This is a genomic window from Paenibacillus puerhi, assembly GCF_009846885.1.
GTDB classification, from domain to species: Bacteria; Bacillota; Bacilli; order Paenibacillales; family NBRC-103111; genus Paenibacillus_G; species Paenibacillus_G puerhi.
The window spans coordinates 1-187,463 of record NZ_WUWM01000011.1 but is presented as its reverse complement, the minus strand read 5'-3'; the positions used below and the strand labels follow the sequence as shown (position 1 = coordinate 187,463).

181 protein-coding genes and 3 pseudogenes are annotated in these 187,463 nt (G+C 54.0%); 175 read left to right on the top strand and 9 right to left on the bottom strand.

The features are described from left to right. From GSF01_RS29640 to GSF01_RS12485, 5 genes and pseudogenes are all read left to right on the top strand, one after another. A pseudogene (locus tag GSF01_RS29640) lies at nt 1-221 on the top strand (IS110 family transposase); the annotation flags it as partial. A 277-nt stretch (nt 222-498) separates the two neighbouring features. Continuing rightward, on the top strand, nt 499-1,122 hold the full coding sequence (locus GSF01_RS12500; RefSeq protein WP_159884436.1) for a ribonuclease HII: 624 nt from the start codon (nt 499-501) through the stop codon (nt 1,120-1,122). Between the two features lie 151 nt (nt 1,123-1,273). Beyond that, a complete protein-coding gene (locus GSF01_RS12495) occupies nt 1,274-3,454 on the top strand; it encodes a hypothetical protein (RefSeq protein ID WP_159884434.1) in 2,181 nt (726 codons plus the stop codon). Beyond that, nucleotides 3,451-3,747 carry an EscU/YscU/HrcU family type III secretion system export apparatus switch protein gene (locus GSF01_RS12490; protein WP_159884432.1) on the top strand — a complete coding sequence of 99 codons (297 nt, stop codon included), beginning with the start codon at nt 3,451-3,453 and terminating at the stop codon, nt 3,745-3,747. The genes GSF01_RS12495 and GSF01_RS12490 overlap by 4 nt, the downstream gene beginning before the upstream one ends. Then, on the top strand, nt 3,744-4,121 hold the full coding sequence (locus GSF01_RS12485) for a YraN family protein (protein ID WP_235941424.1): 378 nt from the start codon (nt 3,744-3,746) through the stop codon (nt 4,119-4,121). The genes GSF01_RS12490 and GSF01_RS12485 overlap by 4 nt, the downstream gene beginning before the upstream one ends. 85 nt (nt 4,122-4,206) lie before the next feature. Here the strand turns inward: GSF01_RS12485 and GSF01_RS12480 are convergent, their stop codons facing one another. Continuing rightward, nucleotides 4,207-5,784 (bottom strand): YifB family Mg chelatase-like AAA ATPase, encoded by a 1,578-nt coding sequence (locus tag GSF01_RS12480; RefSeq protein ID WP_159884462.1) that lies wholly within the window; start codon nt 5,782-5,784, stop codon nt 4,207-4,209. A gap of 585 nt (nt 5,785-6,369) precedes the next feature. On the opposite strand from GSF01_RS12480, the gene GSF01_RS12475 reads away from it, so the two are divergent. The 107 genes from GSF01_RS12475 to hrpB all read left to right on the top strand — a co-directional run bounded on the left by GSF01_RS12475 (nt 6,370) and on the right by hrpB (nt 117,790). Continuing rightward, nucleotides 6,370-9,654: a glycosyl hydrolase gene (locus GSF01_RS12475; RefSeq protein ID WP_159884428.1), complete on the top strand. Its 3,285-nt coding sequence runs from the start codon at nt 6,370-6,372 to the stop codon at nt 9,652-9,654. A 351-nt stretch (nt 9,655-10,005) separates the two neighbouring features. Then, nucleotides 10,006-11,166, top strand: a complete 1,161-nt coding sequence (gene sucC, locus GSF01_RS12470) for an ADP-forming succinate--CoA ligase subunit beta (protein ID WP_159884426.1) — start codon at nt 10,006-10,008, stop codon at nt 11,164-11,166. 67 nt (nt 11,167-11,233) lie between these two features. Beyond that, entirely contained in the window at nt 11,234-12,166 is a 933-nt protein-coding gene (gene sucD, locus GSF01_RS12465; protein ID WP_159884424.1) for a succinate--CoA ligase subunit alpha, read from the top strand. Nucleotides 12,167-12,276: 110 nt separating this feature from the next. Continuing rightward, on the top strand, nt 12,277-13,380 hold the full coding sequence (dprA, locus tag GSF01_RS12460) for a DNA-processing protein DprA (RefSeq protein WP_159884422.1): 1,104 nt from the start codon (nt 12,277-12,279) through the stop codon (nt 13,378-13,380). A 42-nt stretch (nt 13,381-13,422) separates the two neighbouring features. Further along, the gene (gene topA, locus GSF01_RS12455; protein WP_159884420.1) at nt 13,423-15,528 is read left to right on the top strand and encodes a type I DNA topoisomerase; all 2,106 of its coding nucleotides are present in this window, start codon (nt 13,423-13,425) and stop codon (nt 15,526-15,528) included. 32 nt (nt 15,529-15,560) lie between these two features. Then, nucleotides 15,561-16,889: an FADH(2)-oxidizing methylenetetrahydrofolate--tRNA-(uracil(54)-C(5))-methyltransferase TrmFO gene (gene trmFO / locus GSF01_RS12450; protein WP_159884418.1), complete on the top strand. Its 1,329-nt coding sequence runs from the start codon at nt 15,561-15,563 to the stop codon at nt 16,887-16,889. A 123-nt stretch (nt 16,890-17,012) separates the two neighbouring features. Beyond that, nucleotides 17,013-17,555, top strand: coding sequence for an ATP-dependent protease subunit HslV (gene hslV / locus GSF01_RS12445; protein WP_159884416.1), 543 nt, complete (start codon nt 17,013-17,015; stop codon nt 17,553-17,555). Nucleotides 17,556-17,609: 54 nt separating this feature from the next. Next, complete coding sequence (gene hslU / locus GSF01_RS12440) at nt 17,610-19,010, top strand: ATP-dependent protease ATPase subunit HslU (RefSeq protein WP_159884414.1); 1,401 nt, start codon at nt 17,610-17,612, stop codon at nt 19,008-19,010. Between the two features lie 27 nt (nt 19,011-19,037). Further along, the gene (gene codY / locus GSF01_RS12435; RefSeq protein WP_159884412.1) at nt 19,038-19,811 is read left to right on the top strand and encodes a GTP-sensing pleiotropic transcriptional regulator CodY; all 774 of its coding nucleotides are present in this window, start codon (nt 19,038-19,040) and stop codon (nt 19,809-19,811) included. Between the two features lie 272 nt (nt 19,812-20,083). Further along, complete coding sequence (gene flgB, locus GSF01_RS12430) at nt 20,084-20,485, top strand: flagellar basal body rod protein FlgB (protein WP_159884410.1); 402 nt, start codon at nt 20,084-20,086, stop codon at nt 20,483-20,485. Nucleotides 20,486-20,488: 3 nt separating this feature from the next. After that, nucleotides 20,489-20,944: a flagellar basal body rod protein FlgC gene (gene flgC / locus GSF01_RS12425; protein WP_159884408.1), complete on the top strand. Its 456-nt coding sequence runs from the start codon at nt 20,489-20,491 to the stop codon at nt 20,942-20,944. 53 nt (nt 20,945-20,997) lie between these two features. Then, the gene (fliE, locus tag GSF01_RS12420) at nt 20,998-21,297 is read left to right on the top strand and encodes a flagellar hook-basal body complex protein FliE (protein WP_159884406.1); all 300 of its coding nucleotides are present in this window, start codon (nt 20,998-21,000) and stop codon (nt 21,295-21,297) included. 43 nt (nt 21,298-21,340) lie between these two features. Further along, a complete protein-coding gene (gene fliF / locus GSF01_RS12415) occupies nt 21,341-22,948 on the top strand; it encodes a flagellar basal-body MS-ring/collar protein FliF (protein WP_159884404.1) in 1,608 nt (535 codons plus the stop codon). Between the two features lie 22 nt (nt 22,949-22,970). Beyond that, entirely contained in the window at nt 22,971-23,978 is a 1,008-nt protein-coding gene (gene fliG, locus GSF01_RS12410) for a flagellar motor switch protein FliG (RefSeq protein WP_159884460.1), read from the top strand. Continuing rightward, nucleotides 23,971-24,789 carry a FliH/SctL family protein gene (locus GSF01_RS12405; protein ID WP_159884402.1) on the top strand — a complete coding sequence of 273 codons (819 nt, stop codon included), beginning with the start codon at nt 23,971-23,973 and terminating at the stop codon, nt 24,787-24,789. The genes fliG and GSF01_RS12405 overlap by 8 nt, the downstream gene beginning before the upstream one ends. Nucleotides 24,790-24,794: 5 nt before the next feature. Further along, nucleotides 24,795-26,114 (top strand): flagellar protein export ATPase FliI, encoded by a 1,320-nt coding sequence (gene fliI / locus GSF01_RS12400; protein WP_159884400.1) that lies wholly within the window; start codon nt 24,795-24,797, stop codon nt 26,112-26,114. 8 nt (nt 26,115-26,122) lie between these two features. Then, nucleotides 26,123-26,563 carry a flagellar export protein FliJ gene (gene fliJ, locus GSF01_RS12395; RefSeq protein ID WP_159884398.1) on the top strand — a complete coding sequence of 147 codons (441 nt, stop codon included), beginning with the start codon at nt 26,123-26,125 and terminating at the stop codon, nt 26,561-26,563. A gap of 25 nt (nt 26,564-26,588) precedes the next feature. After that, nucleotides 26,589-27,515, top strand: coding sequence for a MotE family protein (locus tag GSF01_RS12390; protein ID WP_159884396.1), 927 nt, complete (start codon nt 26,589-26,591; stop codon nt 27,513-27,515). Between the two features lie 25 nt (nt 27,516-27,540). Then, nucleotides 27,541-29,001, top strand: a complete 1,461-nt coding sequence (locus tag GSF01_RS12385; protein WP_159884394.1) for a flagellar hook-length control protein FliK — start codon at nt 27,541-27,543, stop codon at nt 28,999-29,001. A gap of 41 nt (nt 29,002-29,042) precedes the next feature. Continuing rightward, nucleotides 29,043-29,504, top strand: a complete 462-nt coding sequence (flgD, locus tag GSF01_RS12380) for a flagellar hook assembly protein FlgD (RefSeq protein WP_159884392.1) — start codon at nt 29,043-29,045, stop codon at nt 29,502-29,504. Next, nucleotides 29,501-29,875 (top strand): TIGR02530 family flagellar biosynthesis protein, encoded by a 375-nt coding sequence (locus GSF01_RS12375; RefSeq protein ID WP_159884390.1) that lies wholly within the window; start codon nt 29,501-29,503, stop codon nt 29,873-29,875. The genes flgD and GSF01_RS12375 overlap by 4 nt, the downstream gene beginning before the upstream one ends. A 103-nt stretch (nt 29,876-29,978) precedes the next feature. After that, entirely contained in the window at nt 29,979-30,803 is an 825-nt protein-coding gene (flgG, locus tag GSF01_RS12370) for a flagellar basal body rod protein FlgG (protein WP_159884388.1), read from the top strand. Between the two features lie 66 nt (nt 30,804-30,869). Next, nucleotides 30,870-31,091 (top strand): flagellar FlbD family protein, encoded by a 222-nt coding sequence (locus GSF01_RS12365; protein ID WP_159884387.1) that lies wholly within the window; start codon nt 30,870-30,872, stop codon nt 31,089-31,091. 1 nt (nt 31,092) lies between these two features. Further along, nucleotides 31,093-31,587: a flagellar basal body-associated FliL family protein gene (locus GSF01_RS12360; protein WP_159884385.1), complete on the top strand. Its 495-nt coding sequence runs from the start codon at nt 31,093-31,095 to the stop codon at nt 31,585-31,587. Between the two features lie 43 nt (nt 31,588-31,630). Continuing rightward, nucleotides 31,631-32,629: a flagellar motor switch protein FliM gene (gene fliM / locus GSF01_RS12355; protein ID WP_159884383.1), complete on the top strand. Its 999-nt coding sequence runs from the start codon at nt 31,631-31,633 to the stop codon at nt 32,627-32,629. Further along, nucleotides 32,619-33,962 carry a flagellar motor switch phosphatase FliY gene (gene fliY / locus GSF01_RS12350; RefSeq protein ID WP_159884381.1) on the top strand — a complete coding sequence of 448 codons (1,344 nt, stop codon included), beginning with the start codon at nt 32,619-32,621 and terminating at the stop codon, nt 33,960-33,962. Before fliM ends, fliY begins: the two co-directional genes overlap by 11 nt. A 31-nt stretch (nt 33,963-33,993) precedes the next feature. Next, a complete protein-coding gene (locus GSF01_RS12345) occupies nt 33,994-34,356 on the top strand; it encodes a response regulator (RefSeq protein WP_072328935.1) in 363 nt (120 codons plus the stop codon). Nucleotides 34,357-34,592: 236 nt separating this feature from the next. Next, complete coding sequence (locus GSF01_RS12340) at nt 34,593-35,063, top strand: flagellar biosynthetic protein FliO (RefSeq protein WP_159884379.1); 471 nt, start codon at nt 34,593-34,595, stop codon at nt 35,061-35,063. After that, nucleotides 35,060-35,821, top strand: a complete 762-nt coding sequence (fliP, locus tag GSF01_RS12335) for a flagellar type III secretion system pore protein FliP (protein WP_159884377.1) — start codon at nt 35,060-35,062, stop codon at nt 35,819-35,821. The genes GSF01_RS12340 and fliP overlap by 4 nt, the downstream gene beginning before the upstream one ends. Before the next feature lie 22 nt (nt 35,822-35,843). Next, entirely contained in the window at nt 35,844-36,113 is a 270-nt protein-coding gene (gene fliQ / locus GSF01_RS12330; protein WP_159884374.1) for a flagellar biosynthesis protein FliQ, read from the top strand. Between the two features lie 9 nt (nt 36,114-36,122). Then, nucleotides 36,123-36,902, top strand: a complete 780-nt coding sequence (gene fliR / locus GSF01_RS12325) for a flagellar biosynthetic protein FliR (RefSeq protein ID WP_159884372.1) — start codon at nt 36,123-36,125, stop codon at nt 36,900-36,902. Between the two features lie 14 nt (nt 36,903-36,916). Next, nucleotides 36,917-38,014: a flagellar biosynthesis protein FlhB gene (gene flhB, locus GSF01_RS12320; RefSeq protein ID WP_159884370.1), complete on the top strand. Its 1,098-nt coding sequence runs from the start codon at nt 36,917-36,919 to the stop codon at nt 38,012-38,014. Between the two features lie 40 nt (nt 38,015-38,054). Next, entirely contained in the window at nt 38,055-40,088 is a 2,034-nt protein-coding gene (gene flhA / locus GSF01_RS12315) for a flagellar biosynthesis protein FlhA (RefSeq protein ID WP_159884368.1), read from the top strand. Further along, complete coding sequence (gene flhF / locus GSF01_RS12310) at nt 40,085-41,467, top strand: flagellar biosynthesis protein FlhF (protein WP_159884366.1); 1,383 nt, start codon at nt 40,085-40,087, stop codon at nt 41,465-41,467. The genes flhA and flhF overlap by 4 nt, the downstream gene beginning before the upstream one ends. Next, complete coding sequence (locus GSF01_RS12305) at nt 41,464-42,339, top strand: MinD/ParA family protein (RefSeq protein ID WP_159884364.1); 876 nt, start codon at nt 41,464-41,466, stop codon at nt 42,337-42,339. The genes flhF and GSF01_RS12305 overlap by 4 nt, the downstream gene beginning before the upstream one ends. A gap of 79 nt (nt 42,340-42,418) precedes the next feature. After that, nucleotides 42,419-43,555 carry a protein-glutamate methylesterase/protein-glutamine glutaminase gene (locus tag GSF01_RS12300; protein ID WP_159884362.1) on the top strand — a complete coding sequence of 379 codons (1,137 nt, stop codon included), beginning with the start codon at nt 42,419-42,421 and terminating at the stop codon, nt 43,553-43,555. 52 nt (nt 43,556-43,607) lie between these two features. Further along, complete coding sequence (locus GSF01_RS12295; RefSeq protein WP_159884360.1) at nt 43,608-45,677, top strand: chemotaxis protein CheA; 2,070 nt, start codon at nt 43,608-43,610, stop codon at nt 45,675-45,677. A 38-nt stretch (nt 45,678-45,715) separates the two neighbouring features. After that, nucleotides 45,716-46,177, top strand: coding sequence for a chemotaxis protein CheW (locus GSF01_RS12290; protein ID WP_159884358.1), 462 nt, complete (start codon nt 45,716-45,718; stop codon nt 46,175-46,177). A gap of 38 nt (nt 46,178-46,215) precedes the next feature. After that, complete coding sequence (locus GSF01_RS12285; RefSeq protein WP_159884458.1) at nt 46,216-46,803, top strand: chemotaxis protein CheC; 588 nt, start codon at nt 46,216-46,218, stop codon at nt 46,801-46,803. Beyond that, nucleotides 46,800-47,294, top strand: coding sequence for a chemotaxis protein CheD (locus GSF01_RS12280; protein WP_159884356.1), 495 nt, complete (start codon nt 46,800-46,802; stop codon nt 47,292-47,294). The genes GSF01_RS12285 and GSF01_RS12280 overlap by 4 nt, the downstream gene beginning before the upstream one ends. 2 nt (nt 47,295-47,296) lie before the next feature. Then, nucleotides 47,297-47,737 carry a hypothetical protein gene (locus GSF01_RS12275; protein WP_159884354.1) on the top strand — a complete coding sequence of 147 codons (441 nt, stop codon included), beginning with the start codon at nt 47,297-47,299 and terminating at the stop codon, nt 47,735-47,737. A gap of 17 nt (nt 47,738-47,754) precedes the next feature. Beyond that, nucleotides 47,755-48,537 (top strand): FliA/WhiG family RNA polymerase sigma factor, encoded by a 783-nt coding sequence (locus GSF01_RS12270; protein ID WP_159884352.1) that lies wholly within the window; start codon nt 47,755-47,757, stop codon nt 48,535-48,537. A gap of 22 nt (nt 48,538-48,559) precedes the next feature. Further along, a complete protein-coding gene (locus GSF01_RS12265) occupies nt 48,560-49,966 on the top strand; it encodes a DUF342 domain-containing protein (protein ID WP_159884456.1) in 1,407 nt (468 codons plus the stop codon). A gap of 20 nt (nt 49,967-49,986) precedes the next feature. Next, nucleotides 49,987-50,316, top strand: a complete 330-nt coding sequence (locus GSF01_RS12260; protein WP_159884350.1) for a hypothetical protein — start codon at nt 49,987-49,989, stop codon at nt 50,314-50,316. 29 nt (nt 50,317-50,345) lie between these two features. Next, nucleotides 50,346-50,990 (top strand): hypothetical protein, encoded by a 645-nt coding sequence (locus GSF01_RS12255; RefSeq protein WP_235941422.1) that lies wholly within the window; start codon nt 50,346-50,348, stop codon nt 50,988-50,990. Beyond that, nucleotides 50,980-51,489: a hypothetical protein gene (locus GSF01_RS12250; protein ID WP_159884348.1), complete on the top strand. Its 510-nt coding sequence runs from the start codon at nt 50,980-50,982 to the stop codon at nt 51,487-51,489. The genes GSF01_RS12255 and GSF01_RS12250 overlap by 11 nt, the downstream gene beginning before the upstream one ends. A gap of 246 nt (nt 51,490-51,735) precedes the next feature. Then, nucleotides 51,736-52,434, top strand: a complete 699-nt coding sequence (gene rpsB / locus GSF01_RS12245; protein WP_159884346.1) for a 30S ribosomal protein S2 — start codon at nt 51,736-51,738, stop codon at nt 52,432-52,434. A 111-nt stretch (nt 52,435-52,545) separates the two neighbouring features. After that, entirely contained in the window at nt 52,546-53,196 is a 651-nt protein-coding gene (tsf, locus tag GSF01_RS12240; RefSeq protein ID WP_159884344.1) for a translation elongation factor Ts, read from the top strand. A gap of 93 nt (nt 53,197-53,289) precedes the next feature. Further along, nucleotides 53,290-54,015: a UMP kinase gene (pyrH, locus tag GSF01_RS12235; RefSeq protein ID WP_159884342.1), complete on the top strand. Its 726-nt coding sequence runs from the start codon at nt 53,290-53,292 to the stop codon at nt 54,013-54,015. A gap of 3 nt (nt 54,016-54,018) precedes the next feature. After that, complete coding sequence (gene frr, locus GSF01_RS12230) at nt 54,019-54,576, top strand: ribosome recycling factor (RefSeq protein WP_159884339.1); 558 nt, start codon at nt 54,019-54,021, stop codon at nt 54,574-54,576. Between the two features lie 66 nt (nt 54,577-54,642). After that, the gene (locus tag GSF01_RS12225) at nt 54,643-55,410 is read left to right on the top strand and encodes an isoprenyl transferase (RefSeq protein ID WP_159884337.1); all 768 of its coding nucleotides are present in this window, start codon (nt 54,643-54,645) and stop codon (nt 55,408-55,410) included. 21 nt (nt 55,411-55,431) lie between these two features. Then, nucleotides 55,432-56,220: a phosphatidate cytidylyltransferase gene (locus GSF01_RS12220; protein ID WP_159884335.1), complete on the top strand. Its 789-nt coding sequence runs from the start codon at nt 55,432-55,434 to the stop codon at nt 56,218-56,220. 23 nt (nt 56,221-56,243) lie between these two features. After that, nucleotides 56,244-57,386, top strand: coding sequence for a 1-deoxy-D-xylulose-5-phosphate reductoisomerase (locus tag GSF01_RS12215; RefSeq protein ID WP_159884333.1), 1,143 nt, complete (start codon nt 56,244-56,246; stop codon nt 57,384-57,386). Nucleotides 57,387-57,557: 171 nt separating this feature from the next. Continuing rightward, nucleotides 57,558-58,823 (top strand): RIP metalloprotease RseP, encoded by a 1,266-nt coding sequence (gene rseP, locus GSF01_RS12210; RefSeq protein ID WP_159884331.1) that lies wholly within the window; start codon nt 57,558-57,560, stop codon nt 58,821-58,823. 38 nt (nt 58,824-58,861) lie between these two features. Beyond that, nucleotides 58,862-60,319 (top strand): proline--tRNA ligase, encoded by a 1,458-nt coding sequence (gene proS / locus GSF01_RS12205; RefSeq protein WP_159884329.1) that lies wholly within the window; start codon nt 58,862-58,864, stop codon nt 60,317-60,319. A gap of 143 nt (nt 60,320-60,462) precedes the next feature. Continuing rightward, nucleotides 60,463-64,779: a PolC-type DNA polymerase III gene (locus tag GSF01_RS12200; protein WP_159884327.1), complete on the top strand. Its 4,317-nt coding sequence runs from the start codon at nt 60,463-60,465 to the stop codon at nt 64,777-64,779. Between the two features lie 174 nt (nt 64,780-64,953). Then, nucleotides 64,954-65,412 carry a ribosome maturation factor RimP gene (gene rimP, locus GSF01_RS12195; RefSeq protein WP_159884325.1) on the top strand — a complete coding sequence of 153 codons (459 nt, stop codon included), beginning with the start codon at nt 64,954-64,956 and terminating at the stop codon, nt 65,410-65,412. A gap of 54 nt (nt 65,413-65,466) precedes the next feature. Further along, nucleotides 65,467-66,564: a transcription termination factor NusA gene (nusA, locus tag GSF01_RS12190; RefSeq protein WP_159884323.1), complete on the top strand. Its 1,098-nt coding sequence runs from the start codon at nt 65,467-65,469 to the stop codon at nt 66,562-66,564. A 42-nt stretch (nt 66,565-66,606) separates the two neighbouring features. After that, the gene (gene rnpM, locus GSF01_RS12185; RefSeq protein ID WP_159884321.1) at nt 66,607-66,924 is read left to right on the top strand and encodes an RNase P modulator RnpM; all 318 of its coding nucleotides are present in this window, start codon (nt 66,607-66,609) and stop codon (nt 66,922-66,924) included. Beyond that, nucleotides 66,911-67,210, top strand: a complete 300-nt coding sequence (locus tag GSF01_RS12180; RefSeq protein ID WP_159884319.1) for a YlxQ family RNA-binding protein — start codon at nt 66,911-66,913, stop codon at nt 67,208-67,210. Before rnpM ends, GSF01_RS12180 begins: the two co-directional genes overlap by 14 nt. 23 nt (nt 67,211-67,233) lie before the next feature. Further along, nucleotides 67,234-70,119, top strand: a complete 2,886-nt coding sequence (gene infB, locus GSF01_RS12175) for a translation initiation factor IF-2 (protein ID WP_159884317.1) — start codon at nt 67,234-67,236, stop codon at nt 70,117-70,119. 13 nt (nt 70,120-70,132) lie between these two features. Beyond that, nucleotides 70,133-70,489: a 30S ribosome-binding factor RbfA gene (gene rbfA, locus GSF01_RS12170; protein WP_159884315.1), complete on the top strand. Its 357-nt coding sequence runs from the start codon at nt 70,133-70,135 to the stop codon at nt 70,487-70,489. After that, the gene (locus tag GSF01_RS12165; protein WP_159884313.1) at nt 70,486-71,472 is read left to right on the top strand and encodes a DHH family phosphoesterase; all 987 of its coding nucleotides are present in this window, start codon (nt 70,486-70,488) and stop codon (nt 71,470-71,472) included. Before rbfA ends, GSF01_RS12165 begins: the two co-directional genes overlap by 4 nt. Beyond that, nucleotides 71,469-72,416 carry a tRNA pseudouridine(55) synthase TruB gene (truB, locus tag GSF01_RS12160; protein WP_159884310.1) on the top strand — a complete coding sequence of 316 codons (948 nt, stop codon included), beginning with the start codon at nt 71,469-71,471 and terminating at the stop codon, nt 72,414-72,416. The genes GSF01_RS12165 and truB overlap by 4 nt, the downstream gene beginning before the upstream one ends. 73 nt (nt 72,417-72,489) lie before the next feature. Continuing rightward, the gene (locus tag GSF01_RS12155; protein WP_201305377.1) at nt 72,490-73,434 is read left to right on the top strand and encodes a bifunctional riboflavin kinase/FAD synthetase; all 945 of its coding nucleotides are present in this window, start codon (nt 72,490-72,492) and stop codon (nt 73,432-73,434) included. Nucleotides 73,435-73,627: 193 nt separating this feature from the next. Next, nucleotides 73,628-73,897 carry a 30S ribosomal protein S15 gene (rpsO, locus tag GSF01_RS12150; RefSeq protein ID WP_159884307.1) on the top strand — a complete coding sequence of 90 codons (270 nt, stop codon included), beginning with the start codon at nt 73,628-73,630 and terminating at the stop codon, nt 73,895-73,897. Nucleotides 73,898-74,158: 261 nt separating this feature from the next. Beyond that, a complete protein-coding gene (gene pnp, locus GSF01_RS12145) occupies nt 74,159-76,264 on the top strand; it encodes a polyribonucleotide nucleotidyltransferase (RefSeq protein ID WP_159884305.1) in 2,106 nt (701 codons plus the stop codon). Nucleotides 76,265-76,481: 217 nt separating this feature from the next. Continuing rightward, on the top strand, nt 76,482-77,525 hold the full coding sequence (locus tag GSF01_RS12140) for a polysaccharide deacetylase family protein (protein ID WP_159884304.1): 1,044 nt from the start codon (nt 76,482-76,484) through the stop codon (nt 77,523-77,525). An 80-nt stretch (nt 77,526-77,605) separates the two neighbouring features. Continuing rightward, nucleotides 77,606-78,856 carry a M16 family metallopeptidase gene (locus tag GSF01_RS12135; protein WP_159884303.1) on the top strand — a complete coding sequence of 417 codons (1,251 nt, stop codon included), beginning with the start codon at nt 77,606-77,608 and terminating at the stop codon, nt 78,854-78,856. Beyond that, complete coding sequence (dut, locus tag GSF01_RS12130) at nt 78,849-79,304, top strand: dUTP diphosphatase (protein WP_268893709.1); 456 nt, start codon at nt 78,849-78,851, stop codon at nt 79,302-79,304. Before GSF01_RS12135 ends, dut begins: the two co-directional genes overlap by 8 nt. Before the next feature lie 202 nt (nt 79,305-79,506). Further along, complete coding sequence (gene dpsA / locus GSF01_RS12125; RefSeq protein WP_159884301.1) at nt 79,507-80,403, top strand: dipicolinate synthase subunit DpsA; 897 nt, start codon at nt 79,507-79,509, stop codon at nt 80,401-80,403. Then, complete coding sequence (locus GSF01_RS12120) at nt 80,404-80,997, top strand: dipicolinate synthase subunit B (RefSeq protein WP_159884300.1); 594 nt, start codon at nt 80,404-80,406, stop codon at nt 80,995-80,997. It begins immediately after the preceding gene. Nucleotides 80,998-81,062: 65 nt separating this feature from the next. Beyond that, the gene (locus GSF01_RS12115; protein WP_159884299.1) at nt 81,063-82,103 is read left to right on the top strand and encodes an aspartate-semialdehyde dehydrogenase; all 1,041 of its coding nucleotides are present in this window, start codon (nt 81,063-81,065) and stop codon (nt 82,101-82,103) included. 87 nt (nt 82,104-82,190) lie between these two features. Beyond that, complete coding sequence (dapG, locus tag GSF01_RS12110) at nt 82,191-83,405, top strand: aspartate kinase (RefSeq protein ID WP_159884297.1); 1,215 nt, start codon at nt 82,191-82,193, stop codon at nt 83,403-83,405. A 24-nt stretch (nt 83,406-83,429) separates the two neighbouring features. Beyond that, nucleotides 83,430-84,305, top strand: a complete 876-nt coding sequence (gene dapA, locus GSF01_RS12105; RefSeq protein ID WP_159884295.1) for a 4-hydroxy-tetrahydrodipicolinate synthase — start codon at nt 83,430-83,432, stop codon at nt 84,303-84,305. 218 nt (nt 84,306-84,523) lie between these two features. Next, on the top strand, nt 84,524-86,200 hold the full coding sequence (locus GSF01_RS12100; protein WP_159884293.1) for a ribonuclease J: 1,677 nt from the start codon (nt 84,524-84,526) through the stop codon (nt 86,198-86,200). 160 nt (nt 86,201-86,360) lie between these two features. Continuing rightward, nucleotides 86,361-87,119: a ClpP family protease gene (locus tag GSF01_RS12095; protein ID WP_159884291.1), complete on the top strand. Its 759-nt coding sequence runs from the start codon at nt 86,361-86,363 to the stop codon at nt 87,117-87,119. Continuing rightward, nucleotides 87,116-87,352, top strand: a complete 237-nt coding sequence (locus GSF01_RS12090) for a YlzJ-like family protein (RefSeq protein ID WP_159884289.1) — start codon at nt 87,116-87,118, stop codon at nt 87,350-87,352. Before GSF01_RS12095 ends, GSF01_RS12090 begins: the two co-directional genes overlap by 4 nt. A gap of 70 nt (nt 87,353-87,422) precedes the next feature. Continuing rightward, nucleotides 87,423-90,014 carry an FtsK/SpoIIIE family DNA translocase gene (locus tag GSF01_RS12085; protein WP_159884287.1) on the top strand — a complete coding sequence of 864 codons (2,592 nt, stop codon included), beginning with the start codon at nt 87,423-87,425 and terminating at the stop codon, nt 90,012-90,014. A 126-nt stretch (nt 90,015-90,140) separates the two neighbouring features. Then, nucleotides 90,141-90,959, top strand: coding sequence for a spore cortex-lytic enzyme (gene sleB, locus GSF01_RS12080; protein ID WP_159884285.1), 819 nt, complete (start codon nt 90,141-90,143; stop codon nt 90,957-90,959). Nucleotides 90,960-91,070: 111 nt separating this feature from the next. Next, on the top strand, nt 91,071-92,354 hold the full coding sequence (yfmF, locus tag GSF01_RS12075; RefSeq protein WP_159884283.1) for an EF-P 5-aminopentanol modification-associated protein YfmF: 1,284 nt from the start codon (nt 91,071-91,073) through the stop codon (nt 92,352-92,354). Next, entirely contained in the window at nt 92,355-93,641 is a 1,287-nt protein-coding gene (yfmH, locus tag GSF01_RS12070) for an EF-P 5-aminopentanol modification-associated protein YfmH (protein ID WP_159884281.1), read from the top strand. Continuing rightward, complete coding sequence (gene ymfI, locus GSF01_RS12065; RefSeq protein WP_159884279.1) at nt 93,641-94,396, top strand: elongation factor P 5-aminopentanone reductase; 756 nt, start codon at nt 93,641-93,643, stop codon at nt 94,394-94,396. The genes yfmH and ymfI overlap by 1 nt, the downstream gene beginning before the upstream one ends. Before the next feature lie 75 nt (nt 94,397-94,471). Then, complete coding sequence (locus GSF01_RS12060; RefSeq protein ID WP_159884277.1) at nt 94,472-94,726, top strand: DUF3243 domain-containing protein; 255 nt, start codon at nt 94,472-94,474, stop codon at nt 94,724-94,726. 170 nt (nt 94,727-94,896) lie between these two features. Further along, nucleotides 94,897-95,736: a hypothetical protein gene (locus GSF01_RS12055; protein ID WP_159884275.1), complete on the top strand. Its 840-nt coding sequence runs from the start codon at nt 94,897-94,899 to the stop codon at nt 95,734-95,736. A gap of 87 nt (nt 95,737-95,823) precedes the next feature. Beyond that, on the top strand, nt 95,824-96,606 hold the full coding sequence (locus GSF01_RS12050) for a DUF3388 domain-containing protein (protein ID WP_159884452.1): 783 nt from the start codon (nt 95,824-95,826) through the stop codon (nt 96,604-96,606). A gap of 60 nt (nt 96,607-96,666) precedes the next feature. Beyond that, nucleotides 96,667-97,536, top strand: coding sequence for a helix-turn-helix domain-containing protein (locus GSF01_RS12045; protein ID WP_159884273.1), 870 nt, complete (start codon nt 96,667-96,669; stop codon nt 97,534-97,536). Between the two features lie 114 nt (nt 97,537-97,650). Further along, nucleotides 97,651-98,142, top strand: coding sequence for a YajQ family cyclic di-GMP-binding protein (locus GSF01_RS12040; RefSeq protein WP_159884271.1), 492 nt, complete (start codon nt 97,651-97,653; stop codon nt 98,140-98,142). A gap of 149 nt (nt 98,143-98,291) precedes the next feature. Next, nucleotides 98,292-99,620 carry a 30S ribosomal protein S12 methylthiotransferase RimO gene (gene rimO, locus GSF01_RS12035; RefSeq protein ID WP_159884269.1) on the top strand — a complete coding sequence of 443 codons (1,329 nt, stop codon included), beginning with the start codon at nt 98,292-98,294 and terminating at the stop codon, nt 99,618-99,620. Then, nucleotides 99,617-100,195, top strand: a complete 579-nt coding sequence (gene pgsA / locus GSF01_RS12030; protein WP_159884267.1) for a CDP-diacylglycerol--glycerol-3-phosphate 3-phosphatidyltransferase — start codon at nt 99,617-99,619, stop codon at nt 100,193-100,195. The genes rimO and pgsA overlap by 4 nt, the downstream gene beginning before the upstream one ends. A 75-nt stretch (nt 100,196-100,270) precedes the next feature. Further along, nucleotides 100,271-101,518 carry a competence/damage-inducible protein A gene (locus tag GSF01_RS12025; protein WP_159884265.1) on the top strand — a complete coding sequence of 416 codons (1,248 nt, stop codon included), beginning with the start codon at nt 100,271-100,273 and terminating at the stop codon, nt 101,516-101,518. Nucleotides 101,519-101,747: 229 nt separating this feature from the next. Further along, complete coding sequence (gene recA / locus GSF01_RS12020; RefSeq protein WP_159884263.1) at nt 101,748-102,797, top strand: recombinase RecA; 1,050 nt, start codon at nt 101,748-101,750, stop codon at nt 102,795-102,797. 66 nt (nt 102,798-102,863) lie between these two features. Further along, nucleotides 102,864-103,568 carry a RecX family transcriptional regulator gene (locus GSF01_RS12015; RefSeq protein ID WP_159884261.1) on the top strand — a complete coding sequence of 235 codons (705 nt, stop codon included), beginning with the start codon at nt 102,864-102,866 and terminating at the stop codon, nt 103,566-103,568. Between the two features lie 252 nt (nt 103,569-103,820). Further along, entirely contained in the window at nt 103,821-105,371 is a 1,551-nt protein-coding gene (gene rny / locus GSF01_RS12010; RefSeq protein ID WP_159884259.1) for a ribonuclease Y, read from the top strand. Nucleotides 105,372-105,454: 83 nt separating this feature from the next. Further along, nucleotides 105,455-106,249, top strand: coding sequence for a TIGR00282 family metallophosphoesterase (locus tag GSF01_RS12005; RefSeq protein WP_159884450.1), 795 nt, complete (start codon nt 105,455-105,457; stop codon nt 106,247-106,249). 129 nt (nt 106,250-106,378) lie between these two features. Further along, nucleotides 106,379-106,639, top strand: a complete 261-nt coding sequence (locus tag GSF01_RS12000; RefSeq protein WP_006286829.1) for a stage V sporulation protein S — start codon at nt 106,379-106,381, stop codon at nt 106,637-106,639. A gap of 127 nt (nt 106,640-106,766) precedes the next feature. After that, nucleotides 106,767-107,711, top strand: coding sequence for a dipeptidase (locus GSF01_RS11995; RefSeq protein WP_235941420.1), 945 nt, complete (start codon nt 106,767-106,769; stop codon nt 107,709-107,711). 224 nt (nt 107,712-107,935) lie between these two features. After that, nucleotides 107,936-109,687, top strand: coding sequence for a 2-oxoacid:acceptor oxidoreductase subunit alpha (locus GSF01_RS11990; protein ID WP_159884255.1), 1,752 nt, complete (start codon nt 107,936-107,938; stop codon nt 109,685-109,687). Further along, a complete protein-coding gene (locus tag GSF01_RS11985; protein WP_159884253.1) occupies nt 109,675-110,541 on the top strand; it encodes a 2-oxoacid:ferredoxin oxidoreductase subunit beta in 867 nt (288 codons plus the stop codon). The genes GSF01_RS11990 and GSF01_RS11985 overlap by 13 nt, the downstream gene beginning before the upstream one ends. Nucleotides 110,542-110,664: 123 nt before the next feature. Beyond that, nucleotides 110,665-111,237 (top strand): phosphate propanoyltransferase, encoded by a 573-nt coding sequence (locus tag GSF01_RS11980; protein WP_159884251.1) that lies wholly within the window; start codon nt 110,665-110,667, stop codon nt 111,235-111,237. An 89-nt stretch (nt 111,238-111,326) separates the two neighbouring features. Beyond that, complete coding sequence (locus GSF01_RS11975; RefSeq protein ID WP_159884249.1) at nt 111,327-111,512, top strand: hypothetical protein; 186 nt, start codon at nt 111,327-111,329, stop codon at nt 111,510-111,512. 183 nt (nt 111,513-111,695) lie between these two features. Continuing rightward, on the top strand, nt 111,696-113,285 hold the full coding sequence (gene miaB, locus GSF01_RS11970; protein ID WP_159884247.1) for a tRNA (N6-isopentenyl adenosine(37)-C2)-methylthiotransferase MiaB: 1,590 nt from the start codon (nt 111,696-111,698) through the stop codon (nt 113,283-113,285). 28 nt (nt 113,286-113,313) lie between these two features. Beyond that, entirely contained in the window at nt 113,314-113,757 is a 444-nt protein-coding gene (locus GSF01_RS11965) for a RicAFT regulatory complex protein RicA family protein (protein ID WP_159884245.1), read from the top strand. Nucleotides 113,758-113,898: 141 nt separating this feature from the next. Beyond that, nucleotides 113,899-114,366, top strand: coding sequence for a nickel-responsive transcriptional regulator NikR (gene nikR, locus GSF01_RS11960; protein ID WP_235941419.1), 468 nt, complete (start codon nt 113,899-113,901; stop codon nt 114,364-114,366). 147 nt (nt 114,367-114,513) lie between these two features. Then, nucleotides 114,514-114,699, top strand: a complete 186-nt coding sequence (locus GSF01_RS11955; RefSeq protein ID WP_159884241.1) for a hypothetical protein — start codon at nt 114,514-114,516, stop codon at nt 114,697-114,699. Between the two features lie 82 nt (nt 114,700-114,781). After that, complete coding sequence (locus GSF01_RS11950; RefSeq protein WP_159884239.1) at nt 114,782-115,246, top strand: YmaF family protein; 465 nt, start codon at nt 114,782-114,784, stop codon at nt 115,244-115,246. 27 nt (nt 115,247-115,273) lie between these two features. Beyond that, nucleotides 115,274-117,790 (top strand): ATP-dependent helicase HrpB, encoded by a 2,517-nt coding sequence (hrpB, locus tag GSF01_RS11945; protein ID WP_159884448.1) that lies wholly within the window; start codon nt 115,274-115,276, stop codon nt 117,788-117,790. Nucleotides 117,791-117,941: 151 nt separating this feature from the next. Here hrpB and GSF01_RS11940 read toward each other — a convergent pair whose 3' ends face one another. After that, entirely contained in the window at nt 117,942-118,265 is a 324-nt protein-coding gene (locus GSF01_RS11940; RefSeq protein ID WP_159884237.1) for a hypothetical protein, read from the bottom strand. Nucleotides 118,266-118,496: 231 nt separating this feature from the next. Here GSF01_RS11940 and GSF01_RS11935 point away from each other — a divergent pair, with 231 nt between their 5' ends. From GSF01_RS11935 to GSF01_RS11825, 23 genes are all read left to right on the top strand, one after another. After that, complete coding sequence (locus GSF01_RS11935; protein ID WP_159884235.1) at nt 118,497-119,237, top strand: hypothetical protein; 741 nt, start codon at nt 118,497-118,499, stop codon at nt 119,235-119,237. Nucleotides 119,238-119,426: 189 nt separating this feature from the next. Then, nucleotides 119,427-119,675 (top strand): HPr family phosphocarrier protein, encoded by a 249-nt coding sequence (locus GSF01_RS11930; RefSeq protein WP_159884233.1) that lies wholly within the window; start codon nt 119,427-119,429, stop codon nt 119,673-119,675. A gap of 180 nt (nt 119,676-119,855) precedes the next feature. After that, nucleotides 119,856-120,872: an NAD-dependent epimerase/dehydratase family protein gene (locus GSF01_RS11925; RefSeq protein WP_159884231.1), complete on the top strand. Its 1,017-nt coding sequence runs from the start codon at nt 119,856-119,858 to the stop codon at nt 120,870-120,872. A gap of 3 nt (nt 120,873-120,875) precedes the next feature. Then, entirely contained in the window at nt 120,876-121,946 is a 1,071-nt protein-coding gene (locus tag GSF01_RS11920; RefSeq protein WP_159884229.1) for a dihydrodipicolinate synthase family protein, read from the top strand. Between the two features lie 5 nt (nt 121,947-121,951). Next, nucleotides 121,952-122,638, top strand: coding sequence for an L-serine ammonia-lyase, iron-sulfur-dependent subunit beta (gene sdaAB / locus GSF01_RS11915; RefSeq protein ID WP_159884227.1), 687 nt, complete (start codon nt 121,952-121,954; stop codon nt 122,636-122,638). Continuing rightward, nucleotides 122,635-123,624, top strand: a complete 990-nt coding sequence (gene sdaAA / locus GSF01_RS11910; protein WP_159884225.1) for an L-serine ammonia-lyase, iron-sulfur-dependent, subunit alpha — start codon at nt 122,635-122,637, stop codon at nt 123,622-123,624. Before sdaAB ends, sdaAA begins: the two co-directional genes overlap by 4 nt. Further along, nucleotides 123,617-124,852 (top strand): M20 metallopeptidase family protein, encoded by a 1,236-nt coding sequence (locus tag GSF01_RS11905; RefSeq protein ID WP_159884223.1) that lies wholly within the window; start codon nt 123,617-123,619, stop codon nt 124,850-124,852. The genes sdaAA and GSF01_RS11905 overlap by 8 nt, the downstream gene beginning before the upstream one ends. Before the next feature lie 42 nt (nt 124,853-124,894). Beyond that, nucleotides 124,895-126,265, top strand: a complete 1,371-nt coding sequence (locus tag GSF01_RS11900; protein ID WP_159884221.1) for a GGDEF domain-containing protein — start codon at nt 124,895-124,897, stop codon at nt 126,263-126,265. 14 nt (nt 126,266-126,279) lie between these two features. After that, complete coding sequence (locus GSF01_RS11895; RefSeq protein WP_159884219.1) at nt 126,280-127,149, top strand: sugar phosphate isomerase/epimerase family protein; 870 nt, start codon at nt 126,280-126,282, stop codon at nt 127,147-127,149. Nucleotides 127,150-127,206: 57 nt separating this feature from the next. Beyond that, the gene (locus GSF01_RS11890; protein ID WP_159884217.1) at nt 127,207-128,124 is read left to right on the top strand and encodes a Gfo/Idh/MocA family protein; all 918 of its coding nucleotides are present in this window, start codon (nt 127,207-127,209) and stop codon (nt 128,122-128,124) included. A 443-nt stretch (nt 128,125-128,567) separates the two neighbouring features. Continuing rightward, nucleotides 128,568-130,931 (top strand): RNA polymerase recycling motor HelD, encoded by a 2,364-nt coding sequence (helD, locus tag GSF01_RS11885; protein WP_159884215.1) that lies wholly within the window; start codon nt 128,568-128,570, stop codon nt 130,929-130,931. A 201-nt stretch (nt 130,932-131,132) separates the two neighbouring features. Continuing rightward, nucleotides 131,133-132,047 (top strand): YihY/virulence factor BrkB family protein, encoded by a 915-nt coding sequence (locus tag GSF01_RS11880; RefSeq protein ID WP_159884213.1) that lies wholly within the window; start codon nt 131,133-131,135, stop codon nt 132,045-132,047. A 207-nt stretch (nt 132,048-132,254) separates the two neighbouring features. Continuing rightward, nucleotides 132,255-133,316, top strand: a complete 1,062-nt coding sequence (locus tag GSF01_RS29635; RefSeq protein ID WP_235941417.1) for a polysaccharide deacetylase family protein — start codon at nt 132,255-132,257, stop codon at nt 133,314-133,316. Nucleotides 133,317-133,545: 229 nt separating this feature from the next. Beyond that, nucleotides 133,546-134,478, top strand: a complete 933-nt coding sequence (locus tag GSF01_RS11870) for an ABC transporter substrate-binding protein (RefSeq protein ID WP_159884211.1) — start codon at nt 133,546-133,548, stop codon at nt 134,476-134,478. Between the two features lie 98 nt (nt 134,479-134,576). After that, complete coding sequence (locus GSF01_RS11865; RefSeq protein ID WP_159884209.1) at nt 134,577-135,569, top strand: FecCD family ABC transporter permease; 993 nt, start codon at nt 134,577-134,579, stop codon at nt 135,567-135,569. Then, nucleotides 135,566-136,567 (top strand): FecCD family ABC transporter permease, encoded by a 1,002-nt coding sequence (locus tag GSF01_RS11860; protein ID WP_159884206.1) that lies wholly within the window; start codon nt 135,566-135,568, stop codon nt 136,565-136,567. Before GSF01_RS11865 ends, GSF01_RS11860 begins: the two co-directional genes overlap by 4 nt. Before the next feature lie 30 nt (nt 136,568-136,597). Beyond that, nucleotides 136,598-138,184, top strand: coding sequence for an AraC family transcriptional regulator (locus GSF01_RS11855; protein ID WP_159884204.1), 1,587 nt, complete (start codon nt 136,598-136,600; stop codon nt 138,182-138,184). Nucleotides 138,185-138,272: 88 nt separating this feature from the next. Continuing rightward, on the top strand, nt 138,273-138,935 hold the full coding sequence (locus GSF01_RS11850; protein ID WP_159884202.1) for a deoxynucleoside kinase: 663 nt from the start codon (nt 138,273-138,275) through the stop codon (nt 138,933-138,935). Between the two features lie 53 nt (nt 138,936-138,988). Then, nucleotides 138,989-140,437 carry a phosphodiester glycosidase family protein gene (locus GSF01_RS11845; RefSeq protein WP_159884200.1) on the top strand — a complete coding sequence of 483 codons (1,449 nt, stop codon included), beginning with the start codon at nt 138,989-138,991 and terminating at the stop codon, nt 140,435-140,437. 30 nt (nt 140,438-140,467) lie between these two features. After that, a complete protein-coding gene (locus GSF01_RS11840; protein ID WP_159884198.1) occupies nt 140,468-141,508 on the top strand; it encodes an HD domain-containing protein in 1,041 nt (346 codons plus the stop codon). Nucleotides 141,509-141,756: 248 nt separating this feature from the next. Next, on the top strand, nt 141,757-142,572 hold the full coding sequence (locus tag GSF01_RS11835) for an inositol monophosphatase family protein (RefSeq protein WP_159884196.1): 816 nt from the start codon (nt 141,757-141,759) through the stop codon (nt 142,570-142,572). A 50-nt stretch (nt 142,573-142,622) separates the two neighbouring features. Beyond that, nucleotides 142,623-143,417: a lipid II flippase Amj family protein gene (locus tag GSF01_RS11830; RefSeq protein ID WP_159884194.1), complete on the top strand. Its 795-nt coding sequence runs from the start codon at nt 142,623-142,625 to the stop codon at nt 143,415-143,417. Between the two features lie 167 nt (nt 143,418-143,584). Further along, entirely contained in the window at nt 143,585-144,754 is a 1,170-nt protein-coding gene (locus GSF01_RS11825) for a HEAT repeat domain-containing protein (RefSeq protein ID WP_159884192.1), read from the top strand. 144 nt (nt 144,755-144,898) lie between these two features. Here the strand turns inward: GSF01_RS11825 and GSF01_RS11820 are convergent, their stop codons facing one another. The 3 genes from GSF01_RS11820 to GSF01_RS11810 all read right to left on the bottom strand — a co-directional run bounded on the left by GSF01_RS11820 (nt 144,899) and on the right by GSF01_RS11810 (nt 146,952). After that, nucleotides 144,899-145,306 carry a hypothetical protein gene (locus GSF01_RS11820; RefSeq protein WP_235941416.1) on the bottom strand — a complete coding sequence of 136 codons (408 nt, stop codon included), beginning with the start codon at nt 145,304-145,306 and terminating at the stop codon, nt 144,899-144,901. A gap of 128 nt (nt 145,307-145,434) precedes the next feature. Beyond that, entirely contained in the window at nt 145,435-146,298 is an 864-nt protein-coding gene (locus tag GSF01_RS11815; protein WP_159884190.1) for an alpha/beta fold hydrolase, read from the bottom strand. 69 nt (nt 146,299-146,367) lie between these two features. Next, nucleotides 146,368-146,952, bottom strand: coding sequence for a TetR/AcrR family transcriptional regulator (locus GSF01_RS11810; protein WP_159884188.1), 585 nt, complete (start codon nt 146,950-146,952; stop codon nt 146,368-146,370). Nucleotides 146,953-147,098: 146 nt separating this feature from the next. Between GSF01_RS11810 and GSF01_RS11805 the strand changes: the two genes are divergently transcribed. From GSF01_RS11805 to mreB, 32 genes and pseudogenes are all read left to right on the top strand, one after another. Beyond that, the gene (locus tag GSF01_RS11805; RefSeq protein WP_159884186.1) at nt 147,099-147,836 is read left to right on the top strand and encodes an MBL fold metallo-hydrolase; all 738 of its coding nucleotides are present in this window, start codon (nt 147,099-147,101) and stop codon (nt 147,834-147,836) included. Beyond that, a complete protein-coding gene (locus GSF01_RS11800; RefSeq protein ID WP_159884184.1) occupies nt 147,826-148,431 on the top strand; it encodes a TetR/AcrR family transcriptional regulator in 606 nt (201 codons plus the stop codon). The genes GSF01_RS11805 and GSF01_RS11800 overlap by 11 nt, the downstream gene beginning before the upstream one ends. A 233-nt stretch (nt 148,432-148,664) precedes the next feature. After that, nucleotides 148,665-149,117 carry a P-loop NTPase family protein gene (locus GSF01_RS11795; protein WP_201305370.1) on the top strand — a complete coding sequence of 151 codons (453 nt, stop codon included), beginning with the start codon at nt 148,665-148,667 and terminating at the stop codon, nt 149,115-149,117. A 57-nt stretch (nt 149,118-149,174) separates the two neighbouring features. Further along, on the top strand, nt 149,175-149,627 hold the full coding sequence (locus GSF01_RS11790; protein ID WP_159884182.1) for a GNAT family N-acetyltransferase: 453 nt from the start codon (nt 149,175-149,177) through the stop codon (nt 149,625-149,627). Nucleotides 149,628-149,668: 41 nt separating this feature from the next. Next, entirely contained in the window at nt 149,669-150,280 is a 612-nt protein-coding gene (locus GSF01_RS11785) for a TraX family protein (RefSeq protein WP_159884180.1), read from the top strand. A gap of 199 nt (nt 150,281-150,479) precedes the next feature. Further along, nucleotides 150,480-150,827, top strand: a pseudogene (locus GSF01_RS11780) (ABC transporter substrate-binding protein); the annotation flags it as partial. Between the two features lie 32 nt (nt 150,828-150,859). Beyond that, the gene (locus GSF01_RS11775; RefSeq protein ID WP_159884178.1) at nt 150,860-151,291 is read left to right on the top strand and encodes a hypothetical protein; all 432 of its coding nucleotides are present in this window, start codon (nt 150,860-150,862) and stop codon (nt 151,289-151,291) included. Beyond that, nucleotides 151,288-151,524, top strand: coding sequence for an alpha/beta hydrolase-fold protein (locus GSF01_RS11770; protein WP_159884176.1), 237 nt, complete (start codon nt 151,288-151,290; stop codon nt 151,522-151,524). The genes GSF01_RS11775 and GSF01_RS11770 overlap by 4 nt, the downstream gene beginning before the upstream one ends. Nucleotides 151,525-151,611: 87 nt before the next feature. Then, nucleotides 151,612-151,794, top strand: coding sequence for a hypothetical protein (locus GSF01_RS11765; RefSeq protein WP_159884174.1), 183 nt, complete (start codon nt 151,612-151,614; stop codon nt 151,792-151,794). A 257-nt stretch (nt 151,795-152,051) separates the two neighbouring features. Beyond that, nucleotides 152,052-152,228 (top strand): annotated as a pseudogene (locus tag GSF01_RS29630) (VOC family protein); the annotation flags it as partial. Between the two features lie 393 nt (nt 152,229-152,621). Next, entirely contained in the window at nt 152,622-153,695 is a 1,074-nt protein-coding gene (locus GSF01_RS11755) for a DUF3888 domain-containing protein (RefSeq protein ID WP_159884171.1), read from the top strand. A gap of 204 nt (nt 153,696-153,899) precedes the next feature. Beyond that, nucleotides 153,900-154,994 (top strand): RCC1 domain-containing protein, encoded by a 1,095-nt coding sequence (locus GSF01_RS11750; protein ID WP_159884169.1) that lies wholly within the window; start codon nt 153,900-153,902, stop codon nt 154,992-154,994. Beyond that, on the top strand, nt 154,991-156,124 hold the full coding sequence (locus tag GSF01_RS11745; protein ID WP_159884167.1) for an RCC1 domain-containing protein: 1,134 nt from the start codon (nt 154,991-154,993) through the stop codon (nt 156,122-156,124). Before GSF01_RS11750 ends, GSF01_RS11745 begins: the two co-directional genes overlap by 4 nt. 160 nt (nt 156,125-156,284) lie before the next feature. Further along, nucleotides 156,285-157,751 (top strand): DUF5050 domain-containing protein, encoded by a 1,467-nt coding sequence (locus GSF01_RS11740; protein ID WP_159884165.1) that lies wholly within the window; start codon nt 156,285-156,287, stop codon nt 157,749-157,751. 115 nt (nt 157,752-157,866) lie between these two features. Beyond that, nucleotides 157,867-158,355 carry a class I SAM-dependent methyltransferase gene (locus GSF01_RS11735; RefSeq protein ID WP_268893710.1) on the top strand — a complete coding sequence of 163 codons (489 nt, stop codon included), beginning with the start codon at nt 157,867-157,869 and terminating at the stop codon, nt 158,353-158,355. A 362-nt stretch (nt 158,356-158,717) separates the two neighbouring features. After that, nucleotides 158,718-159,452: a WecB/TagA/CpsF family glycosyltransferase gene (locus tag GSF01_RS11730; RefSeq protein WP_159884161.1), complete on the top strand. Its 735-nt coding sequence runs from the start codon at nt 158,718-158,720 to the stop codon at nt 159,450-159,452. Between the two features lie 28 nt (nt 159,453-159,480). Further along, nucleotides 159,481-160,737, top strand: coding sequence for a cysteine-rich CWC family protein (locus GSF01_RS11725; protein WP_159884159.1), 1,257 nt, complete (start codon nt 159,481-159,483; stop codon nt 160,735-160,737). 74 nt (nt 160,738-160,811) lie between these two features. Further along, nucleotides 160,812-161,540, top strand: coding sequence for a ZIP family metal transporter (locus GSF01_RS11720; RefSeq protein ID WP_159884157.1), 729 nt, complete (start codon nt 160,812-160,814; stop codon nt 161,538-161,540). Nucleotides 161,541-161,563: 23 nt separating this feature from the next. Further along, nucleotides 161,564-162,019 carry a DinB family protein gene (locus tag GSF01_RS11715; protein ID WP_159884155.1) on the top strand — a complete coding sequence of 152 codons (456 nt, stop codon included), beginning with the start codon at nt 161,564-161,566 and terminating at the stop codon, nt 162,017-162,019. Between the two features lie 61 nt (nt 162,020-162,080). After that, nucleotides 162,081-162,308, top strand: a complete 228-nt coding sequence (locus GSF01_RS11710; protein WP_159884153.1) for a hypothetical protein — start codon at nt 162,081-162,083, stop codon at nt 162,306-162,308. A 59-nt stretch (nt 162,309-162,367) separates the two neighbouring features. After that, a complete protein-coding gene (locus tag GSF01_RS11705) occupies nt 162,368-162,736 on the top strand; it encodes a VOC family protein (RefSeq protein ID WP_159884151.1) in 369 nt (122 codons plus the stop codon). Nucleotides 162,737-162,821: 85 nt separating this feature from the next. Next, nucleotides 162,822-163,661, top strand: coding sequence for an HAD family hydrolase (locus GSF01_RS11700; RefSeq protein ID WP_159884149.1), 840 nt, complete (start codon nt 162,822-162,824; stop codon nt 163,659-163,661). Between the two features lie 298 nt (nt 163,662-163,959). Then, nucleotides 163,960-164,517: a GNAT family N-acetyltransferase gene (locus GSF01_RS11695; RefSeq protein WP_159884147.1), complete on the top strand. Its 558-nt coding sequence runs from the start codon at nt 163,960-163,962 to the stop codon at nt 164,515-164,517. A gap of 41 nt (nt 164,518-164,558) precedes the next feature. Beyond that, nucleotides 164,559-165,098, top strand: coding sequence for an NUDIX hydrolase (locus tag GSF01_RS11690; protein ID WP_159884145.1), 540 nt, complete (start codon nt 164,559-164,561; stop codon nt 165,096-165,098). A 207-nt stretch (nt 165,099-165,305) separates the two neighbouring features. Continuing rightward, nucleotides 165,306-166,841 (top strand): extracellular solute-binding protein, encoded by a 1,536-nt coding sequence (locus GSF01_RS11685; protein WP_235941415.1) that lies wholly within the window; start codon nt 165,306-165,308, stop codon nt 166,839-166,841. A 4-nt stretch (nt 166,842-166,845) separates the two neighbouring features. Further along, a complete protein-coding gene (locus tag GSF01_RS11680) occupies nt 166,846-168,675 on the top strand; it encodes a cache domain-containing sensor histidine kinase (protein ID WP_159884143.1) in 1,830 nt (609 codons plus the stop codon). After that, nucleotides 168,672-170,270: a response regulator transcription factor gene (locus tag GSF01_RS11675; protein ID WP_159884141.1), complete on the top strand. Its 1,599-nt coding sequence runs from the start codon at nt 168,672-168,674 to the stop codon at nt 170,268-170,270. Before GSF01_RS11680 ends, GSF01_RS11675 begins: the two co-directional genes overlap by 4 nt. After that, on the top strand, nt 170,267-170,422 hold the full coding sequence (locus GSF01_RS11670; protein WP_159884139.1) for a hypothetical protein: 156 nt from the start codon (nt 170,267-170,269) through the stop codon (nt 170,420-170,422). Before GSF01_RS11675 ends, GSF01_RS11670 begins: the two co-directional genes overlap by 4 nt. Before the next feature lie 292 nt (nt 170,423-170,714). Beyond that, nucleotides 170,715-171,671 carry an ABC transporter permease gene (locus GSF01_RS11665; RefSeq protein ID WP_159884137.1) on the top strand — a complete coding sequence of 319 codons (957 nt, stop codon included), beginning with the start codon at nt 170,715-170,717 and terminating at the stop codon, nt 171,669-171,671. Between the two features lie 20 nt (nt 171,672-171,691). Next, nucleotides 171,692-172,627, top strand: coding sequence for a carbohydrate ABC transporter permease (locus GSF01_RS11660; RefSeq protein WP_201305368.1), 936 nt, complete (start codon nt 171,692-171,694; stop codon nt 172,625-172,627). Between the two features lie 161 nt (nt 172,628-172,788). Next, nucleotides 172,789-174,309: an extracellular solute-binding protein gene (locus tag GSF01_RS11655; protein ID WP_159884135.1), complete on the top strand. Its 1,521-nt coding sequence runs from the start codon at nt 172,789-172,791 to the stop codon at nt 174,307-174,309. A gap of 188 nt (nt 174,310-174,497) precedes the next feature. After that, entirely contained in the window at nt 174,498-175,565 is a 1,068-nt protein-coding gene (gene mreB / locus GSF01_RS11650; protein WP_159884133.1) for a rod shape-determining protein, read from the top strand. Nucleotides 175,566-175,695: 130 nt separating this feature from the next. On the opposite strand, the gene GSF01_RS11645 is transcribed toward mreB, so the two are convergent. Beyond that, on the bottom strand, nt 175,696-177,267 hold the full coding sequence (locus GSF01_RS11645) for an FAD-dependent oxidoreductase (RefSeq protein ID WP_159884131.1): 1,572 nt from the start codon (nt 177,265-177,267) through the stop codon (nt 175,696-175,698). A gap of 205 nt (nt 177,268-177,472) precedes the next feature. Between GSF01_RS11645 and GSF01_RS11640 the strand changes: the two genes are divergently transcribed. Beyond that, complete coding sequence (locus GSF01_RS11640) at nt 177,473-177,946, top strand: GNAT family N-acetyltransferase (RefSeq protein ID WP_159884129.1); 474 nt, start codon at nt 177,473-177,475, stop codon at nt 177,944-177,946. Nucleotides 177,947-177,980: 34 nt separating this feature from the next. Then, on the top strand, nt 177,981-178,244 hold the full coding sequence (locus GSF01_RS11635) for a YqkE family protein (RefSeq protein WP_159884127.1): 264 nt from the start codon (nt 177,981-177,983) through the stop codon (nt 178,242-178,244). 101 nt (nt 178,245-178,345) lie between these two features. Here the strand turns inward: GSF01_RS11635 and GSF01_RS11630 are convergent, their stop codons facing one another. Beyond that, nucleotides 178,346-178,657, bottom strand: coding sequence for a hypothetical protein (locus tag GSF01_RS11630; RefSeq protein ID WP_159884125.1), 312 nt, complete (start codon nt 178,655-178,657; stop codon nt 178,346-178,348). 79 nt (nt 178,658-178,736) lie between these two features. Here GSF01_RS11630 and infC point away from each other — a divergent pair, with 79 nt between their 5' ends. Then, nucleotides 178,737-179,213 (top strand): translation initiation factor IF-3, encoded by a 477-nt coding sequence (gene infC / locus GSF01_RS11625; RefSeq protein ID WP_159884123.1) that lies wholly within the window; start codon nt 178,737-178,739, stop codon nt 179,211-179,213. 82 nt (nt 179,214-179,295) lie between these two features. Continuing rightward, nucleotides 179,296-179,652 carry a nucleotide excision repair endonuclease gene (locus GSF01_RS11620; protein WP_159884121.1) on the top strand — a complete coding sequence of 119 codons (357 nt, stop codon included), beginning with the start codon at nt 179,296-179,298 and terminating at the stop codon, nt 179,650-179,652. A gap of 104 nt (nt 179,653-179,756) precedes the next feature. Here the strand turns inward: GSF01_RS11620 and GSF01_RS11615 are convergent, their stop codons facing one another. Next, nucleotides 179,757-180,626, bottom strand: a complete 870-nt coding sequence (locus GSF01_RS11615) for an arylamine N-acetyltransferase family protein (RefSeq protein ID WP_159884119.1) — start codon at nt 180,624-180,626, stop codon at nt 179,757-179,759. Between the two features lie 147 nt (nt 180,627-180,773). On the opposite strand from GSF01_RS11615, the gene GSF01_RS11610 reads away from it, so the two are divergent. Next, nucleotides 180,774-181,070: a DUF6509 family protein gene (locus GSF01_RS11610; protein WP_159884117.1), complete on the top strand. Its 297-nt coding sequence runs from the start codon at nt 180,774-180,776 to the stop codon at nt 181,068-181,070. Nucleotides 181,071-181,256: 186 nt separating this feature from the next. On the opposite strand, the gene GSF01_RS11605 is transcribed toward GSF01_RS11610, so the two are convergent. Continuing rightward, complete coding sequence (locus GSF01_RS11605; protein ID WP_159884115.1) at nt 181,257-182,177, bottom strand: ArsR/SmtB family transcription factor; 921 nt, start codon at nt 182,175-182,177, stop codon at nt 181,257-181,259. 508 nt (nt 182,178-182,685) lie between these two features. Between GSF01_RS11605 and thrS the strand changes: the two genes are divergently transcribed. From thrS to GSF01_RS11590, 3 genes are all read left to right on the top strand, one after another. Continuing rightward, entirely contained in the window at nt 182,686-184,599 is a 1,914-nt protein-coding gene (thrS, locus tag GSF01_RS11600) for a threonine--tRNA ligase (RefSeq protein WP_159884112.1), read from the top strand. 77 nt (nt 184,600-184,676) lie between these two features. After that, on the top strand, nt 184,677-185,324 hold the full coding sequence (locus GSF01_RS11595; RefSeq protein WP_159884110.1) for a hypothetical protein: 648 nt from the start codon (nt 184,677-184,679) through the stop codon (nt 185,322-185,324). A gap of 15 nt (nt 185,325-185,339) precedes the next feature. After that, the gene (locus GSF01_RS11590; RefSeq protein WP_159884108.1) at nt 185,340-185,882 is read left to right on the top strand and encodes an SMI1/KNR4 family protein; all 543 of its coding nucleotides are present in this window, start codon (nt 185,340-185,342) and stop codon (nt 185,880-185,882) included. Nucleotides 185,883-187,463: the final 1,581 nt, after the last annotated feature.

Genomic DNA, 187,463 nt, shown 5'->3' with positions numbered 1-187,463 from the left:
AGGGCAATACACATACAAAAGTAGCATTATGCGAGGCGGCATGGGCAGTCGCTCGTACTAGAAACAACCGCATATCTACACGATTTTGGAAGATCGCATCGAGGCGCGGTAAGAAAAAAGCATGTATCGCCGTAGCAAGAACCATTCTCGTCATCGCCTATTCCATGCTTAAGAACAAGGAATTTTATATAGAAGGCGGACCCGAACGACAAGCAAGTTAACTGGTATATCCATAAGAATAGCCTTATACATGGACTCATAACATGGAGATCCCGGGCATCCTATTGCCTAAAAACACGTCTCCTGCTACACACCGCCATAGCGCATTTTCACAGAAAAATCGTATATAGAAATTGTCCGTTAACTGTAACCTCCATGATTACATGACTTTCAGATCGCTCTACTGCCGGTACGTAGCAGCTGTTCGGGGCGCGGAAGGGATGGTCAGGCTGGGTGCGCGTGCGGTATAATGGAACCAGATGACGTAACCGGGAGAGAATGCAAGTGGATGATAATCTTACATATGAGCGCGGATTATGGGAGCATGGCAAACGCTGGATCGCGGGTGTCGATGAAGTGGGACGGGGCTGTTTGTTCGGGGATGTGGTAGCGGCTGCCGTCATTTTACCGCCTGGCCTTGTGCTGGAAGGCGTCGATGATTCCAAGAAGCTGACCGAAAAGAAGCGGGATGCCCTCTATGAGGTTATTATGGAAAAAGCGATTGCTGTAGGAATAGGTGTTGTCGACGTGCCGACGATCGAGCGTATTAACATTAAGCAGGCGGCCCGGGCGGCGATGAAGCAGGCCGTAGAAAAGCTATCGGTTTATCCCGAGCAGCTGCTGGTCGACGCCGAGAAGGTGGATGTGGACATCGAGCAGCTCGCTGTTATTCATGGCGATGCGTTAAGCCAATCGATCGCGGCTGCATCGATTGTTGCCAAGGTGACGCGCGACGGGATGTGTCTGGCTTGGGAGCTTGAATATCCGGGGTATGAGATCGCGATACATAAAGGCTATGCGACCCGGGTACACCGGGAGCGAATTGCCCTGCTTGGACCGACGCCGCTTCACCGGCGAACTTTCCTGCGTAACATTACCTATGAGCAGCAGGTGCTATTTTAGTGAAAATCGACGGCCGTTCTGCCGATATATAGAACTACCGGAGCAAGGAGGCCGGCACGGGAAGAGGGCGAGATCGCCTGCCCGGGTCGGCTTTCCGTGTAAGAGAGGCGAGCGGAAGCAGCAGGAACGACGAGAGAGGGAGGCGGCCGGTATGAATATCGGGGGAATGATCCGCGGATTGGTCGGGGATGGGCAGATCCAGGAACCTAAGAAGCTGGAGCTCAAGGTCGGCCAAGTGGTTAAAGGAGTTGTGCAGCAGCAGCTGCCGGATCAGGAAGCTCTGGTCAATATAGGGGGCGTGCAGGTACGTGCCCGGTTAGAGACGCCATTGAAGCAGGGCGAGGTGACGATGCTTCAGGTACAGCCGGAATCGGCAACGGGTCAAATCGTACTGAAGCCGCTGCACGCTTCCCAGGTTCAGATAGCGGACTCGTCGCTTGGGGAAGTATTGAAAACGCTCGGAATGAACGACACGGCGGATAATCGGCAGCTCGTCCAGCTGCTGCATCAGAGCGGGGTAGCTCTGACCAAAGAAAGCGTAAAAGCCTTTATCGATCTGCAGGCAGCTATGGGCAAATCGATGCCTCAAACAGAATGGCTGCCGACGGCGGTTATAGCGGCTCAGAAAGGACTACCGATGACGCCGGAGACGATCCTTTCCCTGCACAAGGCGGTTCAGGGCCCGCCCTTTCACGAGGCGCTGGACCAGCTGTCGGATATGCTGGATCGTACCCAGCAAAGCGGGAAGGAACTGACCCCGCAAACTCGCGCCCTGCTGGAAACGGTGCGAACGCTGCTTCAACAGGTCCGCGAGGCAGGCGGCCAACTTACGCAAACGGGAACGCCAACTGCGCAGCCGCAGGCGGGCGCTCCTGCCGGCGTAGCCGCGCCGCTCGCGCAGCCGCAGGCGGGCGCTCCTGCCGGCGCAGCCACGCCGTCCGCGCAGCCGCATGCGGGCGCTCCTGCAGGCGCAGCCTCGCCGCCCGCGCAGCCGCAGGCGAGCGCTCCTGCAGGCGCAGCCTCGCCGCCCGCGCAGCCGCAGGCGAGCGCTCCTGCCGGCGCAGCCGCGCCGCTCGCGCAGCCGCCGGCGGGCGCTCCTGCAGGCGCAGCCTCGCCGCCCGCGCAGCCGCAGGCGAGCGCTCCTGCAGGCGCAGCCTCGCCGCCCGCGCAGCCGCAGGCGGGCGCTCCTGCAGGCGGAGCCACGCCGCCCGCGCAGCCGCAGGCGGGCGCTCCTGCAGGCGCAGCCGCGCCGCTCGCGCAGCCGCAGGCGGGCGCCCCTGCAGGCGCAGCCGCGCCGCTCGCGCAGCCGCAGGCGGGCGCCCCCGCAGGCGCAGTCGCGCCGCCCGCGCAGCCGCAGGCGGGCGCTCCTGCAGGCGCAGCCGCGCCGTCCGCGCAGCCGCAGGCGGGCGCTTCGGCAGGCGCAGCCGCGCCGCCCGCGCAGTCGCAGGCGGGCGCCTCTGCAGGCGCAGCCGCGCCGCTCGCGCAGCCGCAGGCGAGCGCTCCTGCAGGCGCAGCCGTGCCGCCCGCGCAGCCGCAGGCGGGCGCTCCTGCAGGCGCAGCCACGCCGCTCGCGCAGCCGCCGGCGAGTGCATCAGCATCGGCGTCGGCAGCGCCCGCGGGAACAGCGCACCAAGCCGACCAGCAGGAGCATTTGCTCGGGCGGCTCATGAAGACGATCGGCATCGAGCATGAGCATCAAGCGGCGAGATGGCTAGGAGCAGAGGACGGGAAGCTTGCCGCAGCGGCGGATAAGTCCACGGATTCCTTGAAAAGCGCGCTTATGCAGCTGGCCCAATCGGCTGATGCTCCTGACGAGATCAAACAGGCTGCCCAGCAGGCCGTCCATCAGATTACCGGCCAGCAGCTTCTGATGAGCCCGGACCGATCCTCCATGTTTTCCCACATTACGATGTTTGTGCCTATCGTACAGCCAGACGGCACCCAGACCGCTGCCATCCATATTCAATCCCGCAAAGGGAAGAATGGCAGCCTGGACGCCAGCAATTGCCGTCTTGTATTCGATCTGCAGATGAAAGCTTTAGGAAATACAATGGTCGATGTTCAGGTCGTTAACCGAATCGTCAGCCTGCACGTGCACAATGATTTCCCTCAAACGGGGGCGCTGCTGGAGGCTTATCGGGACGAGATATCCGGAGGGCTTGCCTCGATCGGCTATCAATTTATATCGATGAAGGTCAGTCCGTATCCGGAGAAAGCAAGCGACCTAGGCGATCTGACCGGCGGCGGCGGGCGCGGCAAAGACCTGGCAGCCGGGTCTGTTCCAGGCGTCTATACGCAGAAGCCGTACAAGGGAGTGGATATCCGGTTATGAGCGAACAGCCCCAAGCGCTGAAGAAGGCCGTAGCGCTCAAGTATGCACCCGAGGCGTCGGCCGCGCCCAAGGTTGTGGCGAAGGGGAAAGGGCGCATCGCCGATCTCATCATGGAGAAGGCCAAGGAAAATGGAGTGCCGATACAGGAGGACCCCTCCTTGGTAGAAGTGCTGTCGAAGCTGGACATCGATCAGGAAATTCCAACGGAGCTGTACAAGCTGGTGGCTGAAGTGCTCTCCTATATTTACCGATCCGACTCCCGAGCGAAGGAATGGGAGCGTGGACCGCGTTGAAGGAGAGGCTGGCAGGGCGGAAGCAGCTTGGGATGCAGGGGGAGGCGGGAGCCGCCAGCTACTTGCAGGAGCAGGGCATGTCGATCCTGGACCGGAATTGGAGATGCCGGACCGGAGAAATTGATCTCATCGCCGAGGAGAAAGGCATTCTTGTTTTCGTCGAGGTGCGCACACGCAACCTGAGCGGAGCCTTCGGCACGCCGCAGGAATCTGTAAATCTGCGCAAGCAGCGAAAAATGCTGGAGACGGCCCGCGTTTATATCCATAGGCATGGCAAGCATGAAAGTCAAGTTCGCTTTGATGTCGTATCGATCCGTATGGCACCTGATGGAACGATTGCCAAGCTGGAGCATATCCGCAACGCGCTTGAATAAGCAGCGGTGCGGATATTTGGCGTCTCTGGATCTATGTCCATTCTTGACCGGTCATGAGAAGCATGGCTTGTAGACATACGGCTGGCTAAGCTTGAAACGAGGCTAGAGCGGGGTGTTTTTTGTCCAGACACCGGTATTGAAGGGCTTCCGCTACATGTTGAATGGCAATATCGGATACGGCTTCCATATCCGCGATGGTCCGGGCGATTTTTAAGATACGGTCGTGAGCGCGGACACTCATTCCAAGCGAATGAAAGGACTTCTCAAGCAGGCTGGAGGATTCCGCATCCAGCCGGCACCATTCCCGCAGCAGCCGGCCGCTGAGCTCGCTATTGAACAGAATGCCGCTCTGCCGGTACCGCTGCAGCTGGACCCGATGGGCAACCTCTACAGCTTCCCGCATGTCCTGGGAGGACAGCGGACTTACTTGAAGCGACAGCTGGGAATAAGGCACGCGCGGAACCTCCACATGAAGGTCCATCCGATCCAGCAGCGGTCCCGAAATACGGGAGCGGTACTGAATCACCTTCAGAGGGGAGCAGATGCAGCCCGCTTCCTCGAGTCCGTTGTCTGTCCCCCACTGACTTAAGCCGCATGGGCAAGGATTCATCGAGGCCACAAGCAGAAAATGAGCGGGAAATCGATAAACGGCCTTCGCCCTTCCGATCGTCACCCAACGATCCTCCATAGGCTGCCTCAGCACCTCCAGAGCGGCACGGGAGAACTCGGGGAGCTCATCCAAAAACAGCACGCCGCGATGGGCAAGACTGATTTCACCCGGCTTCGGAATGCCGCCTCCTCCCACAAGTCCGGCAGCTGAAATGGAATGATGAGGCATGCGGAAGGGACGTACGCGTACTAATTGGCGCCGGTCGGCGAACTTGCCGGAGACGCTGTAGATCTTGGTTACCTCAAGCGATTCCCGTTCGTCCATGGGCGGCAAAATCGTAGGCAGCCGCTTGGCCAGCATCGTTTTTCCGGTGCCCGGAGGGCCGACGAGCATCAGGTTATGCATGCCAGCGGCACTAATCATCAATGCCCGTTTGACATGGTTCTGTCCCCGCACATCGGCATAGTCCTCCGCGTAGCCGTCAATGCCCGAGCTGGCTGGAGAGCTTGGAGAGAAAGCGGGCTTGCCCGCGAGAAGAACGGAGTCCGAAGCCGCCGTCCGGCTCCATTCCGCCAAATGCTTTGCCGCCCTCACCGTGCACCCGCTGATCCAGCCGGCCTCCTCGGCATTATCGGCAGGTACGATGACCCGGCTGATGCCCCCCTTCACTGCCGACTCGATCATGGAGAGGACGCCGGGGACCGGACGAATCGAGCCGTCGAGCGAAAGCTCGCCTATGACGAGAGCCCCCTCCAGCGTACCGGGCTCCAATTGACCGCTAGTAGCTAATATGCCAAGCGCGATAGCCAGGTCGAATGCGGAGCCTTCCTTGCGGAAGTCGGCAGGCGCCATATTGACTGTGATTCTTTGCAGCGGGAACGTAAATCCGCAGTTTTTGATCGCCGCCCGCACCCGCTCAATGGATTCCTTCACGGCATTGTCCGGTAGCCCGACGATATTGACTTGGGGCAAACCGTTGCTCAGATCGACCTCCACTTCAATCAGCCGGCCTTCCACTCCATGCAGGCATGCGCTAATCGCTTTCCCATACAACATAAAAAAACACCTTCCCCATGATTTGGTCATGGCTCAAGGTGCTTCCTTATCCGCCCATACTGATGGTTCTATTGTAAACAAGCGCCCCGTGGTTGGCAAGCGTTCGATCAGATGAAACAAGGCTACAGATAGGGTATGGAAATAGCTCAGTCAATTTTTTTGAATTTAGCTATAAGGAAGGATAAGGCGAATAAGGTTGCCACGCTGATTACAACGCCAACGATGCTTATACTGAATTCGTCTCTCCGGATCGTGAATATTTTCAAAACGTCGATATTCAGCATATGACCTATTAACGTATACAACAAAAATATGGCTATTAGTAACAAGTATTCGATCTTTCTTGATAACTTCGGCATGATGCGGCGACCTCCCGATTTCTTTAACTAATCATAGCATGAATGGAGGAAAATGTATCTGCTTACTTCGATTGCATCTGAATACGCCCCGCCGGGCAAAAATGTCTAGGCCCGCAAAAACGGGCAATAGCCTACTGAAAGGCATGCAAAAAAATAGAATTGCCCGGTTCGCGGATTAGGGGTTCAATTGAGAAGTAACGATTACCGAATAGGAGGTACTGCCTTGTTTGACTTGCAGGCTTTCAAACAACCCGCATCACCATACCGGGTTCACCCGTTCTGGTTCTGGAATGGAGAGATGGAGGACGAGCAAATTCGTCACCAGATTCGCGAAATGGCGGATAAAGGCGTTGGCGGTTTTTTCATATGCGCCCGTCAGGGATTGAAGGTTCCTTATTTATCGGACAGCTGGTTCGCCAAAGTAAGGGTGGCTGTAGAGGCGGCAAGGGAGCATGGCTTGCATGCCTGGCTCTATGACGAATACCCCTACCCGAGCGGTATTGCCGGAGGGGAGGTAACGCTGGAGCATCCGGAGGCTAAGCATTACACGCTGGTGCACCGAACGGAACGCGCCTCGGGCGGACAACGTCTGACGCTAGAGCTGCCCTGGGCCCGGATCTTGTATGCCAAGGCGGTACCGGTGACCCCGACAGGGGAGCGGATCTGGCAGGAGGCGGTGGACATCCGAAGCCGGATCGGCAACTATCAGGCTGAACCCATCTTTCAGAAGGCCGGACTGACTGCTTACAATCAGAAGAGGTTTTTTACATACCGGACGATCCAGAAGCTGGATTGGGAAGCTCCGGATGGCGAGTGGGACGTTCTGATCGTCCAGGAAGAGGAGATCGGGGATTTCAAATATTATGGAACCTTCGTCGACCCCTGCAACCGGGAGGCGATGTCGACCTTCATTCGTCTGACGCATGAGCGTTATGCCGAGCATTTGTCCGAGTATTTCGGAACGACGATAAAGGGCATGTTCACGGATGAAATCGGGCTGCTGGGCAGCGTGCCTTGGTCGCCGCAGCTGGCAGATTTTTTTCTGGAGCAGCACGGCTATGATCTGAGGGAGCATCTGCATGCGCTGGTGTATGCGGATGAAGCGGGTACGGCCAGGATCCGCTACGATTACTACCAGGCCATCCACCTGCTGCTGCTGGACAGCTATCACAAGCAGGTGCATGATTGGTGCGAGGCCCATGGACTGGAGTATGTCACCGAGGTTCCGTCGGTCCGTCATACGACGCAGCTGTACAGTCACGTTCCGGGCGGGGATACGGGTCACGAGAAGCTGGGCCGGTCGCTGGACTGGATTCTTCAGAAAGCGGCATGCGACTTCCGTTACAATGCGAAGATGACCAGCTCGATCACCCGGCAGCTTGATCGGCCGCGCAATCTGATCGAGTGCTTTCACAGCGTAGGCTGGTCGATGACGCTGCAGGATGCGAAATGGATGATCGACCGGCTCGGAGCATTAGGCACGAATTTTTATAATTTCCATGCCTTCTTCTATACGCTGGATGGGCTGACCAAGCATGATGCGCCGCCATCCCAATTTTTACAAAATCCATATTGGCAGCATTTTCGCAAGCTAGGCGATTACACGGGCCGGATCAGCTATGCGATGAGTCAGGGAGAGGCGGATATTTCCATCGCGCTGCTGCAGCCGACGACCTCGCTGTGGTCCCTGATGGGCAACCCCTTCCACGGCTTCTCTTACGGAGGGAATGATCCGAAGGAGCAGGCCCGGCTGGAGGCGCTGAAGCGCTGGTGGGGCGGGTTGGGCAACGCGCTGATCAAGAGCGATTGGGACTATGACGAACTGGACGCCGGTTTGCTGGCGGATGCCGTCATTGACGAGAATCGGCTTGCGATCGGCAGAGCCCGGTATCAAGTATTGCTTATGCCGCCTCTGACGAATCTGGAAGGAGCGGCTTGGCGAACCATTCGAGCATTTCTAGAAGCCGGAGGAACGGTGATTTCGCTCGGCCAGCTTCCTTACGAGCAGATCGATGAGCTGGATCCCCGTTCGCCCGACATCTACGAGGCGTTCGGACTGGACAAACCCGTATCCGCCGCTTTCTGGAAAGCGGAAGCTGACGGTTCCGAGCGGGAGCAGGAGTTAAGCTGGAGTAGAGGCACGTCATCGGCCTATTATCTGCCATTCGATGAAGAGGCAGACCAAGCCGCGGTTGAAAACAAGCTGATGGAGCTTCTGGATGACATCCATCCGGCATCGGTCAAGCTGCTGCCTGCCTCCCGCGATCGCGGCTTACTCACTCAGGTGCGGCGCCTTTCGCCCGGCCAGGCTCTTTATTTCGTTAGCAATCAGGAGGAGAGAGAGCATAGCCTGACGCTTCGTGTGGAGGAGAGTCTCTGGAAGGAAGACGGGGCGCCGAGCCATGCTGGTGTGGAGTTTCAGGAGCTGTCGCTTGATGACGGGGAAGCGGTTACCCTGCAAACCTATGGTAGCGCGGCAGCCTGGGAGATTCCCGTCAAGCTCGCACCCTATGAGTCCAGGCTGATTCTGATCAACCGGACTTCAGGAACGAATCCTGCCAAGACGCCGAATCCGGAACCGCTTCAGCAGCTGAGTGTCGACGCTTCGGTACCTTGGGAGCTGCGGGCGTTGAACGATAATGCGCTAAGGTTGGATACATTCCGGCTCGAGGTCAAACGAACGGACGGGGAGCGGTTGTTCATCGCGGATCATGTTCCCGTGAAAACGTTCATCGATCAATGCGCCGATCTGGCGGAAGCTCATATGCTGCCCGTCCAAATGAGCCAGCTGTTCGGAACGCCCATGAGGCTGGCGATGTCCTACCCGCTGCACGCACGTTATACCGCTAGTCTGACGATCAGCGGCCTGGTACCCGAGCAAGTCAAGCTTGTGGCCGATCAGTCGGCATTATCCGGCAGCTGGTCGGTTGTCGTGAATGGAAGCCGGCTGCAGCCTGAGGACTTTCAAGCGGATTTTCTCTATGATCATCGCAATCAAAGCGCCTCGGTCAGCGCCTACCTGCAAACGGGAGAAAATGAAATCGCCGTTGAGGTGGAGATTGGTCACGATTGGGACGGATTAGTCGATGCGATCTATGTGACAGGGCCGTTCGAGGTACGCGCGGATGAAGTCGGACGCGCCGTTCTTCATCCGGTCGCCGCTCGGCATGTGCCTCTGACCGCTGGCCCCTATCCGGGTCATCCTTATTATGCCGGGAAATTTTCTTTCGAGCGGACGCTGGAGCTATCCGGCTGGAAGGCGGAAGGGGAGTTCGAGCTTACCTTGGGAAGCCTGGATACCGAGTTCCACGAGAGTGCGGAAGTACTCGTTAACGGCCGCTCGCTCGGTGTGCGAGCATGGTCTCCGTACCGATGGAAGGGCGAGTCGGGGTGGCTCCGTGACGGGGAGAATCGGGTCGAGGTGCGAGTAACCAATACGCTGATCGGCTTGCTGGAGGGCAAGTATTTCCACTATGCTTCTCATGAGTTAAAGCCCGTAAACCCTTGATTATTCAGTACTTTCATAAAGCAGCAGCCTGCAAAATTGTCGAAACCGGCATGTGCAGGCTGTTTTGGCATGCCTGGATCGATACAAAACTCTCCGATTATCAATCGAAGTTCATGTCCGGTACCGGTAGCGAAAACATATATTTTAGTCGTCAATAAAAAATATGTATCGCCATATTCACACAAAATATAAGGAAACCCGCTTTAAAAAGTGGTACAATGATTAAGGTTTGCCATAACGGACATGCTATTGGTTGGCAAGCGCGCGTTAGTTCAGCGGTCAACTCCTTTCGGAAGCGAAAGCGAGTCGATTCCATAGAGCAAGTCAATACCGATAGGAGGATTTTGCTAAATGAATATCCATGAATATCAAGGCAAAGAAGTGCTTAAACAGTACGGGGTTGCCGTACCTGAGGGTAAAGTGGCATTCACGGTGGACGAAGCGGTGGAAGCGGCGAAATCCCTGGGTACACCTGTGGTTGTCGTCAAAGCGCAAATTCATGCAGGTGGCCGCGGTAAAGCAGGCGGCGTCAAGGTTGCCAAAAACCTGGACGAAGTGCGTACATATGCGGGGGAAATTCTCGGCAAGGTGCTCGTGACTCACCAAACGGGTCCCGAAGGCAAAGAAGTAAAGCGCCTACTCATCGAGCAAGGCTGCGATATTAAGAAAGAATATTACATTGGCGTCGTGCTGGACCGTGGGACAGGCCGCGTCGTCATGATGGCTTCCGAAGAAGGCGGTACGGAGATCGAGGAAGTAGCTCATCATTCGCCTGAGAAAATCTTCAAAGAAATCGTCGATCCTGCTGTCGGCCTTCAAGCCTTCCAGGCTCGCAAGCTGGCTTACGCGATCAATATTCCTGGCGAGCTTGTGAACAAAGCGGTCAAGTTCATGATGGCTCTGTACACGGCTTTCGTAGAAAAAGACTGCTCCACGGCCGAAATCAACCCGCTGGTCGTTACCGGAGACGGCAACGTGATGGCTCTGGATGCCAAATTGAACTTTGATTCCAACGCCCTGTTCCGTCACAAGGATATCGTTGCGCTTCGCGACTTGGAAGAAGAGGATGAGAAGGAAATCCAGGCTTCCAAATACGATCTGAGCTACATCGCGCTGGACGGCAATATCGGCTGCATGGTTAACGGCGCAGGTCTGGCTATGGCTACGATGGACATTATTAAATATTACGGCGGCGACCCGGCTAACTTCCTCGATGTAGGGGGCGGCGCTACGAAAGAGAAAGTAACCGAAGCTTTCAAAATCATCCTGTCCGACGAGAACGTCAAAGGGATTTTCGTTAACATTTTCGGCGGCATCATGAAATGCGACGTCATCGCTGACGGCGTTGTTGCAGCTGCCCGCGAGCTTGGCTTGGATCGCCCGCTGGTTGTCCGTCTTGAAGGGACGAACGTAGAGCTGGGCAAGAAGATCTTGAACGAATCCGGCCTGAACATTGTGGCTGCAGATTCGATGGCTGACGGCGCTCAAAAAATCGTTGCACTCGTAAAGTAATCAACGCACGACTTGCCGTTTAAACAGACGGCGATTTCTAAAATGATCAGGGGATGTGAACCGTAACATGTCTATTTTGGTAGATAAAAATACAAAGGTCATCACACAAGGGATTACCGGTTCCGTAGGTATGTTCCATACCAAGGGCGGTCTGGACTACGGCACGCAAATGGTCGGCGGCGTTACGCCAGGCAAGGGCGGCACGAATGTCGACATCACCCTGGAGAACGGCTCGACCGTCTCTTTGCCGGTTTTCAACACCGTGCTTGAAGCGAAAAACGCTACAGATGCGACGGCATCGGTTATTTACGTACCGCCGGCATTCGCAGCTGATGCGATCATGGAAGCGGTAGATGCCGAGCTGGACTTGGTTATCTGCATCACCGAAGGTATCCCGGTTCTGGATATGGTCAAGGTTAGCCGTTACATGGAAGGCAAGAAAACCCGCTTGATCGGACCGAACTGCCCGGGCGTCATCACGCCTGACGAATGTAAGATCGGCATCATGCCTGGATACATTCACACCAAGGGCCACGTTGGCGTCGTTTCCCGCAGTGGAACGCTCACTTACGAAGCGGTTCATCAGCTTTCGACCCGCGGCATCGGCCAGTCTTCTGCCGTTGGTATCGGCGGCGACCCTGTCAAGGGCTCCGAGTTTATCGATATTCTTCACCTGTTCAACGAAGATCCGGACACCTATGCCGTCATCATGATCGGCGAAATCGGCGGCTCCGCTGAGGAAGAGGCCGCTGAGTGGATCGCGGCGAACATGAAGAAGCCGGTTGTCGGCTTCATTGGCGGTCAAACGGCACCTCCAGGAAAACGTATGGGCCATGCCGGCGCCATCATTTCCGGCGGTAAAGGAACGGCAGCTGAGAAAGTCGCAACGCTCGAGCGCTGCGGTATCAAAGTTGCTCCAACGCCATCCGAAATGGGTTCCACGCTCGTCAGCGTGCTTGAAGAAAAAGGCCTGCTCGACAAGTGCATTACTAAAAAGTAAATCAAGACAGGCAAGCAGCCTCTCTGGTTTCGCTCATGCGAAATCCGGGAGGCTCTTTTTGTTTCAGGATGCAAAAATTTGTTTCTATAATAAGGAGTGAGCTATACTATATGGATAACAGGCATTGCTTGTTCGCTCTGCACCAGCTGCAGGGCATAGGCTGGAAGACGATTCAGCAGATAATGATGCGACTTTCCTCGCTGGACGATGTGGACATGATGGAAGCGGCTGACTGGATGGAGCTCGGATTTACGCCGGGAAGAGCGCGTTCGCTAAGTACTTTGCGTAACAGTCTGAGAGACGGGCAGCTGGAATCCGCGGTAAGCAGCTATGAACAGGCGGGTATCCGCTGGATGACCGTGTGGGACGACGACTACCCGGAGCTGCTGCGGGAAACCGCCGACCCTCCGTGGATTTTGTACACGCGGGGCGACCTCAGTCTGTTGAACCGGCTGTGCATCGGCGTGGTCGGTACGCGAACGCCGACGGTGTATGGGCGTACATCGGCAGAGCTTCTGGCCTCCGAGTTATCCGCCGCCGGCGTTTGCGTCGTCAGCGGGATGGCCCGGGGCATCGATAGCGTGGCTCACGAAGGGGCGCTGAAGGGCACGGGGCGTACGGTCGCTGTGCTAGGCTGCGGGATGGATACGATCTATCCCGCAGAGAATAGAGGGCTGTTCCAGCGAATAGCCCGTGAGGGCTTGCTGTTGACGGAGTACCCGCTGGGTACGAAGCCGCATGCCGGCTTGTTCCCGCTCCGCAACCGCATAATCGCCGGGTTAAGTGCGGGAGTCCTTGTTGTTGAGGCAGCGGTGCGCAGCGGATCGCTGATTACGGCCGAGCTGGCGCTCGGGTATTCCCGCGATGTCTTTGCCGTGCCGGGTCCGATTAACTCTCCCAAAAGCAAGGGGGCACTGAAGCTAATCAAGGATGGGGCGAAGCTTGTTGCATCGGCCGGCGATGTGCTGGAGGAGTACGGGAATCGAATAGACTTGCAGAATTCGGCATACAGTAAGGACACCCAAACGGCGAGTCAGAAGCTGTCTTCCGATGAAAGTCTGATCTGCGAGCTGCTTGTTTTCGGCCCGCTTACGATCGATCAGCTCTTGCAGCAAAGTCAATTTACCTTTGGACATTTGCACGCAGTTCTGATAAATTTACTAATGATGCAGCGGATCGTAGAAATTCCGGGTACCGCCTACACCTTACGTTAATGAAGAATATATATTTTATATATTGAAGGGGGAAAGACGCCTATGGCCGATTCCTTAGTCATTGTGGAGTCACCCGCAAAAGCCAAAACGATTGGTAAATATTTGGGCAGCAAATATATCGTAAAAGCTTCTATGGGTCATATTCGTGATTTGCCGAAAAGCCAGATCGGAGTTGAGGTTCAAAAAAACTTTGAGCCTAAGTATATTACCATTCGCGGCAAGGGCTCCGTTCTGAAAGAATTGAAAGACGCCAGCAAGCGTGTAAAAAAAGTGTATCTGGCGGCTGACCCTGATCGCGAAGGGGAAGCGATTGCCTGGCACTTGGCGCATTACCTGGAGATCAACGACCAGGACGCCTGTCGGGTCGTATTCAATGAAATCACCAAGCAGGCCGTCAAGGATGCTTTCAAAACGCCAAGGAAAATTAACCAGGATCTGGTTAATGCCCAGCAAGCCAGACGTATTCTGGATCGGCTGGTCGGGTATAAAATCAGTCCGCTATTATGGAAAAAGGTCAAGAAAGGACTGTCGGCCGGGCGTGTGCAGTCGGTTGCGGTCAAGCTCATTTTCGACCGGGAAAACGAAATCAATGCTTTTGTTCCAGAAGAATATTGGACGATCACGGCCAAGCTTTCTACGGGCAAGGCTGAATTTGACGCCAAGTTTCACAGCCTTCAAGGCGACAAAAAGGAGCTGAAAACCGAGGCCGAGGTGAACGAGATTCTCAAGGGCTTGAAGCAAGCCGAGTTTGTCGTCAGCGAGGTCAAGGAGAAGGAGCGTCAGCGCAATCCTTCACCGCCGTTCATCACGAGCTCGCTCCAGCAGGAGGCGGCGAGAAAGCTCGGCTTCAGAGCTTCGAAGACGATGTCGGTTGCCCAGCAGCTGTATGAAGGGATTGACCTCGGCCCTGAAGGAACGGTCGGCTTGATCACGTACATGAGAACGGATTCGACCCGGATCTCGCCCGTCGCTCAAGAAGAAGCGAAGGAGTACATCGCGACTAAATTCGGAGCTGAGTATTACCCGGAGACGCCGCGAGTTTACTTGAAGAAGAACAGCAACGCGCAGGACGCTCATGAAGCGATTCGGCCAAGCTCCGTTCTTCGCGACCCGGATTCGATCAAGAGCCATTTGAGCCGGGATCAGTTCCGGTTGTACAAATTGGTCTGGGAACGGTTCGTGGCCAGCCAGATGTCGTCTGCCGTTCTGGATACGATGACCGTAGATTTGTCGGCAGGGGATACGATTTTCCGCGCGGTCGGATCGAAGGTAAAGTTTTACGGGTTTATGAAGGTGTACGTGGAAAGCAACGACGATGCGTCCGAGCCGGGAGATGAGGACGACCGACTGCTTCCTCCGCTTGCGCAAGGCGATGCCGTCAAGACCAAGCAGATCGATCCGAAGCAGCATTTTACCCAGCCTCCGCCGAGATTTACCGAGGCGCGTCTGGTCAAAGCGCTTGAGGAAATGGGGATCGGACGGCCGAGTACGTATGCGCCGACGCTGGAGACGATACAGAAGCGCGGTTACGTCGCTATTGAAGAGAAGAAGTTTATTCCGACGGAGCTCGGCGAGCTTGTCATTCAGCAGATGATCGAATTTTTCCCGGAAATTCTCGATGTGGAGTTTACCGCACATATGGAAGAGGGACTCGATCATATTGAGGAAGGCAAGGAAGATTGGGTACAGGTGTTGAGCGAATTTTACGAATCTTTCGAAAAACGCCTGGAAGTCGCCGAGGAAGAAATGGAGAAAATCGAAATCCAGGATGAAGTCTCCGATGAAATTTGCGAGAAATGCGGCAGCCATTTTGTATATAAAATGGGCCGGTTCGGCAAGTTCTTGGCCTGCTCCGGATTTCCGAACTGCCGCAATACGAAGCCTATCGTCAAGGACATCGGGGTGGCTTGTCCGACCTGTCACGAAGGTAAAATTATTGAGCGCCGCAGCAAGAAAGGCCGGATTTTCTACGGCTGCGACAAGTACCCGGAGTGCGACTTCGTTTCCTGGGATAAGCCGGTAGGGCAGCCTTGCCCGAGCTGCGGCGCCATGCTGATCGAGAAACGCAATAAATCGGGAGTGTTTATCCAGTGTGTTTCCTGCGACTTTAAAGAAGAAGCGAAGGATAACGAACAAGATTCGGATTAAGTCCCGATGAATGAGGCCAGGAGGAAAGACAGTTGACAGAACCGAAACAAGTAACGGTAATCGGGGCGGGTCTTGCAGGCAGCGAGGCCGCTTGGCAAATCGCTTCGCAGGGTGTCCCGGTTATCCTGTATGAAATGCGGCCGGTGCGTCAGACGCCGGCTCATATCTCGGATAAATTTGCAGAGCTCGTATGCAGCAATTCGCTGCGGGCCAACGGACTGACCAACGCGGTCGGATTGCTCAAGGAAGAGATGCGGATAATGAATTCGTTAATTCTTCGCGCGGCGGGCAAGCATGCGGTTCCTGCGGGTGGCGCGCTAGCGGTCGACCGTGACGGATTTTCGGAGGAGATTACGACCATCCTGAGAAATCATCCGCTTATCGAGGTGCGTAACGAAGAGCTTGAAGGGCTTCCCGACGGCATCACGCTTGTAGCTACCGGTCCGCTTACCTCGCCTGCTCTTTCGGGACATTTGAAGGAATTGACCGGCGAGGAGTACTTGTATTTCTACGATGCCGCCGCTCCGATCGTAGAGAAGGACTCGATCGACATGAGCAAGGTATATCTGGCTTCTCGCTACGACAAGGGCGAGGCGGCCTATCTGAACTGTCCGATGACGGAGGAAGAGTTTAACGTCTTCTATGAAGCGCTGATCACGGCGGAGACGGCCCCGATCAAGGATTTCGAGAAGGAAATTTACTTTGAAGGGTGCATGCCCATCGAGGTGATGGCCAGCCGCGGCCGCCAGACGGTATTGTTCGGTCCTATGAAGCCCGTGGGGCTTGTGAATCCTCACACGGGTGAGCTTCCATATGCCGTCGTTCAGCTTCGTCAGGATAACGCAGCCGGCACGCTGTATAATCTGGTAGGCTTCCAGACGCATTTGAAGTGGGGCGAACAGAAAAGAGTGCTTTCCCTTATCCCGGGTCTGGAGAATGCGGAATTCGTTCGATATGGCGTTATGCACCGGAACACCTTCATCAACTCTCCGAGCCTTTTGAGGCCCACCTATCAGTTCCGCAACCGTGACAATCTGTTCTTCGCCGGACAAATGACGGGGGTGGAGGGCTATGTAGAGTCCGCGGCATCGGGATTGATCGCCGGCTTGAATGCCGCTCGTTACGCGCGCGGCGAAGAATGCTTCGTGCTGCCTCCGGAGACCGCGCTGGGCAGTATGGCCCAATATATTACGACCGCCGACTTCAAGCATTTTCAGCCGATGAATGCCAATTTCGGACTATTTCCGCCTCTCGAGGAGCGCGTAAAAAACAAAAAGCTGAGGTATGAAAAAATCGTAGAGCGGGCAATTTCGAAAATTCAGAATTTTTCAGAAAACATACACAATTCGGGTTGTCAGTAAAACTCGTACTATGTTACGATAGATCCGACTGTCCCGCACCTATCACAAGGAATCGGAAACTCACGAACTAAGCTTGCCCCATGAGCTTAGTTTTCGTCTTGAAGAGGGAGGAATTCGCCGGTTATGGATGCATTTCACGCCACTACGATATTTGCGATTCGGCATCAGGGCAAGGGCGCTATCGCGGGAGACGGCCAAGTGACCTTCGGCAACAGCATGGTGATGAAATCCCATGCGAAGAAAGTAAGAAGGCTGTATAGGGGCAACGTAATCGCTGGCTTCGCAGGTTCGGTTGCCGATGCGATCACGCTGTTCGAGAAGTTTGAGGCCAAGCTGGAGGAGCATCACGGGAATTTGCAGCGGGCGGCGGTGGAGCTGGCCAAGGATTGGCGCCAGGACCGGGTGCTTCGGCGCCTGGAGGCGATGATGATCGTGATGGACCGGAGCGGCTTGCTGCTGATTTCGGGAAACGGAGAAATTATCGAGCCGGATGACGGCATTCTGGCCATTGGCTCGGGAGGCAGCTTTGCGCTTGCAGCCGGCCGCGCTTTGCACCGTTACGCCGCGGATATGAGCGCTAAGGATATCGCCCAGGCCGCTCTGACGATGGCTGCGGAAATCTGCGTTTTCACCAATCACAATATAATCGTGGAAGAAATTGAATAGAAACTCGAATTCATCCGAGCAAAGATGGATTCGGTTATTCGGGAGGTGCCGTTCGTGCCAACAAGCAGCTTAACTCCAAAAGAAATCGTAGCTGAATTGGATAAATACATTATCGGTCAGCGTCAGGCGAAAAAGTCGGTGGCCGTGGCTCTGCGAAATCGCTATCGGCGCAGTCGGCTGGAGGAGTCGCTCCGCGATGAGATCGTGCCGAAGAACATTCTGATGATCGGACCTACCGGAGTCGGAAAGACCGAGATTGCAAGGCGGCTCGCCAAAATTGTCGGAGCTCCGTTCATCAAAGTCGAGGCAACCAAGTTTACGGAGGTCGGATATGTCGGCCGCGATGTCGAATCGATGGTCCGCGATCTGGTGGAAACGTCAATCCGGATGGTGAAGACGGAAAAAACCGAGGGGCTGAAGGACAAGGCCGAGCAGATGGTTGTCGAGCGAATCGCTTCCATTCTGGTTCCTAGCAGTGCTAAAGCCCGCGGTCAGCGCAACCCGTTCGAGATGCTGTTCGGCGGACAAGGGCAAGCCCAGGCCGAGCCGGAGACCGAGCAGCAGGATGCGGGCATTGCAGCCCGGAGGAAAGAGATCAAGGAGCAGCTGGAGCGCGGCGAGCTGGAGCAGCAGATCATCGAGATCGAGATCGAGGATCATTCGCCGACCATGCTGGATATGCTGGGCGGCCAGGGTAACGAGCAGGCTGGGATGAACATGCAGGAAATCTTCGGCAGTCTGATGCCCAAGCGCACGAAGAAGCGGAAGCTTACGATCAAGGAGGCGCGTAAGGCTCTCCTGCAGGAGGAGGCCCAGAAGCTTCTGGATATGGATGAGGTGATTCAGGAGGCAGTTCGGCGCGCGGAGCAAATTGGCATCATTTTCATCGACGAAATCGATAAAATCGCTGGCTCCGGCCGCGGAGGCGGTCCTGACGTATCCAGGGAAGGCGTCCAGAGGGACATACTGCCGATCGTGGAAGGCTCGACGATTATGACCAAATACGGTCCGGTTAAAACGGACTATATTTTGTTCATGGCGGCGGGCGCGTTTCATATCGCCAAGCCTTCGGATCTGATTCCTGAGCTGCAGGGGCGGTTTCCTATTCGGGTTGAGCTAAGCAGCTTGAGTCAAGAAGATTTTGTGCTTATTCTCAAGGAGCCGAAAAATGCACTTACCAAGCAGTATACGGCGCTTCTGGAGACGGAAGGAATCCGGGTGGAGTTTTCCGAGGCGGCGATTCAGGAAATTGCCCGAATCGCGGCGGAAGTGAATCAGAATACCGATAATATCGGGGCGCGCAGGCTGCATACGATCCTGGAGAAGCTGTTGGAGGACTTGTCCTTCGAAGCTCCCGAGATCACGCTGGAGCAAATCGTCATCTCGCCCGAATATGTACGGGAGAAGCTGTCGAGCATCGTACAAAACCGCGACCTCAGCCAGTATATCTTGTAATCGCGCATGACTTGGAGGCAATAAATCATGACATTGTTGACGAAGACCAGAAGGCTGAATAAACTGCTTCAAAAAGAAGCGGGCAATCCGGTCAGCTTTAAGGATATGGCTGCGGTGCTCAGCGATATTTTGTATGCGGATATTTATGTGGTCAGCCGAAGGGGGAAGGTGCTCGGCAATTCGGTAGCGCCGCAAGGAAGCGATCAACTGGGCAACCTTGCGGTTCTTCACGAGAAACGGTTTCCTGCCGACTATAACGAGCTTCTGCTTCAAGTCTCCGATACGTCCTCGAACCTGGAGGCGGGCTCGCCTTATGACGTTTTTGGGGATCATGCGCATGGAGTCAGCTTTTATATCACCGTGGTTCCGATCATTGGAGGCGGCGAACGCTTGGGGACATTGGTGTTAACCAAGTACGGCAAAGAATTCGTCGACGACGATCTTATTCTTGCCGAATATGGCTCTACGGTAGTGGCGATGGAGATTCTCCGGGAGAAGGCCGAGCAGATCGAAATCGAAGCGCGCAGCAAAGCGGTCGTCCAGGTGGCGGTAGGTTCCCTGTCCTTTAGCGAGCTGGAAGCGGTGGAGCATATTTTCGAGCAGCTGGACGGGACCGAGGGCCTGCTTGTGGCGAGTAAAATAGCCGACCGCGTAGGCATTACACGTTCAGTTATTGTCAATGCCCTCCGAAAGCTGGAAAGCGCGGGAGTTATCGAGACCCGGTCGCTTGGCATGAAGGGAACGTATATTCGCGTCCTGAATGAGCAGCTCTTGACAGGCATTCAACAGGTGAAATCCTAAAGATTGCTTGATATTTATAGTTTTATCTATAATTCTTCCCTAAGATAGGTCCTATATAGAAAATATAGGGCTTTTTTCTTATTGTAATCATTTCCATCTTTCTTCAATATAGATATAGTTCTGAGTTACTACGTAATCGCATTTTGAAGTGCAAGAAATTGTATTCTCCTATTATTTTTTTCGAACATATTGTCGAAGGAAGGAGGATATTCAGAGTTCCATGTTGAATAACTACTCACAGATTACTTCTAACGAAAGTGGGATTCTACCTTATGATGATCCTGAATAAGCCGGGCTTCCAGCTGATGGAGCGTTCGCTTGGCGCAGCTACCTTGCGACAAAAGGTCGTCGCCGACAATATTGCGAATGTCGATACGCCTTATTTCAAGAGGTCCGAAGTTAAGTTCGAGGAGATGCTGCAGCAAGAGATGGGGATGAAATCCCTGCAGGGCTTCCGGACAGACCCGAGACATTTTGTCATCGGACGGCCTGCGAATCCGGAGCCTGCGATTGTAAGGGACAATCAGACGACGATGAACAACAATGCGAACAATGTCGACATTGACTATGAGATGGCCCTAATGGCCAAAAATCAGCTTCGGTACAACACGATCGTTCAGCAGGTTAATGGCGACATCAAAAAATTCAGAACGGCTATCGGAGGAAGGGGATAACGCATGAGACTTACCAACGGATACGACGTCAGCGCTTCAGCATTGACCGCGCAGCGCTTTCGTATGGATGTGATTTCCTCGAACATCGCCAATGCCGATTCGACGAGGGCTCAGATGGTCAATGGGAAATGGGTTCCTTATCAAAGGAAACTAGTAACCCTGGAGTCGAAGCCGCAAAATTTTGCGTACTCGCTTCAACATGCTATGTCGGGTCAAGACGCTGGCGCAGGAGAGGGAGTACGGGTCGCACGAGTTTTCGAAGATACGTCTCCGCTGAAACAAGTCTATAATCCGACGCATCCCGACGCGGACACCAATGGTTTCGTGATGATGCCGAATGTCGACATTATGAAGGAAATGGTCGATATGATCTCGGCCACCCGGTCCTATGAGGCTAACGTAACCGCATTGAACGCTTCGAAAGGTTTGATAACGAAAGCGCTGGAAATCGGCAGATAGCATGAACGAAGAGGGCCATAGCGGGACATATGAATATAGAAGGGGTTTCGACCATGATTGATAAAGTAAGTCTTTCGCCTTTACAGATGGTGAAGGCCGCTCAGCCGAGCGCGATGAGCGCTTCCGATGTAGCCCATCAATTCAGCCAATACTTAACCGGCGCTATATCCGACCTCAACGCTCAGCAGGCTGCAGTGGACAAACTGAACACTCAATTTATCAAAGGTGAAATTTCGGATGTACACCAAGTGATGATCGCATCGGAAAAAGCATCCCTCGGACTAGAGCTGACCGTTCAAGTGAGGAACAAAGTCATCGAAGCTTATCAAGAAATCATGAGAATGCAGGTCTAATCTTGAACAATCCAAGTGACGGTTAACCGGATGGGGTGAAAGAGTGAACGAGAATTTGCTCCAATATTGGAATCGGGTTAAACAATATTGGGATCAATTTAGCAAAACGCAAAGATTCACGCTGATCGCGACTGTGATATTAGTCATACTGACAGTTGGCATCATCAGCTATAATTTTTCTAAGACGGAATATGCACTCGCTTATACCAATCTTCAACCAAGCGATGCGGCTTCGATCAAAGGGTATCTCGACGAAGCGAAAATTCCTTATCAACTGAGTGACGACGGGAAGAGCATCGGAGTTCCCCGGAGTGAAGTGGCGAACGTGAAGCTGGCTGTCGAATCGCAGGGGTTAAATAAAACCGGAAATGTCGGGTACGGCGCTTTCAGCCAAAGCGGCACATTTGGAACGACCGACCGTGAATTTGATGTGAAATATATCAATGCGGTGCAAGGCGAGCTGCAGCAGCTGATCAATTCCAACAATGCCATTGCTAGCTCCAAAGTACTGATCAGCATGCCCAAGGAAACGGTCTTTCTGCCGAAGGGGCAGGAACCGGAGAAAGCGACGGCTTCCGTCGTTCTCGAGGTGAAGCCGGGCTATCAGCTTGATCAGGCTAAGGTCGATACGATGTATAATCTCGTATCCCACAGTGTGAAGGGGTTGCCGATCGAGAACATCACGATTTCCGATCAGAACGGGGATCCGCTGGAATACTCGAAGACAAACGGTAAAACCATGGGCTCCGCTAGTCTGGCACGCGATCACTTCGAGATCAACAATCAGTTCCGCAATGATGTGCAGCGCAATGTTCAGCAGATGCTCGGCACCATTCTTGGCCGGGACAAAGTCATCGTCAGCGTGTTCTCAACTATGAACTTTGATCAGACCAGCTCGACTAGCAATTTGGTTACGGCACCGAACGAAGTCGATCAGACAGGTCTGGAAATTTCTATCCAGGAAATTCAGAAGAACTACACCAGCGACGGCTCTGCAGCCAATGGCGGTGTACCGGGCACCGGCGCAACGGATGTTCCGGGCTATCAAGGGGCCAATAACGGAGGCAGAACGACCTCGGAAGAACTTCAGAGAACCGTTAACCGCGAAGTGAACCGGATTACTCAAGAAGTTGTAGCCACACCTTACGTCGTAAAAGATTTAACCATTAATGTCGGAGTTGAACCACCTGATCCAAATAATCCTGCTTCCCTTACGCCGGAAACGACTGAAGCGGTCAGACAAATTCTTGTAAACATCGTACGCGCCGCTTTAGCGGACAATAAGATGGCCTTAACCGACGAGGATCTGGTTAAAAAAGTGACGGTGTTTCCTCACACGTTCGCTAAAACGAATGCCGATCAAGGACTTGCGTCGAATACGGCTCTGCTGTATGGCGGACTTGGCGGGTTAGCGCTGGCCTTGATTGGCGTAGGCGCCTACTGGATGATTCGCAAAAGACGCAGAGCGCAGGAAGAAGCCGAGGAAGCTGCGCTTCTGGAAGAAGCGGCTGCGGCGAAGGTCGAGTTCCCGACCATCGATATCGACAATGTTACCAATGAGAACCAAGTGCGCAAACAGCTGGAGCAGTTGGCCAAACGCAAGCCGGAAGAGTTTGTCAATCTGCTGCGCACCTGGTTAGTAGACGAATAGAGGTGTTTGAAGCTTGGCTAAAATGCAGCAACCGATGTTAACGGGACGACAGAAAGCCGCCATTCTATTAATCAGCTTGGGTCCGGAAGTATCGGCGCAAATTTTCAAACACCTTCGTGACGAGGAAATCGAACAGCTGACACTGGAGATCGCAAACGTAAGAAAAGTCGATAATGCCGAAAAAGAGGCCATTATGGCTGAATTCCACCAGATCTGCCTGGCTCAGGAGTTTATCTCGCAAGGAGGTATCTCGTACGCCAAGGAGATTCTGGAGAAGGCGCTGGGCTCTCAGAAGGCGCTCGACATCATCAATCGTTTGACGGCAACCCTGCAGGTGAGGCCGTTCGACTTTGCCCGCAAGGCGGACCCCGCCCAGATCCTGAACTTTATCCAGAACGAGAATTCGCAGACTATCGCGCTTGTTCTCTCGTATTTGCAACCGGAGCAAGCCTCGATCATCCTGTCCTCGCTGCCTCAGGAGAAACAGGCCGATGTGGCTAAACGGATTGCGCTGATGGACAGCACCTCGCCTGAGGTCATCAGCCAGGTCGAACGGGTGCTGGAGCAAAAGCTGTCCGCGACGGTCACGCAGGACTACACGAACGCCGGCGGCATCTCATCGGTCGTCCAGATCCTGAACGGCGTCGATCGGGGGACGGAGCGGACGATTCTGGATTCGCTCGAGATTCAAGATCCGGAATTGGCCGAAGAAATCAAGAAGCGGATGTTTGTTTTCGAGGACATCGTCAATATCGACAACCGCTCGATCCAGCGCATTATCCGCGATATCGAGAATGCCGACCTCCAGCTTGCGCTCAAGGTGGCCAGCGAAGAAGTGCGTGAAGCGATCTTTAAGAACATGTCCAAGCGCATGGCCGAATCGTTCCGTGAGGAAATGGAGTTCATGGGACCTGTCCGGCTGCGCGATGTCGAAGAAGCTCAAACCCGTATCGTAGCTACGATACGCCGCTTGGAAGAAGCCGGTGAAATCATCATCGCGCGTGGCGGAGGAGATGATATTATTGTCTAATGTCATCAAGTATTTCCAGTATGTACCGGTGGAGGATACCAAGATTGTTGAGCATCCCGCACCGCCTGTTCCGCAGCACGTAGAGACCGAACAAGAAGGCTTGACCGCCGAGCAGCAGCTGGAAATGGACGAGCTGCAGCAGGTGAAGGAACAGATTATCCAGGATGCGCAAGCATTTGCCGAAGAGCAGGTACGGGCTTCCTTGGAAGAAGCGTCCGCTCTCAAGGAACATGCGCAATTGGAAATCGACGGCTGGTGGCAGGAGCGAAGACAGCTCGACCAGGCGGCTTTTGCGGAAGCAAAGGAACAGGGACTTCGTCAAGGATACGAGGAAGGCCGCGTTCAAGCGGAGGCAGAGCTTCGCGAGCGCTATGATCAGATGCTCGAGGAGGCCTCGCAGATCTTGCAGCAAGCTTATGTATTGAAGCAAGATATCATTCAGGAGGCCGAACCGTTCTTGATCGAGATGAGCTGCTCTATCGCCGAGAAGATCGTGGCAAGGCAGCTGACGCTTGAGCCGGAATGGGTGAAGGACCTGATCCGTAAGGTGCTTTCCCGTCGAAGAGAGCAAGGCCTTATCGCACTTTGCGTCGCGCCTTCGCAGTTCTCCTATATACAAGACGCAAGAGAAGAGCTTTTGTTGCACATTGATTCTCAGGCAGAGCTGCAAATTATTCCAGATGGCTCTGTACAAGATCTAGGTTGCGTTATCCGATCCTCGTTTGGCAGCATAGATGCACGCATAGATACGCAGTTGAATGAAATCAAGCAGGCCCTGCAACAGCTAGCCAGCCATGACGAGGAGGCCTAAGGCGCATGCAGATACCATCCGCACAGAAATATATCGAGCATCTTCGACAGATGGATCCTATTCGCGTAAACGGCAAGGTAACCCAGGTTATCGGACTGACGGTTGAATCGGAAGGCCCTGATGCCAGCGTCGGCGACGTGTGCTACATCTATCCGTTCAAGTCGAACAAGCCCTTGAAGGCCGAGGTCGTCGGCTTCAAAAATAATAAGGTCATCCTGATGCCTTTGGGCGAGCTTCATGCGATCGGACCCGGCTGCGATGTCGTAGGCACGGGCAAGCCGCTGACGGTGCAGGTCGGCCATGAGCTGCTCGGCAAGGTACTTGATGGGCTTGGCCAACCGCTTGATGGAACGTTTCTGCCTTCGCGAATGACGCATTATTCGACGCATAATGCGCCCAGCAATCCTTTGAAGCGTCCCAGGGTGCTGGAGCCGATCAGCGTGGGCGTCCGCTGTATCGATGGCCTGCTGACCATTGGCCGTGGCCAGCGGGTCGGGATATTCGCCGGTTCGGGCGTCGGGAAAAGTACGCTGATGGGCATGATCGCCAGAAATACCGCGGCCGACGTAAACGTAATTGCGCTGATCGGAGAACGGGGCCGCGAGGTTCTTGACTTTATCGAACGCGATCTGGGCCCGGAAGGGCTGGCCCGCTCGGTTGTCGTCGTCGCTACGTCTGACCAGCCTGCGCTTATTCGGATCAAGGGCGCGCTTATCGCTACGAGCATTGCGGAATACTTTAGGGACCGAGGCTTGAATGTCATGCTTATGATGGACTCGGTGACACGGTATGCGATGGCGCAGCGCGAGGTCGGACTTGCGGTCGGCGAACCGCCTGCTACAAGAGGATATACCCCGTCCGTATTCGCTACGCTGCCGAAACTGCTGGAAAGGTCGGGTACCGGACCTAAGGGCTCGATTACGGCGTTCTATACCGTGCTTGTCGACGGGGACGATATGAACGAACCGATTGCGGATGCCGTGCGCGGTATATTGGACGGACATATTGTCTTGAACCGGAACATTGCTAACCGGGGCCATTATCCGGCCATCGACGTGCTGGCCAGCGTAAGCCGCGTAATGAAAGAAATCGTCCCTGAGCAGCAGCAGCTTGCCGCCGAAAATTTGAAGAGATTAATGTCTATCTATAAGGATTCGGAGGATTTGATCAATATCGGGGCGTATCAGCGGGGTTCCAACCCGGAAATTGATCATGCGATGGATTCGATTCAATCGATCAACGATTACACCAAGCAGCGGGTGCATGACAAATTGACTTACGCGGATGCGACGGAGCAGTTAATTCAACAATTTTATAGGGGTTGAGACGACTTATGCGGTTTCGGTACGCTTTTCAGAAGATCGTCGATCTGAAGGAAAATGAGAAAACGCAAGCTGAGTGGGTTCTATCGGAGGCGATCGGCGTGATGCGCCGGGAAGAAACAACGCTGACCGAGCTGCAGCAATCCAAGTACGATATGCAGGAGGAGCTACATAAGGTTTCCGGTCACCGCACTACGGTTTCGAATTTGTTAGTGCTTCAAGGCTATGTCGATCATATCGAAGGCCGGATTCAATCCAAGCAGCGCGATCTGCAGCAGGCCAAGACGGTGGTGCAGCTGAAGCAGGAGGATTTGAACGGCAAAGTGCTTCAGGAGAAAGTATGGAATAAAGCCAAGGAAAAGGCCTATCAGCGCTTTGCCGCCGATCTGCTAAAGAAGGAACAGGACCAGCTCGACGAGATGGCGACCAACCGGTATGTAAGACCCGTGTAATCAGTTTGGAAAGGGAGGTGAGGGAATGGCAAAAGCAGATTCGGAACAACCGGCTTCCTATGGAGCCATGGAGCGTTTTCTGATCTGGTTCCTCATCCCGTTCGTTTTTACGGCCGTTCTGCTCGGCGTGCTTTTGACGATCTTCGACTATGACATCATGAACAGCGCGCTTAAGACGGCCCATAAAATTCCGATCGTCAATCGCGTGATTCCGGCTCCGAAAAGCGAGGCTCCTGCTGTGCCGGCAACCGGCGTACAAGGGACGGCCAAAGAAGCGGCCGAACCGACAGCAGAGGAGACGATCGCACAGATCACCTCGCAAGCCGATGCCGCAGCGCAGGAGCTGAGGAAGGCGGAGGCTGCCCTGCAGCAGAGGGAGCAGACCATCAAAGATCTGCAGTTGAAGAACAGCGAGCTCGAAGAGCAGATGAAGTCCAAGACGCAATCGGATGAAGAATATTCGACCCAAATTCAACAGCTGGCTTCCATGTACGCCAAGATGTCTCCGAGCAAGTCGGCGCCTATCATGGAGAATCTCACGCTAAATGAGCAGGTTCTTGTACTCAGTATGATGAAGACGGACGAGCGGGTGAAAATTCTGGAGAAAATGGATGCCAAAAAAGCGGCGGATGCCTCTATCCTGCTGAAGGATCAGAAGCAAGTGCGCGATACGCAAATCGCTGCTCTGCAGGAACGTCTTCAGAAAGCGGCGGTCCCGGCTGCAGCTGCTGCTTCGGATCAGCTTAGCAAGGATGATCTGGGCTCGACCTTTGCCAACATGACGCCGAAGAGCGCTGCTACTGTACTGTTGGAGCTCCAAAACACGAACCCGGATAAGGTGCTTTCGATTCTCAAGTCGGTAGATAACGCAGGACGATCCAAGATACTTTCCGCGATATCCGACGCATCCAAAGAAACGGCAGCTTTGATCTCGGCAAGACTCGTTCAATAACAAGGCATGAAGGGAGGTGAAATCTATGGAAATTCAATCGGCACCTATAGCAATCGCAACTACAAATGCATCCTCCTCTACAGGAGCAGGGGCAACGGCGACAGGTACGAACTCGTTTAATATCGCGCTATCCGGCGTTATGGCGTCTGACGGCTCGACAGGCGCAAGCGGGAAGGGAGCAGGCAGTGGTCTGTCCGCACTCATCCAGATGCTCGCGCCAATGCTTGCTCAAGGCGGCTTGAACGAGGAACAGATGGCCGGATTGCAACTCGAACAATTGGACGGGCTCATCGGACTGCTGGAGCAGGCGGACGCAGCCGGGCAAGGGAATGATTTGCTGCAAATACCGGAGCTTCAAAGCTGGTTGCAGGATCTGCAGTCGCTGCTCGCACAGATGACGGCAGGCCGGTCCGTAACGGAGGGGGAAGAATCCACCGTACCCGCGGATCGAAAGCTTGAGGCCGAGGAAAGTGATGAACAGGGTGATGCCTTGGCATTAAATCCTATGCTGTTTGTCCCGTTGACTCCACATACCGTAACGGCTGACGGCGGGGAGGAAGTCCAAGCACCTATTGATCTGCACGAAGCTTTACATATGCTGAAGCAGCTGAAGGAGCTCGCCGTAACAGCGACGAAGGAGCCGTCTGTTCAACAGACCTTGAAGGAGTTACCGTCGGTCCTGCTGCATGCTGCAGCTCAACTGGGGGAAACGAATCAGCCTAGGAAGGATCATACGACGGTGCAGCAGCAATCACTGGCGAATACTGGAGCCGGAGATGCGAGTGCGACTGATGAAGCTGTGCCAGTACAAGTCATCCCTCAAGCGATGCAGAAGCTGGAGGTCCTTGCTACGAGGCATCAGGCGATTCAGATGGCACTGGAGACGACATCCCGGGAAGAGGCTCCTCTATTCGAGCTTTTGCCAAGCGATCATGTTGAAGCCGAGCCACCCGTACCGATGACGGTGAACGACTGGATGAAGCAAAACGCGACAAGCCACCAGGCCGCCAGAACAGCCGTGCTGCAAATGCCCGCAGCGACCTTTAGCGATGAGATGACCAAGTTCGTCGTTAGCTCGTTTGTGCTTGGCACATCGGTAGAAGGGGTAACGGAAGCCCGCATATCGCTGTATCCTCAGCACTTGGGTCATGTCGAAGTCAAGCTGACGATGCACAACGGACAGCTGATCGCTCAGTTTATGGCGGATAGCTTGACCGGTAAAGAAATGCTGGAAGGTCAGCTTTCCCAGCTTCGTACCTCCCTGCAAGCTCAGGGTATTCAAGTCGACAAGCTTGAAGTAAGCCAAAGCCAGAGCTACCAATCCGGTATGTTCCAGGAAGGACGACAGCAGCAGCCTCAGTCCCAGAAGCAGCAGAAGTCGAACGGTAAGGACGTAACGGTGGAAGATGTGAAGGCGGAGGAAGAAGCGCTCGCGAGTCGTTTGCGGCTTGCAGGCAATGAAGGCTCGATCGACTTTACCGCCTAATGTAGCTCGCATGGCAAGCGAAGGGCAGGAGGTGAAATCACGTGGCGGATTCAAATATCAGCACGAAAAACATATGGCCTTATTATTCAAAATCTAACGTAAGCAAAGCGGAAGCGAATAAGGATGCCAACAACTTGGGGAAAGACCAGTTTTTGAAAATTCTGATCACCCAGCTTAAGCATCAGGACCCGACGCAGCCTCTCCAGGATAAGGAGTTTATTGCCCAGATGGCGCAATTCACTTCAGTCGAGCAGCTAACCAATATGGCTACTGAGATGAAGCTGCTTCGTCAATCGCTCGGATTCGCTTCCGGCCTGATCGGCAAAGAGATCAGCTGGTCCTATGAGGATAATGACGGAACCTCCCATACGAGGAAGGGAATCGTCGAGTCGATTACGGTGAAGAAAGGCGAGCAATTCGCTAAAGTAAACGGCGAGGACATTTCGCTGGAACATATTTCGCAGATTACGAATCCGGCGGGCGAGGGGGAGACCTCCTCATGAACGAGCGGATAACAGCTGGCAGCTTGTACCCGACTCCCATGGCGCCAGCACGTTCCAAGACCGCAGCCGATCGGCCTGCGGGAAGCTCAAGCTTCGACTCGATCCTGCAGAAGCAGTTTGTAAGGTTCAGTCATCATGCCGAAGAGCGTTTGCATCAGCGAGGGATTCAGTTTAAGCCCGAGCAACTGGCCAAAATCAACACGGCCATCGATAAAGCAGCAACGAAAGGCGCTAAAGACACGTTAATGCTGATCAACGATACGGCTTTAATCGTAAACATCAAAAACCGGACGGTTGTCACGGCGATGGATGGGCTCGCGATGAAGGACAATTTGTTTACGCAGATTGATAGCGCCATGATTATTACGTAGAGGCTGGCCCGGAACACGGAGGCCTTTGGTTGTGGACCGATAGAAACAACCTGTTAAGTAAAGCGAGCGGCTGGCTAGCTCAGCCAATAGGAGGCAATGATCAATGTTAAGGTCTCTGTATTCAGGCGTCTCGGGCATGAGAGGATTTCAAACGAAGCTTGACGTCATCGGCAACAATATTGCAAACGTAAATACGGTTGGCTTCAAAGCCGGCCGGGTCATGTTTAAGGACATTTTGAGCCAAACCGTCTCCGGCGTTTCGGCTCCAACCGACGAAAGGGGCGGGGTTAACTCCAAGCAGATCGGTCTTGGCGTGACCGTAGCTGCGATCGATACGCTCCACACGCCGGGCAGCGCGATGACGACGAACAAGCCGACGGATCTGCGGATTGACGGCGACGGATTCTTCGCGATTTCTCCAGCCCTGGACGGCGCCGAAGGACCGTACTTGACCCGCGCAGGCAATTTTGAGCTGGATTCGCTGAATCGGCTGGTCAATGCGGACGGAATGTTCGTGCTAAATACCGAGGGCGCCGGAGTAACGCTTGAGGACGGTGTTACGGCATTCTCCATCTCCCAAGCGGGTGAAATCATTTCGGTTGGAGCTGATGGTACAGCAACACCGACCGGACAGTTTATAGCAGTGGCCAAGGTTGTCAACCCGGCAGGGCTTGAGAAGATCGGGGGCAACCTGTATAGAATGACACCGAACTCCAATCCCGAAGAGCTGGACCTGGGGACGGCGCTGGCAGCTAATCCCGAGACCGGCACCGGAGCAATCGTGTCCGGACAGCTGGAGATGTCTAACGTCGACCTGACTTCGGAATTTACAGAGATGATTATCGCGCAGCGCGGTTTCCAATCCAACTCGCGGATCATCACAACCTCGGACGAGGTATTGCAGGAAGTCGTCAATCTAAAGCGGTAATATAGGATAAGCTAGTACCAACGGGGGAGCCCGCCTCCCCCGATTATCCGAACCGGAGGAAAGCCTATGATCAAGCTGACCCGACTAAACGGCAAAACGATTACCATTAATGCTTTGCTCATTGAAACGATTGAGGATACGCCGGATACGATGATCTCGCTCGTAAACGGTAAAAAAATCATGGTGCTCGAACCTGTGCCGGAAGTAGTCGAATTGGTACAGAGCTTTATGCAGGCCGTTGGTCTCATCGGCGGTACGATGAAGAGCTTGAATTCGGAGGGGTCGTAAGTTGTTTAAAAGCAAAATTTTTATTATGGTCGTTGCAATCCTCATCGCCATTACCTTAATCTTAACCGCGGCGTTCGTTTTATGGAACTATATGGACAAGTCGGGTGCTTCCGATGCGACCGCACAAGCGCAAAACTCGGCGCGTGGTGTGAAGTCCGGCAAGATACTGACGCCTGACCAGGTGAAGGAATTCACCGTTGAGATGAAAGAAGTGCTGACGAATCTCGCTGGATCGGGCAACGGTGCAAGCAATAAATTCGTGAAAGTGAGCTTTGCCTTTGAACTTGAAAACAAAAAGGGTAAGGAAGATTTCGAAAAACTGCAAAGTCGTATGAAGGCCATTGTCATACAAACGTTAGCCGATATGACGCCGGATCAGGTGTCGGGCAAGAAAGGCTTTGACAATCTTACCTCTGCCCTTATGAATAGAATGAATGAAGAGCTGCACAACGGGAAGCTGCAGCGAATTTTGATTACCGATATCGTGCTGCAGTAACGGGACGAAAATAGGTTAATCAGTAACAAGGGGGTGACGAGACATGGTGGATGTATTATCGCAGAATGAGATTGACGCTTTGCTTGCTGCGCTCTCTTCTGGGGAAATGGATGCGGAAGAGCTTAAAAAGGAAGATACGCAGAAAAAGGTCCGGGCTTACGATTTTAAACGTGCGGTGCGCTTCTCCAAGGACCATATCCGAAGCTTGACACGTATTCATGAAAACTTCGCCCGTTTCCTGACGACCTATTTTTCTGCTCAATTAAGAACATTTGTGCAGATTAATGTGGTACAAGTCGAGCAATTGCCTTATGATGAATTTATCCGCTCAATTCCCAAGATGACGATACTGAATATCTTCGAAGCGGAACCGCTGGAAGGTAGAATGGTGCTCGAGGTGCACCCGAACGTCGCCTTCGCAATGCTCGACCGGCTGCTTGGCGGCGCAGGCACTTCTCCGACCAAGATCAACGCCTTGACGGAAATCGAAACGATTGTGATGGAGCGAATTTTTAGCCGCGCGTTCGAAAGCCTGCAGGAAGCATGGAAGACGGTAGTGGATTTGTCCCCACGGCTGGATTCACTTGAGACAAATCCGCAATTTATGCAGATCGTATCGCCGAATGAAACGATCGCTCTGATCTCGCTCAGCACGAAAATTGGCGATACGACAGGCATGATCAACCTCTGTATTCCGCATGTCGTCATTGAGCCGATCATGCCCAGACTGTCGGTCCATCACTGGTTTGTATCACAGAAAAAAACCAGCGCCCCCGAAGAGATGATGGCGCTCCAGAGCAGGCTGCACAAAGCGAAGCTGCCCATCATCGCAGAGCTCGGTGCTTCCCAGATCTCGGTCAAAGAATTCCTGAGCTTGAATGCAGGAGACGTCATTGCCTTGAACCGATCCGTGGATGAACCGCTGCACATAAGGATCGGCGAGAATGTAAAGTATTATGGCACACCGGGAACAACCCGTGGCAAGCTGGCGATACAAATCAGTGAAGTTGTTCAAGAAGGAGTAGAAGAGAATGACGAATAAAGATTATTTGTCTCAAGAGGAGATCGACGCTTTACTGAGACAATCTTCTGAAAACAGCGGATCGGGCGGTTCTGAATTTTCGGATGCCATGGGGCCACGGGTTGAAGAATACCTGACGCCGCTGGAGCAGGATGCGCTTGGCGAGATCGGAAACATTACATTCGGAAGTGCCGCCACAGCCTTATCGACATTGCTGGGTAAAAAGGTAGACATCACGACGCCCAAGGTATCGGTCATTGCTAGGACGGATCTGGTTAAGGAATTTCCAAAGCCTCATGTGGCTGTCCATGTCGACTATGTCGATGGTTTCCATGGCATCAATCTCCTTGTAATCAAAACACGGGATGCTCAAGTTATCGCTGATTTGATGATGGGCGGAGATGGTACCGGTCAAAACATGGAGTTGTCCGATATCCACATCAGCGCCGTACAAGAAGCGATGAATCAGATGATGGGGTCGTCAGCCACCTCGATGTCGACCATTTTCAACCGATTTGTCAACATTTCACCTCCAGGTATCGATATTATGGATCTGACAGAAGGGGGCGATTCTTCTTCGATTCCAGATGAAGAGGTGTTTATCAAAATCTCGTTCCGTCTGACGATCGGAGACTTGATCGATTCCACGATTATGCAGCTCCTACCGGTCGGATTCGCAAGGGACATGGTATCAATACTGATGGGCGGTACGGACATGTCCGAGGCTTCGGAGGCTGCACCTGCACCTTCTGTGCCTTCCGCTCCGGCAGCTTCTGCGGCTCCCGCTCCTGCACCCCAGGCCCCGGCGGCGTCTGCGCCGTTCCAGCAGGACCCGTATCAGCAGCCGATGCAGCAGCCGCCTTATCAACAACCGATGTATCAGGAGCCTATGCAGCATCCAGGCTATCAACAGCCGATGTACCAGGAGCCGCCTATGCAGCATCCCGGTTATCAGCAGCCGATGTACCAGCAGCAGCCGGCTTACCCGCCGCAGCCTGCCAATTATGGAGTGCCGACTAGCCGCAACGTGAACGTACAGCCTGCCCAGTTTTCCAATTTCGCCCCGCCTCCGTTATCGGCAGCAGAGGATACCAACCTGAATCTCCTGTTGGATATTCCGTTAAAGGTGACGGTTGAGCTTGGACGCACGCACAAAGTGATCAAAGATATCCTGGAGCTCTCTCAAGGATCGATCATTGAGCTGGACAAGCTGGCTGGCGAGCCTGTCGATATTCTGGTCAATAACAAGCTGATAGCCAAAGGCGAGGTCGTCGTCATTGATGAGAACTTCGGTGTTCGCGTCACAGATATCGTCAATCAGTGGGACCGAATTCAAAAACTTCAACAATATTAAATTACACACTTCTTAGGAGGACTTGATACCCATGGCTAACCGAATTTTGATTGTAGACGATGCAGCATTTATGAGAATGATGATCCGCGATATTTTGACAAAAAATGGGTATGAGGTAGTTGGCGAAGGTAATGACGGAGCTCAAGCCATTGAGAAATTTAAAGAGCTTCGTCCTGATCTGATTACGATGGATATCACGATGCCGGAAATGGATGGTATTCAGGCTCTGAAGGAAATCAAGAAAATCGATGCGAACGCAAAGGTTATTATGTGTTCCGCCATGGGTCAGCAGGCGATGGTTATCGATGCTATTCAAGCTGGGGCCAAGGACTTCATCGTGAAGCCTTTCCAAGCGGACCGTGTTATCGAGGCGATCAAAAAGACGCTTGGCTAATCAGCTAAGCGTTGCTCGCGCCTCTAGGATATACACCAGCGGTGCTTTCACACAAACTGAAGGGAATGTGAACATTGAAGAGACTCGCAACCAAGACGTTGCTTACCGTTTTCGCCGCATGGTTACAGACAGTGGTGTTCACTGCTGTTTGTTTCGGGAAGACGGAAACGGAGGCACCCGGTTCGAGTCCTTTTGACTCACCGGATTCCTTATATTCGGCAGGGGATACCTTCGGTATGATCATGAAAGTTATCTTTTTTCTTATTGTTATTATCGTCATCTTCTTCATTATTGTGAAGATCATTTCACAAAAAAATAAGGTGTTCGCCGGACGGTCGATCCGCTCACTCGGCGGATTGCCGCTCGGTCCGAATAAATCGATTCAGGTCGTCGAGATCGGCAAATCTCTTTATATCGTGGGCGTTGGCGAAAATGTTCAGCTGCTGGAGAAGGTTGCGGATGAGGAAGAAGTCGCAATCATCACCGAGATGATGTCAACGGGGCCCGCCTTCTCCGGTCCTAGCCTGCAATCCATAGGAGATTGGCTCAAAAATCGCCGACAAAAGCCTGAAGTGGAAGAAGAAATCGATATTGAAAATCCATCTTTCCAGCACGTATTCCAAAGCAAGATGACCGACCGCAAGAAGCTGATGGAAGAACTGCTTCAGCAGGAGAATAATTCAGATCGGTTGAAGGATAAGTCATGAAAACGTGGTTACAATGTGTTGCTATGCTGCTGCTTGTCATCTTGCTTGCCTCGTTCGGCGGACAAGCCTACGCTGCGGATCCTATCCCCGGTATTAATATCGATATCGGCGGTTCGAACGATCCGAGCAGTGGAGCCGGAACGGTTACCATTTTGCTGTTGATTACGATTCTGAGTATCGCCCCGGCGATTCTAGTCATGATGACCAGCTTTACGCGCATCATTATCGTGCTTGGTTTTGTTCGAACCTCGCTCGGTACACAGCAAATGCCGCCGAATCAGGTGTTGATCGGACTTGCTTTGTTCTTGACCTTTTTCATCATGGCGCCTACGTTCGGCGAGATCAATCAAAACGCGTTTCAGCCTTACAGCAAAGGCGAGATTACTCAAACGGTGGCGCTGGAGAGAGCTTCGCTCTCGATGAAAGAGTTTATGTTCCAGCATACCCGGCAGAAAGATTTGAAGCTATTTTTGGATTATACGAAAGCGGCTCCCCCTAGCGGAGTCGAGGATACGCCGCTTACGGCGCTCGTACCGGCTTTTGCGATCAGTGAGCTGAAGACCGCCTTTCAGATGGGCTTTATGATCTTCATTCCTTTTCTGGTGATCGACATGGTGATTGCCAGTACCCTGATGGCGATGGGGATGATGATGCTTCCTCCGGTCATGATCTCGCTGCCGTTTAAGATTTTACTTTTTATTTTAGTAGACGGCTGGTATCTGGTTGTCCGATCTCTGCTGCTCAGCTACAATTCATAACCGGACAAGGAGGGATCTTGCATTGAGCACGGAGTTTATTATCCGGTTGGCCGGCGAGGCTGTATACACAACGCTGAAGGCCAGCGCTCCGATGATGGTGATCGCCCTTGTTGCCGGCTTGATAATCAGCGTATTCCAAGCGACTACACAGATTCAGGAGCAAACGCTGGCCTTTGTTCCGAAAATTGTACTGGTGCTCTTATCGGTGCTGATATTCGGACCATGGATATTGAACACGCTGATGGATTTCACCTATAACCTGTTGAACAATCTTTACAAGTTCGTAGGGTAGGCCCGGAAGATGGAATGGATCTTATCCTACTTTCCAGCGTATATGCTTGTCTTTTGCCGGGTCACTTCCTTTTTTCTTGTAGCGCCGATTTACTCGGCCCGTAATGTGCCCACGCCGTTCAAGCTGGGACTGTCCTTCTTTATTGCGCTAATCGCCTTCAGCGGGGCGGGCGCCCAGGCCGGGATCGTAATAGACGGGCTTTACATCCTGTCGATCGTTCGCGAGATCATGGCTGGACTATGCTTGGGCTTTATCGCTTATATGTTTTTTACCGTCGTTCAGATTGCCGGGGGGTTCATTGATATTCAGATGGGGTTCGGTATTGCGAACGTCATCGATCCGATGACAGGCATGCAGAGTCCGGTTATTGGCAACCTGAAATTTATGATCGTGACCCTGCTGTTTTTAACCTTGAACGGGCATCTTTATTTGCTGGAAGCGATCATGCGCAGCTACGAATGGATTCCGCTTTCCAACGACCTGTTCGAGAGAACCTATGGCGGACAAATCTCCGACTTTATGTTCCGAACGTTTTCCGATGTTTTCGCGCTAAGCTTCCAGATGGCGGCTCCCTTAGTGGTGGCGATGTTTCTGACCGATGTCGGTCTTGGCTTGCTGGCCCGGGTGGCCCCGCAATTCAATATTTTCGTCATTGGACTTCCGCTCAAGCTCCTTCTGGGCCTGCTGATGCTCGTGCTGCTGTTCCCGGGGTTCGAACTGCTGTTTACTAATATTTTCGCAGACATGATGGAAGAGATGAAAAGCTTTTTCGGACTGTTTCAATCTTGACAGGAGGGATAGACGTGGCGAATCCGGCATATCGATTGCGGCTCGATCTTCAGCTGTTTGCCGGAGAGAAGACGGAACCCGCGACGCCCAAGAAAAAGCAGGATGCCAGAAAAAAAGGGCAGGTAGCCAAAAGCATGGAGTTGCCTGCGGCATTTATTCTTTTCTTCTCGTTCCTCTCGTTTTTCGTTTTTGGCGGTTTTATGAAAACTCATCTGGTCGGGATGTTCAAGTCCATCTATGTCGATTTTCTGCTGTTGAACGTAACGGTGGATAATATCATGGTGTTGTTTGAAAAGCTTGCCTTTCAGATCCTGCTGATCGTTGGTCCGATCTTTTTAATCTCCGTCATCATTGCGATTGCCGGAAATTATATGCAGATTGGTTTTCTGGTTACCGGCGACCCGCTGATGATGAAGTTCAAGAAGATTAATCCGCTGGAAGGGGCCAAGAAGCTTTTCTCCATGCGGGCTGTCGTTGACTTTTTGAAGTCGATGCTGAAAATGTCGATTATCGGCTATATGGTCTACTCGACTTTGATGGGAGAGCGGGAGCATATTTTGCAGCTTGCCCATTTGCCTCTGGAGGAGATTTTATCCTTTACCGCTTCCTTGACGCTGATGCTGGGTGTGAAGATTGGAGCCGTTTTGATCATACTTGCTGTGTTCGACTATATGTACCAGAAGTATGAATATGAAAAAGGACTGAAGATGTCCAAGCAGGACATTAAGGATGAGTACAAAAAGTCGGAGGGCGATCCTCTGATCAAAGGAAAAATCCGCGAGAAGCAGCGGCGTATGGCCTTGCAGCGGATGATGCAGGATGTGCCGAAGGCCGATGTTGTCATCACGAACCCGACACACTTCGCTGTGGCGCTGCAATATGACGGCTCCAAGATGCAGGCTCCGACCGTCATTGCCAAGGGCTCGGATTACATTGCGCTAAAGATCAAGCAGGCTGCCAAGGAACACGGCGTTACCACGATTGAAAACAAACCGCTCGCTCGCGCCCTCTACGCTCAGGTGGACATTGGAGAGGCGATACCCGCTGATTTGTTTCAGGCCGTGGCCGAAGTATTGGCCTATGTATACAAGCTGAAAGGCAAAGCCAACTAAGAAGCGCTAAGCGCTCATGCTAGGGAAGGGGGCACCGGCTTTGAAACCAAGAGACTTTGTCGTTCTAATCGGCGTAATCGGCATCATTCTCATGATGGTCGTTCCGCTCCCGATATGGCTGCTGGATTTTCTGCTCATTATGAACATTACGCTAGCGCTGATTATTATCCTGGTCGGAATGAATACAACCGATGCGCTGCAATTTTCTATCTTTCCATCCTTACTTCTGATTACAACGTTATTCAGGCTGGCGTTGAACGTTTCAACAACCCGGAACATCCTCGCTCATGCGGATGCCGGTAATGTGGTCGAAACCTTTGGTTCTTTCGTCGCGGCAGGCAACCTGGTTGTCGGTTTCGTCGTGTTTATCATTCTCGTACTCGTACAATTTATCGTCATTACCAAAGGTTCCGAGCGCGTTGCCGAAGTAGCGGCAAGATTCACTCTCGACGCCATGCCGGGTAAGCAGATGAGCATTGACGCGGACCTGAACGCGGGCATGATTAATGAGCAGCAGGCCAAAGAGCGGCGTGAGAAAATCTCCCGCGAGGCCGATTTCTACGGAGCCATGGACGGTGCGAGCAAGTTCGTCAAAGGGGATGCGATCGCGGGCATCATCATGCTGTTGATCAATATCGTCGGCGGCCTGATCATCGGGGTAGCCATGAAGGGGATGAGCTTCGCGGAGGCGGGGGAGAAATACTCGATCATGACGATCGGGGACGGACTCGTCAGCCAGATCCCTGCGCTTCTCATCTCGACGGCTGCCGGTATTATTGTGACCCGTGCCGCGTCAGACGGCAACTTGGCGCATGACTTGACCGGTCAGTTATTCTCGTACCCTAAGCTGCTCTACATCGCGGCTGGTACGGTAGCAGCGCTTGGCTTGTTCACGCCGATTCATTTCTGGACAACGGCCCCGATAGCGGCGCTGCTGGCCTTTGCCGGCTACCGGATGACCCAGACGATGCAGCGCAAGCAGGAAGAAGAGGTGCAGCTTGAAGAAGAGCAGCAAATCGAAGAAGTGAGAAGTCCCGAGAGCGTTATCAGCTTGCTCAATGTCGATCCGATCGAGTTCGAATTCGGCTACGGACTTATCCCTCTTGCGGATACGCAGCAGGGCGGCGATCTGCTTGACCGGATTATTCTCATCCGCAGGCAGTGTGCGCTGGAGCTTGGCGTCGTCGTTCCGGTCATTCGGATTCGGGATAATATCCAATTAAGACCGAATGAATATATCATCAAGATCAAAGGCAATATTGTGGCTCGGGGCGATCTGCTGCTCGGTCATTACCTGGCTATGAGTCCAGGCTTCGACGATGATTCCATTACGGGCATCGATACGCTGGAGCCCGCCTTCGGCCTTCCAGCGCTATGGATTGACGAGCCGACGAAGGAACGCGCGGAGCTTTCGGGCTATACCGTCGTTGATCCGCCGTCCGTCGTAGCCACACATTTGACTGAAATTATCAAGAAGCATGCGCACGAGCTGCTTGGCCGCCAGGAGACCAAGTCGCTTATCGAGAATGTCAGGGAAAGCTACCCGGCTCTCGTGGACGAGCTGATCCCGAATGTCTTGACGCTCGGGGATGTGCAGAAGGTGCTGGTCAAGCTGCTTCGCGAGAAAATATCGGTACGCGATCTCGTAACGATCCTGGAGACGTTAGCCGATTATGGAACCTACACGAAAGATCCCGATATTTTAACCGAGTACGTGCGCCAGGCACTGTCCCGCCAAATCACTCAGCAGTATACGACAAGCGGGGATTCGCTCAAGGTTATTACGGTAGGGCCGAATCTGGAGAAAAAAATCGCCGAGTCGGTCCAGCAATCCGATCAAGGCAGTTACCTGTCGCTGGATCCGACTTCGACGCAGGTTATTTATCAGCGGGTTACCGACCAGGTGACGAAGCTGCTTCAATCCGGACAGCAGCCGATCGTTCTTACTTCACCGACGATCCGCATGTATTTGCGTCAGCTGCTGGAGCGCACGATGCAGGACATTCCGGTATTATCCTACAGCGAGCTTGAGCCCAGCGTGGAAATTCAGAGCATGGGGGTCGTTAACTTATGAGAGTGAAGCGATACGTAGTCGATTCAATGCCGGATGCCCTGCAAAAAATCCGCAACGATCTGGGTAAGGACGCAGTCATTATCAATACGAAAGAAATTCGCTCCGGCGGATTTCTCGGGTTGTTTTCTAAAAAGAGAATCGAAGTCATTGCCGCGATGGATAATGCTTCTTCCGCACCATCGAGTAAGAACCCGGGGACAACGTCTTCCCGGGAGCTGCAGCCAACGCTTTCCGGAATGTCTACTGCCCCTAAGCCGGCGGCGGCCGCGGCTTATGGAGCCAATTCCGGACAAACGCAGCTGCCGGTTCAGCCGAAAGCCTCTGCCGCTACCAGGGAAGAGAAGCTGTCTATGGCTTTTCCGGAAGTACCTGATGTGTTCCCTGCACCGACGTCATCGCCTCCACCAGCGCCTCCGTCGGCGGCTCCAGCAGCTCCGGCAGCTCAGCGGACTCAGACCGCGCCGGTGGAGCTCTCGCAAGCGGCTGGCGTGATCCGCGGTAAAGAGGATATGCTGATGGATGAGATCAGGCAGATGAAAGAAATGATGCAGAGGCTGTCACATCAATCAGGAATGGTCGAGGAACCGAATCCAAGTCTTGCTCGTTATGAGAGCAGACTGCTGGATCAGGAGGTTACGCCGGAACTAGTTCGCAAGCTGCTCGAAACGGTTGCCGAAGAGGCCGAGCATGAGGAAGCCGAGCTGAACGATGAATTTGTCAAGCAGTCGCTGCAGCGCCAACTGACCGATCTTCTGGCCAGCGAAGGAGTAAAGTCCATCGAGCCGGACACGCGGATCGCGCATTTCGTAGGTCCGACGGGGGTAGGCAAAACGACGACGATCGCCAAGCTGGCTGCTGAGCAGGTGCTCAAGTATCAGCGCAAAGTGGGCTTCATTACTTCGGATACGTACCGGATTGCGGCGGTTGAACAGCTGAAGACTTATGGAACGATCCTGAACGTGCCGCTGGAGGTCGTGTTTTCCCCGCTTGATTTGACCAAAGCTTTCGAGAATCTGCAGGATTGCGATCTGATCTTCATGGATACGGCAGGCCGCAACTTCCGCAATGAGATGTATGTTTCCGAGCTGAATGCTTTATTGAGATCCAGCGGCAAGAGCGAAACGTTTCTTGTGCTCAGCCTGACGACCAAATATAAGGACATGAAGGCGATCACCGGCAACTTCCATAAATTCAAGCTGGACAAGGTGCTATTCACCAAGATGGATGAAACGGATTCCTACGGTGCCATTCCTAACTTGGTTCATGAGTTCGGCCTGCGGCCTTCCTACATTGCAAATGGACAAAGCGTACCCGACGACATTCGAATTCTGCAAGAGCAGCACATCATCGATCTGATTCTGGAGGAACGGCAACCATGAACGACCAGGCACAAGAACTTCGGAACCTGATAAAACATCAAAGTGTCTTGAAAGACGAAAAGTCGACTCGCATTCTTACGGTTACCAGCGGCAAGGGAGGTGTCGGCAAGTCGAATTTTACGTTGAATTTTGCATTAGGCTTGCAGCAAAAGGGATACAAGGTGCTCGTTTTCGACGCCGACATCGGGCTCGCGAACATCGACGTCTTGATGGGGGTTACCTCCAAATATAACTTGTATCATTTGCTGAAAAGGGAAAAAACGGTGTGGGACATCATCCATACCGGCCCGCTGGGGCTTCAATTTATTGCCGGAGGCTCCGGGTTTAATGATCTGATCAGGCTAACGGAGGAAGAACTCGATTATTTCGCCGATCAGGTAAGTCAGTTGAACGGGCATGTCGATTTTATTATTTTCGATACGGGCGCTGGGCTGTCCAAGGAAACGCTGAAGTTTATTTTGGCGGCTCAGGAAACGATTGTTGTGACGACGCCCGAGCCGACGTCGATTACCGACGCATACGCCATCATTAAAATGGTGCATTCCATGGATTATGAGGTCAGCTTCCGTCTTGTCGTGAATCGCGTGCTGGACTGGAAAGAAGGACGGCAGACTGCGGATAAGCTCAGTATGGTGGCCAAGCAATTTATGAATATCGACATTCCTACGCTGGGATATGTGATGGATGACAGCCATGTATCGAAGGCGGTCAGGAAGCAGGTGCCTTTTTCCATCGCCTTTCCGGATTGTCCGGCTGCGAAGTCGCTGAGCGAGCTGACGAACAATTTTCTGACCAACCAGATGCCCGCAGACAATCAGGGAGCAGCGGTTAAAGGCTTCTTGAACCGGATGATCCGGCTGCTTAAGCAATAACGGCCGGTCTGGGAAGTTGTACTTGAGAGAATCAGCTTCTGGTCTTCATACCCGACCGACAACGTAGAGGAGTGGTACAATGCAACAGCCGTATGATGTTCTGGTCGTCGATGACTCCATCTTCATGAGAAAGCTGATCTCCGACTTTATAGCCGAGGATCCGACCATGCGGGTCGTTGGAACAGCCAAGAACGGGAAGGAAGCTGTTGAATTCGTTAAAAAACACCGTCCGCATGCCGTGACGCTGGATATCGAAATGCCGGTCATGAATGGCCTGGAGGCTCTTCGGATCATCATGAAAGAATGTCCGCTCCCGGTTATCATGCTCAGCAGCTTGACGCAGGAAGGCGCCGTCGAGACGATCCAGGCGCTGGAGTGGGGGGCGTTCGATTTCGTCGGTAAACCATCAGGCTCTATTTCGCTGGATCTTCACAAAGTGAAAAGTCTGATTCTGGAGAAATTGAACGCCGCTGTACGTACCAAGATGAAGCAGGTAAGCGCGCTGCCCGGGCGGACAGACGTAAGCCAAATGAATGTACCCGGCCCCCCGCCTCGGGCGCGCAGACCTGAAGCGATGACGGCGGCAGCTGCCGACAGAGCATCGATCCAGCGCAGGCAGGAGCCGGTGAAGCAACTGGTTGCCATCGGCACTTCCACTGGGGGACCCAGAGCGCTTCATCAGGTGCTTTCGGGACTTCCGGGAGAGCTTGCGGCTCCTGTTCTGATCGTTCAGCATATGCCACCAAAGTTCACCAGATCGCTTTCCCAGCGCCTTGACTCGGTATCCGGGCTAAAGGTCATGGAGGCGGAGGACGGCATGGAGCTGGAGAACGGCTCAGCCTATGTAGCGCCGGGAGGTTTCCATATGGCTGTAGCTCGAAACGGGAAGAATGGATACCGGATTCATCTCAGCAAGGATGAGCCCCGAGGAGGCCACCGGCCTTCGGTCGATGCCCTGTTCGAATCCCTGCTGCCGCTTAGAGAGCTCAAACGTCATATCGTCATCATGACAGGGATGGGATCGGACGGAGCCAAGGGCATGAAGGCTCTGCTCGATGCCGGTGCCGCCACTACCATCGCGGAATCGGAAGAAACTTGCATCGTCTACGGCATGCCTCGCGCTGCAGTAGAGTTGAACGGCGTGACTCACGTATTGCCGCAGCAAGACATTGCCGGCAAGCTGATAGCCGCAGTCGGCGTTGCAAGCCTGTCTTAGGGAGGACACTTAAAACGAACGACATACTTACGACCACGATGGAGGTGTGCTTATGGAGATGAATCAATATCTCTCGATGTTTATTGACGAGTCCAAGGATCATTTGCAAGCGATCAACGAGAATATGTTAAGCCTCGAGAGCAGTCCGGAGGATATCAGCATTGTTCAAAATATTTTCCGTTCTGCGCATACCCTGAAGGGGATGTCGGCTACGATGGGATTCGAGGATATCGCCTCGCTTACCCATGAGATGGAGAACGTGCTGGATCTGGTTCGCAATCATAAGCTGAAAATGGACTCGTTCATTTTCGATTGTCTTTTCAAAAGCCTCGATTCCCTGGAAACCATGGTTGAAGATATTATTCAAGGGGGAACGGGCAAGGCAGACGTGACAGCCGTCGTAGCCGCCTTGAAAACGATCGTTTCCGGCGATTACTTGAAAGCCTCGTCTGGAGGCGCAGCCGAAGCTGCCGCGTCTTCGGCAGTCCAAGGAGGCCCGGCGGAGCTGGATGAGTTTCAGCTCTCGATCATCGAGCAGTCCATCGAAGCGGGGATTCCGGTATTCTGGGTCGAAGTGTCGGTCAGACCGGACTGCGTGCTGAAGGCAGCACGCGCCTACATGGTGTTCAATGTACTGGAACAGAACGGCGAAGTCATCAAATCGCTTCCTTCCGTTGAGGATATCGAGCAGGAGAAATTTGATCAGAAATTTTCCGTATATTACATTTCCCAGGTTGATAAAGATCAGCTGGCTGCCCAGGTTTCCAGCGTTTCCGAGATCGATCGTGTGGACATTGTCGCTCTAGACCATGAAACGCTTGCAGCGCGTCTGCAGTCTGCCGCCGCCCCTGCCGCCGGCACAGCTCAAGCCGCTGCTCAGGCTGCTGCCCAGGCTGAAGTCGCCGCAGCATCTGCGGCGGAGCCGGTCAAAGCGGTGGAGAAGAAGCCTGCGGCTTCGGGCGGGCCGGTGGCGGGCCGTACGATCCGCGTAGATATTGAGAGGCTCGATACGCTGATGAACCTGTTCAGCGAGCTGCTGATCGATCGGGTGCGGCTGGAGCAGCTGGCCAGCGAAATCCGGAAAAACGATCTCACCGAGACGGTTGAGCATATGGCCCGGGTTAGCAGCGATCTTCAGAACATTGTGCTCAAGCTAAGAATGGTACCGGTGGATACGGTGTTTAACCGCTTCCCGCGGATGATCCGCGACGTATCCAAGAACCTGGATAAAAAGGTGGATCTGATCATCACCGGCGCTGAAACGGAGATGGACCGCACGGTCGTCGACGAAATCGGCGATCCCCTTGTACATCTGCTGCGCAACGCGGTCGACCATGGACTTGAGCCGACGGCGGATCGGATCGCAGCAGGTAAGCCGGAGACGGGCACGATTCATCTGCGCGCATACCATAGCGGCAACCATGTCTTTATCGAGATTGAAGATAACGGGCGCGGGATCAATCGGGATAAAGTGCTGGACAAAGCGATTCAAAACAATGTTGTGACCAAGGAACAGGCATCTCGCTTGTCCGATAACGAGGTGTACTCGCTGCTGTTTGCTTCCGGCTTCAGTACAGCCGATAAAATTTCCGATATCTCAGGACGCGGCGTCGGCCTCGATGTCGTTAAGACGAAAATCGAAAGCTTAGGCGGACGCGTTCAAGTGGAGTCTACCTACGGCGTGGGCTCGAAGTGGACCGTACAGCTGCCGCTCACCTTGTCGATTATCTCCGCGATGCTGGTTCGCCTCAAGAATGAGAAGTATGCGATCCCGCTTTCATCGATTGTGGAGACGGCTGCCGTGAAGGCGGAGCAAGTCCGCTCCGTACACGGCAATCGCATGGTGAACTACCGCAATTCCGTTATCCCGCTTGTGTCGCTTGCCGAGTTGTTCGATGTGCCTGGCCAAGAGGATAACGGAACGGAGGATACCCAGATTGTCGTCATCCGCAAAGGGGAGAAGCTGGCGGCGCTTGTGGTTGACGAGTTTATCGGACAACAGGAGATCGTCCTCAAGACGCTAGGTAAATATTTGACTAACCTGTTTGCCACATCCGGAGCTACGATACTCGGGGACGGGCAGGTTGCGCTGATTATCGATACGAACGCTTTGATTAAGTAACCTGCGGGCCGATACGATCACTTAAGGAGGATAAGGGTATGGGACAAGAAATGAAGGTCATCGTATTTGCGCTTGCTCATGAGGAGTACGGCGTAGAGGTAGAGAAGGTAAAGACGATCGAACGGCTGCAGCCGATGACGCGTGTTCCTAAGACGCCGGAATTCGTAAAGGGCGTTATTAATCTTCGGGGCGTCGTTACCCCGGTGATCGATCTGCGCGGACGCTTCGGCTTCCCGGAGAGTGAATACACGGATAATTCGCGGATCATTATCGTAGCGGTCGGCGATATCGAGGTGGGCCTGATCGTAGATTCGGCCAACGACGTCATCGACGTTGACTCCGATCATATCGATGATCCGCCCGATATCGTCGGTGGTATTAAAGCCAAGTACTTGCATGGCATCGCCAAAGTCGGCGACAACCGTCTGCTCATTTTGCTTAATTTACAAGAAGTCTTGAATAAGAGCGAGATCGTCCAATTGGAGAACGCAGAGGAGTAGTGAGCGTGGAAGGATTCAACGCATTCGCGGAGTTTCAAATGGACGTCTTGAAAGAGGTTGGCAATATCGGTGCCGGCCATGCGGCTACCGCGCTGTCCAAGCTTCTCGATAAGCCCGTCGATATGCTCGTACCTAAGGTGCGAATGGTGCCTTTTGAAGAAGTCGCAGACAGTGTAGGCGGAGCGGAGCAGATCGTCATTGCCATCTTTCTCCGGGTCGAGGGAGAAACGCCCGGCAACTTGTTTTTCATACTAAGTCTGGACTCAGCCAAACGGCTGCTCCGCAACTTGGTCGGCATCGAAGTAGTCAGTGACGAAGGCTACACGGAGATGGAGCTATCGGCCCTCAATGAGATCGGCAACATATTGGCAGGCTCTTATTTAAGCTCCCTGGCCGATTTCACCAATCTAAGCATGCAGCCAACGGTTCCTTCTCTGGCTATCGATATGGCCGGGGCGATTCTCAGCTATGGATTGCTTCAATTCGGTCAGATGGGGGATCAGGCTCTGTTGATCGATACGAAGTTTCTGGACGGGCAGGAAGAAGTGGAGGGACATTTTTTCCTCATTCCCGATCCGGAATCGTTCGAGAAGATTTTCATCGCCCTGGGAGTGCAAACCCCATGATCCAGGATAATATGATAAAAGTCGGAATGGCCGATCTTCATGTGACTCACCTGACGGGAGTATTGAAGACGACCGGGCTCGGTTCCTGCGTAGGATTGACCCTGTACGATGCGAAGGCTAAAGTGGCAGGCATGGCGCATGTCATGCTGCCGACTTCGGAGATTGCCAGAGAAGGCAAGCTTAATATTGCGAAATACGCCGATACGGCGCTTCCCGAGATGATCCGTCTCATGGAAGAGCTCGGGGCGCAAGCCCGGCGTATGGCTGCCAAGATGGCCGGGGGCGCGCAAATGTTCGCCTTCGGCAGCCAATCGGATACCATGCGGATCGGCCCCAGAAATGTCGAATCCTGCAAGGAAGTTCTGGCTCGTTACCAGATCCCGATCCTCGGGGAAGATACGGGCGGCAATTATGGAAGAACGATCGAATTCGACTGTGTGACCGGCGTGCTGGTTATCCGCAGCGTTCAACACGGAGTGAAGGAATTGTAGCCATGATCGGAACAGTAAAATGGAATTTCATAGTTGGCGCCATCGCATTTGTCGTTACCTTTGCGATGTCGGCCGGGAATAACATATGGCTCACGACCCTGCTAAGAAGCTTCTATAGCTTTGCTATTCTATTCGTTCTTGTATTTGCTTTCCGTTGGCTGCTGGGTACGTTTGCCGGGTTGGAGCGCCTTGGGGAGCTGTCTTCCGAGGATGTGGAGGGTGAGGAAGTCAAAGGTACCGCCTTCGATGCCATCACGCCTCCCGATCAGGATGCGGAGCTTCACCAGATGCTGAAGAACCGGATCGACGACTCAGCTCCTCCGGCTGAAGAAAGTTTGTTTGCGCCGCTAAATCCGCCTAAGTTGTCGACCAAGATCAGCGAGACGCCTGATGATACGCCCAGGGAAATGGCTCAAGCGCTTCGCCGAATGACTGAAGAGTAAAGGTGGTGAAATGCTTCATGATCGGGCAAAAATCACACTTGGCGAATATGGAGAAATGGAAGCAATGGAGAGAAGACGGCTTGCTGGAGGCTAAAAAAACGTTAATCGAAACCTATCTTCCATTGGTTGATTATGTATCCGGGCGTCTTTCCATCGGCTTGCCCAAAAACGTATCGAAGGAAGACCTCGCGAGCTATGGCGTCATGGGGCTGATCGATGCGATCGAGAAATTTGATTACGAGCGGGGGCTCCAGTTTGAAACCTACGCTTCCTGGCGGATTCGCGGAGCGATAATCGACGGTCTTCGCCAAGGAGACTGGGTTCCCCGCTCCGTGCGGGAGAAGGCCAAAAGAATCGAGGAAGGCTACCAGAAGCTGGAGCAGCAGTATCTCCGTTCGGTTACCGATGCGGAAATGAGCGCGTATTTGCAGGTTAGCGAAGGCGAGTTCCAGCAGATGGTTCAGGATATTGCGGTCACGACCGTTTGTTCCGTGGACGAGCCGATCCGGGAGGAAGAAGCAGAGACCCGTTTATCCCTTCTGATCGACGAAAAAGCTAAGCATCCCGAATCCACGGTAAACGATGTCTACTTAAAAGACACGCTGGCGCAAGCCATCGAGCGATTGACAGAAAAAGAACGAATTGTCGTATCCTTATTTTATTATGAAGAACTTTCTTTAAGCGAGATTGCCGAGGTAATGAGTCTTTCCCCATCTAGGATCTCGCAGTTGCACTCCAAAGCGATACTAAGGCTGCGAGGTTCCTTGAGCCGTCATAAATCGCAGTTATTCCAACACTAAGGCGATGAAAGCGGGGATGATGATGGGCGAGATGACGATGCCGTTAAGCTACTATTTGGATGTTAACTTATCCGATGATAAGCTTGCGGCTTTTCTTCAGTTTACGAACTGTGATGAACGGTTTACAGTTACGCTGGAGCAGCTGCAAGAGTTGTTGAAATCCTATCATATCGTTCATGGTGTGGACGAAGCGCTATTAATCGAGATTGTGAAAGATCCTTCCGTGTTTTTTTATAACAAGACGGTCATAGCAACCGGCCAGGCGCCGCAAAATGGTGCCGACGGTCAAATCCGGCTGCTGTTCGATCTGAACAGCCAAAAAACGCCGCTTGAGATGGAAGACGGAAAGGTTGACTATAAAGAAGTAACAACGATTCATAACGTGCGCAAGGGCCAGCTTATCGCACAGCGCATACCCGCGGGGCAGGGCGTTCCGGGGAAGGCTGTAACCGGCGAGACGATCTTCGCGAAGGATGGGAAGGAAGCCCGTTTTAAGCTGGGCAAGAACGTCGTTACCGACCCGGAGCAGCTCGCGATGTACGCTGCGATAGACGGTATGGTGACGAAAACGGACCGCGATAAAATTAACGTGTTCCCCATATTCGAGGTCAATGGCGACGTGGATTACAATATCGGAAATATTGACTTCGTCGGCTCCGTCGTCGTTCGCGGCAGCGTGCTTCCGGGCTTTCGGATTAAAGCTTCGGGAGATATCCGGATTACGGGCAATGTGGATGGGGCTGACCTGGAGGCAGGAGGCTCGATAGAGATTTCTGCCGGTATCCTCGGTCATAACAAAGCCGTGGTCCGAGCCGGCAACCGGATAAAGTGTTCATTTATTCAGGATGCTACGGTTGAAGCGGGCGAAGAAGTGTTCGCGAACCAGAGCATCATGCACTCTCAGATCCGGGCGGGTAAATATGTAATCTGTAAGGGGACCAAAGGGTTGATCGTCGGAGGACAGATTCAAGCCGGGGAATGTGTGGTCGGACGAACGGTCGGCAACGCCATGTCTACGGTTACCGTCATCGAGGTCGGTGTTCTGCCGGAGCTTCGCAACGAGCTGCAGCAGCTGCGCACCAACCTGAGAGCGTTGAATGAAAATTACGATAAGACGGATAAAGCGCTTGCATTGCTCGACCAGCTTGCAGCCGTGGGGCATCTGACCCCGGATAAGGTTGGAATGCGGATCAAGCTGAACCATACCAAAAAGCAAGTAGCGGAAGAGATGTCCGGCGCCAAGGATCGTATACTCGAAATCGAAAAATCCTTGGAGGATTCCGAGAGGGCTAAGGTGGAAGTCATCGGCAATGTGTTCAGCGGAACGAAGATCGTTATCGGACGGTACACGAAATTCATCAAGGATACGTCGCCACGCGTGAAATTTCAGTTAGTTGACGGCGACATCGCCATGATGCCCATTCATTAGCAGGCCGGGAGGAATGCCGGATGAGTATGAAAGCGGTCGAGATGCAGTTTGCTCTGCACAAAAATGAGGATGCCGGTTTCAAGCAGCAGCAAATGATGAACAAACCGGTTCAGGATCAGGCAGCGCTGTCCCAGGAGTCGGAGAAGCAGCTGCTTGAGCAGCGACGTATCAGCTCGAAGACGGATGAGACGAGCCGCATGGCCGCAGATCGTGACGGGGGATATGGCGGAAAGCAGGATAAGAACCCCTCGGGCGCTAAGAAGCGCGGGCAAGCCGGAACCGACAGCGCGTCGCCGCCTCCCCATGACGGTCATCCTTACAAGGGACATCATATTGATATTTCGCTTTGACATTTTGTTGTGAAATTAGGTGATCGATTTTGAACCAGCCCTGGGTGTACATTGTGTTGTTCGGTCTCCTTCTTATCGTCTATGCGCGCTTGCTGCCGCGGGATGCATCGCCTTCGCCCAGAAGGGAAAGCCCCGAGATGATGAAGGAAGTCGAGAGCGCCATGGATCATTTCGCTGTGGAGCTTGAGGAGCAGAACAAGGCGATCGTCCAGTTATTCACGGATACAAAGAAAGACTACGAGACTCATTCTGCCAAGCTGGCCAGCCGGGTGGAGACGCTGGAGAAGCACAATCTGCAGCTGCAATCCGAGCTGAGCCGGGTTGGCTTTATGACCGAGCAGATTCAGAAGCAGCAAAGCAGCCCGTCCTTGATCGCGCAGGGCGTTCCTGTGGAGCCTATAGGGGCGCCCGTTTCAGAGGTTCCTTCCAAGCAGGTTCCCGCCCCTCAGGCTGCCTCTGGCCCCGTTTCTGAAGAGGGAATCGAGGAGGCGGCCGGCAGGCCGGAAGCCCGGGAGAAGCCCTTGAAGATCAGACAGCGGTATGCAGAGCTCTTTCTATTGTACGATCAAGGTAAGTCCTCGGACGCGATCGCCAAAAAACTGGGCATGAATAAGGGGGAAATCGCCTTGATCCTGCAGCTGGCGAAACAGGAGGAGAACGAAGATGTCGAATAAAAAATCGCTCTTCTACGGCTTGGGCAGCGGTATGATCGCCGGCGCCGTTCTACTCCAGCTGATGAACGCGGCTCCCAGTGCCAGCTCTCTCTCAAGAGACGGGCTTGTGGAGCCTTCGTCCGGCTCGCCCGCAGCGGAGAAGATGACCCGTGAGCAGCTGAGAGAGGCCGCAGCCGTTCATTATCAGGTGTACGGGAAGGACGTCAAGATTTATCTGCAGCCCGAGGTGGACGAGCTGATCGGTCAGCGGATCGCCGAAGAGAGAGAGAAGCTGAAGGCTGTCGAACCCGCGAAGGATGTGTATATCTATGTACAAAGCGGAATGGTGCTTTGGCAGGTGTCGGACATGCTTCTTCAAAGCGGGCTGATCTCTGACAAGAAAGCCTTCGAGGATGAGATGCGCAAGCGGCAGCTGACCGGCAGCATCATTACCGGGGCCCATGAATTTAAAGGTCCGCAAACGATTGAGCAGATCATCACAGGCTTGACAGTCAAATAAGAGCGGCGGCATGTTTTGTTCGTTTATGACGAACGGGCTCGTAAGTTTAGTTGCAACCTAATGAGACTTATGGTATAGTATTCCTCGGTGTAAAAATCCACACGCCGATGAATTCCGATGAGGGTGCTTCCGCGTTGCGGCAGCTGCATGTTATCGTGCGGCTCCGACAATAATCTGGAAGTTTCATCGTGAAGATGATATCGAGCGGAGGTACCAAAACAACTATATTTGAGGAGGTGCGTGAGGATGGCAGTAATCTCCATGAAACAGCTGCTCGAGGCTGGTGTACATTTCGGTCACCAAACCCGTCGCTGGAACCCTAAAATGGATCGTTACATCTTCACCGAAAGAAACGGAATTTATATTATCGACCTGCAAAAAACGGTCAAAAAGGTTGAGGAAGCTTATAACTTCGTCAGATCCGTGGCCGAAGAGAACGGAACGATTCTGTTCGTCGGCACCAAGAAGCAAGCTCAAGACTCCGTGAAGGAAGAAGCGGAGCGCAGCGGACAGTTCTACATCAACCAACGCTGGCTCGGCGGTACGTTGACGAACTTCTCCACAATTCAACAACGGATCAACCGTCTGCATGAACTTGACAAATGGGAAGTCGATGGTACATTCGACGTTCTTCCTAAGAAAGAAGTTATCATTCTCCGCAAGGAAAAGGATCGTCTTGAGAAATTCCTGGGCGGTATCAAGCATATGAAGGGTCTGCCGAGCGCATTGTTCGTCATCGATCCTCGTAAAGAGCGTATTGCCGTAGCAGAAGCTCGCAAGCTCGGTATTCCGATCGTAGGTATCGTTGATACGAACTGCGATCCGGACGAAATCGACTATGTCATTCCTGGTAATGACGATGCGATCCGTGCGGTAAAACTGCTGACAGCCAAAATGGCTGACGCTGTTATCGAAGCTCACCAAGGCGAGCAAACAACAGCTTAATCCACATAATGTGCGAATACGAGAAGGGTGGTTCAAAGGTGCAAAATCCTTTCACCGCCCTTTTTTTAAGGCTAATATTCCAAATAAGGTGAAAATTAAGGAGGCCCAACTATGGCAGTAAATGCGGCAGCAGTAAAAGAGTTGCGTGAAAAAACAGGAGCAGGTATGCTCGACTGCAAAAAAGCGCTTGAAGAAGCAAACGGCGATTTGACAAAAGCTTCCGAGCTTCTGCGTGAAAAAGGGTTGGCCGCTGCGGCTAAAAAATCCGATCGCGTCGCTACCGAAGGCATGATCGAATCCTACATCCATGCCGGCGGCAAGATCGGCGTATTGGTAGAGGTTAACAGTGAAACCGACTTCGTTGCAAAGAACGATCAGTTCAAAACTTTCGTTCGCGACGTAGCCCTTCACATCGCAGCGTCGAGCCCTAAATTCATTCGCCGTGAAGAAGTTCCTCAGGACGCACTGGATAAAGAGCGCGAAATCCTGACTAACCAGGCGCTGAACGAAGGCAAACCGGAGAAAATCGTAGAAAAGATCGTCGAAGGCCGTCTGGCTAAGTACTATGAAGAATACTGTTTGCTTGAGCAGCCGTTCATCAAAGATCCGGATAAAACGGTTGAGCAGGTTCTGAAAGAGAAAATCGCCACTATCGGCGAAAATCTTTCGATCCGCCGCTTCGTTCGTTACGAGCTTGGAGAAGGCCTGGAGAAGAAACAGGAAAACTTCGCTGAAGAAGTTATGAACCAAATGAAGCAGTAAGTTATATAGTCTACAATCATGCAGGGGACACCGACGTGTTCCCTGTTTGTCAAGTAAGGGAAATACGTTTGAACGAAAGGGAGGTATGTGGCTTTGGAACGTCCGATTTTTAAAAGAGTCGTATTGAAATTAAGCGGTGAAGCTTTGGCAGGGCAGCAAGGCTACGGAATTGATTCGGAGATGATCAGCTCCATTGCTCAACAGGTGAAAGAAGTGATCGATCTTCAAGTCGAGGTTGCCATCGTCGTAGGCGGAGGCAACATCTGGAGAGGGATCGCGGGCAGCGCCAAAGGCATAGACCGGGCGACAGCTGATTATATGGGTATGCTAGCTACCGTGATGAATTCCCTTGCCCTCCAAGACGCGCTGGAGACGATCGGCGTTCCGACACGCGTACAATCCTCCATCAATATGCAGCAGGTGGCCGAGCCTTATATCAGGCGCAGAGCTATCCGGCATCTGGAGAAGGGCCGTGTCGTCATTTTTGCGGCTGGCACGGGAAATCCTTACTTCTCCACCGATACGACAGCCGCGCTTCGCGCTGCCGAGATTGAGGCGGAAGTCATTCTGATGGCTAAAAATAAAGTGGATGGCGTTTATTCCGCAGATCCTTTCAAGGATCCAAGCGCGGAAAAGTTCGAAACGCTTACCTATCTCGAGGTGCTGAACAAGAACCTTGGGGTAATGGATTCGACGGCTTCTTCACTGTGTATGGACAACAATATCCCGCTGATCGTCTTTTCGATTACAGAAAGCGGCAATATCAAGCGCGTCGTGCTCGGGGAGAAAATCGGCACCATTGTAAAAGGGAGTGTGTAGCCAATGCCTCAAACCATTAAAAAAAATGCCGAAGAGCGCATGGATAAAGCCATCGCTTCGTTGAAAAAAGAGCTGCTGTCGCTGCGCGCAGGCCGTGCGACGCCGGCGCTGCTGGACCGCGTACAGGTCGAGTACTACGGAGCCATGACGCCGGTCAATCAGCTGGCCAACATCAATACGCCCGATTCCCGGACGCTGATGATACAGCCTTGGGATAAAAGCTCGATGTCGGCTATTGAGAAAGCCATTCTAAAATCGGATCTCGGTCTGAACCCGTCCAATGACGGAAGCAGCATCCGCATCGTTATTCCGGCTTTGACCGAAGAACGGCGCGCGGATCTGGTGAAGATGACCCGCAAATCCGGCGAGGAAGCCAAGGTTGCTATCCGTAATATCCGGCGCGATGCGAATGACGAGATCAAGAAACTGGAGAAAACCGCAGGGATGTCCGAGGATGAATCGCGCGGCCACCAGGAAGACATACAGAAAGCTACCGATAAGTTTATTGCTGAAGTTGACAAGACGCTGCAAGCAAAAGAAAAAGAAATCATGGAAGTGTAATGGGCAAAGACCCCCTTTTTTGAGGGGGCTTTTAGTCTTTTAGTCTTTCCTGATGGAGGATTGGCAATGAAACCATTTGTAAAGTGGTTCGGCGGGAAGACGGATAAGGCGGAAGCGGCCCAAGGGCTGGATTCCGACAATATTCCGAGCCATGTGGCCGTTATAATGGATGGTAACGGCCGATGGGCGCAAAAACGCGGGCTGCCGCGGATAGCAGGGCATCATTCCGGTATGAAAAACGTGAAAAAAATAACGATGGCGGCAAACGACATCGGCGTTCGGGTGCTCACGATGTACGCTTTTTCCACGGAAAACTGGAAAAGGCCGAAGGAAGAGGTCGAATACCTGATGAAGCTTCCGCTGGAGTTTTTTCCTAAAGAGATTGATGAGCTTGTAGCCAACAATGTGCAGATTCGGATGACGGGCTGGTCCCAGGATTTGCCGGATTACACGCTTAAGGCGGTTCAGGACGCGATCGATCGAACGAAAAATAATGATGGACTTATTCTTAACTTTGCTCTGAATTACGGAAGCCGCAAGGAGATGCTAGCTGGCGTACAGCAGCTGGTGAAGGATGCCCAGGCAGGCAAGATACGGCCGGAGGACATCAGCGAGTCCATGTTTTCAAGCTATTTGCTGACCGATCCACTCCCCGATCCGGACTTGTTAATCCGAACCAGCGGTGAGCTTCGCATCAGCAACTTTATGCTTTGGCAGCTAGCTTACTCGGAGCTCTGGTTTACGGATTTGTGCTGGCCGGAATTCAACGAATTACACTTCTATGAAGCTATACAAGAATACCAGCGGCGCGCCCGTCGATATGGCGGCTTATAACCGGCAATTGGAGGAATGGAATTGAAGCAGCGGATCGTTACAGGAATCGTGGCAGGGCTCGCTTTCTTTATCCTGTTATACTTGGGCGGCTACTGGTTTACCGGTCTGATTGTCGCGCTCGCTGTCATCGGATATGATGAATTTTTGCGAATGAATGGACTGAAGAAAAATCGCTTGGTAGAAGCGGTCGGTTATGTTGGGCTGCTGCTGCTGGTTATTCCCTGGCAGTTAGGGGTCATCGGCGCGGCTCAGCTTATTTGGCTGCTTATGTTTGTATTTATGGCCGCCACGGTGATCTCGAAGAACAAAACGACAATCGACCAGGCGGCGATAGCTTTCCTGGGCATGGTCTATATAGGTCTCGGCTTTCACTATATGATCGAAACGCGCTCTATCCCCGAGCATGGTCTATTCTGGACGCTTCTCGTGTTTCTTTGCATTTGGACGACCGATTCCGGCGCTTATTTCACCGGATCGAAGTTCGGCAAAACTCCGCTTTGGCCAACGATCAGCCCGAAGAAGTCGGTCGAGGGGGCTATCGGCGGGATTGTGCTTTCCATCGTAGTTGCGCTTGCTTTCGCCTGGTCAAGGCCCGAGCTGCTTGGCTATGGGCAGGCGGTGTGGATCGGCGTCGTCATCGCGGTAATCGGGCAGATGGGCGACTTGATTCAATCGGCCTACAAGCGTGTGAAAGGCATTAAGGACTCCGGCACGATCCTCCCCGGTCACGGCGGAGTTCTGGATCGGACGGACAGCTGGCTGATCGTGTTTCCGTTCCTGCACGCGCTGACCTTGTTACCGTCTGTTTAATATGTGCTGGAGGTAGAACACGAGTGAAAAAGATCAGTATTCTTGGATCGACGGGCTCCATCGGCACCCAAACCCTGGATGTCATCTCTCACTATCCTGACCTCTATGAGGTTGTGGCTTTGGCAGGCGGCTATAATCTGGAGCTTCTCCGGGAGCAAATGCACCGCTTCCGCCCTTCGATCGTTTCGGCCGCGACCAAGGAGCTGGCTGACCGGCTCCAGGCAGAGGCCCCGGCTGGCACGCGTGTTTATTACGGCGATGAGGGGCTGATGGAAGCCGCTGCGGGCCATGATGCCGAGCTCGTCGTGACGGCAGTGGTCGGCAGTCAGGGGCTGCAGCCTACGCTAGCAGCTATCGAAGCCGGCAAGCATATCGGGCTCGCCAATAAGGAGACGCTCGTCAGTGCCGGTCATCTGGTCACGGAAGCGGCGGCGCGCCGCGGGGTTTCGCTGCTGCCGATCGACAGCGAGCATTCCGCGATCTTTCAATGCCTGAACGGGGAGAATAGGGCTCGTATACATAACATTATCCTCACCGCATCCGGCGGGTCATTCCGCGACCGCAGCCGCGAGGAGCTGGCGAATGTGACGGTGGAGGATGCACTCAAGCATCCCAACTGGTCGATGGGCGCCAAGATTACGATCGATTCGGCCACGATGGTCAATAAGGGGCTGGAAGTGATCGAAGCGCACTGGCTGTTCGGGTTGCCCTACGACCAGATAAACGTGCTGATCCATCCGGAGAGCATCATACACTCGATGGTTGAATTTGTAGACGGCAGCGTCATGGCACAGCTGGGACTGCCGGACATGCGAGTGCCGATCCAGTATGCGCTGACCTATCCCGACAGGATGAGCACGCCGGCAGAGCGATTGAATCTGGCCAGGATCGGGCAGCTGAACTTCCGGGAGATGAGCTTCGAGCGTTATCCGTGCATCGCCTTGGCTTATGAAAGCGGCAGAGCCGGGGGCACGATGCCTACGGTGTACAGCGCGGCCAATGAGGTCGCTGTTGACCGATTTTTAAAGGGAGCCGTGCCGTTTCTGGCGATAGAGGACATCATCGGAAGCGTGATGGCGAAGCATCGCACGGTCGAGTCGCCCGATCTGCGGGCCATCCTGGATAGCGATGCCTGGGCAAGAGCGGAAGCGGAACAGGTTGGTTAAGAACGCATGCTGTCAAGTAGCATGTTTGAGCTGCGGCGCTAATATGTTCATAGCATGGGCTCGGCTTGTGTTCGGTTTATCATTAATGGTAATCTAAGAACACATGGAAAACGCCCTTCCCATGACATGCAAACGATGAACATTAGTGTTTTAAGGAGGCCGTGAGCTAGAGTGGATGTACTTCAAATCATCGTGCTGAATGTACTCTTGTTTTTTGTCCTTGTGACGGTACACGAATGGGGACACTTTTATTTTGCCAAGCGCGTAGGCATTTTGACCCGTGAATTTGCGATAGGCTTCGGCCCTAAGGTACTGTCTTTCGTCAAGGGAGAAACCCGCTACACGCTAAGGCTGCTTCCGATCGGCGGCTTCGTGCGGATGGCCGGCGAAGACCCCGAGATTGTACAGATCAATCAAGGCCAACGGGTAGCCGTGGCGATCAAGCAGGATAAGGTCACGCATATTTACCTGAATGATTTCGACAGCCGCCGCGGAGCGCTTGAGGGCGTCGTTGAAGAAATCGATCTGGAGCGGAAGCTGTTCGTCAAGCTGGATGTGGACGGAGCCGTACAGCGCTATGCCGTTCATCCGCAAGCCATGATGGTGAGCAAGGAGAAGGAAACTCAGATCGCGCCTTGGGACCGGCAGTTCGGGAGCAAGACGGTTGGTCAGCGCGCGATGGCGATATTTGCCGGTCCGCTGATGAACTTTATCCTCGCTTTTCTGCTTTTCGTAACGGTCGTGTTTGTGGCAGGCATGCCTGTGCCGGACCGGGTCCGTATCTCTGACACCGTCGCCGGGGGCGCCGCTCAGCAGGCCAGCCTGAAAGGCGGGGATATTATCGTCGAGGTCAACGGGGAGAAGATAGCGGGCGATATGAAGAAGCTGACCGCTTTGATCCAAAATTCGCAGGGCAAGCCGATGAACTGGGTGATTGAGCGCGACGGCCAGCAGATCGCCAAGCAGGTGAAGCCCGAGCTGAGCGAGGACAAGGTGTACCGCGTAGGCGTATCGCTAGGACCGGATACCCGGCCCGCTTCCTTCGGTGAAGCGATCACGGGAGGCGCGAAGAGCATGGCCTCCGCATCGACGATTATTCTGGATGGCTTCGGCAAGCTGGCGACGCTGCAGGTGAAGATGGATGATCTGGGCGGTCCGATCCGGATCGTCGAGTTCACCAGCGAGCAGGCGAGCGCCGGAGCGGTTCAATATATTTACTGGATGGCCATCATGAGCTTGTATCTGGGCTTGTTCAATCTGCTGCCGGTTCCGGCGCTGGACGGAAGCCGTCTCGTCTTCCTGGCGCTTGAAGCGGTGCGCGGCAAGCCGGTCGATCCGAGCCGGGAAAGCCTGGTGCATTTCGTCGGCTTCGCGATGCTTATGCTGCTCATGATTGCTGTAACGTACAATGATATTTTACGATTGATCAAAGGATAGCGCTCGGCGCTGTCCGTCAGTAGGGGGAGCATCCGGACATGTCGAAGGATAAGCAGGAAAAGCAGTTTGTCAAAGAAATTACACCGCAAAGCGAGGACTTTTCGCGCTGGTATATCGATACGATCAAAAAGGCCGATTTGATGAGCTATTCGCCGGTTCGCGGCTGTATCGTATTCAAGCCCGACGGCTATGAGATCTGGGAAAATATCCAGCGGGAGCTGGATAGCCGTTTCAAGGAGACGGGGCACCGCAATGCGTATTTTCCTCTGTTCATCCCCGAGAGCTTCTTCCAGAAGGAAAAGGAGCATGTCGAAGGCTTCAATCCCGAGCTGCCGTGGGTGACCGAGGCAGGGGGAGAAAAGCTGGAGGAGCGTCTCGCTATCCGTCCGACCTCGGAAACGATGGTGGGTCATATGTATGCGGAGTGGATCAATTCCTACCGCGACCTCCCGCTGCTGATCAATCAATGGGCAAACGTCGTCCGTTGGGAGAAAAAGACGCAGCCTTTCCTCCGCACCAGCGAATTCCTATGGCAGGAAGGCCATACGGCGCATGAGGATGAGGAGGATGCACGCAAGGAAACGATGCAAATGCTGGAAATCTACCGTGACTTTGCTGAGAACTTCCTTGCGATCCCCGTTATTATGGGCCAAAAGACGCCGTCCGAGAAGTTTGCGGGCGCGGTAGATACGTATTCGATCGAAGCCATGATGAAAGACGGCAAGGCGGTGCAGGCAGGTACTTCCCATTACCTCGGGACAAACTTCGCTGTAGCTTTCGATATCAAGTATTTGGACCGGGACAATCAGCACACGTTCTGCCATACGACCTCCTGGGGTGTCAGCACCCGCTTGATCGGCGCATTGATCATGGTTCATGGAGACGATAGAGGGCTTGCATTGCCTCCGAAGGTAGCCCCACTCCAGGTTGTCATGATTCCGATCGGGCCGCCCAAGACAAGAGAGCAAGTCATTGCTTGCGTGGACGGGTTGTACGGCCAGTTGAAGCAAGCTGGCGTTCGGGTGAAGGTGGACGACCGTCAGGATCAAAGCCCCGGCTGGAAGTTCAACGAATACGAGATGCGCGGCGTGCCTGTGCGTGTCGAGCTGGGCCCGCGCGACATGGAAAATGGCCAAGTGGTTCTGGTCTCCCGTATAACGGGGGAGAAGCGCGTCGTCGCTCAAAGCCAAATTGTAGAAGAGGTCCAGAAGCTGTTGACGGAAACCCAACAGGAGATGTATGATCGAGCCAAGAAGTTCCGGGACGAGGCGATGACAAGCGCCGATACGCTGGACGAGTTGAAGGGCTTCCTGCAGCAGAAGCGGGGCTTCTCGTTATCCGGCTGGTGCGGCTCGGCAGCGTGCGAAGCGACGGTGAAGGATGAGACCGGAGCTACAAGCCGGAACATTCCGTTTGCGCCCGAGGTTCAGAAGTCGACGTGCCTGGTCTGCGGAGAGCCGGCTAAGCATACAGTTGTGTTCGGCCGGTCTTATTAAGTAACGAGATAGAAAGGGCAAACGGGATGGTTTTTTAATTCCATTTGCCCTTTTTCAGCTCAAAGGCGAAAAAGTTTGAATCGTTTCGTCGTTATTGCCACATTGTTGTGTGAGAATCATGTAATATTTCGGGGAGGAGCAACATGAGCGGTAGCAGTACGGCATTGAAGCGCGACAGGTTTGAGATGCTGATGCAGCAGGCGAGCGTTCCTTCGGAGGTCGTGAGAACCTTTTTCGCCGACGGCTACATCGACAAGGTGGAGACAAGTCGCAAAAACAAGGAATGGGTTTTCCATATCGTCAAAACTCAGGTCGTTCCTTGCGATATATACCGGACATTCTGCAAGTTGATCCGCGATAAGTTCGCGCATATCGCAACCATCCGGTTCGTCCTGCAGTATACGTCCGATGTCAATCCGGAGAGCGTGGCTCATGAATACTGGGGCATGTTCCTAGAGTGGGTACAGCGCGAAGCGGCCTCGATCAACGGCTGGATGACAAAGGCTAAGATTGAGGTGAACGGCAATGTGCTGACGCTTTGCCTGCTCGATACGATCGGCATGGAGCTGGCGAAGAAGAAAAACATCGGCGAATGGATCCGGCAATATTTTTCCGGCTTCTTCGGTGTCGACTATCATGTGAAGTATGTCGTGAGCGCTTCCCGCGAAGAAGAGCTCGAGAAGTTTAACCGCATTATCGAGCAGGAGCAGAAGGAAGTCACCAGTCAAATCCTGACTGCCGTCGAAGCGGAGGAAGCCGCGCTCGCCGCTGTACCGGAGGGCGAAGTCAGGCTGATGGTCGGCTACGATATCAAGGAACCGGCTGTCTCGATTCAAAATGTGCAGGATGAAGAGAAAAAAGTGACGGTACAGGGCATGGTATTCGGCCTTGATATGAAGGAGCTGCGCAATGGCAGTACCCTATTTACCTTTAACATCACGGATTTCTCCGACTCCATCATGGTGAAAAGCTTCGCCAAGACGAAGGAAGATGTGAAGATCTACAGCCTCATCAAAAACGGCACCTGGCTGAAGCTTCGGGGGCGCGTCGAATATGACCGCTTCATGCAAATTCCCGAGCTCGTGATGATTCCTTCGGATGTCAACGAGATCGTCGCTCCGCCGGACCGCAAGGATGATGCGGAGGAGAAGCGGGTGGAGTTTCACCTGCATACCTCGATGAGCGCGATGGACGGCATCACGCCGGTCGATCAATATATCAAGATGGCTGCCAAGTGGGGGCATAAAGCGATCGCCGTGACCGATCATGGCGGCGTGCAGAGCTTTCCTGAGGCCTACAATGCCGGAAGGAAAAATGGCATCAAGGTCATTTATGGCGTAGAGGCCAATGTAGTCGATGATTCCGTCCAAGTGGCGATGAACGCTACCGATCTAAAGCTTGCCGATGCCGAATACGTGATCTTCGACGTGGAAACAACGGGTCTATCGGTTACGAACAATAAGATTATCGAGCTTGCAGGCGTAAAAATGAAGGAAGGCAAGGAAATTGACCGGTTCGCCACCTTTATTGATCCGCATGAAAGGATTCCTTATAACATCCAGCAGCTGACGAATATTACCGACGATATGGTACGCGGTGCCCCGGATATTTCGGAGAAATTGCCTGAATTTCTTGCCTTTGTCGGCGACGCTGTTCTAGTTGCGCATAATGCGCGCTTTGATATGGGCTTCCTGAATACAAACTGCAAGAGACTCGGCCTGCCGGAGCCAAACAACCCGGTCATCGATACGCTCGAGCTGGCCAGACTGTTATATCCGACGATGAAAAACCACCGGTTGAACACGCTATCCGATAAATTTAAGGTTAGTCTCGATAACCATCACCGGGCGATCGATGACTCCATCGCTCTCGGATTCGTTCTGTTCCATATGCTGAAGGAAGCGGCCGATCACGGATACTTGCAGCTGAATCAATTGAATGATCAGGTCGGCAAAAACCTGAAGACCCAACGCCCGTTTCACTGCTGCATTTATGCGCAAAACATGGTCGGCAAAAAGAACTTATATACTTTAATTTCCTTATCTCATACCGAATATTTCCATCGGGTTCCATGCATTCCGCGAACGAAGCTGATCGAGCTGCGGGAAGGACTGATCATCGCCTCGGGCTGCGAGAAAGGCGAGCTGTTCGAGACGGTGTTGAACAAGTCGCAGGAGGAAGCGGAAGCGGTAGCGGAGTTTTACGATGTGCTGGAGATTCAGCCTACACTCGTCAATATGCATCTGGTCGAGAAGGGCTTGGTCGGAAGTCCGGCACAGCTGGAGGACGCCGCCCGGAAGATTGTACAGATCGGCCGGAAGCTCGGCAAGCCTGTCATTGCTACCGGAAATGTCCATTATCTGCTGCCGCGTGAGAAAATTAACCGGGATATTACGATCCACGGCATCACGGGCTTCAGTCCGCTGAAGGATATCCGCAAGCCGGATGTGCACTTCCGGACAACCAAGGAGATGCTAGCCGAGTTCGAATTTCTCGGCGCCGAGGACGCTTATGAGGTCGTCGTTACCAATACGGCGGCGCTGGCCGACCGGTTCGAGGAGCTGGAGCTGTTCCCGACGAAGCTGTTCACGCCGATCCTTGAGGGCGCGGATGAGGAGATTCGCGAGACCTGCTATAACACCGCGAAGCAAATCTATGGCGAGCCTATTCCGGAGGTTATCGTCGCCCGGCTGGAGAAGGAGCTCGTTCCGATTATCAAGTACGGCTTCTCGGCCAACTATTTGATCTCCGAGCGGCTTGTAAAAAAGTCCAATCAGGACGGATATCTCGTCGGCTCCCGGGGCTCGGTCGGTTCCTCCGTCGTCGCTACGTTCCTTGGCATTTCTGAAGTTAACCCGCTTCCGCCGCATTATATTTGCATGTCCTGCCAGCATAGCGAATGGATTCTCGACGGCTCGATCCCATCCGGCTTCGACCTGCCCGATAAAGATTGTCCGAACTGCGGCAGCAAGCTGAAGGGTGAAGGACAGGATATCCCGTTCGAGACGTTCCTTGGCTTCAAGGGAGACAAGGTTCCCGATATCGACTTGAACTTCTCGGGGGAATACCAGCCGAATGCGCATAACTTCACCAAGGAGATGTTCGGAGAGAAAAACGTATTCCGGGCCGGAACGATCGGTACGGTTGCGGAGAAGACCGCCTTCGGCTTCGTGAAGAAGTACGAGGAAGAGCAAGGGAAAAAGTGGCGCGGCGCTGAGCTGAGCCGACTGGCTCTTGGCTGCACCGGAGTAAAGCGCAGCACTGGTCAGCATCCCGGCGGTATCGTCGTCGTACCCGATTATATCGATGTCAACGACATCACGCCTGTGCAGTTTCCCGCCGATGATACGAGTGCCGAGTGGAAAACGACGCATTTCGATTATCACGCCTTCGATGCGAACCTGCTCAAGCTCGATATTCTCGGGCATGATGATCCGACGATGATGCGGATGCTGCAGGACCTGACGGGAGTCGATCCGACGACGATCCCGATGAACGATCCGAAGGTCATGAGTATGTTCAATTCGGTGGATTCGCTGGGCGTGACGCCTGAGAAAATCCGTACGCCGGTCGCCACTTATGGCGTTCCGGAGATGGGCACGAAGTTTGTCCGTCAGATGCTGGAAGAAGCGAGACCGTCCAGCTTTGCCGACTTGCTCCAAATTTCGGGGCTGTCTCACGGCACGGGAGTGTGGCTGGGCAATGCCCAGGAGCTGATCAAGAAGGGAATCTGTACGATCAAAACTGTGATCGGCTGCCGGGACGACATCATGCTGTACCTCATCTATAAAGCGGGTATGGATGCAGGCCTGGCGTTCAAGATCACGGAGAGCGTGCGGAAGGGCAAGGGCTTGACCGAGGAATGGAAGGAAGACATGAAGAAGCATAAGGTGCCTCAATGGTATATTGATTCCTGCGAGAAAATCGAATATATGTTTCCGAAGGCGCATGCCTCCGCCTATGTTATCTCCGCCGTTCGCACAGCCTACTTCAAGCTGTATCATCCGATTGCTTATTATGCGACCTACTTCTCGGTCCGCGCTACCGACTTCGAGCTGGACCTGCTGTGTCAGGGCTATGACGCGATCGTCCGCAGGCTGGTCGAGATTGAGGAGAAAGGCTTCCAGGCGCTGCCGAAAGAGAAAAATATGATCTCGATCCTCGAGATGGCGATCGAGATGACGGCACGCGGCTTTTCCTTCAAGCCGGTCGATCTGTACAAGTCGGACGCGACGAAGTTTATTATCGAAGGGGATTCGCTGATTCCGCCGTTCTCGGCGGTGGGAGGCATCGGCGAGAACGCGGCCAAAAATATCGCGGCTGCCCGGGATGCCGGTCCCTACTTGTCCGTCGAGGATTTCCAGACGCGGAGCAAGGCCTCGAAGACGGTCATCGAGCTGCTCGGCGGCATGGGCTGCTTCCGCGGTCTGCCGGAGACGAACCAGCTTTCGTTGTTCTAATGGCAGGGGCGGCTGGAACGGCCTCCCCAGTTGCAAGCAGGCCGGTATCTATGGTATAATCTGCTATGGTAACAATGCTATATCTCGAAACCGGAGAGTGGGGAAACCCACTCTTTACATTTTGTATGAGTGTTTTCAGCGACTCGCTCACGATGGAACAGGAGGAAAACGCGTTTGAGCAATCAGATCAAATCGACGGTGGAAGCGTTGGTGCGTCCGTTTCTGGACGAGAACCAATTCGAACTGGTCGACATCGAATATGTAAAAGAAGGCGGAAATTGGTTCCTGCGGGTATACTGCGACAAGGAAGGCGGTATCGACATCGACGACTGCGGACGCATCAGTGAATATCTGAGCGCCAAGCTGGATGACAACGATCCGATTCCCGACGCTTATTTTCTGGAGGTTTCTTCGCCCGGGGCGGAGCGTCCGCTCCGGAAGCCGCAAGATTACATGCGTGCAATCGGCCAGCATGTTTTCATAACGACCTATGAGCCTATCGACGGCTTGAAGGAGTTCGAAGGCACGCTTGTTTTTTATGATGAAGCTGTAGTTGAAGTGGAAGTCGGCAAGAAAAAGCATCGGCTGCCGGCCGAGAAAGTGGCGAGCGCCCGGCTTGCTATCTTGTTTTAATACTGCTGCCCGTGCGCGGGCTTCGCATTTTATGAGAGGGGGAACTCCAACGAAATGAACATGGATTTTATCGAAGCGTTAAACGAAATCGAACGCGAGAAGGGGATCGCCAAGGAGCTGCTGATCGATGCCATCGAAGCAGCCTTGATCTCGGGCTACAAGCGCAATTTTAATACGGCCCAGAACGTACGCGTCGACATCAACCGGCATACCGGACTGATCAAGGTGTACGCTCGCAAGACGGTCGTGGATGAAGTGCTCGATGCCCGGCTCGAGATTTCGTTATTCGCTGCCAGAGAAATGAATCAAAATTATCAATTGAACGACATTGTGGAAATCGAAGTAACTCCGCGTGATTTTGGACGGATTGCCGCGCAAACGGCGAAGCAGGTGGTGACGCAGCGTATCCGCGAGGCGGAACGCGGCTTAATCTACAATGCTTACGTAGATAAAGAGGAAGATATCGTCAACGGTATCGTACAGCGCCAGGATCAACGCAATCTGTATATCGACCTCGGCAAGATCGAAGCGGTTATGCCGCTCACCGAGCTGATGCCGACCGACAAGTTTAAGCAGGGCGACCGGGTAAAAGCCTATATTACGAAGGTCGAGAATACGACCAAAGGGCCGCAAATTATTCTTTCGCGCACGCATCCCGGACTTTTAAAGCGGCTGTTCGAGCTTGAGGTGCCTGAAATTTTTCAAGGCGTCGTTGAGATCCGCTCCGTTGCCAGAGAAGCTGGCTTCCGCTCGAAGATTGCGGTATATTCCCGCAATGCCGAGGTGGATCCGGTCGGCTCTTGCGTAGGGCCGAAGGGCATGCGCGTGCAGACGATTGTCGGCGAGCTGAAGGGTGAGAAGATCGATATCGTGCGCTGGGTGGAAGGCGTCGATGAATATGTCGCCAATGCGCTCAGCCCGTCCAAGGTTATCGAGGTGCAGGTGTTCGAGGCGGAGAAGATGGCTCGCGTGATTGTGCCGGACTACCAGCTATCGCTGGCGATCGGCATCAAGGGACAGAATGCAAGACTGGCCGCGAAGCTGACGGGGTGGAAGATCGATATCAAGAGCGAGACTCAAGCCGAGCAGGAGTTCGGACGTCCTAAAACATACACCGAGGAAATGCATCAGGATTCGGTCAGTATCGATTGAAATAGGACTTCAGAGTCCGATAGCCAAAGGGGGGATTAGCCGATGAAGCCGAGAAAAACACCGCTGCGCAAGTGCGTGGCATGCCAGCAGATGATGCCGAAGCGGGAGCTGATCCGTGTTGTCAAAACCCCGGCTGATGAGCTGCTCATCGATCTGACAGGCAAGAAGGCCGGCCGTGGGGCTTACCTGTGCGGCAAGCAGTCCTGTTTCAAGCTCGCCAAGAAATCCAGGGCGCTCGACCGGGCATTGAAAGCTCAGGTTAGCCCGGATATCTACGATGCTTTGGAGCAGGATTTTATTAAAGTCGAGGACGAGTTTATAGCCGGGAAACAATCGGCGGATGAGGATGACGATGAATAGTCGCTTTTTTTCCAATTTAGGTCTTGCGATGCGCGCCGGTAAAGTGATTTCCGGCGAAGATGCTGTCATCGAGTCGATCCGCAGCGGGGAAGCCAAGCTGGTTATTGTGGCCGAGGATGCTTCCGAAAGCACGCTTAAGAAGATAAACGATAAATGCAGTCATTATCAAGTTCCTATTCATCAATACGGCAGCCGGGAGCAGCTCGGAGGCAGTATCGGAAAAGAAACGCGGGTTGTCATTGCCGTAGCCGATGGGGGATTTGCGCGACTGCTGCTGAAGCCGTAAAAAAAGCTCGGAGGTGGACTGTATTGACAAAACAGGACAACAATAAAGATAAACTCAGAGTTTACGAGTATGCAAAGTCCTTGAATATGAGTAGTAAGGAAATTATTACTATTCTGAAAAGACTGGGACTTCCCGTCAACAACCATATGAGCGTAATGGAGAACGATGCAGTGAATAGCGTAGAGAAGTTTTTTAAAGATATTAAGGCCAATGCGGCAGCAAAACGTGAAGGCGGAGCCGGACAAGATTCCAAGTCTTCAGAAAGAGGTGCAGGTATTACTAATTCATCGAAACAACAAACCGTAGCAGTACAGCCGAAACCGGAGCAGCGTGCGACCGGAAGTCAACAAGTTCAATCCGCGGCGCCGAAAAATAGCGGCGAGCAGCAGGAAGAAAGACAGCAAAGCCCAGGCGTCGAACGTTCGCAAGGCAGCAGCCAAACTCAGGGAGGCGGCCAAAGCCGTCCGAGCGGTCAGGGCGGTCAAGGCGGCGGTTACCGTCAAGGTGGCCAGGGCGGCCAAGGCGGCGGCTATCGCCAAGGCGGTCAAGGAGGCCAAGGCGGCGGGCAAAGTCGTCCGAGCGGCCAAGGCGGTCAAGGCGGCGGCTATCGCCAAGGCGGTCAGGGAGGCCAAGGCGGCGGACAGAGTCGTCCGAGCGGCCAAGGCGGTCAAGGCGGCGGCTATCGCCAAGGCGGCCAGGGCGGCCAAGGCGGCGGGCAGAGTCGTCCGAGCGGTCAGGGCGGTCAAGGCGGCGGCTATCGCCAAGGCGGTCAGGGAGGCCAAGGCGGCGGGCAGAGCCGTCCGAGCGGTCAGGGCGGTCAAGGCGGGTACAACCGCGGAGGCCAAGGCTCATACGGCGGTGGCGGTCAAGGCGCCCGTCCTGCGGGCGGTCAAGGAGCGTCCGGCGGAGCTCAGGGACAGCGTTCGGATAACCGTCGCGGCAACTTTAACAGTCGTCCGGCTGCAGCCGGCTCATCCAGACCGATACCGTCTACCGGAGATAATGATTCGGATAAGCCGGGCAGAAAGCCGGCCAGACCGGGTCAAAAACGATTTGACGATAACCGGTCGGGCGGCAAGGGACCTGGCAATAGGGGCCGCGCTCAAGGCAGAGGCGGCAGATTCAATTCGGAACCGCCTAAACCGAAGATTGACAACACGCCTAAGAAAATTATCGTGCGCGGCACAATGACTGTCGGCGAGTTGGCCAAATCTCTCCACAAGGATGCTTCCGAGGTTATTAAGAAGCTGTTGTTCCTGGGCGTGATGGCAACGATCAATCAGGAGCTGGATCTGGATGCCATTCAGCTTCTCGCATCGGACTACGGGGTCGAGATCGAGCTGAAGATCCCGGTTGAGGAAGACAAGTTCGAGAACTTCGAAGAGAAGGATGAAGACGAGGATCTGATGGAGCGGCCACCGGTCGTTACGATCATGGGTCACGTCGACCATGGTAAGACAACTCTGCTTGACGCTATCCGCAAAACGAATGTCAGCGAAGGCGAAGCCGGCGGGATTACCCAGCATATCGGGGCCTATCAGGTCGAAGCGAACGGCAAGAAGATCACGTTCCTCGATACCCCGGGTCACGAGGCGTTCACATCGATGCGTGCCCGCGGCGCGCAGGTTACCGACATTACGATCATCGTAGTTGCTGCGGACGACGGCGTCATGCCGCAAACAGTCGAGGCCATCGCCCATGCGAAAGCAGCGAAGGTGCCTATTATTGTAGCAGTTAACAAAATAGATAAGCCGGAAGCCAATCCGGATCATATCAAGCAAGAACTGACCGCTTACGAGCTGGTGCCGGAAGAGTGGGGCGGCGATACGATTTTCTGCAATATTTCGGCTAAGCAGCGCATCGGGCTCGATAACCTGCTCGATATGGTTCTTCTCGTGTCCGAAGTGCAGGAGTACAAAGCCAATCCAAACAAACGGGCCAGAGGTACGGTCATTGAAGCCGAGCTGGATAAAGGAAAAGGCCCTGTAGCTCGCGTTCTGATTCAGCATGGTACCTTGAAGGTCGGCGACAGCTTCGTAGCGGGCGTTCATTTCGGCCGGGTTCGTGCGATGGTCAACGACAGAGGCAAGAAGCTCAAAGAGGCGGGTCCTTCCACACCGGTTGAAATTACCGGGATGACGGAGGTTCCTCAAGCCGGCGATCCGTTCCTTGTGTTTGAAGATGAGCGCAAGGCCAGAGCAATCGCCGAGAAGCGTACGGTTACGCTGCGCCAATCGGAGATGGGAGCAAACTCCCGCGTCACGCTGGACGATCTGTACAAACAGATCAAAGAAGGCGAGATCAAGGATCTCAACGTGATCATCAAAGCAGACGTTCAAGGCTCAGCTGAAGCGCTGAAAAGCTCCCTCGAGAAAATCGATGTGGAAGGCGCGCGAGTCAAAATTTTGCTCAGCGGCGTAGGCGCCGTAACAGAGTCCGATGTTATTCTGGCTTCCGCTTCCAACGCGATCGTAATCGGCTTTAACGTACGTCCCGAGCCGCAAGCCAAAAATACCGCGGATCAGGAAAAAGTCGATATTCGTCTGCACAGCATTATTTATAAGGTAATGGAAGAGATTGAAGCGGCTATGAAAGGCTTGCTTGATCCAACCTATAAAGAAGTGGTCATCGGTCAAGCCGAGGTCCGCAACATCTTTAAAGTATCCAAGGTCGGTACGATTGCAGGCTGCATGGTAACCACCGGTAAAATCAACCGGAATGCAGAGCTTCGCGTAATCCGCAGCGGTATCGTTGTGTTCTCCGGCAAGGTAGACTCGCTCAAGCGGTTTAAGGATGATGTGAAGGAAGTATCCCAAGGCTACGAGTGCGGTATATCGGTTGAGAAATTCAACGATATTAGAGAAGGGGACGTCATTGAAGCCTTCGTCATGGAGACTGTAGAGAGATAAGAGGTGATTCGCTATGGCTAAAATTCGCGTAGGTCGAGTTGGCGAGCAAATCAAGAAGGAAATCAGCCAGATTATTCAGTCCGAGCTGAAGGACCCGCGGATCGGCTTTATTACCGTCACGGGCGTGGATGTCACCAATGATTACTCTCAGGCGAAGGTATATCTGAGTGTACTTGGAAGTGAGGAGCAGCGGGAAGAGACGCTGAAAGCTCTCGGCCGCAGCTCCGGATTCATCCGTTCCGAGCTGGGCAAGCGGATCCGGATGCGCAAAATTCCTGATTTGCATTTCATATTTGACGCCTCCATCGATTACGGCTCCAAGATTCAATCGATTCTTCAGCAGATTAGCGAAGGGGATTCGAAAGCATGAGTAAAGCGGAGTACGCCGTACAGCTTCAAGCGGCAGCCGACTTTATCCGCAAGCACGACGACTTTCTGGTGGTTTCCCACGTCCAGCCTGACGGGGATGCCACCGGATCGACGTTCGGCGTGGCTTGGATGCTGCATGCGCTCGGCAAATCCTTTACGCTGATCAATGAAGGCCCTATGCCTAGCAAGTTTCACTACATGGCTGGCCCGCATCCGATCTGGAACTTTGAGCAAAAAGAGCCTGAACGTATGTTTGCTGCGGTGATCTCGGTCGATTGCGCTGATTTTGGGCGGATCGGGCAGGTGCGCCGCTGCTTCGCGCCCGGATTCCAGCTGTTGAACATCGACCATCACGCGACGAATGATTCCTTTGGTACCGTGAATCTAGTCCAGGCCGATGCGGCGGCAACGGTAGAAGTGCTGTATGATCTGGCCGCGGAGCTTGCTGTGGATTGCTCGGATGAATGGAATGTATGCATCTACTCCGGCTTGTTGACGGATACCGGCGGGTTCCGCTATTCCAACACCTCGCCGAAGGTTATGCGTATCGCGTCGGAGCTGCTCAGCCGCGGAGTACAGGGGCATGAGCTCGCCGAAAGGCTGCTGGAGAAGATGACGTTCGCTCAGGTATCCTTGCTTAAGTCGAGTCTGACGACCTTGAGCTTTGCTCACGATAAGCGGGTGGCTTGGCTGTCCGTGTCAACGGACCAATTGCTTGCTTCGGGCGCATCCAGCGAGGACATGGACGGGCTCGTGAACTATGCTCGCAATGTGGAGGGAGTATCGGTCGGCATCCTGTTTAAGGAGAAAAAACCGGGCGTCGTCAAGGTCAGTCTCCGTTCCGGCGGAGAAGCGAACGTAGCGGAGATCGCCCAGCGATTCGGCGGCGGCGGCCATATTCGGGCAGCCGGCTGTACGGTCGAGGGGTCGCTGCAGGAAGCGATTGATCGGGTAGTTCAGGAGGTAGGGAGTGCGCTGTTATGACGCTGGACGGCATATTGCCGATATGGAAGCCCAAAGGCTTTACTTCTCATGATGTCGTTGCCAAGGCGCGCCGCATCCTGAAGATCAAGCGTATCGGACATACCGGTACGCTTGATCCGATGGTGACCGGCGTGCTCCCTTTATGTATCGGGAAGGCAACGCGCGTGGTTGAATATATCCAGGATTTGCCTAAAGAGTACGAGGCCTGTCTGTGGCTCGGTCTGTCTACGGATACCGAGGATTTGAGCGGCACTACGCTCGCCAAGGATGAAACGGTCAAGGAACGGATTGCGCCGGAGGCCGCAGCCGAGGCTGTCCGCCGCTTCGTCGGGCAGATTGAGCAGGTGCCGCCGATGTATTCCGCCGTCAAGGTAGAGGGAAAGCGGTTGTATGAGCTGGCTCGCCAGGGGATCGAGATTGAACGCAAAGCTCGTTCAGTTACGATCTACCGGATCGATGTCCTAGAGACGGACTGGGAAGGGGAATACCCTAAGATCCGCTTTCGGGTGCTTTGCTCTAAAGGCACCTATATCCGCACGCTTTGCGCTGACATCGGCAAGGCTCTCGGGGTACCGGCTGTGATGGGAGAGCTCGTCCGGACATCGACCGGCAGTCTGACTCAAGAAAGCTGCCTCACCTTGGAAGAGGTACAGGAGCTGGTCAGCAGCGGCGACTTGGGCTCCAGGCTGGTTCCCATCGAAGAGGCGCTTCGTCATCTCCCCCGTGTGGTATTGTCCGATGAGCAGGCGTTAAGGGCGTCCCAGGGGCAGAAGGTTCGGCTTAATGCCGAACAGCTAGCTTCACTCCAAGGGGTCGAACCGGAGCTGTTGAGCCGGATTGCGGGATTTGCCGGGCCGTCGGAACGGGCCGTTGGCGTTTTGGAATGGAATCAAGAGAAGCAAGCGCTGCAAGCCGTCAAAATTTTCACGCAAGAGCAAGCTTAACTGTTCAAAAGGGATGTTCAAAGCTCTTTGAACGACCTCTTATAGCCGAATTGTAGGTGAACGCAACGATATGATGCAGACAGTATCGCTCTCGTATCCGCTTGAAGCCGGGCGCTTCGCGGGTCAAAGGCCACAAGTGCTCGCGATCGGAGATTTTGACGGCGTCCATCTTGGACACCGGGAAGTCATCGGACGCGCCGTAAGAAGGAGCAGGGATCTGGGAGCCGTCAGTGCCATTATGACCTTCCATCCCCATCCGCGCCAGGTGCTTGGGCTTGATCATTATGTGAGGCTGCTGACCCCGCGATGGACGAAACGCGAGGTTTTAAGCGAACTTGGGGTCGATGTGACCTATATGGTCGATTTCAACGAGTCGTTCATGCGGCTCACTCCGGAAGAATTCGTGGAGCATATGCTTATCCCTCTTAATCTGGATACGGTGTATGTCGGCTTTGACTTCAGATTCGGCCATCGGGGCTCGGGCACGCCGGATACTCTATGCGAGCTGGCCAAGGGCCGATTTGCCGTCGAGATTGTACGTCCCTTCCATCAGGGGGGCGAGAAGGTGAGCAGCACCCGTATCCGGCAATGTTTGCAGGAAGGACAAGCTCGTGAAGCGGGGGAGCTGCTCGGCCGGCCCTACGAGCTGGAGGGCGAGATTGTGCACGGAGATGCCCGCGGCCGGACGATCGGATTTCCGACAGCCAATATTTTATTGAAGGACCCTTACGTGCTGCCGGCTAACGGCGTTTATGCCGTCCGGGTACGGGTTCGTGATCGCTGGTACGGCGGCGTCATGAATATCGGGGTTAAGCCTACCTTTGAAGGAACATTGATTCATCCGACGCTGGAGGCTCATTTGTTTGACTTTAAGGACGAGATTTACGGCGAGACGGTACAGGTTCAGCTCATCGATTTTATTCGTCCGGAGCGCAAGTTCGGCTCGGTTGACGAGCTTGTCGCGCAGATCGGGCAGGATGCCGATACGGCGCGCAGGACGCTGGCTCCGATGCCTTAACAAATTTTGTTTTTCTATTTTACTTTTAATGATGCGATGTGCTATACTATGAAGCGTTGTCGATTCGGAAAACGCCGTTCGAGACGGCGGCTCGCCAAGAGCCCGGCAATCGAATAAACCGTAGCGTGGAGAAACGAGACTCCGACGGTCTCTGGGCTACCGGGGATAACATAACTTATGGAGGTGAATCAACATGGCATTGACACAAGAGCGTAAGCATGAACTGATTGCTACACACAAAACCCACGAGAACGATACGGGATCTCCTGAGGTGCAAGTTGCGATTCTTACAGAAAACATCGTGAACCTGACAGCTCACTTGAAAACCCACAAGAAAGACCACCACTCTCGTCGCGGTCTGCTCAAAATGGTCGGTCAACGCCGTAAGCTGCTGACGTACTTGAAAAACAAAGACGTTAAGCGTTACAGCGCACTGATCGAGAAACTCGGTTTGCGCCGCTAATCGCGCGTGCCTCGCAATCAAAGCAATCACGTTTGTCCTTTGGGCGCCTCCAGATCATCGTCATTTGGATGCTCCAGGACTCGGGATTGCTTTTTTTGGCAGTGCAGACTGAGGTTAATTTAGCTAATGTTTTCGCAAAAAGAAGGAAATACTAACCATTATGCAGAATGGTTAATTGATCAGCATGCGTGCGAACGGGCATACATAAGCGAATCCTCGCGACACATGTTATGAACGAACGCCAATTATAGGAGGTTGTTTATGGAGAGCAAGGTGCAAATGGATCTTGGCGGCCGGCAGCTCGTGCTGGAGACGGGCCGTCTGGCCAAGCAGGCCAACGGCGCCGTCGTCGCCCGCTATGGTGATACGGTCGTACTATGTACGGTTACGGCGTCGGCCGAGCCGAAGGATCTGGATTTTTTCCCGCTGACGGTGAACTACGAGGAGCGTCTGTACTCGGTAGGTAAAATTCCCGGAGGCTTTATCAAGCGTGAAGGACGCCCGAGCGAGAAAGCGATTTTGGCAAGCCGTTTGACGGACCGCCCGATTCGTCCGTTGTTCCCGGAAGGGTTCCGTAATGACGTGCAAGTCGTAGCTATCGTTATGAGCGTGGATCAGGATTGCACGCCAGAGATGGCGGCTATGATCGGCGTATCCGCAGCGCTTAGCATCTCCGATGTTCCTTTCGACGGGCCGGTAGGCGGCGTGATCGTTGGACGGGTAGACGGGCAATTCGTAATTAACCCGACGCTTGCGCAAGCGGAGAAGAGCGATATTCATCTGGTCGTCGCAGGCACCAAGGATGCGATCATGATGGTTGAAGCCGGCGCCGATGAGGTAGCTGAAGAAGCGATGCTCGAAGCGATCATGTTCGGTCATGACGAGATCCGCAAAATCGTCGCAGTGCAGGAAGAGCTTGTCGCCAAGGTCGGCAGACCGAAGATGGAAGTGAAGCTGCATGCGGTTGATCCGGAAGTGGACAAAGCCGTTCGCGAGTTTGCCCAAGCCCGTCTGGTCGAAGCGGTCAAAATTCCGGAGAAGCATGCCCGCCAGGATGCGATTGATGCCGTGAATGCCGAAGCGAAGGAGCATTTTGTCGCTGTCTATGCTGAAACGCCGGACAAGATGGACGATGTCAAGGAATCCTTGTATGATATCGTGAAGGAAGAAGTCCGCCGTTTGATTACGCATGACAAGGTGCGTCCGGATGGACGGGCACTTGAGGAGATCCGTCCGATTGAGTGCGACATTAATTTGCTGCCGCGCACGCATGGCTCGGGTCTGTTCACGCGGGGTCAAACGCAGGCGCTGTCGATTTGTACGCTTGGCGCGCTTGGCGATGTGCAGATTCTGGACGGCATCGATCTGGAAGAATCCAAAAGGTTCATGCACCACTATAATTTCCCGCCGTTCAGCGTTGGCGAAGCAAGACCTCTTCGTCCTCCAGGCCGTCGCGAGATCGGACATGGGGCGCTTGGCGCACGTGCGCTGGAAGCTGTTATTCCGAATGAAGTCGAGTTCCCTTATACGATTCGTCTTGTCTCTGAAGTGCTGGAGTCGAACGGTTCAACCTCCCAGGCTAGTATATGCGCAAGCACGCTCGCTATGATGGATGCAGGCGTTCCGATTAAGGCACCGGTAGCGGGGATCGCGATGGGCTTGATCAAGAACGGCGAGCACTTCTCCATTCTGTCGGATATCCAAGGTATGGAGGATCATCTGGGCGATATGGACTTTAAGGTAGCGGGTACGGCCAAGGGTGTTACTGCTCTGCAAATGGATATTAAAATTGACGGGATTAACCGTGAAATTTTGAGCCAATCGCTCGAGCAGGCCAGAGAAGGACGGATGCATATTCTCGGCAAAATGATGGAGCGGATCTCCACGCCAAAGAACGAGCTCTCGCCTTATGCGCCTAAGATCGTGACCATGCAGATCAACCCGGACAAAATCCGCGATGTGATCGGAGCCGGCGGGAAGATCATCAATAAAATCATCGAGGAGACCGGCGTGAAGATCGACATCGAGCAGGATGGACGCGTATTTATCGCTTCGTCCAACAGTGAGATGAACGAAAAAGCACGTTCGATCATCGAAGGCATCGTCCGCGAAGTCATCGTCGGGGAAATCTATCTCGGTACGGTGAAGCGCATTGAGAAATTCGGAGCTTTTGTTGAAATACTGCCGGGCAAGGACGGTCTCGTGCATATTTCGCAATTGTCTTCCGAGCGCGTAGCCAAGGTAGAGGATGTTGTTAAAATCGGAGACCAGCTTACCGTTAAGGTAACGGAAATCGATGCGCAGGGACGTGTCAATCTATCCCGTAAAGTGCTGCTGACTCCTCCGACCGCTCCGGCCCAATCCTAACTGCACGATATGTAACGGCGCTTCAATGAGCGCCATACGAAGAAAGAGCCAGATCTTGTCTGTCTCTTTTTTGCTTTGTCTAAAAAAGAACAGGAGCTTTGCAGCAGGCCGGTCTCCCTTGTCCCATTCCTTTGCGAACCCGTTAGAGTCGAAGGTCTAATCTCGTCCGCACAGACATATGAATGGGACAAACAAGGAAGAAACGGGAGACCCGACTATGAACCTGAAAAAAGAAAAGCTGCTGCTGTTTGCCACCGCCAGTCTAGCCACCCTGCTGGTGCTGCTGCAACAATCGACCGCCGTAGATCGATTCGTCACGAATGCCCGTGAAACATCCGGCAAGAGCTCCGGCTTTGCGTCAGCGGATTCTTTCCAGGCATGGGCCCGTCAGATGTTCGGTCATGACGAAGAGCTTCGCTCCAAAGCTAGGGCCTATATCCAGGAAGAAGCTCGCAAACGTTATGTGGCTCCGATTAATGCCAAAATCGATCGTGTGTGGAAGGCTGTACCGGGCTATAACGGCCTGGAGGTTGATCTGGAGAAATCGCTGGATGCGGCCCAGGCGCAAGGATATCCGGACCCGCCGCCGCTTGTATACCGCGAGATCCCGCCGCAAACCGGATTGGATCAGCTTGGACCGCATCCGGTATATAAAGGAAACCCGGGCAAGCCGCTCGTAGCTTTCATGATCAATGTGGCCTGGGGGGACGAGTATTTGCCCCAGATGCTGGCGACTCTTGAGAAAGAAGGCATCCGGGCGACCTTCTTTTTGGATGGCATGTGGCTTTCGAAGAACGTAGCGATGGCGAAAACAATTGCAGAGAAAGGCCATGAGCTAGGGAATCATGCCTATTCGCATAAAAATATGAGCACCCTTTCCCGCGCGCAAAATGAAACGGAAATCGTTAAAACGGAAAAGCTGCTGAAGGAACAGGTAGGCGTGAGCGGGGGACTGTTCGCTCCTCCTTCGGGCGACTATAACCAGACAACGGTAGATGTCGCACACAGCCTGGGGCTTCGCACGATCCTGTGGACCCTGGATACGGTAGATTGGAAAAAGCCCCCCGCTGATTCCATCGTTCGCAAGATAGCGGCACGCGTGGAGCCGGGGACGCTGATTCTGATGCATCCGACCGCTTCTAGCAGGGATGCGCTTGACGGGATGATCCGTTCGATAAGGAGCAAGGGTCTTCAGCTCGGCACGGTCAGCGAGGTGCTTTCGCCGCAGCGTATCCCTGAGGTTGAGTCCCCCACACAATAATGGTAATATCTAAATATTATGCCTGCACGAGCACCTGCCTGTAGGCGGCATCAATGAATACGAACGAGGAGGCATCGTGCTTGGACAAATATACCCTCAAAAACGGATTGCGCGTCGTGATCGAGAAAATTCCGACATGCCGTTCCGTGGCATTCGGCATCTGGGTGAAGACCGGTTCGCGCAATGAACACGAAACGAATAACGGAATTTCGCATTTTATCGAGCATATGCTCTTCAAGGGCACCGATAAATACTCGGCCAAAGAGATTGCGGAGATTTTCGATGGTATCGGCGGTAATATCAACGCGTTTACATCGAAGGAATACACTTGCTACTATTGTAAAGTGTTGGATGAGCATCTCCCGCTGGCCGTCGAGGTACTGTCCGACATGTTCTTCCGCTCGGTTTTCGATCCCGAGGAACTGGAGAAAGAGAAGAATGTCATTTATGAAGAAATTGCCATGTATGAGGATACCCCTGACGATATGGTGCATGACCTGATCGCAAGGGCGGCCTTCGGCGAGCATACGCTTGGGTATACAATCATCGGGACCGAGGATAATTTGTCCGCGATGAATTCAGATACGCTGCGCGATTATATGAAGTCTCACTATACGCCTGGCAATACGGTCGTCAGCATAGCGGGCAATATCGGCGATGATGTGTTGTCCTTGATTGATCGCCATTTCAGCGGTTTTAGCGGACCGGAGGCCCCTGATAGCCGGCAGCCGCTTGGCTTCCACAGCGAGCTTGCGTACCATCAGAAAAAAACGGAGCAGAATCACATTTGCTTGTCTTTGCCGGGACTACCGATCACCGACGATAACCTGTATGCGATGATACTATTAAATAATGCGATCGGCGGCGGGATGAGCTCGCGCTTGTTCCAGGAAATCCGTGAAAAACGGGGTTTGGCCTATTCTGTATACTCCTATCATACGTCCTATCAAGACGGAGGCTTGTTCACGATCTATACGGGAACGGCGCCCAAGCAAACCTCCGAGGTTCTTAAAGTTACGCTTGAGATGATGGCTGACCTGAAGGAGCACGGATTATCGTCTGCCGAGCTGCGCAAAGGGAAAGAGCAGATGAAGGGCAGTCTGATTCTGAGCCTCGAAAGCACAAGCAGCCGAATGAACCGTATCGGCAAAAACGAGCTGATGCTGGGCAAGCACTATAGTCTGGATGAAATTATCGAGCGAATCGAGCGTGTCGACATGGAGCATATCCGGGAATTAACGGCGAATCTGCTGTCGAACCCATTCGCTATGGCCATGGTCGGCCAGAACGATGACGCTATTCAGGGCTTCAGGAGGGATCAGCTTGTCTGAACAGTATCAAGTGCAAATCAAGCGGCTGCCGGGCAACGAGGATATCCCGCTTCCGGCTAAAATGTCCGAACTAGCCAGCGGCTTCGATCTGTATGCGGCGCTAGCTGATCCGATCGTGCTGGCGCCGGGGGAGAGGGCGCTTATTCCTACCGGGTTCGCGCTCGCGATGCCGGGGGAGCTGGAGGCGCAGATCCGGCCGCGGAGCGGCCTGGCGTTCAAGCACGGTCTTACCACCTTGAATACGCCGGGGACGATCGATGCGGACTATCGGGGCGAGGTGAAGGTGCTGCTCATCAACCATGGCTCCTCGCCATTCGCGATTGAACGCAAGGAGCGGATTGCCCAGATGGTGTTCCAGCGCGTTCCCCAAGTCGTTTTTCAGGAAGTCGAGGAGCTGGATGATACGGTAAGGGGTACCGGCGGCTTCGGCCATACGGGAACGAAATAATGAATATACAGACTGCCGACCTGTAGAGGTTGGCAGTCTTTTTTTATACAATTAGGCGGCGAATGCCATTCCTTATCAGTCAACAAGCGAGGCTTGCGGCTCTTTCACCCCGAGTCTCATGTCGTGCTCCGTATTGGAACCCATCTCTGGGCAAGCGCATAAGATGATTTATCGAAAGCGACTTAGAAAGAGGTGAGAAGAAATGCTGACCGGGATACAAGCGGCTCTGATCGGAGGCGACGCCAGGCAGCTCGAGGTCATCCACAAATGCTCGGAGCTGGACGCGTCCGTTACGCTGATCGGGTTCGACAATCTACAGAACGGATTCAGCGGCATCACCAAGGCGGAGCTCACACCGGAGGCGCTGGACGGGATGGATGCGGTCATTTTGCCTGCCGTAGGTACAGATGATCATGGCCGCGTGGAGAGTTTGTTTTCTTCCAAGGAATTGCGCTTGGCACAAGAACATATAGCGGCTTTGCCGAAGCACGCCACCGTTTTTACCGGGATGGCGAAGCCTTACTTACGCGAGTTGTGCGCCACCTATAGCATTGCGCTTGTCGAACTCTTCGATAGGGACGACGTGGCGATTTACAACTCCATCCCGACGGCCGAGGGGGCCATCATGATGGCCATCCAGAATACGGACATTACGATTCACAGCTCCGACTCCATGGTGCTTGGCTTCGGCAGAACGGGCATGACGCTTGCCCGCACGCTGCAAGGCATGGGAGCGCATGTGAGAGTTGGTGTCAACAGACCCGATTATTTCGCCCGGGCAGCCGAGATGGGCATGAATCCATTTTACACGCATGATTTGATCAAGAAGGTTTCGGGTGTGGACCTTCTGTTCAATACGATTCCTTCCTTAATCATTACGGCGCAGGTTATCGCTAATATTCCCCATCGTGCCCTAATTATTGATCTGGCCTCCAGGCCGGGAGGGACGGATTTCCGGTTCGCAGAGAAGCGCGGAGTCAAAGCGATGCTGGCCCCCGGACTGCCGGGTATCGTAGCGCCCAAGACAGCGGGACGCATCATAGCGGACACGATTAGCAGCATCATCATGGAGCATGCTCAGTCAAGGGGGAATGAATAAATGGATTGGTCCAAAGTGACCGTAGGCTTCGCGCTGACGGGATCGCACTGCACGTTCGAAGAGGTAATGCCCCAAATAAAGCGGTTCACGGACGCGGGGGCCAAGGTCGTGCCGATCGTATCCAATACGATCATGACGACGGACACAAGGTTCGGGAGTTCGGAAAGTTGGCGAAAACAGTTGAAAGAGATCACAGGAAATGATATTATTTCTTCAATTGTAAATGCCGAGCCGCTCGGGCCTTCCAAGCTCTTGGACGTGATGGTGATTGCTCCCTGCACGGGGAATACGACAAGCAAGCTGGCTAATGCGATGACGGAAAGTCCCGTTTTGATGGCAGCCAAGGCACAGATGCGGAATCAACGTCCGCTTGTGCTGGCGATCTCCACCAATGACGGACTTGGACTTAATGCAACGAACGTCGGCAAGTTGCTGATCACCAAGAACATTTACTTTGTCCCGTTCGGACAGGACGCGCCTGCCGCTAAGCCGAACTCGCTGGTCGCCCGTATGGACCTGATCATGGAGACATGCGAGGCGGCATTGGCCGGAAAGCAGCTTCAACCGATGCTGATCGAACGTTTTAATTACTAATTACCGTTTTTGAATCATCTCTTACAAGCAGCTACCGTTATCATTATCACAGGGGAGAGAACTACATGTCGAATCAGAAATTGTTTAACGTTGCCGTCGTAGGCGCAACAGGTGCCGTAGGAGAACAAATAATCCGTTTGCTGGCCAAGCGGGATTTCCCCATTCAAGAGCTCAAGCTTCTGTCTTCCGCTCGCTCGGCAGGCTCCAAGATATCGTTTAAAGGGCAGGAAATCACGGTTCAGGAGGCTACTGCCGATTCCTTTGAGGGCGTCGATATTGCCTTGTTCAGCGCGGGAGGAGACGTTAGTAAGGCACTTATTCCCGAAGCGATCAAACGCGGAACCGTCTGTGTAGACAACACGAGCGCCTTCCGGATGGATCCGGAAACTCCGCTGGTTGTCCCGGAGGTTAATATCGATAAAGTAAGCGAGCACAAGGGCGTAATTGCCAACCCGAACTGCTCGACCATCCAGATGGTACAGACGCTGAAGCCGCTTTATGACCGTTACGGCATCTCCCGTGTTATCGTATCCACCTATCAGGCGGTTTCGGGCGCCGGGGCCAGCGCTATTACAGAGATGCTGCGTCAATCCCGCGAGATACTGGACGGCCAAGAAGTCGAGCCTAAGATTCTGCCTGTCGGCTCGCTGCCTAAAAAGCATCAGATCGCGTTCAACGCCATTCCGCAAATCGACAAATTTACGGATAATGGCTTTACTTACGAGGAAATGAAGATGATCAACGAAACGAAAAAAATTATGGGCGACGAATCGCTGGAAGTCACGGCTACTTGCGTTCGCATCCCGGTTGTGTACGGCCACTCCGAATCCGTCTATGTCGAATTGAAATCGGATTTCGATGTTGAAGAAGTCAAGCAGCTGCTCGCAGACGCTCCGGGGCTCGTGCTCCAGGACAATGCCGCCGAGCAGGAGTACCCGCTCGCAACGGAAGCCACCGGCAAGCTGGAGACATTCGTAGGCCGGGTACGCCGCGACCTTAGCAATCCTCGGGCGTTGAACCTGTGGATCGTGTCCGATAACCTGCTGAAGGGCGCAGCCTGGAATGCGGTACAGATTGCGGAGTATATTGCGATCGAACAGAACTAGGATTAATCCGTCTGGCTTCCTGTCTTCGGGCAGGGAGCCAGGCTTTTGCTTCAAAGAAAAGCTCTAACAGGAGAAGGGAAGATCTGCGTGAAGATCTTGGTGCAGAAATTCGGAGGCACCTCCCTTTCCACAGTCGAAGCCAGAACATATGTTGTCGAACATATTCGGGAAGCCATCGAACAAGGATACCAGCCAGTAATCGTCGTATCGGCTATGGGACGGAAGGGCGAGCCCTATGCAACGGATACCTTGTTGGATTGGATCAGCCGCAACGGCGACCGTCTTCCCGCAAGAGAAAGGGATATGCTGCTCGGCTGCGGCGAATTGATTTCGGCCGCTACCCTGTGCAGCTTGCTGGAGGCTGAGGGCATTCCCTCGGCCGTATTAACCGGGGCGCAAGCGGGGATTATGACGAATGACGATTTCGGCAATGCGCAGATTTTGTCGATCAACCCGCGCCGGGTTATTGAACTGCTGGAGCAGAGAAGGGCAGTCATCGTAGCGGGATTTCAAGGCGTTTGCAAGAACGGCGATATGACGACCCTGGGCCGAGGCGGGAGCGATACATCGGCTACGGCACTGGGAGCTGCGCTTAAGGCGGAGCTTGTCGATATTTTTACCGATGTCAATGGTATTCTGACGGCGGACCCTCGCATTGTGCAGGATGCAAAGCCGCTGGAAGTCATATCTTACGCGGAGATTTGCAACATGGCCCATCTTGGGGCAAAGGTGATTCATCCGCGAGCGGTGGAGATGGCCATGCAAGCGGGCATCCCCGTCCGGGTCCGGTCCACCTTTTCCAAAAGTCCGGGCACCCTTGTAACCCATCCGGCTTCGGCCAAAGGCTCTGGCGCTATTCTTGACAGATTTGTCACCGGTATCGCTCACGTAGCGGGCATCTCTCAGATTCGCGTGGCCGCGCCTGAGGTGGCCTATGACCTTCAGCTTCGCGTCTTCAAGGCGATGGCACAGGAGAGGATCAGCGTCGACTTTATCAATGTAACTCCCTCAGGGGTTACGTATACCGTATTCGATCACGAGGCGGATCGGGCCATGAGTGCGCTGGCCGGACTTGGGCTGCCGCCGGTCGTGTCGAGCGGCTGCGCCAAGGTCTCCATCATCGGAGGGGGAATGAACGGCGTTCCCGGCATAATGGCTATGATCGTCGAAGCATTGACGGACCAGGATATTCATATTCTGCAATCGGCCGACTCCAACGCCACCATATGGGTGCTCGTGGAGGGCAAGGATATGGCGGAGGCGGTGAGGGCGTTGCACCGCACATTTAATTTGCATAAATAACAAGGCAGGCAGGAGGAGAAAGTCGTGGATTTCGGAAGACTGATTACAGCAATGGTAACTCCATTCGATGAACGGCTGAATATCGACTGGGCTCAATTCGAGCATGTGTTCAACTACCTGATAGACGAACAGCGAAGCGACAGTCTCGTTATTTGTGGAACAACCGGGGAGTCTCCGACTCTGTCTGACGAAGAGAAGCTGCAGTCGTTCGAGGCGGCGGTCAGATTGGCCCAAGGAAGAGTGAAAGTCATTGCCGGTACGGGCAGCTACGATACGGCCCATTCGATTCATTTGTCCAAGGAAGCGGAGAAACGCGGCGTCGATGCGCTGCTGCTCGTAGCTCCGTATTATAGCCGTCCTTCGCAAGAAGGTCTCTATCAGCACTTCAAAGCGATTGCGGAAGCCGTGTCCATCCCAGTTGTTCTTTATAATGTCCCTGGACGCACCGGCGTCAATATTGATGCGGATACGACGATACGTCTGTCGCAGATCCCCAATATCGTGGCTACCAAGGACTGTGCCGACACGGATCAGCTTACGCAGATCGTGGCCGGTGCGGCTCCTGGCTTCCTCGTGTATAGCGGCGACGATAGTGCGGCATTGCCGGCCTTGGCAGTCGGAGCACACGGGATCGTGAGCGTGGCTTCACATGTGATTGGAAAAGAAATGAAATTTATGATAAACTCTTATGTACAGGGGAATGTAAAAGAAGCCGCCGAATGGCATGGCAAGCTTCTGCCGGTATTCAGAGGATTGTTCTTCTGCCCGCACCGTGTACCGAGTCCCGCTCCGGTTAAGCATGCGCTGAATCTGAAGGGGATACCGGTAGGCGGCGTGCGGCTTCCGCTCGTTAATGTGACCGAACAAGAAGGACAATTCATTGCTTCCCTGCTAGGATGAAGACCTCGATGAATCGGTGTCGCTCGCGGCATCGGTTTTCTTTTTTTGGGATACCATAACGAGTACCCGGGCTTGTGTGAGCGGTTTGCGAACCGCTTACTTGTAAAGTCAAGTTTCTTTCATGTATAATGGTGGCAAGTGACTGGTGCGGTTTAGTAATTAAATGGTTTGTTCATATGATTAATCGTCGTCAAATAATTTGAGGAGGTTTCATTACTTTGTCTAAGAAAAATATAGATAAATTGACGATTTTCGCCCTAGGCGGCGTGGGCGAGATCGGTAAGAATATGTATGTAGTGCAGTACGCGAACGATATCGTCGTGGTGGACTGCGGCCTGAAGTTTCCGGAAGAGGATATGCTCGGCATCGACATCGTGATTCCTGACATTTCCTACCTGACGGAGAACCGCGACAAGGTTCGCGGCATTTTGATTACCCACGGACATGAGGATCACATCGGCGGATTGCCCTATGTACTTAAAAACCTGAATGTCCCGATTTACGCAACGCGTCTGACCTTGGGCCTTATCGAAACGAAGCTGAAGGAAGCGGGTCTGCTGGGCGAGACGAAGCGTATCGTCATTAATTCGGATTCCGAATTGAAGCTCGGCTGCATGACCGCGACCTTTTTCAAAACGAACCATAGTATTCCCGATTCGGTGGGAGTATGCCTCGCAACACCCGAGGGCAATGTGGTTCATACCGGAGACTTCAAGTTCGATCAGACTCCTGTCAACGATCAGTATGCCGACTTGCACCGGATGGCGGCTATCGGACAGCAGGGCGTGCTTGCCCTCTTGTCGGACAGCACGAACTCGGAACGTCCAGGCTATACAGGCTCGGAGCGCAGCGTAGGCGCCGAGATCGAAGAAGTGTTTCGCAAGGCGAAGCAGCGCGTTATTCTCGCAACGTTCGCATCGAACATTCACCGGATTCAGCAGGTGGTCGACGCTTGCCAGGTAACTCGCCGGAAGCTTACGGTGATCGGACGCAGCATGGTCAATGTCGTGTCGATCGCAAGCGAGCTGGGCTACTTGAACATACCGGATGGCATGCTGATCGAGCCCGAGGAAGTCAACAAGCTGGCTGGCGACCGTGTCGTAATCTTGTGCACAGGATCGCAAGGAGAGCCGATGTCGGCCCTGACACGGATGGCACGCTCAACTCACCGCAAGATCGATATCTTGCCAGGCGATACGGTGATTATTGCCGCTACCCCGATTCCGGGCAACGAGCGTTACGTTGGACGAACTGTCGATGAGCTGATGCGTATTGGCGCGCACGTGATCTATGGACCGGGTTCGATTACAGGCGTACACGTCTCCGGACATGGCAGTCAGGAAGAGCTTAAGCTGATGCTGAATATCATGCGTCCCAAGTACTTTATTCCGATTCACGGCGAGTACAGAATGCTGCGGCAGCACGGTTTGCTTGCCGAATCCGTGGGCATTCCGCGCGAAGACATCTTCATCGTGGATAACGGCGAAACGGTCGAAATTGTGGACGGCGTCGCCCGCAAAGGCTCTAAGGTGCCGGCCGGCAATGTGCTGATCGACGGGCTAGGCGTAGGCGACGTAGGGAACATTGTCCTTCGTGACCGCAAGCTTCTTTCCCAAGATGGGATCCTCGTGGTCGTCGTTACGCTGAGCAAGCAGGACGGGAAGATTTTATCCGGTCCGGATATCATCTCCAGAGGATTTGTGTACGTGCGGGAGTCCGAAGGCCTGCTTGATGAGGCCAACCGGATTGTAACGAGCACTTTGCATCGATTGATGAATGAGAACGTGAATGAATGGGCGTCGCTCAAAACACATGTTAAAGACGCGCTCGGACGATTTTTATATGAACAAACCAGAAGAAGACCAATGATTCTTCCTATCATTATGGAAGTCTAGTCACTCGCATTAGTCACTTGACCCTTTACCTTATAACCCACCCAAAGCTTCCCGTCCCGGCTCGTGCCGTGCAGACGGGAAGCTTTTTGCTTGCGCGCATATTCTTGGCGGGCAGACTCATACTAAAGGGAGATTTTGATATTGGCGAGGGGGTACCATCATGAATAACCAGGATAAGCAGGAGCAGCAGCCGCAGCCCGCACAACCGCAAGTGAATCCGTCGGCAGAGGACTTACGCAAGAATGCAACCGTCGAGGCCATCCAGCAGCTCGGTCAAACCGCTGTGCCGAACGGGGAGTCCAATATATTCTGCATGACGATCATCGGTCAGATCGAAGGGCATATCGTCCTGCCGCCGCAAAACAAAACGACCAAATACGAGCATTTGATTCCGCAGCTGGTAGCGGCTGAGCAAAATCAGAAAATAGAAGGCGTGCTGATCATCTTGAATACTGTCGGAGGCGATGTGGAGGCGGGGCTAGCTATCGCCGAGATGATTGCGACGCTCTCCAAGCCGACTGTCACTCTGGTGCTGGGGGGCGGACATAGCATAGGCGTGCCTATAGCGGTATCGGCCAGTTATTCCATCATTGCCGAGACGGCAACCATGACCATCCATCCGATCCGAATGAACGGGCTTGTGATCGGCGTACCGCAAACCTTTGAATACCTGGATAAAATGCAAGAGCGCGTCATTCGTTTTGTGACCCGGCATTCCCGCGTGGATGAAGAGAAATTCAAGGAGCTCATGTTCAAGACGGGCGAGCTGACTCGCGACATAGGGACCACCGTCATCGGAGCGGATGCCGTGAAGTATGGGCTGATCGATAGCTTAGGAGGAGTAGGCGATGCGATCCGAAAGCTGAATGAGCAGATTGAGGAGCGGCGGAAGCAGCAGACGGGAGGGATCGTGCAATGATTCATTCCACCTTGCTGCCCCACGACGTCGTGATGGAAGGGTTCGATCCCGCCGAGTCCACTGTGCAACGGGCGATGGAGATCACCGTCAATGGCATAACGATGCAGGTTCAGCCGTTGAACGCGTCACAAGCGGCTATTGTAAGGCTCATTGACTGCGAGCTCCAGGACTACCTCAACCCCGGCTTGGCGCCTGGCCGGATCATCGAATTTCAGCCGACTTTCGTCAGGTAATTCCGGAAAAAAGGGAAACGTACGTTTCACCCCAGTTTATGGTATAATGGGCTGACGGGGGTGAACGGCTTTGGCCAAAAGGAAGAAGAAGGGCAAAGGAATTAAGGCTAATCTAAAATTTGAACTGTACGGTATACTCATTCTGACATTGTCTGTCATCGCGCTCTCCCGTGAAGGCTCGGTAGCCCGCTCGCTGACATATTTGTTCCGATTCGTTATCGGGACGTGGGATTTCGTTATCCCCCTTGTGTTCATATATGCCGCGCTTTACGCTATGATGAAGCGCCGGTGGCCGGTGTGGCGCACGGCACGCAAAGCGGGCCTGCTGCTCATCCTGCTGTCGCTGCTGCTGATGAGTCACATCAGCCTGTTCGCTATGCTTTTCCCCAAGATGGGCTTCGAGGCCGGGCAAATCCTGTCCCAAACCTGGAGCAGCCTGGTGGATGGGCTGGAAGGGAGCGAGCAGGGACAAAATATCCTTACGGATAGCGTAGGCGGCGGGATGATAGGCGCTGTTCTCTATGCCGCGTTCTTCTTCATGTTCGGCAATCTGGGTGCCAGGCTGATCCAGATTACATTAATTGTAACCGGTGTTATTCTGCTAACCGGCTGGTCGATCGGCGATCTCGCTCAAAAGCTTCAGTCGAGGAAGCCTTTTAAGGATACGCTGCTGGGCCAGTTTATTAGGCAAAAAGCGCTGGAGCGCCGGCAGGCTCGGATCGCGGAGGCGGCTGCAAGAAAGAAGAAAGCGCCTGCTTCAGTGATTCCTACCGGAGCGGATGATGACGAATTCAACGAAGAATCCTATAAGCCGGATCCTAAGCCACGAAAAGCCGCTAGTAAGAAGCGGTCGCTGTTCTTCGAGCTCTTGAAGCCGGCCGATGGCGAGGAAAAAGCACGAAAGAACGCCAAATCGGCTGCAAAAACCGCGCAGGAGGACGAGGAGCCGGAAGAAGAGGTTATCGTATACGCAGCCGAAGGAGGCAAGTCTGCCGACGGAGCGGCCGCTTGGCAGCAGGAGGAGGAGCTGGAGTCTCCTATCCCGGTTATCCGGGATTTTCAGGAGCAGGTTCGTCAGGAGGCTGGCAACGGAGATAGCGACATCCCAGACCGGAATACGGCTTCCGGCGGTACGGGGTTTCCTGCCGCAGCTGTCGCCTCTTCTCCTTCAGATACACAGATGCAGGAGGGAGAAGGCACGCCTGAGGACTTTGACATAAAGTCAAAGCCGCTCGCCCTGCCTTATGAGCTTCCGTCGCTGCAGCTGTTGTCCAAGCCCGCCTCAGGCAAGGGCGGCGAGTCGCTCGATTACAAGGCGGTTGCCCGGAAGCTGGAGGCGACGCTGGAAAGCTTTGGCGTACGCGCGAAGGTGCTGGAGGTCGTCCGGGGCCCTGCGGTGACCCGTTATGAGATCCAGCCGGACGTAGGAGTGAAGGTAAGCCGCATCGTGAGCCTGACCGACGACATCGCGCTGGCGCTGGCCGCCAAGGACATCCGGATGGAAGCGCCGATCCCGGGCAAATCCGCTATCGGCATCGAGGTTCCTAATACCGAGGTATCTATCGTTACGATGAGAGAGGTCATGGAAACCGCTGCCTTCCAGGATTCTGCCTCGAGGCTATCCATCGTTCTCGGCCGCGATATTTCGGGCCAGCCTATCGTCGGTAACTTAGCGAAGATGCCTCACATGCTCGTGGCAGGTGCTACGGGATCGGGCAAGTCGGTTTGCGTCAACGGCATTATTACGAGTATCTTGTTCAAAGCGAAGCCGGATGAGGTCAAGTTCCTGATGATCGATCCGAAGATGGTCGAGCTTAACGTGTATAATGGCATCCCTCATCTGCTCGCTCCTGTCGTCACCGACCCGAAACGCGCCTCCCTTGCGCTCAAAAAGGTCGTGGTGGAGATGGAGAAACGCTATGAGCTGTTTTCCAAAAGCGGAACAAGAAACATTGAAGGGTACAACAATATGCTGGTTGAAACGCAGACAGGCGCGCCGCTGCCTTATATCGTGGTCATCGTCGACGAGCTTGCCGATCTGATGATGGTGGCGGCCGGGGATGTAGAGGATGCGATCTGCCGGCTGGCCCAGATGGCGAGGGCGGCAGGGATCCATCTGCTAATCGCCACGCAGCGTCCTTCCGTCGACGTCATTACCGGCGTTATCAAGGCGAATATTCCGTCCCGTATTGCCTTCGGCGTCTCCTCGCAGGTGGATTCGAGGACCATTCTCGATTCGGCTGGAGCCGAGAAGCTGCTTGGACGAGGAGACATGCTTTATATGCCGATGGGCGCTTCCAAGCCGGTGCGGGTGCAGGGCGCGTTTCTCTCCGACCAGGAGGTGGAGACGGTATGCAACTTTGTTCGTACCCAGCGCCAGGTGGAGTACGTCGAGGATATGGTGCCCCAGGTCGACGATAAGTCGGATGAACAGGAGCTGTTCGAGGACGAGCTGTACGACCAGGCGGTGCAAATTATTCTCGAAGCCAAGCAGGCCTCGGTTTCCTTGCTCCAAAGACGCATGAGGATCGGTTATACGCGCGCGGCCCGCCTGATCGATACGATGGAGGCTAAAGGGGTTGTCGGCCCTTACGAGGGCAGCAAGCCGCGTGAGGTGCTGGTCTCGCTGGAGCAGTACCACATGAACCGGATGACCTCCTGATTTTCGGCGGCGCCGCTGTCAAATCCCGGATTAAACGCCAAGGCTGAATAATCGGCTTTCTCCTTTCTCATAATAACCTTAAATTAGGTTGCCACTTATAATGGCGGGAAAGGTGAGTTGCCTCGCATGAACAAACGATTGATGATCATGACCGTTACGCTAGTTGCCGTATTGTTTGCCGGGCTCCAGTTAAAGCACCGACTTATTACGGAGCAAACCTTCAGCAAGAACGAGATTCGCTACGGGGCCTCCGGCACGGCTGACACCTATGAGCTTCAGGGACGATTGAAGCATCTGGGCTTTTACAAAGGAAATGTGGACGGCGATTTCGGTTATCAGACCCTGAAGTCGCTCAAGTGGTTCCAGTCCGAATTTGGGCTTAAGGTTGATGGCATTGCCGGAGACAAGACCAAGCTGAAGCTCTGGGAGGCTACGAAGAACTGGAAGGCGACGGCCGAAGAGCTGCCGCCCTGGGTAATCGGCCGAGCGGCCGGCAATCAGGGCGCTGCAGGAGCGGGCGCCGGTGCAGGCGCAGGCGCCGCACCAAGTGCCGCCCCATCCGGTATGACGAAAGCGACGAGGCTCGGGTTTACGGAGCAGGACCTGAAGCTGATGGCCAATGCCGTTCACGGCGAAGCACGCGGCGAGCCGTACGTCGGCCAGATCGCGGTAGCGGCGGTCATATTGAATCGGGTCAAGTCGTCGCAGTTCCCGAACACGGTGTCCGGCGTGATTTTCCAGCCCGGCGCCTTCACGGCTGTAGCCGACGGCCAGATCTGGCTCGAGCCGAACGAGACCTCTTTCAAAGCCGTACAGGATGCGGTGAACGGATCGGATCCATCCGATGGCTGCCTGTATTATTTCAACCCGGTGACCGCGACCTCCAAGTGGATCTGGACTCGACCCCAGGTCAAAACGATCGGCAAGCATATCTTCTGCAAATAAGCAGGGCGAAGAAGTAACCGTTCATGCGGTTGCTTCTTCTGTTTCTGGAGGAATATAATGGAACAGAACCGGAAAGGCGGTATTGCGATGTCGAGAGGAGTTGTTGCGGCAATGAAAGAGATACAATTCGAGCGTGGAACCGTTCGCGGAGTTCGCGTGCACGTCCTGCCCACCGATCAGTTTAAAACCTTTGCGATTTCGGCGTATGTCGGTCGTCCCTTAGAGGAGGATTCGGTTACTTCAACGGCTCTGATTCCTTTTGTACTGCGCCGTGGAAGCAAGTCGTATCCGGAAACCAAGCAGTTCCGCGAACGGCTGGATGACTTGTACGGCGCCGGCTTTGGCTTTGATGTATACAAGCGCGGCGACTACCAGATGGTCCAATTCCGTATGGATGTTATTCATGATGACTTTGTCTCCAGCCCCGAGTCGCTGCTGGGGCAGGCCTTGCAGTTTCTCGGCGAAGCCGTAACCCAACCGGCCCGGGAGGACGGGAAGCTCGTTCGGAAGTACATCGAGACCGAAAAAGCAACCGTTCGGAAAAAGCTGGAGGCCATCATAAATGATAAAATCCGTTATGCGGCCGAGCGCTGCATAGAGGAAATGTGCAGCGGGGAGCCGTATCGTCTCCATCCGCTGGGGAAGATTGAGGATCTCGCAGGACTCGATGATTCGTCCTTGAGCGCTGCTTACGGAAGCTGGCTGAAGCAAGCGCCGATTGATATTTATGTCGTCGGCGATACTACGCTGGAAGACGTGCTGCCTCTGGTCTCGCAGTATTTTGTCATCGAGCGGACAGAAGAGACGGCGTATAACCTCAAGGCGGATCATCGCCAAGTGCACGAAGTAAAGGAAGTGGTCGAGCGCCTGGATGTGAATCAGGGCAAGCTGAACATGGGGCTCCGCATTCCTACCTCGTATGGAGACGATACGTATCCGGCCGCTTTGATGTACAACGGCATTCTCGGGGGATACCCGCATGCCAAGCTGTTCACGAATGTGCGCGAGAAGGCAAGTCTGGCTTACTACGCATCCTCCCGTTTGGATGGACATAAAGGGATATTGACGATCCAATCGGGCATAGAAATAGCGAATTACGAGAAAGCCGTCGCGATTATCAAGGAGCAGCTTCAGGCGATGAAAGAAGGCCGGATTAGTGAAACGGAGCTGCAGCAGACAAAAGCGATGATTACAGGCCACCTGCGGGAGCTGCAGGATTCGGCTTTCGAGCTGATCGCGTTCGATTTCAACAATCGGCTTTCAGGGGCCGAACGGACGGTTCCGACCCTAATCCAAGCCATCGAGAACACGACGCCGGCTCATATTCAGGACATGGCGGATCGGGTAGCGCTCGATACCATTTACTTTTTGACCGATAGCAAGGGGGGACAATAAATGCAGAGCATCCCTTATCCGCAAGTGAAAGAAACGCTGTACACGGAGCAGCTGCCTAACGGCCTCACCGTATACATCCTGCCGAAGCCCGGCTTTCAGAAAACCTATGCCACGTTCTCGACCAAATACGGCTCGATCGACAATCATTTCCGGGTGGAAGGGCAGCCGGAACAAAAAGTTCCCGACGGAATTGCCCATTTCCTGGAGCACAAAATGTTTGAAGAGCCGACGGGAGACATCTTCTCGGTATTCGCTGCTCAGGGAGCGTCCGCCAACGCCTTTACCAGCTTTGACCGGACGGCGTATCTGTTCTCCGCTACAAGCCAGATACGTGAAAACCTGACGACGCTGATCGATTTTGTTCAGAATCCGTATTTTACGGATGAAAATGTGGAGAAGGAGAAGGGGATTATCGGCCAGGAGATCAACATGTATGCCGACAATCCGGACTGGCGCTCCTACTTCGGTCTGATCGAAACGATGTATCATGTTCATCCCGTCCATATCGATATAGCGGGCACGATCGCATCGATTGGCCAGATTACCAAAGACATGCTGTATGAATGCTACCATACCTTTTATCATCCGACCAACATGTGCTTGTTTATCGTCGGCGGGGTTGAACCCGAGGAAATCATGGAGCTTGTCCGCAGCAACCAGGCGTCCAAAACATTCAAGCCGCAGGGTGACATTCACCGCCTGTTCGCTCAAGAACCGCCTACGGTCAAGCAGCCGCGCAAAACGACAAAGCTGCCCGTATCGGTGCCCAAATGTTTGTTCGGCTGCAAGGAACCGGAGCAGCCGCTGCGCGGCCGCGACATGCTGAGGCGGGAGCTGGGGATGAAGGTGCTGCTGGACGCGTTGCTTAGCCCGAGCTCCGCCATTTACCAGAAGCTGTACGACGATGAGCTGATCTCCGACAATTTCGGATCGGAATACAATATATCGGAGCAGTATGCGTTCTCCGTACTGGGCGGCGATACGAAGGACCCGGAGCAATTGATCGCCCGCATTCAGGAAGAGATCGACAAGGTAAAGACTAAGGGGTTAAATCGAGAAGACTTTGAGCGGAGCAAGAAGAAGAAAATCGGTGCTTTTCTGCGGCAGCTCAACTCGCCCGAGGCGATTGCCAATGAATTCACGAAATATCGGTTCAAGGACGCGGACTTGTTCGATGTGCTGCCCGTATACGAGGAGCTGACGCTGGAGGAGATTAATGGGCTGCTCTCCAGTCACTTCGATTGGAACCAGATGGCGGCTTCTATTGTCCAAAGCGAGGAAAAATGATGTCATCCGGTAAATCCTTCACCGAGCAAACGGTGCTTATTACGGGGGCGAGCCGCGGCATCGGCGCTGCGATCGCCCGCCGCTTTGCCTCTGTAGGGATGAATGTAGTCATCCACTATCTTCAATCGCATGAGGCTGCCAATGAAACCGCGCGCCAGTGCATGCGTTACGGAGCCCGAGTACTTACGGTAACCGCCGACCTGCGGTCGCAGGAGCAGATCGGCCGGATGAAAGAAAAGCTAGAGCAGCATGGACTCATACCTGATATTCTGGTCAACAACGCCGGTATTTCCCATTACGGGATGCTGACTGATGTGACGGAGGAGGAATGGGACGACGTCATGAGCATCAACCTGAAGGGCATGTTCCTCATGACCCGTCAATTTATGCCTGCCATGGTGGCGCAGAAGTACGGGCGCATCATCAATGTATCCTCTATCTGGGGGATGTCGGGCGCTTCCTGCGAGGTCGCTTATTCGACGTCCAAGGGCGGCATGAATGCCTTCACCAAAGCGCTGGCTAAGGAGCTGGCGCCTTCCGGCGTAACCGTCAACGCAGTAGCTCCTGGGGCGGTAGAAACGATGATGATGTCAGGCTTCGACGAAGAGGAAAAGGCTGCCATGGAGAATGATATCCCGGCGGGAAGATTTGGACAGCCCGATGAAGTTGCCTCGCTTGTTTACTTCCTGGCTTTGCCGGAATCTGGCTATATTACCGGGCAGATCATAAGCCCCAACGGCGGCTGGCATACTTAAGCATTGCATAAAGACGCTGCCTTCTGCGAATTCTAACCCTTGTAAGGTCCAAAACTTCTGAGGGAGGAATTCAACATGGCAACGGTACTTAAAATTTTCGACCGGTGGAAAGAATTTTTAGGCGAGCGCGTTGAACAAGCGGAGAAAGCGGGCATGAGCGAAGAAACCATCTCCAAGCTAGCCTTGCAAATCGGCGAGTTTTTGTCCGATAAGGTCGACCCGGAGAACAAGGAAGAGCGTGTGCTCAAAGAATTGTGGGATGTGGCCGATGAGCAGGAGCGTAAGGCGCTCGCTTCGACGATGGTCAAGCTGGCCAAAGCCAATAATTAATTATAATGTCATTCTTAACGGCCTCCTCTTACCAGGAGGCTTTTCCTGCGCAGCAGGCTTGGATTGACCCGGGCAAACGTTTATACTAAGAGAGATGAGATGGAGCCGTCGGGCGCCTCTCGCGAAATACGTTCTCTTTAGCGCTTTAGGAAATGAGGGTAATGAATCACATGAAGTCATTATTTCGTTATGGAGTTCTACTCGGCTTGCTGCTTATTCTATGCACGGCATGCGGCAAGCAGATTCCGAAGATTGATCCGGCGCTTCTGCAAAGCAAATCCTCGCTTCTTGTCGTCACCGATCCGGCCTTGTCCGCCGATGCGAGACAGAGACTGCAGAATGCATTGTCGGAATGGCGGAATACGAAGCAGCTCGCCTTTGAATGGCTGCCGGATGTAACGGTCTTGACGAGCGAGCAGCTGGATAAGATCCGATCAAGCTCCTATGACTATATTTTCGTGGCAGGTCATAATCTGGTACAGACGACGCTGCCTTTGGCCGAGGACATACCTGAACGCAAATGGCTGCTGCTGGATGACCGAATATTGCGCAATACCTTGACGGTGAAAGGCTCACATATCGTTCTCAAAGCCGTGCAGGAAGACAGGCTGCGCAGCGAATGGGAGGAATGGGTGCGTCAGCAGATTGTAACCGGACGCCCTATCGAATGGGTTACGACTTCCGCCTATCCCATCCCGTCGGACTGGGCGCCCGCCGAAGAAGCGGAAACGGTTCATCTGGCGGATGCGGAGGGATGGGTTCAACAGTTTCAATTTGCGGTAAAAGCTCATAAGCCCGCTTGGGTGGTAGGCTTTGCTCCGCTAGACGCTGCTCAGCTGCAGCGGCTTCGGGCGACGCATGCCTCCGTAGTGGATATGAACAATACGACGGTCGATCTTCAGTGGAACGAGGTATTGCTTTCGCTTCAGCACACGTTCAGCACAGGGGCTTGGAGCCCGGGACTAAAGTCATACGAGGAAAGGGAGTTCCGTATCCTCAAGAATTTATAAATTCCCGTCGTATCCGGGAGGATTTCATCGAATATTGTAGAATAATTGTCTAGCCCCAAATTCAACCGGATCGGAGTTTACACTATGATGAATGGATTTGAAACCAATGAAATGAAGCAATGGTATATGGAATACCGTATACATAAAAACCGTCCCGGCTTGCTTGGGGATATCGCTTCTCTGATGGGGATGCTTGATATTAATATCGTGACGATCAATGGGGTCGAGGACCGGACGCGGGGGATGCTTCTGCAGACCCGGGATGAAGAAAAAGTGGAACTTATGGGTAAAATGTTAAGGAAAGTGGATAATATAACGCTAACGGCTCTTCGTACGCCGAAGCTCGTGGATATTTTGGCTGTCCGGCATGGCCGGTATATCGAAAGAGATTCGGATGACAAAAAAACGTTCCGGTTTACGAGGGATGAGCTCGGACTGCTGGTCGATTTTCTAGGCGAGGTTTTTAAGCGGGAAGGCAATCACGTGGTCGGTCTGCGTGGAATGCCGCGCGTAGGCAAAACCGAATCGATCATTGCGGGAAGCGTATGCGCCAATAAGCGCTGGACGTTCGTGTCGTCGACCCTGCTGCGCCAAACCGTGCGGAGCCAGCTGTCTGAGGATGAAATGAATGCCAATAACGTTTTTATTATCGATGGCATCGTCTCGACTCTGCGTTCCAACGAAAAGCACCACAGTCTCCTTCAGGAGATCATGGCTATGCCCTCAACGAAAGTCATTGAGCATCCTGATATTTTTATTCGCGAATCCCAGTATACGTATGAAGACTTTGACTGCATCGTCGAGCTTCGTACGACTCCGGACGAAGAGATTTCGTACGAATCGTTTACGGGAGGCTTCGATAGCTATTGAATCGGCTCTGGTTTTGGAGAGCCTACAGTTTAACGACACATAATCGGAAGGGTGACTGGCGTGACTGATCTTGGTCAGCTATTGAGAAAGGCGAGATTGGACAAAAAAATATCGCTCGACGATCTCCAGGAAGTGACCAAAATCCGCAAGCGCTATCTGGAAGCGATCGAAGAGGGGAACTACAAGGTGCTCCCCGGCAATTTTTATGTGCGGGCATTTATTAAGAGCTATGCCGAAGCCGTAGACTTGGATCCCAATGAAGTTGTGAATATGTATCAGAACGTTATCCCGCAGGCAGAGCCTGAGCCGAGCGAACCGGCGATCAGGACCAAGCGGACGGGCGCGCTTCGCAACACCGAGCGGATAGGCAAATGGGCTTCCAATATTATGGTCATTTCTTTTATAGTGCTTATCTTGGGGATTATCTACTATTTCATGAGTATCAACTATAAGGGAACGAGCGACGCCAGCGAGGATTTGCCGAAGAAAATAACGGATAAAATCGAACCCTCCGGTCAGCTCACGGCATCCGGGGCCACGTATCAGGCAACTCCGGGCGGGGAGACTCAGACACCGCCCGTGCAGCTACCCGCGCCTCCTCCTCCGCAGAATGAAGTCAAGCTGGCCAAAAGCGAGCGGGGCATCGACTATTATGAAGTCAGCGGAGTAGATAAACTGAAGATCGAAGTGACGGTAACCGGAGATCAATGCTGGATGAAGATCGACGCTTTGAGCGCATCTCGGGAGCAGTTGTTCGAAGGGCTGTTGAAAAACGGCGAAACCAAAAGCTGGGAGCTCGCGGATTCGGCCGCCTTGCGCTTCGGCAAGGCTAGCGCCGTAGAAATTACGATCAACGGGCAAACATTCCCGGTCGGAGATCAGGCCAATGTGAAAAATCTGCAGGTGGACTTGCAAAAATCGCAGGGCTAATGAAATAATGGAGAGGACGGACATGCGATGCCTTTGTGCAGCGGGTGTCCTTTTTGCTAGAATAGGAACCATGCAAGGGATTAGATAAAATGGAGACGGAAGGGTGCAATAACCATGAGTAGTGAAAGTTCTTTCGACATCGTATCGAAGCTCGACATGCAGGAGATGAACAATGCGATCAGTCAGGCGGAGAAAGAAATTGCCACGAGGTTCGACTTCAAGAACAGCAAGAGCAGCATTGTGCTGGAGAAGGAAGAGCTGATCGTCGTCTCCGATGACGACTTCAAGCTTCAAAACGTACTGGATATCCTCCAATCGAAGATGGCCAAACGGGGAATTTCGTTGAAAAACCTGGAGTACGGCAAGGTGGAGTCCGCTGCAGGCAGCACCGTGCGTCAACGCATCAAGGTTAAGCAAGGGGTCGATCAGGATAACGCTAAGAAAATAAACATCATGATCCGCGACTCCAAGCTGAAGGTGAAAAGTCAAATTCAAGGCGATCAAATTCGGGTGACCGGAAAAAACAAGGACGATCTTCAGCAGGTCATCCAGCTTCTACGCAAAGCTGACTTGCCGCTTGAGCTGCAATTCATCAATTTCCGCTAGTCCGGACGAATAGGGCCGGATGGGGTGAATAACCTTGCGCCGAGGGCTGCAAGGTTATTTCGCGAGTTTTGACACTCTTCAAGAGGTTATATTATACTTGGTACAAACGTTCAGAAGTAAAAGGCATGAAGCCGTTTTGGAGGAAGAACATGACAGAGAAAGTCAAGGTTGTAACGCTGGGCTGTGAAAAAAATCTCGTAGACTCCGAGATTATGTCCGGGCTGGTTCACGAACGCGGCTATCAGCTCGTAGCCGACAAGGAAGATGCAACGATTATTATCGTGAATACGTGCGGATTTATCGACGCAGCGAAAGAAGAATCGGTCAATACGATTCTTGATATGGCGGAGCTGAAGGAAACAGCGAATCTGAAGGCGTTGATCGTCTCGGGATGCTTGACTCAGCGCTATAAGAAAGAATTGATGAACGAGATGCCGGAGATCGACGGGATTGTCGGCACCGGCGATTTTGATAAGATCAATGACATTATTGATGACGCGCTGGCCGGCAAGAGACCAATACTTATCGGCAATCCCGTGTTCAACTACGATAAGAAGCTGCCGCGCCGGGTATCGACTCCCCGATATACGGCTTATGTCAAGATTGCCGAGGGCTGCGACAATGCCTGTACGTTCTGCAGCATCCCGCTTATGCGCGGGAAATTCCGCAGCCGCAGCATGGAATCCATACTTGACGAGGTCGCACAGCTTGCCTCGCAAGGCGTCAAGGAGATCAGCCTGATTGCTCAGGATTCCACGAACTACGGGGCGGACATTTACGATTCCTACATGCTGCCTACGCTGATGAACCGCGTCAGTGAAGTGGAAGGGGTCGAATGGGTGCGGCTTCACTATGCCTACCCTGGCTTTTTTACGGATGAGCTGATCGACACGATTGCTTCCAACCCGAAGATTTGCAAGTATATCGACATGCCGCTGCAGCATAGCGAGGACAGCATCCTCAAGCGGATGCGCCGTCCGGGCCGTCAGCGCGATACGCGCGAGCTGGTCCGCAGAATTCGCGAGCGGATACCTGGCGTGTCGCTGAGAACCTCACTGATCGTCGGTTTTCCGGGCGAGACGGAGCAGGACTTTGAGAATCTCAAGGCTTTTGTCCGCGAGGTGCAGTTCGACCGGCTTGGCGTATTTACGTACTCCAAGGAAGATGACACGCCGGCGTCAAGACTGCCGGATCAAATCAAGGAGAGCGTGAAGGATTACCGGGCCAACGTTCTTATGGAGATCCAGCGGGAAATTTCCAACGAGCGTAACAGCAGCAAGATCGGACAAGTGATTGATGTTCTGATCGAGAAATATGACGGACGCAACGACGTTTATGTCGGACGTTCGCAGTTCGATGCTCCGGAGATTGACGGCGAGGTATTTGCCACGGGAGCCGGGCTTCAGATCGGCACCATCGCCAAGGTACGCGTTACCCACTCGTTCGAGTTTGATTTATCCGGGGAGGTTGTGGCATGAACCTAGCCAACCGGATTACGGTGGCGAGAATTTTTCTAGTTCCCATTATCATGTTTTTCCTGCTCGTCAACGTGAAGTTTCCACATGTACGCATAGAGCAATTTACGATCACCTATAATCAGATCATCGCAGCGCTGATCTTCATTATTGCGGCGAGTACGGACAGTCTCGACGGTTATATTGCCAGAAAGCGCAAGCTTGTTACGAACCTAGGCAAGCTGCTCGATCCGCTCGCGGATAAGCTGCTCGTATCTGCTGTGCTCATCTCCCTGGTGGAGATGGGCAAGCTGGATGCGTGGATTGCGATCGTGATCATCAGCCGCGAGTTTGCGGTGACGGGGCTGCGCCAGATCGCCTTGCTCGAAGGGATCGTCATGGCGGCCAGCAAGTGGGGCAAATGGAAAACGGCCGTTCAGATCACGGCGATTATTGCCCTGCTTATCAATAACTTCCCGTTTGCATTTATCGATTTCCGCTTCGATTTGATTGCAAGCTGGGTCGCTGCAATCATCACGTTATATTCGGGCTTTGATTATTTTATGAAAAACAAGCATGTACTCAACTTCAGCGAATAGCGACCGGAAGCAGTAGGGCAACCTTCCTGTTCTTGTTTGCCGCGTCCTAAACTGCATAATCGGAAGGTGATCCGGATGAAAGCGGAGATAATCGCCGTCGGTACAGAGCTGCTGATGGGCCAGATAGCGAATACGAATGCGCAGTACTTATCCAAAGGGCTTGCCGACATCGGGATTGGCGTTTACTTTCACACGGTAGTCGGAGACAACGTCGGACGGATCAAGGAGGCGCTGGAGATAGCCAAGAGCCGCGCCGATCTGATTATTTGCACGGGAGGGCTGGGGCCGACGCAGGACGATCTGACCAAGGATGTGCTCGGTGAGGTTCTAGGTCGGCCGCTTGTCATCCACCAGCCTTCGATGGACAAAATAACCGAGCTGTTCGCCCGCCGGGGAGCGCTTATGGTGGAGAGCAATGCAAGGCAGGCTCTGATGCTGGAGGGAAGCGAGCCGCTGGCTAACGAGACGGGACTTGCCGTAGGCAACGCGCTGACGCAGGACGGCACTCATTATATCGTGCTGCCCGGGCCGCCTCGCGAGATGAAGCCCATGTTCGAGCACGAGGCTATGCTATGGCTGCAGTCGCGCTTCCAAGGCTTGCAGCCGCTGCATTCGATCATCCTGAAGTTTGCGGGCATCGGCGAATCGCTGCTCGAGCATCGGCTTATCGACCTGATCGATGCTCAGACCGACCCGACTATCGCGCCATACGCGAAGGAGGGCGAGGTCGCGATCCGGCTGACGACGCGTGCGGCCAGCGCCGATGAGGCTGCTGTGAGGCTAAAGCCGCTCGAAGAAGAAATCCGAAGCAGGCTCGGCGAGTATATCTACGCTTCCGACGACTTGACGCTCGAGGAATTCATCGTACGCAAGCTGGGCGACGAGGGACGCACCCTGGCGGTGGCCGAGAGCTGCACCGGAGGACAGCTCAGCGATCTGCTGACCTCGGTTCCCGGCGGTCAGGGAGCTTTCGTGGGCGGCATCATCAGCTATACCAACGAAGTGAAAAGGGATGTGCTCGGAGTGCCGGCCGAGCTGCTCGAAGGCGAGGGCGCACCCGGCGCCGTAAGCACGGAGACGGCCATAGCGATGGCGGAGCGCGTGATGGAGCTGTGCGGCGCGGACTGCGGCTTGTCGGTGACCGGCGTCGCAGGTCCCGGCGAGGCGGAGGGGAAGCCTGTAGGACTTGTCTATGTCGGCATAGCGGTCCGCGGGCGGCAGACCGAAGCCGTGGAGCTTCAGATTGCGGGCAATCGGTCTACGGTCAAGCTGAGGGCTTCCAAAAGCGCCCTATACCATCTATGGGTTCGCCTGAAGTCTTAGGATAGGCAACGGAAGCCGCAAGTCTATATGCGCGTAATTCATAGTTGCTGCGGATTAGAAAATAAAGTATAATAGTCTTATGCGGAAGCACCGTAACAACTTCAACCCTTGTTACGGTTTTTATTTGGATTTAGATGCGAATGTATGTTCGAAAAATAGCTTGGCAAACCTTTTAAAAACCGTTATGATGGTAATATCATAGAATTCAGAAGAAGAGGAAGTGAGTCTCTTGACGGACCGTAAAGCAGCTTTGGAAAATGCCCTTCGTCAAATCGAGAAGCAATTTGGCAAAGGTTCGATCATGAAGTTGGGTGAATCCACCCACATGCAAGTAGAAACGATCCCGAGCGGTTCCTTGGCGCTGGATATCGCTCTTGGTATTGGCGGGTTTCCGCGGGGAAGAATTATCGAAGTATATGGTCCGGAATCCTCCGGTAAGACGACGGTAGCGCTGCATGCTATCGCCGAGGTGCAGAAGGCGGGCGGTACGGCTGCTTTCATCGATGCGGAGCATGCGCTCGATCCGCTGTATGCAAGCAAGCTGGGCATCAATATTGATGAACTCCTGCTTTCGCAGCCGGATACCGGGGAGCAGGCGCTTGAGATTGCCGAAGCTCTTGTACGAAGCGGCGCTGTCGATATTATCGTTATCGACTCCGTAGCGGCACTCGTGCCGAAAGCCGAGATTGAAGGCGAGATGGGCGACTCTCACGTTGGTCTGCAGGCGCGATTGATGTCCCAGGCGCTTCGGAAGCTTTCCGGCGCGATCAACAAGTCGAAAACTATCGCTATCTTCATCAACCAGCTTCGCGAGAAGGTCGGGGTTATGTTCGGCAACCCTGAGACAACTCCGGGTGGACGCGCCTTGAAATTCTACTCCTCCGTACGCCTGGATGTCAGACGCATCGAGACGATCAAGCAGGGGAATGACATGGTTGGTAACCGTACGCGGATTAAGGTTGTCAAGAATAAGGTAGCTCCACCGTTCAAGCAAGCCGAGATCGATATCATGTACGGCGAAGGGATCTCGCGCGAGGGCAGCCTCGTCGATATCGCGACGGAAATGGACATTATCCAGAAGAGCGGAGCATGGTACTCGTATAACAATGACCGTCTGGGCCAGGGACGGGAAAATGCGAAGCAGTTCCTTAAGGAAAATGTTCATGTTGCGGACATTATTGAGAAAAAAATTCGTGAGAATAGCAACTTGATTGCAGTCACGGGTCCCAATACGGATGACGAGCTGGAAGACGAAGAAGAATTGGCGGTATTGGAATAACAGGCACAGAGCACCTTTTCTTCCGGAAAGGGTGCTCTTTCGCCTTTCAGTGCGGAGGGGAATAAGATGACGGATGAGACCGTACAGGCGCCCTTGGGAGGCGTCATTACGAAGGTAGAGCGGCAAGCGCGGGCCAAGCAGCGGTATAACGTCTACCTGGATGACGTATTCGCCTTCTCGGTGCACGAAGATCTGATGGTGAAGTACCGCCTGCTCAAAGGGACCATGATAGAGCCTGAGGAGTACGGTCGCATTTTGACTGAGGAAGAGCGGCATAGAGCCTACCTAAGCGCGATCCGCTTGCTGTCGAGCCGCCTGCGATCCGAGTATGAGATACGTGAGAGACTCAAGCAGAAGGAATTCGAGCCCGAGGTCATCGGGCATGTGACAACGCGCTTAAGAACGGAAGGCTATCTCGATGATGCTCTGTTCGCCGAAATGCTGACTAAGCAGCGGTCGGAATCGCAGAAGAAGGGCCGTCATTGGATCAAGCAGGAGCTGCAGCAGAAGGGGATACCTAAGGAGCATATATCCGCTGCCCTGGAGCAGGTGAACGAGGATGACGAAACGGAAGCGGCCTATCAGCTGGCTAGTAAACGGTACCGGAAGTCCTGGGAAGAGGACCCGCTGAAAGCTCGCCGTAAACTGGCCGGCTTTTTACAGCGGCGCGGTTATTCCGGAAGTGTGGTAAGCAGAGTGATGGCACGTATGCCGCATTCAAAGGGGAATGAGGACTGGCACGAGTCTTCGGAAGAGAATGATTTCGACTGAAATGAAAGGCGAGTAACCTCCGTTATTTGGCCTATTATCAGAGGCTTGCCGTTAACGGCTTGACAAGCTTTCTTCACAACCTATAAAATGTTGTTGTACATTCTTGATACACGGGGTCGTCCTCTGTCAGCCCAGAGCGACGATTCGCAAAGTAAAATCGCCAATTTTTACTTTACTAGAGCAAGCTGAATGGATTAAAAACCTGAATATCCCAAGCTTACCCCTTGGAGAAACAACGAGGGAGGTGAACTGATGCCTACGTTAGCCACAGTCATCTGGATCCTGGTCGTTCTCGTTGTTGGTGCACTATGCTTCGGGATCGGTTATTTTATCCGCAAGTCCCTTGCAGAAGCGAAAATTTCCAGTGCCGAACAAGCCGCCCTGCAAATCGTGGAAAGCGCCCGCAAAGAAGCGGAGGCACTGAAAAAAGAAACGGTTCTCGAAGCCAAAGACGAAATTCATAAGCTGCGAACCGAAGCTGAAAAAGACATTCGTGACCGTCGGAATGAAACTCAACGACAAGAAAGACGATTGTTGCAAAAAGAGGAGTCGCTGGATAAGAAATTAGAATCCCTAGAGCGAAAAGAAGAGCAAGTCGCCAACAAAGAGAAACGAATCGAAGAGACCCAATCGCAAATCGATCAGATTTACCGTGACCAAGTTTCTGAGTTGGAGCGAATATCGGCATTAACGACGGATGAGGCCAAGCAGATCATCCTGAGCAATGTCGAGCAGGAAGTTCGCCATGAAACGGCACAATTAATTAAAGAAATCGAGCAGCAAGCGAAGGAAGAAGGCGACAAGAAGGCAAGAGATATTATCACGCTGGCTATTCAGCGTTGTGCTGCCGATCATGTCGCAGAGACGACGGTATCTGTCGTATCTTTGCCTAACGAGGAGATGAAGGGCCGCATCATCGGTAGAGAAGGTCGCAACATCCGGGCGTTGGAAACACTGACCGGTATCGACCTGATCATTGATGATACGCCTGAAGCCGTTATTTTGTCGGGCTTTGATCCGATTCGCCGCGAGATTGCACGTACGTCACTGGAGAAGCTGGTGGCAGACGGACGTATCCACCCTGCGCGTATCGAGGAGATGGTGGAGAAATCCCGCAAGGAAGTGGACGAGCGGATACGCGAGTACGGCGAACAAGCTACATTCGAAACCGGCGTTCACGGGCTTCACCCGGATCTTATCAAAATTCTGGGCCGCTTGAAGTTCCGGACAAGCTATGGTCAAAACGTACTGAAGCATTCCATGGAGGTTGCTTATCTGGCCGGGTTGATGGCGGGAGAGCTCGGAGAAGACGTGACATTGGCGAAGCGTGCCGGACTTCTTCACGACATCGGCAAGGCGCTCGACCATGAGGTGGAAGGGTCACACGTGGAGATCGGCGTGGAAATCGCCAAGAAATACAAGGAACATCCGGTCGTCATCAACAGTATCGCTTCGCATCATGGCGATACGGAAGCGACCTCGGTCATCGCCATGCTGGTGGGCGCGGCAGATGCCTTGTCTGCAGCAAGGCCGGGAGCTCGCAGAGAAACACTGGAGACTTACATCAAGCGCTTGGAAAAACTGGAGGAAATCTCCGAATCGTTCGAGGGTGTCGAGAAGTCATTCGCCATCCAGGCTGGACGCGAGGTTCGCGTGATGGTACAGCCGGAGAAGGTCGACGATACCGAAGCATTCCGATTGGCGCGTGACATTACGAAGAAAATCGAGAACGAGCTCGATTATCCAGGGCACATCAAGGTTACCGTCATCCGCGAAACCCGCGCGGTGGAATATGCCAAATAACGTTGCTATTCAGGAGAAAGAAGTGGCTGATCCAGCCACTTCTTTTTCCTTGCATGCCGAGTACAAACTGGGAGGTTTTGAAGATTAGACTGTTGTTTATAGGAGATATTGTCGGTTCCGTGGGGCGCAAAGCGCTGAAGACCTGCCTGCCCAAGCTCAGGTCCAAATACAATCCGCAGTGGATTGTGGTGAATGGCGAGAATGCCGCGGCAGGACGCGGGATTACCGCTTCGATCACGCGTGAATTTTTCGAGATGGGCGTGCAAGCGATCACGATGGGCAATCATACGTGGGACCAGAAGGACATCTTCGAGTTTATCGAGGATGAGCCTCGCCTGGTACGGCCGGCTAATTTCCCGGCGGGAACGCCGGGGAGGGGAATGACCTTTATAAAAGCAAGAGACAAGGAGCTAGCGATCATCAATTTGCAGGGACGCACTTTCCTGCCTCCCCTGGATTGTCCGTTTGCGAAGGCGGATGAACTGGTAGCGGCTGCTCGTAAGAGAACGCCCTATGTCTTTGTAGATTTTCATGCGGAAGCGACCAGCGAGAAGCTGGCAATGGGCTGGCATTTGGATGGCCGCGTGTCGGCTGTCGTAGGAACGCACACCCATGTACAGACTCATGACGAGCGTATCCTGCCGCAGGGAACAGCCTATTTGACCGATGTCGGCATGGTGGGTCCCCGCGATGGAATTCTGGGGATGGAACGCGAGGGCGTCATGTACAAGTTTAGAACCTCGCTCCCGGCGAGATTTGTAGTGGATGAAGGAACCTGGCACTTTCATGCGGTCTGCATCGATCTGGACCCAACGACTGGACTCGGGCAGAAGCTGCAGCTGGTTAGGATGACGGAGGATGATCTGCTGTTCGAATAAAACTTGAGAAATTAACAGAACATTCTCAATTTTTCGAAAACTCCAACTTCGGGTAGAAGGAATTAACGGCAAATTCCTAGAATATGATGGATACTGGAAGCTATCATCATTCCCGAGGAGGTACTTTTCATGGAAGTATTAAAAGTTTCAGCAAAATCCAACCCAAATTCCGTAGCAGGCGCGCTTGCGGGTGTATTGCGCGAACGCGGCGCGGCCGAGCTCCAAGCTATCGGAGCAGGGGCGCTCAATCAAGCTATTAAAGCCGTAGCGATTGCCCGAGGATTTGTGGCTCCCAGCGGGGTTGATTTGATCTGTATACCAGCGTTTACCGATATCGTGATCGATGGCGAAGACCGAACGGCCATTAAACTGATCGTAGAGCCAAGGTAGTTTCCTATAGGATGTAGGTTGAATAGAGCCAGGTTCAAGCCTTCGAATCGCAAACACCTGTTTACGAAATAGACAGGTGTTTTTGTCTGCACGCATGACCATAACCTTCGCTGGAGGCTGATTGCTCATGATCATCATAGATGGACACTGCGATGCGTTGTTCAAAATGATCGAGAATCCTTCGCTTGATTTCTTCGCGTCGGACTTGAGCGGACTGGATGTCACCTATCCCCGGATGTGCCGTTCGAATATCAAGGTTCAATTTTTTGCGATTTACTTATCCGAGCGTATAAAGAACCCCCGATTGGATCATTACTTGGAGTATGCGGCCTTGTTTCATCGGAAAATCGTGTCCGACGGGCGCATTCGCGCGATTAGAACCCGGAACGACTTAGAGGCCGTGATGAGGAGCGGAACCGAGCGGGGAGCCCTGCTAACCCTGGAGGGCGCCGACGCCCTGCACGGGAATCTGCTGCATCTGCAGACGCTCTACGACCTTGGAGTCCGAATGATCGGCACGACCTGGAACTATGCCAACTGGGCGGCGGACGGTATTCTTGAACCGCGGCAGGCGGGCTTCACGCTGCAAGGAAAAGCATTCATCAAAGCATGCAATGAATTGGGTATGCTGCTGGATGCCTCTCACTTGTCCGTGCGGGCATTTTGGGATATGGCGGAATGCTCGCGCAAGCCATTCGTCGCGACCCATTCCAATGCCAAAGCGGTCTGCAGCCATCCCCGCAATCTGGACGATGACCAAATCCGGGAGCTGATTCGTGCAGGAGGGCGTATAGGCATTACCTTTGTCCCGTGGTTCGTCTCTCATCAAGGGGCTGCCATAGACGGAATTATCAAGCATATTGATCATATTCTCTCGCTAGGCGGGGCCGGGAGCCTTGCGCTCGGATCCGACTTTGACGGCATTGACCGCTGGATTCCGCAGCTGGAGCATGCCGGCCAATTTGACCGGCTGGCTTTTGAGCTGTACAAGAGATATCCAGATGATGTTGCTGAGGGAATCCTGTACGGCAACTGGTATTCCTTTCTCGCCGAGCAGCTTCCGGCCCGCTAAACCTAACATCTGTTTTGTAGATACAAGACGTCTAAACTATTCTCGTTTCGATATGGATATGATCTAAAATAACTATCCTTGATTTTTGACGAAAACCCTTGCAATTTACCTTCTAAAGTCATAGAATTTGGTGTGACAACTGAAAGATGCTTAGTACTGTCGTCTTTCGGACGATCATGCAGGTGCAGCTGCTACGGCAGCGAAATTAAAAGGAGTGGACAACGGTGATTAGCCAATTATCTTGGAAAGTCGGAGGACAACAGGGGGAGGGCGTGGAAAGTACGGATAAGATCTTCTCCACTGCATTGACCAGACTGGGGTACTATCTGTACGGATATCGCCACTTTTCCTCGCGGATTAAGGGTGGACATACGAACAACAAAATCAGAATCAGTACCAAACCGATTCGCGCGATTTCCGACGATTTGGACATTCTCGTGGCTTTTGACCAAGAAACAATTGATGTAAACGCTCACGAACTTCGCAATAATGGCGTTATCATCGCCGATGCCAAGGTAAACCCGACTGTTCCAGAAGGGGTAAATGCCAGATTGTTTGCGGTTCCAATTACAGCTATCGCTGAGGAATTGGGAACCTCTCTATTTAAAAACATGGCTGCTTCGGGCGCATCCTGGGCTTTGCTCGGATTGCCGCTTGAAGTGTTTAATAAAGCGGTTGAAGAAGAATTTGGACGCAAGGGTCCGGCTGTTGTCGAGAAAAACATCGAGGCTGTGCGCAAGGCGGCCGAGTTCGTGCTCGAACTGACCGGCGGTCCGCTGCCTGAGTTTCAGCTTGAGCCTGCAGACGGCAGACAAAAGCTTTTCATTATCGGTAACGATGCCATCGGTCTCGGCTCGGTAGCTGCAGGCTGTCGTTTTATGCCCGCATATCCGATCACTCCTGCATCCGAGATTATGGAATATCTGATCAAGACGCTGCCTAAATTCGGCGGTACGGTCATCCAAACCGAGGACGAGATCGCTGCATGTACGATGGCCATCGGCGCCAACTACGGCGGCGTGCGCGCCTTGACTGCATCGGCAGGACCCGGCTTGTCGCTGATGATGGAAGCGATCGGATTGGCAGGAATGACCGAAACGCCTGTCGTTATCGTCGATACGCAGCGCGGCGGCCCGTCTACAGGTCTGCCGACGAAGCAGGAGCAATCCGACGTTCTCGCTATGATCTACGGAACGCATGGTGAGATCCCTAAGGTGGTGCTGTCGCCATCCACCATCGAAGAATGCTTTTACGATACGATCGAAGCGTTTAACCTGGCGGAGGAGCATCAGCTGCCGGTTATTCTTCTGACGGACCTGCAGCTTTCCTTGGGTAAGCAAACGAGCGAGCTGCTCGATTACAAACGGATCGAAATAAAACGCGGCAAGCTGCAGCAGGGCGAACTGCCGCCACTGGCCGATAACCAAATGTTCAAGCGGTATGAGCTGACAGAAGACGGTATCTCCCAGCGCTCCGTGCCCGGCCAGAAGTTCGGCATTCACCATGTAACCGGTGTTGAGCATGCCGAGGATGGACGACCATCCGAGAGTCCGGTGAACCGCAAGAAGATGATGGATAAGCGTCTGGGCAAGATGAAAAACATCAAGGTTACGGATCCGATCAAGGTCGATGCTCCGCATGAAACGCCGGACCTGCTGATCATTGGCATGGGCTCTACGGGCGGCACGATCGACGAGGCCCGCGGCCGTTTGGCAGAGAAGGGCATCCAAACGAACCATATCACGGTTCGCTTGCTTCACCCGTTCCCAGTCGAAGAAATCCAGCCTTACCTGGAGAAGGCGAAACAAGTCGTTGTTGTCGAGAACAATGCGACAGCCCAGCTTGCTTCCTTGATCAAGCTCAACGTAGGGTATGCGGAGAAAATCAAAAGCATGTTGAAATACGATGGCAACCCATTCTTGCCAGCTGAAATCACAACATTCTGTCAGGAGCTGAACCTAGTATGGCAACGTTAAAAGACTTCCGTAACAATATCAAACCGAACTGGTGCCCAGGCTGTGGAGACTTCTCCATTCAAGCAGCTATTCAAAGAGCGGCTGCCGGCGTAGGTCTGGAGCCGGAACAGCTTGCCGTTGTATCGGGTATCGGCTGTTCGGGCCGGATCTCCGGTTACATCAACGCATATGGCTTCCACGGGATTCACGGACGTTCCCTTCCGATCGCGCAAGGTCTGAAGATGGCTAACCGCGAGCTGACCGTTATCGCTGCAGGCGGCGACGGCGACGGCTTCGCGATTGGTATGGGCCATACGGTACATGCAATCCGCCGGAATATTAACATCACCTATATCGTGATGGACAACCAAATCTACGGGTTGACTAAGGGACAAACGTCGCCGCGTTCTGCCGAAGGCTTCAAAACGAAGTCCACGCCGTCCGGCTCGATCGAGTCCGCACTGTCTCCGCTCGAAGTAGCTATTGCCGCAGGCGCGACATTCGTTGCCCAATCGTTCTCGAGCAACTTGAAGCAGCTTACCTCGCTGATCGAGGAAGGCATGAAGCATGAGGGCTTCTCCTTCATCAACGTATTCAGCCCATGCGTAACTTTCAATAAAGTCAACACGTATGAGTGGTTTAAGGAAAATATCGTCGATCTGGAAGAAACGCCGGATTACGATTCCTCCAACCGCGCGATGGCCATGAACAAAATCATGGAAACGAACAGTCTTGTAACCGGCCTGATCTATCAGGACAAAACAAGAAAAAGCTATGAGAATTTGGTCAATGGCTTTAAAGAAGAAGGCCTGAATAAAGCGAACCTCGAGCTGACCGAGCAAGAATTTGATAAATTGGTGTCAGAATTTAAATAAGAGCAAGTTCATGAGGGAGCATACGGCCGCGGCCGTATGCTTTTTGTTTGAGATCGGAGTATAATGAGAAGGTAGCGTTAGGCAGCAAAGGCATAACGAGAGAGAGCGAGGAGTGAGCGCTAGATGAAGCAAGTACCGATTGGCGTATCCGCAAGACATATCCATCTGTCGCCCGAACATATCGAAGCTTTGTTCGGAGCAGGCTATGAGCTGAAGATCATGAAGGACCTGTCCCAGCCCGGCCAATATGCGGCTGAAGAAACGGTGGCGGTCGTAGGGCCCAAAGGCCGGTTCGACAAGGTTCGGATCCTCGGACCGGCTCGTTCCAAGTCGCAGCTGGAAGTGTCCCGCACGGATGCTTTCGCACTTGGCATGAAGCCCCCCGTACGGGAATCCGGCCATATCGAAGGGACGCCCGGCATTAAGGTGATTGGTCCCGCCGGTGAGGTCGAGCTGGAGGAAGGCGTGATTGTGGCGGCACGCCATATTCACTTTCATACCGAGGATGCGGCCAAGTGGGGCATCGCCGATAAACAGCTGCTGACGGTTCGTGTGGAAGGCGAACGTTCGCTTATCTTTGAACAGGTTGTGGCTCGGGTTTCGGAGCAGTTCGCGCTGGACATGCATATCGATACGGACGAAGCCAATGCCGCGGGCGTCAAGACGGGGGATACGGCTACGATATTGTCCGAATAATGTCTTTTGTCTGACGCCAAAGGTTTCAGCTCCTGGGAATATACGGTTAATAATAACCGAGTCCTATTAACCGGGAGGTGGCTAGACGTATGGCTAACAACCAAGCAGACAAGCCATGGAGCAAGAATGGCAAGGACAGCGAACAGAAGGGTCTCCGATTTTTCATTGAGGAGCTAGACCCGCAGGAGAAGAATGAACATCAAACTCCGCTGGGAACGAACCGCCTTATCGATGAACAAAATAAGATGATCGATCGATATAACCTGCGTAAATAATAGCTGCATGACCTCAGTCTCTGACTGGGGTCTTTTTTATGAATTCAGGCGTTGAAAATTTGATAGATAGTCACATTGCTTAGATGGATTCGGAAAAGCAGATGTGGTATAATTTTTTATTGATGCTCGAATGAAAATGAAAATATAGATTAGCGGAATTGACCATAAAGGAAGTGTAAGAGGATGACCAAGGAGAACCCAAATACATCGGACTTAAAATCCGACAAGGTGAAGGATTACTCCAAATATTTTGATTTTTCCGATGCGAAGGTCGTGTCCCAGGAAGAAGGGAAAACGACGTACCGGATCAAAGGGAGAAATATTCAGATCAATTCGCAGCCTGACTTTGCCGAGGGGAAGCGGAGGGGTAAGGAATCGATCGAGGTTCATTATGATTTCGGTATTCCCGACGACATGAAGGCATTCGGCAAGGGCAAGTTCTATCAGATCGTGACCTACGGATGTCAGATGAACGAGCATGACACCGAGACGATCAAGGGCATGCTGGAGCAGATGGGCTATCAGTCGACGGATGACCGCAAGCAGGCCGATATGATTTTGCTGAATACCTGTGCCGTTCGCGAGAATGCAGAGGATAAAGTATTCGGCGAGCTCGGCCATCTGAAGCACTTGAAGATCGAGAAGCCTTCGCTTATCCTCGGCGTATGCGGCTGTATGTCGCAGGAAGAAGGCGTCGTGAACCGGATCATGACCAAGCATCCGTTCGTCGATCTGATTTTCGGCACGCATAATATTCACCGGCTTCCGGTCCTGCTCAAGGATGCTTCCTTCAACCGGGAGATGGTTGTCGAGGTATGGTCCAAGGAAGGCGACATCATCGAGAATATGCCCAAGAAGCGGGAAGGGATAAAAGCTTGGGTGAACATTATGTACGGCTGCGATAAATTCTGTACGTATTGTATCGTTCCCTATACGCGGGGCAAGGAGCGGAGCCGCCGTCCCGAGGACGTTATCGCCGAGGTGCGCGAGCTGGCCCGTCAGGGCTTCAAGGAAATTATGCTGCTGGGCCAAAATGTCAACGCGTACGGTAAGGACTTTGAGGATATCGAATACCGGTTCGGCGATCTGATGAACGATGTCAGCAAGATCGATATCCCCCGCGTGCGGTTCACGACGAGCCATCCTCGCGACTTCGACGATCATCTGATCGAGGTGCTGGCGAAGAAGGGCAATCTGATGGAGCATATCCATCTGCCCGTTCAATCAGGCAGCAATGAAATTTTGAAGCGGATGAGCCGTAAGTACACGCGTGAGCTGTACCTGGAGCTCGTCGGCAAAATTAAAGCCGCCATGCCTGACGTTGTGCTGACGACGGATATTATCGTCGGTTTCCCGGGCGAGACGGACGAGCAGTTCGAGGACACGCTGGCTCTCGTACGCGAGGTGGGATACGATAGCGCGTATACCTTCATCTATTCACCGCGGGAAGGCACGCCTGCCGCTGAGATGAAGGACGATATCCCGGCCGACGTCAAAAAACAGCGTTTGTACCGTCTGAACGACACGCTCAACGAGTACAGCAAGGCCAGCAATGACCGGTTAAAGGGCCAGACGCTCGAAGTGCTTGTGGAAGGCGAAAGCAAGAACAATGAACAGGTGCTCGCAGGACGCAGCCGGACGAATAAGCTGGTTCACTTTGAGGGACCGAAGGAGCTGATCGGCCAGTTCGTCCATGTGCGCATTACCGAGACGCCGACCTTCTACATTAAGGGCGAATGGGTACAGGAAGCGGTAAGATCACAACTAGGTTAATAGGATAATAAAGGGGCGTGCGAGCGAAATGGCGGAGCAAAAATTTACGGATTGCGGCATGGAATTGTACACCAATACGGAAATGATCGTCAGCGAGGACATTTTGGCCAAAGCGAAGGAGCTGGCTGAGATGCTGTCGGCTTCCAATGAGGTTCAATTTTTTCAACAGGCGGAGAAGCAGATCGCAGGCAATGACCAGATTCAAACGTTGATCAGCGCGATCAAGAAGAAGCAGAAGGAGATCGTAGCCTTCGAAACGTTTCAGAACCAGAAGATGGTCGATAAGATCGAAGGTGAAATCGACACGCTTCAGGATCAGCTCGATTCGATCCCGATCGTCAGCCAATTCAAGCAATCCCAAGAGGATATCAACTATTTGCTTCAGCTGGTGATGGGAGTTATCCGCGATTCGATCTCCGAGAAGATCAACGTAGAAGAGGGCGAAGTCGCAAGCTCTGGCTGTTCGGAGTAAGCGGGAGCGCCGCGAAGCAGGTGTCCAGGGGCAGTCGCCAAGAGACCAAGGCCTTCCATCTGTCGGCATGACGGAGGAAGGTCTTTTTGCCTGCGGTCCGTTATGTTAAAATGGGCAGCAGAGATGCGAGTTGACGGAGTGATGCCAGTGGAAAAAGATATATTGACTCGCTTTGGCGTATCGATGCCAGAGGAGCTCGTCAAACAGTTCGACTTGTACTTGACGGAGCAAGGGTATACGAACCGCTCGGAAGCGATCCGGGATCTGGTGCGGCGGGTGCTGCTCGAGCCGGGAGGGCTTCAGGCCGATCGGCCGGTAGCCGGGACGATCGTCATGGTGTACGACCATCATGTCTCCGATCTCCCACTTACGTTGATCGAGCTGCAGCATGATTATCATCATCAGATCATTTCGACGATGCATGTGCATCTCAATCATCATCAATGTCTGGAAATTTTGGTCGTCCGCGGGCAGCATGCCAAGCTGCGTGAGCTGAAGCAGCGTATTCAAGTACTGAAGGGCGTGTATTACGCCGAGCTATCGGTTACATTTCTCGAACAGCATGACGGCGCTGCCGAGCATGAGCACAGTGCTCATAAGGATGGATGAGGGGTCTGATCTCGCTAGGCCAGTATCCTGTCAACAATTTGTCATGGATCGGGAACAGATTGTATAGGTTTCGAGTCGGAATTGTGGTATTTTGGTAATCGTCAGGGGCCAAGGTCCTATCGTGAAGTAAAGGGGTATGAGAGCCGTATGGCAACCATTATCATGCTGATTTGTTTGGTTATTATGGGTACATTTTTCAGTCTCGCGTTTTTGTTTATTTTTCAGAAAAAAAAGGCTATGGTGGTGCTGATGCTGGTACTCGGCCTGATCAGCTCGTTTCTGTTTTATTATTCGATCTATAAAGGCTGGATTGAGCTGCCTGTCAAGGGCTAGGGAAACGGGCTAGGCATGATGGGATCTCCTCTATGCGTATACTGGGATAATCAGATCAGGATGCCGGAAAAGGGGAGATCGGATGGAGGCTCGGCGGGAAGAACAGAGCGGACAGCGTGGGATAGGGGAAGGCCCGAGTCAGACTTCGGAAGCTCCGGCCTTAGCGCATGCGCATTTTTTTTCGACGGTGACGGGGGTTACCCTCGAGCACGCCCATCCGATGAATTTGTTCACCTATCCGGTCAATGGCAATTCTAGGGACGGACACGTCCATAACTTCCAGGGATACACATTGGTTGCGGACGGGCATTTTCACCGGTTTGTCGGTATGACCGGGCCGGCGGTCGGTTTGCCTAATGGCGAGCACTACCATAGAATTATTTCCAAGGTGGATGATGAGCCTTTTCTTTTTCAGGGCAATTTTTATGTTACGGTGCTTTCGATTCCCCGCCATGTGCACTCCTTTAACGGAGTGACCAGCCGAGGGATCGGATATGACATCGATCCGGTGAGCTTGGAGCCTCGATCAGGCCGCAAGCTTGAATAAGGCAGGGGGCAAGCAGAAGTGATAGAGCTGGATGCACGACCGATAGACGGGCTGCTGCCGGAAATCCGCAGCACGCTGGCACAGCATACGAGAGCGGTACTTGTCGCGGAGCCGGGAGCAGGCAAAACGACGCGGGTACCGCTCGCTTTATTGGAAGAGCCGTGGCTGCAGGGAAGGAAGCTGCTGCTGCTGGAGCCAAGACGGCTTGCAGCCAAGGCAGCGGCTCGCTACATGGCGGAAGCGCTTGGCGAGCAGGTCGGCGAAACCGTCGGCTACCGCGTAAGACTGGAGACAAAGGTGAGCGCCAAAACGCGGATCGAAGTTATTACGGAGGGCGTGCTCACCCGGATGCTGCAGCATGATCCGTCTCTGGAAGAAGCGGGACTGGTGCTGTTTGATGAATATCACGAGCGAAGTCTGCAGGCCGATCTCGGACTCGCGCTATGCCTGGAGGCGCAGGGGGCGCTTCGCGAGGAGCTGCGTCTGCTGGTCATGTCCGCTACGCTGGATGCGACAGCTGTGTCCGAGCTCATGACGGATGCGCCGGTGCTTGTGAGCCAGGGGAGGAGCTACCCGGTGGAGACCCGGTATGCGCCGCCGCTTCGAACTCATGAACGCATCGAGCAGGCGGTTGCCCGAGTGATCGAGACGGCTTGTGCCGAGGCGGAAGGGGATGTGCTCGTGTTCTTGCCCGGCGCGGGGGAAATCCATCGTGTCGAATCGATACTTGCCGGCCGTCCCGGGCTGGCCGGCATCCGCATAGCGCCACTGTATGGGATGCTATCCCCGCAGGGGCAGGAAGCGGCGCTGCGGCCTTCGAAGGGCGGCGAACGCAAGATTGTGCTGTCCACGCCGATTGCCGAGTCCAGCCTCACGGTGGACGGAGTGCGCATCGTGATCGACAGCGGATTGACGCGGTCGCCGCGGTTCTCGCCGCGCACGGGGATGACGAGGCTGGAAACGCAGCGCGTATCCAGAGCTTCCGCGGATCAGAGAAGAGGGCGCGCAGGCAGGCAGGCCCCCGGAATATGCTACCGGGTCTGGACGGAGGCGGAGGATCGGCTGCTGAGCGAGCATCGGACACCCGAGATTGCGGAAGCCGATCTGGCACCGCTGGCGCTGGAGCTGGCGGTCTGGGGCGTCGCGGACCCGTCCGCGCTCCGCTGGCTGACGCCGCCGCCTGCGGGAGCCTACGCGCAGGCCCGGGAGCTGCTGCGACAGCTTGGGGCACTGGATGCGGGGGGAGCCCTGACCGCACACGGACGTCGCATGGCGGACCTGGGCATGGAGCCCCGCCTGGCGCACATGACGCTGAGAGCCATCCCGCTCGGGCTGGGGGAGGCTGCCTGCGAGCTGGCTGCCCTGCTGCAGGAACGGGATTTGTTTCGCGGAGGAGCGGGCGGAACGGATGCGGATCTCGGGCAGCGCTACACAGCGCTGCGCGGATTCATGCGGGAAAGGCAGGGAGGCGCTGCCCGGCCGGGAGCGGACGATGCGGCTAAGCGGCGTGTCGTCGACGAAGCGGCACAATGGAAGCGCAAGCTGGGGCTGGGACGGGAAGCGGGGGCGGAGGCCGAGGCCCGGACAGGGCTGCTGCTGGCCTTCGCCTTCCCTGACCGCATCGCGCAGAATCGCGGGGACGGACGCTTTCTGCTCAGCGGGGGCCGGGGGGCGGTGTTTGGCCGGACGCAAAGCTTATCGCTTGCCCCTTTCCTCGCCGTGGCCGAGCTTGACGATCTGGGGACGGACAGTCGGATCCTGCTGGCCGCACCCATCGCGGAGGACGAGCTATATCGGCATTTGGAGCAGGAAATGTCCAAAGAGTCGGTCGTCTACTGGGACAGGCAGGTACGGAACGTAAGAGCCCGCCAGCGCGTAAGGCTGGGAGCGCTTGTACTGAAGGAAACGGTGTGGGAAAAGCCGGATGCGGAGGCGATGCTGGCCGCACTGCTGGAAGGCGTACGGATCGAAGGACTTCAACTGCTGAACTGGTCGAAATCTGCCCTTCAGCTGCGGGAACGCCTATCTTTCATGCACCGGCATACGGGAGACAGCGGCTGGCCGGATGTGTCGGACGAAGCTCTCCTTGCTACGCTCGAGGAATGGCTGGGTCCTCATCTCTACGGGATGAAGCAGCGAGAGGAGCTTCATCGGCTGCAGCCGGCTGCTTTGCTGGAGGGCATGCTGTCCTGGTCTCAGCGTCAGGCGCTTGACGCCCAGGCGCCTACTCACTGGATCGTGCCAAGCGGTTCCCGGATTCCGATCGATTACAGCGATCCCGACGCCCCGACGCTGGCTGTGCGCCTGCAGGAAATGTTCGGCTTGCAGCAGACGCCGCTTCTGGCTGAAGGGCGGGTCGCGCTGGTGCTTCACCTGTTGTCGCCGGCTCACCGGCCGGTGCAGGTAACGCGGGATTTGGCGAGCTTTTGGCGCGAGGCCTATTTCGAGATCAAGAAAGATCTGAAGGGACGCTATCCGAAGCATGTGTGGCCGGATGATCCGCTGGCTGCGCTCCCGACAAGCCGAGCGAAGCCGCGCATGTAGGTTGTGGAACGGAGCGGGATCCGTAGCCACTTCAAGCAGTTGACGAGTCGGCGAGTTGGCGGATCCCGAGGCGGTCATCCAGCCCGGAACGTCAAAAAAGACTGCCCATCCGCTAAAGGAGGGCAGTCCATTCCGACTGTGGTTGCGATGCTTATTTGACCCGGTAGGAATAGCTGGAGCCTTGGCCTGTCCGATACAGCCACCAGCCTCCGAGAATCATAGCTACGGAGATCAGCAGGGCGATAAACTTCGGCAGCCAGTAGATCAGCAGAAGGAGACCGGCGAACATGCCCAGGCCGCTGCAGATCTGCTTAAAGGTGTTGTCCGCTTCCCGCCAAAACCGATATCCGAAAAATAGCAGGGCGAAAGCGAGTGCGTAAGAAATCAGCGCCCACAGTGCTCCCCATACGAATACCGAGCACACGCCCAGTAGAGCGAGGGCTATGCCCCCGATGGTTCTTCCGTTCCATTTCATCTGTTCTTCACCTGTCCTTTGTTCGATCCTTACTTATACGTTCATTGTAAACCATTTCATCCGTTTCGAAAACCGTCTGAAGGCTGACGTCCGGCTGGACCTTGGTCGAGGGCGGAGCTGGATCCGGTACTTGGCTGTGCCGCGATTCGGTATACTTACTACTAAAGTTTGGCCGCGTTTAAGAGGAGAAAGCCGGAGCTTGGCATTCAGGCGGAAAGGGTGAGTCCATCGATGACAGTTGCTCGTAAAGCATACATGCTGCTGCTGCCGGGGCTTGCGACGGCTCCGGGATTTATGGACGCGATCGGGGGAGAGATGACCGAGAGGCTGAGCAGGCTTGGCGTCCAGACCCGGGTCGAGCCGCTATTCCCCTACGGGGATTGGAGCCGTCCACTCATCGCACAGCTGGCCGAGATTGCCTATGATCTGGCTCTGAGCCCCAGTAGGTATGAGCGGAGCATCGGAGCCGCGCGCATAAGAGAAAGGCTGATGGATGGCGTGCAGGAGAGGCTGGGCGATAGGGAGGGCAGCGATCCCGTCGAAGTGCTGCTGCTTTGCCACAGCGGCGGCGGCCTGGCAGGATTGCATGCGGCGCGGTGGCTGCACCGGCGCGAGGCCTCCGTCCGTATCCGATGCATCCTCGTCGGCGCGCCCAAGTGCCGGGTTACGCCTGAGGAAAGGGAGGACGTGCTGGTTATGGAAGCGGCACGGGCTGACCGGAGACTTTCCTTCGGCGATCCGGTAGCTCTGCTGGGCAGCTGGGGCGGCTGGGAACGGCCGTCAGGCGTGCGGCTGCGTTGGAGCCGCGACAAGCATGCGCCGGCTGCGAGGGTCGAGCTTCCCATCGTAGGCGGACATCCCGACTATTTCCGCGGATATGCTCCGTTTGCCGATACGGCGGGGGTAACGAATTTGATGAAGACGGCCGCTGGCATCGAGCTGTGGCTCACCGGGCGATGGAAGGCGGAGTAAGGATAGCCCGAACAAGAGGTCCTTCGTGCTTCCGGCAGGAGAAAGGCGACCGACCTCGAATAATAGGGGATAGAAGCAAGCGAATGACGGCATGGCAGCGGGTATCGGATACGCGCCGCTGCTCGTCCCTTTCGTCTTGCATACGATAAGGAAAAGATGAGGGTTACGGCTCGGTGGAGGTTCGGTGGGATGAGGGTACATGAGGTGACGGTCAGACGTTCGTTTGAGTTTCAGGATTGGCAGCTGCTATCCCAGAAGGCTAACGGCTTCAAGTCCGATATTATTCTGCTTTGCGAGGATCTGGAGATTAAGCTGGATGCCAAAAGCGTGCTGGGGATGATGATCATGCCGCTGCGAGAGGGCACCAGACTGCGGATTCAAACACGCGGAGGCGACGAAGAGGAAGCGCTGGATGCGATGTGCGAGCTGCTGGAATAGGAGGCCCGGCCAAAAAGCGCCGCGGGTACGAAAACGTACCTGCGGCGCTTTTTTGGCTTTAATCGATGTGTATTAAAGACTTTTTAAAGTCCTGTCTTTTAATGAAACTGACCGTTATCATAGGGGATGAGACACACACACAACGTTATAAAAATGCTCGTAAAGAAAGGGAGATTGTTCATGAAAACGATTCAAGAGCTAGAAGCGCGCATGGCGCAGCCATCCCCCGAGCTGATCCGCGACCTGGCTTCTGTCGAAGGCGATATCATGCTGCTGGGCGTAGGCGGGAAGATGGGACCGACCCTGGCCCAATTAGCGGTTAATGCCATTAAAGAAGCAGGCCTGAACAAGAAGGTAATCGGAGCCTCGCGCTTCTCGAACGGAACGCTTCGCGAGGAGCTGGAAGCGATCGGCGTGGAGACGATTGCCGTCGACCTGCTGAATGACGAGGCTTTGCAAGCGCTGCCTCATGTGGACAATGTACTCTACATGGCCGGCAATAAATTCGGCACGAAGGGCAATGAGCACTTCACTTGGGTGATGAACGCGTATCTCCCCGGCCGCGTGGCCGAGAAGTATAAAAACTCGCGTATCGTCGCATTCTCCACAGGTAACGTTTATCCGCTTACTCCGGTGAGCCAGGGAGGGGCAACCGAGGAGCAGGCCACCGGTCCGGTCGGCGAATACGGCCAGTCCTGCCTGGGACGCGAGCGTGTCTTCGAGCATTTTGCCCGCAAGTACAACACGCCCATGACGATCTACCGGTTAAATTATGCGATCGATCTCCGCTACGGAGTGCTGCTGGAAGTCGCGAAGTCCATCAAGGCAGGCACGCCGATCGACGTGACGATGGGTCATGTGAACTGCATCTGGCAGGGAGATGCCAACGAGATTGCGCTTCGTGCGCTGACGGTTTGCTCTACGCCTCCTACGGTCCTGAACGTGACCGGTCCCGAAACGATCTCGCTGCGCCGCGTAGCGGAATCGATCGGCGCGCGGATGGGCATCGAGCCGGTCTTCACGGGCCATGAAGCGCCGGATGCGTTGTTAAGCAATTCGGGTAAGTGCAATCAGCTGTTCGGGTATCCTAAGGTTAGCCTCAATCAGATGCTGGATTGGGTGGCCGGCTGGGTAACGGAAGGCGGCGAGATGTGGAATAAACCGACTCATTTCCAGGAGAGAAAGGGGAACTACTAAGCGATGAGCACAGCCAGAGCACTTGCCGAAACAAAGCTTCGGGCGCTGCACGAAGGCTTGGTCATTCCCGCGCATCCGCTTGCCCTGAACGAGGAGCGGAAGCTTGACGAGCGCAGACAGCGGGCGCTGGCCCGATATTATGTGGAAAGCGGAGCGGGCGGTGTAGCCGTAGGCGTTCATTCCACCCAGTTCGAGATTCGGAAGCCCGAGGTCGGGCTGTTCGAGCCGGTGCTGAGGCTCGCAGCCGAGGAGATCGATAAGGCGAACCCGGACCGTCCGTTTTGGAAGGTAGCCGGGATATGCGGACCTGCCGATCAGTCTGTCGCTGAAGCGACTCTGGCGGCGGACCTTGGGTATGACGCCGGTCTGCTCAGTATGGGCGGGCTGCCCGGCTGGACGGAGGAGCAGCATTTGGAGCGCGCGCGTGAGGTTGCGTCCGTGATTCCGATCATCGGCTTCTATCTGCAGCCATCGGTAGGCGGTCGCTTGTTCAGCTACGCCTTCTGGAGAGCCTTTGCCGAAATTCCGAACGTCATCGCGATCAAGATGGCGCCGTTCAACCGCTACCAGACGATCGACGTCGCCCGGGCGGTGATCGAATCTTCACGGCGCGATGAGATCGCGCTCTATACAGGCAATGATGACAATATCGTAAACGATCTGTTTACGATCTACCGGTTCCCCGTGGACGGCCAGCCGGTCGAGAAGCGGATTGTCGGCGGTCTGCTCGGGCATTGGGCAGTCTGGACACATAAGGCTGTCGAGCTGCTGGAGGAAATCAAGGAGGCTCGCAAGGATGAGCGTATCGCCCAGGAATGGCTGACGCGCAATATCGAGGTAACCGACAGCAATGCCGCGTTCTTCGATCCGGCGAACGGCTTCCACGGCTGCATCCCAGGCATACATGAGGTACTCAGGCGCCAAGGGCTGCTCGAGGGGCGCTGGTGCCTGAATCCTGCCGAAGAGCTGTCGCCGGGGCAGATGGAAGAGATCGACCGGGTGTACAGAAGCTATCCGCATCTGAATGATGATGATTTTGTCGCTGCCCGGCTGCAGCGCTGGCTGGAGGGATAAACGGCATGCGGTTCAAGGACGTCTTCTCCATCATCGGTCCCGCCATGATCGGACCGTCCAGCTCGCATACGGCCGGCGCCGTTCGCATCGGTTTGGTCGGCCGCAAGCTATTCGGAGGGCAACCGGACAAAGCTGAGATCGTCTTCTACGGTTCGTTCGCCGACACGTATCGCGGGCATGGCACGGATTTTGCGGTGGTCAGCGGGCTGCTCGGCTTTGCGACCGATGACGCGCGTATTGCAGACGCGCTGGGAGAAGCCGCGAGATCGGGCATGGAGCTGTCGATTCGCACGGGCGCCGGACTTATTTCTCACCCGAATACGGTGGATCTGAGTCTGTCAGGCGGTACGAGAACGCTGTCTCTGCGCGGCGTCTCGATAGGCGGAGGCAATATCGAAATTCAGGCTGTTGACGAGCATCAGGTGTCGTTCTCCGGCGAATACCCGACTCTGCTGATCTACCATGACGATCGTCCGGGCGTTCTTGCGGATGTCACCCAGCTGTTTAAGGAGCAGGGGATGAATATCGGCTATATGGATGTCGACCGCACCTCGCGCACCGGCCGGGTGATTACGGTCATCGAAGCCGATCAGCGGTTTGAGGAGCCTATGATGAAGAAGATTGCCGAGGTGGCGCATGTCAGGCGCGCTGTCGCTATCGATTTGAAGGAAGATGAGGGGAAAAGGCCATGATGGTTCGTTCCTTGCGAGAATTAGCCGAACGTTGTATGCTGGAAAATAAGACCATCGGATCCTTGATGCTGGACGATCAAGCGAAAGAAACCGGCCGCAGCCGGGAGGAAGAATTCGCCCAGATGACCCGTTATTACGGGATAATGAAAGAAGCGGTGCGCAAAGGACTGACGGAAGATACGACCTCGCGCAGTGGGCTCACCGGTTTGGATGCCCAACGGGTGACCGCCTACGCCGCAAGCTCCGTCCCTCTGTTAGGGGAGGAGGCCTGCCGCTCTATGGCTTATGCGCTGGCCGTATCGGAGGTCAACGCCTCGATGGGGCGGATCATCGCTACGCCGACGGCAGGCTCCTGCGGCATCATCCCCGGCGTCTTCATCAGCTCGCAGGAGCGGTTCGGCTGGGACGACAAGCACATGGTATACGGCTTGTTCGCTGCGGGTGCGATCGGGTATGTGATCGCCAACCGCTCGTTCGTCTCAGGAGCCGAGGGAGGCTGCCAAGCCGAGGTCGGCTCCGCTATCGGCATGGCGGCCGGGGCGCTGGTCGAGCTGCGCGGCGGAAATCCCGAGCAAGCCGTGCATGCGGTAGGCTTGGCGCTCAAAAACACGCTTGGCCTGATCTGCGACCCGGTGGCCGGGCTAGTCGAGGTTCCGTGCATCGTGCGCAACGGCTTCGGAGCGGTCACGGCGCTCGCGGCCGCGGATATGGGGCTGGCCGGCGTGCGCAGCGTCATTCCTTCGGATGAAGTCATCCAGGTGATGTATGAAGTGGGATCGGCGATGCCTGAGAAGCATCGGGAGACGGCCAAGGGCGGTCTGGCCCAGACGAAAACCGGCAAGAGCCTGATGCAGAAGCTGTACAAGCGAGGCGGGCTGTCCCCAGGCACGCCGGAACCGGCGGCTGGTCAAGCAGAGGAGCGACCCGAGCTTATGCATGTTTCAAATCCGGCTGCCGCGGACAAGGGGGGAGCCGTTCATGAGTAAGGTGCTTACCTCTCAGCATATCGCAGAGCTCCGCGCCTACGCCGAGAGGCTTCACCCGGAGCTGGTGGACCTGCGCCGAACGCTTCACCGTTATCCCGAAACGGCCTTCGAGGAAGAGAAGACGGCTGCGCTTGCTGCGAGCCTGCTTGAAGAAGCGGGGCTTGCGGTAACGACCGGGATCGGTCGAACGGGCGTGGTGGCGGAGCTTCGGGGAGCTGTTCCCGGTCCCACGATAGCTTTGCGGGCCGATATGGACGCTTTGCCTATCGGCGAAGAAACCGGGCTGCCCTTCGCGTCCGAGCGTGCCGGCTTCATGCACGCCTGCGGGCATGACGTGCATACCGCCATTCTGATCGGCGCGGCGCGTCTGCTCGCGGCACACCGCCATTTGCTTGCGGGCACGGTCCGGTTCATCCTGCAGCCTGCGGAGGAGATCAATGCCGGAGCTAAGGCGATGCTGGCAGACGGGGTGCTCCGGGATGTGGACTCGATCTATGCGCTGCATAACCTGCCGACCTTGCCCGCCGGACAAGTAGCCGTCCGACAAGGCCCGATGATGGGCTCCGTCGACCGGATCGAGCTTGTGATCGAGGGTAAGGGAGGCCACGGGGCCATACCGGATCAAAGCATCGATCCGATCGTGGCCGCATCGGCTATCGTGATGGGACTGCAGACCGCGGTCAGCCGCGAACTATCGCCGTTCGACTCGGCCGTCGTCACGATCGGCAGTCTGCTGGCGGGTGAAGCGAACAACGTGATTCCGCACCGGGCGCTGCTGACCGGTACCGTACGAACCTTCTCGCCCGAAGTGCAGGAGCTGATGCCGGAGAGGCTGAAGCGGCTCTCGAGTCATATCGCCGAGGCCTACCGCTGCAAGGCGGAGCTTCGGTATATTCCGCAGACTCCGGTGCTCGCAGGCGATGCTCGCTGCGTCGAACAGGTAGAGCGGGTAGCCCGGACTCTGCTCGGAGAGGATCGTCTCAAGGAAGCGCAGCCCACGATGGCGGGCGAGGATTTCGCAGTGTTCCTGCAGCATGTACCGGGCAGCTTGTTCTGGCTCGGATCGGGCCCTGCTTCGAGGGCGGAGCAAGCCTTCGGGCTTCATCATCCCAAGTTCGTAGTCGATGAGGCCTGCCTCGTGGAGGGTGTACTGATGATGGCTGCGCTTGCGCTTGAGGAAAGCGGGCAATGGACGGAGAGAGGCCGGCCGCATCAGGCAGCCGACTAGCTCGTCCCTTGTCCCAACAAGAGAGGAAAGTGTTGGTGAACCATGTCTGATCTGCTGCGGCCCGTTCCACAAGAGAAGGGGATTCCCATCGCCCTGATCGGTCCCGAACCGATGATACCGGTCATGCTTCAGGCCATTAAGTCTTTTCCATCGTTTCTCCCCCTTACGGGAGCCTACGCAACGCTTGCGGAAGCGGTTGCACTTACGGAAGAGCTGATGCCGCTCGCCGAGGTCATTCTGTATTCCGGACCGCTTCCTTATGAGGTATGCCGGGAACGAGTGCATTGGCGCATTCCGGCCTTGTACGTCCCTTTGACGGGCGCCGGCTTGTATCGGTCGCTGTTCCGGATCGAGCGGACGTACGGGCTCAAGGCGCTATCGGTCGATTCTTTGACGGAGCAGCTGTTCGTGAGGACGTTCCGCGAGCTGGGGCAGCCGCTGCCTTCCTTAAGCTTCTACGGGGAGGGGCGCGCTACGGATGTCGAGGCGCTGATCCGGTTTCACAAAGGCCAGCAGTGCGGTGGAGGAACCGTAGCTTTAACGGGTCTCAGGTCGGTTGCCGAGGCCTTGACGCTGGAAGGTTATCCGTGCGAATGGGTGCTGCCTACCGAGCAGGACATCATCGTCACGCTGGAGAGGGCTCTGTTATCCACCGAGACGCGTAAAAGCAAGGAAGCGCAGATTGTCGTCGGGCTGATCAATATCGACGGCTTCCGCAAGGCGGCCGAGCAGCGCAAGTCGGAGCATGACGTGCAGCGGCTGAAGCTGGACATCCATCGGATGATGCTGGAATATGCGGAGACGCTGGAGGGACATGTGACATCCCTAGGGGGAGACGAATATTTGTTCGTGACTACGCGCGGGACGTTCGAGCGCCACACGGGGGGATATAAGTTTATTCCGCTCGCCAAGTCGGCTCAGAGCTCGCTTGCCCTGTCGCTCAGCATCGGCGTCGGCTTCGGCCGCTCGGCCAATGAAGCGGGGTCGCATGCCCGCACGGCGCTGCGCCAGGCCAAGGAGGCCGGAGGCAATCTTTGCTTTATCGTTCGCGAGGATGAAAGCGTCATCGGGCCGCTGGAGATGTCCGAGCCGCTTGAGGCCGAGGTATCTCTGCTCGACGCAAGCTTGATCGAGAAGGCGGAGGCGGCGGGGTTGACGCAGCTTTATTTGTCCCGCATCGTAGCGCAGATGACTCGTACCGGCAAGACGGCCTACAATGTGCATGAGCTGGCTGCCGTGCTCGGCGTGACCGTGCGCAGCACGCATCGGCTGCTTACCCAGTGGATGGATGGCGGCCTCGTGCTCGTAAGCGGAGAGGAACGCGGGAAGGCCAAGGGAAGACCGAAGCAGATCTACAGGTTTGCTTGTCTGGAAAGCCTGCTTCGCCATGAACCATATCCGAAGGAACGATAGGGAGGAAGCTTATCATGAAATTGGGACTCAGCACTTACAGCCTGCACCGCTTGCTGCATACGAATGAAATGTCGCTTACGGACGCGATCCGTTGGGTGGCGGAGCATGGAGGAGAGCATGTCGAGATTGTTCCCCTCAGTTTTAACTTACTGGAAAATCCCGAGCTTATCGACGATATTCGCCGTACGGCGGAGGAAGTCGGCATTGAGATATCCGGTTATTGCGTAGGTGCTAACTTCGTTAAAGCCAGCGAGCAAGAATACGAACAGGAAATCGAGAGAACGCTCAAGCATGTCGACATCGCCCATCGGCTTGGCGTGACACGGATGCGTCATGACGTCGCCTCCCGCCCGATCCTGGAGACGACGCTGGAGAACTTCGAAGCCGACCTGCCGAGGCTGGTCCAGGCCTGCCGGCTTATCGCGGATCATGCCGCTGCATGCGGAGTGACAACCAGTTTGGAGAATCATGGATTTTATGTGCAGAACAGCGAGCGCGTCCGTCGGCTGGTGATCGAGGTGAACCGGCCGAACTTCAGAACGACGCTGGACATCGGCAACTTCCTTTGCGTCGACGAGGACCCGGTTAGCGCTGTTATGAATAATGTGGCATACGCCTCAATGGTGCATCTGAAGGACTTCTACCGCCGCCCCGCTTCCTTCAATCCGGGGGAAGGCTGGTTCCGCTCAAGCCACGGGGCTTATTTGCGCGGGGCCATCTTCGGACAGGGCGATATCGACACGCCTGCTGTGATCTCGGCGCTGAAGAGCTCGGGCTATGACGGTTATGTCTCTCTGGAGTTCGAAGGGATGGAAGAACCGCGTACCGGGGCGCGCATTGCGCTGGAGAATGCGCGGCGATTATGGGAGGAAGCGTCCGTGTAATCCCAGAGCGCAGACTTTCGATTTCCGATGGAGAGGGAGGAAAAGAGATTGACAAGCATGGAACAACCGATTCGTATCGGCATGATCGGACTGGATACCTCGCATGCTCCGGCTTTCGCGGAGCTGTTCAACGATGCTACGCATTCCTATCACGTGCATGGAGGCCAGGTCGTGGCTGCCTATCCAGGTGGCTCGGCGGATTTTCCGCTCAGCATCAATCGGGTTGCGGGCTTTACCGCCGAACTGCGCGAGAAGTACGGCGCAGCCATCTTGGACTCGCCTGAAGCGGTGGCTGAGCAGGCGGATGCGATTCTGCTCATAACCGCAGACGGTCGCCTGCATGAGGAGCAATTCCGGGCCGTCGCGCCTTACGGCAAGCCGGTATTCATCGACAAGCCGTTGACGGTCGATCCTCAGGCTGCCGAGCGTATCTCCGAGCTCGCGGAGCGTCATCGCATTCCCGTGATGAGCGCATCGGCACTGCGCTATGCGGAGGCATTGACGGTATCGCTGGACTCCGTGGAAGATGGCGCGGAGATCCATGGCGCGGACTGCTTCGGTCCTATGCAGATCGAGCCGACGCAATCCGGCTTCTACTGGTACGGGATCCACACGGCGGACATGCTTTACCGGATCATGGGACCGGGCTGTTCGTCGGTTTCGGCGGTCAGCTCCGGCGACAGCGATTCGATCGTGGGGATATGGGAGGACGGCCGGATCGGTACGATACGCGGCAGTCGCCGTCCCGGACAGTCCTATGCGGCAGCCATTCATACGACCGCCGGTACGAAGCTGTCTCATATGGCCAGTCACGCCAAGCCCTACTATGCGAGTTTGTTGGAGCGGGTGATCCGCATGTTCAAGACGGGGCAGTGCGACGTAAGGCTGGAAGAGACGATAGAGATCATCAAGTTTCTGGATGCGGCCAATCGAAGTGTTGCTACGGGGGGTCAGGTTAAGTTGAATTCCAGATAAAGCTTGCGAGCGTATTCCTTTGAGCTTTTTCTCCGCCCGCTGTTGCCTTGCGGCTGACAGCGGGTGTTTGGCATATCCAGGCATCCCTATTTGTTAAGCGCTCTGAATACGAAAGAAGCCCCTAGATAAGCCAGCGGCTAAATAGGGAGCTTCAGGTTTGTCTCGACAAGTCTATATTCAGAAGCCATACGGCGTGTCGGAAAAATGCGAAAGCTGCGCTTGCCTGGGAAATAATCGCAAGAAAATTTCCTTATTCGGCCCCAACGGGGAAACGCATCCCGAGCAAGTCATCGAGGTTGGAATTGATTTACATACTCATTCATGATAAAATAGAAAAACTACGCCCAAAAAATAAATTTTGGACGTAGATCACATAAATATCTTATCACAATCCAATAGCAATTGTCAAGAGATCCTATTGATTTGGTAAAGGAGCACAAGAGATGAGGTCGAACGTACACCCGGATTGGTTGGAGGAGCAGGAACGTGTGCGTGAGGTAGCGGGATGCATCCGCGAGCGGATCGCTTTGCTGCAGGAGCAGCTCGGCGAGGTCAGGACGGAAATCGTCACCATCCGCAAAGAATTTTGGGATGATGTGACCGTCAACTTCGAGGATGCGGCGGAAGCGGCCGAAACGTTTGCAAGTATGAAGCAGCAAGCCGAGGTTCTATCCGAACGGGAGCGGAGCCACCGCCATGCGCGAGCGCAGCTTGACGTGCTGGTGCGCCTGAAGGATACTCCCTATTTCGGACGCATTGACTTTGTGGAGCAGGGTGAGACGGCTTCGGAGCGCATTTATATCGGGATCGGGTCCTTGCTTGACGACAGCGGGGAAACCTTCCTGATCTATGATTGGCGAGCTCCTGTGTCCGGGATGTACTATGACTTTGCCCCGGGAGAGGCGGCTTATGATACGCCGTCGGGTTCTATCGAAGGAGTCATGGAGCTGAAGCGCCAATATATCATTCGCGACGGGGAGATCCGCAGTCTGTTCGACACGGGGATTACGATCGGCGACGAGCTGCTTCAGCAGGTTCTGGGCAAGCAGTCCGACGCTCAGATGAAGAGTATCGTCGCTACGATCCAGCGGGAACAAAACCAGGTGATCCGGGATACGTCCAGCCGGCTGCTTGTGGTCCAGGGGGCGGCGGGAAGCGGCAAGACATCGGCCGCTCTGCAGCGCGTGGCTTATCTGTTGTACCGTTACCGTGAGACGCTTAGCGCTGAGCATATCCTGCTGTTCTCCCCTAACCCTATGTTCAACAGCTACGTTTCTACCGTGCTGCCCGAACTCGGAGAAGAGAATATGCAGCAGACGACGTTTCAGGAATATGTCGAGCATCGGGTGGGAGCGGCTTTCCAGGTCGAAAATCCGTTCGAGCAGCTTGAGTACTCGCTGACGGCCATGATGCAGCCTGAATACGAAGCCCGCAGGGCCGGCATTCGTTTCAAGGCCAGTATGGCGTTTCTGGATGTAATGGAAGCCTACGTCTCGTGGTTGAAGACCGACGGGATCGTATTCAAGAGCATCTCCTTCCGCGGTAGGGAGCTGTTATCCGCAGCCGCGATACGAAGCCGGTTCTACGCGTATGAATCGAACTGGTCGATACCGAACCGACTGCTTGATCTGGCGGAATGGATGCGGCAGCAGCTTAAGCAATTCGCCAAGGCCGAACGCCATGCGCCGTGGGTCGAGGAAGAGATCGAGCTGCTTGACAGGGATGCTTATCTGGAAGCCTATAACCGGCTTAGAGGGCAAAAACAGTACACCGAGGACACCTTCGATGACTTCGAGAAGGAGAAGGCGACGCTCGCGGCTATGGTCGTGAATGAACACTATAAGCCGCTTCGCCGGGAGGTCAAGCGACTTTCCTTTGTGGATCTGCCGGCCACCTATATGGCATTGTTCCAAGATCCGCATCTGGCCGGCAAGATTGCCCCGCATGCGGCGATTCCCGAAGAATGGCCGGCCATCTGTGCGGATACGGCCGTACGGCTCGCAAGCGGTGAGCTTCCTAACGAGGATGCCACGTCGTATGTGCTGCTGAAGGATCGTCTTGAGGGCAGCCACCGTAATCTGAAGGTTCGCCATGTCTTTATCGATGAAGCTCAGGATTACTCCCCTATACAGACTGCATATTTGCTTCAGATGTTCCCCTCCGCGAGATGGACGGTGCTCGGAGACTGGAACCAGGCGATCCATGTTCAGGCGGCTGAAAGCGACGGCTTCCGCGATCTGGTGCAGCGGTTCGGTGAGGAACGCACTCAAACCGTGATGTTCAGCAAAAGCTACCGCTCTACCCGGCAAATCGTTGATTTCACCCGGGGCATGATGCCGAACGGAGCTTCTATCGAGCCGTTCAACCGCGACGGGAGTAGACCGGTCGTTACCGTGGCTGCAGATGCCAGACAGCAACTGGAGCTAGTCGTGCAGAAGCTGGAGGCGCTTCGAGAAGAAGGCCATTCTACCTTGGCGGTGCTATGCAAAACCATCGAAGAGAGCCGTTCGGTTTACGCCTATCTGAAGGACCGGCTGCCGGTCAGGCTGGTCGGTATGGAGACCGTGACCTTCGAGCAGGGCATGGTCGTCATCCCCGCCTATCTGGCTAAAGGCGTAGAGTTCGATGCCGTCCTGCTTTATAACGCTTCACAGGAAAGCTATGGCCGCGAATCCGAGCGGAGGCTGTTCTATACCGCATGTACGCGAGCCATGCATGAGCTTCATCTTTACTGTACGGGCGAGTTCAGTCCCTTCATCAAGGATGCGCCAGCCGACACGTATTCGGTTGTCCGTATGGACGCCTAGGCCGAGTAGAAATAACCGCTCAGTTACCGAGAGTCTCTCACCGATACACACGCCCAACTATCGGTCTTTACGTTAAGCCGGTTCCCCTGGAACCGGTTATTTTGCGTCAATATCCGCGAATTCGGTTATTCTTGAATAAAATTAGCATTCCGGCCCATGCTGGTAAAAGCCGGGAACTGGACAGGAAGGGGAAGGACGCTTATGAAAATTTGGGATTTCATACAAACGATTATCTGTCGTTTTGAAGACGATGATTTGCCGGCCTTGTCGGCCCAATTGACGTATTACCTGATTTTATCGTTTTTCCCGTTTCTGATCTTCTCAGGAGCGGTACTTAGCTTTACCGATATCGGTACGACCGATGCGATCGAGAGACTGGCCCTGATTTTGCCGGAAATGTCCTATCGGATGATCGCAGGCGTATTGGATGAAATCGAGGGGGCGAAAAGCGGATCGCTGCTTTCCTTTGGTCTTATTGCGACGGTCTGGTCGGCCTCGAATGGAGTCAATGCAATTATTAAGGGCATTAATAAAGCCTATGACCAGGAAGAAAACAGGCCCTTCTGGCTTGTTCGGCTGCTGTCCTTATTGGCTACAGTAGGGCTTGCTGTAGCGATTATGCTCAGCTTCGTTACGCTGGTTTTCGGAAAGATGATCGGGGAATGGATTTACAAGCTTGTACATATTGAGTCGGATTTTTCGCTGCTGTGGGGAGTGCTTCAATATGTCATTCCTTTGGTCGTACTCTGGATATTATTCGTGCTTGTCTACGCCTATTTGCCTAATGTGCGATTGAAATTCAAGGGAGTGATTCCGGGAGCGGCCTTTGCCACGTTCGGCTGGATAGCCGTATCCCTGTTGTTCTCCTTTTATGTCAATCAATTTGGCAACTACACCAAAACCTACGGCAGTCTCGGGGGGATCATCGTCTTACTGATCTGGCTGTATCTGTCGAGTATGATTATTTTGCTCGGCGGGGAGATCAATGCGACGCTCCATTTTATGCGAACGGGACAGACAAAGCCGCCGTGCAAATCCTTCGCCTTGTCTTTTCCCTTTTTCGGCAAGAAAAAGAAGGAGAACGGAGAGAAGAGGGAGAAATCTAAATCCAAGTAGTTTTGGTTAAAGGATAGTTTATTAGTTGGATAAATAATTAATGATATGAAATATTTACGGGGTTCGGTTTGGGAGGGTAATCGCTTCTTACCCTTCTTTCCGGGATCGATTATTTGTCGGCCGAAGAAAGTAAAGCGCTTCCATGTATGTTCGGAGGAGAAACGGGATATATATAGGCCTATAGAATGGGGAAGGGGGCACTGACCCATGAACCGATGGTCGGTCCACATCGCTTGTCTACTCACCGCTCTCGTTATTTTGCTCCAAGGCTGTTCCCTGGTAGCTGTCGACTCTAAGGAATATGCCGATCCGGATATGCCCGCTCTACATGTCTTTCAGCCGCATTCCTCCCGAGAGACCCGTCATGAACCTAACGGGCGTGAAACCTCCGTTCATGAACCGGGTTCGTCAGCTCGCTTCAGCGCCTTTACAGGCGAATCCGAACTGGCCGAGCCCGTGCTCGCAGGAGCTCTACCCGTCGGGGTAGAAGAGCCTGAAAGGCCCAAAGAGGTGGAACCAGCCCCCGGAGGGTTGGCCGAAGCAACAGGTCCGAAGGCAATCGCGGCCGAGCCCGTCAAGACGCTGCAAGCCGAAGCCGCCTCCGAGGCGCCGGTCATTGCGATACCGGTGCTTAACTATCACAGCATTGGCAAGAAGCCGGGCAGCACGCTTGTGCTTGACCCGGAGCTATTGGCCAGCCAGATGGCGTATCTGGCCAAGGAAGGTTATACGCCGGTCACTATGGCTGACTTTATGCTCATCCTAGAGCGTAAAAGCGTCAAGCCGGATAAGCCGGTGCTGCTCACCTTCGATGATGGCTATACGGATAATTATGAGCTGGCTATGCCCATTCTGAAGCAATATGGCTTTCCCGCGACCTTGTTTATGTCGCCCGGAGCGGTGGGGGAACCGGGGTATGTAACCTGGGAGCAGGCCGGGGAGATGAAGGAAGCGGGATGGGATATTCAGCCGCATGGCATGACGCATCCGAGGCTTTCCAAGCTCTCTGCCGCGAGACAAAGGGAAGAGATCACGGAGGCCAGCCGGCTAATCGAAGAAAAGCTTGGTGTTAAGTCCGTGGCGTTCTGTTACCCGTATGGGGACTTCAACAAGGAGACGCTGGCGATCCTGAAGGAACAGGGCTTCCGATATGCTTTCACCATCGAGCAGGGCTTGGCTACCTCCAGGCAAGCGCCTCTTCAGCTTAAACGAATCTACGTGAATGGACAGGACAGCTTGAAGCAGTGGGCGAGCAAGCTGGATGGTTAGCGTGTTCGTCGTGTACGACGGCGAATCCGTCTATTCGTATCTCGAAAGTGGCAGGACCGTCCGGTGGAGTGACACGGGCGGTTTTCCCATTTATGGGTATTCAAAGGGCATGGACTGACACGAATTAGGACATGAGATCGGTGAGTTTGTGCATGGACAAATATTAAGCCCGTCCAGTATTCTTGGTTAAGAATAATTATCATTATCATTTTCATAGGGGGCTTATATCATGTTGGCACGAATGTTGGGCAGCTATCGGAATTACTGGAAACCGCTGGTTGTCATGGCGGTTTGTTTATTCATCATCGCGGGATGCGGGGCAACCGCGTCCAAGGGTGAAACCCGTTCTTTACAAGATGCGTACGGGGACGTTCATATTCCAGTCCATCCGGTTCGTGTCGTCGTCCTTGACGTCGGGGCGCTTGACAACCTGCTGAAGCTGGGGATCAAGCCCATTGGAGCTCCATCTATTCTGGCGCCTGGAGAGCCATATCCCGCTTATCTCAAGGGCACGGAGGACATCGAGAATATCGGATCAGTCAATGAACCGAATCTGGAAACTATCGATCGTCTGAAGCCGGACTTGATTATAGGGAACAAGGACACGCATGATCAGATTCACAAGCAGCTGTCTCAAATTGCCCCAACGGTTTTCGTCGAAACGCTTGGCGTCACTTGGAAAGCGAATCTGCTGATTCATGCAGAAGCAGTCGGCAAGGCCAGCGAAGGAAAGAGGCTGCTGGACGAATACGATACGCGGATTAAGGAACTGAAGACCAAGCTGGGCGATCAACCGAAAAGCCCGGAAGTCTCGGTCATTCGGACGCGCAAAGACAAGGTCCAAATTTATCTGAACGAAACCTTCAGCGGCGTCATACTTGCGGATGCCGGGATCAAACGTCCGAGTGCCCAGTCGGGGAAAGGCTTTTCCAAGGATTTGACGGATGAACAGATTGCGGAGGCCGACGGAGATTTCATCTTCTGGTTCACGCGGGACAAAGGCAGCTTTGAACGGCTTCAAAGCATTCCGTTATGGGCCCCGTTGAAAGCGGTCAGGCAAAACAAGGTTCAGCAGGTGGACTGGGAAACTTGGATGAGTGGACTCGGTATTCAGGCCGTCCATAAGGTCGTCGACGATCTGTACCAATATTTAGTCAAGTAATCGCATTCGACTTTACGTCAAATGCCTGAATGCGGGTTGTCTCCATAGACAACCCTTTCTTTGTGAATAATGGGTTTCGTACATGGAGGGAGGCTTGTATGTCAAAGCTTAAACTGGGGGGAATGGGGATTATTCTCATTCTCGTCGTAATCACGTTTATGGCCAGCTTGGCATTTGGTCTTGTCGGCGTTAGCATGCATTCCGTATCAGACGCTTTCTTGGCCTTTGATGGCTCCAACGAACAGTTGATTGTCAGAACGGTCCGTCTGCCCAGGGCTTTGATCGCGGGCATGGTCGGCAGTTCATTAGCCGTGGCCGGAGCCGTGATGCAGGCGCTCGGCCGTAATGCCTTGGCGGGGCCCGAGCTATTCGGAGTGAATTACGGTGCGGCGCTCGCCACTGTAATCGCGCTGTTCCTGGTGGCGGATGCCTCGCTCCAGACATTCGTCTGGTCTGCGCTCCTTGGCGCTGGTGCAGCGGGAGCGATCGTATTTCTGCTCGGTTCCTGGGGAAGAGAAAGGCTGACATCCGTCAAGCTGGTGCTGATCGGAGCGACGATGAATCTGCTGCTGGCATCAATTACCCAGGGCGTGCTTATCCTGCACCAGCAATCTCTCGATACGATGAGATTCTGGCTGGCAGGCTCGCTCACGGGGCGTGATCTGGAGCTGATGCGCATGGTCCTTCCATACATGTCAGCCGGGCTGCTAGGCGCCCTGCTGTTGGGCAAACAGATTAGTCTGATCAGCCTAGGCGATGAAGTTGCCCAGAGTCTGGGCCAGCGGTTGTTTGCGACAAAAGCTGTATGTATCGGTGTTATCCTCCTGTTGGCGGGAAGTGCCGTTGCCCTTGCCGGGCCAATCGGTTTTGTAGGTCTTGCCGTTCCTCATATCGCCCGATTTTTAGTGGGTACTGACTACCGGTGGATATTGCCTTATTCCGCGCTCCTCGGAGCATTGCTGCTCATGCTTGCCGATATTGGGGCGCGCTTCGTACTACCCTCCCAGGAAGTTCCGGTTGGAGTAGTGACTGCTTTTTTTGGAGCGCCATTTCTTATCTACCTGGCGCAGAGGAGGCAGAGCGCCGCATGAAGGACTGGATCCAGCGAAAACGTTGGCAGCTCTGGCTAGTTTTGCTGGCAGCTGCGAACCTAACGGTAATCGTGTTTAACCTTGTCATGGGGGAGCGTGAAATACCGGTTATCGATGCAGTGACGACGGCGCTAGGGCTCGGCAGCGGTGAATACCGATTTACGGTGATGAACCTGCGGCTGCCCCGTGTCGTGGCCGGCTTTCTGGTCGGAAGCGGGTTAGCCGCTTCCGGTGTCATCCTGCAAGCCGTCACCGGAAATCCTCTTGCCTCGCCCGGAGTGATAGGGCTCAACGCGGGAGCGGCAGCGGCGGCCGTTGCCGTTATTGTACTCGTTCCGTCCTTCCCTGCAGCCGGACTTCCCTTTGCTGCATTCGCAGGCGCATTACTCGCAGCCGTCTTGATCTATGTATGTTCATGGAGAAGAGGAAGCTCGCCATCTCGCATGCTGGTTGTCGGGATCGGCATATCTGCGATGGCCGGGGCACTCATTACCTACCTGATGACCATCGGCGGTATTTTCCGTGTAACGCAAGCGGCCATCTGGATGGCGGGCAGCTTATACGGTCGATCTTGGGAACAGGTTGGGCCGCTGCTGCCCTGGATTCTTGTCTTGGTACCGCTTGTTCTCTTCATGGCTGCATCACTCGACGCCATCCAACTGGGAGAAGCTGCGGCCGTAGGGCTGGGGGTGCCCCTCGAACGGACGCGCGGTGCGCTGGTTCTGATTAGTGTCGGCTTGGCAGGGGCTGCCGTATCCGTAGCGGGCACCGTCTCGTTCGTCGGCCTGATGGCTCCGCATTTGGCCAGACTTTTGGTCGGAAATCGAAGTGTCAGGCTGTTGCCTGCTGCCGCGCTGATGGGCGGCTTCCTGGTCCTGCTTGCCGATCTGATCGGCAGAACCGCGTTTCCTCCCTATGAGATTCCCGTCGGTCTTGTCACTGCTCTTATCGGGGCGCCTTTTATGATCTATTTGCTGCTGCGGCGCAAACCTATATAATGAACAATAGGTTATGTAGGGGGAAGGTTGGTGCAGGCAGCTATGTCTTCGTCTCACAGGGAAGTCGATTCTATCTATATGTTTTCGTCCGTTCGCAGACGAACATTTCCCCATACACCGGAGGCGCGGGTTTACCGCGTCCCGGTGTATATGCTTTGTTTGATTACGAAGGGTGAGGCCGTGCTGCTCTTGGATGGAGAGGTTCGCCGAATACGTCCGCTGGAGCTGTATGTGCTTGTGCCCGGCATGATGATCGAGACGACCGCACAGTGCGGTCCGATACAGGTTGCCGCTGTGTTATTTAAGCCGGTTGTGATCATTAAAAAGAGGGGAGAGCTGGTCGTCCAGGATGCGCCCGGACTGCATGGAAATCTGGCTGCAGGACTCGTGCCCCTTCGTCATCCCCAGCAGGTGTTGGACCGAATCGTCCAGTTGGAGAAAAACAGCAGGCATCTTGGGAGGGCAGGAGCGTTTACGCTGCGTCTGCAGCTGGAGACCCTGATCTACGGACTGACAGACGAGGGGACAGAGCCGGCGGACCGCGGCGATTCCCGCATCGCACGAAGCATTGCTTATATGGAAAGCCATTACGACGGCAAGATCAGCGTGGACGTTCTGGCTCGCATTGCGGAAATGACTTCTGCCGCCTATTCCCGGCTGTTTAGGAAAGCAACGGGGCTTCTCCCCCTCGATTATGTCAACCAGTTACGCATCGACAAGGCCAAGCATCTGCTCCGGCAAGAGGATAGTCGCGTCAAAGAGGTATCTGCTTCTGTCGGCTTCCGGAGTGAATTTTACTTCAGCCGGCTGTTTCAGCGTAAGGTCGGTGTCGCACCTACACTATATATGAAGCGGGACAAGCTTAGAGTGGGAGTTGCATCTTCGCTAGGCTACAGGGACTACTTGCTTTCGGTAGGGATCGAGCCGGTGTATTCGGCGGATTTATACCTTTATCCAGGAATGGACCCGAATGAGTATCAAGCTCTCTTCGACCATCAGCTGCGTAAAATGTCGGAAAGCCGTCCGGATCTCATCATCGGCGATCATTACCATACGGCCTTTCAGGATCAGCTTAGGGCTGTCGCTCCGCATGTATTCGTCGATTTTCAAATATGGGATTGGCGGACCAACTTCATAAAAATCGCCGAGCTGGTAGACCGGAGACGGGAGGCGGAGCAAGCGTTGGCCCTTCTGGAGCTGCGCATCACGGATGTCCGTCAACAATTAAAAACGATGCTAGGCAGCGGCCGGGTGACGGTCATGCAGGTTAGCCATAGGGCGGTCAGCATACAGGGGAGGGTCCATCATCCGCTGAACGAGCTTCTATACGGGGAGCTTGAGGCAGCTCCTGGCGGACAGGTGCCTGAGGATACCTGGAGATGGGAGATGCCCCCGGAGTCGCTGCCTGTCCTAGAAACGGAGCATCTGTTTATCCAGAAGCATCATATTCGTGCCGGCAGCGAAGAGGTATTTGAGCGAATGAGGCGGACAGCTGCTTGGAATGCCATTCCGGCCGTTAGCCGGAATCAAGTGAGATTAATTCCCAATTGGTTTGTGATGAGCTGGACGCCGAGAGGCAGGAACCAAATTATGGATTTCCTCATTTCGCCTGAATAGGAGCTCCCGCCGTATGCTTTTCCCTGTTATAATAAACAGGTTTCATCTTGTAGTTCATCAGGAAGCTTGCAGGAGGAGAAAGGGGATAATGGCTGTGATTGTGGTGGGAGGAATGATCGGGCTCGGGAAGTCGTCGGTAGCTACGCTGCTCGGAGAGGCGCTGAGATCCGAGGTGTTTTTGGAAAGCGTAGACGATAACCCGATACTGCCTTTATTTTATACGGCTTCACCGGAAGAAATCGACAGAAAGCGATATCCGTTTTTACTGCAGCTGCATTTTTTGAACACCCGGTTTCGGGCCATCAAGAAGGCGTTGGTCCACGACCGCAACGTGCTGGACCGCAGTATCTACGAGGATTGGTATTTTGCCAAGGTGAACGTTCAGCTCGGACGAATCAGCGATCAGGAGTTTGCTATCTACGAATCGCTCGCTGACAATATGATGGAAGAGCTCGCCGAGCTCCCTAAGAAAGCGCCTGATCTGATGGTCTATTTGAAGGGATCATTCGAAACGGTGATGGAGCGGATCGGGCTCAGGGGACGCAGCTTCGAGCAGGATCAGTCCCTTGTCGATTATTATCGGCTGCTGTGGGCGGGTTACGACGACTGGGTGATGAAGCACTATAACGCTTCAGAGGTATTGGTAGTCGATATGGACCGCACGGATATCGTCCATCGTCCGGAAGATGCCGCATGGCTTGTGAAGGAGATTCTGGAGCGGCTTAGCCGGATGAACGTCCAGCTCGTCTGAGTATCGAAACGATCAATGCATACAAATTCGATCAGGCAGGAGTAATTGAGAACATGAAGCTTATTTCCCCAAAAAAACGTGCCGCCGCCGCTTCTCTCGCGGTCATCGTATGGGTCTCTGCATTGACATCTTCAGGCATGGCGGCTGAGCCTGTTGCCCACTCTTCAAGCAAGCTCCATATAAACGGCAAGTCCTTCTCTATCCAGGCCGTGACGGTTGATGTGAAGGATCCTTCGCTGGAGGTTGTGCCCGTACTGGCTAAAGGCGGGGTAGGCCATGATGAAGCTTTCGCATCGATCATTGGCCGGGAGCAGGCGATTGCGGCGGTGAACGGAACCTTTTTCAATGCCTACGAGAAAAACGCTTATATCCGCTATCCTAATGGGGCGCTTCTTGCCGATGGAGAGCTTATGCATTCCGGCGATAATCAAATGCTGGTCATCGGACCGGATAAAATCCCGGATATCCGCAAACTGAGCTTAGGCGTGGCGGTGCAGGTCACTCATGGCCGAAGCACGTATACCGTAAAGCCGTGGGGAGTGAATAAATACTATGGCGAAGGCAACGAGGACCAGACGATCTGGTTCACGGAGGATTTCGGAGGCTGGATCGGCTTCGACGGGGGCACGAAAATCGTAGTCGAGGACGGATTGATTACGCGCATCACCGAGGATTCGGTGGCGGTACCGGCAGGCGGGCATGTCTTGTTCCTGGGCAACAGCGTCAACAATCGGACCCATGTGCTTCCCCGCCTGCATGTGGGAGATTCGGTCACCGTCGAAGCGCATGCTTCGGGAGAAGGGGAGAACATGCAGCCGGAGTCTTGGCTGGCCGCACTCGGAGCGGGTCCCAGGCTGGTAACGGACGGAGCGCCGGATATTAACTTTGCCCGTGACGGCTACGATGATCCGGGGATCACGCAGCGGGCGGCTGCTCGAAGCTTTGTCGGCGTAGACGGGGACGACCGGCTTGTTTTCGGAACGGTCTCATCGGCCACGATCGCCGAACTCGCGAGCATAGCCGTGAAGCTTGGCTTGCGCGAGGCGATGAATCTCGACGGAGGGGCTAGCTCGGGCTTGTACGCGAACGGAACTATGCTGACGACACCCGGCCGCAGCCTTAGCAATGCGCTAATCGTAAGGCGCACAGGCTCGCCCAAGGTCCAGATCGAGCTGGAAGGAAAGCTGCTGACCGACTTCAAGGGAAGGCTTGTAGGCGATACGACGATGGTGCCGATCCGGCCGTTCCTCACCGCGCTTCAGGCTGACTTTGAGTGGGACGCGACGATCCGGGAGGCCACCATTCGTTACGAAGGCACAACGCTGCAGCTTCGGGATGGCCAAATGGAAGCTAAGGTTAACGGGGAATCGCTAGCATTGTCCGTACCGCTGTCAATATTGGAAGATAGCCGGATGTATGTTCCGCTCCGCTTCGTATCCGAGGCGCTGCAGGGCAAGGTGGAATGGAACCAGCAGCTGTACCGGGCGGTCATCGACCTGTGAACGGGCGATCCGGAGCGGGTCGACTTCCCGATGTCTTTCAGATCCTTCCCGAAAAAAGAGGCGGTGCTTGTTGTGTATGTTCATGTGATTCATAATCCAGGCGAGAGCAGAGAAGTATGGGAGCCCCTGTATCGGCTCGCCGTGCCAGCCTCTGCTTTCGAGCTGGAGCTGCTCCAGCATCCAGCCTTGCAAAGACTTCGCCATATCCGTCATTATGGCGCGGCTGCCCTGGTCTGTCCGGTGAAGCATTCCCGCTACGACCACACCGTAGGGGTATGGGCACTGGCTAAAACGTTCTTCCCGGATTGGCGCGAGCTGCATGCGGCCGCCTTGATGCATGATGCTGGTCATCTGCCGTTCTCTCATGCCTTTGAAAGTAAAATAGGGAAGGACCATCATGCTCAGACCGAAAGGTGGATTTATTCGGAGTCTATCACAAGGATTTTAAGGAAGCACGGGTTGTCTCCCGATACCATCACCCGACTTTTGAACACCGACTCGCCACTGTCCCACCGCTCGGAGTATCTCGGCATCGATCATCTCGATAGCTTCTTGAGAGATACCGCAGCGGCTGGCTGCTTCCCGGATACGCCTTCGACCTGGATTGGCCGTCTTGGCTTCGAAGGCTGCTACTTGAACGCGGCTGACGAGGAGACGGCCATGAAGCTGATCGAAGCGGTCGTCCTGGATCACCGGATCTTCCTCAATCCTTATCATGTGGCGCTCGATGCGCTGCTGGGCGAGGCGGTTGCACGGTGGCTTGGGGAGGAGGCAGGACGAATAGATGAGGTCGTAACTATGACGGATCATAGACTGCTGAGTGAGCTGGAGCAAGCGCCCGATCCTGTGGTCCGCAGCTTAGTCCGTGTGCTGCTCGAGGAGCCTCACCGGCTTGTGCTCTGCGATGAGGGTGAAGCTGACGCCTACCGTGCGGAAGTGCGGAAGGTTTACGCCAGGCAGCCGTTGGTAGACGGACAGCCCTTCGCGGCGAGAAGCCCGAAGGCGAAAGCCTTGCTCGGTGAGTTGGATACGATGAAAGGGAGCTTCTGTTTCCGGATTCATGACGGTTAAGGAGCCTTTCCGAAAGAAAGGCTCCTAGCCTGGCCCTGCTTCAACTTACGCAGGACTTATAGAGAGTCACCCGTTCCAGGAAAGGCGTAACCGGATCCTCTCAGCAGGCATTGGCCGAGCGAATAGCGATTAGGATTTACAATTTGATCCAATTTACAGTATAGTGGCTGTAGCAGGCTGATAAGTTTTCGGTTACGTGTTTGTGGCTGAATCCGTAGGATTCGGGAGAGGGAGAGGGAGAGGGTTCTATGTCGACGAAAGAAGTGCTGAGCAAGGCCAAGGAGCTTTCGGTCCAGGCGCTGCTGGAAGCGGGGCGACTGGTTAAGGAGCGGTTCGATAATCTGACATGCATCGAGGATAAGGATGGGTACGGGGATTTGGTCACGGAGGCGGACCGCGAGGCGGAAGCCGTCATTCTCGAAGCTATCCGCAGCGAGTTCCCCGGCCATCGGATCGATAGCGAGGAGGCCGGGGATAACGGCATAAGCAGCGACTGGCTGTGGCTGGTGGACCCCTTGGACGGAACGAATAATTATGCGATCGGATTGCCGGTATTTGCCGTCTCGGTCGCTCTCCTATACAAGGGGCAGCCGCTGCTCGGGGTTATCTACGAGCCGATGACGGAGCGGATGTTCGTGGCGGTGAAGGGCGAAGGCGCAACCTGCAATGGCGCCAGGCTGGAAATTCGCAGCCGGACGGAGCTGGCCAAAGGAACGGTGGGCTGGATTCAGGGCCATCAGGTACGGCGCGAAGAGGCGGCCGTCCGCCTGCGCCAGCATCTTGACCTGTCGTTCAAGCGCATGATGCGTCTATGGGCGCCGACAATCCAATGGAGCATGCTGGCCAAGGGAGATATCGAGGGGATCGTGCTCTATAACTCGGAGGGAGGCGACTTATATGCGGGCGTTCTCCTCGTCTTGGAGGCGGGCGGCTTGGTGCTTGACTTTGAAGGACGCCCGTTCGAGGGCATGCTGGATCACCCTTATCTGATCGCCTGTCACCCTGACAACCGGGAACAATTGGTAGCCATCGTACAGCAGGGGCTGCTTTCCGTTCCCTCCTGACCCTGCGGCATAGGCCGCCTATTAAGCTATGATGCTTGGAGGGAAGAGCGTTGCTGAATACGCTGCTGATGGTATGCCTTCTGACCTTAGCGATTCACACTTCGGAGACGCTATCATACGCCATACGTCTGGCAGGCGTCCGGGCCGGGAAGCTGGCGGTCGCACTGTCGCTGACAGGCATCGTCGTGCTTGTATCCCGGACGGCGAATATGCTTCAAGCTCCGCTCACGGCCAATATCATCGATCGGGCGAAGAACGACGCAGCCTTTCCATTAGAAACCTATTTGCGCTATATTCTGGGGGCCTCGTCACTCGGGACGCTGCTGGCGATCTTACTTTTTCCTACGTTTGTTTTCCTGTTCGCCCGGGTCATTGTGCATCTGGAGCTTGAGGGCTCGCTTCCCCGGCTCATTACGAGCGTTACGGTGGACAAGCTGAGGCATGCCGCTTATCATGTGCGCAAGCCGAGGCTGGCGATGCTTCAGAGTCTGCGTTATTACGGAATTCCGAAGAGGCTGCTGCTGTTAAATACGATCATCACCGCCGTGTATACGGTCGGCGTGCTCGCCTCCTTGTATGCCGCCTATCTGGTGCCCGCGGTCGGTCTGACCGCTTCCCAATCGTCTGGGCTGATCAACGGAGTCGCGACGATCCTGCTGACGATCTTCGTCGACCCCAGACTGGCCTTGATTACCGATAAGGCGATTGCGCGGCCGGAGGAGCGGGGCAAGCTGGGACGAATATTCGGGATGCTGATGATCTCCCGATTCGCGGGGACGCTGCTGGCGCAGGCGATATTTGTTCCGGCCGCTTATTGGGTCAGCCTGGTCGCTCAATGGCTGTAATTCCCAGTCGTTTGCCTGGTTCGAACATCCGGAGAAGGGGCTTTAAGTCCATGTTAAGTCCATGTATGGAAAACTATATTTTTCAAGTGTAATCGAATAAGGTATACTGAGGCTATGTCTTGTCTAGTTCTCATCACAACTTGTCCACCTTGGGGGTAGAACCGTTCATGAATCAAACAGCGGATTACGGCGCGATGGGGCGTCAGTATTTACAAGCGGAGTCCTATGGAGTCGCGGCATTTTGTCTATACCGCGCGCTTCTGGAGAATAAGCACAATGCGAATGCATGGAACGGTTTAATTCTGGCCTTGACCTTCATGCGCAAGGAATACGATGTTCAGACCGTGCTGGCCAGGTTCGCCTTGCAGCCGGACCTGCCTTACGACTCGGATATGATTACGTTCGCGATGATGATGTGGCAGCATAATCCGCGAGCGCTGGGCGAATGGGTATATGCCGTGTCCCAGATGAAAGACGTCGGCTCCCATCAGGAGATGCTGACCGAGCTGCATGCGGATCTGAGCAAGGGCTATGAAGCGCTAGTAGCCGAGCATGGAGAAGAGGCGCTAGCCGAGAAAGGGATGGCCTCCCTGCAGGAATACGCGGGAAGACGGATCGAGCTGGACTGGATCCATGAAGGCGGTTCCGTGGATACGATCTATCAGAATGCCCAGGAGTGGATCACCGATCCCGACCATGCGCTTTCGTGTGTCCGCTTGCTGTGCATGCTGCCGGACCTGCGCAGCGAGAAGCTGCTCCGCCGCGTGTGCCGCAATGAGGAGCTGGACAGCAAGGTGCGGACCCATGCGCTGCTGGCGCTGCGCTGGCTGGGCGTTCGGGGCAACGTCAAGTTTAACAATTTCGGGGAGTCGTTCGTGATCGATCTGGACAACCCGCAGCCCGAGTTGACCGTATCCGTGCCAGCGGCCTTTAAGCCTGCGTTAAGCCGGATGCTGCTGTGGACAGCTAAGGAGCAAGGACATGTGACGGCAGAGGAATACGAGGCGTGGGCGTCCAATGACGAGCCCGAGTTCCCGGCAGATATCGCGGAGAAGGTCAAGCAGGCCGATCTGCCAGCGCTGCTGCAGGAAGTGGTGCATACGCTGATTCGTGCAGCCTATGACAAGTATTACCCGCTCGTTCCTACTGTAAAGGGAACGAGAGAGTGGGCTGCCGGATTTTTGATGCTGGCCAAGGATTATGCCATGGGGGTTGGGATGGGCTGGCCCCTTGGCGAGCCGGAGCAGCTCGAGCAAGCGGTCCTTCACCGGAACTGGCTGCTAAGCGGCTCTCCTGATTTCTACGAGATGCTGCAGCCCGCCGAGCAGCAGGCTTAAGATTACGTAACTCATTCCAGCTAAGGACAGTCTGCCCCGCCTCAAGGCGGTAGAGGGCTGTCCTTTTTTGGCGCGCTGTCCGCGCCAACAACCGCCGAGGAGTATTCCTGACGGGTTGCTTGATAGCTGCGACGAAGTCCGGACTCACTCTTCTCCCTGATGGCTGCAAGCTACTTCTGTAAAGGAATTGAGGGGAAAGATCGTCGGCACATTGGAGCCGGGAATTTGGATGAATTCGACGAAGTCGTGACCGACTCCGATCAGCTTGCCGACGAGGCTTCCCAGATCCTTGGCCGTTGCCACGACCTCATAGTGCATGCGAAAGCGGGCAATGGCAGGGACGACGATGTAGAAGGGCGATTCCCAGCCTATCGAGTGGGTGCCGATGACGAAGGAATCGCGGCCGATATTCAGCAGCCGGCCACGCAGGCGGCCTACTTTAGGAGATCCGGGTACATAGACCGTAAGCGTGCTTCCGAGCAGCGGCTTCAAACGCTGGCGCAATGTCATATGGTGAGGGCGCGGACAACCCTGAATGCGTATAAAGCCCACAACCTTACCTCCCCTTTCAAGAGCTGTCTTATCTTGCTTCTGCAGCATATGATAGCTACTAAGGCTTTGATAGGGACAGGAAAGGAGGATTTGACAAATAGTCTGCAGGCCGACTAAATGAAAACAGCTTAAGAGGAAATCTCCAGAAAATGAAAGAGCTTCCGGTACATATCGGCTGCGTCGGGACCGAGCCAGATCAGATGCCCCCACGATTCAAGCTCACATAACTGTGCGTTTGGAAGATGCTGGTTGGCGTAACGGGCATGCTCCACGGGTACGGCAGCGTCATGGACGCTGTGCAAGATCAATACCGGGCATGGAACGGCGGACAGGGCAGAGGACAAATCCTGTTGAGCCTGATCCAGATCAATTAGAAATCCGTGACCCGACCGCTGCCGTTTCATCATCTCTTGAAACTGCCTTCGAGCCTCATCGTTCAGGTGCTGAAGTACCTTGTCGGTTGGCCATGTACTGAAGGAAGGGATCATGCTTGCAAGAAGCTGTCGGGGAAAATGGTTATTCATGAGCCGCATCAGCGCCCAGACATATTTTTCGTTGGATGGACGGAACATGAGCTTTGTGATCGTGTACTTGGGATCACGGGGAGTCAGCCATCTCCGGGCTACGGCTGATTGCAAAGTTAGCGATTTGATTCGATTCGGATATTGCGACGCCAGATGAATGCCGCTAGGGCCGCCGGCCGAAATGGCGATAACATGAATTTGGTCGACGCTCCATTCATCCAACAGCTCCACATAGGCTTCGCAAGCATAAGATATATTTTTCCCAAGCTCAGCGGATGTGCCCCCGTAGCCGGGCCTGGAAGGGGTGATAACCGAGTAGCCCCGTTCTACAAGCTCGCGGTAACCGAGCTCTTCCATACAGCTTGAATGCCCGCCATGCATCACCAGAACCGGTTCGCCGTAACCGATGACCGTATATTCCAGGTTGTAGCCCTTTTTCGTGCTGTAGTTTCGAATAGGTCGTTCCATCGCATAGTCCTCCTCTAAAAGTGAATTCGAATTCATTATTGAGTGAAAGAAAGAGTCTGCCTACCCCGATTAGATAAAGGCCTGCAGACCTTGGTACCAAAATGAGAAGTATTGACGAACCATGCTCTTGCAATCTTCGGTATCCGGATGACGGCGAATAATCTCGAAATATCCTTGCATGAAAGCAACAGAAACGGACCAAGCTGTCCCTTCCGCAAACACTTCCCGCTCCTGTACGCCGTTGTACGCCTCCAGATGCTGCGCGACGTTGTCGGCCATCAGCTTGTACAGCTTCAACTTAGCGTCCTCGTGCTTGGTCCCTTGGCTGCCGTCGATGAGAATTAACAGCGGCTTGCGAATTCTCTCAAGTAACTCCGTCAACGCATGTACGATAAGCTCGAAGATGTGTCCTTTGTCCATAGGCCGGGTAACCTGGCTCTTTATCATCTTTTCTAATTCGAGGTAGACCGGACCGACAACAGAATCGAACAAGGCTTCCTTCCCCTTGTAATACCTGTACAGATTTCCAACGGAAATGCCTACCTGGTCAGCCATACGCTTGACGGATGCCCCGGTATACCCATGCTTCAGAAATTCGTCCTCCGCGGCCCGAAGAATGGCCAGTCGTAACTCTTCTTTCAATACTTGGACCATAAATGAATCTCCTTTCATTATTGAATAGTACATCAATTTTAGCAGTTCTTCAATTGTTTGAGGGCTTGCAAAAAAAAAAACTTGCTAAAACTAATGTTGTTAGTTATATTGAAACTAATGATATTAGTTTGAGGAGTGAGATTAGAATGCGAACGATACAAGCTCGTAATTTTGTGCAATTGACCGTGTTTCCGACCTGGTTTCCGGTAAACGTATATTTAGTGGAGGAGGATCAAGGGTTGACGCTTATCGATGCTGGCATCTCCCACATGGCCAAGGGCATCCTCCAGGCCGCTCAAGCGCTCGGCAAGCCGATCACACGTATCGTGCTGACCCATGCGCATGACGATCATGTGGGCGCGCTGGATAGATTGAAGCAGGAGCTGCCCGATGCTCAGGTTTATATTTCACGGCGTGATTCCAAGCTGTTGGCAGGCGACAAGTCACTCGAGGCGGGGGAGCCTGTAACCCCGATTCGCGGAGGAGTACCGAAGAACGTGCAGACAAGGGCGGACGTGCTGCTGAGCGATGGCGACCAGATCGGCTCTCTGATCGCCGTATCGGCACCGGGACATACACCGGGCTCGATGGCTTTTTTCGATCAGCGTCATCATTATCTGATAGCGGGGGATGCGCTGCAAACCCGGGGAGGCATAGCCGTCAGCGGACAGTGGGTCCCATGGTTTCCCTTCCCGGCTATGGCTACTTGGGATAAGCGATCTGCGCTCAAAAGCGCGAGGAAGCTTAGAGCCTTGAATCCGTCCTTGCTGGCCGTGGGGCACGGCAATCTGATCGAGCAGCCTGGCCCTGCGATGGATCGGGCGATCCGTCAGGCGGAATTGAGTAGGTCTGGAAAGGGAGTGTCGGGCGGTCATGTCACCTAGAATCGGGCTTGATCTGCCTGCAATCCTGCAGGCAGCTACGGAAATCGCCGACCGCGAAGGTTATAAGGAAGTAAGTCTGGCTTCCTTGGCTCAGAAGCTGAAGGTTCGTTCACCCTCGCTTTATAATCATGTCCATGGCTTAACCGGCTTGCGACGGGAGATGACGCTGCATGGGATCGAGCTGCTCACTGCCGACCTGACCCATGCCGCCGTCGGCCGTTCGGGGGAGGAGGCGATCAGGGCGATGAGTCTGGCCTATGTGACTTTCGCCCGAAGACATCCTGGCCTCTATGAGGCGACTTTGCAAGCGCCTGCCGAGGACGATACGGAACATCGGCAGGCGAGCGAGCGTATCCTCGCGCTGCTCCTGCGTGTGCTTGAGGCGTATCAGCTGAGGGAAGATAAGGCGCTGCATGCGATCCGCTGCTTTCGCAGCCTACTTCATGGCTTCGCTTCGCTGGAGCAGCAAGGCGGATTTGGCCTTCCCCTGGATCTGGACGATACGCTGCAGCATCTGATCGATACGTTTCTCGCCGGGGTAAGCAAGCTGCAGGCCGAGCAACGGCAGTCTTCAGGCAAGGATGGCGGGGCTTAGCACACTGAGACAATGCGCATGGAGATATTGGAAAGGAACCTGTATTCCTTTATAATAGTAGGATACGATACTGTTAGAAGCGAGGATGAGGTCTTATCGCGTGCATTGCGCCTTCGTCAATAGCCCAAAGTCCGGGCAAAATCCATATTATCGGTTCCATCGGAAGCGGCAAAACATGGCTGGCCGGCCGGGCGGCCGAGCGGCTGTCCCTCCCGCATTACCAGACGGACAACATGGTGTGGCGCCGCAATCCGAAGGGGGATACCCGCAATCCGGAGGAGGTGCGGGATGCCATCCTGCAAAGCGTGCTGTCACAGGATCATTGGATCATCGAGGGGGTTCATCACCGCTGGCTGGTCGATAGCTTCAAGCAGGCGGACGCCATCATTTATTTGGACCCGCCGGTACGCAAACGAAGCAGGAGAATCGTATCCCGGTTCATTAAGCAGAGGCTTGGGCTGGAGGCAGGCAATTACATGCTGTCTTTTTCTCATTTGCTGCAGCTGATGAAATGGAACCGCGACTTTGACAGGAAGATCCGACCGGACATTTTTCGGGTCCTCGAAAGCTACAAGAGCAAGCTGATCCTGCTTGAAGACAATAGTTATTTCGAGCCTTATCTGGCTCAATGGTCGGCCAACAGACCTTTAGTGCTGGCGGAGGCCGCACGGAGAGCGGAGGAATAACCTTCGCCATACCAAACGAATACAAGTAACTGGAAATGAGGAAAGGAGTGAGCCGGTATGTTAATATCTGCAAAAGAACGGGTACAACAAGATGTGATTCAAGAGCTGCTCGGTTACTCCATATTTCCTGACCCGGAACGGCTGAAGGCTGTAACCGACGATTATGCTCAGAATAGCGATCATGAGCTGTATGCCTATGAAGAGGAAGGCGCCATTCTAGGACTCGTCGGCTTCACGTTATCGCCCGAACGGGTATTGACCCTTCTTCATCTTGCCGTTCGTCCGGATATGCGGGGCCAAGGCTATGGCCGGGGACAAATACTCGAGCTGATCGAGCTGAAGAAGCCGTCTCGGATCGTGGCTGAAACGGATGAGGATGCCGTGGATTTTTATCGGAACATCGGGTTTGCTGTGGTTGGCCTGGGTGAGAAGTACCCGGGAGTGGAACGCTTCCGGTGTGAATATGAGGTCGAGCTAGACGATGAGGTTGGGGAAACTGAAGAAATTTGAAATATAAGCCTTGGCAAGCGGCGTGAAGGGAGGCATACCGGATGTGGCAATGGCTGGCGATGATCACGATGACGATCGACCATATCGGTTACGTGTTCTTTCCGAACGACCAGCTTTGGCGGATCGTGGGCCGCATCGCTTTTCCCGTCTATGCCTATTTGCTCGTAGAAGGCTATAAACATACAAGGAATCTAGGGGCGTATATGCTGCGCTTATTCCTGCTGTTTGCCGTCTCCCAGATTCCTTATATGGCCTTGTTCCGTACGCAGGAGATCAATGTGATCGGGACGTTGTTTCTAGCTTTGGTCGTCCTGTGGGCGGCGGACCAGCCGAAAGTATGGCTGAAGGCTCTGCTGATACCGGCCTGCTCCGCCGTTCTGCTGCTGCTGGATCTGGACTACGGGCTGTACGGCCTGATCCTGGTGCTGATCTATCGGTATATACGCTCCTACGTCGGGGTCGCGCTGCATGCCGCCGCCACGTTCATTTTCTACAATTATGTGCCGGTACAATACTTTAGCGTACCGGTCTCATTCTTTCTGCTATCCGAAGCGGCGCCTAAGGTCCGAAGGGCGCCGGTATGGTTATGGCGCAGCTTTTATCCGTTACATCTGACGGTCCTCTGGCTGATCCGCATGGGCATACAGCAATAAACTCCACTGCCAGCCCTTGTTCCATTCCGCGTCTGTCGTTCTAGAACCGCTTCCCTTGTTAGATGGTATCTAATAGGGGGGCGGTTTTTTAGTTATCGGCGGCTTCCGAGTATGTGCCTGTGATGTGTTGAATAAGGGGTTGTCAAACCGAATCATTATAGAGATCGCAGTTAATCGGGATGAAGTGAGAGGAGCATGCAGCATTAACGTATATCCGGATTCCGTGTTTTTCAATCCCTCCTTGTACACGGACCTCGGGCTGACAGTCCCGGAGGAAATTAAACAAGCCAAAGCCCAGCAGGTGATTTCGCTTGAGAAATTCTCCGAGATCAACCCGGACTACTTGTTCGTTCAATTCTCGGAGGATGAGAACAAGGATAACCCGAAAGCGATGGACGATCTGCAAAAAAATCCGATCTGGCAAAGCTTGAAAGCCGTGAAGGACGGGAAGGTTTTCGTCAATGTGGTCGACCCGCTTGCTCAAGGCGGAACGGCGTGGAACAAAATGAAATTTCTGGAAGCGGCTTTGCCTAAACTGAGCAACTAAGCGGCAGGAGCCTGCGGAAGGTGGAAGGCTTCATGCGATTTCGAATATCTCCAGCGGCGATCATTATCTGCACTTCGCCCGTATGGGTAGCCATGACTGTCTTGCTCTCCATCCTGTATGGGGCCAAGGAAATGGATGCAGGTACGATATGGGCGGAGTTATTCCATTTTGATCCGGAAAATGTAAACCATCAGATCGTTCGATTCTCCCGGCTAACCTCATCCCGCGGCAGAAAATACCGGATCTACACGGGAGTCCCTCTTGAAGCGCCACCGGAGGCGGGGTATCCGGTCATCTATCTGCTTGATGCCAATGGAACGATCGGCACGGCGGTCGAGCGGTCCGTCTGCAGTCCCGCAGGCCCCATGGCTTCGGACCGGCCCTCGTCGTCGGCATCGGCTACGACACGGATGAACCGCTCGATAAAGCCCGCTTCTATGACTTTACCCGGCCTGCGGATGTGAGCAAGCTGCCTCGCCGTCCGGACGGAAGCGACTGGCCTCTCCATGGAGGGGCGGAGGAGTTCATCGAATTTATCGAGTCGGAGCTGAAGCCATTGATCCAAAGCGAATTCTTCGTTGACCGAAGCCATCAAACGTTAATCGGCCATTCGCTCGGCGGGCTGCTCGTACTGGATGTCTTGTTCTCCAGAACTTCAGCGTTTCAGACGTACATAGCGGGCAGTCCGTCTACCTAGTGGAATGCCCATCAGCTCCTGAAGGATATCACGGTATGGGAGGAGCGGTTCGAGGGGCGGACGCCGCTTCTGGAGGCATCTCTGCTGATGGCTGTCGGTGGATCGGAGAAGCCTCATATGATCGCAGAAGCGAAGGAATTGGCAGATCGCTTGTCCTCGCTTGCACCTGAGGGCTTGCGCTTCCGGTTCGATTATCTGGAGGACGAGGGCCATCTGTCCATTATCCCTGTCCTCATCAGTCGAGGATTGAATTTCAGTCTCCGTCGTTAGAAGCGAGGCGGACGAGTGGAGAAGAGCCTGATCTGATACGTTCTTAGGCCTGCTTCGGCCAGCAATGTCACGAATTACGCCGGATCTTTCGGTCGTTGCAAGTGTATACGGAAAATTAACTATTAGACTGGAATGCTTGAATTGGCGGAAGTTTTGTAACGAAAATCGTCAGCTAAGTTTTCTAAAATAATTGTATAAATTTTTTTACAAGAAGATGGCATACCGGTTAATACTCGGATGCCATTTTCTCAATTAACGGGCATCTACGCGTCATGTTCACCGTTGAAGACATTGACGAAATGATATCCAGACTCACTAAGCATGATGCTCAGCTCGTTGGCGAAGTGGTTCAGTACGAGGACTCGTATCGGCTCTGCTACATTAGTGGAAATGAAGGACTTCTATTCGGTTTGGCGGAAAGTATCTCGAAGAAGTCGGGTGCATCATATAAACACCGCATTCATGCTCCGGGTCTGGGCGACCCTCGGTCCCGGAAACAAGGAACGAGGATGTAATTGCTGGGACACATCCGCACCGACTAACTGCATCGCGGCCGGCAGCAAGCTGCCTTAACTCGGTAGGGCTTCATGATGCATGAACTTTATCAATGCAAAACCAATTAAAGGGACTCAACTATCGTGTACGATAACAAACATGGTAGTAACAAATAGGGGGAACATTATAGCTGACGGGATCAGGTTCCACGGGCAGGTTTCCGGGACAACTACTTGTTCGTCTGTCTTTAAATTATATATATAAAAAGAACCAATCTTCTTAGATCTTCGTCTAACCAATGAATGGAAATTCATGGGTATAGGGGTGTTCAAATGAGATTGAATAAGAATAGGACGTTTAAGAGGAAATTGGCAGCTTTCATTATTGTAGGTGGCATGATGTTTAGCATAACAGGTAACGCGGCTAACGAGATTGGACCCATTAATGCATTTCTAAATCATAATATTAAGCTTACCTTGAATGGAAACTTACTTACTTTAAAGGATAGTGAAGGGACTGCATTGGCACCAGTGATTATTAATGGAAACTCCTATCTGCCAACAAAAGCTATTGGAGAAGCTCTAGGTGCAAGAGTTCAGTGGAACGAATCTTCAAAAACAATATCGATAACGAATTCAGGCAATGGTAGTGTGAAACAAGTAAGCCAAAATGAAATATTGGATAAGGTAGCAGAAGTGAAATCGAAATTAAGTTTAGGAATGACCAAAGCTGAAGTTATAGCTTTTTTTAATGAAAATTATAAAGTAATCAATGATAATGGTGATTTAGAAAATGGAAGCAGTGAGCATTGGATATTTAATTTTTTCGTTTCTCCCGGATATTCTAGAAATAATATTTCTGACCACGTAATCGATGAAGAAGGTCTAAAGAATAGAAATGTTGGTGTAAGTTTGTACATCGGATGGATGGATGACAAAGTTCATTTATTCACCATCGCATACCCAGAAGGCGATAAGGTTTATTTATTCATTAAGAATCCTGACGGAACAACTTCAAGTAACCCTGTAAATTCGGATAAAGCGGTTGATAAGAATTCACGTGAGGACTCGGCTGAACTGCAGCTACAAGATATGCTGGTTTTAATTCTACTTCCGCATATGAAAGAGAAGCTTGCCGAGGTATACTCAGATGTAATTTCAATACCACCAGTTGTTTATCCGGATTCTGTAAATGTGAAGAGCATTGAAAGAGTAGCTGCATTCCGTGGTTTTGATTTTCTAATCACAATAGATGCTCAACCAGTAGTCGGTCCTCATATACCTGTCGGCGAAGATGTGCTTACATATCGGATCTCGTCGGCTGGAGTTGAGCTTAAAAATTTTGAACACCTTAGAGGACCCGATAAGGAGGACTTCCTACCCAATTACCAAAATCTTTTAAAGTAACGAGGAACGATAGCACATGAACAGGGAGCAGATTCCGCGGAAACTGCTCCCTGGCCTCGTTGAACAAAAGAGAGGATACAATGATTCTGCTCCAACGGAGAGGGGAAGGGGAGGGCTCGAGCAGTGGCCCTGTCCGTGAAACCTGGTCAAGTTAGAAAGCGTTTAACGGGGAATAAAGCAAAACAGGTAAGGGGGCTGTTGTCAATGTTCCGCAAAGTGGTGCAGGCTGCAATCCGTTACAAAGTTGCTGCCACAGGTGTGTTGGCGCTGGTGCTGCTCGTTTCGGTCGTAATCTCCTCATGGCCCGGTCGGAAGGAAGGAGGGACGCTGGCGAACGGCACAAAGACTCCCGCAACGAGCCTTGTTCCGACTGGATCCCCGACCACATCGGCGATAACGGAACTGGCTGCAACGCCGACGCCATCACAGGCGTCCAACGGGAAGCCGCTTTTCAACTATGCGGCTTGTCCGCCGCATGTAACTTGGTATCCGGCCAATGCGGCTGCCTCCGGATTTACCTTGGTTGAAGCGCCGAAAGGAATGCCGTTGGAAGGAATTCGGTTAATTTCAACGGGGCATATGTTTGACGCTGCCGGATATGGGATGGAGTACGGCGCCTCGTATGCTTTGGCCGATAACGGAACGATATATCGATGGGGACTAACCGGTTGGGGGAACGGTTCGGAGACGAACGCATTTCCTACGAAGGTGAAAGGGCTGCCTGCCGGTGAAAAGGTGGTACAACTGGATGGACGGTTCGTGCTCATGCAATCGGGTACTTTGTACGACCTAAATGCGGAAGGCGGGCCGAAGCCCATTCAGGGACTCCCGAAAGGAAACGCGATTGCGCAATCGGACGATGTGTCCGTCTATGTTTTGGCCTCCGACGGCTCATTAACGCTATATTCGCTTCACGGTCAGGATGGCAATCCGGTTGTTAGCAAGGTGAAGGCGGATTTCAAAGCAGCTTCCGTGACGTCGGGCCCATTTATCACGCTTGCGTCGGATCAATCCGGGAAGGTATGGGTGCTTCAAGGGTTATTCTCCTCTTCCCCCGATAGCTTGCCGCATCTTCTCGAGCTGCCTGACAAGGAAAAGGTCCAACGGATCAACGCGACAATGTCTCCGCAAGTTCCCGCTTACATCCTGTCGGATAGAGGGAAGTGGTTTTCCCTGAACATGGAAGGGAAGCTCACCTTGGCCGACGTGCCGACCGGTGCAGTGCAGGTTACAGCGATGGAAATGATAACGGTGGCACTTAAGGCGGACGGAACTGTACGGGGCTGGGAATCGGAATGAACGAGGGGTATCCGGAATATATAAGCGGAGTGCCGGTTCCCGCGTCGAGTTCCAAGCCGATAACCGGTTTGGAACATGTCAAAAGCATTGCGGCCGGCTCCAACCATTTGCTCGCCTTGACGCAGGACGGCAAGGTGCTGTCCTTCGGTTCCAATATGTACGGCCAGTTAGGACAGGGAGCGGATAACGCCGACCGGCTCCATCCGATCGGCACTTGGAGTGGGCTGGACGCCATGTTTCCGTCCTACGGACGCACATATGCGATCAAAGACGGGGATTTATGGGTCATGAAGGACGGCGGAGCTACGCAAGCGGTGCTGCTCGGCCAGAAAGCCTTCAAAGTCGTCGAGGCGCTGGGGCATTATGCCGTTCTGACGGAAGACGGAAGACTACTCGTTCCTGACCCGGAGGAGGCTAAGTCCTGCAAGGTGATTCAAGCGCCGGGGCCCGTCAAGGATGTTTCCGCAACCATGAACGGCATTTTAGTCGCATTGATGGACGGACGTGTGTACTATGTGCAAGGGTACTTCACATCGCTAGACGCCGAAGTCGAGCTCAAGTTCGAGCCGAAGCCGAAAGGAAACTCCGTCCAAGTAACAGGCGATCCGATTCCGTTCGTCCTGACCGATCAAGGCGAGCTCTATTATAAGGAACGAACGGAGGACGGGAAGCCGCTTATGAAGCTCGTGAATACGGAAGCGCCTCTCAAGCGGTGGTCGCCGGCGCACTATGTGTTTTTCGACGGTATCGGCTATGTCGGAAAAGCGTTAGATACGAACGGGCAGGTCATCGACATCGAGGTGTCGCTGCAGCGGGACGGCCATGTCGAGAATGAAAAAGCAGCCGTTAAGTCGCACCCGACAGGCCGCAAGGCGGTTGTGCTGACTGGCGGTGCCGAGATCGGCGCGGACGGCCGCATCTTCGACGGAAACAATCGAATCCGTTCGGACGCGGCGATGCCTGAAGGCGAAAAACTGCACGCCTACGCATCGTTATATCATTTTCCGATCGAGGGCAGAAGCTACTTTCGGCATATCTTCATTACGGATAAAGGAACAATCTATTGGCTAGGCGATCTGCCCGTCAGCTATTGGAGACCGACAGCGAAAGAAGTGACCGTACGGAATTAATGAACATTTTGTAATTCATTTACGCATTTCCTACTTTCCTATTCCTATGAATAAAGAAACGTTACAGGGAAGAACAAATAAGACCGATAAAGACCAGCGCGATTTATAAGGAGTTTCCAATTGTATTTATACCATGGATAAATAAGGAGGTACTTGTAATTTGTTTAAAAATAGATCAGTATTTTCGCGGGAAAGCCTGAATAAAATGAAATTGCTGCTCGGCACACTTGCTATCAGTTTATCGTTTTCATTGCATTCTCCGATATCCCGGGCGGCTTCAGGCGACGTTCAAGCAAGCTTTCCGGTTTTTCCTGTTACGGTGAACGGAACCGTCATGGATGTATCCCACAGTGAATATCCACTGTTGATCTATAACGATATCACCTATTTTCCGATGACATGGAACAATATGGCGGCGTTGGGTTTATCCGTCCAGTGGGATGACGACAGCGGATTGTCTATCCAAAAGGAAGATGCCTGCGTTCCACTTGAACAAGACCTGACTCCTGCAGTCAATTCCAACGAGTACAGCCAAAGAGCTTCGCTGGTTCCGTTTCCGGTCACCGTCAACGGCAGGCAATTTGTAAATACAAATGAACCGTATCCAGTCTTATTTTATCAGGACATTACGTATTTCCCGCTGACCTGGAAGTTTGCACACGATGAGTTCGGCTGGAACACGAGCTGGGATTCCGCCAATGGATTGACAATCGAATCCTGTAGCGGAGTTACGAATTCGCAGCTGAAGCAAGCCTTCGATTTGAATGTAGCCAACGGAGGGGCGCTTGCGGTTGAAGACGACTGGATTTACATGAATCCCATTAACCAAAACGCGAACGTGTATAAACTTGTGAAGGTCAGGAGAGACGGCAGTGGAGAAGTGAAGTTGTCCGACGATAATGCGGGAAGCATCAACGTGGTGGGCGATTGGTTGTATTATACGGTGACCGGAAAAAAGATGAACGGCATTTACGAAGAAAAGATGAACGGCATTTATAAAATAAAAACAGACGGGACCCAACGCACCTTAGTATCCTCAACAAACAACGGCGGGCAAATGTGGGTACAAGGCGACTGGATTTATTATATCAGCCAAAAGTTCAATATTCATAAAATGAAGCTCGACGGAAGCGAGGATCAAGAACTGGCTGCGGGGTCCCACATATCTCGTTTCTTTTTGACATCAGATAGGCTCTACTTCATCATGCAAGAAAAGCCAGAGGGGCCCCGTTGGTTATATGCCATTAATCTGGATGGCACGAACATGAAAAAATATCATTCAGAGGGAAATATTGCTAATGTGATTATCGTCGATCGCTGGCTGTACTATGTGTATAACGACAAGCATCTGAAAAAAATGAGTCTGGACGGTTCGGTCGTCATTCCCCTGTTTACATCTCGCACTTACATTTCGTCCTTGCAATATCGTGAGGGATGGATATATATGATCAACGGAACCGGTGGCGTTTCTAATTCGCCAGACTTGGCTAAGCTCCGGATCGACGGAACCGGATATAAGGTGCTGGCAGAGGTCAGGGCGCTTGCGCTTTATTTTGCAGATAAAACGCTGTACTTTAAGGTGTGGGATATGGGCGATGTAAGCTTGGAACATATGGAGGTAAAATGACCAGGGGGATAGACCATCTCTAATCTTGAGTAATATCTGAAATCGTTGCGCTAACGGAAAACAAGAGTAGAAATAACATTTCAGGGGGCCGCCGCGGACACCGGCGGCCCATTAACTGCGAACCCCCGCTGGACTCCGTCCAGGTATGCGTGTTTTAGAGATTGGAGCTGGTACTGGTCAAATAGCTGTCACTTTGGCTAAGCACTTGGGCGTATCAGTAGTAACTTTAGAAATATGGGAAAGTTTGAAACCTATTCAGGATTACGCAATGGAACAGGGTGTCGTTAACGATGTGCTAGCCATAAAAATGAATGCAGAATCCCTCCAATTTGCTGAAGAATCGTTCGATACTGTTTTCGGGATTGGTTCCTTTTTTATGATCGAGAACAGAAAGGAAGCTATGAAAGAAATGTCCCGAGTTACACGAAAGGCGGGTCGCATTGGAATTGCCGAGCCCATGTGCACAACCAATTCAATTCCAGACGAATTGAAGAAATATGAATTACTTGGCTCTTATAAAAAGTGGCTTCGTTCATTGGAATGGAATTGCAAACTCTTTTACGGTCATGGGTTGCGTGTCTTCGAAAGTTTTTACTTTTCGTAAGGTTACCAATGGATGATCGATAATTTTCGTTATTATGATGGTGAAAAAGACTTTATAGTCGAGGATAAGGGACGTTGGTTGTCTCTCGGGTTAGTAGTAGGAGAGTAAAATAATATAATTTAAAGATAGTGTTTATCAACTTAGTTAAACCATACAGCATCCGAAGCATACCCCTGTACGCACGGAGTCGATCCTGGCATGCGAGCTTTCCGAGTAGGGACACGCAGAGGGCGTGGAGCAGAAGCTCGGACCCGTACCTTTTTCTCCGGCGTTGGAAGTCGCTTTATTCCGTGATATGATATTTACGGAAAAGGCCGTTTCCATGCGGTCTACTTACGAATATAACGCGACAGGTGATGAAGATGAGCAAAACACTGCATATAATGGGCGTACCTTTTTCGACACGAACGATGAATGAAACCCTTGAGGAGATTACGAGTGCCGCAGGGCAGCAGCAGAGCAAGCCGTTTCACTTGATTACGGCGAATCCGGAAATCGTCATGAAGGCGCAGGACGATCCGTCCTTGCAGCAAATCGTGAACGAAGCGGATATGATCACCCCTGACGGGATTGGGATCATACTGGCTTCCCGCTGGAAGGGGGCTCCTCTGCCCGAGCGCGTGACCGGCTATGAGCTGCTCCTGCGACTCCTGGAGATCGGCGATAGGAAGAGCTGGTCCTTCTATTTCCTGGGTGCGGATGAAGCTACGAATGAGAAGGCCGTCAGCACCATACGCAGCAAGTATCCGAATGTGCGGATAGCGGGCCGTCAAAATGGTTTCTTCCGACCGGAGGACGAGCCGCGGATCGTTGCGGAAGTGAAAGCGGCCGCTCCCGACTTTCTGATCGTCGCCTTGGGCGCCCCTGGAGCCGAGAGATGGATTTACAAGTACAAGGCTGAATTGAATGCTAAGGTGGCATTTGGGGTGGGCGGCAGTCTAGATGTGATCGCAGGCAAGGTCAAGCGGGCTCCGGTCATCTGGCAGCGTCTTAATCTCGAATGGCTGTACCGTCTGCTTGCGCAGCCGTCGAGATGGAGAAGGCAGCTCGTGCTGCCTGTATTTGCCGTGAAGGCTTTCATGGACCGTTCCAAATAAAGCGATCGGCGGAAAAGAGGCGGGTAACATGAGCGGTGACAAAGCTACAGAGCCTAGCGGACAACTGAGGGCTGACACGTGCCCGCTATGCGGACAAGATAATCGCTGCGCCATCGAACAGGGAGAGAAGATCGACGCGTGCTGGTGCTATCGCGCTTCGATTCCGCAAGAGCTGCGGCAGCAGATTCCCGACTCCCTGCACGGGAAGTCCTGCGTATGCCCGGTCTGTGCGGAGCGCTATCGGCAGACGGCTTCCGTAAGCGGCGCGGGAAAGCAGGCTGAAGCAGGCACCCTAGCCGGCGCATTCAGTGAGCTCGACGTCTACACGGAAAAGATGCGGCAAGTCAACGGCGCATCAGCGGGAGCGGTTCTTGTCTTTCTTGAGGGCCGTTTCATCCATGAAGCATATCGTGGAGCTCATACCTGCGGATCGCCGGATGTACGGCCTACGGATGCCCGGTCCAGATTTAACGTCGCTTCGGTACGCAAATCTTTCCTGGGACTTCTCGTAGCCTGGGCTCTGCATGACGGACTGATCGGCAGTGTGGACGATCCCGTAACGCGCTACTTCGACGAGCCTGGCGGCGACGGCGCGGGCATGCTCCAAGGGACGACGATTCGCCACTTACTTACTCATACGCACGGCATGCAAGCCTCGGGCACAAGGCTGTTCCCGCCAGGCTCTTCCTGGAGCTACAATAACACGGGCGTTAACCTTCTCATCACGCTCATCGGCAGGTTGTACGGCAAGCCGCTCGCACATATATTGAAGGAGCGGGTATTCGGGCCTTGTGGATTTACGGCGACAGGCTTTGAAACCCGCCAGTCAGACGAGCTGATCTGGCTGGACGAGAGCTATGCGGACGATGAGGGCCGATCGGCCAATTTGTTCATGAATGCCAGGGAGCTGGCGCTGTGGGGAGCCTTGCATCTGGACGAAGGCGTCCTTGGAGGGAAACGAATCGTACCTGCCACGGTCGTACGGCAAGCGACGGCTTTGGCGACGCCTCCGGGCCTGGACGAGACTTGGCCGCGTAACGGGTTTTTCTGGCAGGTGCAGGCGCAGCCTTGTACACGTTCGGAGCTGGGCGAGGAGCTTCCCGCCGGTTCGTATCAGATCCTGGGCTTAACGGGCTGTGCTCTCCTCGTGATCCCTGCAGCTCGTACGGTGGCGGTGCGCATGTATAACCAGACGACTCCCAATCCGCCGGGCTATAGCTATCTTGAAGATATACGCGCCTTCGGCAACTCGGTGCTTCGAGCTGTTCGGAAGCTGGATTCATAGCGAAGCTGATAGGCGTAGCAAGCCGTGTTTGACAAAGGATTTATAAGCAGCCTTTCGAAGAAAGGAGGAAGAGTATGGAAGGGTTGCTGCTGGGTAGTGTGTTATCGGCTATGTCGACGGGTCTCGGGGCGATACCGATTTTGTTTTTCAAAAAGCTGACGCACCGGTGGAGAGATTTGCTGCTAGCTTTTACAGCAGGTGTGATGGTATCGGCCTCGATGTTCGGGCTGATCCCCCAGGCTCTTGAAGTATCGGATACGGTGGTCGTCTCGGTCGGGGTCATACTTGGAGTCACGGTGCTGAGCTTGATGGAGAAGATGATTCCGCATATTGATCTGGAGCGTCAGCAGAAGGTTATGTCGGAGAAAGCGTTCCTGATCGTGGCCGCCTTATTCCTGCACAATATCCCCGAAGGATTGTCGGTCGGGGTGAGCTACGCCCATGTCAACTCCGAGCTGGGTGCTGCCGTTGCCATCGGGATAGGTCTGCAGAATATGCCCGAGGGGTTGCTGGTGGCCTTGTTCCTCTCCTATCAGGCGATGAACCGGTGGAAAGCGTTCCTCATCGCGACGCTTACGGGCGTGGTGGAGATCTTCGCCGCTCTCTTCGGATACGGCCTGACCCGCTATGTCGAGGGGCTTGTCCCATACGGACTTGCCTTTGCCGCCGGTGCCATGATGTTTATCGTATACAAGGAGCTGATCCCGGAGAGCCATGGGGACGGCAATGAGCGCGTGGCGACATTCTCGTTTATATTCGGGCTGCTGGCCATGGTTATTTTACTGGATATTTTTAGCGCATAACGATTCTAGGGAGGGCTGGCCAGGTGAAAACATGGGAGCGGATATTCGAGCATATGGAATGGGCGAATGTGAAGATTGTGGAGGCTCTTCGTCCTCTAGGGGAGGACAGCGCGAAGGCCCAGAAGCTGTTCGCTCATGTTCTGGGCGCGGAGCGAATATGGCTGTCCCGGATTCGCGGGGAAGATACATCGTCGTTTGCCATCTGGCCGGAGCCGGATATTCAGGCTTATGAAAGTTTGGTACAGGCAAACGGACAAGGCTATCAAGCCTTGCTGGCAGAGATCGACGATCAGCGTCTGGCTGCCCCGGTCGTATACCGCAACTCACAAGGGACGGAGTTTCAAACCCCTCTCGCCGACATTCTCAGTCATGTCGCACTTCACGGCATGTATCACCGGGGCCAGATCAATCTGCTGCTGCGGATTGACGATAGGGAGCCGGCATCGATCGATTACATCTTATTTGCACGGGAGAGCTAGGGCTTGCAGGGCCTTTTCACTCCCGGCGCAGGTGCAAGGCTGGAGAATAGGAGGGGGTCGCTTGGATCGGACCATACGGAACCGAATAAGGTTTGTAGCGGGATTCGGCGTGCTGCTTGCGGGGCTAGGAGCGGCTTCCGCGTACCTATATCTCACCGATAAAAATGCCGAAGGCCTCAGCTTGCTGATGACGCTGATCCTGATTAGCCTGTTCATGTTCATGGGACATGCGTTTGTTTTGGCCAAGCTGATAATAAGCAGAAGCAGCAGGAATACAGGTGCAGATTGACAAATATTAACTCGTCCTATAATGTTAAAAATAGTCATTATTTCCACGGAGGGGACAGGATGGGACGAGTTATAGGGTTTGAATTGAACAGTCAAGATCCCGAGCGAGCGTCTGCTTTTTATTCGAAAGTATTCGGCTGGAAGGTAGCGGAGCCGAACTGGGGGTATCATCCGGTCACGACGGGCGCTTCCGATCAGCTTGGCATCGATGGCGGTATCTCCAAGGGACCGCATGATTATCCGCATGGCACCCGCCTCCAGATCGAGGTAGACGATATGGACGAGGCGATTCGCCATTCGCTGGAAAGCGGCGGGCAGATGGTCCGCGACAAGATGGAGTTCGACCATTTTTATTTGGCTTATCTAGTCGATCCCGTAGGCATCGGATTCGGCCTGATTCAGTATAAAGCTTCCGCCGCAAGACGGTAAGCGGCGGCTTGATTCGATCGCTAGATGCAGACCGTCATTATCTGGAAGAGGATGATGACGGTCTGTTCAATCATAGGGGGAGGGTATGGTCTTGTTCTCTGCTGTCGTAATGGATCTGGATGGGACGCTTCTCAACAGCCGGAAGGAGCTGACCGCGCGCACGCTGAAGGTGCTGCTTCATTTAGCGGGGCAGGGGATAAAGCTTGTGATCGCCACCGCACGTCCGCCAAGAGCGGTGAAAGAGCTGCTTCCCGCTTCGCTGCTGCGGCACTGCGCCATCATTTGTTATAACGGAGCTCTGTTCAGGCTTGACGATGGGCGGGATCGGCATATAGGGATTCCCGTGGAGCATAATCGTGAGCTTCTGAAGTTTGCGGAGGATGATCCCGAGATTCGGGTGAGCCTGGAGATCCTGGACTGCTGGTACAGCTGCCATTCCATCGATTACGTCTCGCTGGGTGCTGCTTCCGGACCGGAGTACAGACCCTTCTCCTGGCTGATGGAGCAGGAGCCGACGAAGCTGCTTCTTACCGGTGTTCGGAATCCTCAAGCATGGATGGAGCGATTCGGACATCAGGTCCATGTCATGGTTACCGATCAGGGGACGCTTATGCAGGTCATGGCCAAGGACGTATCCAAGGACGCTGCGCTTCGGGAGCTATGCGACTTATGGGGGATGGGGCTGGAGCAAACGATCGTATTTGGAGACGATTACAATGATCTCGGACTCTTTCGGAACTGCGGCTATCCGGTTGCCATGCAGAACGCGATCGAGGAGTTGAAACAATTGTCCAAGGAAGTGACCGTTTCCCATGACGAGGAAGGCGTAGCCGTGGTTCTGGAGCGGCTGGTATGTCAGGATAGAACCTTTTCAGCTTTAATTAAGGACGACGGAACAAATTCGCTTTCGCGTTCGTATAGGTAGATAAGGGATCGGCCGATGACAACAGGACAAGCTCTTGACGAAAGGAATAAGCGTCAAGCGTCCCTGGCCCCATTTCGGATCGGAAACATGCCCACGTGCAGTTTTTTTACATAAATGGCTTTCCGGAGGGGAAACGTCTGCAATCACGCAGGAATTTCAGGCTTGTAAGCACATGATGGAAATTGCGGATGAAAATCTCGCCGAATGTTACCATCATAAGTTCAACATACATAGATACTCAAATAAGGGGACGGAAGTGGCAGTCCCCGCGAACAGGATGACGCTGATGAGAAGTACGATGGTTAGATTTCGAACCGAACGCCTGCTGTTGGAGGGACTGGATGAGAGCAGCTCAGGCATGGTTCTTGCATTCATACAGAAAAATCGGGATTTTCTAGCACCTTGGGAGCCGATTAGAACGGAGGAATATTATACTTTGGATCACCAGAGCCGGATGCTGCGCGAAGAGGAGGCGAGCATGGCGGCCGGGCAGCTGTATAAGCTATGGCTGCGCAAGAAGGAGGAGGCGGAGCCCCGTATTATCGGCTCTGTCACTTTAAACAATATCATACGAGGGAGCTTTCATTCGTGCCATCTGGGATACAGGTTGGACCGGGACGAAATGAATCAGGGCTATATGACGGAAGCCTTGAAGAAGGTGATTCAAATTGCTTTCGGGGAACTGAACCTGCACCGGATCGAAGCGAATATTATGCCGCGCAATCAAGCATCGCTTCAAGTGGTGGAGAAGCTCGGTTTTGTACCGGAAGGATTGGCCAAGAAGTACCTGAACATCAATGGAAATTGGGAAGATCACATCCATATGACGTTGATTAACCAGGCCTGGAAGGTCTAATTCATATTCCATGGCAGCTTGCAGACTGGAGGGGAGACCGCATGCTTACCTATACGATCTGTTTTATTCAACGCGATCAGGAGCTGCTGCTGCTGAACCGGGAACGCTCCGCTTGGATGGGCTCGTGGAACGGCGTCGGGGGCAAGCTTCATCAATCGGAAGCGCCGCGGGCTTCTATCCGAAGGGAAGTCATCGAGGAAACCGGCATGGTCCTGCGAGAAGAAGACTTCCGCTTTAAGGGCTTGGTCACCTGGGAAAGCGAAGCGGGCGCGCCCGGGGGTATGTACCTGTATACGGCTATGGTCAGCCCTGATTTTCCTTATCCTACACCTGTTAAGACGGATGAAGGCATCCTGGACTGGAAGACGATCGAGTGGATTCTGCATCCGGATAATACGGGCTTGGCAGCCAATTTGCCTGATTTTCTACCGCTGATGCTGAAGGAGGAGACTTGTTACGACCATCGCTGTTTCTTCCGGGAGGGCAAGCTCCTCTCGGTTCATTCGGTTCCGGTGCCGGCGGCGTGCGAGCATCTTTCCGATTATGCGGCTATGCGCAGCACCCCTGCCGGGAGCTGCTGAACGGCCGCTAGGCTGCGGCATCTCTTTACCATCGTTCAATACGCGGTCTTCGGCGATTTGCTGAAGGCCGCGATTCGCTTAGGAGAGCCTCGGTTCGCCTCTTGGCCAGTCTAACATGTAACTCCCCCTTGTCGCATCCCACCGAACCAGGCTCCGCAGTCGTAAAACAACGTCATCCAAGTCCGAACGGCAAAGGAGAGTCGTCCATTGAAGAAGCGAACCTTATACCGGCTTGCTCTTGTGCTGGCCGGCTTGTCGGGAGTCGGCATTCTGTCGCTATATGCAGGCAACCAATGGTCGGATATGGCTTCGAGCACAGCGAATGAGCCGGATAGCACCGATAGGCCGACCGTATCCATCGTACTCGATAGTTTGGGACTAGCTTTTCCTGAGGGGCTTCACGAGAACGATAACCCTTATCTGGATTATCTGGAGAACGGGACGAAGGTCAAGCTGCGCATTCTGATGCCGCCGACCGAAGGCTATGATGAAAAATTAAATGTCATCATGGCATCGTCCAATCGTCCGGATTTGTTGAATGTTCATAGCGATGTATGGGTTGCGAACTACGTAAAGCAGCAGGCGCTCATGCCCTTGGACGAGCTGCTTGAGCGGCATGGCCCCGACCTGTTGGCCCGGATCCCGCAGGAGGCCTGGGACAATGTGACCTATAACGGACGCATCTATGCGATACCGAGTATCAACGAGGCGAGGGGAGTCGAGCTGATCTATGCGCGCAAGGACTGGCTGGACCGGCTAGGCTTGAAGCCGCCCCGCACGTTGGATGACTATTATGAAGTGTTGAAGGCGTTTACGTTTGAAGACCCGGACGGCAACGGCAAGGATGACACGATCGGGCTGCTGATGACTGAAAATCTGGGCCGGACCGGTCCGTTCTTCGGCGCGTTCGGGGTGCAGCTCGGCCAGTGGCTCGAGAAGGACGGCCAGCTCGTCTTCGCGGATGTACAGCCTCAGACGAAGCAAGCGCTTGCATTTCTCCACAAGCTGTACGCCGAGCGATTAATCGATCCCGAGTTTCCTATCAATAAGAACAAGAATCTGGAGCAGAAGCTCGTCTCCGGCAAGGTGGGGATGTTCTCGGCCGCCTGGTACGATACGCGGGGACCGCTGGATCTTCATCTGAAAAGCGATCCAAGCGCCGAGTGGATACCGCTCGAATACCCGGTCGGTCCGGGCGGCAAGAGCGGAACGTACGCCAATCCCCTAGTCCGAGAGTACAATGTCATTCCGGCGCATAGCGCTCATGGGGAAGAGGCGATCCGTGTGCTGAATTTCATCGCGGGGGAGGGGCATTCCACCTTGAAGCTTGGTTTTGAGAACGAGGTGTGGCGCTCATCGGGCGATGAGATCGAGACGAACTTCGAGGAGCACCTGCGGCATATTTACCGGGGAATATACTCATCGCTGGTTGACGTTCCCGAGCCTTTGATTACGAAGCAAAGACTGGATTCTCTGGGCAAGCACTTCAATCTGTACGATAACCTTCTGCGGATTGAGTCGAACCTGATTCCTAACCGGTTCAACGGCCTGCCGACGCCGGCGATGGGTAAATACAACCAGAAGCTCTCCGAGCTGCAGGGTGCATTTATCCGTATGATCGTCGGAGTTACCCCGCTGGAGCAATTCGAGGAGTATGTGCAGTGGTGGGAGCGGGAGGGGGGCCTTGAGATCACGACGGAAGTGAACGAATGGTACCAAACCGCGCATGAACGGGAGAGGTGAAGGCATGTTCGCATGGTTCTACAACCAATACACGCAAAAAATACAACTGCGCCTCACTGTTTATTTCCTGCTGCTGCTGCTGCCGCTCGTCATCGTAAGCTTGTATGTCAATTTTCGGTCCCAAGCCGTACTGCTGAAGCAGGCGGAGGAGCGGACAAGGGGCGCGTTGACGTCGTCCATGGACTATATCGATCTGTCTTTGCAAAATGTGGAGGAGTTTTCTACGCTTGTCGCAACGGACCCTAATATGCTGCGGCTGCTTCATCAGGTCGGACCGACGCTGACGGCTCAGTCTTATGTGAATTTTGCCGATATGGTCAAGCAGTTGTCCAGCTTAACCTCGATCAATCATTTGATCTCGCACGCGGCGTTATTTCACGCTCCGTCGCGCATGCTGCTGTCTACGACCCAAGGGGGCAAACGGATTGAGAGGCCACTGCATCTTCTGGAGCTGCAGACGATTGCCGAAACGAAGGGAACGGGCATTGTGTATATGATGCCGGATACGCCCTTTCCCGAGCAACAAACCTTCGGTTCCGTGACAGGTACGAACAGTATCTCGCTTGTGAGAACCATGGATCTGAACAATCCCGACCGGGATCCGAACCTGCTGATCATCGGTCTGAATAAAGAGAAGCTGCTCGATCTGATCCGATCCTTGCTGCCGTCGCCTCATGCGCAAATCTACCTGTATTCGGACGAAGGCAAGCTGGTTACGGGCACCGGAAGCCGGGGGCAGGAGTTGAGGCAGGCCGAGGAAGCCTCCGCTGAGGAATTTACGGTACGGGTAGATTCCCGGTATTATAAGTGGTCGCTTATTCTGGTTCAGCCGAAGGCGGAGCTGTACCGGGAGACGAAGGTCACGCGAATGTATACGTACGTCATCATTGCTGTCAGCGTTATTCTGGCACTGCTGATTTCATGGGCCGTCTATAGCGGCATCGCCTCTCCCGTACAGCGGCTGATGAAGGGGATGAAGTGGGTCGGCAGCGGCAACTTCAATATTCGTCTGGAGAACGACCGGTCCGACGAGCTCGGATTTCTGACGCGTTCGTTCAACAAGATGGTGGAGGAGCAGCAGTATCTGATCGAGAACTATTACGAGCAGCAGCTGCGGCTTGCGCATACGGAGCTAAAGTTCCTGCAGTCTCAGATCAATCCGCACTTTCTGTACAACACGCTGGATTCGATCTACTGGACCGCCAAAAATTACGATGCTGACGAAATCAGCGAGATGGTATTGAACCTGTCGAGCTTCTTCCGGCTTAGCCTCGGAAAAGGGCGCGAAACCTTCACGCTGGAGGAGACGGTGACTCATTTGCATTATTACATCCGCGTGCAGCAGCTCCGATTCCTGGACTCGTTCACGGTCAGCTATGAGCTGGAGGAGGAAGCCAAGAAGGTGCCCCTGCTCAAGCTGGTGCTACAGCCGCTCGTGGAGAATGCGATTCTGCATGGGCTCGACTCCCGGGAAGACGGTGAGCTGCTCATATCCGGCCGAATCCGGCACGGCCGCTTGATCGTCGCCGTACAGGATAATGGCAAAGGAATTTCTCCCGAGCGTCTGAGCTATATACGCAGTGAGCTGGGGAAACGGTCCGAGCAGGAGGCAGGACCGCTATCTTACCTGGAGCATGGCGCTAAGGATCTGTATGGGCTTCGAAACGTCAAGTCGAGAATTAAAATTTGGTACGGCCCTGATGCGGAACTGACAGTCGAGAGCGAGGGAGAGGGGACCACGGCAACGATCCTTCTACCGCTCGATCGCTGCAAGGATGAGTTCAGGCCGCAGACGCAGGGTCCCGTCAAACCGCATGAGGTGAGAGGCGCATGAATGTATTGATCGTAGAGGATGAAGCCCGGCTGCGCAACAGTTTGGCCTATAATATCCCCTGGGAGGAGCATGATATCGAGATTGTCGGCATGGCGGAGAACGGGCTGCAGGCGCTGCAGCTGTTTGAACGCAAGAAGCCGGATATCGTGCTGATGGATATTCAGATGCCTGAGATGGACGGCATCACGCTGGCGCGCGAGCTGCAGCGGCGGGATGCGATGGTTAAGCTGATCATCCTGAGCGGTCATGACAGCTTCGAGTTTGCCCAAAGCGCGCTCGAGCTAGGCGTAGTCAAATATTTGCTCAAGCCCGCTGGCGAGCATGAGATTGTGCAGGCCGTTCTGGAGGCGGCGGAGCAGCTGCGCCGAGAGCTTGCGCGGCTCAATCGTCAGATGCAGCTGGAGGAAAGATGGGAGCAGCATCTGCCCTACCTGCGCAACGTCTTCATGCAGCATTGGCTGAGCGGCAAGTACGACTTGTGGGAGGTGTCGCAGTACAGTCATGACGTGCGTATCGACCTTCAGCCGGACTGGCAATACGTACTCGTCGTGCTGGACATGGATCCGCTGCCGGAAGGCGAGACGCGGTTCAGCGCGAAGGACCGTCCGCTGCTGCTGTTCTCGCTGAACAGCATCGTAACGGAGCTGCTCCAGCAGGCGGCAGCTTGGGTATGCACGGATGCGAACGAGCAGACGGTTGTTCTGTTCTACGCCCCGCAAGAGGAGGAACCGAACCCGCATTTGCTGCGGGTCAATACGACAGTGGATCGCTTGCTTGCGAAGGTGAAGGAATTTCTAAAGGTGTCGGCTAGCGCAGGGATCAGCGGCAGCACGGGGGGCTGGGAGGACGTGAGCAAGCTGTATGCGCAGGCGGGTAAAGCGCTCCAGAACCGGAAGCTGTATGGCCACGGTATTGCTATTCCCTACCGGGAGGAGCGGCAGACGGATCCTATGGTTCTGGAGGTGCAGCCGAACCTGGAGAAGGCGCTGGAGATCGCGCTGGAGACGGGAGACATGGACAAAGCGCGTGCCGCAGCCGACGAGCTGTGGGAGCTGGGACTTGGCAAGGCGGAACAGCTGGATGAGGTTCACGAGCATGTGCTTTACCTCGGAGGCATTCTGGTGCGAATTATCCAGAAGCAGGGCTGGCGGGTGAAGGAGGTTGCCGGGGACGATTACGTGCTGTTTCAAAATACGCAGCTCCTTGCCTCTAAGGAGCAGATACGGAGCTGGCTTTACCGCAGCGTAGAGCGTATCATCGCCCAGGTCACGTGTCAGCGGAAAGCGGTCAGCCACCATACGGTGAAGTGGATTCTCAATATGGTCGAGGAGGAGATCGATAAGGAAATCACCCTGCATACGGTGGCGGACCGGCTGTATGTGAACTCCTCCTACCTGAGCCGGCTGTTCAAGCAGGAAACCGGCAAGCCGTTCTCGACCTATGTGCTGGAGAGGAAGATGGAGCGGGCCAAGACGGCCCTTCAGAAGGGCGCGAAGGTGTATGATGCGGCGAATCTCGTCGGCTATCGCGACGTCAGCTACTTCACGAAGGTTTTCCGCAAGTATTGGGGCGTAACGCCTCGCGAGATGAAATGAGGCTCGTCAGTCAGGGAACTCGGGTTGCGATGACGCTCGCCCAAGTGACGGGCGTCCTGCTGCTGGATGAGCCTATTGGTACCCCGTTATTTATCCCGCATGGAGAAGGGAGAAGACTGTCGGCTAAAGCCGGCGCTCTTCAACACGCGTAGCGGATAAGAAGCCCCTGTCAAGGGAGCGAAGCCCACTTTTGGCGAATAGCCTGAGGTGGGCTTTTTGATATGGGGCACAAGATTTGTCTCGTCCATGCGCCACCGGTACAATCATGACCGCTCTCGGTAATCCGATGACAACTTGCTGGCAGCCTCCGACAGTCTCCGGACGAAGAGAACATGAAAGTACCGAAAAAGGTAATCGTCGTCTTCTACCGCAGGATCTCCGTCAGGCTTACACTAATAACAAATCCGCGCCGCACTAGGAAAAACCACAAGGGAGGAAAGCCGCATGAGCTTACAATCCGCCTCAAATCAGGGCTCCGGCGCCGGGACAGGCGCGGTCAAGCGGCTCGCTTTGGATATTCGCAAAGATTGGGATCTCTATCTTGCGCTGCTGCCCGGCATTGCATTCCTGCTTCTGTTCAAGTACACGCCGATGTACGGGATTGTGATCGCCTTCAAGGATTTTAATATTTTCGAGGGTATGGCTGCCAGCCCTTGGGTGGGCCTGAAGCATTTCGACAAGCTGTTCACGTCGGCCAGCTTTCTGCAAGTGTTTCGCAATACGCTGCTGATCTCGGTCTACAAGATTGTGTTTTTGTTTCCGCTGCCCATTATCATAGCGATCATGATGAATGAATTAAAGAATATGATATTCAAACGAACCGTACAGACGATCGTCTATTTGCCGCATTTTCTGTCCTGGGTCATCGTAAGCGGACTGTTTATAGATCTGCTATCGGTGAATGGCGGGATGATCAACAAGTGGATCGTAGCGTTCGGCGGTGAGCCGATTAAATTTTTCTTGGACAGCGAGGTGTTTCGCTCGGTGCTGGTCGCCTCGGCGGGCTGGAAGGAAGTCGGATGGAGCACGATCGTTTATTTGGCCGCGTTGACCGGTATTGATCCTCAGCTATATGAAGCGGCGAAGATGGACGGAGCCGGCAAGTGGAAGCAGACGCTGCATATTACGCTCCCGGGGCTGGTGCCGATCATTCTGCTGATGTTCATCCTGCGTCTGGGCTCCGTGCTGGAGGCGGGAACCGAGCAGGTACTCGTGATGTATAATCCGAGCGTATACAATGTGGCCGATATTATCGGCACTTACGTATACCGGATCGGACTTGGGGAACAGGATTACAGCTTCTCGACCGCTGTCGGACTGTTCGAATCGGTCATCGCTTTCATCCTGATCCTAACAGGCAATTATTTAAGTCGAAGGTATTTGAAGCGAGGCATTTGGTAGGAAGGAGCTGAAGCGCTATTATGAAAACCGCCCCTATACAGACCGACGCATCGGCTGCCCTGCCGAAACGGCGCGCCGGCATTCGAGCTTCAACCTCCGAGCAGGTTTTTCACGTTGCGAATATCGTATTTTTCATCCTGCTGGGCTTGTCTACGATCATCCCTTTCCTGAATCTGATCGCGAAGTCGCTAAGCAGCGAGGCGGCCGTGATCTCCGGCATGGTGAATCTGTTCCCCGTCGATATGCAGTTCGGCACGTACGGCTACGTGCTGACCCAGGGGACGTTCCTCGGCTCTCTGAAGGTATCGCTGACTGTGACCGTGCTGGGGACGCTGCTCGCTCTGACGATGACAACGCTCGCCGCTTATCCGCTGTCCAAGACGAGATTGCGGGGCCGGAAGTTTTTCATCCTGATGTATATCTTCACGATGCTGTTCTCCGGCGGCTTGATCCCGACGTATCTGCTCATGCAGAGCCTGCATCTGATCGACAAGCTGCCTGTTCTATTCCTGCCCGCGATGATCAGCGTCTACAATATGCTGATCATCAAGAGCTACTTCGAGAGTCTTCCGGACAGCCTGGAGGAATCCGCTAAGCTGGATGGAGCCAGCAATCTGTCGATCCTGTGGCGGATTACGCTGCCTCTGTCGCTGCCGGTGCTGGCCACGATCGCGCTGTTCTATGCAGTCGCCTTCTGGAATGATTACTTCGCTTCCCTGATCTATATCAATTCGCCGGAGCGCAAGCCGCTGCAGCTGTATCTGAAGGAGCTGTTCGTCTCATCCAGCGATGCTTTCCTGCAAGCCGGCAATTCATACGATGCGGCCATGAATACCGCTCCTCAAGCGATTCAGGCGGCCTCGATAATTTTGGCTACGCTTCCTATTCTTCTGGTGTATCCGTTCCTGCAGAAATACTTTGTCAAAGGGGTGCTCATCGGCTCGGTGAAGGAATAGGGAGCCTGCACCAGAGCGGTGCTTGGGGTTAGGTTAGCATGATCGGGAGGTGATCCGGCAGACGAGCTGCAGAGCTCGGGAACTCGAACGATAGCGTCCAATTTCCAGCGAGAGAAGCTTGAAGGTTTACAGGCAGGTATCTCAAAAAGGGAGGTTTACCCATGAAGCATAAAAAAATGTGGGCAGCTATGACGACAATGGCCATCGCAGTTTCGGTAACCGCATGCGGAGGAAGCACGGCGCCAGCGCCTGGAGCAACTACGGAAAAGCCTGGGGATTCGCAGACGGCCGATCCGAATAAGCCAAAGCCGCAGCTGCGTCAATTGATGCAATATAACCGCTTCGATCCGAACACGGATATCGTCGGCAAATACCTGAAGGAAAAAACCGGCTATGACGTCAAGTACGACATGCTGCCGGTCGAAAATGCCGAAGAAAAGCTGAACCTCCTGATGGCCAACAAAGAGCCTTACGACTTTATGAAGCTGAATGCGAACCAATTCTCCAAGCTTTCCACAGCGGGCGCGCTGGAGCCAATGGACGAGCTGCTCGCGAAGTACGGTAAAAATTTGAAGGAAGTGATCGGGGAAGCGGCCTGGAACGGCGCGAAGCTGAACGGGAAAATATATGCGATCCCGGAAGGCGGAGCGGGCGTCTCGACTGGGACCGCGTTGGTCTACCGCCAGGATTGGCTCGATGAGCTTGGATTGAAGCCGCCGACGAACCGTGACGAGCTGTATGCGGTGCTCAAAACGGTGAAGGAAAAGAAAAATGTAACTCCGATGACAGGCGGGAAAGACCCGTTCCAGGCGGAAATCGCTTCTACCTTCGGTTGGCAATATGGGCCCACCACCTATTGGAAGGAAGCAGGCGGGAAGATCATCCACTACGTGGAGGACCCGGCGACGAAGGAGTACCTGGCCTTCATGAAGAAGCTGTATACCGAAGGGCTGATCGATGCCGAATGGGCGATTAACCAATCCAATAAGCTGCTGGAGAAATTTACGAGCGGCAAAGCCTTTATGTACCGTGCCGGCTGGTATGACGCGGCTAATATCCATGCGGCCCTGACTAAAAACTTCCCGGACGGGAAGGTCGGGATTTTGCCTTACATGAAAGGGAATGACGGCAAGCCGTCCCAGGTTGGCACCGGCGGCATCACCTGGTTTATCGCCATTCCGAAGTGGGCGCCCAATAAAGACGAAGCGATGAAGTATTTGGACTTGAAGCTGGACAAAGAGATTTTCAAAGGGAACGCGATCGGCACGGAGGGCGTGCACCATGAGGTGAAGGACGGCAAGTATTACCCGATCCTGCCCAAATTCAACGATGAATGGAACTTCGGCAGCGATTACCTGACGGGCACGGATGAGAAAAATTATCCGATTTACTGGCAGGCGCGGGTCCGGAAGAACGAATTCGTTCAGAAATACTATGAAACGTATCAGGAGAATGCGAAAGGAATCATGTACTCGGACGCCTTGATGCTGGCTCCTCCTATTCCGGATATTTCGAAAAATTTGCAAAAGCTTCAGAAGCTGGCTGAGGATACGTTCATCAAGTATATCACCGGAGCGGAACCGCTGGATCATTATGATCAATTTCTGGCTCAGTGGAAGTCGGAAGGCGGTACGGACATGATCAAAGCAGCTAACGAGTGGTACAAATCGAGTGCCAAATAATACCTCCGAAAAGCCCGGTTTCTCCTAGAGAAACCGGGCTTTTTGGGCATTAGCGGGTCGCTGGCGCGAACGAAACTTTTCCTGCTCTCCCCTCAAAATCAACGCTTCAGCAGAATAGTATGAAGGTCTATTGCTGGACTTGCCTCCCGCCTGGCATGGTCTGACCTACATGAAGGAGGAGAATCAGGATGTTCAAGAAATTTGAAAACGTCTACGGCATTGATCTGGGCACATCCAATACAGTGATCTATCAACGCGGCAAAGGAATCGTGCTTGACGAGCCTTCCGTCGTTGCGATGAATCAGAATTCCGGCGAGCTGCTGGCAGTGGGAGCGGAAGCGCAGGCTATGATCGGACGCGCACCGGCGCATGTAGAGCTCACGTACCCGCTGCGCAATGGGGTCATCGCCAACTTCGACATGACGAGCCGGATGCTGCAGCATTTTATCCGCAAGGTGCAGGGACGCAAGTCGCTGCTGCGCGGTTCGCAAGTATACATATCCGTGCCATGCGGCATTACCAACGTACAGAAGCGGGCTGTCGAGGAGACGATCGTTCACAAGGGAGCCCGAAAGGCGATAGCGGTCGAAGAACCGCTGGCCGCAGCGCTCGGCGCAGGCTTGCCGATCGAGGAGCCTGCCGGCTATCTGGTGCTTGACATTGGGGGCGGCACGTGCCAGGTGGCGGTGCTTTCGCTCGGCGGGATTGTAGCCAGCCATACGGTACCGCGCGCCGGGATGTCGATCGACCGGGACATCATGGATTATGTGAAGCGGCAGTACAATCTGGAGATTGGCGAGCGAACGGCTGAGCATATCAAGAAGACGATAGGTACGGCTAATGCGGCGGCAGCGTCGAAAACGCTGGAGATCCGCGGGCGCGATCTTGTCCAGGGGCTGCCCCGCCAGATCAAGCTGACCTCCGGGGAAATTTATAAGGTGGTGGAGGAGTTTTTGGGTATTCTGGTGGAGGCGATCCGCGCCACCTTGGAGCGCTGCCCGCCGGAGCTGGCCGGCGACGTTGTGGAGAACGGCATCATGCTTTGCGGAGGCGGCGCGCTGCTGGAGGGCTTGGCGGAGCGCATCCGCACGGAAACGGGAGTTCCGGTGCATACGGCGGAGCAGCCCCTCGCTTGCACGGCGCTTGGAACGGGGCTGATGCTAAGCGAAAGGGAGACCCGCCGTCTGCATATAAGCGGGGCCGGAAGAGCGAGTGCAGCACAGGAAGGCAGCGTAGAGGAAAAGGCCGCTTTATAAAACTTTCAGCTTTGCAGGCGCAGCAGCCCGTCAGGCTCAGGCCCGCGGGCCGCTCAGACAGCGCAGCAAAACAAGCTAAATCCGCCATAACGGGATTTAGCTTGTTTGCTGTTGACGCTTATCGCTATCGCTATACGGCCCGGATGACCGGCCACTCCAGCTCAACGCCCTGCTGACGCAGCAGCGCCTGGAAGGAAGCCAGCTCCTGCTCGCCGTTGCGTACGGCCCGCGGCGATACATCCCTGTCCAGACAGTAGGAGATGAGGGAACCTACGGCTTCGCCTATGTTCCACTCGACGGGATGAAGCCGGTAGCAGCCGTTCGTAATATGCGTGACGCCCAGGTTTTTGCATGCCGGCAGCAGGTTCTCCATGCGCTCGGGGATCAGGCTGCCGAGCGGAATCTGGAAGGGCAGCGAGGAGACGTCGATATAGGTGCGGCCTGCCGTGCTCGGATGCAGATCGATCCGGTAACAGCCGATCCCGACCGAGTCGTAGTAGGCCTCGGATTTGCCGTCCGGGCGATTAGCCGCCAGATGCTGCTCGACGACCGTGAACTCGGCGCGGATGCGTCTGGACTCGCGAATATAGGGGTACATGGCTAATCCGTCCTCGGTGCCGACAACATCGGGGCGCAGACGCAGGCCGGGGTATCCCTGGCCGCCATCGGGTCTCGGAGCCTCCGTCTGCAGCCAATAGAGCAGCGACAGGCTAAGCTGCCTGGCCCCTTCCAGGTGACGCTCACGCTCCGCTTCGTCCACCTCGAACACCGGACCGAGCCAGTAGTCATTTTGAGGCCAATTGACGAGCGTAATCGAGCTGTCATAGGCGCCGGGCACGAAGTTCGCCTGATCGGCAATCTGCCGATAATGGAACAGCGAGTACCGGTCGGTCCCCGGAAACAGCTCATACTGCACAGGCTCCAGCGTGTTCGGCTTGACGCCGGTCCAGCTTAGCAGCTTATCCGGCCAGAAGTCCGCCTTATATGCCCGCCAGAACGCATACTGGGCCGGCTTGTCGATGGTATGGTCCTCACCCGGAAGGTAGTCCATCGCAAAGCAGTGCGTGAACCCTTGCATATCCAGCGGATCTGGAGCTCCATCCAGCGCATGCGGCTCGCCCGTTTGCGACTTGGACTCGGCTCCGGTCACATACTCGGTGCCGGTCAGAGGCAGCACATCCCCGCACTCCGTAGCATCGACGAAGTAGGGGGCCGTCAAGACGCAGCGGTCGCCGCTGAACGAACTGCGCACGGTTACGGAGCGGACTCGGTCTCCCTCGGTCTCTGCGGATTCGATGCGATGGCGTGTCAGAATCCTTACACGACCGCTGTGTACGTACGGAGCCAGCATCTGCTGCAGAACGGCCAGCGCCGCCCTCGGCTCTTGACATAAGCGACTGACTCCGCCGTTGCCGGGATTCAGCAGAGGGTTGGCATAGGCTTGCGCTGACAAGGGAAAATGGCGGCGGTAATAGCTGCGTATGCCTTCCCGGAACTGCCGGTAGCTGCGCGTACAGCCGAATGATTCGATCCACGGATGCTCATCGGGAGGCACGGCCTGGCTCGTTAATTGCCCTCCGATCCAATCGGTTTCTTCCGTCATGATCACGCGTTTGCCCAGCCGGGCAGCAGCCAGGGCGGCCGCGAAGCCCCCGGTGCCACCTCCCAGGATGACGCAATCCGCCTTCATTTCTTTGGTCATGGTCCACACTCCTCCTCGTCTCACTCACCTGATATGATCGGGAATGATGCTATTCTACAGGAACATGCCCTTGATTGACAGACACAAACATGACTTAATCTGGTAGATTGATGAGGAGTTCAGAAAAAGAGATGTAGCTGCGCGAGGTTTGATCTATAATAGAAACGAGCAGCCCATCAGCGTTAACGATTGGAGGAACCCGAGCATGTCAGATATGCTGGTCAAATTATATGAGCTCCCGGAGCTGGAGCCGGTTCTGAAGCAGGCTTCGGAAGCAGGGATCGACATTCGGCGCGCGCTTGCTCCAGAGAAGCATGTCGTGGTCGAATGGGTGCGCGAGCAGTTCGGCAGCGGATGGGCCAGCGAATGCGACGTGGCTTTTGCCAATCAGCCGGTATCCTGCTATATTGCTATCAAGGAAGGAAAGCTCGCCGGATTCGCCTGCTATGAAGCGACGTGCAAAAACTTTTTCGGCCCGACAGGCGTGGACGCCACGCTGCGCGGATTGGGAGCCGGGAAGGCGCTGCTGCTTGCCTCGCTTCATGCGATGAGAGGACTTGGGTACGGTTACGCCGTGATAGGCGGAGCGGGACCTCAAGAATTTTACCGGAAGCATGCCGGTGCGATCGTCATCGAGGGTTCGACTCCCGGCATCTATCGCGGCCTTCTGAAGCAATAGAGTAGGGATCTATCTGGAGATTGAGGTGAGAGGTATGGCAAAGAAAAAAGGAAGGCATACGGCTGAGGCGCCTGCAGCAGTTGACAAGCCGGCAACATTGAAGGATCTGCTGAATCCGGATATCGTAAACAAGCTGAAGGCTCAGGCCGACTCGATGAAGGCGGATGAGCAGCAGCGCCGGGAAGCCCAGCGCAAGCAGGAAGAGGAAGCTCGCAAGGCGGAGAAAAAACGTCTGGAAAACGACTTCGAATACTTGTTGAACAACAGCAGCGCGGATTGGAAACAGCATAAGTCATGAGTCTGTGCCGGGAAGGACGATGGCCGGATCGTGCCACCTGAACCTGACGGATGCTTCCGTCAGGTTATTACCGATATGCTCTTAGCAGGCAGCGCGGGTCGTTACGGGCGAGCGGACTTCTTGCGATTCGCGATTTCCTCCGTCACCACGTAGGCCAGGTCGTCGTTGCCGAACAGCGACAACACACCGAGCAGCGTGTCGTCGAGGATCTCCGAGGACTCTTCCTTCGGAACGGTAAGGTCCAGGACTTGTCCGAGCAGCGGGTTCGGGGCTTGTCCTGGATAGGCACGGGCATACAGCTCGGCGGGATCCAGTCCATGGTTGATGCACCACTGAGCGAAAACCAGAATCATCATCTGCTCGTCGCGCTGATAATTGCGGATTACTTCTTCTTCGATTTCTTTGCGGTTCATTGGCGAATTCTCCTTGGCGTCGATTTCTTCAGCTTGATGCGGTAAGCCTCATTATAACGAAAAAGCGGGAGGGTTCACAATGATTAAAAATGAAAAAATAAAAGCCTCGGAGGTCCAGCTGACCGGCGTGAACGGCGAGGATCTGGGCATCGTACCGACAGCCGAAGCGCTGTCCATGGCCCGCAAGCTCAAGGTTGACCTGGTCTGCGACTCCTTGCTGAGCAGCCCGCCTCCCTGCCGACTGATCGGCGCAGGAGCAGCCCGGGAGAGCGCCCAGCAAGCCCGCAAGCAGGAGCGTCCGGCCAAGGTCAAGGAAATCCGGCTGACCCCGGGTATCGAGGATCATGACCTCGACACCAAGCGGCAGCAAGCCGAACGCGTGCTGAAATCCGGAGATTCGGCGCTGTTTGTCGTCCGGCTGCAGGGCAAAGCGGATGGCGAACGAGCGAAAGCTATGCTGGAGGATCTGATGAAGAGCCTGAACGCGGTAGGGCGCAAAAAAACGGGCATCCAGCTTAGCGGCAAGCAGGCTGCAGTCCAGCTTGATCCGCTATAAGGGATAGCCTGTCCTGGCCTTGGCGCAGGAGATATGATACGATGTAGATCTATATGGACAATGGAAAGAGATGTGAAAGATCGTGATTCAAATCACTATACCCGCACCGGATGTATCCATTAGCAAACAAGCGGCCCCTGAGCTAAGTCATATTTACGGGTTTACGGATTTTCACCTGATCCCGCGAGACAAGGGCGGTATTTTTATGTTCTACAATGACAAGGACGAGCTGTTGTTTGTAGGTAAAGCAAGGAAGCTCAGACCGCGTATCAAGAAGCATTTCGAGGATACGGTATCGGATATTAAGGACCATCGGAACGAAGTCAGCAAAATTGACGTCTGTCTGGTGGAGAACCCGCTCGATAGGGAAATCTACGAAACCTATGCGATCAATACGCTTAGATCCAAATACAATGTCGATAAAGTGCTGTTCAAGTAAATACCGAGCTACAAGCTAGCAAAAGGCGCAGCCCTGGCAGGACTGCGCCTTTTGCTTTTGATTATGGGCAAGTGGAGGCGCGGGGACCTGTCATGTCGTCAAGGCTACTCGGATCTGCTCCGTTTCCATGTCTCGTGCGCAGCCTGCACCCGGTTCCATAGCTCAGCCCGTTCGTGCGGACTATAGGCGACGAGCTTTTCTCCCAAGTAATCGGCCAGCACCTCAAGCCATTGGGATTGGGTAAGAAGCTCGGTTTTCACCAATCCGTCTAGCCCTCGACTGCTCCATATGCAGCCTCGGAGCTCGTGACTACCCGTCGCATGCCTCTGTCTGACCAGGAACATGTCATACCAGGGGGATTCGGGCGAACGGCTGTAGTACTCATGCTTGGGTATAAATTCGTCCAGCGTACTGAGGGGCTCGGGAGCGATATCCACCCCGATGAAGGAAGCCAATGGATCATGCTCCAGGCGCCAACCGCCTGCCGCTACGCCGGAAGAAGCAACCTTATACGTATAAGGGGCTTGCTCGTATGTTCCGACAAGCAGGGGGAGAGGCTCGAAAGGCATATCGCCAAGTCCGACATCGGCTATCCAGATTTCCTCCTCCTGTTGATCATTTTTCAGATGGACCGTCAGTCCCAGGTGAAAGGAATTCACCCGAGGCTCCGCGCCTAACGGCTGTACGCCGGCTCGGTGCAGACGTACGTCGAAGCCGAGCGAATGGAGAAGGCTGCCGAACGCTCCATTCAGATGGAAGCAATATCCGCTTCGGCCGCTTCCTAGAAGCTGAACGGATTCTGGAAAGCCGATCGGTGCGGGTTTTCTTGCAAAAATGTCGATGGTCTGCCAGGAAAACCGCTCTACATGAGCCTTGTGCAGAGCGAATAAGTAGGATTTCGAAGGGGCCTGGACGTCGGTAAGCCCGATGCGGGCCAAATACGCTTGTAATTCTTCTTTCGTCATTATGTACATACGAGATACCACCCTTGCCGTCTGACTGCGCCAGCCGTTTCCGGCTGCTTAGTCTATTGTAGTGGGGGATTGAAGTTTTGACCAGCCGTTAGATTTTAAACTTTCAGTTGTGGTAAGATAGGAAGGATGTCAAGAGAGGATGATTGCATGTTTACCGTAGCGGACTATAGTGTAGAAGCTGTGAAGGACCCTTTCGGGATTTTGGAAGGGAAGCGATATGAATTTATCATCGATATCGAGGTGCCCGAGGACGACGAATTGTATTCCGAGAAGGGCTTGTATATTCGGGTTATTTATCGGGTGGAAGCCGGTCAAGGCAGCATCTTGAAATACGATATACATGAGAGAACGACGGAAAGCTATCTCGACTTCGACCTGGAGGATGACGAGCTGGCAGTCCTGCAGGCGTTCTGCACCGAGCACTGGGCAGAAGGCGACGAGTAAGAAGAAGGCCGGCTTCAAGTACTTGCGGCCGATCATGCATAAGCAAGCGCGCCAAAAAGCCTTTCCCTGGTTAGGGAGAGGCATTTGCGGCTGTAACTCGGCTGCAGCTGCCTGCCGTACCGTCGTACTGTCGTAAGGAGAGGAATCTGGCCAAGCTTTGGCGCTTTGCAAGAGGAGGTCGCTTGACTACGGATGATCCGTGTCTGTATACAGCACCCGGGCCAGCAGGTCCTGGTTGTAATTGCCGAAGGACTTGCCGTAGAGCGTGAAGCCGCGCTTGTTTTTTGATTTCTCTCCTACCTCGATCCGGAGAACGAGCTCGCTCTTGTGATCAAGCATGAGGTCGGTCAAGCTGATGTCGGATATTCGGCTGCCGTCGATAAAGCTGCCCTCGGCATTGACGCGGATCAGCTTGAGCAGCCCGTATTGATTTAAGTTCGTCGGCCACCATTCCGGGTTAAAGGTACCGCGGACATCCCCGAAGTCGCCGGGACTTGTCCAATACCCGATCTCCACGCCATTGACAGAAAAGTAGATGTCTGAAGGATAGTTGTTGCAGTACCCCGGCGCTTCCGAGCCAAGCTCCAAGGAGAACTGGAGTTCCTTGAAGGACTGATTAGGCTTGATATAATTCGGGATCCGGTATTCCAGAAATCCTTCCGAAAGCCACAGGATCTGCGCCTCGATCCTGCGTGGGTCCGCGAAGAAGCGCGGATCGTCGAACTCTCCGACGATGCTGTCCCGGGTAGCCAGCCCGCAGGTAGGAACGACCTGATAGTGGCTGTAATGGCCGATTTTGATCTCGACCTCGTACAGATTATCGGTTTCCTGGCCGCGCAGGTCCACGATCAGCTTGTCCTCATTCAGATAGCAGATCTTCTGAACGCCGTGCTTGCCTACGGCCGTCGCGATCCGGATCAGGCCGCTGTCCTCCAGCTTCTTAATATGCATGGTGACCGCGCCATTGGTTAACTTGAGGTAGGTAGCCAAATCGTTGAGGTTCAAGCTTTGGTGCTTGGCGAGCAGTTCCAGTATTTCGATGCGTATGTCCGATCCCAGTGCTTTGAATATGGACAGGCCGGAACGAAGTTCTTTAATATGCAGCATGAACGCCGATCCCCCTTAAACGTAAGTGACGATTGTTCTTTCGCTCTTTATTATATAGGATTCCGGTCGGCAAGCATAGGAATCCGGTTAGGGCTTTTTGGTATCTTGACAATTGCGGCGGGCATGCTTATGATGAAAACCATCACGAACAAACAGGCTATGACCAAAGACATGATCTCTTATCGCGGACTGCCCAGAGAGAGAAGCGAAAGCTGAGAGCTTCTTCAGCGCCGGATACCGGATTACCCCTTTGCAGCCGTGGCGTTGAACCCGTAAGGAAGCATGATTCCATTGCGGCAGTAAGCGGCACCGGATGATCCCCGATACCGGATACCGAATAAGGACCTCGCATTCTGAGGGATGTTCCGACACTAGCCGGAGATCCGGACGCTGCAGGTCGAATGAGGGTGGAACCACGAGCTGAACGCACTCGTCCCTTGGCGGGATAGAGGCGTCTTTTTGCGTTCCAATTACTCAAGAAATGATTCGGAAACGGAGGAAGTCAAGCATGAGCATTCAAGTGAAGCTGGCAGACGGTGGAAGCAAGGGGTATCCTGTGGGAACGACGGTCGGGGAAGTAGCGGCGTCGCTGGGAACAAGTTTGAGAAAGCAAGCTGTGGCAGGATTGCTGGACGGAAAACCGGTTGATCTGGATCGCCCGCTTCAGGAGAACGGAACGCTGCAGATCGTTACGCTGGACAGCAAGGAAGGGTTGGACATTTACAGGCACAGTACGGCGCATCTGATGGCGCAGGCCATACGCCGTATTTATGGCGCTGATGCCGTGAAGCTGGGGATCGGGCCTGTCATCGCGGACGGCTTTTATTATGACATCGACATGGCGGAGCCGTTATCTACGGATGATCTGGCCGCGATCGAGGCGGAAATGAAGAGGATAGTCCAGGAGGATTTACCGATCATTCGCCGTATCGTCAGCCGACCGGAGGCGCAGGAGCTATTCGCCCGCTTGAAGGATCCGCTCAAGCTGGAACTGATCCGGGATCTGCCGGAGGATGCGGTTCTCACCGTATATGAGCAGGGGGAATTCACAGATCTGTGCCGCGGTCCCCATCTTCCTTCTACGGGGTGGATCAAGGCGTTTAAGCTGACTAGCGTCGCGGGTGCTTATTGGCGGGGCGATTCACGGAACAAGATGCTGCAGCGCATCTATGGGACTGCGTTTCCGAAGCAAGCGCAGCTGGATGATCATCTGCGCCTGTTGGAGGAAGCCCGGCAGCGCGACCATCGCAAGCTGGGGAAGGAGCTCGGCCTGTTTATGTTCTCGGAGGAAGCGCCGGGCATGCCGTTTTATTTGCCGAAGGGGATGGCGATCAGGGGGGAGCTGGAAGGCTTCGAGCGCGAGCTGCAGCGCCAGAGTGATTATGACGAAGTGCGCACGCCCCTAATGATGAACAACAGGCTGTGGGAGCAGTCGGGTCATTGGGACCACTATAAGGATAACATGTACTTCACGGATGTAGACGGGACGAAATTCGCCTTGAAGCCGATGAACTGTCCGGGCCATATGCTGATCTTCAAAAACAGTCTTCATTCGTACCGGGAGCTTCCGATCCGTTTGGCCGAGTATGGTCAGGTTCACCGGCATGAGTTTTCTGGGGCGTTGAACGGGATGATGCGGGTGCGCACCTTCTGCCAGGATGATGCCCACCTGTTCGTTCGGCCCGATCAGATCGAAGAGGAAATCGGACGGGTAATCGAGCTGATTGATCGCATCTATCAAGTTTTTGGCTTCGACTATCACGTAGAGCTGTCCACCCGCCCGGAGGACTCGATGGGTTCGAAGGAGCTGTGGGACCAAGCCGAGGCGTCATTAAGCCGTGTGCTCGACCGTCGGGGCATTCCGTACCGCCTCAATGAGGGAGACGGCGCCTTCTATGGCCCGAAGATTGACTTTCATATTCTCGATGCCTTGAAAAGAAGCTGGCAGTGCGGTACGATTCAGCTCGATTTCCAGATGCCTGAGAAGTTTGATTTATCGTATATAGGCGATGACAACCAGAAGCACCGGCCGGTCGTGATTCACCGCGCGGTGTACGGGTCCATTGACCGGTTTATCGGCATATTAACGGAGCACTATGCCGGCGCTTTCCCAGTATGGCTCGCCCCGGTTCAAACGAAGGTGCTGCCGGTGTCCGATAACTATCTGGATGAGGCGATAGCGGTCAAACGCACGCTGGAGAAGGCGGGCATCCGGATGGAGGTAGATGGGCGCAACGAAAAGCTCGGTTATAAAATCCGGGACGCCCAAATGATGAAGGTACCGTATATTCTGGTTATCGGGGAGAAAGAGAAAGCATCCGGCACGGCATCCGTTCGCAAGCGGGGAGAGGGCGACATCGGTGCTGTGCCGGTCGAAGAGCTGGCCAAGCGCATTCTGGATGATATTTGCGGGAAGCTTTGACTTGACGGAAGCGGAAGCGTCTGAGGCACCGAGTCAGAGTAGAGTTATCGAGTTACAACCGAAGGAGGAGCGAAGACATGATCAGAGTGATGGCAAGAGCTCAGTTACATGCAGAAGCCGAGGCGGGCACAGCTTACCTGCGAACCGGAGGAGAAGCGGGACGGCTCGTTCAGGAAGGCCGATTAATGACAGCCGCAGGCTTCAGATGGAACCGGAACGTATTTCTTTATTATGAATGTATGCAGGATGAGCTTACTCCGGAAGAACTCCTGCCGGGGGCGGCGGACTTCCTGGATGATTGGCCGGGACAAGAACAGCCGCGGAAGTGGATCCCTCTGATCGATGTGTTTCACTTCAATGCGCCGAAGGATGCTGACCATTGGCGGCGGAAGGCTCCTGTCGAGCGGCAAGTCGGGAGAGTTGCTCACCTGAAGCCTGAGATGGTGGCAAGCTATGTTTATTATCATTATCAGCTGCAGGAAGAGCGGGCGTTTCACGGTCCCAAATATGAGATCATCGGACTGCATGAGAATCTGCTGTTCGGTTATCAGGAGTTCCCGGCCATCGTCGAGGAGCCTGTGCTCCCCGGCAAGCTGGCCACATCAAGCACGCCCGAGGACTGGAAGGAGTCGAGAATGGACCTGCATTTTCAGCCTTGGCCGGACGGACATCTGTACTTTAAGCCGGTCGAGACTTTGTTTGCCTATCAGGAGCAAGGGGAGTAGGCTGGTGTCTGGAAGTTGGCTGGGGGGCCGGTCTATTTACGGGTGGTACCAGAGAAGCTATCATCGAGTGCCAGCAGCAGCTGGATAGTGGTTTTCCTGGTACTCCTTATTTTCGGTAAGTATCTTTCCGAGAACTTCTCTTATCAAAGAGAGCGTATAAACCATAACGATGGCTTTATAGAGATTCAGTATAGTATGGGGGCCGTTCATCGATATGGATGCAATTTTAGAGAACCGGCAGCTAGCGATCAAATTAGTACTATTCATCAAACATTAGGATACCGTTTGCCGGAAGACTATATTGAGTTTCTCACAATATGTAATGGATGCGAATTGTTCCTTCACCCTGAATACAGTGGGGAAAAACAATTATTCGGTACTCAAGATTTAGTACACTATCATGATTTTGAGCAGCATCCCGGCAGGATACGCGTTGCTCGTATTAACACAGATAATATTGTTATGGATCTGAAAGATTATCAGGATGGTAAACCATATTTGGATCGTCTAGTTATTACAAATGGATCATCCTATTGGTATTGGGGAGCTTCTTTATAGTAAGTGATTCTTGATTTTCCCCATTGCGCAGGGGGATTCTTGCGAACAAGAGGCGGACCGCTTCGCTGTGATAAGTACCGCGTAAGCACAAGAGACATATGAGTATGTAGTATGAAAGGTTTGGTTAACCTGCGAGATCGGGTTGACTAAGCCTTTTTTGTTGTTCTGTTGCTCTTTTTGCTTTTGTATAGCGGTTGGGGCTGGAGTAAGATTAACGAGCTCGGTAGCAGTGAGACGATTGTGAGCCGGAATATCCATGAGGATACACACTCTACGGAGTCGGTGGATCCTTTTTTCTTATCATTGGATTGATAAATAATAATTTCCAATTATTATTAAGATAGTTATAATTATAGGGAGAATAATGACTTTATTTAGCAGGGATGAGGATGAGGTTCGTGAATACCGAGGGGAAAGCGTATTTTGCGAAATACGTCAATCCTACTAACTTGGTTTATCTTGTGAAGTTCGTGAAAAAGACGTTATGTGAAACCACCAGGGCATGTTGAAGTTCAAGTTCAAGAGCGTTAAAGGTCAAGAGCACTTAGAAGAGCGTTAAAGGTCAAGAGCATTTAGAAGAGCGTTAAAGGTCAAGAGCGATTGGAGGAACGGTTAAGGTCAAGAGCAATTGGAAGAACGGTTAAGGTCAAGATCGTTTGGAAGAACGGTTAAGATCAAGTAATAGAAGATCAGTGGCATCACATAACATCGTATTCACGCTTCGGGCCATTCGGCCCTCGGTGCTGTATCATTCGGTCCCTACGGGGACCGTGCTGTGCGGCACAACCCTGACGGGTTCGTGAATACACAAGACGTTATGTGAAACCACCAGGGCATGTTGAAGTTCAAGTTCAAGAGCGTTAATGGTCAAGAGCATTTGGAAGAGCGTTAAAGGTCAAGAGCATTTGGAAGAGCGTTAAAGGTCAAGAGCATTTGGAAGAGCGCTAAAGGTCAAGAGCACTTGGAAGAGCGTTAAAGGCCAAGAGCATTTGGAAGAGCGTTAAAGGTCAAGAGCACTTAGAAGAGCGTTAAAGGTCAAGAGCGATTGGAAGAACGGTTAAGGTCAAGAGCAATTGGAAGAACAGTTAAGGTCAAGATCGTTTGGAAGAACGGTTAAGATCAAGTAATAGAAGATCAGTGGCATCACATAACATCGTATTCACGCTTCGGGCCATTCGGCCCTCGGTGCTGTATCATTCGGTCCCTACAGGGACCGTGCTGCGCGGCACAACCCTGACGGGTTCGTGAATACACAAGACGTTATATGAAAGAGCCAAAGAACTAATATTAAAACAATAATACTTAAAACCATTGGTTTAACTCCTCGGAGGGTGTATGCGAAGCAACAAAGATCAGATGACTAAAAAGACAAAGTACCTTATGTACGCAGGTTCATTTCTTTACGCTAATTCAATGATAATAGGAATATCGTATCTATATAAACCGCAATTAAGATCATAACCGAACAAGTAGACGATCGATGGTATCCATTGGATGCTTATTGATCCGCTTCATGAATTGGCTCACATGAAGTCTGATCTTATAGAACTTTTCAAAGAAAATGTTGTTGACCACGTCTGC

Coding starts and splice junctions, on each gene's coding strand:
- GSF01_RS11900 (WP_159884221.1), top strand. CDS start 124,895: ATGTCTGATCTGCTGCGGCCCGTTCCACAAGAGAAGGGGATTCCCATC.
- GSF01_RS12250 (WP_159884348.1), top strand. CDS start 50,980: ATGTCGAATAAAAAATCGCTCTTCTACGGCTTGGGCAGCGGTATGATC.
- pgsA (WP_159884267.1), top strand. CDS start 99,617: ATGAACCTAGCCAACCGGATTACGGTGGCGAGAATTTTTCTAGTTCCC.
- GSF01_RS11940 (WP_159884237.1), bottom strand. CDS start 118,265: ATGAAATGGAACGGAAGAACCATCGGGGGCATAGCCCTCGCTCTACTG.
- GSF01_RS11965 (WP_159884245.1), top strand. CDS start 113,314: ATGGCGGAGCAAAAATTTACGGATTGCGGCATGGAATTGTACACCAAT.
- fliG (WP_159884460.1), top strand. CDS start 22,971: ATGCAGCAACCGATGTTAACGGGACGACAGAAAGCCGCCATTCTATTA.
- rimO (WP_159884269.1), top strand. CDS start 98,292: ATGACAGAGAAAGTCAAGGTTGTAACGCTGGGCTGTGAAAAAAATCTC.
- GSF01_RS11765 (WP_159884174.1), top strand. CDS start 151,612: ATGGCTGTCGGTGGATCGGAGAAGCCTCATATGATCGCAGAAGCGAAG.
- GSF01_RS12290 (WP_159884358.1), top strand. CDS start 45,716: ATGGGACAAGAAATGAAGGTCATCGTATTTGCGCTTGCTCATGAGGAG.
- GSF01_RS12025 (WP_159884265.1), top strand. CDS start 100,271: ATGAAAGCGGAGATAATCGCCGTCGGTACAGAGCTGCTGATGGGCCAG.
- proS (WP_159884329.1), top strand. CDS start 58,862: ATGTCGAAGGATAAGCAGGAAAAGCAGTTTGTCAAAGAAATTACACCG.
- GSF01_RS11920 (WP_159884229.1), top strand. CDS start 120,876: ATGAGCACAGCCAGAGCACTTGCCGAAACAAAGCTTCGGGCGCTGCAC.
- rny (WP_159884259.1), top strand. CDS start 103,821: ATGCCTACGTTAGCCACAGTCATCTGGATCCTGGTCGTTCTCGTTGTT.
- flgG (WP_159884388.1), top strand. CDS start 29,979: ATGTTAAGGTCTCTGTATTCAGGCGTCTCGGGCATGAGAGGATTTCAA.
- GSF01_RS12120 (WP_159884300.1), top strand. CDS start 80,404: ATGGATTGGTCCAAAGTGACCGTAGGCTTCGCGCTGACGGGATCGCAC.
- GSF01_RS11785 (WP_159884180.1), top strand. CDS start 149,669: ATGTGGCAATGGCTGGCGATGATCACGATGACGATCGACCATATCGGT.
- fliE (WP_159884406.1), top strand. CDS start 20,998: ATGATTGATAAAGTAAGTCTTTCGCCTTTACAGATGGTGAAGGCCGCT.
- GSF01_RS11705 (WP_159884151.1), top strand. CDS start 162,368: ATGGGACGAGTTATAGGGTTTGAATTGAACAGTCAAGATCCCGAGCGA.
- GSF01_RS11995 (WP_235941420.1), top strand. CDS start 106,767: ATGATCATCATAGATGGACACTGCGATGCGTTGTTCAAAATGATCGAG.
- flhF (WP_159884366.1), top strand. CDS start 40,085: ATGAGAGTGAAGCGATACGTAGTCGATTCAATGCCGGATGCCCTGCAA.
- nusA (WP_159884323.1), top strand. CDS start 65,467: ATGAACATGGATTTTATCGAAGCGTTAAACGAAATCGAACGCGAGAAG.
- GSF01_RS11815 (WP_159884190.1), bottom strand. CDS start 146,298: ATGGAACGACCTATTCGAAACTACAGCACGAAAAAGGGCTACAACCTG.
- GSF01_RS11720 (WP_159884157.1), top strand. CDS start 160,812: ATGGAAGGGTTGCTGCTGGGTAGTGTGTTATCGGCTATGTCGACGGGT.
- GSF01_RS11835 (WP_159884196.1), top strand. CDS start 141,757: ATGTCGACGAAAGAAGTGCTGAGCAAGGCCAAGGAGCTTTCGGTCCAG.
- GSF01_RS11660 (WP_201305368.1), top strand. CDS start 171,692: ATGAAAACCGCCCCTATACAGACCGACGCATCGGCTGCCCTGCCGAAA.
- mreB (WP_159884133.1), top strand. CDS start 174,498: ATGTTCAAGAAATTTGAAAACGTCTACGGCATTGATCTGGGCACATCC.
- fliY (WP_159884381.1), top strand. CDS start 32,619: ATGACGAATAAAGATTATTTGTCTCAAGAGGAGATCGACGCTTTACTG.
- GSF01_RS12095 (WP_159884291.1), top strand. CDS start 86,361: ATGAATAACCAGGATAAGCAGGAGCAGCAGCCGCAGCCCGCACAACCG.
- GSF01_RS12180 (WP_159884319.1), top strand. CDS start 66,911: ATGACGATGAATAGTCGCTTTTTTTCCAATTTAGGTCTTGCGATGCGC.
- GSF01_RS29635 (WP_235941417.1), top strand. CDS start 132,255: ATGAACCGATGGTCGGTCCACATCGCTTGTCTACTCACCGCTCTCGTT.
- fliR (WP_159884372.1), top strand. CDS start 36,123: ATGGAATGGATCTTATCCTACTTTCCAGCGTATATGCTTGTCTTTTGC.
- rpsB (WP_159884346.1), top strand. CDS start 51,736: ATGGCAGTAATCTCCATGAAACAGCTGCTCGAGGCTGGTGTACATTTC.
- hslV (WP_159884416.1), top strand. CDS start 17,013: ATGGATGCATTTCACGCCACTACGATATTTGCGATTCGGCATCAGGGC.
- GSF01_RS11975 (WP_159884249.1), top strand. CDS start 111,327: ATGGCTAACAACCAAGCAGACAAGCCATGGAGCAAGAATGGCAAGGAC.
- yfmH (WP_159884281.1), top strand. CDS start 92,355: ATGCAGAGCATCCCTTATCCGCAAGTGAAAGAAACGCTGTACACGGAG.
- GSF01_RS12295 (WP_159884360.1), top strand. CDS start 43,608: ATGGAGATGAATCAATATCTCTCGATGTTTATTGACGAGTCCAAGGAT.
- fliI (WP_159884400.1), top strand. CDS start 24,795: ATGCAGATACCATCCGCACAGAAATATATCGAGCATCTTCGACAGATG.
- flgB (WP_159884410.1), top strand. CDS start 20,084: ATGATGATCCTGAATAAGCCGGGCTTCCAGCTGATGGAGCGTTCGCTT.
- GSF01_RS11890 (WP_159884217.1), top strand. CDS start 127,207: ATGGAACAACCGATTCGTATCGGCATGATCGGACTGGATACCTCGCAT.
- GSF01_RS11860 (WP_159884206.1), top strand. CDS start 135,566: ATGAAGGACTGGATCCAGCGAAAACGTTGGCAGCTCTGGCTAGTTTTG.
- sleB (WP_159884285.1), top strand. CDS start 90,141: ATGAACAAACGATTGATGATCATGACCGTTACGCTAGTTGCCGTATTG.
- GSF01_RS11800 (WP_159884184.1), top strand. CDS start 147,826: ATGTCACCTAGAATCGGGCTTGATCTGCCTGCAATCCTGCAGGCAGCT.
- pnp (WP_159884305.1), top strand. CDS start 74,159: ATGGAGAGCAAGGTGCAAATGGATCTTGGCGGCCGGCAGCTCGTGCTG.
- sdaAB (WP_159884227.1), top strand. CDS start 121,952: ATGCGGTTCAAGGACGTCTTCTCCATCATCGGTCCCGCCATGATCGGA.
- GSF01_RS11810 (WP_159884188.1), bottom strand. CDS start 146,952: ATGGTCCAAGTATTGAAAGAAGAGTTACGACTGGCCATTCTTCGGGCC.
- GSF01_RS12390 (WP_159884396.1), top strand. CDS start 26,589: ATGGCAAAAGCAGATTCGGAACAACCGGCTTCCTATGGAGCCATGGAG.
- GSF01_RS12500 (WP_159884436.1), top strand. CDS start 499: ATGCAAGTGGATGATAATCTTACATATGAGCGCGGATTATGGGAGCAT.
- GSF01_RS12490 (WP_159884432.1), top strand. CDS start 3,451: ATGAGCGAACAGCCCCAAGCGCTGAAGAAGGCCGTAGCGCTCAAGTAT.
- GSF01_RS11895 (WP_159884219.1), top strand. CDS start 126,280: ATGAAATTGGGACTCAGCACTTACAGCCTGCACCGCTTGCTGCATACG.
- GSF01_RS11775 (WP_159884178.1), top strand. CDS start 150,860: ATGCGATTTCGAATATCTCCAGCGGCGATCATTATCTGCACTTCGCCC.
- GSF01_RS12270 (WP_159884352.1), top strand. CDS start 47,755: ATGATCGGGCAAAAATCACACTTGGCGAATATGGAGAAATGGAAGCAA.
- GSF01_RS11790 (WP_159884182.1), top strand. CDS start 149,175: ATGTTAATATCTGCAAAAGAACGGGTACAACAAGATGTGATTCAAGAG.
- GSF01_RS11925 (WP_159884231.1), top strand. CDS start 119,856: ATGAAAACGATTCAAGAGCTAGAAGCGCGCATGGCGCAGCCATCCCCC.
- GSF01_RS11930 (WP_159884233.1), top strand. CDS start 119,427: ATGAGGGTACATGAGGTGACGGTCAGACGTTCGTTTGAGTTTCAGGAT.
- fliP (WP_159884377.1), top strand. CDS start 35,060: ATGAAAACGTGGTTACAATGTGTTGCTATGCTGCTGCTTGTCATCTTG.
- GSF01_RS11805 (WP_159884186.1), top strand. CDS start 147,099: ATGCGAACGATACAAGCTCGTAATTTTGTGCAATTGACCGTGTTTCCG.
- GSF01_RS11645 (WP_159884131.1), bottom strand. CDS start 177,267: ATGACCAAAGAAATGAAGGCGGATTGCGTCATCCTGGGAGGTGGCACC.
- GSF01_RS11695 (WP_159884147.1), top strand. CDS start 163,960: ATGGTTAGATTTCGAACCGAACGCCTGCTGTTGGAGGGACTGGATGAG.
- GSF01_RS11615 (WP_159884119.1), bottom strand. CDS start 180,626: ATGTACATAATGACGAAAGAAGAATTACAAGCGTATTTGGCCCGCATC.
- GSF01_RS11870 (WP_159884211.1), top strand. CDS start 133,546: ATGTTGGCACGAATGTTGGGCAGCTATCGGAATTACTGGAAACCGCTG.
- GSF01_RS12345 (WP_072328935.1), top strand. CDS start 33,994: ATGGCTAACCGAATTTTGATTGTAGACGATGCAGCATTTATGAGAATG.
- GSF01_RS12155 (WP_201305377.1), top strand. CDS start 72,490: ATGCAGACAGTATCGCTCTCGTATCCGCTTGAAGCCGGGCGCTTCGCG.
- GSF01_RS11750 (WP_159884169.1), top strand. CDS start 153,900: ATGTTCCGCAAAGTGGTGCAGGCTGCAATCCGTTACAAAGTTGCTGCC.
- GSF01_RS11610 (WP_159884117.1), top strand. CDS start 180,774: ATGTTTACCGTAGCGGACTATAGTGTAGAAGCTGTGAAGGACCCTTTC.
- fliJ (WP_159884398.1), top strand. CDS start 26,123: ATGCGGTTTCGGTACGCTTTTCAGAAGATCGTCGATCTGAAGGAAAAT.
- GSF01_RS12260 (WP_159884350.1), top strand. CDS start 49,987: ATGAGTATGAAAGCGGTCGAGATGCAGTTTGCTCTGCACAAAAATGAG.
- flgC (WP_159884408.1), top strand. CDS start 20,489: ATGAGACTTACCAACGGATACGACGTCAGCGCTTCAGCATTGACCGCG.
- GSF01_RS11690 (WP_159884145.1), top strand. CDS start 164,559: ATGCTTACCTATACGATCTGTTTTATTCAACGCGATCAGGAGCTGCTG.
- GSF01_RS12365 (WP_159884387.1), top strand. CDS start 30,870: ATGATCAAGCTGACCCGACTAAACGGCAAAACGATTACCATTAATGCT.
- nikR (WP_235941419.1), top strand. CDS start 113,899: ATGCCAGTGGAAAAAGATATATTGACTCGCTTTGGCGTATCGATGCCA.
- dprA (WP_159884422.1), top strand. CDS start 12,277: ATGGATAACAGGCATTGCTTGTTCGCTCTGCACCAGCTGCAGGGCATA.
- topA (WP_159884420.1), top strand. CDS start 13,423: ATGGCCGATTCCTTAGTCATTGTGGAGTCACCCGCAAAAGCCAAAACG.
- GSF01_RS12385 (WP_159884394.1), top strand. CDS start 27,541: ATGGAAATTCAATCGGCACCTATAGCAATCGCAACTACAAATGCATCC.
- GSF01_RS11595 (WP_159884110.1), top strand. CDS start 184,677: ATGATCAGAGTGATGGCAAGAGCTCAGTTACATGCAGAAGCCGAGGCG.
- rbfA (WP_159884315.1), top strand. CDS start 70,133: ATGGCTAAAATTCGCGTAGGTCGAGTTGGCGAGCAAATCAAGAAGGAA.
- GSF01_RS11635 (WP_159884127.1), top strand. CDS start 177,981: ATGGCAAAGAAAAAAGGAAGGCATACGGCTGAGGCGCCTGCAGCAGTT.
- GSF01_RS12375 (WP_159884390.1), top strand. CDS start 29,501: ATGAACGAGCGGATAACAGCTGGCAGCTTGTACCCGACTCCCATGGCG.
- GSF01_RS11755 (WP_159884171.1), top strand. CDS start 152,622: ATGAGATTGAATAAGAATAGGACGTTTAAGAGGAAATTGGCAGCTTTC.
- yfmF (WP_159884283.1), top strand. CDS start 91,071: ATGAAAGAGATACAATTCGAGCGTGGAACCGTTCGCGGAGTTCGCGTG.
- GSF01_RS12115 (WP_159884299.1), top strand. CDS start 81,063: ATGTCGAATCAGAAATTGTTTAACGTTGCCGTCGTAGGCGCAACAGGT.
- GSF01_RS11700 (WP_159884149.1), top strand. CDS start 162,822: ATGGTCTTGTTCTCTGCTGTCGTAATGGATCTGGATGGGACGCTTCTC.
- GSF01_RS11905 (WP_159884223.1), top strand. CDS start 123,617: ATGAGTAAGGTGCTTACCTCTCAGCATATCGCAGAGCTCCGCGCCTAC.
- tsf (WP_159884344.1), top strand. CDS start 52,546: ATGGCAGTAAATGCGGCAGCAGTAAAAGAGTTGCGTGAAAAAACAGGA.
- GSF01_RS11985 (WP_159884253.1), top strand. CDS start 109,675: ATGGCAACGTTAAAAGACTTCCGTAACAATATCAAACCGAACTGGTGC.
- GSF01_RS11795 (WP_201305370.1), top strand. CDS start 148,665: ATGGTGTGGCGCCGCAATCCGAAGGGGGATACCCGCAATCCGGAGGAG.
- GSF01_RS11850 (WP_159884202.1), top strand. CDS start 138,273: ATGGCTGTGATTGTGGTGGGAGGAATGATCGGGCTCGGGAAGTCGTCG.
- GSF01_RS11725 (WP_159884159.1), top strand. CDS start 159,481: ATGAGCGGTGACAAAGCTACAGAGCCTAGCGGACAACTGAGGGCTGAC.
- GSF01_RS11950 (WP_159884239.1), top strand. CDS start 114,782: ATGGAGGCTCGGCGGGAAGAACAGAGCGGACAGCGTGGGATAGGGGAA.
- GSF01_RS12055 (WP_159884275.1), top strand. CDS start 94,897: ATGAAGTCATTATTTCGTTATGGAGTTCTACTCGGCTTGCTGCTTATT.
- GSF01_RS11655 (WP_159884135.1), top strand. CDS start 172,789: ATGAAGCATAAAAAAATGTGGGCAGCTATGACGACAATGGCCATCGCA.
- GSF01_RS11865 (WP_159884209.1), top strand. CDS start 134,577: ATGTCAAAGCTTAAACTGGGGGGAATGGGGATTATTCTCATTCTCGTC.
- ymfI (WP_159884279.1), top strand. CDS start 93,641: ATGTCATCCGGTAAATCCTTCACCGAGCAAACGGTGCTTATTACGGGG.
- codY (WP_159884412.1), top strand. CDS start 19,038: ATGACATTGTTGACGAAGACCAGAAGGCTGAATAAACTGCTTCAAAAA.
- fliM (WP_159884383.1), top strand. CDS start 31,631: ATGGTGGATGTATTATCGCAGAATGAGATTGACGCTTTGCTTGCTGCG.
- GSF01_RS12140 (WP_159884304.1), top strand. CDS start 76,482: ATGAACCTGAAAAAAGAAAAGCTGCTGCTGTTTGCCACCGCCAGTCTA.
- helD (WP_159884215.1), top strand. CDS start 128,568: ATGAGGTCGAACGTACACCCGGATTGGTTGGAGGAGCAGGAACGTGTG.
- GSF01_RS12340 (WP_159884379.1), top strand. CDS start 34,593: ATGATCATGAAAGTTATCTTTTTTCTTATTGTTATTATCGTCATCTTC.
- GSF01_RS11665 (WP_159884137.1), top strand. CDS start 170,715: ATGAGCTTACAATCCGCCTCAAATCAGGGCTCCGGCGCCGGGACAGGC.
- GSF01_RS12165 (WP_159884313.1), top strand. CDS start 70,486: ATGAGTAAAGCGGAGTACGCCGTACAGCTTCAAGCGGCAGCCGACTTT.
- GSF01_RS11840 (WP_159884198.1), top strand. CDS start 140,468: ATGTCTTTCAGATCCTTCCCGAAAAAAGAGGCGGTGCTTGTTGTGTAT.
- GSF01_RS11980 (WP_159884251.1), top strand. CDS start 110,665: ATGAAGCAAGTACCGATTGGCGTATCCGCAAGACATATCCATCTGTCG.
- GSF01_RS12305 (WP_159884364.1), top strand. CDS start 41,464: ATGAACGACCAGGCACAAGAACTTCGGAACCTGATAAAACATCAAAGT.
- thrS (WP_159884112.1), top strand. CDS start 182,686: ATGAGCATTCAAGTGAAGCTGGCAGACGGTGGAAGCAAGGGGTATCCT.
- GSF01_RS12225 (WP_159884337.1), top strand. CDS start 54,643: ATGAAACCATTTGTAAAGTGGTTCGGCGGGAAGACGGATAAGGCGGAA.
- GSF01_RS11745 (WP_159884167.1), top strand. CDS start 154,991: ATGAACGAGGGGTATCCGGAATATATAAGCGGAGTGCCGGTTCCCGCG.
- sucD (WP_159884424.1), top strand. CDS start 11,234: ATGTCTATTTTGGTAGATAAAAATACAAAGGTCATCACACAAGGGATT.
- GSF01_RS11955 (WP_159884241.1), top strand. CDS start 114,514: ATGGCAACCATTATCATGCTGATTTGTTTGGTTATTATGGGTACATTT.
- infC (WP_159884123.1), top strand. CDS start 178,737: ATGATTAAAAATGAAAAAATAAAAGCCTCGGAGGTCCAGCTGACCGGC.
- GSF01_RS12015 (WP_159884261.1), top strand. CDS start 102,864: ATGACGGATGAGACCGTACAGGCGCCCTTGGGAGGCGTCATTACGAAG.
- GSF01_RS12280 (WP_159884356.1), top strand. CDS start 46,800: ATGATCCAGGATAATATGATAAAAGTCGGAATGGCCGATCTTCATGTG.
- GSF01_RS12050 (WP_159884452.1), top strand. CDS start 95,824: ATGAATGGATTTGAAACCAATGAAATGAAGCAATGGTATATGGAATAC.
- GSF01_RS11680 (WP_159884143.1), top strand. CDS start 166,846: ATGTTCGCATGGTTCTACAACCAATACACGCAAAAAATACAACTGCGC.
- dpsA (WP_159884301.1), top strand. CDS start 79,507: ATGCTGACCGGGATACAAGCGGCTCTGATCGGAGGCGACGCCAGGCAG.
- GSF01_RS12300 (WP_159884362.1), top strand. CDS start 42,419: ATGCAACAGCCGTATGATGTTCTGGTCGTCGATGACTCCATCTTCATG.
- GSF01_RS11670 (WP_159884139.1), top strand. CDS start 170,267: ATGAGGCTCGTCAGTCAGGGAACTCGGGTTGCGATGACGCTCGCCCAA.
- rnpM (WP_159884321.1), top strand. CDS start 66,607: ATGAAGCCGAGAAAAACACCGCTGCGCAAGTGCGTGGCATGCCAGCAG.
- GSF01_RS11675 (WP_159884141.1), top strand. CDS start 168,672: ATGAATGTATTGATCGTAGAGGATGAAGCCCGGCTGCGCAACAGTTTG.
- GSF01_RS11630 (WP_159884125.1), bottom strand. CDS start 178,657: ATGAACCGCAAAGAAATCGAAGAAGAAGTAATCCGCAATTATCAGCGC.
- GSF01_RS11845 (WP_159884200.1), top strand. CDS start 138,989: ATGAAGCTTATTTCCCCAAAAAAACGTGCCGCCGCCGCTTCTCTCGCG.
- GSF01_RS12265 (WP_159884456.1), top strand. CDS start 48,560: ATGGGCGAGATGACGATGCCGTTAAGCTACTATTTGGATGTTAACTTA.
- GSF01_RS12090 (WP_159884289.1), top strand. CDS start 87,116: ATGATTCATTCCACCTTGCTGCCCCACGACGTCGTGATGGAAGGGTTC.
- GSF01_RS12275 (WP_159884354.1), top strand. CDS start 47,297: ATGATCGGAACAGTAAAATGGAATTTCATAGTTGGCGCCATCGCATTT.
- GSF01_RS11640 (WP_159884129.1), top strand. CDS start 177,473: ATGTCAGATATGCTGGTCAAATTATATGAGCTCCCGGAGCTGGAGCCG.
- GSF01_RS11730 (WP_159884161.1), top strand. CDS start 158,718: ATGAGCAAAACACTGCATATAATGGGCGTACCTTTTTCGACACGAACG.
- GSF01_RS12040 (WP_159884271.1), top strand. CDS start 97,651: ATGAGTAGTGAAAGTTCTTTCGACATCGTATCGAAGCTCGACATGCAG.
- GSF01_RS12000 (WP_006286829.1), top strand. CDS start 106,379: ATGGAAGTATTAAAAGTTTCAGCAAAATCCAACCCAAATTCCGTAGCA.
- sdaAA (WP_159884225.1), top strand. CDS start 122,635: ATGATGGTTCGTTCCTTGCGAGAATTAGCCGAACGTTGTATGCTGGAA.
- GSF01_RS11880 (WP_159884213.1), top strand. CDS start 131,133: ATGAAAATTTGGGATTTCATACAAACGATTATCTGTCGTTTTGAAGAC.
- GSF01_RS12200 (WP_159884327.1), top strand. CDS start 60,463: ATGAGCGGTAGCAGTACGGCATTGAAGCGCGACAGGTTTGAGATGCTG.
- GSF01_RS11825 (WP_159884192.1), top strand. CDS start 143,585: ATGAATCAAACAGCGGATTACGGCGCGATGGGGCGTCAGTATTTACAA.
- GSF01_RS12285 (WP_159884458.1), top strand. CDS start 46,216: ATGGACGTCTTGAAAGAGGTTGGCAATATCGGTGCCGGCCATGCGGCT.
- truB (WP_159884310.1), top strand. CDS start 71,469: ATGACGCTGGACGGCATATTGCCGATATGGAAGCCCAAAGGCTTTACT.
- sucC (WP_159884426.1), top strand. CDS start 10,006: ATGAATATCCATGAATATCAAGGCAAAGAAGTGCTTAAACAGTACGGG.
- frr (WP_159884339.1), top strand. CDS start 54,019: ATGCCTCAAACCATTAAAAAAAATGCCGAAGAGCGCATGGATAAAGCC.
- rpsO (WP_159884307.1), top strand. CDS start 73,628: ATGGCATTGACACAAGAGCGTAAGCATGAACTGATTGCTACACACAAA.
- GSF01_RS11935 (WP_159884235.1), top strand. CDS start 118,497: ATGACAGTTGCTCGTAAAGCATACATGCTGCTGCTGCCGGGGCTTGCG.
- miaB (WP_159884247.1), top strand. CDS start 111,696: ATGACCAAGGAGAACCCAAATACATCGGACTTAAAATCCGACAAGGTG.
- GSF01_RS12060 (WP_159884277.1), top strand. CDS start 94,472: ATGGCAACGGTACTTAAAATTTTCGACCGGTGGAAAGAATTTTTAGGC.
- GSF01_RS11605 (WP_159884115.1), bottom strand. CDS start 182,177: ATGCTGCATATTAAAGAACTTCGTTCCGGCCTGTCCATATTCAAAGCA.
- GSF01_RS12495 (WP_159884434.1), top strand. CDS start 1,274: ATGAATATCGGGGGAATGATCCGCGGATTGGTCGGGGATGGGCAGATC.